A 211,569-nucleotide genomic window follows, 5' to 3' on the forward strand; every position below is an offset into this window, starting at 1 on the left:
CGCCAAGCGCTGGCCGGTGGCATCTGTGACTTTTATCCAGCAGTCACCATTAAAAGTCATTTCAAGACGACCAATAGAGGACACCGCTACCTGTTCAACAGGATCCGGTGTTTGAACCTGTTCCAACGGTGCCTGAACACCCTCAACCGAGTCGGGTGCTTCTGACATCACCTCTAACTGAACCGAAGCACTATCCGCAGTTGAAATCAGTTCGGCATCGCCGGCTGTAGCATCTACACGTTCCATGCTATCCACTGAGTCAGACACTTCGACCTGCTCAATCACCAACGAATCAGGGGCAGGCTCTGAAACAACCGGCTCAACCAGAGATTCGCTGGCATCCACTTCGTCCCTAGCTGTTGTCTCAGCGGCAGGCGCAACGCTGTCTCCGACAACTGACTGGTCCCGCGTGATGAAATGGATGGAGATAAACGCCACCACGCCAATCAACAAGAGCCACAGAATGGCTTTAGCCATTCGCTGTTTTCGTTTCTTACGACGCTCAATGTCGATCAACGGATTGGCCTGAAGCGCTTCCTCCCGCCTCTTCCGAGCCGGCGCCAATTCAACATCCAGGTCACGTATTACCGAGTCAGCGTTCAGGCCCACCTGCCGGGCATAAGCTCTGACATAACCTTTCAGAAACAACTCGGTATCAATTTTCTCATAGTCCCCGGCTTCAATCGCCTGAACAATGGAAGAGCGCAGGTGCTGCTGCTCAGCAATCGCTGAGACCGACAGACCTTTCGCTTCCCGAGCGCGCTTTAACTGCTGGCCAACTGGCTCTGCAGGGACGTAGTGTTCTGGCTGTTCACTGACCATTAGCAATCAGCACCTTATATTGTTGGTATTCCTCAGACTCGGCAAACTCGTTTTTCAGCAAGAGTGCCAAGCTGGCCTCCTGATCACGGTCCTGGAAATGTCGTGCAATACGGATACCCGTATACAGGCTTTCAGCAGAATGAACCAATCTGGGAGTATTTTGAATCATTACTTGCAGGCGAGAGTAATACCGGGAGGCCGCTGAATAATCGCCCTGCTCCACCAAAACGCGGGAAAGCGATAACAATGTACGCGCCTCACCCCGAGTTAGCTCTACCGCTCTGCGATAGGCTTGTTCTGCCTGCTCAAGATTGCCGAGCTGCTCCTCGGTCATACCAAGATTATAAAAGACCCCGCCACGATCTTTGTAGGCGGTGTCTTCAGATGCTTTGGCGAACTGGGCCCGAGCTTTCGCAAACTCACCCTCACTGAACAAAAACGCGCCATAGTAGACACGGCCACGTGTGTAGCCGCCATCGGCTGACACGGCATCTTTAAAACTCTGTTCTGAAAGCCGCCCGTCCCCTTCAGCGCTGTAAACCAAACCCATAGCGGCTAGCGCAGGGGCGTAGTCGTCGTCGATTTCGAAGGCTCGTTCAAGATGGTGACGAGCTCGCGTCAGATTTCCCTGAGCGATGTACCGAGAGGCAAGTTTGACGTAATTCTCAAGCGCTTTTTCGCGATCAGCTTCGCGGTTAAATCGGCTGTCTGTAGTGGTTACGCAACCTGAAACAAGCAATCCCAAAACCAGTAAGGAAAGTGTGGCCAGTTTTACGGCTGTGTTCTTAACCATCTACAAACACCTTCTGTTATGACTGACTGCCCCTTTCGTTCAGGGGTTCACTTGTTGCACGGCAATATAACGCTGACTTCGTTTCGTTCGATCTTCGACCAGACCGACCAACTGGCCGCAGGCGGCATCGATATCATCACCACGTGGCGTGCGAACCGTGGTCACATAACCCGCTTCGGTCAAAATATTCTGGAACCGCCTTGTTGCATTCATACTCGGGCGTTCGAAATCACTCTCCGGGAACGGGTTGAACGGTATCAGGTTGACCTTGCAAGGCAATCCTTTCAACACCACCGCCAACTCTCTGGCATGCTCGAGCTGGTCATTAACACCTTGAATGACCGTATACTCGATAGTCGCCTTACGCTTATCAGGCAATCGCGCCAAATAGCGACGGGTAGCGGCCAGCAACTCGGCAATCGGGTACTTTTTATTCAGCGGTACCAATTGGTTACGCAACTCATCATTAGGTGCGTGAAGCGAGATGGCCAGTGAAACATCGGTAACCTCACCCAAGCGATCCAGTGCAGGCACTACGCCAGATGTGCTTAATGTTACGCGACGCTTGGAGATCCCGTAAGCGAGGTCTTCCATCATCAAATTCATGGCATCCACTACATTGTCAAAATTAAGCAGCGGTTCACCCATGCCCATCATGACAACGTTGGTTATCGGTCGACTGCTGGGCTCATAGGGCATAAACGCCTTACGAGCAACCCACACCTGACCGATGATTTCAGCGGCGGTAAGGTTCCGGTTAAAACCACGTTTACCGGTTGAGCAAAAGGTGCAATCAAGGCTGCAACCGATCTGAGACGACACACACAAGGTGCCCCGCTCACCGTCAGGAATCAGTACGGTTTCAACGTTGTTCCCGTTGTCCATCCGCATGACCCATTTACGGGTTCCGTCTTTGGAGGTCTCGTCGTAAACGACCTCCGGACCACGCACTTCAGCGATTTCCTTGAGCCGCTCGCGCAGAGCCACGCTCATATTGGTCATTTGATCGAAGTCATCAACACCACGCTGATGAATCCACTGCAGTACCTGCTGCGCACGAAAACGTTTTTCGCCCAGAGTCTCGAAAAAGGCCTCCAGCTTCGCTTTTGGCAGTCCAAGAAGATTGGTTTTTTCAGCAGGGGCAGTCATGGCATAACCTCGATCAGATAACCAATTCAGGGGTAACGATCGTCACCCCTGAACAGACAACTTTAGCCGCGCGGGCAGATTTCGTTGTCGTTAAAGAAATAAGCCACTTCGCGCTCTGCAGAAGCTGCGGAGTCGGAGCCGTGAACGGCGTTGGCATCGATAGAAGAAGCGAAATCTGCACGGATAGTACCGGCTTCAGCTTCCTTCGGGTTGGTAGCACCCATCAGTTCGCGGTTCTTCAGGATGGCGCCTTCGCCTTCCAGAGCCTGAACAACAACAGGACCAGAGGTCATGAACGCAACCAGGTCGTTGAAGAAAGGACGCTCTTTGTGCTCAGCGTAGAAACCTTCAGCTTGCTCCTGAGTCAGGTGCATCATCTTGGCTGCAACGATTTTCAGGCCAGCCTTCTCGAAGCGGCTGTAGATTTCGCCGATTACGTTCTTAGCTACCGCGTCGGGCTTGATGATAGAGAGCGTGCGCTCGTTTGCCATGTTACTTCTCCAGTCTGGTTATGGGTAAAAATCAGGGCGTAGATTATACGCAGTCAATGGGCCACTGCCTACCGCACCGTGCGAAGTCGCGTAACCACATCAACAATTTGGCTGCTCGCGCATTCGATTTCGTCGTTCGTCGTGTAACGACCGAACGAAAACCTCAACGCTCGATGCGCAAGCTCATCACTCAGACCAATCCCGCGCAGTACAAAAGATGGCTCAACCGAAGCCGACGCACACGCAGATCCGGAAGACACCGCCATGTTTCGCAGGCCAAGCATGAGCGATTCCGCTTCAACACCTTCGAATGACAGATTAACGACACCTGGAACGCGATACTCCGAACTTCCGTTAAAATGCACGCCTTCCAATGATTCCAAGCCAGACAAGAAACGCTGGCGCAAGTCTTCCAGCCGCGCCATCTCATTCTCAAGCCCCTGACCTGCCAGCTCGAACGCCTTGCCCATACCCACAATCTGATGGGTAGCAAGGGTGCCAGAGCGCATATTCCGTTCGTGACCACCGCCATGCATCTGCGCTTCAACACGAACGTCCGGCGAGCGACGCACGTATAAGGCCCCAATACCTTTCGGCCCGTAAACCTTGTGGGCGGACAGCGACAAAAGATCAACGTTAAGCTGACCGACATCTACAGGCATCTTTCCGGCTGCCTGAGCCGCATCAACATGAAAACGGACACCCCGCTCTCTTAACATGGAACCAATGGCAGCAATGTCGGTGATACACCCGAGCTCGTTGTTCACCAGCATCAGACTAACGAGCACCGTGTTCTCTTTTAGCGCCTGCTCAACAGACTCGGGAGAAACACGACCATCGGCTTGAGGACTCAACCAGGTAACCTCGACACCCTGCTGCTCCAACCACTTACAGGTATCAACCACCGCTTTATGCTCAATGATCGAGGTCACAATATGTGGCTTACTGCCGATATCCACCGACCCTTTTATCGCGAGGTTATCGGACTCGGTCGCACCCGAGGTCCAAACTATCTCTCTAGGGTCAGCGTGAATCAGCCCGGCCACTTGTCGGCGGGCATTTTCTACCGCAGCTTCCGCCTGCCAGCCGAACCCGTGGGATCGCGAGGCAGGATTACCAAAAACACCCTCAAGCGTGAGGTGTTTTGCCATGAATTCAGCAACAACCGGGTCAACCGGCGTCGTCGCCGCATAATCCAGATATACAGGCTTTTTCATAATTTAACGGGAGTACGTTGTTGTCAGGCCGGGGCCTGATCTGTCAGTTGGCGGGTATTGATCGCATCCGCATCGGTCTCTGACTGCTTGCGATTTTGACGGTCAGCGACCAATTGAATTTCACGCTTACGCATCAGATCACCGAGACTGATATCACTCAAGAACTGATGGATCTGATCACTTAGATCGGACCAAAGGTGATGGGTCAAACACTTTTCCCCATTTTGACAATCACCTTTATTGCCACAACGCGTGGTATCGAGTGACTCGCTGACGGCATCGACCACTTCAGCGATAAACACCTCGTCCGCATGCCGACTCAAGCGGTACCCTCCACCAGGCCCGCGAATACTCACGACAAGCTGTTGTCGGCGCAAACGGGAAAAGAGCTGTTCCAGGTAGGATAAGGAGATTTCCTGACGCGACGAAATATCGGCCAAGCTCACCGGCCTCTCGCTACCATGCAGCGCCAGATCCAGCATTGCTGTAACGGCATAGCGGCCTTTTGTAGTGAGCTTCATATTCTCAGCCCCGACAATGGGTTTGAATATTGGATTTCATCGCTGAGTATGAATTGACCCACTAAAACAGTCAAGTATTCAGACTTTGCCGTCGCTCTCGGGCTCATCGCGCACACAATCAAAGTCCTCTTCATCCAATTGCGGCAAATCCCCGTTCTGATATTCGCTGTTCACCTTGCGAAGCGCCTTGCACATGACCTCTAACCGTTCATCTACGGCATGCATATGGTCAAGCAATGCGCGGACAGAGCGAGCCACTGGGTCCGGCATCTCTTCGGTAACTCCGTATGCATCGAAACCCATTCGCTCTTCCATAACTTTCCGGCGAGGATTATCCGCTTCTTCCGCCTTCCGCTTAACAATGATCCGACCCGGGATACCCACAACCGTTGCACCCGCAGGAACAGCCTTGGTCACAACCGAGTTGGAACCAATCTTAGCGCCAGCGCCCACTTCAAACGGCCCCAGAATCTTGGCGCCGGCACCCACCACCACACCATCACCGATAGTGGGGTGCCGCTTACCTTTATTCCAACTAGTACCCCCAAGAGTTACCCCTTGATAGAGGGTGACGTCGTCGCCGATAACGGTCGTCTCACCAATAACCACTCCCATGCCGTGATCGATAAAAAACCGCCGGCCAATCGTCGCTCCCGGGTGAATTTCAATACCGGTAAACCAACGCGTCAGCGTGGAGATCGTTCGCGCCAACCACTTCAGACCAAGCCCCCAGATCCAGTGAGCCAAACGATGCAACAGAAGCGCATGCAAGCCCGGGTAGTTCGTTAGAACTTCAAAGGTATTTCGCGCCGCAGGGTCACGATGAAAAACGCTATTTACATCTTCCCTCAAACGTTCAAGCATAACTCTACTCCTGACCTCTATCTTGGGAGTCTGAAGAAATTCCCGCGCCCTGCTCTTTGCCGTTCTGGTTACCGGCCGCCTTTTGTATCGAGGAAAGAACTCCACGAAGAATGTTCACTTCCATTTGGTCCATGCGCGCTCGCTGGAACAGTCGTCGCATACGAGCAATCAGATGACGCGGGTTATCCCGTCGATGGAAGTTTACGTCGACAAGCGTCTGCTCGAAATGCCCGAAAAAGCCTTCCACTTCACCAGCCGTAGCGGGAGGGGAATCCCAACCCTCATCGCCTGGCGCAACCATAGGCTGAAGGTAGGGGCTCGATTCGCCCTCCTCAAGGCTTTTCAGGTGAAACATCCTCAGCTCATAGCAGATCACCTGAACTGCCATAGCCAGATTCAACGAGCTGTAATCAGGATTAGAAGGGATATGTATGTGATAATGACAACGCTGCAGCTCGTCATTAGAAAGACCGTGATTCTCACGACCGAAAACCAGAGCCACCTTGCCAGTAGCCGCTTGCTGCACAGCGGTTGCGGCTGCGTCCGGCGGCGGAATCACTGGCCAAGGCACTTTACGACCTCGAGCACTGGTTCCCATCACCATCACGCAATCTGCTAACGCCTCGTCCAGCGAAGAGACCACCTGAGCCCTATCCAGCACATCGCTCGCTCCTGCTGACCGAGCGTAAGAGGTTTCATCAGGAAACGATGCCGGGTTCACCAACCAAAGATTTCCCAGCCCCATATTTTTCATGGCCCGCGCAACAGCCCCGATGTTTCCGGAGTGGGAGGTTTCTACCAGAACAATACGGATTTGGTCTTTGAACGAGTCATTACTTTCCGGCGACAGCGCGGGTTCATGCATGGTATCTGGGCCTGTTACTCATCAGTATTTTGAAAAAAGAGGCGAATTATACCAGAAACCCAAAAAGAACGGTTCTCTGAATATCCCGAAACCCTAAGGTATGCGTGCATTTGCTGAGGCAAAAAGCATACAAGGGCGGCAAGTTTTTGCTATGATGGCGGCCCTTCACACATTCGGATAATGAACTCTCAGATGCAACCAGCAATTAAAATGGCCCTGCGCGTTGCCCGCCATGGGTCTGACTACCTCAAAGCCCATTTCGAGCGTCAGGAACCCAACGGCAAAGACGAAGCCGACCGTTACCGACAGCTGGAACGGGTAGAGCAATCTATCTACGACAACTTCACAGAACAGCTGGCCAAAGCTTATAAAGATCACACCATCGCACCGATGGGTGAAGCCGACGCCAATGGCAGCGAAAGAAGCTGGCACATCTTTCCGATTCTTGGCCGGGACAACTTCGTTCGCGGAATCCCCGAGTTCGCTCTGGCACTTTCCCAGAAGAAGAACAACCGCACCGAGAACCTTCTGATCGTTAACCCGATTACCGGCGAAGAGTACTCTGCCAGCCGGGGTCACGGCGCCGCATTGAACAGCCGCCGGGTTCGCGCCTCAGACGTTAAAATGCCAGCCAAATCCGCACTGGCCTCCAACCTACTGGATCAGACTCGCCAAGGCGACGACCCGATGATTTGGGGCGAGATGGCAGCCACTCTGGCTAGCGAGACCTCCATTTTCCGGACGTCCGGCTGCGTTGTGCTCGACATAGCCCGTGTTTCTGCAGGCCTGCTGGATGCCGCCGTTATTTTCCGCCCATCCGCTGCCGACCTTGATCTGGGTGTAACACTGGCCATGGAGTCAGGCGCTTTGACCGGCGACTTCTCTGGCAATCCATCGATGGGTACTGCGCGACAGCTGATCGTTGCAAACCCAAAACTGTTCCGCGAAATCCTCAAGGTACTGAACCCGTTCCGCGGTCGACTACCTCGATAAGATTTTCGGGCACAAAAAAACCGCCATCCATTCGGATTGGCGGTTTTTTTTGGCGCCGACGTTAACCGGCTCCAGGCCGATTACATGCGGTTCAACCACTCAGGCGGCTGCTCTTCTTCCGCTTCATCGCCAGCACCCTCTTCAGCGGGCACCATCAAGTCTTCACGAGTAACACCCATCACCATCAACATGTTTGCAGACACATAGATGGACGAGTAAGTACCCACAACCACACCGATCATCAACGCCAGCGCAAAGTTGTTGATGGCTTCACCACCCAAGAAGTAAAGCGCGATTAGAACCACCAACGTCGTACCGGAGGTATTGATGGTACGGGAAATGGTTTCGTGGATGGACTGATTGATCACATCCCAGGGCTCCCCCACCCGCAACTTACGGAAGTTCTCCCGAATCCGGTCAGCCACAACAATGGTGTCGTTCAGGGAGTAACCGATAACCGCCAGAATCGCAGCGAGTACCGTCAGATCGAACGTCCACTGGAACAACGCGAACATGCCCAAAACAATCAGCACATCGTGAGCCAGAGGTACGACCGAAGCGATGCCAAACTTGAACTGGAAGCGCATACCGACATAAATCAGCACAACGGCCAGAGCAATCAGAAGACCAAGTCCACTGTCCTCTTTAAGCTCTTCCCCAACCTGGGAACCAACGAACTCCGAACTCACAAGCTCCAGATCATCCCCAGACTTAGAAAGGGCCGCAGTCACTTCCCGAGCCAACTCATCATTACCTGACTCAGCCATACGGATCAGAACCGTGGTGTCTGCACCAAAGTTCTGAACCGAGAACTGCTCATATCCGGCCTCGGTAAGCTGGTTACGAATATTGTCCAGGCTCGGAGCCTCTGCATATTCAAACTCAACAGACGTACCACCCGTGAAGTCCATGCCCAAATTCAGGCCACGAACCCCAAGCAAAACAATGGAACCGATAACCAACACCAGCGATAACACTGACGCGGCCTTTCGAAGCCCCATAAAATCAAACGGTTGCGTATTCGTATCAGACATTGGCGAGCTTACCTCCGATCGACAGTTTCTCGACCCTACGGCCGCCGTATACCAGATTGACGATGCCTCGGCTTACCATCAAACCACTGAACATAGACGTGAGTATCCCGATACAAAGAGTGACCGCGAAACCCTTCACCGGGCCAGAACCCATGGCGAACAAGATAATCGCCACCAAAAGCGTGGTGATATTGGCATCGAAAATCGACACGAACGCACGCCCGTAACCCGAGTTAATGGCTGTCTGAGGCGGCACCCCTGCTCTTAGCTCCTCTTTGATTCTCTCGAAGATGAGCACGTTAGCATCGACCGCCATACCCACCGTCAATACGATACCGGCGATACCCGGCAACGTAAGCGTGGCAGACAAGATCGACATGCAAGCCACAAGCAGCATCAAGTTCAAGGTCAGAGAAACATTGGCAATCATGCCGAAGCCGCGATAGAACGCCAGCATATAAAGAAGCACCAAACCGAAGCCCAAGGCTACAGACATCACACCGGCATCGATGTTCTTCTGACCGAGGCTTGGCCCGATGGTGCGCTCTTGCACAAAGTACATCGGCGCAGCCAAGGCACCTGCTCGCAGCAACAGTGCAAGCTCAGCCGCTTCCGGAATCGAATCCAATCCGGTAATACGGAAACTGCTTCCGAGCGCCGACTGCACCGTGGCAAGACTGATCAGACCTTTTTCAACAACGCGCTTTTCAACCTGTTTCAGCTCGCCGTTAACTTCCCGGGTCTCCATCTCTGTACGGAACTCAATGAACAGAACGGCCATACGGCGACCAATGTTGTTCCGGGTCGCCCGGTTCATCAGATCACCACCGACCGAATCCATGGTGATATTAACCTGAGGCTGGCCGTTCTCATCAAACGCCTGTTGCGCGTTCGCCACATTATTACCGGTGGCAATCACATCACGCTGAAGGCGAGCGGTACGCTGAGGTGTATCGCGGAAGCTGAACTGTTCGGTTTCCGATGACGAAGCGTCCTGACGAGCCTCCATACGGAACTCGAGGTTGGCTGTCGCACCCAGAACCCGCTTTGCTTGCGCAGTATCTTGAACACCAGGCAATTCAACAATGATGCGATCAGAACCTTGACGCTGAACCAACGGCTCTGCAACACCCAGTTCGTTCACTCGATTCCGAATGGTCGTCAGGTTCTGCTCCAGGGCATATTCTCTAATTCCCTGAATTTCTGCCTCGGACAAGGTCAGCGTTAGCAGAAACTCGCCACCCTCGGAGCTCTCCTTCAACAAAAACTCGTTGTACTGATCACGAACCAGCGAGAAGGCTTCTGCGCGCGTGCCCGAATCCCGGAAACTCAGGACAATGTCACGACTGTTCCGAACATCACCACCACGGTAACGAATCCTCTCTTCACGCATATCCTGCTTAATCTGACCTGAAAGCGCTTCCAACCGCTGAGTCACCGCAGTATCCATATCCACTTCCAACAGGAAGTGAACACCACCACGAAGATCAAGACCAAGCTTCATGGGGCCGGCACCAAGGCTACGCAGCCAATTCGGTGTCGATGGCGCCATATTCAATGCGACCAGGTAATCATTTCCTAACGCTGCCTGCACCGCAGGGCGCGCACGCAATTGCGCATCGGAGCTGTTCAGACGAATCAAAGCATCGCGCTCTTCAACAGCGCTGGATTTCACTTCAATACCCTGACTTTCTAGCGCTCCTAAAGCGCGATCAAGTATGCGCTGGTCAACCTCGGTACTACCGCGGGAACCAGTGATCTGAATGGCGTAATCGTCAGGGAAGAAATTAGGTAAGGCGTATATGAATCCAATGATCAGCGCGAACACGATCACCAGATTTTTCCAGAGAGGATACTTATTTAGCATGGGATCCCTTTGAGCCGGCTAAGCCGCCAGCCTTGGTGTTTCAGCCAAAATGATTCGGCCGGCGCAACGCGCCAGCCAGGAATCGGCTCAGATATCCTTGAGCGTGCCCTTGGGCAGAGCACCGGCAACAGCAACTTTCTGAATTTTGATTTCGATGTTTTCAGCTACTTCCAGAACGATGAAGTCATCAGAAACTTTGGTGATACGGCCAACCATGCCACCAGAAGTCACCACTTCGTCACCTTTGTTCAGGCTGGACATCAGATTCTTGTGCTCTTTAGCGCGCTTGGACTGCGGACGCCAGATCAAGAAGTAGAAAATCAGAATGAAGCCTGCGAAAAAGATGACCTGACCCATAACACCCATGGACTGGCCTTCAACACCTTGAGCCATGGTCAGGGTCGGCAAAAGAGACAGCAGGCCAGCGATTAGCAGTTTGATTGATTTCATTCAGGTTCTCCGTTTGTGGACTATTCTTTAGTCAAAATTGATCACTCATCACCCAGCGGCGGCACATTTTCGCCACGTAAGGCGTAGAATTCGCTTACAAAGTCGGACAATGTACCTGCTTCAATGGCACCACGCAATCCGCTCATCAGGTTCTGATAGAAACGCAGATTGTGGATGGTATTGAGCTGGGAGCCGAGCATCTCTCCACACTTATCCAGATGATGCAGGTAGCTTTTCGAAAAGTTTTTACAGGTGTAGCAATCGCAACGCTCATCCAGAGGCCCAGCATCATGACGATTCTTGGCGTTACGAATTTTCACGATGCCTGTTGAGGTGAACAGGTAGCCATTCCGAGCGTTACGCGTAGGCATCACGCAATCGAACATATCAACGCCACGGCGCACCGCTTCCACGATATCCTCCGGGCGCCCTACCCCCATCAAATACCGTGGCTTGTCTTCCGGCATTTTAGGCGGCAGATGATCAAGAATCCGAATCATGTCTTCTTTTGGCTCACCCACCGAAAGCCCTCCAATGGCGTAGCCGTCGAAGCCGATTTCGGTCAGACCTTCGAGTGAACGGTCGCGCAGGGATTCGTACATACCACCCTGCACAATACCGAACAGAGCCGACGGATTGCCCTCGTGCGCCTTCTTGCTTCGGGCTGCCCAGCGCAACGAAAGCTCCATGGAGTCCTTCGCCTGCTTCTCGGTAGCCGGGTACGGAGTGCACTCGTCAAATATCATGACAATGTCCGACCCCAGATCCCGCTGAACTTGCATGGCGATTTCAGGGTTAAGCTCGACCTTGGCGCCATCCACAGGCGAGCGGAAGGTAACACCCTGCTCTGTAATTTTGCGCATTTCGCCGAGACTGAACACCTGAAAACCACCAGAATCGGTGAGAATCGGGCCGTGCCATTGGGTGAAATCGTGCAGATCACCATGGGCTTTCACCACTTCTGTGCCGGGGCGCAACATAAGATGAAAGGTGTTACCCAGAATAATCTCTGCACCAATCTCTTCGATATCACGGGGCAACATACCTTTAACGGTGCCGTAGGTACCCACTGGCATGAAGGCTGGGGTTTCTACTGTGCCACGAGGAAAAGTCAGGCGACCACGACGGGCTTTACCGTCTTCGCCAAGCTTTTCAAAGGACATAAAACAGGAATCACTCACTAGGGTTCTCCACTGGAATCGGAGGTGGCTGGGTCAATTGATTCAGAGGCTGCCAACCTGCCACGACTTGGTTCCTGTGCTGTCAGGAACATCGCATCGCCGTAGCTGAAAAATCGATACTGTTGATCTACCGCTTGCCGGTAGGCGTTCATAATATTGTCGTACCCGGCAAACGCACTGACCAGCATGATCAGTGTCGATTCGGGCAAGTGAAAATTGGTCACCATGGCATCCACGGTGTTAAATCGATAACCGGGATAAATGAAAATATCCGTTTCACCCCGAAAGGTACTTAGCTCGCCGGTCTGACTGGCGGATTCCAGTGAGCGCACGGAAGTGGTGCCAACAGCGACCACTCTTCCGCCTCTCGCCCGTGCTTGGCGGACAGCCTCGACCGTCTCTTCGGGCACATGCGCAACCTCACTGTGCATCACGTGCTCTTCGATCTTGTCGACTCGTACCGGCTGAAACGTGCCTGCGCCAACATGCAGGGTCACGTAGGCAAACTCGACGCCTTTAGCCTTCAATATTTCCAGCAAAGCATCATCGAAGTGCAAACCCGCTGTCGGCGCTGCAACCGCTCCGGCCTCTCTGGCGTAGACCGTTTGATAACGCTCGCGATCAGAAAGATCATCGTCCCGCTCCATATACGGCGGGAGTGGCATATGGCCAATGCGCTCAAGCAAATCGAGAATGGCTTCGTCGCCTTCGTTCACGAATCGGAACAAGGCATCTTCCCGACCAACCATCGTTAGCGAGGAACCATCTTCCAGGATAACTTTCTGCCCTTCTTTCAGCGCTTTGGAAGCTCGAGCGTGCGCAAGAATCTCGCGCTCGCCCAGCAATCGCTCCACGAGCACCTCAACACGACCACCCGTCTCTTTCTGACCAAACAAGCGGGCAGGAATAACGCGGGTATTGTTGAATACAAGAAGGTCACCGGGTTCGAGTAAATCCGGGAGATCAGTAAACTGAAGATGCTTGGTATTGCCGGAGGACCCATCAAGGGTCAGCAAACGAGAGGCACTGCGTTGTTTAAGCGGATAACGGGCGATCAACTCGTCCGGCAGGTCAAAATGAAAATCGGAGACGTTCATGGGCCGGCTATTTAAGATGCCGTAGAGTACGGCCAATAAGTGGTAGCGGCGGGCGGACTCGAACCGCCACTCCCGTTAAGGAAACGGATTTTGAATCCGTCGTGTCTACCAATTTCACCACGCCGCCATCAGGAAGTGGTGGGAATTATACTGAGCCTGAGTCTGAAAGCAACACGCACAGAAAAAAAATTTCCCACCGCCTCAAACAATTACAATCGATCAAATAATGACAACCGTGAGATCTGCGCAAACGACTGCTGAGCGGCCTGCAATACAAAGCTTTGAAAACTCAAATTGCTTATTGCTTCAGCATAATCAATATCCTGAAGCTGCGACCGAATCTCCTTGGTATAGAGCGCTGAATCTTCCAAAAACGCACTGGTTGATTCCACCGCGTTCATACGGCCGCCTATTTCGGTTTGCTTAAGAAGAATAGACTCCTGGCCGTTGTCCAGATTGACCAAAGATTCTGATATCAAGGCATCGTATTCAGCATTACCCTTTGGCGAATCCTTCGAGATGTTATTCAGACCGGTTATGAGATTTTCGATAGTACCGAAGATGGATTGTTTGTCGTTGATGCCAAGCGTAAACGTGTCGCCCGCGGCAGCATCATTGACCGTCATCTGAATTCCGGCCACCTCAAACGAATCACCAACCACTGGATTCGAGGGCGTAGTTACCATCGGGTTACCATCTTTGTCCTCCACTGACACAGCATCCGAAGCACCTACCCTAACCGTCAGGTCATCCGGCAACGAAGGTTGAAACGCAGTTTTAAGCGCACCTTCATTGGTAAGGGACAAACCCGAAATAAATCCGCTGGTAGGGCCGGATGCCTTCACCGAAACGGCCGCGGGCACATCCGCAAAAATCCCCTTCCCGTGATCGCTGATCGGCACAGTCACGCCATCATCAATCTCCAACACACGCTGTCCTTCGTCCCCTTGGTAAACCCAAGCACCCGATTCATCTTTGGCGAAAGCCGGCGAACCACCCTGAAAGCCGCTAAAGACATACTCACCCGAAGCGTCGCGCGTGTTGGCCACATCAGCCAACTGCCCTAACCGCTCTTTGAGTTCAGATGAAATTGACTTGCGATCATTAGCAGACAACGAGCTATTTCCCGCTTGAACCGTTAACTCACGTACCCGCTGAATGATGTCGATGGCACTCGCCAACGCGCTTTCTTCCTGCTTCAAGCGATTGTTCGCCAGGTCCGAATTACGTTGATAGGTTTCAACGCGGCTCAGATCCTGATCGAGCTTAAGAATACGAGCGGCCGCTACCGGATCGTCGGAGGGCTTATTAACTTTTTTGCCCGTGGAAATCTGCTGCTGCGTCTTGACCAGATCGCTATTAACATCCTGCATCCGGTTAATACCACCGGAGAAGATTTGTTGTGATGAAATGCGGACCATTTTACCTTACCTCACCTTACCGGAAGCTTTGCAGCAACGTGTTGAACAAGTCCTGCGCCACCGACATAACCTGCGCCGAAGCGTTGTAAGCCGCCTGATACTGAATCAGCTTGCCTGCCTCTTCATCCAAATTAACCCCGGATACAGATTCACGCTGATTATTAGACTGCTCCAATAGCGTTTGGCCCGCAGCCTTATCAAGTTGGCTCTGACGGGTTTTCACACCCACATCTTCCACCAAACCGGCGTATCCTTCGGCAAAGTTCTGGCTACCGCCGTTCAGGGTGTTTGCCGTGCCCAGCGCCGCCAGCAATTCGGCGTTTCGGTTATCAGAAACGCCGTTTTTATTGAAATCGATGACAAATTCATCACCCTCGGCAGGCTCGCCGGTCATTTCAAACTGATAGCCTTGGTAGCGGGTGCCGTCAGATGGGTCTTCACTGAAAAACGTATGAACTTTTTTAGGGTCGTAATTTCCCGATTCCAGCTCATTGTTGGCGTTATCCCTAATGGTGTAACTATACGTTTCGCTATTTGAATCGTATGCGCCGAACTCAATCTTTATCGGGCCGTTAGACAACTCACCACGAGTTTGAAATCCAGGCAACAACGCATTGGTATTGGGGTTGCGAACATTCAACATCTTCCCCTGCGAAATGCTTGCCGTTCCGAGATTGCCCTCCGCTGCACTAGCCCGAATAGGACTCGCAAACGCAAGATCCTCTTCCCGACGAACGTTCAGAGCAATATTCGCCGCTGCGTTTCGACTGGGCTGAATCAGATACTCATCCCCGGCATTAAAGTCACCGCCTTCAATCCGCACGTTAAAGCCCGGCATGCTGATTTCAGACTGCACAGGGTCCGGCAACCGCCCTTGGCGGGCCACTTCGCCTGTTGATGCATCCACCAACTGATAGCTTTTGCCGTCACCGCTGAACTTCAACGACCAAGTACCGGCAGCCAACAAACTGCTGTCGGTAATCTCCACAGCCAGCTGTGCGTTTTGGGGCTCTGAGTTGTTGCCGTTGGCAATCACACGGCTGCGCTGCAGCTCTACATTGTTTATATCCGTGAAGAAGTTGCCGCCCAGATCACCTTCCAGGTCGATGCCGATTTCGTGCTGGTGGTTCATGGCAGCAGAAATACCAATCGCCAAACGGCCAAGTTCATCGAAGGCCGGCCTCAAAGCTTCCTGCTCGAAGCGGCGCAAACCACCCAAAGACCCACCCTGAATCTGGTCATCGACCTGCAACATTCGACCACCGCTGGTCAGTGTAAATTCCAACTGTGTCGGATCTTGCGCACTGACTCTGGTACCAAGTTGAGCGGCATCGGAACCCGTAACGAGTGACTGCCCGTTGGCGAGTGACACATTCACTTGGCTGCCATCGGTATGAGTAACCCGAATACCGACCAGCGCAGACAGCTCCCGAAGGTTTTCGTCTCTCTTATCCATCAACTCAAGAGGCATTTTGCCCTGAGCAATACCGGGCGATTCGGAAATGGCCAGGTTCAGATCCGCAATATTTTTCAGTAATGTGTTGGCATCCTGCACGCCCTGCTTCATCTGTGTCTTGACGGATTCCCGCTGCTGTATGAACTGTTCGTTCAGGGCCTGAAAGCGATTCACCACCTGCTGCGCTTCACTCAGCACCAACTGGCGCTGCGGCAAAGACGTTGGGTCTTCTGCCGCATTTTGCAGCGAGGCAAAGAAGTTGTTCAGCGCGCCGTTCAGCCCGGTGCTCTCACCACCGAGCAAGTTGTCCAACTGAGTCAGCTCGGCATTGAGGGCGTTCTGTTCCCCAAACAGCGTGCTGTCTTCGCGCAACTGCTGCGTCAAGTATTCGTTTGCCAGGCGACGGATATTTTCGATGGTAACGCCCGTTCCCACCGTCCCGGCACCTGTGCGGTTGCCTTCCTGCGTCGCAAAGTGAACTTCCTGACGACTGTAGCCCGGGGTATTGGCGTTGGTAATGTTATTGGCCGTGGTATTGAGCGCGTTCTGGTGACTGAGCACACCCGACAAGCCTATCCCGATTAATCCTGCCATGACCTGTTACTCCTTTATCCCGCCGTTGCCCATGGACAACGTCATCAGGGAATCACGATTCATAATCCGGCGAATCTTGGAACCGTATTCCGGATCGGTGGCGTAACCAGCTTGCTGCAGTTTTTCTGCGAATACTTCAGGCTCGCCTGCTGAAGAAAGCACATCTTTATAGCGCGGATTGCTTTGAAGGAATTCCACATAATCACGAAAGCTGGCTTCGTAATCCGGATACGCCCGGAAGTCTGCCCGTTCCTTCATCGCAACACCGCCACGAAACTCAGTGGTTGTAATGGTGACTGCATCTCCATTCCAACGGCTGTCAGCCTTGATGCCAAACAGGTTGAAGCTCGGCTCGTTACCGTCACCTTCAATCATGTGCTTGCCCCACCCTGTTTCCAGCGCTGCTTGAGCAACCATCAAGCGAGGGTCAATACCACTCTCCTGCCCGATGCGCTGGGCATAAGGCATCAACTCGCTGACAAAGTGCTCAGCGCTTTCAAAGGTGGCAGGCAATTGTGTATTAGGGCTCAATTCGGAAACAGCGCCGGGCAAAGCCTGCACCACTTCCTCTACCGCCTTCATTCGTTCAGGTAATGCGGGAGAAATGGCAGGCAAAGTGCGGTCGTAATCCACCAGCGTAGCCTTGTGACCTGCCAGTTTTTCGCCATTAGACGCCACACCCGGGATACTCTCACCCAACTGCCGTACCAGCGCTTCCGCCAAACCGGTCCCTGAGCCAGTCGCCATACTCAGACTGATCTGGCTATCAAACATGTCCCGGTAGAATTCGCTCTCGTTGCTGTTCAGGTAATTGCCTTCCGCAAATACATCGCCCGCTTTACGCATCGACTTGAGCATTTCCGACAGGAACAGGCTCTCGAACTGTTTTGCCACTTGCTCCAGAGCCGCTTTTTTATCGGTGCGAGCCTGAGTCTTCAACGCGTTAAGACCACTGAAATCGGTGTATACCTGAGCTTGCTGTATGCGATGGTCCTGCATGACTACCCCTAAATCACAATCAGCTCGGCACGCAATGCGCCGGCCTGCTTCAGAGCTTCCAGAACCGCCATGACATCACCGGGCGCCGCTCCAACCTGGTTCACCGCCTGAACAATTTCATTGAGCGTGGTCGCTGGGCCAAACTGGAACATCCGGGCCGGGTCTTCGGTCACGGCTATCTGAGTGTTTTGCTGCACCTCAGTGCTACCACCGGCAAACGGATTAGGCTGAACCACTTCTGGGTTTTCCTGAATAGTTACCGTGAGATTGCCGTGGGTTATGGCCGCTGGGCTCACCTTCACATTCTGGCCAACCACGATGGTGCCGGTACGGCTGTTAATGACCACCTTGGCGGACTCTTCAGCGGGGTCGACCTCAATGTTTTCGACAATCGACAGAAAACTCACTCGCTGGGAAGGGTCCCGCGGCGCTCTGACTGAAATAGATGTGGGGTCGTGGGCATAGGCCATATCAGGCCCCAAATGGCTGTTGATGGCCTCAACCACTCGACGAGCCGTCGTAAAATCAGCACGCAATAAGTTAAACGTGATGGTGTCGCCACGATTGAACGGCGAAGCCACTTCCCGCTCAATGGTTGCCCCATTCGGAATGCGGCCAACACTCGGCACGTTCACGGTGATGCGCGAGCCGTCTAGCCCCTGGGCACCAAATCCGCCTACAACCAAACTACCCTGGGCCATAGCATATACTTGGCCATCAGCGCCCTTCAGAGGGGTCATAAGCAATGTGCCGCCCCGCAAACTGCCGGCATTGCCAATAGACGATACGGTGATATCCAGTTCCTGGCCGGATTTGGCGAAGGCCGGCAGCGTGGCGCTCACAGTAACTGCCGCCACGTTAGCCAACTTCGGATTAACACCGTCCGGAAGCGTGATGCCGAACTGATTCATCATGTTCCGGAAGGTCTGGTTGGTGAACGGGGCTTTATCACCCGTACCGTCCAGCCCCACCACCAAACCATAGCCAATCAGCTGGTTGTTCCGGACACCTTTTACTTTCGCCAGATCTTTCAACCGGTCCGCCGCGACCGGCGATGCGATCGCCGCTAACAAGGTAAAAACAACACAAAGTTTGCGGATCATAACGGCCACCACTCACTGTTAAAGAAGCGGGCCAACCAGCCCATTTGATTAGCCTGATCAAAGTCACCGGTTCCGCCATAGGCAAAACGGGCATCCGCGATTCGATTGGAAGCCACAGTGTTGTCCGGCGCGATGTCCTGTGGGCGAACCATGCCGGTCAGGCGGATGTACTCATCACCATTGGTCAGGGAGAGCCACTTCTCGCCACGGATCCGCAGCACGCCGTTCGGTAAAACTTCCGTTACTGTCACGGTGATGCTTCCGGCCAAGCTATTGCTTTGATCGGCTTCAGCGGAGCCTGCGAAATCCCGCTCTAGGTTGGCCGAGGCATTCAGGCCGATGTTGTTCTTTCCGAAGATGTTGGGTTCAGGAAGGCTCAACTCCTGGTCTTTGGTGATGGTGGTTTCGGCATTTTTGCTGGCTCGAGTGGACTCTTCCAACAAGACCGTCAGCACATCTCCAACGTTCAGTGCTTTGGTGTCACCGTAGATGTTGTAGTTACGGGATACCTGATAAATAGAGCCGGAGTCCGGGTCACGCTGCATCATGGCCTGAGCACGCACCGGCGCATACGCCGGGTCGTCTGGCATCGCACGAGGGCGGGTCATGGCCGTGCAGCCTTGCAAAATAATAAGGCCTCCCACCAATGCCAGTGTGGCCACGCGCTTTGCTGTCCAGGTTTGATGTATGCGATTCATAACTTACCCAATATTGTTGGTAATGAACTGAAGCATCTGATCGGTTGTGGAAACCACCTTTGAGTTCATCTCGTAGGCGCGCTGAGTGGTGATCATGTTGACCAACTCCTCCACCACTTCCACGTTCGAAGATTCAACGGTGCCCTGCTCGATGGTGCCAATTCCCGCCAGCCCCGGTTCGCCTTCTTGCGGATCACCACTGGCATTGGTTTCCTTGAACAGGTTGTTACCAATCGCCTGTAATCCCTGCGGGTTAATGAAGTTCACAAGCGTGATCTGCCCCAGATTGACCGGCGCCGCCTGATCATTCGTGACCGCCGTAACCGTGCCGTCGCGACCGATGGTTACGTTCGTCGTGTCTTCCGGCACATTGATGTTCGGTTCCAGCGGGTAGCCGTCAGGTGTGACGACATCTCCATTGGAATTCAATTGGAACTGGCCGTCACGGGTATAGGCAATCTGGCCATCAGGCATGGCAATCTGGAAGAAACCCCGACCATTAACGGCCATATCCAGTGGCTGCTCGGTAATCTGCAGATTGCCCTGGCTGAACTGCTTCGCCGTGCCCACCACGCGCACACCCGTACCGAGTTGCAGACCAGACGGCAGTTCGGTGTTCTCGGTGCTCATTCCGCCGGGCTGGCGGTTGATCTGATACAGCAGATCCTGAAACACCGCACGATCCCGCTTAAAACCTGTGGTGTTCACGTTCGCCAGGTTGTTGGAGATGGTGGACAGGTTGGTGTCCTGTGCACTCAACCCGGTTTTACTGACCCATAGTGCTGGATGCATGTTTCTACTCCTTACCTTGCCGGCTGCAGAAGCGGCCATTGTTTGCCGCTTGATGCCGGCCGGTGATGCTTAAATCAGCGTTATCAGAGATTCTGCAACAGTCGTGCCGTTGCCTCGGAATTCTCGTTAGCGGTAGACATAACCTTCACCTGCATCTCGTATTGGCGAGACAGTTGGAGGTTGGAGATCATCTCTTCCACTGCATTGACATTGGAGCTTTCCAAAAACCCTGTCGCAACGCGCATATTGGCGTCCGCGGGCTCAACCGCGCCAATCGCCTGCCCCGGCTTGCGGCGGATAAATCCGTCTAGCCCCTTTTCCAACGCATCCGCCGGTGGATTGACCAATTTCAGGCGATCCACTTCCACCAACTGATCGGGCGGGCCTCCGACTGGTACGACGGAAACGGTGCCATCCGCGCCAATCAGAAGATCATCGAACGGTGGCAAGGCAACTGGCCCACCATTACCCAGCACCAACTCGCCACTGGGCATGCGAACCAAACCGTTTACATCTACCTGAAGGCTGCCGCTGCGGGTGAACACTTCTTCGCCTTGATTGTTCTGAACCGCCAACCAACCGTCGCCTTCAACGGCAACATCTAGTTTTCGACCGGTATCCATCAGCGCACCGGCGGAAAGATCTGTGCCTGGCCGCTCGGTCATAGCATAGGCGCGGGTAGGATGATGCTCACCAAACACCGGCATGCTGCGGGCCTGAGCAAAATCCTTCTTGAACCCCGTGGTGTTCACGTTGGCGAGGTTGTTGGCGTGGGCACGCTGGGCCAGCATGTTCTGCTTGGCGCCAGACATTCCAATGTAGAGGGCTTTGTCCATGGGCAAACTCCTGCCGGAATTTTGACTGTTTCCAGTCTTCCTGCAGGAGTCATGCCATGTTTACTTGGAAGGATTAGCGGAGGTTGATGATGGTCTGGGTGACCGCATCCGAGGTTTCAATGGTCTTGGCGTTCGCCTGATAGTTGCGCTGGGCAATGATCAGGTTGACCAGCTCGGCTGAAAGATCAACGTTAGACTCTTCAACCGAGCTTGCCTTGATTGAACCCAAGGTTCCGGTATCGGGTGCGCCGATCACGGGCTGCCCGGATTCGAAGGACTCAACCCAAGTGGTATCTCCCACCGGAGACAAGCCATTCGTATTGTTGAACGATGCAAGCGCTACCTGCCCCAATGCCTTGGACTGGCCGTTGGTGTAGCGGGCAAAGATCACCCCCTCTCCAGACACATCCAGCCCTGAAAGCCGCCCGGTTGTATAACCGTTCTGCTGCTGATTATTTACACCAAAAGTAGCGCCGTACTGCGTGGCTCTGCCAAGATCCAGAACAAAGGCTGAGCTATTGGCCGGTAACGGAATAGGACTAACCACACTTGAAGGATCCGCTGGTGGACCATCGGCACCATTTGGGGCGCCGTTCGGGTCTTTCGGCACCCAATCCGTGATAATGATTTCTCCGTTAACATCGCCGTTAATCGACTCCAGCTGACCGTCCTGATTGAACAGAGCGGTGTATGGCTGCTGATCCGTACCCGCGACCATCTCGCCGTCGATCTCTATATAAATCGACCACTGGCTTTGACCCACACCATTTCCTGGAGATGGCTCCTTCACAAAGAACTGGGTCATTTCGTGGGTGTTACCCAAGCTGTCATAAATCTTCGTTGAGGTGGCGTGATTGTATGTGCGTTGGTCTAATGGGTTGAAGGCATTGATTGGAGTTGGCTGAGTATTTCTGAACTCCGCCTCCAAAGGGCCAGCAGTTGAACCCGTAGGCTGAGTCACAACGCCACTTACACTGCGGTCTGAGACAACACTAATTTCACCCACGGATGATTGCGGGCCTCCCGAACTATTATTAGTGCTACTCCACTCGGCAGTAAACTGCTCTCCGGCACTATTAGTGATCTCAAGTGCGCCCGTATTGGTATTCACCTTCGCCGAAATAGAGCTGTCAGCTATATTGGATATCGCCGCGGCCAACTCCTCCAAAGTTGTAACCGTATCTAGATTACTAAGCGCAACCCCAGCAACACTGAACGCAAACCCTGAGTCGTTAATATCTGCATCGCTTGGCGGTGCAATTGTTACTGTTTCAGTCCCAGAAGCATTGACACCCGGAGCTGATGAAATCGTGTCAGCCACTTCTTTAGCGGATGGTGCAGGACTCGGAATGGGCCCCACACTAAAGTCAGGGCTACCATCAGAATATGTGAACCTATATTCACCGCCAGCCATGGCAGAAGATGCCAATGAAAAGTTGCGAACCTGCTGCTCCAGGACCGGCTGCCTGGAATCCAAATTCAAATCCGTTACCAGATTCGTCGTCCTACGCGGCGCGAGATTTCCGGTTTCAATACTCAAATCCCCACGAACACCAGACAGATTTCCGTCATCATCAGCCACATAACCCTGAACCTTCATGTTCTGGTTATTCACCACGAATCCGTCTTTATCGATCCCGAACTGGCCAGCCCGGGAGTAACGGGTTTCACCGTTATTGCTCAGAATAAAAAAGCCATCGCCACTGATGGCCATATCCAGCCCGCTATCGGTGAAGCTGATGTTGCCCTGGCCAAACGACTGCTTAACATCCTGCACCCGAACACCGTCGCCGACCGGGTTTGTCCCGCCACTTAAAAAGCCGTTGGCGTACAAATCACCGAACTGCACTTTGCTGCCTTTAAATCCGACTGTACTGGCGTTGGCAATGTTGTTGCCGGTTACGTCCAGATCCACCGATGCGGCCCGCAGACCACTTAATCCTGTATTAAATGCCATGACTTATACCTCCTGGTCCGACACCGGCTCAGTTAATTTGCTTGACGTCAGACAGGGCAATCGAGCCCATGCCGGCGAGATTCAAAGTGATGGAGCCACCATTAGCTAGAGACACGCTGTCTACATTGGCACTCACCATCGTACCCAGCTGCTGGGGGCCGGATGGGTAGCTACCCTGCGCAATAATCTGGTATGGGCCAGGCGGCAAAGCGTTGCCGTTGCCGTCTTGACCATCCCAACGGAAAGACACCACACCGGCCTGACTGCTGCCCATATCAATCTGGCGCACGAGCTCGCCCGACTGGTTCATAACAGACAGTCTCAAACCACCCGTAGAAGCCGGCACTTCTATCGTGCCAGTCACTTCACCCTCTGTTCCCAGAATGCCCACGCTGGACGGCGCAAGTACGGTCTTGCCCACCATGGCCGACGCTTGCAACGCCTGACTTGAGCGGAACTGACCTGCCACCTCATCCACCGTGCCGGTGAGGTTCTGCATCTCTTCCAGAGAACTGAACTGCGCCAACTGGGAAATGAAGTCGCCGTTGTCTTGTGGCTCCAGCGGATTCTGATTTTTCATCTGTGCCAACATCAATTCCATGAAGGCATCTTTACCAAGCTCACTGCCACCTTGGGCCTTGCTGTCTTGCTGAACTCGGTACTGGCCCAGCACATCGGCAACGGACGCTGAATTTACTGCACTCATCTCTCTCTCCTCGCCCTATTACTGCTGACCCAGCGTCAAGATACGCTGCATCATGGATTTAGCGGTGTTCATCACATCCACGTTCATCTGAAAGCTTCGCGATGACGACATCATGTCTGCCATTTCTTCCACTACATTGACGTTCGGGTAGAACACATAGCCGTCTTCATTCGCTGCCGGGTGGTTTGGCTCGTAACGCATCTGCAGTTCTGCATCGCTTTCAACGATTCCCTCTACCCGAACGCCGGCACCCGCGCCTTCTTGCTGGCTGACACCAAAGGTTTGCTGGTCCGGGTTCAACATGGATTGCTGAATCGCAGCGAACACCGGCTTGCGCGCACGGTAAGTTCCCTCTGTGCTTGAGCTGGCGGTTTCGGCGTTAGCAATGTTCGAGGCGGTGGTATTCAGCCGCAGGGACTGCGCGGTCATGCCTGAACCCGCGATGTCAAAAATGGTACCCAGTGACATGACTGTCTCCTTCAATCAAAAGTGGCTGCGGCTTACTCGCCCTTAAGGGCTTTGGTCAGTCCGGAAAACTTGCTGCTGAGAAACTGGAAGCTGGCCTGATAGTCCATGGCGTTGCGCATAAAACGGGCTTGTTCCTGCTGCGCATCCACGGAATTACCATCGATGGAAGGCTGGTGGGGCGTGCGGTACAATAATTCACCCTCACTGCCAGCCGTTCCGGATACGTCCATGTGCGCGCTGTGGGTTGTCGCCATCTGAACACCGTTCATTTCATTCTGCGCTTTCTGCATCATCGCCCGAAAATCGATGTCCCGCGCCTTGTAGCCAGGGGTGTCTGCGTTAGCCATATTGTTGGCCAGCACTTCTGCCCGCTTAACACGGCCTTGAAGAGCCTGCTCATGAATACCCAATGCGCTATCGAATGAAATTGCCATTACCGCCTCCAGAATTCTGCTCCGGCTATCTGACTCAGGGTTTGCCGGTTTTGCGTTCTGAAAGAGATGAAGCAAACGGGATGCCAAAAATGAAAAAACCTGCGGGACCGCAGGTTTTAAAGGGTATTAAACGAAGTTGTGGTGTCGCTTTACTTGCTAATTGGTTAGAAACCAGAGCAAAGGCGGCAAGCTATTTCCTCACCTTGCCATCCTGCGGTCAGACGCTCCAGGGCCGTGATTGCTTTGGCCCCGACCACTCCTCGACAAAATCTGCACATGACGGGCGCGGAACCGGCGGCTTTTCAGAAGAGACGGTGCCGGTATACAGGAACCCTGTAATTGTTTCCCCCTCGGCTAAACCCAAACCTTCAAGAATAGCCGGGTCATAAGCAAACGAACCTGACCGCCACATAACGCCATAACCGGCATCGGATAGTGCCAGTGACAAGAACGACATACCCGCAGCTGCAGACATAATCTGCTCTACATCCGGCACCTTTTTATGGGGTTTCGGGGAGGCGATACCCACGATGATCATAGGAGCCCTGAGGGGCGCGCTTTTGGCCCTCTCACGCGCCTTATCGCCGTCATTGTCTCCGCACGCTTGCGCAAACAGCTCCCCTAGCGCCGTCAACGCTTGGCCTTCAATAACGAGGTAACGCCACGGCCTTAATAATGCGTGATCTGGCGCACGAGCAGCGCATTGAAGCGCAACATCCACCACCTCCCGTGGCGGAGCCGGTGCTTCCAGCCGCGGTTCTGACGAACGCTCCATAAGAAACTGGGTAATAGAACTCATATACTCTCGCTATTCATACAAGTGTGCACAAAATCATCGTTTCTGTTGACGTGGGTTAATTGTGACTAATACGTAATACTGTTAACCTTTAGTCGCAGATACTACCAATAAAAACATTCGGCATTCACCATGAGCCACACTCAACAAAATCACAACGCTGAAAAACAAAGCAAGCCTACCTTCAGCGTGGCAGTATGGGTGCGCCAGTAAAATGATGAGTGCTCCGGTAGAGCTTCGCAACGTTTCAGCCAATTCTGGCAAAACTTCAACAAACGCCTCCTACGATAACACAGTCGTTATCCCCCCGATGCCAGACTACGGTGGCCGAATTCTGGCTTACACGTCCACGTCACTGGTCATTGTTACCGGCGTTTTCCAGGGCATTTTTGCTCAATGGCTTCTGTGGTTAGTGGCGGTGGCCATGGTTTGGCCTCATATTGCCCATTTACTCACGCGACGCACATTCCTGAAAAACTCCTCGCGCATTCGTCAGAAAATGTTGCTTCTGGACTGCGCTATGGGCGGGGCATTAATCGGGGCAATGGGTTTGGTTGCTATACCCACCACGGCCATCATTCTCATGTTGATGTTTAGCTGCTTGATCGTCGGCGGTGTTCGCCAATGGCTGTTTGGCACCGCGTTAACGGGGGCATCTCTATCCGCCACGATTGCCGCGCTCGGCACCGCGGATAATCTGCAAGCCCCTCTTCTGACCAGCGTGATAGCTGTGTTAGCAACCGGCGTGTACATTTGCGTGACGGCCTATTACTCGCACGTTCAGGCAAGAGCTCTGCTTTACGCCAAAACCCAAATTCAGAACCAGCGTGAGCAATCCATCGCGCTTTCTCACAAATTGTCAAAATACCTCTCACCGCAAGTCTGGCAATCGATCTTTACCGGAGAACGAGATGTTCGGCTTGAGACCCAGCGGAAAAAGCTGGCCGTTTTCTTTTCGGACATTAAAGGCTTCACCGAACTGTCTGAAGAGATGGAGCCCGAAGCCCTTACCGAACTCCTGAACCACTACTTCAACGAAATGTCCCAAGTGGCGCTGCGCTACGGTGGCACCATCGATAAGTTCGTGGGTGATTCCATTATGGTATTTTTTGGAGACCCGACCAGCCGCGGCCAGCGTGAAGACGCGTTTGCCTGCGTGTCTATGGCCATCGACATGCGCAAACACATGAAGATTATGCGCCAGAAGTGGCGCAGCCAAGGCATTAAAACACCACTGGAAATACGCATGGGCATCAGCACCGGCTACACCACTGTTGGTAACTTCGGCGCCGAGAACCGTATGGATTACACCATTATCGGCAAGGAAGTGAACCTCGCCAGCCGACTGGAATCTCTAGCCGAGGCGGGCGAGATTTTGATTTCCTACGAAACTTTCTCGCTGATCAAAGACCGCATAATGTGCCGAGACAAAGGCGAAATCACCGTCAAAGGCTTCGGCAAGCCAGTACCGATCTACGAAGTCGTCGACTTCCGTCGAGACATGGGACCCAATCGCAGCTTCCTGGAGCACGAACACAGCGGCTTTGCTATGTATCTGGATTCAGACAAGATCACCGAACGTGAGCGCAAAGCCATCCTGACTGCGCTCGAAGATGCAGCTGATCGCCTTCGCCAGGAAGACGATACAGAGTAACCCCGTTACTGCCGAACCAACCTTGGCCCCACCCCATCCTGAGGGCTGGTGCTGCGCCAAGGGTTAATATCCAACCCGCCCCGGCGAGTGTAACGCGCGCACACCATCAATTCTGTTGGCTTACAACGCTGCATCAAGTCCGTAAACACGGTTTCTACACAGTGCTCGTGGAAGTCTTGCTTCTGTCGGAAGCTGATGATGTAGCGAAGCAGCCCGGCCCGATCAATGGCCGGCCCCGTGTATCGAATGAAAATCGTTGCCCAATCGGGCTGCCCCGTTACCGGGCAATTACTCTTCAGCAAATGGGAACACAGTCCCTCTGTTACCTCTGCCCCGCCGGCTAACAGGGAGTCCGGAGCGTATTCGTACACCACATCCTCCACTGCTTCATCATCGATCAGCTCATATCCGTCTGGCCGACCAACCGCTGCCGTGGTTTCATCGACACTTAGCATGTGCACCAGAACGGCACCACCACACACCTTGGACAAATCCCGGGTGATCGTTTCAGCAACCTGCTCTTCCGAGGAGAAAACATGTTGATTCAGAGAGTTGAGATACAGTTTTAACGACTTACTCTCAACAATAGAAGGCGATGCAGCCGGGAAGCGGATCTCCGCCCAAGCCACCACCGGCACACCGCCGGGGCGCAGCCAGGAAAGCTCCCACGCTTGCCACATATCTTCCCCGAACCAGGGCCAGCGCCCATCCTCGAGACCGATACGGCGACGGTTTTCTTCCCGGGCTACCGGAAACAACAACGAAGGATCGTACTGATCCGGGTAATCGCTGGACTTGCCCAGCGGAGCGTTATCAAGTGCCATAAATCCTACCGGACCCAGTTAGTGTCGGATGCCTTTGCCGCGCGCAAGCATACGCAAAGCAATGACTGAAAGCAGAACAATAAAGACCAGAATCATACCAAGCGACACGAACGGATTAACATCCGAAACACCCAGTATGCCGTAGCGGAAGCCATTCACCATATACAGGATCGGATTGGCCAGCGACACGTTCTGCCAGAACGTTGGCAGCAATTCGATGCTGTAAAACACACCACCGAGATAAGTGAGCGGTGTCAGCACAAACGTAGGCACGATGGAGATGTCATCGAATTTGGTCGCCAACATGGCATTGATAAAGCCGCCGAGCGAGAACAATGCCGAGGTCAGGAACACGGTAATGATCACCATCGGAAGGTTGTGGATCGCAAGCTGCGTGAAGGCCAGGGACAACAGGGTGACAATCAACCCGATAATCAGCCCTCTGGACATTCCTCCCACCACGTAGCCGGCCAGAATGGTCCAGTTCGGCACCGGCGACACCAACAATTCTTCAATGCTTCGCTGAAACTTCATCGAGAAGAACGACGAGACCACGTTGGCGTAGGAGTTCGTGATCACCGCCATCATAATCAGCCCCGGGACTATGAACTGCATATAGTCAAAACCGCCCATATTGCCGATGCGAGAGCCGATCAAATTACCGAATATAATGAAATACAAGGTCATGGTGACCGCTGGTGGTAGCAGGGTCTGGGGCCAGATTCGAGTAAACCGGCGGATTTCGCGCAGAACAATGGTTTGAAACGCCGTCCAAAGAGCAAGAGGTGTCATACGGAACCCTCCTTCGCTTTTGGGGCATCACTGGCATTCTCTTCCACCATTCGCACAAACAATTCCTCCAGGCGGTTTGCCTTGGTTCGCATACTGCTGACCTTGATTCCTTCTTTTTCCAATTCCTTGAACAGAGCATTTAGCCCCTGCCCTTTTGCCACCTCAACTTCCAAGGCTCCATCGCTATTAATCAAGCACTTAAACCCCTCCAACTCAGGTGCGGCGTCCAGTGTTTGCTCGGTATCAAGAATAAAGGCTTCAACACTTAATTGCTGTAGCAGCTCTCGCTTGCTGGTATGGCGGATAATCTCGCCATGATCAATGATCGCGATATTCCGGCACAGGGCCTCGGCCTCTTCCAGATAATGAGTGGTGAGGATAATGGTGGTACCTTGCCGGTTAATCTCTTCAAGAAATTGCCACATAGAGCGGCGCAACTCGATATCAACGCCAGCGGTCGGCTCATCAAGTATCAACAGCCTGGGTTCATGCACCAAAGCACGCGCAATCATAAGTCGCCGCTTCATACCCCCGGACAACATGCGGGCAGGTGTATTGCGTTTGTCCCAAAGCCCCAGTTTTTTCAGGTACTTTTCAGCAGACACTCGGGCTTGCTTCAGAGGAATCCCATAGTAGCCTGCCTGAGTGGTGACAATATCAAACACCTTTTCAAACTGATTAAAATTAAACTCTTGAGGCACCACACCAAGATTAAGCTTTGCATCGGAAAGCTGGGTGTCGATATCTTTCCCAAATACCCGGACCACGCCTCCAGACTTATTCACCAGCGAAGACACGATTCCGAGCGTAGTCGATTTACCGGCGCCGTTCGGGCCCAGCAAGGCAAAGAAATCGCCTTCATCTACCTGAAGATCAATCCCTTTCAGAGCGTAGAAGCCGTCTCCGTAGCGTTTCTCAAGTCTTTCAATTTCCAATGCATAGGTCATAAGTCGAACCGCTGTTAATAAATGCACCGCGCGAACGGTAAAATATGTAGTGGGCTATGTGATTGAGGCAATTCGTCAAAATTCAAGGCGATGGACGATATTCATCAGCAGCGCACGAAAGCCCCAAACTGCGACAGGTTTCCCGATATAGGCGAACCACCCTCCCTATAATGCCGTTACAACAACTTACAAAACCTGTAACTGCCTTCGGCAAATCAGGTGATCGCGAAGGGATTGTACGACACACCATGGAACTCGTTCATCTGCGCCGTTTACTACTGTTACTCTCCACTGCCCTGATGCTGTCTGCATGCTCTGACGGAGGAGGTTCAGGCTCTGATGATACTCACACAGGTCAAATCCAAAGCCACGGCATAAGCGGCCTAACTTATCAAACGGCCAGCCAGAAAAGCACCACCGATGCACAAGGCAAATTCCGTTACTACGCCGGCGAAACCTTATCCTTAAAAGTCGGCGCCCTGCTGATTGCAGAGAACGTGCCCGCAAAAGAGTTTGTCAGCTTTCTCGATTTCCAACCGGAACTCCGTGAAGCCTTAAAAACTTCAAAGGTTGATAGTCAAAACCTGAAAGATCATGCTCTCACGGAATCCACGCTTCTCAACAATCAAGAACTGCTCAACCGCACCCGCTTCCTGATGGCACTGAACTGGACGGAAGTCATTCAAGACGACGACGGCATTGAGATTCTTCCTCGTGTGATTGATCAACTAAACGCAGCCCTTAGTGATCCCGGCCGGCCCTCCAACGTAGACTTCACAATACCGTCAGCCGAGTTCGAAGCTCCCGAGTCTGCAGCGAACCAACTGCTGGCTGCCATATGTTTCCATGAAATAGGCGACCAGCTGTGCGACCAACCTCCCACACTGGCCGACATCGAAAGCGCACCGGAACGCCCCGAAAATGACGATGACATCGACCCTAGTATTTCCTACAAGCAAGACCTCCAATCATTAAGGGAGCGCATTCTCCAATCCGTTCGAAGCATCGAAGACATCGACGCGCAAGGCGCCAAGGAATACTTGGCCACTGAGCTCTCTGGCATCACCAATGCCATTAGCCGGCAATACTACCTCTCTGATCATGTGGCATCGCACCCGGCGAGCGACACCGCGTTAAAAACGATTACGATAAAAAAAGTGGGGGGCAATATCGCCATCACCAAGAACGGAGTTGAAGCGATCAGTACACGGCCCCAAGACGTTGCCGTGCACTCATGGAGCTGGCAAGAAGCAGGCGTCGAATATTTCGTGGACGGGGACGCCGGTGGAGAATCGGAAATCCTGATCAACTTCAAGCCAGAAAACGATTACCGTTGGATTCGGAAATCTCTACGGGTTCTGATCACCGAGTAAAAAGCTTGCCGAGCGACCATTGAGGCTCATTGGTCGCATCCAAGCCCATCAGATCGAGGCCGTCCGTTCCGTGCGGCAAACACTCCCGCACCGAAAGGACTTCACCCTGCGCTCTAGATTCGTTGTACCGGGCCAGATCAACCACCTTTCCACTTTTAAGCGAACTTTGGCCTGCCGCCTGCATGACCATAACACTTGGCCATAACCGACGCTCCGGACTGTGCGAAACCACAACACCACGACAACCATCCGAGAGCTCAACCAAGGTACCGGCAGGGTACACGCCAACCGCCTGAATAAACGCCTCAACCAAGTCCTTCTGAAACTCAATGTTACGCATTTCGTAGAGCAAGCCTACGGCTTTAGCCGGCGTCATGGGCTCTTGCCCCTCACGGGGCGCAATCAACGATTCGAAAAACTCGGCAATACCCGCCACTTTCGCTAACAACGGAATCCTTTCGCCGCCTACACCGGCTGGAAACCCGGATCCATTGTGACGCTCTCTGTGGCCCTGAACAACACTCAGCACCGCCTTGGAAATGCCTGACGGCCGCAATATTTCAACACCTCGCTGAACGTAGGTCCTGAAAATCTCGAATTCTTCGACAGACAGCTGCTGCTCCTGCTCAACAATCCCTGCGGGTAGCGTCGTCTTACCTACTTGAGAAAGCAGGCAACCGGCTCCCAGATGATTCAAAAGCCCTTCATTCAGCCCCAGCTGACGCCCTACCACTAACGCCCACACCGACGTATTCAACGCATGGCGATACACAAAATCATCGTATTGTCGGGTTCGGCTCAGCCACAAGAGCGCACTGGGTTGCCTGCAGACGCTTTTCACCATTTTTTTGGTAACGTCGGCTACGAGGCGGCCATCCAATCCACCCTCGGAACGTACAGAGTCGAACAATTTCTCCAGCGCGACTTCAGCATCACCCAGGAGTTTTTTCGAGGCTTTGATTTCTTTCTTTAAGGAAGTGGTAACTCGGTGGTTTACGGGCTCACGAATACTCAGTGGCGGAAGCTCCACCTCTTCACGACCGTTAGCTCTTTGTTTAGAGCGTGTCCGAAACCCTACAACACTTCGGGCTTCAACACCGATGGATTCACGGGATTCAGGCTCGTCAACCATCACCCATTTGCAGTGAGAAACGAGCGCTCGCACATCGTTTTGCGAACGAATATAAAAACCCTGAACCGGGAAAGGAGTTTGATGCCACGGTCGATCGAGATCAGACACAAACATGCCAATCTCAAGATCATGCACCGCTAGCTTTCGTTGCTGAACGCCCACCACTTTCCCCTCAGATACAAGTGTCTCAGGGTACTAAGTGTGGCACGCCGGTGCATAGCTGCCATTACCATTTTGTAGAGATCGGTCACTAAAACGGACCAAAAGGTAACTCTGCTTATCTAATCGCAACAAAGTGTAGGAATGGGAACCAAATCACACAGATGCCAGCTTAGGATCAATCCGTTTTACACACCGATTCATCAAACTCTGGCAATCGGGCGTTCAGCGTACCTCGAGATACCTTACGGGCATACACGGTATACGCGACGGTTGACGGGCGAAGGTAATCCATAGTTACCACTTCATCGCCTTTAGATACTTGTGCTGCCAAAGGCTGGCAAGAAACCGACAACTGAAACTTGGCACCGATATCAGCAATGCGCTGTACAGACTCAGGCCCGACAACTTTCATGCAAGCAACATCGCCCACCGGGCCTCCGTCAAACACACTCGCATCCAGGTTTGGATCACCGCAGCCTCTCACGCCTCCCGAACAACTGCCGGCTTGTTCATGACTGTCATCCGCGAGCCGCCACACCCGATCACTGCATTGGGTTTCCACTTTCATGGTGGTTGATTTGTCGCGAATGAACGACCAGCCCGGATAGTCTGCCGTTTGCCACGACACCCTTATCTGGCGAGATTCGCCCGATGAATTTTCCCCGGGAAACATGGCGTAGTGGGTGTAATAGCTGGCGCACCCCTGAAGCAACAGGAAGGACAAGCCGATAACGACAGGTTTTATACGAAAAGCATCAAACAAAATCATGAAAGCGGGCCTTCCCAAGCGCATTAATCCATCACTAACATTTTTTTCCAGAACGCTATTCAACTTCAGAGGCAAATTGAAGCCCGTACCCCTCGTCCGTCTGCCGGACCACGACCATATCCAATATTGGCGCTGGCACCGGCAAACCCTGAACCTGGACAACAACCCGATCACCCAGTTTCGGTGCAAAAGACGCACCTTCTAACGCAATGAATATTCCGCCATCCGAAATATCGCGAGTGGGAAAAACATGCTCTCCCAATTCTTCGTGGATGACCTTTACCTTTGCACTCATCGCTGTGCGACCGTGCTCCCTGCGATCACTTGTGGACATTCTGGGATTTCCTAAGAAGTTACGTCTTTTTATAGTGTTAAGAAGCATACCACCATTTTTACGAAAATATGCCAAGAGAGTTATTGACTCAACAGCCACTATGAATGAGAATGGTTGTCGTTCTGAAATGCCGTTGATACCCAATTACAGGCACGCATTCACTAGCATCGAAATTAAAGGAAAGCACCTATGCGTATGAAACTAGCCGCAACCGCCGCCATGGCCCTTGCAGCCATGCCGCTCAGCGCCTCAGCCGATGGCGAAGTTAACATCTACTCCTATCGCCAAGCATACCTGCTCGAACCTTTATTGAACGCGTTCACCAAAGAAACCGGCATTGAAGCCAACGTCGTATTTGCCAAACAAGGCCTGGCAGAGCGCCTTGAGCGTGAAGGCCGTAACAGCCCGGCTGACGTTGTCATGACCGTCGACATCTCTCGTATTAACGAACTGGTCGAACGAGACCTGGTGGCGGGTGTTGAATCCGAAACGCTGTCCCACAACATCCCTGAAAACCTGCGCCACCCTGAAGGCAAATGGTACGCCCTCACCACTCGCGGCCGTTTAATCTTTGCCTCTAAAGACCGTGTAAAAGAAGGGGAAATCACCAGCTACGAAGAGCTGGCCGATAAGAAATGGGAAGATCGCATCTGCACCCGCAGCGGCAAGCACCCGTACAACATCGCGCTGATTTCCTCCATGATTGCCCACCACGGCGAAGCTGAAACCGAAGCGTGGTTGAAGGGCGTTAAAAACAACCTCGCCCGCAAACCTCAGGGCGGCGATCGCGATCAAATCAAAGCCATCGCGGAAGGTGAGTGCGACATTTCCATCGGCAACAGCTACTACTACGGCAACATGCTGAAAGATGACAACCAGCGCCCAATTGCCGAGCAAGTAAACCTCATTTTCCCTAATGCAGAAGGTCGCGGCACTCACGTCAACATTAGCGGTATTTCTCTGACCAAGAGCGCACCGAACAAAGACAACGCCATCAAACTGATGGAATTCTTGTCCTCACCGGAAGCTCAGCGCATTTACGCTGAAGCCAATACCGAATACCCCGCCAACCCGGAGGTTAAACCGACAGGTCTGGTAGCTGAATGGGGAGAGATCAACCCTGACAGCCTTTCCCTGCAAGAAATTGCAGAGAATCGGAATGCCGCTGTGAAACTGGTTGATCGCGTAGATTACGACAGCTAAGAATCATTGTTCATTAGAGTCATACTAAAGGGTGCACGTTAAGTGCACCCTTTTTTCGTTATTTTGGCCCCTTATAGATTAAGTTGACGAACAACAAGATGACGCGAGTCATTGCAGGGAGCTGGCTCAGTATCTAAAATCGCAACACTTCTCATCACCACTATCAAATACAGGAACGCCATGACTGAGGTTGTTAGCAGTGCCAACCCCGGGCTTTCACAACCCTTACTGGCAAAACGCACCTCGAAAAGATGGCTGGTAAGCGCCATCATCACCACCGCCATTGTTGCGTTGCCTGTTCTTGCCGTTATTTTTCTTGCCTTATTCCCTGAAGAAAATATCTGGCCACATTTGATCAGCACCACCCTGCCCCGCTACCTCGTCACAACCATCCAGCTGATGGTCGGAGTGGGTGCGCTGACGTTGGTCATCGGCCTCTCAACTGCTTGGGCCGTCACCATGTGCGACTTTCCCGGCAGGAAATTTTTCGAATGGGCGTTACTGCTCCCTTTTGCCGTACCCGCCTATGTTATCGCCTACGTGTATACCAGCCTGCTCGACTATGCGGGCCCCGTGCAGAGAGCACTGCGAGAGTGGTTTGGCTGGCAAAACGCCAGTGAGTACTGGTTCCCCGAGATTCGCAGCCTCGAAGGCGCCACGCTGATGATTGGCCTGGTCCTTTATCCCTACGTATATCTATTGGGCCGCGCCGCCTTCCTCGAGCAGTCGCCTTCTCTGTTTGCCGTTAGTCGAAGTCTCGGCCACTCGGCTTTGAGCACCTTTTTCAAAGTAGTCTTGCCCATAGCCCGCCCAGCCATCGCTGTTGGCCTGTCTCTGGTCCTGATGGAAACGCTGAACGATTTTGGCACCGTTGATTTCTTCGCTGTGCAAACACTCACCCGAGGCCTGTTCGATACCTGGATGAATCTGGGTAACCTTGGCGGAGCCGCGCAAATAGCCACCACCATGCTTATCTTCGTGGTGATTCTGGTAACGCTCGAACGCTACTCCCGGCGCCGGCAAGAACAGTTTGCAGCCAGAGATAACCGGGACCCGATCCGCCGCTTCAGCATGTCCTTTCCACGGCAGATGATCTGCGTGGTGGTCTGCGCAATCCCACTGGTCTTTGGCTTTCTGATTCCTGGCGCGACCCTTGGCTACTACGCTTGGGAGTACTTCGATGTCAGCTGGAACCCGGCGTTCGTTCGCAACACCATGAACAGCCTGTTCCTGTCAGGTACAGCCGCATTAACCACCCTGATTATCGGTGTAACCCTGGCCTACAGCCGCCGCCTTCATAACACCAAAGGCATGAAGGTATTGATGCGCTTGTCCAGCCTTGGTTATGCCATGCCCGGCGCCGTACTTGCGGTTGGTGTGATCGTTCCGCTGGCAGGTTTCGACAACTGGCTTGACTCACTCATGCGTGATTACTTAGGCGTCAGCACCGGCCTGCTGCTAAGCGGATCCGCTTTCGCATTAGTGTTTGCCTATACCGTTCGTTTTTTGGCGGTATCGGCAGGCAGTGTGGAAAGCGCACTTCAGAAAATCACCCCAAGCATGGACATGGCGTCACGCTCTTTGGGCCACAGTCCAGGCAAAACGCTGCTCAACGTTCACCTGCCTATGCTGCGCGGCACACTATTAACAGCTGCTTTGGTTGTGTTCGTGGACTGCATGAAGGAACTGCCTGCAACCCTGATCCTAAGGCCGTTTAACTACGAGACTCTGGCAACCTATGTGTACCAGTTTGCCTCTGACGAGCAGCTTTACCACAGCGCCTTGCCTGCTCTGATCATTGTGCTGGCTGGCATCATTCCGATTATTTTGATGAGCCGGTCGATTTCCAATTCCCGCACCATGAGTTGATTATTTGCTAGCCAAAAACAAGAAAGGCCCGACATTGTCGGGCCTTTCTTTTATCAAGTGCTTGGCTTAAAACTTATTGCCAAATCACCTTCTGCTTCTGAGCATACCAACCATCAACCTTAGCTTGGTATGCGTCTTCAACCACATTACGCTTAAGCTTAAGTGTTGGCGTCAGGAAGCTGTTTTCGATAGACCATTCATCACTGACCACAGTAATGAACGCCAACTGCTCGTGCGGATCAACGGTCTTGTTAACGTCTTCAATCAGCTTCTTGAAGCTCTCTTCGATCTCCGCACGGAAGGCCGCATCGGCAGACTTCGGACGAATCTCTTCAGACAGCACTACCAGCGCGTGAGGCTGAGTCTGGTTAGCTCCCGAGACACACACCATCTCAATTGCGCCGTGCGACATCAAGCTGTTTTCGATCGGAGCTGGAGCAATGTATTTGCCCTTACTGGTTTTGAAGATTTCTTTGATACGACCGGTCAGCTTCAGGCGACCCATCTCATCAATTTCACCCTTGTCGCCCGTCCGAAGGAAACCATCTTCGGTAAAGGCTTCGGCAGTTTTCTCTTCATCCTTGTAATAGCCCATCATCGTGGCCGGGCTCTTCACCAGAATTTCACCGATTTCACTGATTTTGGTTTCAACACCTGGCAGAGCCTCACCGACATAACCCGTACGGGTACGGCCCGGCTTGTTCATGTGAGAATAAGCGAAGTTTTCGGACATACCGTAGCCTTCAAGAAGCTCAAGCCCGAGGTTGCGGTACCAGTCCAATACATCGTTAGACAAAGGTGCTGAACCGGAGCCTGCCAGCTTCACCTTGCTCAAACCGAGACCTTTAAGCACCTTCTTCTTAATAACTTTGTTCAGCAGGGGAACCTTAAGCAGGCGCTCCAACTTTTTCTTAGGCAACTTCTGCAGCACACCCTGCTGGAACTTCACCCACAGGCGCGGTACTGACAAGAACAGAGTTGGCTCAGCACGCTGCAAATCCGCAACAAAGGTATCGAGAGATTCTGCGAAATACAGTTCAAAACCAGAATACAGTGAACCAAGCTCAACAAAGGTGCGCTCGAAAACGTGAGCCAGCGGCAAGTAGGACAACATCCGCTCGTTAGGCCCAACACCCAAGGTCTGAGTACCACCGACTGCAGCAAATGCCATATTCTCAAAGCTCAGCATGACACCTTTCGGACGGCCAGTACTGCCCGAGGTATATACAATAGTCGCCAGCTCGGCGGCTTCGCGCTGTGGCTTACCTTCCAGCGGCGGGTACTTGGCGACAATATCGTCCCAGGTTTCAAAATCGTTGGACGGGCTCAATGGATAGGAAATGCAACGAACAGAGTCTGGCACGCCAGGCTTCATCATTTCCCAATCATCCAGCTTACCCACAAACAGCACATCGCATTCTGCATGGCCAAGAATGTAGTTAACGGTGTCAGCATTCAACGTTGGATACAAAGGTACCGAGACGTGGCCGGCCAACCAAATGGCCCAATCGGTCATTACCCAGTGGGCGCAGTTCTTGGAAATAAGGCCTATGCGGCTTTTTTCCGGAAGGTTGAGGGATTTCAGGTAAGCCGCCATCCGACGAGCTTCGTCAATCGCGCGCCCCCACGTATATTCAACAACCTGGCCATTTCCAATTGGCTGGGTCATGTAGAGTGCGTCGGCGTTCGTGGCCTCCCAGTGGTAGACCATATCGAGCGGGAGTTTTTGGTTGGAGTCCATGGATCTTCCTGTCTTTTCTTTATAGTTGGATGACTTACGTATTATTAGACTTTAGTCGCGCAATGCAACATATGAGTGTATATCCAAATGTTGTCATTACGAAACCTTTTCAATTCATCAGCAGTTCGCAACTTTAAACCTGAAAACTGTCGATAGTCACTACCCTCAATGCCGTAAGCCTGTGTTAAACTGGCCAACTTTGAGTTTACAACCCTGAACACAAGGGATAATAACCCCAAAAACCGGAGATGGGCATATGGCCAAAAAGACCCTGCGCACCCTGCTCGGCGCGTCATTGCTGGCGGCTGCGAGCCTGGTACAGGCTGAAGACACCCGTGTTGTAGCCATCACACAAATTGTTGAGCACCCTGCGCTCGACTCTGCTCACCAAGGCGTGAAAGACGAACTGGCGGAGCGCGGATACATTGACGGCAAAAACTTGCGCCTCATGCACGAAAGTGCACAGGGCAACTCCGCCATTGCGACTCAAATCGCCCGTAAGTTTGTAGGCGAAAGCCCCGATGTGATCGTTGCCATTGCAACGCCTTCCGCGCAAACCGTCGCTGCTGCAGCGCGCAAAACCCCTGTGGTATTTTCAGCAGTTACTGATCCAGTTGCGGCCAAACTGGTTAAAAGCTGGGAAGAACCGGGCGCGAACATTACCGGTGTAAGCGACATGCTGCCGATTGAGAAACACATCGATTTGCTGCAACGTGTTCTACCCGATGCCAAGCGAATCGGCACCGTGTACAACCCGGGTGAAGCCAACGCGGTTGCTCTGATTGAGCTGCTTGAAGAGCGCCTCGAGGCTCGCGGTCTTGAGCTAGTAAAAGGTGCTGCCACCAAAACTTCCGAAGTACTGGGTGCTGCCCGTTCACTGGTTGGTAAGGTCGATGCCATCTACCTAACCACAGACAACACCGTTATCAGTGCTGCAGAAGCGGTCGTTTCTGTCGGTGAGCGCTCCAAGATCCCCGTATTCGCGGCTGACACCGCCACGGTTGCTCGTGGCGCGGTTGCTGCACTGGGCTTTGACTACTACAAACACGGCCGCCAAACTGGCGCCATGGTAGTCCGAATCCTGGAAGGTGCTGACACCGCCACCATGCCTGTCGAAACCATGGAAGAACTGGACCTGTTTGTGAACCCTGCTGCCGGAGAGCGCATGGGCCTCACCCTGTCTGAAGACCTTATCAAGGACGCCAAAGAAGTCGTCAACAGCGACAAATAATGCCTGACCAACACGGGCGAGCCTCACAAGGGCCCGCCCGTTTTCTTTCACGGTGACCCATTACCCATGCTAAGCGAAATCGCATTCTACGGTGCTCTTGAAACCGGCCTCATTTATGGTCTGGTTGCTTTTGGTATCTATCTTTCTTTCCGTGTTCTGGATTTCCCAGATCTAACAGTCGACGGCAGCTTTCCTTTAGGTGCTGCTGTAGCGGCCGTTCTCATTATTTCAGGCTGGAACCCATGGCTTGCTACCGGCATGGCCGTACTTGCAGGCATGGCAGCCGGTGCAGTTACTGCTATTTTGAATGTAAAACTCAACATTCTGAACCTGCTGGCATCCATCCTGACCATGATCGCGCTTTACTCGGTTAACCTGCGCATCATGGGCCGCCCAAACCTCGCGTTGTTAACTGAAGACACAGTGCTAACTCCCTGGTATGACATTGAGTTTCTTGAGTATCACCAAGTTTCGGTTGTGCTTTTTGCGATCGTTACCATCATTGCTCTGATACTCTTATGGCGATTTATGAAGTCTGAAACAGGCCTTGCCATGCGCGCGACCGGCGCCAATGCCCGAATGGCTCGTGCTCAAGGTATCGCCACAGGTGGCATGATCATTTTTGGCGTTGCTTTATCGAACGGCCTGGTTGGCCTTGCCGGCGCCCTCTTCGCCCAAAGCCAAGGCGCTGCAGACGTCACCATGGGTGTAGGCGTTATCGTTATCGGCCTGGCGTCACTTATCGGCGGTGAAGCAGTCATTACTCCGTCATCGGTAATGCGCGCACTGATCGCCTGCGTTATTGGTGCCATTATTTATCGTCTGGCCATTGCCTTCGCACTGAACGCTGACGTTCTTGGGCTTCAAGCACAAGACCTCAACCTGATTACCGCGGTTCTGGTAACTCTGGCGATTGTTTTGCCGGGTGTGCGTACCAACCTTACAAACCGCTTTAGCCGCAAGAAAGCCTGAGGAGGCCCTATGATCAGCGCAACCGATCTTAAGCTCACCTTTGGCAAGGGAACGCCTCTGGAGAACCCCGCCTTGCGTGGCATGAGCCTGACCGTTAATCAGGGTGAGTTTGTTACCGTGATTGGCAGCAATGGCGCCGGCAAATCGACTTTCCTGAACGCCTTATCCGGCGAAGTCATGGTTGATAGCGGTAAAATCGTAGTCGACAACCTCGATGTCACTAGACTCCCCACCCATAAGCGAGCGGGCCGTGTGGCACGAGTGTTTCAGGACCCGTTAGCAGGCACCTGCGAAGGCTTGAGCATTGAAGAAAATCTTGCCCTAGCCATCAAACGCGGCCAACGCCGCGGCCTGAGCAGCGCCGTTAAACGGCAGTACCTTGAGCAGTTCCGGGAAAGCCTGTCGACACTGAAACTGGGCTTGGAAAACCGCTTGGGCGACAAGATGGGTCTTCTTTCGGGCGGTCAACGTCAGGCCGTTAGCTTGCTGATGGCGAGCCTAACCCCCTCCTCTATCCTCTTGCTGGATGAGCACACCGCGGCACTCGACCCTAAAACGGCAGCCTTCGTACTTGAGCTCACCACCAAGATCATCGAAGAACAAAAGCTGACTGCACTGATGGTCACCCATAGCATGAAGCAGGCTCTGGAAGTCGGCACGCGCACCGTGATGCTGCACCAAGGTCAGGTAGTGTTCGATATTGGCGGCAAGGAACGTGAAGGTCTGGAAGTGAAAGATCTCCTCGAACTGTTTGAAAAGCAACGAGGAATCTCTGTAGATGACGACAGCCTATTACTAGGCTAACGAAAAACGGGAGCCGAATTGGCTCCCGTTTTCTTTCAACGGCCACTTTTAAGAATTAGTGGCCATATATAAGCATCGAAGTATTAGTGATCGCCAGATTATCCAAAGTGACTGAACCGATAGACGTTCCGCCCACGATAACGCCCCCAATCCGCACATCAGCTTCGAACGTTTGCAGATCAACCGCCAGACTCTCTACTCCATGCGAGTTGGCTGCCTTGTAGATATCCAGCTCCACCGGCGCAAACACTCTCAATGGTTGAGGCGCCTGCAGATCATAATCTGCACCCGTCAGCTCAAAATCCCGTATTCCTAATGCCATAAACGGCACATCGAAATCCATGTCGTCAATAGCGATGTCCGTTTTGAAATTCAGCTTGTTTGTAGCTGTATCAATCCGGATCGTACCGGAACCGATCAACGCATCCATATTGAAGTTGCTAAGAACGGTCGTAGAACCGCCACTACCGATCAGATTCCAAGCGCCGGTCGAAACCCTCAAGTCCACCGCATTGAACGCCAAAGGCAACAAATTGATGATGGCATCACCATCGCTCGCCACATCGATCTTGACCCGGATGTTATCCAGACGATCCGTAGCGGCACCGTTCATGTTCAGCCCCATCTCTGAAAACATGTCCGTACGATTAGCACCACCGACAAATATGTCGTTTACTTCCAGCGATCCTTCATCGGTGTATATGAAGCGGTCGATGTTAAGCTTCGTCTCAAGTTCAATGGTTACACCTGCTTGGCCGGTAATATTGCCCATGGCAGCCTCATTCAGCGGCTGAATGCCTGTTCCGGCAACGGCCAGCATTGGCACTCCACTAACGAACAGCACTAATAATGTTGGTTTCAGGCCTTTCATTATTTTTTTCCTTGTATAGTATTAGCCAATTCCTATGGGCCACTGCAGACGTTCGACACCACCACTACATTTTACCGATACGTCGTAAAACCAGACGTGCAATGTTCACAAATCCTTCAGCTTGTTCACTAATAAATCAGCATTGAAAACCCAAGCCTTCAGGTTGATTATCCGGAGTCAGCCATAAGCTCAACTCCCACACGGGATTGTGAACTTTCAAGTCTTTTTTCATTGTTTTTCTTTGCTCCGCCACCCCAATTCATAGGATCTCCCTTATTCACAAAACACTATATCCTGTTATACTCATCGAAAATTAACCCATATATAGGGTTAAAGACGAGAAGACAGTTTTTTAAAAAGCAGAGGGTGGCAATGAACGCTAAGGCACAGGCAGTGATCACAACGATTCCCATGCAGGAAGCTTCGCTCGACATCTGGGCCAGCAAATATCAGCTGAAAACCAAAACCGGCGAGTCCGTAGACAAAGACATTAATGCAACCTACGAGCGGGTCGCCAAAGCCCTTGCTGAAGTCGAAAAAAAGAATGTACGTGACAAGTACATGAAAGAATTCCTGTGGGCTTTGCAGAATGGCGCAATTCCCGCTGGCCGGATCACATCTAATGCTGGAGCCGAAGCACACAAGCCGGCGACTTCCACCATTAACTGCACCGTTTCTGGCAACATCCACGACTCCATGAACGACATTCTGGAGAAAAACCACGAAGCCGGTCTAACCCTCAAGGCGGGCTGTGGTATTGGTTATGAGTTTTCCACTCTGCGTCCCCGTGGTGCCTACGTGGCTGGCGCAGGTGCAACAACATCTGGCCCGCTGTCGTTCATGGATATCTTTGACCGCATGTGCTTTACCGTATCTTCTGCGGGCGGCCGTCGCGGCGCGCAAATGGCGACCTTTGACGTTCACCACCCTGACGTCATCGAGTTCATTCAAGCCAAGCGTGAAGATGGCCGCTTGCGCCAGTTCAACCTGTCCCTGCTTATCACTGAAGATTTCATCGAAGCGGTACGTAATGGCGATGACTGGCACCTGTCTTTCCCGGTCAGCCGGAAAGAAGTTGAGCAAGAAGAACTCGACCTGACCGACACCAGCAAGTTCTTGTACCGTGACTTCCCGGTTCAGGACAGCTACGTGGTTAACGATGAAGGCAAAGTAGCCTGCCGCATCTATAAAACCGTGAAAGCCCAGTTCATCTGGGACACCATCATGACCAGCACATACGACTACGCCGAGCCAGGCTTCATCCTGATCGACAAGGTCAACCAGATGAACAACAACTGGTTCTGTGAAGATATTCGTGCCACCAACCCATGTGGCGAACAGCCTCTGCCACCTTACGGTAGCTGCCTGCTGGGCTCTGTGAACCTGACCAAGTTTGTCGACTACCCGTTCACCGAGAAAGCCAGCTTCAACTACGAAAAATACCGTAAAGTTGTGGGTACCTTTACCCGCATGCTGGACAACGTTGTGGAAATCAACGGCCTGCCTTTGGCCGAGCAGCGTCATGAAATCACTTATAAGCGTCGCCACGGCATGGGCATTCTGGGGCTAGGTTCCACGCTTGCAATGCTGCGCATGCCCTATGGCTCAGACGAGTCAGTTGCCTTTACTGAAGAAGTTGTTCGTGAAATGGCCGTTGAAGGTTGGCGCCAGTCGTTGGCTCTTGCTGAAGAAAAAGGCGCTGCTCCCATCATGGACGACGAGTTTGAAGTCACACCCAAGATGCTAGCCAAGTGCCCTGAACTGGCGCAAGACGGCCACAAAGTCGGGGACAAGCTGAAAGGTAAGCTGCTGCACGCAAAATACAGCCGTTACATGCAAAAGATTGGTGAGGTTGAGCCCGAGTTGGTAGAAAAGCTGGCAGAGAAAGGTGGGCGATTCACGCACCACACCTCTATCGCACCGACCGGCACCATCAGCCTGTCGCTGGCGAACAACGCCAGTAACGGTATTGAGCCGAGCTTCTCGCATCACTATGCTCGTAACATCATCCGTGAAGGCCGTAAAACCAAAGAGAAAGTCGACGTTTTCTCCTTCGAGCTGCTGGCTTACCGCCACTTGGTCAATCCGGGTGCCATGCCCTTCTCGAATGAAGAAGATAAAAAACTGCCCAGCTACTTCACGACATCCGACGATGTGACACCGAAGCAGCATGTAGACATCCAGGCCGCCGCACAGAAATGGGTCGATTCTTCCATTTCCAAGACCGCGAACGTGCCTCAGGATTTCGCATACCAGGACTTCAAGGGCATTTATCTGTATGCCTACGACCAAGGCTTGAAAGGTTGCACCACCTTCCGTTTCAACCCGGAAGCCTTCCAGGGCGTACTGGTCAAAGAGAAAGATCTCGAAAACACTCTGTACGAGTTTACCCTGGATGATGGCAGCAAAGTCACCTTGAAGGGCAACGAACAGGTAGAATACGACGGCGAAATCCATACTGCCGCTAACCTGTTTGATGCGCTCAAAGAAGGCACTTACGGCAAGTATTGATCCCGGAACCCGACAGATAGGACAACGAACATGACAGTTAAAATCAGCAACCAAATTGTCGGCTACCGAGTGAAAAAAGCCGACACAGAGACCAGCAACACTGGCCCGACCACCGCGCAGCCAGAAAGCAAGCCGGTTCAGATGAATGAATACATCGAGCGGCCTGACTTCTTGCTAGGAACCACCTACAAGATCAAACCGCCAGTGGCGGAGCACGCGATGTACATTACGATCAATGACATCCTGCTGAACGAAGACACGGATCATGAAAGCCGTCAGCCGTACGAAGTGTTCATCAACTCCAAGTCGATGGAACACTTCCAGTGGGTTATCGCTCTGACCCGGGTTATTTCTGCAGTATTCCGCAAAGGCGGGGACCTCACGTTCCTGGTTGAGGAACTGCGCAGCGTGTACGACCCGAACGGCGGTTACTTCAAGAAAGGCGGCGTGTTCATGCCATCGCTGGTTGCCGAAATTGGCGCCGTTATCGAGAAGCACCTGAAGGCCATCGGCCTGCTGGAAAGCGACGAGATGAGCGAAACCACCAAGCGCATTTTGGCGGAAAAGCGTGCCGAGTTTGAAGCGTCTCACAGCAGCGCGACCAACGATGATACCAGCAGCGACTACCCTGCCAACGCCACCATGTGCGGCAAGTGCAACACCAAGGCCGTGATTGTCATGGACGGTTGTGCCACTTGCCTATCCTGCGGCGATAGCAAATGCGGTTGAGGTCACTCACTGCATAAAAAGCAAAGCCCGGTTACGAGAGTTTCCGGGCTTTTTATTTTCATGCTGCGTAGCATCCTCACCAATCCATTCTTGACGGTACGCTATCATGGTAAAATCTATTGCCCTTTCCGGCCTTCTTGCCATCCTGGCAGCGCTGATCGCCTTTCAGTATTACATTACTTCAGTGCCGGACCTTGAGGCCCCCATCACGCCAACAAGTGCCCGTTATGTCGACAACGATAACTCGCTGCTCGTCTCGTTGTTGGGGAGCGACGGACAGCCATTCACCATAGGGCTGCGTGGCGACATCACCGAAAAACCCAAAGAGGCGGCATTGTTCTTCATCAGCCATCCAGACTTGGTGCCCTACGTCTACTGGCCGGGGTTGCGAAGTAACGATGAAAAGCGCGTGATAGCGTTACTTGGCCGCTGGGCGCAGGGCCTCGATGACCCAACTGCCGTTGAAGCGCGCTTTTTTAAAGCGGAGCAAGAGCGCGGCTACCCGGATGCCGATGCCGCCGCTTACCAAATCTATTCGTTATTAAAGAACAGGAACTGACGCTCGGTCAAAGCGCTGGATTTTCCTGTAGTTGTCGGTATGCTAAATCTAATAGTGGTCGGCGCCTTGGCCATCAACCTGCTTTTCAACACAGGTGGATACTGAAACGATATGAGTACAGTCACTTCGATCACCATTCGCAAATATAGAATAAAAGACCTGAGCCCGGTCGTTCGCCTGTTTACCGACTCCGTTCATGAACTGACGGCCGCCGCATACGACGAGACCCAGCGTTATGCATGGGCATCGCGAACGCCAAACCTGGACACATGGCAGGATCGGCTAGCCTCACTGGAAACACTTGTCGCTGAAGACGGTGATGCGCTTGCGGGCTTTATATCCTATGAGCCAAGTGGAGTCATAGATTTGGTGTTTACCGCGCCAAACTACGCCCGCCAAGGCATTGCTTCCGCCCTTTACCAAGAAGCCGAAAAGCAGCTTCAAAAGAAAGGCATCAAAGAACTCCAAACTGAAGCGAGCGTTGTCGCACGCCCCTTCTTTGAAAAACACGGCTTTGAGGTTCTTGAAGAGCAGCGGGTAACCATTAAGGGCGTCCAGTTCCTTCGCTTCAACATGCACAAGCAGTTACAGGCCTAACGAGGTGATGCACTATGGCATCACCCACTGCGGCTTAGGCTGGTTAATTGCCGGCTGGTCCGAACGGGGCCTTTGCGCCATTGAGCTGGCTGACAGTAAAGAAGAGCTAGTGGCACTGCTCCAAGGGCACTTTCCGGATCAAACCTTGGAGCAATCGAACCAAGCTGGCGCTGAACTGCTTAGGCGCATTGCGCACGTCATAGATAACCCCGAAAGTGTTCTCGACTATCCATTAGCCCTAGAGGGCACGGCGTTTCAACGAGCCGTCTGGGAGAGTCTTAAGTCCATCCCTCCAGGAAAGAGGGTCACCTATTCAGAACTGGCAACCAGTCTTGGCAAACCTGATGCGGTGCGCGCGGTGGCTAATGCGTGCGGGGCGAATAAACTAGCCGTCATTATCCCCTGCCACCGCGTTGTCCGATCTGACGGTGGTCTGGGTGGCTACCGATGGGGTATCGAGCGTAAAAAAGCCTTACTCAATCGCGAAGCGAAGCTGGCAGCCATCGTTTCTTAGCCTTTTCCAACAAACCCCGCGTGTCTTGGTTCCACGGGTGAAAATTGGGGCTGTAATACCTCAAGTACGATGGAATCATCTTGCGAAATATCCCCGGCTTGCCCCACATATAATTAACGGCACCCGCCCAGGATTTCAGGTTGCCCAGCTCACCCTCTTCTTTCATTAGCTGCGCTAAGTGAAGAGAAGCAAAGAGTGGAAACATCACGCTGACAAACATCATTTCAGTTACTCGAGCAAACTCACTCCCGCCCACACTTTTATAAACATCGAAAGCGACGGCCTTGTGCTCTGCTTCCTCAATCGCATGCCAGGCCCAAACCGGCGCAATCCGTGGGTCCATCTCTTCAAGCGCATCAAATTTGAGCAGGAACTCTTCGGACAACATAGCGGTGAAGTGTTCCACTGCGACCGTATGGGCTAACTGACGCTCGGGGGAAAGGTGCTTGCGCAGCCAATCCATGAACCACTGAATTTCGCGCTCAATCCGACCTAAGCCAACGCCCTTTTCTTCCAGAAAACCATTCATCAGTTTATGTTCTTTGGAATGATGGGCTTCTTGGCCAATAAAGGCTCGAATCGACTTTTTCAGTTCTGGGTCCGTGATTTGATCCTGATAGTACCGAACCGAATCAATAAAGAACCGCTCACCAGGAGGGAAGCTGGCCGATAATGCCGCCAGCAGCAGTGTTTTGGCTGGATCGTTATCCCACCAGTATTTAGGTAGGTCTTCCGGAAAATCAAAATCCGGCTTGCGCACCACAGGCTGAAATCCGGGCGGCGTTACAGACATATAGTCCCGCCTTTTTACGTTTTTAACGTTATACGAAGGCATGTTCATCATAAACCTCCCATGACCTTATCGTTCTGTTGTTTACCAACAGACTACTCGCGCTATTAGATTACGTCAGGTGTTTCGGGGCCAATTTCAGGTCAGGGGTATCGAATTTACCGACTAGACTATAAGGAGAACCAAACCCAAGGAGGCACCATGAGCATCGAGGACGAGCTAAAAACAACCATCAAAGACTTGGTGCAAACGCACAAAGGCATACTGGCCGCTGATGAAAGCGCCCCTACCATCGCCAAACGGTTTACCGCCGTAGGTGTAGAGTCGACAGAGGCTTCGCGGCGGGAGTATCGAAGCCTGATTTTTTCCACGCCGAATCTGGCTGATCACATCAGTGGCGTTATTCTCTACGAAGAAACACTGGAGCAGTTGAGCCTTGATAATGTTCCCATCCCCGAGCTTCTTGAAAATCAGGGCATAGTGCCCGGCATCAAGGTAGATGCCGGAAAAGGCCCATTAGTGAATGCTCCCGGTGATGAAATCACTTACGGATTGGATGGACTTTCTGCCCGACTGGAACGTTACAAAGCCCTCGGAGCCCGCTTTGCAAAATGGCGGAGTGTATTCCACATATCGGGCACCCAGCCTTCCAATCAGGCGATCAACGCCAATGCCGAGGTGCTGGCACGCTATGCCGCGGACTGTCAGGCTGCGGGCATTGTGCCAATTGTGGAGCCGGAAGTGCTTATCGATGGCCCTCACTCCATCGAACGGGCGGCGCAGGTAAGCGAAGAAGTCTTGCTGAGAGTGTTCGAATCACTTCATCGCCACCACGTCACACTCGAGTGGATGGTACTAAAGCCAAGCATGGTGACGCCCGGAAAGGACGCAGGCAAAGCCACTCCGGAACAAGTCGCTGAAGCGACACTGCGCGTTTTCCGGCGAGTCGTCCCAGCGGCAGTGCCGGGTATTATGTTTTTGTCTGGCGGACAAACACCGGAAGAATCAACCGAGAACCTGAACGCGATAAACAGCCTGGGCTCTCAGCCCTGGGAGTTAAGCTTTTCCTATGGCCGAGCACTGCAAGAACCCGCTCAGAAGGCTTGGGCGGGACAGCTGGTTAATGGAGAAAAAGCACAGTCTGCCCTGAAAAAACGCGCACGCCTGAATGGTCTGGCTCGCTCCGGCCGTTATTCACCCGATATGGAAAACGACAACTAACTCCAGAGCCCGAAACGCGGCCCCTTAAGCAGCCTGCGTGCCTTTGGCACGGGCAGTTGCAGGCTGGTTAAGGCAGGCCAGCATAGGTGCCACTTCACGGAGTTTGCGCGCCTCGGGCCACAAGGCCTCAGCCTCAGGGAACCCTTGCCTCAGAAAATTAAGCCACTGCTTAATCCGCCCCGTCACGAACCTGTCTTCCAGCCGGGTTTGCAGCGCAGTTGCGTATTCACGAACCAAAGCGACAGCTTCAGACCAAGTCATCGGTTCCAAGGATTCGCCGCGCTGGGATGCTTTAATTTGTGCTGCAAGGTCCGGGCGGGCGATCAAGCCCCGACCAATCATCACATCTTCACAGCCAGACACCTCACGGCAGCGCCAATAGTCATCAACGGTCCAGATTTCACCATTGGCGATCACATGGCTGCTCACAGCTTCACGAACTTTGGCTATTTCTTCCCAGTAGGCAGGCGGCTTATAGCCATCCACCTTGCTACGGGCGTGAATCACAATTTCGGAGGCGCCAGCGGCTTCCAAAGCCTGGCCACAGGCAACACCCATGGAGCGGTCGTCATAACCCAAACGCATCTTGGCGGTCACCGGTACGTGAGCAGGCACAGCATTACGCACGCCTGCCGCAATTTCATACATCAGCTCCGGCTCACGCATCAGCACACAGCCGCCCTTGTGCCGGTTCACCGTCTTCGCGGGGCAACCGAAGTTGATGTCTACCTGCGTAGCACCTAACTCGGCCGCTTTCGCGCCGTGGCGCCCCATCATTTCGGGGTCTGACCCCAAAAGTTGGACCGCAACCGGGACACCCACTTGCGTCAGAGATTGGTTATGTAATTCCGGAGCGTACTTGTAGAAAATACGGGGTGGCAACATGCCCTGAGTCACGCGAATAAACTCAGTAACACACCGGTCAATCCCGCCGACTTTGGTCAGGGTTTCACGGATAGGTGCGTCGACCAGCCCTTCCATCGGGGCAAGGATGATTCGCATGAAGGCTCCAGAAAATGAAAGAAGAAAATCAGAATGTGGCTGTTCAAAAATCAGGCGGGGCGGATTGTAAGGAATTTAGCGGGAAGTTGGTAGCCGGACACTCCCCTACGGGAATGCCCGGCTTCTAACGAGCAACTTACTTTTGCACGTCGAAACGGTCAGCGTTCATGACTTTGGCCCAGGCTGCCACAAAGTCTTTCACGAACTTCTCTTGGTTGTCGTCCTGAGCATAGACTTCGGCATAGGAGCGCAAGATCGAGTTCGACCCGAACACCAAGTCCACACGGCTGGCAGTCCACTTCACTTTGTCAGTTTTGCGATCACAAATCTCATAGAGGTTTTTGCCGGCTGGCTTCCAAGTGTTGCCCATATCGGTTAGGTTCACGAAGAAGTCATTCGTCAGCTGGCCTCCGCGGTCGGTGAACATACCCAACTTAGAACCACCATGGTTGGCGCCAAGCATACGCATACCGCCAATCAATACCGTCATTTCAGGCGCGGTAAGACCCATCAGCTGGGCCCGATCAAGAAGCAACTCCTCCGGCTTCACCACATAGTCCTTTTTGAGCCAGTTACGGAAGGCATCGGCTACGGGCTCCAGCGGTTTGAACGATTCGGCATCGGTCATTGCGTCAGTGGCATCGCCCCGGCCTTTCAGGAAAGGCACCCGGACGCTGTATCCCGCAGCTTTCGCTGCTTGCTCAATGCCCACGCTACCACCTAGCACGATCACGTCTGCCACACTAGCACCAGTATCAGCAGAAATTTTCTCGTAGACCTTTAGTACCTTGGCAAGGCGCGCTGGTTCGTTGCCTTCCCAATCTTTTTGCGGAGCCAAACGAATCCGTGCTCCGTTGGCGCCTCCGCGCATGTCCGAGCCACGGTAGGTTCGTGCGCTGTCCCAAGCGGTGCTGACCATGTCACTCAAGCTCAAGCCGCTCTTGGCGATTTTTTCTTTCACCGCTTCTTCGCAGTAGTCTGTCCGGCCAGCAGGCACAGGATCCTGCCAGATCAGATCTTCAGCCGGGACTTCCGGACCGATGTAGCGCGCTTTTGGCCCCAAGTCACGATGAGTCAGCTTGAACCATGCACGAGCAAAACAGTCTTTGAAGTATTCCGGATCGGCCCTGAATTTTTCACAGATCGCACGATACTTAGGGTCCATCTTCATCGCCATATCCGCATCGGTCATGATCGGGTTGTGGCGTACAGAAGGATCGCTGGCATCAACCGGCTTATCCTCTTCCTTGATATTGATGGGCTCCCACTGCGAAGCACCAGCAGGACTCTTCTTTAGCTCCCACTCATAGCCAAACAGGAGCTCGAAGTAGCCCATATCAAACTTGGTTGGGTTGGTGGTCCAGGCCCCTTCGATGCCGGAGCTCACTGCCCGGCTCGCCTTCCCTTTCATATCAGGGTTGCGCCAGCCGAACCCTTGCTCTTCAACATCTGCGGCTTCCGGCTCCGGGCCAAGCGCCCCCGCATCACCGTTGCCATGACACTTACCAACAGTGTGCCCTCCGGCCGTCAGTGCTGCGGTTTCTTCATCGTCCATCGCCATACGGGCAAAGGTTACACGCACCTGCTCGGCGGTCTTGAGCGGGTCAGACTTACCGTTCACGCCTTCAGGGTTTACGTAGATCAAGCCCATCTGAACGGCCGCAAGCGGGTTCTCCATTGTGTCTGGCTTATCAACGTCCTCATAACGTTCGTCAGACGGCGCGAGCCATTCTTTCTCGGCGCCCCAATAGATATCCTTCTCGGGATGCCAAATGTCTTCCCGGCCAAAGGAAAAGCCATAAGAAGGCAGCCCCATAGATTCATAAGCCACCGTGCCAGCGAGAACGATCAGGTCAGCCCAACTGATTTTGTTGCCGTACTTTTTCTTGACCGGCCACAGCAAACGTCGGGCCTTATCGAGACTTACGTTATCCGGCCAGGAGTTTAGCGGTGCGAACCGCTGGTTTCCGGTGCCAGCGCCCCCACGGCCGTCGGCTATGCGGTAGGTGCCGGCAGCATGCCAGGCCATACGAATCATAAAGCCACCATAGTGGCCCCAATCTGCCGGCCACCAGTCCTGGCTATCGGTCATCAAGGCATGGAGGTCTTTTTTGATTCCGTCGAAATCGAGTGTTTTGACCGCTTCGCGGTAATCAAAGTCCTCACCGAGCGGATTAGTTTTGCGATCGTGCTGATGCAAGATGTCGAGATTGAGCCCCTCCGGCCACCAATTCATAACATTTGCGCTTTCAGTAGAGTTCGCGCCGTGCATCACGGGGCATTGGCCGCCAGCTTTATTCTTGGTCATTGGGTTCTCCTTCTCTGCGTCATTCGCAAAAGTCGTTTTCTTGGTGTGGGTAACCTTAACTATAGAGCACCCAGTAGCCGCTGCTTGAAACTTTACTACTGCCTGAATAGGGAACGTCTATCGAACTTTGATTTATCGAAATTGCCTAGCGGGGAATAGCGCGGGAGCGCTCAGAGCCTTTCGATGGCGGAGAACTTACCGGCATCGTCAAACAGAATACGAAAAGTGCCTCGCACGCCGTCACGAAGGTAAAACTTGGAGAGGATACGCGCCGGGAAACGGACAGAACGCCCGTCCCGGCTCGTGGCATGAACATCGGTCGCTACGCCCTGATAGAACTTAATCCATTCATCAGGGCTGATCGCGATGTCCACAATGATTTGCTGCATCTAGGAACTAGCTCAGTTGGCCAATTCGAGCAGCAAACGGTTCAAACGGCTCACATAAGCGCCGGGATCTTTCAGCTGCTCGCCGCTGGCCAGCGTAGCTTGATCGAACAACACGGCAGAAAGCTCACCGAAACGTTCTTCGCCCTGCTCGCTTTCAAGACGCTGAACCAGCGGGTGGTCTACGTTGATTTCAAAGATCGGCTTGCTGTCCGGCACCGCCTGGCCAGCGGCCTCCATGATCTTCTTCATCTGTGCGCCCATATCGAACTCACCGGTCACCAAACAAGCCGGAGAGTCGGTCAGACGGTTGGTTACCCGCACGTCCTGAACACTGTCTTCCAGGGCTTTCTTGATGCGCTCAGTCAGCTCTTTGTGCTCTTTAGCGGCTTCTTCCTGCTGCTTCTTATCTTCCTCGGTTTCCACTTCGCCCAAGTCAAGATCACCACGAGCAACGTCCTGGAACTGTTTGCTGTCGTATTCGTTGAGGTAACCCATCATCCACTCGTCGATACGGTCAGACAGGATCAGAACCTCGATGCCCTTCTTACGGAACACTTCCAGGTGCGGGCTGCTCTTGGCGGCCACGAAGTTATCAGCGGTGATGTAGTAGATCTTCTTCTGACCTTCTTTCATCCGGCTGATGTAGTCATCCAAAGACACATTCTGGGTGGCTTCACCGGTATGAGTAGACGCAAAACGCAACAGGCCAGCAATCTTCTCTTTGTTGCTGAAGTCTTCAGCCGGGCCTTCTTTCAGAACCGCACCGAACTCATTCCAGAAGCTCTGGTATTCATCGGCATCCTTCTTGGCCAGCTTAGACAGCATGTCCAGTACACGCTTGGTCATAGCAGTGCGAATACTTTCCACGGTGCTGTCGTTCTGCAGAATCTCACGAGACACGTTCAGAGACAGATCGTTGGAATCGATCACACCTTTGGTGAAGCGCAGGTACAACGGCAGGAACTGCTCGGCATCGTCCATGATGAACACACGCTGAACGTACAGCTTCAGGCCGCGCGGCGCTTCACGGTTGTACAGATCAAACGGAGCACGCTTAGGAATGTAAAGCAGGCTGGTGTAGTCCAGCTTACCTTCCACTTTGTTGTGAGACCAAGTCAGCGGGTCTTCAAAGTCGTGGGCGATGTGCTTGTAGAACTCTTTGTACTCTTCGTCTTTGATCTCTGTACGCGGCAGGGTCCATAGAGCGGTCGCATCGTTGATGGTTTCGTCTTCGCCCTTCTTGTCCTCTTCCTCGCTCTCGGACTTCATAACCACCGGGAAGGAGATGTGGTCGGAGTACTTCTTCACCAGAGTACGCAGCTTCCAGCCATCGGCGAATTCGGTGGCATCCGGTTTCAGGTGCAGCACAATCTCGGTACCGCGCTTGTCACGGCTGACCTGTTCGATGGTGAACTCACCGTCGCCTTTGGACGACCAATGCACACCCTCCTCTACCGGGGTGCCTGCACGGCGGGTGAACACGTCAACTTTGTCAGCAACGATAAATGCGGAGTAGAAGCCCACTCCAAACTGACCAATCAGCTTGCTGTCTTTCTTTTCGTCGCCAGACAGCTGCTTGAGGAATTCAGCAGTGCCAGAACGGGCAATGGTGCCCAGGTTGGCTACCACGTCATCGCGGTTCATGCCGATACCGTTATCGGTCAGGGTGATGGTGCCGGCGTCTTTATCGTAATCCAGCCGAATTTTCAGCTCGGAATCGCCTTCAAACAGGGCATCATCTTTCAGGGCGGCGAAGCGCAGTTTGTCTTCGGCGTCTGATGCGTTGGAAATCAGCTCACGAAGGAAGATTTCCTTATTGGAATACAGAGAGTGGATCATCAGCTGAAGCAGCTGCTTCACTTCAGTCTGGAATCCTAGGGTCTCTTTATTGGTTTCTACCGTCATGGCTTGTGCTATCTCCTACTATTTAACGTTCGGTGGAGCGGTGCGATCGGGTAGCGGTTTCCAAAACACGCTGTAAATACATCCTTGTACGCTCTGCTTCGCCATCCATGGCTACGCAAGGTTTTGGAAACCGCTACCCGACCACACCACCCGACTTATGTAAAAGGCCGAAAGCTGCATGGAGCTTGGGCCCTCATGCGGGGATGCGCTTCCGAAACCGTGCGGAGCCATGGATGGCGGAGCCCGAGCCGAACAGGGACGTCTCGAGGCGTGTTTCGGAAGCGCATCCCCGCATGAGGGCTTACACCAATACAGCGTGGACTGAACTCAGAAATGGGGGCCCGGCGGGGGATTTCAACCCCGGCGAAAGCAAAATCAGTCTTCGAGTAGAAAGTGAGCCCGTGCGGTGGCAATGGGCTGGGAGCGGGACTTTTGCCAAGCGGTGATCATCACGTTCGCCACCCGATTCCCCTGACGGGTCAAATGGCATTCAGCGTAGGTCTCGCGATTCAGACCGGCACGCAGATAATCCAACGAAAAGTCGATAATTCGGGGCATACGCAGCGTGTCTTGAGACATCATCAAGTAAATGGCGGCCGACATCTCCATGAAACCACCAATTACGCCGCCATGAATAGCAGGCAAAATGGGGTTGCCCAGATTTTCTTCTTTCACCGGCAGGCGGAAAATCAAATCATCCCCGAAACGGTCACACTGCAAGCCAATCCACTTTGCGTACGGAACGCTATCCAGCATTCGGGAAAAGTCACCCGTTTGCTGAGTGTACTTCAAAATTTCCGGACTGGTCATTCCTCTCCTCCGGTAATCAGATCTCGATAGGACTTCGGGCTGGCCTCTTTACCGATACGCATAAACGTGCCCACACAGTTGGCAATAATCTCCCCACCCTCCTGATAAGCAACACAACGGGTAAAGATAATATTCCGCGTCACTTTGTAGGTTTCTGCTCGCGCAAATACAGGTTTCCTTGGCTCTGCCGGGCGCATGTAGTCAACACGCAAATCCAGCGTCGGGCACAGCTCGAATTCATCCAGCGCGCAGATCATCACCGAGCCAGACGTGGTATCCATCAGCGTGGTGATCGCGCCGCCATGAATCACGCCGGTATCAGGATTACCAATAATCTTATCGCTGTACGGCAGTTCCAGAACCAAATATCCGTCACCCACTTCTCTCGCGACCAGCCCTAACTCCTTTGCCTGGTTCAAAGTGCCTATAAACCGGGTTACCCGGTCAATTCGGGTTTCATCATTCATTCAGGGAGGTCCTGCAGATCAGTTTTTCGTCTTTGTATCCGCGCCCTGCTGCACCGGTATGGCTTCTTCAAAAACCTTACCGTCGCGCAGTGCGTTGAGAGCATCGGAGTGGAATTCGCGGCGATACAGTACGATGACCACCAGAGTTGAAGCAGCAATAAAAGCCAGAGGGTGGATAAAGCCAACCACGACAGCAAGTGCATAGTAATAAGAACGAAGCCCCAAGTTGAAGGCATCCCCCGCCAGATTACAGATCTTACCGGCGTTACAGGCGAAGGCTTCTCTGGCAGCGGGGCTTATTTTGGTGTCACCCGCCAAAGGAGCACTGCCAATCATGACGGCGACAAAATTGTACATCCTCATCGCCCACGTAAATTTAAAGAAGGCGTAAACAAACACCACCAGCAAAACCACCAACCTCAACTCCCAAACCGCGCGGGTGGGTACGATGCTGAAAGGCATGGTGGCAAAAACCTCCATGGCCTCGCTGGTATAGCCTAAAGCGGTGATAAGACCCGCCAAAATCAACAAACAGCTGGACGCGAAAAACGCCCCGTTTCGCTCAAGATTGCCAACCGCAGAAGTATCGGCGATGCGGTTGTCGCGCTTAAGCATGACCCGCATCCAGTCCTCACGATATAAATCGAGCGTATTTGACAAGCACGAACGGGTATTGGCGCGGTTTCTGGAGTACCAGGTATAACCAACCCAACAAACTAGAAACCAGAGCAACGCCAATAGGTCTAAGTAATGTGTCATTGGATGCTTTTGAGTCCGGGCTAGTAGAAATGCGGTAAAAACGTTCCAATATAATACGCCAAGGCGGCTTTTTCGGCCACTTCACAGCCAACGCAATACGGCATAATGCCGCGATTGTGCTATAAAATGCGGTCTACTTGACCACTTTTCGTTCAAAAGGAACGAACACTCGTACCACCAAGGAGTCATGCGTGAAATCAGGAAACTTGCCCAGCTTGATTATTATTCTGGCAATGCTGTCAACGCTCACCGGATGCGCAGTCAACCCGGTTACCGGCGAACGCCAGCTGGCCTTGATTCCCGAAAGTCAGGAGCTGTCACTAGGTGCTGAGCAATACGTGCCCACTCAACAAACACAAGGCGGCCAGTTTTATTTAGATCCTGAGCTCACGGTGTATGTACGGGAAGTCGGAAAGAAAATGGCACAGGTAAGCGACCGCCCCGACCTGCCTTATGACTTCGTCGTGTTAAACAGCAGCGTACCGAATGCCTGGGCATTGCCGGGAGGCAAGATTGCGATTAACCGCGGCCTGCTGGCGAAGCTGGATGACGAAGCGCAGCTGGCCTCTGTACTCGGCCACGAAATTGTTCACGCCGCCGCGCGGCACAGTGTTCAGCGCATGCAGCAAGGCATGTTAATCAGCGCGGGCATGGCGGGAATCGGAATGGCGATGTCCGATAACGAGTGGGCCGGACTGATTATGGGAGGCGCGGCTGTGGGTGCTCAATTGGCACTCGCGCAGTACGGCCAGGGTGATGAGCTGGAGTCTGACGCCTACGGAATTAAATACATGAAAGCGGCCGGCTACGACCCTCAAGCCGCGGTCGAGCTACAAGAGCTTTTCCTATCTTTATCCGAAGGTAAGCAATCGAGCTGGCTAAACGGTTTATTCGCCAGCCACCCGCCCTCCGCAAAGCGCGTGCAAGCGAATCAAGAACTTGTTCAGAAAGTCGGTGCTGGTGGTTACCGGGGCACAGAGGTTTACCAACGGCGAATTGCCATGATCAAGAAGCTACAACCTGCCTACGACGCACACGACAAGGCCCTGAAGCTGGCTTCCGAGGGTGACTTCAGCGGAGCTTTAACCTCAATCAACAGCGCCATCAAAGCAGAGCCTCGAGAGGCGATGTTTTATGCCCTACGTGGTCGGATCTATAAAAAACAGAATGAACCCGAAAAGGCACGTGCAGATTTCGATAAAGCGGTATCCCTATACCCCGAAATGTTTCAATACCAGCTGCATAATGGCCTGAACGAATTGGCCCTGAACAACCTCGCTAAAGCAAAGGGCCACCTTGAACGCGCAAACCAAGTGGTACCAACGTCAATCGCTTACCTGCGTCTAGGTGACATTTCTAAAGAACAAGATCGCCAGGATGAGGCCATCCGTTATTATTCGGCAGCGGCCGAGGCTGGAGGAGATATTGGCGAAGAAGCCAAACGCAAACTGGCGGCCATGACAAACTAGAAAAGTTATCGAAATTTCAAACAAAACCGGAGGTTAACCACCTCCGGTTTTTTTATGCATGAAAACATGGCCCGTTTGACCCCCTTCTTCTGTCAACGATTGCATTGACTTCTAGAGCAATAACTCTAAAAATCAGATAACCCAATAACAATCGGATGAAAAACATGCTCTCAAAACGACTGCAACCGATCACATTTCAGGCGAGGCGAACCTACGTCGAATTGATGTTTCAGGTCATGGGACGCGCTTTGCAAGCCATTAGCGAAGTAGACGACACAGCACGCGAAGAAACCAAGCTCCTCCCCGATGGATTCCTCTTTGAAATGCAGGTTATGCCTGCCGGCCCAAAGTTGATTGTGGAGCATACCGGTGACGGCCACTTGCATTATCTTGGTGACCAGGCTCCGCGGCCGGTTGATCTGTCGATCCAATTCAAACACATGGCGCACGCGTTCCTGGTTATGTCATTTCAGGAAAAGACCGCGGTTGCCTTTGCAAACGACCGCATGCTGGTCGATGGCGACCTGAGCCTCGCGATTCGGATGACACGCGTTCTAAACCGTTTGGAATCGTTCATCCTGCCCAAACTGGTCGCTGAGCGCGCCGTAAAAGAATACCCGGCAAACCTTAACCTCCCGAACAAACTCATGAATGCCGCCCGTATTTACCTGAAAGTTGCCACCAACCTTGTCGAGACAGTGAGAGCATAATGACCAACAAATACTACGAGTTCTTCTGCCCGGTGAAAGTCATTGCAGGCAAAGCCGCTTTGGAACACATCCCGTTTGAACTGACCAGTCTGGCCGCAAAACGCCCAATGATCATTACCGATAAAGGTGTGCGCGCTGCTGGCCTCTTAGAACCCGTGATTGCTGCCTGCGAAGAAAGCGGTCTGGACATCGTTACAATATACGATGACGTGCCCCCGGACTCATCCACAACCGTGGTAAGTGCTATCGCCAAGGTGTACCGTAAAGAAAAATGCGACTCGATCATCGCAGTGGGTGGTGGCTCCGCCATCGACACTGGCAAAGCGGTCAACATTCTGGTTTCTGAAGGCGGTGATGACATTGCCGAGTACAGTGGTGCCGGAATACTGAAGCACCCTTTGAAGCCGTTCTTCGTAGTTCCAACCACCGCTGGCACCGGCTCGGAAGTGACCTCGGTTGCGGTTATTTCCGATGAGAAAAAAGGTGTAAAACTGCCCTACTCATCACCATTCTTGCTGCCAAATGCTGCCGTTATCGACCCTAGAATGACGCTTACGCTGCCTCCGCACATTACGGCGGCTACCGCGATGGACGCTTTAACACATGCAACCGAAGCCTTCACCTGCATGGCCAAGAACCCACTGAGCGATGCCTACGCGACTGCCGCCGTGAAAAAGGTCAGCCAGTCCCTGCTGAAAGTAATGGATCAGCCAAAAGACGAAGACGGACGCCTGGATTTGGCGCAGGCTTCCACCATGGCTGGTATAGCCTTTTCCAACTCCATGGTTGGCCTTGTCCACTCACTAGGCCACGCCACAGGTGCAATTTGCCATTTGCCACACGGCCTGTGCATGAGCCTGTATCTGCCATACGTTCTGGAGTTCAATCTGGAAAGTATTCGCGAACCGCTGGGCGAGCTACTGCTGTATTTGGAAGGCCCAGAAGTGTATTCCGCCACACCTTCGGCTCGTCGCGCAGAGGCCAGCATCTCTGCCATCCGCAAACTTCGCGATGAACTCTACAAACGCTGCAAGCTGCCACGGACGCTGAAGGAAACCGAAAAGGTACTCGAAAACCAACTTGAAGCCATTGCATCAATGGCTCTGGACGACGGTTCGATCATGTTCAACCCAAGAGAAGTCTCGCTTGAAGACGCGATGACGATCTTGCGGAGAGCCTGGGCCTAACCCCCGCCTCTATAGCGAAATGCTACTCGGTAACAACCGACTAGCATTTCGCTACATAAACAGCATTTCACATCCACCATTTAAAAGGTAATATTCTGTTAGCATTCTGGCACAGAGCAAGCTGGAGGGCCTTTATATCGTTTCGTTTACCCGGCCGTCAGGGTTTCTTGCATGTTTTTTCGATCCATCTACGCTCTAAAATCTTCCGCCAAACTTCTGGCTTTCCCGCTTCTATTTTTAGCCACTGTAGCGAGCGCCTCTGCCGGCACCGAAGAAAATCTCCAAACATTCCGTCTCAACATTTCCCCTCATGGGTACCCTCCCTATTTGATCGTTGACGGTGAAGAACCGTCCGGAATCTTGTGGGATGTTATGGCAGAGATAGCGCCACGACTGGGCTATGTGCTGATTCCAAGAAAGATCCCCCGGAAACGGGTGGATAGCATGCTGCTTGATGGCTACATCGATGGCACCTTAAGGGCCATTGAATGGACCGAGAAACCAGAAAAATATCTGTTCACTCAAGCTGTGGTAGATGTGGAAGAAGTGTTGTTTTTCGAACGCGGCACCGAACTGGAATTCTCTGACCCGGCTGACCTGTTCGGACATACCATCGTTGCGCACTTGGGCTACCGGTATCCTGTTCTTGCCCCCTACTTTGAGCAAGAGGCAATCAAACGTTTCAACGTCTCTAGCGACAAAGACTTGTTCCGCTATGTGTTGCTGGGAGATCGCTTTGACGGAGCATTGGCTGACCGATTGGTGGGTCAGTGGATATTGCGCAATGAAGGGCTCACAAATCGGTTCCGGTCTTCTACCGGAAATATCAGCAAGTATGGCTTCCGCCTCATGCTCCGAAAGGATTGGACTGACTTCGCACAAGGCTTTAATCGCGAACTGTCGGCCATGCACGAGAATGGCGAACTGAACGCCATCCTCGCGAATTACCGTTAAATCATAAAGATGGCCCCATTACTCCAGTCTGCGCAACAGCAGCATCGGAGACACGCTCAACACCGGCCTTAGCTGCCAGCGCCCGAACAATGCCAGCAACAAAGCGCTAACGAGTGGAACCGACAACACGACTTGCCAATGCCAGCGAAATTCGCCTTCAAACGCCCGAGCCTGCAATGCATAAACCGCTGCTTCAGCCGCTAGCACGCCAAGCACCCCCGCAAAGAATCCCAGTAACGCAAACTCCAGCATAGTGCTTCGCACTAACAACGACTGCTGGCCTCCCAGCGTTCGCAGCAACGCACCTTCCCGCTGCCTGTCTCGCAAAGTAGCACTCACCACCGCGGCCATCACCACAAGCGCCGCTGCAAGAATCAAAGCCAGAATGGCTTCAATGGCTTGCGTCACCTGCTTAACAATTTCCTGAATGCGCTTGATGATGTGATCGATCTCCAAGACAGAAACCGTTGGGTACTGCCGGGAAAACTCGTTCAACAACAGTTTGTCGTTTTCATCAAGGTGAAAACTGGTGATCCAGGTCGCGGGCATCTCAGTCAGTCCGCCGCCAGGCGGGAAAGCCATGTAGAAGTTTGGCTTCATGCTGTCCCATTGGACACTGCGAATGCTGGCTACCGGCTCCGTGACTTTCTCCGAGCCGATGGTGAACGTTAATTTGTCCCCCAGCTTCAAGCCAAGCTTACCGGCTAATTCCGCCTCTACCGATACGCCTTCCGTATCATCAGCAAACCACTCCCCTTCCTGAATTTGGTTATCCTCTGGAAGCTTCGCCATCCACGTCAAGTTTAACTCGCGATTGAGTGCATTTATGCGCTCATCCTTGCTCACGGCCTCTTTGACGGGCCGGCCATTCAGCTCTGTCAGTCGTCCTCGGACCATCGGATACACAGCATCCAAAGGCACACCGCGCTCTGCCCAAAAGGATTCCACAGAGCCAACATCGTCCGGAGCAATATTGATCAGAAAGTGATTGGGCGTATCTTCCGGTAGCTGGGCCTGCCAATCCTCCAGCAGCGCAGAGCGAACCAACACCAGCGTGGCGGCCAGCATAAGTGTCATGGCAAATACCGCCATTTGCGCCATGCTGGCTTGTCGGTGCCGATACAAGCCGACAAGCGCAAGGCGCCATGAATTTCCGCCCCCGCGCACACGGCGGAGCAGAGACACCATCAGCCAGCCAATGAGCGCCAATACCGTGAGCAAAAGAACCAAACCGCCGAGTAACGAAACCACCAAGGTTAGCTCACCAGCATAGAGCCAAACCAAACCAAAGACCGCAACGACAGCGATCAGGATATCTGGCACAACTTCCCTCCCGGATTCACCTGGCTGCGCACGCAACACCCTCATCGCGGGTACGTTTTGTAGGCGGCGAACGGGTGGGTACGCGAAAGCAAACAGCGAGATCAGGGCGGTCAGCAACGCAGGCGTGAGCGCCGCAGGGTCCAGATAGAAATCAATGGGGCGTTCCAGCACGTTGCTCAACATACGCACCAGCATCCAAAACAGCGGCAACGCCACCGCTAAACCGCCAACAATACCTACAACACCCCACAAAGCCAGGCGGCGCAGATATAAACGGCCAATACCAGCACCCGTCAGCCCCAACGTTTTCAGAAGTGCGACCGTATCGCGCTGGGAAAGCGCGTACTGACGGCTCGCGACCGCAACGGCTACAGCGGCTAGCAATACGGCCAGGCTGCCGCCAAGCAACAAGAATCGCTCGGCGCGCTCTAATGAGCGGGAGAAGGTTTCGCCGTCCCTAACGCCCTCCCATTCATGGCTGGGTTCCAGTTGTGGCTCCAGCCACTGATAGTAGTCTTCAAGCAGGCGCTCTTCGCCGGCAAATAGGGATACGAATCCCACCCGACTGCCTTCCTGCAACACACCGGTGGCCGCGACATCGTCGACGTGCATCATCACACGAGGCGCCAATGAGGAAAGTCGGAAACCGCCATCTGGCTCTCGTATCAGCAGGTTCGAGACGGTAAGTTTAAGGTTCCCCACCTCCAGAGTGTCGCCGATCTCTAGTTCCAATAACTTGAGCAGCCTCGGATTGATCCAGATCTCTCCGGGCCTTGGCCCCGCATCAACGGTTATTCGCGATGCGTCTTCGTTTGGTTGAACTTCGATGTCACCACGCAGTGGGTACTCATCGCTAACGGCTTTCACCGACACCAACTGGAATCCATTTTCGCCAAATACCATGGTTGAAAACTTGATCATCTGACCGGTTTCCAAGCCGCGGTTTTGTGCTTCTTCTATCCAGCCTGAAGGCACAGGCTTTCCGTTCTCTGCGTCAAGCTGGCGATCAGCCGCCAAAAAGGAGCTTGCGGAGGAGACCAACGTGCGTTGAAGCTGGTTAGCAAACAGCGCGATGGTTGCCACCGTCGCCACTGCAATGATCAAGGCAACCAAAACCACCCGAACATCCCGCTCGCGCCAGTCACGCCTTACGGACATCAATTTCTTTGCGGCGGCCATCAGTCAGCTAACTCCCGCGCCGCATCAGGCTCGCTTACCACACCAGCTTCAATGTGAAAGGTGCGGTTACACCGTTCAGCCAATCGCTCATCGTGGGTCACCATCACGAGGGTAGCGCCCTGCTCCCGGTTAAGATCCATCAGCAAATCGGAAACTGATTGTCCGGTTCGGTTATCAAGGTTGCCGGTGGGTTCATCGGCAAAGAGTATGCTGGGGTCGGAGGCGAACGCTCGGGCGATGGCCACGCGTTGCTGTTCACCACCCGATAGCTGTCGAGGTGTATGATTCAGGCGTTCTCCCAAGCCGACGCGTTCAAGCAAATCGCGGGCACGCTTCTGGGGCTCTTCTATTCCAGCCAGTTCCAAAGGTAACATGACGTTTTCCAAAGCACTTAGAGCCGGAAGGAGCTGGAAGGACTGAAAAACAAAGCCTACTCGCCTTGCGCGCAGTTTCGCGCGCTCGTCTTCGGTTAGGCTACTGATCTCGGCACCATCCAATTCCACGGTGCCTTCGCTTGGGGTGTCGAGTCCGGCGAGCAGTCCTAATAGAGTGGTTTTACCGGAACCGGAACGGCCAACGATGGCTACGGATTCGCCCCGATTGATTTCCAGGTTCACCCCCTGCAAGATCGTCAGCGTGTCGGTTTCCAAGCTTACTTTATGGGTCAGTCCGGTAACTTTCAGCATGGGGCGATGATCGTTTTTTGTCAGGTCCGTCATTTGGTCCACGGTTGCTCCGTTCGCTGGCGTTCAACGTTTGAAATTTTAAGGGTACACGAATCTATTATGCATAAGGCGTTTACGTTGGTTCGGTCGTTTTTGCTCATCGCTTTTGTGGTGGTTGCCTGGTCCGTGCAGGCCAATCAATCCACGCTGCTCGTTGTTGGCGACAGTTTAAGTGCTGCGTACGGTGTACCTTCCGAAACCGCTTGGGTGCCTCTGCTGCGTGATCGGCTGGAGCGCGAGGGCCTGCCATGGCAAGTGGTTAACGCCAGTATCAGCGGTGAAACGACCGATGGGGGTTTGCGCCGGTTGCCTCGTTTACTAAAGCAGAATGAGCCGGATGTGGTTGTCATTGAGCTAGGCGGTAACGATGGCTTGCGCGGGTTCCCTCCGAATGTGATTGAGGCGAATCTAGCCAAGATGATTGAGTTAACGTTAGCAGCTGATGCTACTCCAATTCTTGTGGGCATTCAGATTCCGCCAAATTACGGTCAGCGTTATACGCAGATGTTTTCGGATATCTTTCCAGCGTTGTCTGACCGGTATAGCGTAGGGTTGGTTCCGTTCTTTTTGGAGGGAATTTACGATCAAGAGGGGTTGATGCAGGGGGACGGCATTCATCCTACTGAGGAGGCGCAGCCTATGTTGCTGGACAACGTTTGGCCTCAGCTGGTGCCTCTGGTTCAGTAATTTGTTGCCCTACTGGTTTTTGGCTTGGGTGCAGGTCGAGGGAGTGCGGTATCCTGTCCTGAAACCGCTACGAGCACGTCCGTGTGCGCTTCTCTTCGGCCATCCATGGCCTACGAAATTTCAGGACAGGATACCGCACTCCCCCGCCCCAGGCTTTTCCGGAATACCACGAAAGCATCTAACAGCGTACTTAAGCGAAGTTTCCAACGAAATCCAGAACCCGCCTTTCCGACCAGTAGTAACCATCTTTTGCGTGTTCAACAAATCCTACGTGGCCGCCCCATCGGGGTGCTTCGACTGTTACGTGCCGGCCCAGTACTTTTTTAGATTCGGGGTAGCAGGCGGCAGACAGGAACGGGTCGTCTGCGGCGTTGACCATCAGGGCGGGGACTCGGATGTCTTTTAGTCGATATAGCGCCGAGCATTGGGCCCAGTAGTCTTTTGCATCTTTGAAGCCGTGTAACGGTGCGGTGTATCGGTTGTCGAATTGATGGAAATTTCGGATGCTTTTGAAGTCGCTGATGTCGATCAAGTCGGGGAAGCGTTCCGATTTCTCCTGCATTTTTCCGTACAGGTCGTTTAGGAATCTCTGCATGTAGATTCGTCGGCTGGGCAGTGCCAGCATGTCCGCGCTGCCGGCTAAGTCAACGGGTACGGAATAGGTCACAGCGCCGCTGATTCGGCTGTCGAGCTGTTCGCTTTGCTGCCCGAGGTACAGCAAGGTCAGGTTGCCGCCCATGCTGAAGCCGGATAAGAACAGGTTTGTATAGCGTTCGCGCAGCGCTCGGGTGACGACGGTGTGTAGGTCTTCGGTGGCACCGCTGTGGTAGAACCTGGGTTGGTGGTTCATGTTTCCGCCGCAGGAGCGGAAGTTCCAGGCCAGTACATCCCAGCCTTCGGCCATCAGCGCTTTTGCGAGGCCGAGCACATAGGGCCGGCGGCTGTGTCCTTCTAAACCATGTGATATCACGGCGATGCGGTCGCTGTTCTGGCGGTACCAATCCAGATGGAGTTCGTCGTTATCGGGCGTTGCGAGAACCTCGGTTTGGGGTGCTGGCATCTCGACGTTTCGGAACAGTGTGGGCCAAATAGACTGCACGTGCCCATTACGTAACCACACCGGTGGGCGGTACGGATACTGGACTCGCCTGTGCAAATTTTGACCTTTTAATTCAGGGGGTTGACGAACCAAATCAAAGTCCTTAATATGCGCCGCACATTGATGCTGTTCCCCGATAGCTCAGTTGGTAGAGCAACGGACTGTTAATCCGTTTGTCGCTGGTTCGAGCCCAGCTCGGGGAGCCACTTCTTTTAAAAAGCCGCTGATTGTCCCAATCAGCGGCTTTTTTCTTTCTACGTCAAAGCACTTCTTCCCGCTGCATAAATTCTTTAAGAACCTGGTACAGGGTGAAGCCATCCTGAACGCCAATCAGCTCCCGAATCGAATGCATCGCAAACTGTGGCACACCGATATCCAGAGTGGTTACTCCGAGGTTAGCGGCAGTCAGCGGGCCGATGGTACTACCACACCCCATGTCACTGCGCACCACGAAGGTCTGGTGAGGCAACCCCAACTCATCACTGATGTGTCGATACAACGCAGCTGAGCGACTGTTGGTTGCATAACGTTGGTTGTGGTTCACTTTGATCACCGGCCCTTGATTCAGTATAGGACCATGGTTTTCGTCATGCTTGTCCATGAAGTTCGGGTGCACGCCGTGCGCGTTGTCTGCTGAAATCATCATAGACCGGGCAATCGCCCTGCCCTTGCCAGCGCCACACCAGCGCTCCAATACTTCTCCCAGGAAGGGCCCTTGCGCGCCCTCTGCCGACACACTGCCAACTTCTTCGTGATCGTTGCACACCAAAAGCGCAGCTTGATCGCCGGACGTATCGAGGAGCGATTGCAGTCCGATGTAACAGCTCAAAAGGTTATCCAAGCGTGCTGAAGCCAGGAAGTCTTCACGCAATCCAACCAATGCGGCATCTTGAGCATCGTAGAAGCTGAGCTCGTAGCCGAGAACCTTGCTGGCTTTCAGGCCGGATTCAATGGCAATCTGCTCTTTAAGTAAATCGCTGAACGTTTCAGTCTCAGATGCTTGCATCAATAGTGGAGGCAGATCAGTCTGGGCGTTAACCGAGCGGTTGCTGTTGGCTTCACGATCCAGGTGGATTGCCAAGCTCGGGATGATAGCGACAGGCTTTTTAAAGTCGATGAGGACATCCTGAACTTTGCCATTCTCATCAAGCACAGTCACCCGACCTGCCAAAGATAGGTCACGGTCAAACCACGGGTTCAGCAGCACGCCACCGTAGACTTCAACGCCCAACTGAAAGTACCCCTTGCGGCGAACTTCCGGGTTCGGTTTTACTTTCAGGCAAGGGCTATCGGTATGCGCGCCCACCATTCGGATGCCCGAGTTTTCAGCGCCTTTTTTTCCGGTGCGGAACGCGATGATGGAGGAGCCGTTACGAATCGCGTAATAGCTTTTTCCCTGTTCCAGCGTCCACTCGTCCCGCTCATCGAGCCGTTCAAAACCGGACGCCTCAAGGCGTTCTTTCATTGAATTCACCGCATGCCAAGGCGTGGGCGAAGCATTTAAAAACTGCAGCAAGTCATTATTAAATTCAGTGTGTTCCATGATCTTCCTGATTGCATGATAATGGCTGCTACAGTATGGCATGAAGCCGCTACCTCGCCTACAGGCTGGCGGTTTGTCCCTATTAGTAATCCAACGATTTAACCCGGAGTTCACTGTGTCGATACCCCGTTTTCTGGACATCGAATACTGCCAAACCGACGATGCACTATTTCCGACAGCCATTGCCTGGTCTTTGGAAGATGGGCAAATGAAGTCCGTGGTCATCGCTCCCGATGAAGCCTGGGTTCCCGATGGTGCAGATTTGGGCGATATCGATCTGTTCTACCTCGAGGAACAGGGTGTTCCCATTCTTGAGCTTGTTCGTGAACTTCACGAAGACCTCCCCGGCCAAACGATATACGTGGATGGCATGGATCCAGATGAGATCCTCGTTGATCTGATTTTCGAGGCCGTAAAGCAAGAAGCACCATTTGAAATTGCCCCTATCGCTGACCTGGTTACCGATTTGGACACCGGCACCTTGGAAGACCGGCGGCGCGAGCTGATGTTTGAAGAAGGGCTGGAACCGCAGCTTCCCGAAAACGGGGTATACGCCTTGTTGTTGATTGCTCGCGAGTCAGGGTTATTAGATGACTTGCTCAACTGAGCGCTAGAGACGAGGAAGTGTGACCGGTGTCTGCGTAACAAGGTGTTACACAAGGCAGAATCTGGCGTCAGTACCGTTACTGACAGGAAGCCAGATAATAATGAATAAGGTCGCAAGCCGTCTCCTCACCGCCAGCATGATGTCCTTATGCCTGTTACCTGTGGCGACGCAAGCTCAGGAAACACCCCGCTCAGACAAGCACTACGTCGGCCTACTGGCAACCACCATTGAGCATCGATCTATTGGGAAGTTTTCCAAAGAAGATGCTTGGAGCCAAGCAGGCACTCTAGTGATTGGCGGTCATCTGAACGACCTCATTCACGCCGAAGTCCGTTTAGGCGGCGGCTATAAAGATGCTGAAATCAACAGTGATTTGACCCTCGCCGTCGATTATTACGGCAGTTGGTACATGGGGCTGCACTACCCGGTCGGTGAGCTTGGCAACGTGTATGCTCAGGCTGGTTTTACCCATATCAGTGGCGAGGCCACGCTTAATAACCCAGACGAGCGTCGTAACCGAGAGTTTCAGGAGTTTGGCGAGGACTATCCGAGCAGCAGCTTCAGTTTCAGCTGGATAGCGGGTATCGATTTCGAGTTAATCGACAGTATGTATCTGGTGCTGGAAGGCGGGAAGCTGTTTGAAGATACCGATACCAGCGCAAATGCCTTTCAGTTTTCTTCGGGGATTCGTTACGAGTTCTAACTGGGCGCCTTGTTCGGTGCAGGTCAAGCGGGGCTAGAGTCCTTTTTCTGGAACCGCTACAAGCACATCCATGTGCGCTTCTCTCAGGCCATCCTTGGCCTTCGAAATTCCAGAAAAAGGACTCTAGCCCCGCTCGCCCCAAACTTAGGTTCGGGGCTTCAGGCTCTTACCGCTCAATCAAGCAACTTATGCTGAATATGCCAGCACTGGTGAATCTTCTGATTCCTCTGGAAATCCTTATCTAAGGTGCTCGCAGTCACCTCCTTCACATCAAACTCCGCGGCCAAATCTTCATCCAGCTTAAACTTCCGGAAATTGTTGGAGAAGATCAGCAAACCGTCAGTGGACAAGCGTTCCATGCACTGGCGAACCATCACTCCGTGATCCCGCTGAACGTCCAACACGCCGGCCATGCGGGCTGAGTTGGAGAAGGTTGGCGGGTCCATAAAGATCAGGTCGAAGGTTTGATTTGCCGTTCGCTTGTCCGCCAGCCATGCCAGGCAGTCAGCCTGCTCAACCACGTGCTTACGTGGGTCTGCGCCGTTGAGGGAAAGATTATCCATAGCCCAGTTTACGTAAGTTTTGGACATATCTAGGCTCAACGAGCGACTGGCACCGCCGACCGCGGCATGCACCGTTGCTGCGCCGGTGTAACAGAACAGGTTCAGGAACCGCTTACCTTGGGCATTCTGCTGAATCCAGTGGCGCACGGGGCGATGATCCAGGAACAAGCCGGTATCGAGGTAGTCTTTCAGGTTAACTTTCAGCGTGCAGCCATGCTCTTGTACCTTGAGGTATTCGCCGGTCGCCGCTTGCTTCTCATATTGCTTGGTACCGCTCTGTCGCTGGCGCTGCTTGCAGACCATGTCCTTGGGGTCGATATCCAGCACGTCCGGAATAATGGCCAACGCTTCTGCCAAACGTTCGCGGGCGGCTCTTTCGTCGATGGATTTCGGCGCCAGGTATTCCTGAACGTGCACCCTACCCTCATAGATATCGATAGCCAGCGCGTATTCCGGCATGTCGGCATCGTATAGGCGGTAGCAACCAATATTTTGCTTTCTGGCCCATTGCCCGATGGATTTCACGTTCTTCTTCAGACGGTTCCGAAGCATCTCTGCCCGTTCAGCGTTTACGATACGCGGGACCACTTGGCCAGCGGCAGCAGGGTCTCTTGGAGTCATTGCGTTTTCAGGACGAACTTCGAACAACAGCAATTGCGCCGGCAGTTTGCCGTTGAACAGGTTGTATTGCTTGAAGCTTCGAAGTCCGACGGATTTACCGAACTCTGGTGCGCCGGTAAACACGCCCAAACGCCATCCAGTCAGCTCGCGCAGCGAAACCTCACCTATGCTCTGGTAGAGCGCCGCAAGGACGTTTCGTTCGCTCAACCGCTCACCGTACGGGGGGTTCGTCAAAACCAGCCCCTGATCCGCCCAGCCGTCTTGACGGGCAAAATCGGCCAATGCACGCTCTTCTACAGTAACAATACCTTCAAGCCCTGCACGCTGGATGTTTCTTTGTGCAGTATCCAGCACACGGCGGTCCTGATCGAACCCTGCAAACACAGGCACTCTGCCCTGCTTACCCTCGTGTGCACGGCGCTCGGCTTCCTGGCGAATACTTAACCACAACTCTGGATTGTGGCCGGGCCACTTTTCAAATCCGAAGCGCTCCTGCCTGCGACCCGGTGCAATATCCAGAGCCATCAAAGCCGCTTCGATCAATAGCGTCCCCGAGCCACACATGGGATCAACAAAATCCCCACCCGCGGTGGCGATGTTTGGCCAACCGGCCCGCAATAAAACGGCCGCGGCCAGATTTTCCTTCAGCGGCGCCAAGCCCTGCTCTGTGCGGTAGCCTCGCATATGAAGGCTGTGACCGCTGAGATCAAGACCAACCGCCAAACGGCCGCGGTTCAGTCGAGCGGAGATGGTCACATCCGGATCTTTCTGGGCAACCGCCGGCCGTGGGGCGCCTGCACCCCGAATGCTGTCGACAATGCCATCTTTGACTTTCTGAGCGCCAAACTGAGTATTTCTAAGGGCTTCGTTTTGCCCCAAGAAATTCACCCGAAAACTGCCGCCTGCAGGAATGTGAGCCTGCCAATCCAACTTAACAATACCATCGTAAAGTTCGTCGGCACTGCGAGCATCCACTTCATCGATATGCAGGATCACCCGGTTCGCTAACCGGGACCACATACAGGCTCGATATCCGGCTTCCATTTCACCTTCAACCCAGACACCCGCCGGTGCATTTCGCACTAACGAGAGGCCAAAAGTCTCCAACTCATCACCCAGGAGATACTCTACGCCCTTAGGGCAGGTTACAAAAAAGACATACTTGGACAAAATCAACTCCTGGTTTTCTAGATAAAGCTGGTAAGCCGCTGGATTCGCAGCGAAAGCCAAAATGGGCTGTCATCATTATTTCATAAATCTATAAAAAAGCTTTCACATAGACGAAATCGTTAGTGTACTTCTCGTCAAGGTTCGTCTTACCTTGTACTTGACGCGTCGTTCTGGAAGCAACAATTAAAGCTTCCATTAACAGGATCCTGACTGCTCTGACCGGAGCTGGCAATAGTGGGTTGTCCCGGATGGGCTCCACAAGCCATGGTCACTGCAGATGTGTACACGCTTGTTCTGTTAATCCATAGTGAGGAACGGCATGAAAAGACAGAAAAGAGACGTTTACGCTCGTGCATTCAAGCGGGGATACCTCGCTGGCGTGTCCGGAAAATCCAAAGACAGCTGCCCAATAGATCAACCAGAAGCGCGCCAAGAATGGTTGAACGGGTGGCGAGAAGGCCGCACAGATAACTGGGAGGGCATGACCGGCGTTTCCGGCATCCACAAGTTAGCCAACGTAACTGCAACATAATCGCGGTGTTGGCCTATCTCAGTTAGTTTGATTTGTTTTTTCAATCACTTTAACTCGACAATTTGACGCAGTATTCCGAGCAACCGAAACGGGGCCACCCGCCCCGTACCATGCGAAGAAGCGCCACGGGGTTCATTCCCCGCAAAGGGCCCGCTAAGCGGGCCCTACCATTTTATGCCTTCCGCTCTTTTCGAACTGCCTCTACCGCCTCACCAATCAGCTTCGGGCCTTTATAAATAAAGCCGGTGTAGATTTGCACCAACTTAGCACCTGCCCGAATTTTTTCTGCTGCGCTCTCTGCATCCGTAATGCCGCCAACACCAATGATTGGTATGCGATCACCTAACTCGGCATACAACCCGGCAATAACCCGCACTGACGACTCCCGCACGGGCGCTCCACTCAAACCACCAGCCTCCTGCTCGTGCTGATGCCCCTTAACGGCCTCTCGACTGATGGTCGTATTCGTTGCAATCACGCCATCCAACCCGGCCTCTAGGAGCGCTGCAGCAACAAAGCGCACACCTTCATCATCCATATCCGGCGCAATTTTCACCGCTATCGGCACGTAACGCCCCTGCGCTTGGTGGCAACGTGTTTGCTCATCTTTGATCGCATGCAGCAACTGCTTTAACGAATCACCAAACTGTAGGTCCCGTAGGCCCGGCGTATTGGGCGACGAAACATTCACGGTGATGTAATCGGCGTAGCCATAAACCGCCGCAATGCCTTTACGATAATCCGACTCGGATTGCTCGTTGGGCGTATCTTTGTTCTTGCCAACGTTGATGCCGAGAATTCCCTTATAGCGCCGATTCTCGACGTTGCCGATCAAATGCTCGAGCCCTTCGTTGTTGAAACCCATTCGGTTAATAATGGCTTCATGCTCCGGCAACCGGAACATCCGCGGCTTCGGGTTGCCTGGCTGGGCCAGAGGCGTAACCGTCCCCACTTCGATGAACCCGAACCCTAATGCACCTAACGCGTCCAAATGATCTGCATTTTTGTCCAACCCCGCAGCAAGCCCCACCGGATTCGGAAATTCCAAGCCCATAACATTCACAGGGCAAGCATCGGGGAGGCGAGTAAACACGTTGAGCATGCCCATCTTTTTAGCAACGTCTAAGCTCTTTAGCGCAACATGGTGTGCCTGCTCTGGCGGTAACCGGAATAACAAATTTCTAAGAACGGGGTACATCAGAAAACTCCTTGCAAGAGGTGGCGGGAGTATACCGGAAGTTTTCCACACCATCTTCCTGAACCGACAAATGTCGCCAAAAGCCGCATGCTGTCGAGGCTTCCGAGGCTTTTCCACGGAATCTGTGGATAACTCTGTTGATAAGCGCGGGGCAAACGTTTCTAAGCCTTGATTACTGCGCCAGCCTACAGATTGATCATTTTTTGATCAGCTTTTTATTCTTTTAATTTCATGCACTTACAAAGATTGAAATAAGAATTGACGAAAACCGTAACACAATGGTAGCTAGCGATTAACATTTCAAAATGTGCATAAAGCGGTCGCTCATTCTTGATTTTGCAAGCCCTTTTTTAGTTTTTTGGGGCTATACTGGCGCCACAGCAACACATAAGAGCCAGCCCGAATGGAAAGCACGCCTAGCAGTCAGCCAATCCCCGAACGCGACCTTGAAACCGAGAGGCACGCTGCCTCCAAAGTCACCATCATTGGCATGCTCCTTGATACGTTTCTCGGTTTGATAAAAGTGGTGGGCGGCACCTTATTCCATTCCCATGCACTGGTGGTAGACGGGATCCACTCATTTACCGACGTAGCCTCCGACTGGGTCGTACTGGCTGTGATGCGCCTATCCCGAAAAGGTCCGGATGATGACCACCCGTATGGCCATCAAAGAATTGAAACACTTGGTACGCTTTTATTAGGCAGCATTCTAATTGCCGTGGGTGCTGCACTGGCGTGGGAAAACATACTTCGCTTATTCGAAGGCGACGAACTTCTCATCCCCGAGTGGCCCGTGCTGGTTGCTGCAGCCATATCCGTGCTGAGTAAAGAATGGATTTTCCGTTACACCCGATACGTGGGTCTCAAAATCCGCTCAGACCTCATTGTCGCCAACGCGTGGCACAGCCGCACGGACGCATTTTCATCCGTCGTCGTCCTGCTATCAACCGTCGGCGCGATGCTTGGGGTGGTCTGGCTGGATACCGTCGCTGCGGTGGCCGTTGCGGTCATCATCGTTCACATCGGATGGAAGTTCACTTGGGACAGCGTCAAAGAACTGATCGACACGGGCTTATCAAAGGAAGATACCGAGAAGCTGCGCGCCATTGCTCTCACTACGCCTGGCGTTCGAAACGTGCATGAGCTTCGAAGCCGGCGCATGGGCCAAGACATTCTGCTGGATATCGATTTGGTGGTGCGCCCGGAAATCAGCGTCTCTGAAGGCCATCAAATCGGCCTCAAGGTGGTTACCGGGATGCGCGAGGCCCTCGACAACATTCAAGACATCAACTTTCATATTGATGCGGAGAACGATGAGTTAATCCCATCACTTAATGAGCCGGGACTCCCTTCCCGGGAAGAAATTCACGCTCAGATCGCACAAGCTTTAGGGGAATTACCCCCACATAGCAGACTAGGATTGCACTATTTGGAAAATCGCGTGCACCTTGAGATCTTTCTGCACGAGGATCACCCTGCACCGGAGCTCACCACCAATCGGGTTCAAGAGGCGCTGGTAGATGCTGCTTGGCTGGGCAGCGTCCGGATTTGGATTGCAGCCTAATCCGGACAACGAGATTACCGGCGGCGATTCGCTTCCATGCGGGAAAGGAACTCCTGCATGACCAAGGTATAGAGCTCTCCCCCCAGAAATTTATCCTCAACACCTGAGTCAATGCTTGGGTTGTCGTTCACTTCGATCACAGCAACCCGGTTACCGGCCTGCTTGATATCGACACCGTAGAGCCCATTCCCGATAAGGCGAGTGGAATTAAGCGCCGCCTGAATCACATTTCTGGGCACTTCATAGGTCGGCATGGTTTCAAAACCACCGCTTTCTACCGATGCGCCGCCATGCTGATAGATTTGCCAGTGCCCTTTCACCATCATGTATTTGCAAGCATATATAGCACGACCACCCAGAACACCTATCCGCCAATCGTACTCAGTGTAAAAATACTCCTGAGCGAGCACCAGAGCAGACTGCTTGAACAAGTCTTTCAAGCCGCCTCTTAACTCTGTTTCATCCTTCGCTTTGGCTACCCCAAGTGAAAAAGCACCATCCGGAATTTTGATCACGACCGGAAAGCCCAAATCGTTAACCACTTGCTCAACGGCATCTTTCTGATCTTTGGAAAGAATCAGCGTCTTTGGTGTCGGTACCTTGTTATTTTTCAGTAAGTCGGCCAGAAATACTTTATTCGTGCAGCGCAGAATAGAGACCGGATCATCAATCACCACCAAGCCTTCGGCCTCTGCCTTACGAGCGAAACGATAGGTGTGATGATCAATCGCCGTGGTTTCCCGAATAAACAAACCATCGTATTCCGGTAACCGCATGTAGTCCCGACGAGTGATTCGCTCAACGTTAATACCCAACTTACGCCCAGCACGCTCGAATCGCTTAAGCGCTGCTTCATCACTTGGCGGCATTTCCTCATCCGGATTCACCAGCATGGCAAGGTCAAACCGATAGCGACGGCGCGTTTTGGGTTTGCGCCAAACCATACTGCTAAAGCGATCGAAGGCTTCGGCAAACAGGTCCTGCTCACGTTCATTCAAGTCTGCCGGACACGCCGGCTTCATGGATTCAATTTGCCACTGCTTTCGGTGGCGGAAAACCACCTCGAGGATCGGGCAAGGAAAGCGCTCAAACAGGGCGCGTGCCACTGGCTTCAGGTCAGCATGTTCAGCTTGACCAAAGTGAGTTCGAATCCGGACTTCATGGGTAGCGGCCCGTTCGTCTGTGGACGGATCGATCTCCTGAGCCTCGTTTTCCAGCCACTGAACTACGCTCGAGTCCAATTCCTCCAACTCAAGAGAAAACAAGCCCTTCCGACTGAGATCATTCAACGTCATCACCGAGGGCACAACATGGTGGCCTCGTGCTTCCGCCAACAATGAGCAGTAGTAGCCCCGGCTCAGGTATTTGGCGCTCTGGCAAAGATTAATAACCCGCACCCGGCTGTTAGCAGGAGCCGTAAATTTCAGGTACTGGTCAAAGGTGAGTACGTCTTCGCTAGGGTAATACGGCGCCCAATCTTTCGCACGATCCACAACGATTAACAAACGGGACATAAAAGGCATTCCTCCCTGAAGGTTCAGCCGGATAATTGGCGCAACAATACGCCGCTGCAGGGCACGCCACAATCAACCGTTGATGAGTGCTTTTACGCATGCTTGCGCGCTACCGGAAGCCCCCTGTCTCTACCATAATAGCTGCAGAGGAAGTGCACGCCAGCTTCCTCGCCTTTTCTGTGCTCCGGGGTTCAATCACTATGCAAGATGTACTGCTACGACAAGCTGTCGCTGACGACCTGAAAAGCCTCGTCGAGCTTGAAAACCGGTGCTTTACTGACGACCGAATTTCCCGCCGGAGCTTTCGCCGCTTTCTGGAAGTACCCAGAGACCGACTGATCGTTGCTGAGCTAGGCGAAGAACTGGTGGGCTACTGTTTGGTTCTCATGAGTGCAGCGACTCGCCTGGCCAGAATCTACTCCATTGCGGTATCCCCCACTGTGCGTGGGAAAGGCGTGGGCGAAAAACTGATTAAAGAGGCGGAGAAAGAAGCCGCCGAGGCCGACCGCATCATCATGCGACTCGAAGTACGAGAAGATAACAACGGAGCCATCAACCTTTATCGGCGCCTGGGCTATCGCCAGTTCGGTACCTACCGGGACTACTACGAGGACCAGGGCACCGCGCTGCGGTTTGAGCGGCGGATCCTGTATTACGAACCTTCGCGGGAGTTTCTGCCGGTGCCCTACTACCCGCAGACCACTGAATTCACCTGTGGCCCATCGGCCTTGATTATGGCCTTATCCGCATTGGATGAACGGCAACCCCTAACCACGCTCGAAGAGCTGAAAATTTGGCGCGAAGCCACCACTATTTTCATGCTCGCCGGTCACGGCGGGTGCGGGCCTCACGGCCTCGCGCTTTCTGCTTGGAATCGAGGTTTTGACGCCAGTGCCTGGATCAGCCAAGAAGGCGTACTGTTTAAAGATACCGTACGTAATGACGACAAAAAGCGGGTATTGGAACTGGTACATGAGGGCTTTCTACATGACATCGGCAAAACCGGGATTCAGATTCACCACGACCCGCTGACTCTGGAAGCAATGGAGACAGCTCTCCACAACGGCCAGATTCCGGTCATTCTCATCAGTACGTGGCAACTGAACCGCAGCCGTGTGCCCCACTGGGTCACCGTGTGCGCGATCGATGACGATTTCGTTTACCTGCACGATCCGGAGATCGATGCCGAGGAAGGCGAAACCGTAGCCGACAAGCAGTATTTGCCCATCGACAAACGGGTCTTCAGCAAGATGTCGAGCTATGGCCGAAATCAACCACTGCAAGCAGCGGTGATTGTCGGCCCCCGGCGACCATGATCAAGCGTTTCTGATCGCCGCTTCCTTAAGCTCGGAAATCCGATCACGCAAACGGGCAGCGGCTTCAAAATCCAGATCGGCAGCCGCTTTGTACATCTCATCTTCCAGCCCAGCCACTTCTTTAAGCAGATCCTGCGAAGAACGCTTGCTTGCCGCAACGAGGTAGTCTTCCGACTCTTCCGCGGCTTTCTGGCCAGGCCGCTCCGCCTTGCGGCGACCACGGCCTCCGCCCGGAGCCCCCTCCATGATGTCTGCGATTTTTTTATTCAGGCCTGTCGGTGTGATGCCATGCTCTTCGTTATGAGCCTGCTGCTTGGCTCTACGGCGCTCGGTTTCATCCAGAGCTCGCTGCATGGAGCCGGTTATCCGGTCACCGTAAAGAATCGCTTTACCGTTCACGTTACGAGCAGCTCGCCCTATGGTCTGAATCAGCGACCGCTCGCTGCGCAGGAAGCCTTCTTTGTCAGCATCCAGAATGGCGACCAAAGAGACCTCTGGCATATCCAAGCCTTCCCGCAACAGGTTAATGCCGACCAACACATCAAACTCGCCTCGGCGCAGATCACGAATGATTTCCACCCGCTCAACCGTATCGATATCCGAGTGCAGGTAGCGTACCCGGATATCGTGCTCCATCAGGAAATCGGTTAAGTCTTCCGCCATGCGCTTGGTTAACGTAGTAACCAATACCCGTTCCTTAACCGATACCCGAGCATGGATCTCGGATAGCAGGTCATCCACCTGCGTGGACGCAGGCCGAACCTCAATCAAAGGGTCGAGCAAGCCTGTCGGCCGAACCACCTGCTCCACCACTTGCCCCGCGTGCTCTGCCTCGTAATTACCGGGCGTTGCAGAGACAAAAATCATCTGCGGCGCAATTCGCTCCCACTCTTCAAAACGCATGGGGCGGTTATCCAGTGCGGACGGCAGCCGGAAGCCATACTCGACCAAAGTTTCTTTCCGCGAACGGTCGCCCTTATACATGGCCCCGATTTGCGAAATCGTCACGTGGGATTCATCCACCACCAGCAAAGCATTGGGCGGCAGATAATCAAACAAAGTGGGGGGCGGCGCACCCGGATCTCGACCAGACAGATAGCGTGAATAGTTTTCAATGCCGTTGCAGTACCCCAGCTCCAACATCATCTCGATGTCGTAACGGGTCCGCTCTTCCAACCGCTGCGCCTCCACCAAACGATGGTTATCGCGCAACTGTTTCAGCCGCTCATCCAGCTCCACTTTGATGTTCTCAACCGCATCCAGCACTTTCTGGCGCGGGGTAACATAGTGGGATTTGGGGTAGATGGTTACCCGAGGTACTCGGCGCAGAACTTCGCCAGTGAGAGGGTCAAAATAACTTAACTGTTCCACCTCATCGTCAAACAGCTCAATCCGAATGGCCTCACGCTCGGATTCCGCGGGGAACACATCAATCACATCACCCCGAACCCGATAGTTGGCCCGGTGGAACTCAACATCGTTACGGGTGTACTGAAGCTCTGCCAACCGACGCAAGATGTCACGCTGCTCCACCGGATCACCACGATCCAGATGCAGCATCATCTTCATGTAGGATTGCGGATCACCCAGGCCGTAGATCGACGACACAGAGGCTACGATAATCGCATCCGGGCGTTCTAAAAGAGCCTTGGTTGCCGACAAGCGCATCTGCTCAATGTGTTCGTTAATGGAGGCGTCTTTTTCGATAAACGTATCGGAAGACGGCACATAAGCTTCCGGCTGGTAGTAATCGTAGTAGGACACAAAATACTCCACCGCGTTGTCCGGAAAGAACTCTTTGAATTCACCGTACAACTGGGCCGCCAGTGTTTTGTTGTGAGCCATAACAATCGTCGGCCGCTGGATCTCTTGGATCACGTTAGCGATGGTAAATGTCTTACCGGAACCGGTCACGCCCAGCAGAGTCTGATGCGCTAAGCCTGAGTGTATACCGTCTACCAGCCCGGCAATCGCTGCGGGTTGGTCCCCAGCCGGCTGATAGGCAGACTCAACACGAAAGGCACCCTCTTTGGTAGCACTAGGTGATTTACTGACCATAACTGGCAAAGAACCTCCAATCATCAATAGCAACCATCACGGCTACTACTTACAAGAAATTTAGCGATACCGCTGCTTCATGATACCATCAGCCCGATCGACGGCCGTGTAAAATTCAGCTGGGAAGTATACCCCCTGAGCTATCACGCCGGTCGCAGCCCATAAGACGCAGCTTTAAGGAGCTCAAGTTTGGACCTTCAACTTTCCAGCCGTGTACAGGCCATCAAGCCTTCCCCGACCCTCGCAGTTACCAACAAAGCAGCTGAACTTCGCGCTGCTGGCCAAGACATTATTGGCTTAGGTGCTGGCGAGCCGGACTTCGATACCCCAGAGCACATCAAACAGGCCGCTATTGAAGCCATCACCAACGGTCAAACCAAGTACACCGCCGTTGATGGTACGCCTGCTCTGAAAAAAGCGATCATTGCGAAGTTCAAACGTGACAACGGCCTGGAATACGAAGCCAATCAAATTTTGGTATCCAGTGGCGGCAAGCAAAGCTTTTTCAACCTGGCTCTGGCCACACTGAACCCGGGCGACGAAGCCATTATCCCCGCTCCATACTGGGTATCTTACCCGGACATGGTTCTGGTTGCAGAAGGCAAGCCGGTGATCATTGAAACAAGCGTGGATACCCGCTTCAAGATCACTCCGGAGCAGCTCGAAAATGCGATCACTGATCGCACTCGTCTGTTCGTGATCAACAGCCCGTCCAACCCGAGTGGCATGGCCTACTCGATGGAAGAGCTGAAGGCTATCGGTGAAGTGCTGAAAAAGCACCCGAACATCATGATCGCCACTGACGACATGTACGAGCCGATCCTTTGGACTGGCAAGCCGTTCTGCAACATCGTGAACGCATGCCCAGAGCTTTATGACCGCACCTTCGTACTGAACGGCGTATCCAAGGCCTACTCCATGACGGGCTGGCGTATTGGTTATGCTGCGGGTCCGGCGAAGATCATCGGTGCCATGAAGAAGATCCAGTCCCAGAGCACCTCGAACCCCTGCTCCATCTCTCAGGCTGCCGCTACCGCCGCGCTTGACGGCGATCAGGCTTGCGTAGGCGAGATGGTTAAGTCGTTCAAGCAGCGCCACGACTGGCTGGTTGACGCACTGAACAAGTTGCCGGGCGTTGAGTGCCCTTACGGCGACGGCACCTTCTACGTGTTCCCAAGCTTCCAGGGCGCGATTGATGCAACTGATGGCGTAAACACTGACGTTGAGTTCGCTGAGAAACTGCTGAGCGAAGCGGGTGTTGCGTTGGTTCCTGGCTCTGCTTTCGGTAGCCCGGGCCACATGCGGTTGAGCTTTGCCACCAGCATGGACAACCTCGAGAAGGCAGTTGAGCGTTTGGAAAAAGCTCTTGGCTAATTTTTTTAGTTAAGGGGTTGACGAGGCGGTATGGCCACACTAATATACGCGCCTCGTCACATGACGATGTTCCCCGATAGCTCAGTTGGTAGAGCAACGGACTGTTAATCCGTTTGTCGCTGGTTCGAGCCCAGCTCGGGGAGCCACTATTTCGAAAGCCCGCTAGTTCTATGAATTAGCGGGCTTTTTTGCGGGCGTTTGTTTTACCTTACATGTCGGGAGCCGGTGTTTGGCCCCAGCCTGTCTGCTTGGGTGCAAGGACAGTGCGGGAAGCCCTTTCCAAAAACCGCTACAAGCACATCCATGTGCGCTTCTCTCCGGCCATCCATGGCCTACGAAATTTTTTGAAAGGGCTTCCCACACTGCCGACCAAACAACGCAAATATACGCAATTCAGAACACGCTTCGGCGCTGTACTCACTGACAGACACCACTCTAGCCGACTATTGCTACGCAATTTGATCTAGGGCTGCGGGAGCTGGCTCCCAAAAATGTGCGGAGCCATGCCATGGATGGCGGAGCAGAAGCGTCACATGGACGTGCCGAAGGAGCGGTTTTTGGGAGCCAGCTCCCGCAGCCCTACCCGCAATTCAAGCAGGCCAGGGCCGGAAACCAGCCTCAGCACACAAGTTTAAACAGCAGCAACCTCAGCATGAATAGCCTCCAACGCCGCCAGAGGATCAGCAGCCTTGGTAATAGGACGACCAATGACTAGGTAGTCAGAACCCGCTTTAAGGGCATCCGTGGGAGTCATAATGCGCTGCTGATCGCCTTTGTCAGCGGACAGAGGGCGAATGCCCGGGGTAATGAGCTGGAAGTCAGCACCCTGCTCAGCTTTTAGGAGCGGAGCCTCCTGCGCAGAGCATACGACACCATCCAGACCACAGTTTTTGGTTAAGGCGGCCAAACGAGAGACATGCACCTCTGGCGAATCGGTGATACCGATACCCGCCAAATCTTCTCCCGACATACTGGTCAGAACCGTAACCGCGATCAGCAACGGCTTATAGGCACCAAACGGTTCCAAACGCTCACGGCAGGCGACCATCATCTTTTCACCACCAGAAGCATGGACGTTTACCATCCACACACCAAGGTCCGCAGCAGCAGCAACTGCCGAGGAGGTTGTGTTCGGGATGTCGTGGAATTTCAGATCCAGAAACACGTCAAAGCCCCTACCCTGCAGCGCTTTAACCAACTGCGGACCGGAGCGGGTAAACAGCTCTTTACCCACCTTCAGCCGGCACTTTGTGGGGTCCAGCTGATCGGCTAACGCCAACGCTGGATCCTGAGAGGGAAAGTCTAAAGCAACAATGATTTTAGGGTCGTTTGGGTTTTGCACGTTCGATTTTCCCAGTCAGTAAATTAAAACGTTATTCAGCTTCCACACCTTGAATCGGCCGCACAGTTTCCCATTGCTTACAGCTTGGGCACAGCCAGTGCAATTGCTGGCCATCAAAGCCACAATTCACACAACGATAGATTGGGCGATTTGCGAGAATCAGATGACCGATACGGCTTACCAAGCGCCCTTCATCGGTCGTCATGCCTTTCTCATAACCGGCCAGCTCAACCAGTCGCAGTAGCCCGCGCACTGAAGGCCTCACCTCCAATTCCTGCCGCAACAGATCAATCGCTGCCAGACGACTGGAGGAGCGCTCCACAGATTCTACCAAGGCAAGCAACAAACTGGTGCTAGGATGTTGCTCATAGAGCTTTTTCAGCTTTTTAAATAAGCGCCCTACATCACCGTGATCGCGCTCAAGCTGCATGAGCCGATCGACAGCCTCGGGGCCGAATTCGGGATTTTGCTGGAACACCTTTAAGCCCTGCTTGCCGGCCTCCCGGAAATTTCCTTGGCGAATGTGGAGCTTCATTAGCAATAAAGTCGCACGCACACAGGAGGGGTCGTACTCTAGAGCTTCTCGAAACAGCTTCTTGGCGGTCCAGCGATCGTCCTCTTTGAGCGCCAAGTCCGCAAGCTCACAAGTAATATAGGCAAGAGTCTTGAACATAACCGGATCGGAATCCGTTCGCGTGAGCGTTTTCGCCACTTGGCCAGCCTTTTCCCACTCCTTCTCTTGCTGATACAGTTCGATAAGTTCTCTTGAAGCCCGGCGACCGTAATCGCGATCACCCATTAATTCCTGAAAAAGCGCCTCAGCCCGATCCAACAAGCCTGCACTCAGATAATCCATCGCCAATTCAAGTGTTACTTTGGGCGTGTAACGAGCAGGCAATTCAGGACGGGCGAGCAGGTTTTGGTGAATCAGAGTTGCGCGGTCAGTCTCCCCTTTATTGCGGAAGTGACTACCAATCGATAAGTGGAGGCTGACCGTATCTTTGTTAACCGGCAAAGATTGCACAAAGTTTTCGACGGCCTGATCAGAATAGTTGGTAAACAGAAATTGGAGACGGTCTTTGACGGAGTCTACGTCGGAGATGGTTTTACGCGAACGGCGATAAGAACTTCCGTACCGCCCCACTAGCCAGCCAACAGCAACAGCTACCGTGAGAAGTAGCCAGTTGAACACTAGTTCCATTAAAGTGCCTGGTCGTTATCAGCCCTGGATTTCTCTAGCGCTTGCTCTGCTCGCTCAAGCCGCTTTTTGAGGTTTCGCCGGGATACCGATGAGCGGAAAGACCCGATCAACATCAGCAGAACACCTACCAGCGCACCCAGCACAAAAGACATGATAATCCAGACGGCGACGCCATGGGGCTGAGTTTCGAACAGGAGGAAGTTAAGAGATACCGCCATCTGATTATTCAACGAGAACACCAGAGCAACGACTATCAGAATAATAACTAAAACAATTAAGAGAATCTTCTGCAGTGTTGCCATCTCGTATAGGCTCCAGGCGGGTAAATTTCCGATCTCATGATACTCTGAGACTCACTTAAAGCAGGATTAGAACCCTTTTTTCAAGCTATCGTTAACCTGCTCGCGCAGCTCTTTCCCCGGTTTAAAATGCGGCACATACTTCGCCGGCAGCTGCACAGCTTCGCCGGTTTTGGGGTTTCGGCCAACACGCGCTTCGCGGTGATGCAAAGAAAAGCTACCAAACCCTCTAATCTCAATACGCTGACCATCCGCCAACGCCTGAGACATATGCTCAATGATGGTCTTAACAGCCAGCTCGACATCCTTTACCGAGAGCTGTGTCTGCTTTGATGCTACCAGTTCTACCAGTTCGGACTTCGTCATGAGGCACTTCCCTCTGTCATTATTATTCCGCACCTAAATGCTGGATTCCAATGACTCTAGTTTAGCCAAACCAGAAAAAAACACAAAAAAAACGGGCTCTTAGAGCCCGTTTTTTTCACTACCAACCAGACTATTAGTCTTTATTGGCGTTTTGCTGCTGCATCTGTTCCTTGATCAGGTCACCGATGGTGGTGGCGCCTGAGGTTTCTGCAGTCTTACTACGTACGTTATCAAGAGCCTGCTTGTCGTCTTCTACGTCTTTAGACTTAACAGACAGGTTGATTACGCGGTTCTTGCGATCGATGCTAATGATCTTCGCTTCAACTTCTTCGCCTTCCTTCAGAACGTTGCGCGCGTCTTCAACGCGGTCACGGCTGATTTCAGAGGCTTTCAGTACCGCTTCAACTTCTTCGTTCAGGGCAATAGTGGCGCCTTTGGCGTCAACTGCAGAAACAGTACCCTTAACGATGGAGCCCTTGTCGTTCAGCTGAACGAACTCGGCGAACGGATCGCTTTCCAGCTGCTTGATACCGAGGGAGATACGCTCACGCTCTGGATCAACAGACAGGATAACGGTTTCAACTTCGTCGCCCTTCTTGTATTCACGAACGGCTTCTTCACCAGTCTCGTTCCAGCTGATGTCAGACAGGTGAACCAGACCGTCGATGCCGCCATCCAGACCGATGAAGATACCGAAGTCAGTGATTGACTTGATCTTACCGGAGATGCGATCGCCCTTGTTGAAGTTGCCAGAGAAGTCTTCCCATGGGTTAGACACACACTGCTTGATACCCAGAGAAATACGACGACGCTCTTCGTCGATATCCAGGATCATAACTTCAACTTCGTCACCTACCTGAACAACCTTAGACGGGTGGATGTTCTTGTTGGTCCAATCCATTTCGGATACGTGTACCAGACCTTCAACACCTTCTTCCAGCTCAGCAAAGCAGCCGTAATCAGTCAGGTTAGTTACACGAGCAGTTACCCGAGCGCTCTCAGGGTAACGACCTTTGATATCTACCCAAGGATCTTCGCCCAGCTGCTTCAGACCCAGAGAAACGCGGTTGCGCTCACGGTCGAACTTCAGGACTTTAACATTGATTTCGTCGCCCACATTCACAATTTCGCTTGGGTGCTTGATGCGCTTCCAAGCCATATCAGTGATGTGCAGCAGGCCGTCAACACCGCCCAGATCTACGAATGCGCCGTAGTCGGTCAGGTTCTTGACGATACCTTTGATTTCCAGACCTTCGGTCAGAGTTTCCAGCAGAGCTTCACGCTGCTCGCTGTTTTCAGCTTCCAGAACGGCGCGGCGAGAAACAACCACGTTGTTACGCTTCTGGTCCAGCTTGATAACCTTAAACTCGAGTTCTTTGTTTTCCAGGTGCGCAGTGTCGCGAACCGGCCGAACGTCTACCAGAGAACCCGGCAAGAAGGCACGGATACCAGCCAGATCAACAGTGAAACCACCCTTAACCTTGCCGTTAATAATACCTTTAACCACTTCTTCAGCTTCGAAGGACTTCTCAAGAACCTTCCAAGCTTCGGCACGCTTCGCTTTCTCACGAGACAGACGAGTTTCACCGAAACCGTCTTCAACTGCGTCGAGAGCTACGTCGACTACGTCGCCGATTTGTACTTCCAACTCGCCTTTTTCGTTGAGGAACTGGGAGGCGGGGATAACGCCTTCGGACTTCAGTCCAGCGTTAACGGTGACCCAGTCGCTATCAACATCAACTACGGTTCCCTGAACAATGGAACCTGGCTGCATGTCGATTTCTTTTAAACTTTCTTCGAATAAATCCGCAAAGCTCTCGCTCATTATGTGCCCTATATGATCAACGCAAGTATGCTCCGTGCCGCCAGCAACACGGTCTGTTAACGATTCCCGGATTCAGCCTGCGGCTGGCAAAATTTTGCTGACTCCGGCATTCCAACGACAAAAAGGTGTAGTCAGGCCTGACCTGCTGCGGCCATACACCTGTCTAACACCTCTTCTATACTCAAACCTGTAGAATCAATGACTTGCGCATCATCCGCAGGCTTAAGAGGGGCCGCAGACCGGTTCATATCCCGATCGTCACGCACCCGAATCTCGTCTAAAACGGCATCAATGGTAACATCGACCCCAGCTTCCTTCAACTGATTATAGCGGCGCCGTGCGCGCTCTTCGGCACTCGCTGTAAGGAATATTTTCACCGGCGCATCGGGGAAAACCACCGTACCCATATCCCGCCCGTCAGCCACCACGCCGGGAGCTTTCTGGAAATCTCTTTGGCGCTGCAGGAGAGCGTCCCGAACCGGTTGCATCACGGCGACTTTGGATGCGTTGTTACCGCATGTCTCGGTACGGATGTCGGAAGTGACTTCCTCCCCGGCCAAAAGCACACGCACCGGCTGGCCAACATCACCCGGCTCGAACTCTACATCCAGAGTCGCGGCGACTTTAACCAAGCCCGACTCATCATCCAGCGGCACGCCCTGGCGCGTTGCAGCCAGGGCGGTCAGGCGATACAAGGCGCCACTGTCTAGCAAGTGCCACCCAAGTTTGCGGGCCAACATCTGGGTAATCGTGCCTTTACCCGCACCGCCAGGGCCGTCAACTGTAATAACCGGGGCCTTGCTATCCGCCATTAAGAACCACCTTCTGTTCTGATATTGAAACCTGTCTGTTTTGCCAACTCGACAAAGTCCGGGAACGATGTCGTAACGTTCGAACAATCATTAATCGTAATCGGACCGGTTGCTCGCAAAGACGCAACGGCGAAAGACATCGAAATCCGGTGATCTTCGTGACTCTCAACCGTACCGGAGCCAATCGTCTGACCGCCCTCGATGATGATGCCATCCGGGGTCACGGTTGTTTCAACACCGAGCTCAGACAGACCATCCGCCATCACCTGAATCCGGTCACTCTCTTTTACTCGCAACTCTTCCGCACCACGAAGCACCGTGCGGCCTTTGGCGCAGGTCGCGGCGATAAACAGAACCGGGAATTCATCAATTGCCAGCGGCACCTGATCTTCCGGAATATCAATACCGTGCAACTCTGCAGAACGCACTCGCAGATCGGCCACCGGCTCGCCGCCAATGACACGCTCGTTCAACACCTCAATGTTAGCGCCCATCTGCCTCAGGATATTGATAACACCTACCCGAGTCGGGTTCATGCCCACATGGCGCAGCATCAAATCAGAGTCCGGAGCAATGGAGGCCGCAACCAGGAAAAACGCCGCAGATGAAATATCAGCGGGTACATCGATAACGCCAGCTTCGAGCTTGCCGCCACCGGTTACTTTGGCCGTTGCACCGTCCCGCTGCACATCATAGCCAAAACCTTGCAGCATACGTTCGGTGTGGTCACGAGTAGGCGCAGGTTCGGTAACCGACGTTGAACCATTCGCGTATAGGCCAGCCAACAACAGACAGGATTTAACCTGTGCACTCGCCACTGGCATGTCGTAATGGATACCCGTCAGAGACTGCCCACCTTTAATCTTCAGCGGTGGACGACCACCTTCCGCCGTCTCAATCACGGCCCCCATGGCACGCAGGGGATCAGCAACCCGCCCCATAGGGCGCTTTGACAAGCTGGTGTCACCAGAAAGTTCGGAATCGAACGGCTGAGCTGCCAGCAACCCGGCAAACAAACGCATGCCCGTGCCAGAGTTACCCAAATACAGCGGGCCACGTGGGGCCTGCAAGCCATGCAGCCCCACACCGTGAATCCGGACCAATCCGTTTTCCGGACCTTCGATGGTTACACCCATGTCGCGGAAGGCCTGCAGGGTGGCAAGACTGTCTTCACCCTCTAGAAAGCCTTTCACCTCAGTGATGCCTTCAGCTAACGCGCCCAACATGATGGAACGATGGGAAATGGATTTATCACCGGGTACCCGGATGTCGCCGCGGACAGAACCACCCGGCTGCATATGAAAGATAACTTGCTGATCACTGTTGTTAGTCACGTACGCCTGCCCTGAAAGCATCTTCGTAAAATGTTCGCGCGCCGCCTTGGCACGACTGAAAACCCGGAGCAACGTCGCTCCATCACCATCGGCAATGGCGCCCCGGAGTTCGCCCAAATCGTGGGTAAAGTGGTCAATCACGCGCAGTACTGCGTCGCGGTTTGACAGAAAAATGTCATGCCACATCACGGGATCACTGGCTGCAATTCGAGTGAAATCCCTGAAGCCTCCGGCAGCGTACCGGAAGATATCCAGATTCTCATCCTCACCCGCCAACGTATCAACCAGCGAGAAGGCTATGAGGTGTGGCAAATGACTGGTCGCGGCAAGCACTTCATCGTGGTACGCGACCGACATGGTCAGCACTGTCGCTCCGGCACCTTCCCACAAAGCTCTCAAGCGCGCCAAGCTCGCACCGTCGGCATTATCAGCCGGGGTAAGAATCACTTTATGATGAGCAAAAAGATCGGGATTAGCCGCTCTAATGCCGCTCTTTTCCGAGCCCGCAATGGGGTGGCCTGGGATCACGTTCGGCGGAATCTCACCAAACACAGCCTCCACATCGGAAGCAAAACTGGTTTTGGTGCTGCCCACATCTGACAGCACTGCATCACGACCCAGCCAAGGCTTGATTTGTTTCAGCACGGTACGGGTTGCCCGAACGGGCACCGCCAGAACGACTAAGTCACTGCCCTCAACCGCCGCTTCAAGACTTGGCGCGGCGTGGTCAATCACACCGAGTTCAACGCCCAACTCAAGCTCATCGGCGCGCTGATCAAAGCCTACAACAGAGCCCGCCAGCTTGTGCTTGCGAATAGCACTAGCGAGCGAACCACCGATCAGGCCAAGACCAATAATCGCAACCCGTTTAAACGAATGCGCGTTATCAGCCACCTTAGCGCCCTTCCTGTACGGACGTTAAAGCTTCCGACAGCGCCGCAAGGAAGCGCTCATTCTCTTCGGGAAGACCTACAGATACACGCAGATGGTTGGGCATTCCGTAACCTGCAACCGGGCGAACAATCACGCCACGGCTTAGCAACGCTTGATAAACATTGGCGGACCGCTCGCCCACATCGACTGCGATGAAGTTTCCGACCGACGGTATGAAAGATAACCCGATACGCTCGAAGCCTTCGGTAAGCTGACGCAAACCGGATTCGTTCACCTCTCGCGAACGATTCAAATAGACATCGTCCTCAAGCACCGCAGCCGCTGCCGCCAAGGCAACCGAGTTCACATTGAAGGGCTGACGTACTCTATTCAGCACATCGGCAATTTCAGGAGAACTGATACTGTAACCCACCCGCATCGCAGCCAAACCCCAAGCTTTGGAGAAAGTCCGACATACAATCAGGTTCGGGAACCGCTCAAGTAGCTGAATACCGTCAGCATATTCTTCACCGGTCAGGAATTCGCAATAGGCCTCATCCAGGACAACCAATACGTGCTCTGGGATTCGTTGCAGAAACACTTCAATCGCGTCACCGGTATGCACTGTACCTGTCGGGTTGTTCGGGTTAGCGACAAAGATAAGTTTGGTACGCGCATTGACCGCTTCCGCCATGGCATCGAGGTCGTGCCCCCAATCTTTAGCTGGAACGGACACACCTTTTGCACCAATGGCCTGAGCCACCAACGGATAGACCGCGAAGGCGTATTGCGAGAACACTACTTCGCTCTCGGGTCCGGCAAAACAGCGGGCAATCACTTCCAGTACATCATTGGAGCCATTGCCCAACGTAATCTGATTCATGACCACGCCAAACCGGTTCACCAGCGCCTGCTTCAGTGCAAAGCCGTTGCCGTCCGGGTACAAGCAGGACTCTTCCAGAGCCTTGCGAGCAGCGGCCATGGCTTTTTCGCTAGGCCCAAGAGGGTTTTCGTTGCTAGCCAGCTTGATGATCTCTTCCGGGTTCAACCCCAGCTCACGGGCAAGCTCTTCGATAGGCTTTCCGGGCTGATACGGAGACAGAGCCTGAACACCTTTCACCGCAAGACTCTGGTAATCCACTGACATTCAACATTCCTCCGGGTCTATTCAATCTGAGCTTAAAGCACGCCAATCGGGTAAGAACCTAAGCGCTTCAACTCCACCGCTTCATCGTCAATCTCGGCCAACACTTTGCGAGCAAGCTCGTCTTCCATGTGCCCTTCAAAATCGATATAGAACACGTAAGCCCAAGTGCCGCTGGGCGAGGGGCGAGTTTCAATGCGGGTCAGACTGATGCCTTCACGATGGAAGGGTTCCAACAATTGATACAAAGCTCCCGGCTTGTTGCGCATCGACACCAAAATGGACGATTTATCCTGACCGCTGGCCTCAACCTCTTCCCGCCCGATAATCAGGAACCGGGTAGTATTGTCCGGACGGTCTTCAATGCTGCTGGCCAACAGATCCATACCGTAGAGCTCCGCCGCCATGTCGCCGGCTATCGCCGCCGAACCTGGTTCTTCCGCAGCACGACGGGCTGCCTCAGCGTTACTTGAAACGGTAATCCGCTCAATGCCGGCACGATGAGAGTCCAGCCATTGACGACACTGTGCAAAGGACTGCTGATGCGAGTAGATCCGGGTAATCTCGTGATCTTTAAACTTCGGGGACACCATCAGATGATGATGGATACGAAGCTGAACCTCACCGCAAATTTTCAGCGGCGAAGACATAAACATATCGAGCGTATGATTAACCATTCCTTCCGTTGAATTCTCGACCGGTACTACGCCGTAATGGGCGGAGCCGGATTCAACCTCACGGAACACTTCATCAATCGCCGGCATAGGCACACTGATGACGGAATGGCCGAAATGCTTGAGCGCAGCCGCTTGGGTGAAAGTACCCAGCGGCCCGAGAAACGCGATGTGCATCGGTTTCTCTAGCGCCAGACAAGCCGACATAATTTCCCGAAACAGTCGCGCCATTTCTTCAGCGGGCAAAGGCCCCGGATTCTCGTCTTTAATCCGGCGAAGCACCTGAGCTTCCCGCTCCGGACGGTAGAAAAACACATCCTGCCCAGGGTTCGCAGCCATTTTTACATGGGCCACTTCCTGAGCGCAGGCGGCTCTGGCGCTGATCAACTTCATGATCTGCTGATCAAGGCTGTCGATTTCGTCCCGAAGTTCGCTCAGGCGGGCCTTCTCGTCGGTCATGATCAGCCCCGCTCCTTCGCGAATTCAGCCATGTACTCAATCAAAGCGTCCACACCCGCTTCCGGCATGGCGTTGTACAAGCTGGCACGCATACCGCCAACAGAGCGATGACCCGCCAGATTGAGCAAGCCGCGAGCATTTGCACCCTGCAGGAATTCACCATTCAGGGCGTCATCAGCCAAGGTAAACGGTACGTTCATCCAAGAACGGAAACGCGGATCAATAGGGTTGGCGTAGAAGTCGTTGTCATCAATAAAACCGTACAGTTTGCTGGCTTTACGGGCGTTCATCTCGCCCATTGCCTGCACGCCGCCCTGCTCTTTCAACCACTTGAACACCAAGCCTGCAAGGTACCAAGAGTAGGTAGCAGGCGTGTTGTACATCGAGCCGTTGTCCGCGATGACCTGATAATTCATCATCGTCGGCGTCTCTTTGCGGGCTTTGCCCAGAAGGTCCTTGCGAACGATCACGACAACCAGTCCGGATGGACCGATGTTCTTTTGAGCGCCTGCGTAAATCAGGCCGTACTTCGAAACATCCAGCGGGCGGGACAGAATCGTTGATGACATATCCGCCACCAGCGGGACTGACCCACTCTCCGGCACGAAGTCGTATTCCAAGCCACCGATAGTTTCGTTCGGCGTATAATGCAAGTAGGCCGCATCGGGATTGGTTGCCCAGCTAGACTGGTCCGGAATGGTGGTAAAGCCGCTGTCTTCCGAACTGGCCGCCACATTCACATTGCCGAAGCGCTTGGCTTCAGCAATGGCTTTCTTGGACCAAATACCGGTATTCACGTAATCCGCTGAAGCGCTCTCTGCCATCAGGTTCATCGGGATAGACGCGAACTGACTGGACGCGCCACCTTGCATGAACAACACAGCGTAATCATCTGAGATACCTGCCAGTTCCCGCAGATCTTTTTCTGCGGTTTCAGCAATAGAAACAAATTCGTCACTGCGGTGACTCATTTCCATCACTGACATACCGGTGCCGCGCCAGTCTAACAGCTCGGTTTCTGCCTGTTTCAGCACGGCTTCCGGCAATGTAGCCGGGCCGGCACAGAAGTTAAACGCCCTACTCATTCTTCAGTTTCCTCGCCTGCGGTACCTTCATCAGCACCTGACTCAACATTCGCTTCAACGTTAGCGCCGGCGACCTCATCGTCGTCATCAGATTCTGCGATACGCTCAACACCGACCAGTCGTTCGTCTTCCTGAGCCAAACGAATCAGGCGCACGCCCTGGGTATTACGGCTAAGAATAGAGACTTCATCTGTACGAGTGCGCACAAGCGTACCCTTATCAGAGATCAGCATCATCTCGTCGCCTTCGAACAACTGAAGCGCCGTTACCAGGTTGCCGTTACGCTCAGAACACTGCATAGCGATAACGCCTTGGCTGCCACGGCTGTAGGCCGGGAACTCTTCGATGGCGGTACGCTTACCGTAACCATGCTCACTGGCCGTCAACAGCACGCCGCCTTCCTGAGGAATAATCAGTGACACCACGTGATGACCTTCTGGCATCTTGATGCCACGAACACCACGAGCGGTCCGGCTCATCGGACGAACCTGTTCTTCATTGAAGCGCACCGCTTTACCGGCCGTTGAGAACAGCATCACTTCAGCATCACCATTGGTGATGGCTGCACCAATCAGGGTATCCCCTTCGTCCAGATTCAGTGCGATCAAGCCGCTGCTGCGCGGACGGGAGAAGTTGGGCAGAGGTGTCTTCTTGACAACACCTGCGGAGGTGGCCATCAGCACAAACTGGTCTTCAGGGTAATCACGAACCGGCAGGAACGTGGTAATACGCTCATCCTCATCCAACGGCAAAATATTCACCATCGGGCGACCACGGGAGCCACGGCTACCACGGGGAATTTCAAACACACGCAGCCAATACACCTTGCCACGGTTCGAGAAGCACAAAATGGTGTCGTGGGAGTTCGCTACCAACAGCTTCTCGATAAAGTCTTCGTCTTTCATCGCCGTCGCCGCTTTACCACGACCACCACGGCGCTGGGCCTGATAATCTTCAACGGCTTGAGTCTTGGCATAACCGCTATGAGAAATGGTCACAACCAGATCTTCTTCATCAATCAGGTCGGCGATGGTCAGGTCGCGCTGCGAACTGGTGATTTCGGTACGACGCTCGTCACCAAATTCAGCAACAACCGCTTCCAACTCTTCACGGATAACCGACATCAGACGATCCGGATCGCCAAGAATGTCCAGCAGGTCCGCGATCTTTTCCAGAATCTCTTTGTACTCGTTCTGGAGCTTTTCAGTTTCCAGTCCGGTCAGGCGGTGCAGGCGCATATCCAGAATCGCCTGAGTCTGCTCAGGAGACATGTAATACAGGCCATCACGCAGACCGTAGATTTCTGGCAGATCGTCCGGACGGCAAGCGTCTTCGCCGGCGCGCTCCAGCATGGCCAGAACATTGCCGGGAGCCCAGCCACGGCTCATCAGCTTCTCTTTCGCCTCAACCGAGGTCGGAGAGGCCTTGATCAGCTCGATCATCTCGTCGATGTTGGCCAGAGCAACGGTCAAACCTTCCAAAATATGGCCACGCTCACGTGCTTTGCGCAGCTCAAAGATGGTCCGACGGGTCACCACTTCACGGCGGTGGCGCACGAACGCATCCAGCATTTCTTTCAGGTTCAGAGTCTTTGGCTCGCCATTGATCAGCGCAACCATGTTGATGCCGAACACGGTCTGGAGCTGGGTCTGGGCAAACAGGTTGTTAACCACCACTTCGGGGTTTTCACCACGACGCAGTTCAATGACAACCCGGATACCTTCCTTGTTGGACTCATCCCGCAACTCGGTGATGCCCTCAAGGCGCTTCTCTTTCACCAGCTCTGCAATCTTCTCGATAAGACGCGACTTATTCAGCTGATACGGCAACTCGGTGATGATGATGGCATCGCGCTTAGTCTTGGCATCATGCTCAACTTCGTGACGGGCACGAATGTAAATCCGGCCACGACCTGTCCGGTAGGCTTCAACGATGCCCGCACGGCCATTAATAATGCCTTGTGTCGGGAAATCCGGGCCTGGGATGTGCTCCATCAATTCATCGACGGTCAGGTCCGGGTTTTCAATCAGGGCCAGACAACCGTTAACCACTTCGGTCAGGTTGTGCGGTGGAATGTTGGTTGCCATACCAACAGCAATACCAGAGGAGCCATTCACCAACAGGTTCGGCACTCGGGTTGGCATAACTTCCGGAATACGCTCGGAACCGTCGTAGTTATCAACGAAATCAACGGTTTCTTTCTCAAGATCCGCCAGCAGCGAATGAGCCACCTTCTCCATGCGAATCTCGGTGTAACGCATGGCGGCCGCGTTATCGCCGTCGATGGAACCGAAGTTACCCTGACCATCAACCAGCGGGTATCGGAGTGAAAACGGCTGAGCCATCCGAACGATGGTGTCGTATACAGCAGAGTCACCGTGAGGGTGATACTTACCGATAACGTCACCGACCACACGGGCAGATTTTTTGTACGCCTTATTCCAATCGTTGCCCAGTTCGGACATGGCGAACAGCACCCTACGATGCACTGGCTTGAGACCATCCCTTACATCCGGCAATGCTCGACCTACAATTACACTCATTGCGTAATCGAGGTAGGACTGTTTCAACTCGTCTTCAATATTGACCGGCAGGATCTCTTTGGCTAATTCACCCATCGAGAAAGGTTCCTTTGCGTTATCTGGAAGTCGTCTCGGGGCCGTGTCCCGGCCCCGTCTTTATTCTTCATCAAGCCGCCCAGCATACCACAGTCCCAACAGACCCGGGGTAGCCACAGTGACTTGTTAATCAAACACTACCGTCTTGTTTTCGTAGGTAATCACGCGATCTTCAATGTGCGAACGAAGCCCCCGCGCCAAAACGTTCTTTTCGACGTCTTTACCCAGACGGACCATGTCCTCAATCGAATCTCTGTGACTGATACGAATCACGTCCTGCTCAATGATCGGACCTTCATCCAAATCCTGAGTCACGTAATGACAGGTAGCTCCAATCAGTTTCACGCCGCGACTGTACGCCTGATGGTACGGACGCGCTCCGGCGAACGAGGGCAGGAAGCTGTGGTGAATATTAATCACCTTGCCAGCGTACTTCTCGCACAAATCCGCCGGCAGTATTTGCATGTAGCGCGCAAGCACAATCACATCGGCTTCGTACTTGTCGAGCAGCTCTTCAATCTGACCAAAGGCCTCGGCCTTGTTTTCCTTGCTTACCGGGATGTGGTGATAAGGAATGTCGTGCCACTCCACCATGCGCCGCAAATCATCGTGGTTGGAAATCACCGCCGCCATTTCAGCGTTCAGTTCTTTGCTATGCCAGCGGTGCAAGAGATCCGCCAAACAGTGAGATTCCTTGCTGCACATCAACACCACGCGTTTCGGACGCGCCGAATCGGCAATGTGCCAGCGCATATTGAATTCTCGGGCAATCGGTTCAAATGCCGCACGAAACTGATCCAACCCAAACGGAATAGATTCAGCTTTAATCTGGTGCCGCATGAAGAACCAACCAGACTGAGTATCTGAGTGGTGACTCGCCTCGGTAATCCAGCCGTTGTAGGTGGACAGAAAATTACTCACCTTGGCAACAATTCCCACCCTGTCCGGACAGGAAATAACAAGACGATAGGTATGCTCCATTAAGCCATTCCTTAACTAGAATCCGGGGAAAGCGAATGCGTTAGAAAACCACCAGCGATGACGCACGAGGAACTATCAACACGCACCTATAAAAATGACCAGCTATGATAGCCTATATGACCGCCAGAAACGAGGATTCCCCATGCACGACACTTACCCCAGCCTCCAGCCCAAACTTCGCTCAAGGCTCCTGTGGAGCCTGACAGCATCAATGCTGCTTGGTTTGCTGTCATTTTCTGCGCTCGCCAGCAACCAAGCTATTCTGGAAGGAGAACGATTCCACCCTGCTCAAGGCAAGCTAGGCATGGTCGCCACCAGCCATACACTCGCGACCGACGTGGCGCTGGATGTTCTGAAAAACGGTGGCAATGCGGTGGATGCCGCGGTAACCGCCGGCTTCGCGCTTGCTGTCACCCAACCGAGGTCCGGCAACATTGGCGGTGGCGGTTTCTTGCTGTACTCGCCCGGAGACGGTAAAGCACCGGAAGCGATTGATTATCGGGAAACTGCCCCCGCCGCCGCAACGGAAAACATGTTTCAAGACAGCGACGGCAACGTTGTGAAAGAACGCAGCCGGTTCAGCCACCTGGCAGCGGGAGTGCCCGGGACGGTAGCGGGCCTCGCCCTCGCTCTGGAACGCCATGGCACCATTTCGTTGAGTGAAGCGCTCGCCCCGGCCATTCGTTTGGCGAAAGACGGATTCGTCGTGCCGCATCGATTTACTATCGGCCTGGAACGAGCCGCCAATCGATTAAAACGCTGGCCTGCCACCAACGCCACCTTTTACAAGGAGGACGGTTCTGCGCCGCAACCTGGCGAAGTGTTCAAACAGCCCGAACTGGCCGCCACTCTTCAACGCATTGCTGATCAAGGCATCAAAGGCTTTTATGAAGGGGAAACGGCACGCCTGATTGTTGAGGAAATGCAGCACAATGATGGTCTGATCACCCTGGATGATCTGAAGAACTATCGACCGGCCATCCGCCAGCCCGCGCGCGGCACCTACCGTGGCTACGACATCTTCTCTATGTCGCCACCCTCCTCCGGCGGCACACACATTGTGCAAATCCTGAATATCCTGGAGGGCTACCCTATCGGTGAAATGGGCCACAATTCAGCCGCCACCATCCATCATATGGCTGAAGCCATGAAACTGGCGTACGCCGACCGCGCCCAATACCTCGGCGACACCGACTTCGTGGAGGTGCCACTGACGGGCCTTACCAGCAAAAAATACGCAACTGAGCTGAGAAAAACGATTTCGGCTGACAAAGCCCGACCTTCCAGCGAAATCAAACACGGTACGTCTACCGCCTGGGAAAGCCCGGAAACCACTCACTTCTCTGTTGTGGATCGCTGGGGCAATGCGGTGTCCAACACCTACACCATCAACTTCAGTTATGGCTCCGGTATTACCGTGGCCGGCGCTGGGTTCTTGCTGAACAATGAAATGGATGACTTCAGCGCCAAGCCTGGCGTGCCCAACGCCTATGGCCTGATCGGCGGGGACGCCAACAAGGTAGAACCCGGAAAACGCATGCTCAGCTCCATGTCACCCACCATCGTTCGCAAAGACGGCAAGAACCACTTGGTGACCGGCAGTCCGGGCGGGTCGCGCATCATCACCACTACCCTGCAAGTGCTGATGAACGTGATCGATCACAAGATGAACATTCAGACCGCTGTGAATGCTCCGCGAATTCACCACCAGTGGTTCCCGGATGAAATTCGCATCGAGCAAGGCATTAGCCCCGACACCATCAGACTGCTTGAAGCCAAAGGCCACACGGTGGCGACCAGCACAGCCATGGGTGCCATTCAGAGCATCATGATCGGCGAAGACGGCACGCTCTATGGCGGCGCTGATGCCCGGCGCAGCACGTCTTCTGCCAAAGGCTTTTAGAGGAGAACGAAAGCGGCACGCCGCTTTCGTTATTTGCCGGATTCGAGCTTGTCTTGGGTCCGCAACTCGAAGTCGCTTGCGTCATGGCGCTCGTGCAGTTGTGACGACAACTCGCCCCATGCCTTATTCACCATCCGCCCTCGCTTAACCGCAGGGCGCTGGGCCACGTCCTCTGTCCAACGCACCACATTGGTGTAGGTGTGCGCCTCCAAAAACTCAGCCGCTTCGTACACCATGTTCTTCACCAGCGCGCCATACCACGGCCAGATGGCCATATCGGCAATGCTGTATTCATCGCCGGCAATATAACGGTTATCCGCCAGCTGGCGATCAAGCACATCCAACTGCCGTTTTACTTCCATCGCGTAACGGTTGATGGGGTACTCATACTTTTCCGGGGCGTACGCATAAAAATGCCCGAAACCACCGCCGAGGAAAGGAGCGCTGCCCATCTGCCAGAACAGCCAGTTCATGGTTTCCGTTCGCTTGGCGGGATCTTTCGATAAAAACTGGCCAAATTTTTCAGCCAGATAAAGAAGGATTGAACCTGATTCGAACACCCGTACAGCAGGTTCTACACTGCGATCCATCAACGCCGGAATTTTAGAGTTGGGGTTCACGCCCACGAAACCGCTACTGAACTGATCCCCTTCCATGATATTGATGATCCAGGCATCGTATTCTGCTTCTTTAATACCCAGCTCAAGCAACTCCTCGAACATAATGGTCGCTTTCACCCCATTCGGGGTCGCCAGAGAATATAGCTGGAAAGGATGTTCGCCCACCGGCAATTCTTTATCATGAGTAGGGCCAGCAACCGGGCGGTTAATATTCGAAAACTTACTTTCGCCTTCCTGATTCCACTTCCACACTTTTGGTGGAGTATAGGTAGGATCGCTCATCAACTGTCCCCTTAATCTGTAAACGATGACTCTTAATTAAATACGCTCTCGAAAGGCTCTCAACAGCGACTCAACGGGCGACCGCGGCCTCAGCAATTCCGGACAAAGCTTGCTGCATATTAGGAACAACACCACACTCCGAAGCGCCGTGACGCTCTGCAATGAAAGCGGGATCGTTGTAGCCAAGCCATACTTGAGACGACTCGTCCTCCCAAACCAGCGCCTTCAAAGGAAGATCAATCCCCACGGTCTGCGCACACGCCATAAACGGTGTACCACCCTTAGGATTACCAAACACCAACACCTCAGTAGGGCGCAACGACTGGCCAATTTTTCGAGCACCGGCAGCGTGATTAATTCGCGCAAACACATTCAAACTACGCGCCTTAACTTCAGCCTCCAACCGGTCCATAGTTTCCTCTGCACTATAAGGGCTTTTGAGCGCGACCATCCCGTCAGCCGCGACCGGACTAACCAACATGACGGCGACTGCCGCAAGTGAGCGAAACGTTTTCATGGTGCTCTCCTTTGTATCCAGGCCAAACGAAGCCCAACGAGATACCTCACCCTACCAGCAACCGACAAAACCCTCTACAACCTGACTTCTTCGATCTAGCTGTTAGTTTGAGTTATTTCGATCAAACCAACCCTTTCCTCTCGACATTCGTAAGAGCCCATCTCGAACTCTCGGCAGATCCATGGCCGGTTCTCGTAAATCGTGCACATGAACGTTTCCCGATCCAGAGCCGAGCACCAGCCGTCCTCTAAGCGCAGCATGGTTTCCCCTCCCCACTCATCGTAAGCAATGTGCCGCTCAGGGACTCCCGTATCACTAATAATCATAACTTCCAATCGGCAACAGCAGGCCTTGCAGTTTGAGCAGGACACCTCTGAAACAGGCATATTTTTGAGGGGAATGGTCATACATCTCCGCAGTTTTAATCGGATTACGCATTGGGCGATTTATCGACCATACTGATTATGTCTCGCACAACCTGAAAAAAACACAGTTCAAGTAGGCATGGCTCCGCGCCTACACAGCCTTCCCTAATAATAAATAGAGGTGTGTTCAGTGTCTGAAGCTTCCGTTTTCATCGGCAAAGGCAGTCATGTCCAGAGTTTACTGCTACGCCGTGCCAACCGTCATGGGCTGATCGCTGGCGCCACCGGCACAGGCAAAACCGTCACACTGCAAATACTTGCCGAAGGCTTTTCCGCCCAAGGCGTGCCGGTATTTATGGCGGATGTAAAAGGTGACCTCTCCGGCATTTCACAACCGGGCACCACGAAACCGTTTCTGACAAAACGCGCTGAACAGGTGGGGCTTGAGCCCTACGCGTTCGAAGGCTTTCCCACCGTATTCTGGGATGTATTAGGCAAACAAGGCCACCCCATGCGGGCCACTATTTCCGACATGGGCCCCTTATTGTTATCACGACTTCTTGAACTAAACGATACTCAGGAAGGCGTCATCAACATTGCCTTTAAGCTAGCCGATGATCACGGCATGGCCTTACTGGACCTGAAGGATCTTCGGGCGCTAATGACCTTTGTGGCGGAACAGTCCAAAGAACTCTCAGCACTCTATGGCAACGTCAGCAAAGCCTCCGTCGGTGCGATACAACGGCGTTTGTTGCAGCTTGAACAGCAAGGCGGCGACCATTTTTTTGGTGAGCCGGCTCTGGAGCTTTCCGATCTCATGCGCTGTGATTCGGCTGGACGCGGACACATTAACTTGCTGGCCGCCGACCAACTCATCGAACGCCCGCGACTGTACGCCACCATTTTACTTTGGCTGTTAGCAGAACTGTTTGAAGAGCTACCCGAAGTGGGTGATCCCGACAAACCCAAACTGGTGTTCTTTTTCGACGAAGCCCACCTGTTGTTTGATGACGCACCCAAAGCACTACTGCAGAAAGTTGAGCAGGTGGTGCGTTTGATACGCTCTAAGGGCGTTGGTGTTTATTTTGTTTCCCAAAACCCCACCGACATACCCGACAAAATACTGGGCCAACTCGGCAACCGAGTGCAACACGCACTAAGAGCCTTTACCTCACGCGACCAAAAAGCCGTTCGAGCCGCCGCGTCAACCTTCCGGCAAAACCCGAATCTGGACACTGAAAAAGTCATTACCGAACTTGGCGTAGGCGAAGCACTCGTCTCTACCCTTGATGATAAAGGCACACCATCGATTGTGGATCAAACGCTGATCCGACCACCCTCTTCCCGGTTAGGGCCAGCCACCGCAAAAGAACGCAAAGCCATTCTCGCAGCCAGCGAGTTTGGCGCCCTCTACAATGAAATGATTGACCGGGAATCAGCCTTCGAAAAACTGCAAAAACGCGCAGAAGACGCCGCCAAAGAAGCTGAGCGGGCGGCCGTCGCCAAAGAACGCGTGTATGAAGCGCCCACCAAGACAAGTAAAAAACCCGCAACCACACGGCGATCATCTCGCCAGAGCGTGTTTGAAACTCTGGCGAAAAGCATTGCGCGCACAATGGGCCGAGAAATGACACGCGGCTTTTTGAGAGGGCTACTAGGCTCCCTGTTTAAGGGGCGTTAAAGCGCAGTGCAGCTCTCAATAATGTCACCGGAGCTTCCGCCTGCCCGATGCTCCAACAAAAGGCCTTCAGCGTCGGGCCCGGAGCCCTTCACCCACCACTCGATGCCACCGCCGACGTATCGTGCGCCACTGGCCGAAACGGCGGTTTCCATATCGTAGCTAGAGCCCTTGTAGTGCACTTTGGCGGAGTCGGGAGCCAGATAGTTAACCGCAACCGTTTCGCCGCTCTCGCACTCATAGCTCTGTGCAAAGGCATCACCCTGCTGAAAGCTTGAACACGCAGAAACCAAAAACACCGACGACAACAAAAGCGGAATAGTAATTTTCATACAAGACTCCATTTTCTGATAGTTAGACCACAACGGCGGAATACACTTTCATTAGCAAAGCATGGTCAGGGAGCCAGAATCGATCCATAGCTTCCTCTGTATCAGGAGGCGAGCCACTGCCTACTTCGGCCTAACAACACTCGGCCCCCGCTGTTAACGCATCCTCTCTAAGCGCAGTCTAAGCTGCTTCTCCGTTTCGATGATTGCCAAAAGCGCGATTCCGACACAAACGATAATCATACCTTCCCGAAAAGGAACGGCGACCGTCGCAAACAATGTTTGCAGGGGTGGCAGGTAGGTGATGGCGAACTGGGCAAGGGTTACTGCGACGACAGTCGTCCAGACCACTTTAGTCCCCCTGACCGCGTTCCAGGTCAGCGACGTACCGTAGATATTGCGGATAAAAAACAGATGAAACACCTCCATCACCACTAAAGTGTTGAGCGCGATCGTGCGTGCCAGCTCAATGGAATATCCCTGCTCCATGGCGTAGGCATACATGCCAAAAACCCCACCCAGAAACAGAGTTGACACAAGCACAATGTGCCAAGCCAGCTCACCGGTCAGCAGTGCCTCGTTTCTCGAGCGCGGCGGGCGACGCATGCTATCGGCTTCACACGGTTCGAAGGCGAGAGCCATGCCGAGCGTGATCGAGGTGATCAGATTGACCCAAAGAATCTGTATGGGCGTAATCGGAAGCGTCATTCCAAATAGCAATGCCACAACAATGGTCATGGCCTCCCCTGCATTGGTTGGCAAGGTCCAACTTATGACCTTCTTGATATTATCGTAAACCGTGCGCCCTTCCCTGACCGCAGCCACTATCGACGCAAAGTTGTCATCAGCCAGAACAAATTCGGCCGCTTCTTTTGCTGCCTCGCTGCCTTTACGCCCCATTGCGATCCCGGCATCGGCACGTTTGAGCGCGGGCGCATCGTTAACGCCATCTCCGGTCATGGCAACGGTCATACCATGCGATTGCAGCGCCATGACCAATCGTAATTTGTGTTCAGGGCTGGTGCGGGCATATATATCCACATCCAGAACGGCCGCCGCCAGAGCTCGGTCATCCATGCTATCCAGGTCGACTCCGGTCAGAACCTTGCCGGGATTCTGCAGCCCCACCTGCTTTCCAATAGCCATCGCTGTGCCCTTATGGTCACCCGTGACCATCTTCACGCGAATGCCTGCGCACTGGCACTCCGCAATAGCGGTGATGGCTTCGGGGCGTGGCGGATCAATCAGCCCCACCAAACCAATCAGCGTCAGCCCATGCTCTACGTCCGAGAACTCAAGAACCGTATGTTCCGGCGCCACCGGTTGTACGGCAAATGCCAACACGCGCTGGCCCTGTGCTGCGATATCCTCGGCTTTTTGCTGCCAGTACGGCTCATTAAGAGCGTCGGTGCTACCGAGAACCGTCCTTTGCTTGTCGCACATCGAGAATATCTGCTCGGGCGCGCCCTTCACGGAGACATAGGCCTGATTGTCATGATTATGATTAAGCGTGGCCATGAAACGGTGCTTGGCATCGAAGGGGATGACATCGGTGCGCGTCCAGCCGGCCAACTCCTTGCGGGTATCGATACCGACCTTGCCAGACAGCGCCAGCAAGGCACCCTCCATGGGGTCACCCTCCACCGTCCAAGCGCCATCACACTCCCGCAGGGATGCATCGTTACAGAGCGCAGAAACACGACCGAGTTCGTAGAGGGCATCATATTCCTGAGCGTTCACTGCGACATCGTTTAGCTTGACGCTGCCCTTGGGCTCATACCCGTCGCCCTCTAGCGAGAACAGCTGGGCGCTCGTCACCACGGAAGCCACCATCATCTCGTTGCGGGTCAAAGTGCCCGTCTTGTCGGTACAGATAACCGATATCGAACCCAGCGTCTCGATAACAGGCAAACGTCGAACAATCGCGTTACGCCGTGCCATAGCCTGCACCCCTACCGCCAGTGCGATGGTCAGAACGGCGGGTAAACCTTCGGGGATGGCAGCAACGAAAAGGCCAACCACGGCCATAAACATCTCGGAGAACTCAAAATGCTGAACGAAATAACCAAACATTAGAAGTACAGCAGCGATCACGAGAATCAAGGCGGTGAGCCATCGGGAAAATACATTCATCTGCCGGATTAGCGGAGTTGTCAACGTCTCGACGGTGGACAACAGGCCACTAATGCGGCCGATTTCCGTATACGAGCCCGTGGCCACAACCACGCCCCGCCCCAAGCCGCTGGTCACCAACGTACCGCTGTAGGCCATACACCCTCGATCTCCAAGGGGGGCCTCGGCACTAACGGGCTTGGTATGCTTTTCAACCGGGACGGACTCGCCCGTGAGAATGGACTCCTGAATCTGCAGCGCACTAACCTGAAGAAGCCGCAGGTCGGCTGGCACCTTGTCCCCGGCTTCAAGCAATACAATGTCGCCGGGTACCAAGGCTTCGCCTTCAACCGAGCACCGCACACCGTCACGCAGTACCGACGCCTTCAGAGCCAGCATTCGGCGAAGAGCACCCATCGCTTTTTCGGCTTTGCCTTCCTGAAAGAATCCGATAGCGGCATTGGCAACAACGACCGCCAATATCACTAACGTATCGGCCAAGTGCCCCAACGCCGCTGTGATGGCAGCGGCGACGAGCAAAACGTAAATGAGAATATTATGAAAGTGCCAAAGAAAGCGGATCAGTTGGCTTCGCTTCGCAGCTTCCGGTAATCGGTTAGGCCCATACGCCTCAACGCGCTTTGCCACCTCTTCCGAAGACAGTCCTTGTTCACTAGCACGCAGAGTATCGATAGCGTTCTGCGAGGCCAGCTCGTGCCACTTACAGTCTGCGTCCATGGCACCAAAACCTCGCGGGTATAAGTGTCTGACGTACGTTAAACACCCGAGTGCACAGTTTCACTTGCGTGAAGCCCCACCGCAACAACTCGTTAAACTCTAGTTCAGTTTAGAGCCACCGCTTTGCTTCAGCTATTACCGTTTCCATTCTTTTCTGAAGAGGCCTGTGACGAAGAGCGCAAAGGTAGAGGGTTTCCCTAACGGGGTGGGCAAGTTGATGTACTTTGATGAGCTCGGGCTTGGGGAATGCCTCAACCGCATGGGCCGGCAAGACGGTAAACCCTAACCCCATGCTGACCGGCTCAAGAATCAAACCAATCTGGTTTGAGAACCCTTTCCTTGGAAACAAGTTACTGTGCTGGAACTCGCGATAGTTCGCTCCAAGGAGCAGGTTGGCGTGATGGCTTCCATCCGGGTGATCAATAAAACCAAGCGCCATGAGCGTTTCCCATTCAGCGTCTTCTACCGTCGCCGGCGTAACCAGTAGCAGCGCCTCTTCAGCAACGGGCGTGCAACTTACGTCGGCCAAAGTGGATTTCGTCGTCATGAACCCGATATCAACGGCGGATTCAGCAATTGCGTGCTCCACACCGGAATTTGGCGCAAACCGGTAATCGATGGTGAGTTTGGGGTATTTGTGCTGCAGCGCCAATAACTGAGGGTAAAGCTTCAGACCCACACTCCCAGGCGACATAACCCGAACCCCGCCTTCATAGGGAGGGTCCTCTACAACGGCCAGTTCCAGATTCGACAACGCGAGAAGAATACCCTGAGCTTCGGCGTATAGCCTTTCGCCGGCGCCCGATAGCGAGAATTGTTTGCCTTGCCTCACAAGCAGCTCGGTACCGAGCTGCTCCTCCAGCTTGCGCACATGCTGGCTTACCCCGGACTGGGTCATGTGGAGACGCTCAGCCGTGCGAGTGAAATGTCCTTCTTCAACGAGCGTGCAAAAGCTGCGCAACCAATTAACGTTCATCATTACATTATATGATCAATTTCATGACAAACGATAATTTTACGTAATTTAAAACGCTGTGTAACCTGCTCTCAGTTTCATAAGCGGAGGACAAGTAATGAGCAACGTTTACCCAAGAAATTTTTCACACATCGGCATATCCGTTCCGGACCTTGAGGAAGCCGTTAAATTCTACACGGAGGTTCTGGGTTGGTATTTGATTATGAAACCGACTGAGATCGAAGAGGACGACAGCGCCATCGGGGAGATGTGCACGGAAGTGTTTGGTAAGGGCTGGGGAAGCTTCCGCATCGCTCACCTTTCCACGGGTGACCGAATTGGTGTAGAGCTGTTTCAATTCAGAAACCAAACCAATCCGGAAGATAACTTTGAGTACTGGAAAACCGGCATCTTCCACTTCTGCGTACAAGACCCGAACGTTGAGGAGCTCGCGGAACGCATCGTGGCCGCTGGCGGCAAACGCCGTATGGAGAAACCACGCTATTACTATCCGGGCGAAAAACCCTATCGCATGATTTACATGGAAGATCCATTCGGAAACATTCTGGAAATCTATAGCCACAGCTATGAGCTGATCTACAGCGAGGGCGCGTACTGAATCGCCCCCCAACCTCAGCCAGGCGATCCGCCCAGCGGGTCGTCTGGCGCGGCCAAGGCTGAACACCTTGGCCGCACCTGAACGTACAAATTACGGCGTACTGCTCAGAGTTCCTTCCAGAAGTGGCAACTGCACCGTACCAGACACGTTTACAAAGGGTACCAACGCATCCCGAGACCAGCTCGCCGGGTACTGCAGATGATATCCGGATACCAGCAACGCCAGCTCATCGCTGGGCGCCAAGGATTCCGCAACACCCACCAACTGAATGACCGCTTCATTTTTCAGGCCACGCACCGGCATTACCTGATCATCTATCAAATCCCAGCGGCTTTCGCCTTCCGCCCGCTTGCCCAAGCCAACAAACACAATCGGATCACAGCCCGGAGCAAATGGATCCAGCGTGTTATCACACACAGATTTTCCCGCCAGATCCGACACCGTCAGCTTCATAGTAGGAATACCTCCCAGAACGGCGCCCTCTTCGCCAACTTTACCCAGCATTAAGGCAAGCGGAGGCTGAGTTACAGTCGCAACAGCCTCGTATCCAGATGCCACAGGCTGATCCGACGCAAACGCCCGCTCAACTGCATAGCGGCCGGTAAGCACGTCGTTCTCGCTCGCAGGCGCAGGAAACTCATCCATGGGCACCATCACCGATTGATCGTCGCCAAGCGACAAACACACATTGGATTCGGTACCCTCGAAGTAGTTCGGCAGCGGTTTGCCGAGAAGATGATGCTCCAGCCAGTTCAGCGTCGCATCTGCAATCGAAATGCTACCGCAATGAAACTTTCCAGCCGCTCCCTGAAAGCCCGGAATTTCAAGCAAGCCGGCCGCTGGATCAACGTATGTGCCCGGTTGCGCTTCATCTGGCACCTCTACTGGCAATATGTGGCCAGTCTGATGGGTCAGCAGCCGCACATCCCCATTCGTTTGCGCCGACAGACACGAAAAGTTGCGCCAAGCTTCATTGAAGTTAAACAGCGTGTCTTTCATGCCCTGCGTCAGCAGCACATCGACGTCATTAAACGGTGTCGGAGGCACATCGTAGGCTGGAGGATTAATCTGATAGGAAACCAGATCCGCGTCCTCAGAAACAGTCAGAGATGCACCTGCGCAACGATATGCCGGGCTGTGATAATAGACAAAGTCCAGGCCCGCCTCGGGGAACCTGTTCAAGGAAGCACCCTGCGCAAGACTTTCCCTTAGAATCGGATCCAAGCCGCCATTGCCCTTACCCGTCGAACCACTTTCGCCGAAGCCAACCAGTATCAGATCCCAGCCGGTTTTAATCACACCCCCGGGGTTCAGACTGTAACGCAGATCATTCCACGTCATATCCGGCACCAAGGCATCGAGCCGTCGTTTCGGGTCCAGGCCATGAAGAAGGAATTGGAAACCGCCTCCGTAACTTCCCCCGATGGCGCCCGCCACCAGATTCGGATTTAACGCTTCGGGAAGGTCGGCCTCATCGCGAAACTGCAGGTAGTCCAGGTTGGCCTCTGCCCAATCAAGAATCTGCACCAGATCTTGCCCCTCAAACTCAGGGTCCATTACTCGCACGGTACCCGTGCTTTCACCAAAGCCACGCTGGTCGATGGAAATCACCGCAAAGCCAGCGTCGCGATAGTTCTCAAAACCATCGGTGCTGCGTGATCCTCCGAAGCCATGGCCTTGCAGAACAAGTGGATGCCCCGCATCGCAGTCGATACCGCCTGTAGGCTCAAGCACCTGGAAAGCAATGGTCTCACCACTGGCGGAATTAAGGGAAACAGAATAGCTTCGCCCGCCTTCACGGGGCGAGCCGTCGGCACAAGAAACCAGAACGGGGTCAGGCAATTCGCACTGTGGAGCCTGGCTATTGCCGGGATTGTCGCAGGCCTGATCCGGCGAGTTTCTGCGTTCTGCCGCTCGATCAGACCGGTCGTTATCGGAACTTGAATCTATACACCCTGTAACGGCAAGCGCTAAGACTAAGGGGGCCAGAGCAAAGCGAGCAGGAAGTAATGCGGAACGGGAGGGCATCGATTGTTCTCCTTATTGTGTTTTGAAAACCCAATAGAGAGAACGTGTTGTTCAAGAATACGTTCCGATGCCAAGCCACAAAGGCCCAACATGACATCTTGACGCGCTGTTCATTCAATACACAAATGGGTGATCGAGCTAGCGTTTCAAGACATATGCCAACCACCCATCTGAGCTACTCAACCTTGATTGTGATTTTGTCAGAAACCACCGGTTTGCTATGAGGCACGTGTGCGTGATCACCCAGCAACAGCTGCAGGGTATGGGTGCCAGGGGCAAGCTCTATTTCGGTCTCCGTCTGGCCTCCGCCAAAGTGTTTGATATTATCGGTAGCCGGCAACGGCTTACTCAAATCAGACGGCACATCGGTATCAATCAATAGATGATGGTGCCCGGTATTATTCTTATCAACACCGGCCGGCGCCACGCCCATATTGCGAAGACCAAACACCACTTTGACGTTTTGCTGAACCGAAGCCCCATCGCTGGGCTGAACAAAGTAAACTTCCGCATTGGCCGGTGCTTCTGACATCATGCTTCCAGCAAAAGTCCCCATTGGTGCAACCAGCAAAGCCGACAATAAGGTAATCGTACTGTTTTTCATGCTCCTCTCCCCCTATCCGCGTTCACTGCCATCCTTGTTGGTACAGAACAAGCAGCTTCACCAACAACATAGCAAGGCTAGACCAAGAAGAGCATCGCTGCATAACCGGACATGGAACTACTGTTAAGCGGCAAACACCTTGTCCGTCTTGGCCGCCATAATGAAATCGTTCCGATGCAGGCCGCCGATAGCGTGGGTCCACCAGCTGACGGTCACCTTACCGTATTCCAAAAGAACAGCGGGATGGTGGTTTTCTGCCTCTGCCAGATCACCCACTCGGTTCGTGAAAACCTGAGCCTGGGCAAAATTCTTAAACTTGAATACCTTCTGCAGCTTTTCTTCGCCATCGGTATCCACAATTTTCCAATCAGAGATTTGCTCGTGCAGGAGTCCTCTCTCGGCGCCGGTGACCTTAGGTGCGCCTTTGCGGCACGCCTCGCAGTGTTGCTTCGCCAATTCGCCCATATCCTTCCTCCCCGAACGTCGTTGTCTTACTGGTTCGCGAGCGCATAGCCAATCCCCGCACACACCGCCGCAACCTGCGCGGCATTACATTGCTCGGGCGTCGCGCGTGGGCTGTCGGGATAAACCTCGGTTGTGGTTCTGTAAGGTGCGTTAGTGACGCTGGCGCACAGACCCAGCTGCTTGAGCGGATACTGGATAACACCTCGGGAAGCCACAGGTGAGCCGAAGATCTCTCCTTTATCATCCGCTGGAGCAATATGAGTGACCTGCTCTGCCGCTTCTATGATTGCCTGCTGAAATTCAGGCTGGGGATACTCACTGTCATCCACCAAGTAAAAGCCGTCGGGGATGTCACCCGGCTCGAACGGCTTACCGTCTCGGGCAGCCAACGCGGGGCGAAACTCGGTTTCGTCGGTATCGGTGGTCTCGTGCAGATCCATATGCAGCAGAACATCATCGCGGATCGGCTCCACCAGTTGCATAAGTGCCGCCGATTCCCCAGCGGGACTGTTTTCGTGGAACGAGCGGTTCGGATCGATCGCATTCGCGTTCCAACGATGGATACGCTCGTATGCCCATGGGCTGACACAAGGTGCAACCAATAGGTTGACGCGCCCAGCGTACTCCGCCGCATACTGCTCAACGAATTGCAGCGCACCGTGCACGCCGCTGGTCTCATACCCATGTACCCCGCCCGTGATCAGCACAACCGGCAGATCATCACGCCAGTCGCGACTGCGGATCGCCATCAGCGGATAGCTTTCGGTGCCATAGTCCAGACAACCATACTGCTCCACATCAAAGCGCGAGCGTAGGCGCTCGATCACACTCAAAACCTCGGTCTCGTAGCTGCGCTGACGGGTCTGCAGTGATAACCACTCGGCACGTTCCTTATCGCCCCAGGGAGTGCCGGGCGTACCAATTGGATAGGGTTCGTGCGCTGTGTTCATATCACTTTTCTCCAGTGTTTGCCGATGGTTGCAGATATTCTAACATCCGCAAGTAAGACGAAGCAGGCGACCACCGTTTCCATCCTCCAGAACCCATAATGCACCTTCAGGCCCGAGCTCAACCTCTCGGATACGTTCACCCATAGCAAAGCGCTCTGCTTCTGCGGCTTGGCGACCATCGATTCTGATTCGTAACAGTGACTGTGATCGGAGTCCGCCGATAAAGGCCTGGCCCTGCCAGTCGGGAAACATCGATCCGTAATATATCGCCAGGCCGGAGGGGGCAACCGTCGGTACCCAGTATATCTCCGGAGCCTTAAATTCAGGTCGCGTATCGTGATCGGGAATGGGAAAGCCGGAGTAATGATCCCCCCAGGAGACAAGGGGCCAACCGTAATTCTCGCCAGCCAGGGTCAGGTTAAACTCGTCGCCGTGTCTGGGGCCCATTTCATGAGTCCACAACTGCCCCTCTTTGTCGAAAGCTATGCCAAGCAGATTGCGATGCCCGAGCGACCAGAAGGTTTTTGCTAGTTCTCCCCTCGCCTGAAACGGATTGTCAGCGGGTACGGACCCGTCCGGGTTTAATCGGATAACCTTGCCCAAATTTTGATCCCAGCTTTGAGCCGGTGTGAGTTTTTGGCGGTCACCCGAGGTGATAAACAAATGCCCACTCGGGCCAAATGCCAGCCGGTGAGAGTAATGTCCTCCACCAGAAACTTTAGGTGTTTGCCGCCAAATGACTTCGAGGTTTTCAAGTGTTGGCGGACCAGCCTCGAGGTCCAACCGGGCCCGAGCAACAACAGCCCCTTTTTTCCTCCAGGAACCCTGCTCCGCGTATGACAGATAAATCCAGCGGTTGTCGTTATAGTTCGGATGAAGAATCACGTCCCCTAAACCACCCTGCCCGCCATATGCCACCTCGGGCACGCCTTGAACGGAAAGCTTGGAGCGATCTTCCGGGTGAACCAAATACAAAGCACCAGGCTTTTCTGTGACGAGGAGGAGTCCATTCGGAAGAAAGGCCATGGCCCAGGGTTCATTGAACTCACCAAAGCTCTCGGCGAGGAGCCTAGAGCCTGCATTTCCGTGAATCACATGATCAGCGGGCTCGCCGTAGGCGTTGGAGCAAAGCAACACCCCTATAAGCCATAGGTACGGTATGAATCGCGATAATTTCATCATTCGCGCCACTTTGAGGGGAAGAACGAAACCGTGACGGATGATACTTGGATTCATAACCTACCCCTCAATGAACGCGATGTTAATCGCATGCTCTCCACCATCATCTTCAAGCATAATCACGCAGGGTGCCGTCATCATGCCCTCAGGTACCTCAGACGGCACTTTTCTCTCAACTTCAATATGATAGACCGTATCACCGTACCGATAACTTAGCTTGAAGCCCGGCCATTCCGGCGGCATGCAGGGCGTCATTGAAAGCTGGTTTCCATCACGTTCAAAGCCAAGAATGCCTTCAAGCATAAACCGGTAAAGCCAACCACCGGAGCCGGTATACCAGGTCCACCCCCCGCGCCCGGTGTGTGGTTCCTCGCCGTAGATGTCTGCAGCCACCACATAGGGTTCCACTTTATATCGCTCAATCGCCTCACGATTATCACCGTGTCTCACCGGGTTCAGGCAATCGAGCACCGTTGCGGCCTTCTCGGCATCGCCAAGCTTTGTAAACGCCAGCCCAGCCCAACAGGCGGCATGAGTGTACTGGCCGCCGTTCTCGCGAACCCCCGGCGGGTAAGCCGCGATATATCCGGGATCCGCCTGATTCGGGCCTCTTCCCCTGAACGGTGGTGTAAATAACAAAACCATGCCGGACTCCGGCTTTACCAGTTTGCGCCAGACCGAATCCATCGCCTGATCGGCACGGTTCCCATCGGCCAAACCTGACAAAACAGCCCAGGACTGGGCAATGGAGTCAATCTCACAGGCGATCTGACCGCTACTGCCCAGAGGCTGACCATTATCGTAGTAGGCTCGTCGAAACCATTCGCCATCCCAAGCCTGCTGATTCGCCGCAAGCGCTATGTCTTCTCAAACGCAGCCACGTGATAGAGCCCCTTGCCTGTGAAAATGCCCTCGCCAAACAGATCCTGATAAGCGTCTGAGACCGCTAGGCTATAGAGGTCCAGTCCTCGGTCGCCTGAAAAGATTCGCGTAAAGATGTTCAGTGTTGACGTCAGCGGGTTAATTTCAATTCTTGGCTGCAGAATGCTGTATCCGGCCTTTATTTCGCCGGTTTGCGCATCCCACACCGGCTGATTAAGCGGGTGAGCAATCGTGCCAACAAGGCGTTTGGCGGCACCTACCGGCAAAAACGTATCGGCATCAAGGGTAATCACATAATGGGCGCCTCGAAGCCATTCCCTATCCCCCGCACCATCGATGAATGTGCCCTCACTTCCAGTTAGCAAAAAGTGATTAAACTCTTTCAGCTTGCCACGCTTACGTTCCCACTCCATCCAGCGAGCATCCTGAGGATTCCATGTCCTTCCGCGATGCTTCCAGAAAAAAGGCTGCGCCCCCGTCTCCGCATACCGGGCGTTAAGGCGCTCAATGCCCGCCCTCAAACGATCAGTCAGAGCGACATCCCGATCGGTTTTCTCATCATCGGCATCAAAGAGGCCGGTCAACAAACCAAACCGAAGAGCGGGGTCCACGTTCGCCAGGTAATGCCGCTCAATCTGCCGGATAGCCTGATCAACATCCTCTTCTTTGGAAATCAGTAACGCCATGCAGACGACGGCCCGATGATCAGGCTCAATCCCGCTGGTGAAGTCGAGTTTTGGCAGGACACGTGGCTGTGTCGTCAGCGTTACTAACCAGTTCACCAGCACGGACGCGATGGCCATTCCCGGCACCAGCACCAACAACACCACCAAAGCCCCTAGCCACCAGGGGCCAAGAAGCGTGGCGTAGATAGTTGGAATCAGGACAAGAATCAATGCAAACGAAGCCAGCCCACAGAAATAGATGCCTGTCACACGCCCTGCGAACCAGCGCGCGGCACGTCTCAAGGGGCTGGGCTCGTAGCCAACTTGTTGCTCGAGTGCTGCCCGGCCATCACCGATCAGATAATAACCAACATGCTCACGGGCCTCTTGCGATGCATGCCCTGCCTGAGAATTGCTGCCTTGTTGAGCAAGCTCGATAACACACTGAGCAATATCCAATTCATTCTGCTGACTCAGCCTTGCCATCCACTCAATTTTCCGCCGATACCTGTCTCGGGTTTCGAAGTCCATTCTTGGATAGGCACCTGCCGGATCTTCTCGCAGCAGCGCTTCAACTTGTGAGGTCCGTTCAAAAAAGCCTTTCCAGTCCGTTCGCTCCAAGCGATGTAAACTCCAGACACCATCGGCAACGACATCCCGACTCTCAATGTCCACCATCCCGGTTAAAGAGTCGGCGGAAGCAAGCTCTTCAATACGCGAGAGAACCGCACTGAATATTCCGACCAAAACCTGATACCGCACAAACAGCGGCAGCGCCCAGAGTTCAGCCGTATTGAATGGTGCCGAGTTTTTGTATTCAAGAACCAGCGCTTCGAGCACGGTGTCGTCGAACCTTTGTTCGCAGCGATCCATCGCAAGGCGGGCCACTTCCTGTACTCTAATCTGACCCGCAAAATCACGAGCGGTAAGGACAGGAAGATGCTTAACGAAATCTGCGGTGAGATCCCGTCGCAGCATTTTCAAAACCCGGCGGACCAGATACTCGTTGTCGGTGTACCAGTCCATCCAAGGCCCTGCGGCAGAGGGGTTAGCACGCAGCTTCTTGAGGTTTTCGTGAATATCATCCAACGAATTAAAAAAATGGTTGAGCGTGTCACGAATCGTCTGATGGCCCGATTGAGAACCCGGACCGATCGCGATCAATTCGGCACTATGCAACCGCTCTTCCGGCCTAGCGTTGTCCGTTATATCGACTTTTTGAGTTTTCATTGTGTTCAGTGTCCCCGCATTTCACGTGACACCTTTTCGGCGAACGTAAGCTCGATCTCATCCGGCTCAAGGTCCTGAAGCACCAGTAGTGGCGTCTCGCCATATACCATGGCATTCAGTGGCAAGGCTCCGAGAGGCCAGTGATTGACACAGGTCTGGCCGTGAGCGGCCATAACAACCAGATCCGCCTGACCTTTTCGGGTAAGTTGCCAGATAGCGGATATCGGGGAATCACGGGTCTCGACTTGCGTTTCAACTCGTAAACCCTCGTTTTTCAGGCGCGCACTGATACGCTTGAGATGCGCTTCCAGCCGCTTTCGATGCTCTTCCTCCAATGAGGTGATCATCCCCATCCTCGAATCATCGGGCGCGACGTCATACTGGAATGCGAGGGATGGAACGATTGAGACAAGCCGTAATGTGCATTCGTTATGCCTGGCCAGCATTTCGATCACCGGCAAAACGGTTTCTGACCGCTGCCCTCCATCAAGCGGAACCACGACCCGGTTGTAGCGAAACTCCTCCAACATTCCGCAACGATCGCTGAAGGCACGTACCAGCAGGAAAGAAACATGCGCCTGCAGAATTGATTTGTGGGCAACACTTCCCAGCGTAAAATGGCTGATGCCACCGACCCCGTGGCTGGTCATCACTAGAAGTGTTCGACCGTCGGACCGCACAAAATCAATAATCTGATCAACGGCTTCACCCTCCAGCGTTACCGTTTCAGCATGCAGATCGAATTTTCTGAGACGTAATGCGATGGAATCGAGGTAGGCTGTAGACTCAGCCTGAATCGCATCTTGAGCGACCGGATCTGAAGGGTATTGTCCGGATTCATCACCATCGTTTTGCAGGACTCTGACCAGAATCAACGGCACATCGAGCGCTTTGACCAGATTAATGGCATGAGGAAGCGCCCACTCAGCCAAGCAGGAACCATCCAGTGGTACAACGATACGCTTAAACATTGTGTCCTCCGCTTTTAAGCAGAGAGCGCTCAGGCGCAGGAGACATCAGACCTAGGCCTTAAAGACAGCACGTCCTGTTTCCAGCCTCTCCTTGTTTTCGTAGTTGAAGTTTCTAGGCGAAATCGCCTTATTAAGTTATAGCAGGCAAACCGGAATCGTGGACTGACAATCATCAGGTAGCAACGACTAAACGGGTACAAACGATGCAGTGAAACCGTGATGGTGAGCCTAGGGACTGAATGGACTCATATGCCCAGCACATGCATTGCGATTATAATTGGGCTCGAAGCTAGACCCAGTCTACGTTTAAACTCCAAGCCCCGGGCCAATTACTGTGAGCACCGTTCGTCGAAGTAAAAACCAAGCCAAACCTGTCCGCAAGAACCTACACCCGAGGAACCTACACAACCAAGGCTACGACTTCCCCGCTCTGGTAAAAAACCACCCGGCACTTGCGCCTTATGTAAAACCGAACGCTCACGGCAACCTGTCCATCGACTTCGCAGATCCGTTGGCCGTAAAAACTCTCAACGCCGCGTTACTCAACCGATACTACAACGTTGTGAACTGGGATATTCCAGAAGGTGCGCTTTGCCCGCCAATCCCTGGCAGAGCCGACTATATCCATTACGTTGCTGACTTGTTTGGGCCCGAAAACCCCAATCTCAAGATGCTCGACATAGGAACGGGCGCCAATGGAATCTACCCGCTGCTGGCCTGCCAAATTTACGGCTGGCAATGTGTCGGCAGTGACATCAACACTCAGTCATTGGAGAACGTGGCAGACATCATCGCCAATAACCCCGCACTTAAAGGCCGCATTACGCTGCGTACACAACAAGATAAAAACCGCATTTTTGAAGGAATCATTCAGGCTGGGGAGTTCTTTGATGTCAGCGTATGCAACCCACCCTTTCATGCCTCGCTCGACGAAGCCCTTAAAGGTAGCCAACTTAAGCTTAACAACCTTGCCCGTAGCCGCGGTGAACAAAAAGCCAAAACCCAATCGCCCACTCTGAATTTTGGCGGCATGGGTGCTGAGCTTTGGTGCAAAGGCGGGGAACAGCTGTTTCTTAAAAAGCTGATCAAAGAAAGCCAAGTGTATTCAACTCAATGCCGCTGGTTTACCAGTTTGGTTTCAAAAGCCGACAATGTTAAACCTGCAAAGAAATTGATTCACAAACTCGGAGCAGTAGATGTCCGGGAAATAGAAATGAGACAGGGGAACAAAGTGACGAGAGTGTTAGCGTGGACATTCATCTAACGCCTTTTTTAGCGCGGTGAAGGAAAAACACCTTCACCGCAATCACTGACAGCTTTTATTGCCTGCATTACAAACGCTTGCTGAACACCAAGCCGCCCCAGGCCAGTGTGCGGTCGCCGGTACCGCGCTTGATTTCCGAGCTTTGCACTCGCAACACATAGCTCAGCTCGGTGTCACCCAGAAAACTGTGGGTGTATCCCGCCCAGACTTCCGCCAGCAGCACATTGAGATCGCTGGCGCTCAGCTCATGCTCTGAGTCCCGGAACTGCCCTTGCAAAAAGGCGTTATAGGCACGAGCTTTGACCGATAAGCCGCCCCAGAAGTAATTTTCCCGCCCCCCGGGAGCGGCCACGCCGGGGGCGCGCTCGCCATAAGCCATCAACTCCGGGTTGAATCGATTATCCGGCGACGAGATCAGACCATTTCGGAACACCAACGCGGCACCAAACTCCGTCAAATAACCCACTGAACCAAAATACGTCACCTTAAGCTGACTATCCGGCACGCTGGCATCCAGGTACTGATGGTAAGCCGCGGAATAGCGAAACGTGGGCTCACCGCCGTTTGAAATCTGATGCCTCCAGCCGTTCGCCCGATCGCTACCAATCGCTTTATGAATCGAATTCTGGGCAGACTTGAACACATCCAGCCCGAGCATTCCCACCGTGAGCGAGGTTGTCCAACCCGTGTTGCTAGCGGGCGCCTGATAGCTCTGACTGGAAGACACATACACAAGGCTGCTGTATGGGCGGTCATTCTCTTCCACGGCTGACGCTTTTATTTCCTCCGGCGTAAAGCCATAGGCACCAAACTCCAGCGCCTGACTCTCTGGCTTGCCGAGCTGTGCATCACTATGAGGAAGAACGAGCCTGTCCAGGCTCTGACTCACCCGCGCAGCTGGGTTATTGAGAAAGTCCCGGGAATTTGACGAGTAGGTAACCGCCAGCCCGGCGGTGTAGTCCCGGTCGGTTTGGGTCGGTGCGAAAAGATCGTTATCGGAAGACACCGCCAATACAGAGTCAGCAGAGTGTACCGGAGCCGAGAACAAGAAAACGGCCGAAGCCAGGATAGATGTGATGTGTTGAAAGCGCATAGCCAACTCCGAGAGGTGATGAACCGGAACCAAGTTGGCGTGTATTTTTCTAAAACTGCCGAAACAGGACTAATCAAAGCACCGTATTCAAAACATCACTCAGAGTTATGAGTAAGCATTCTTGGGGCAGCCGCGAACCAGGAATATGTCTATGAAGTGGTTCGGGAATATATTTCGTTTTTGAAGAAAAAATAAAGACTTACTGTCGAGCTGATTGATAGATCGGTTCAGGAGCGCCTGCTCCGTTGCGGAATAGAGGCAAATCCGAAATGCAGCAGGCGACTCCCTGCCTGGGCTGGCTATATAGACTTTTCCTCCGCATTGAAGCTCGCAGCGCCATCACCACATCCTAGAATCCGCTTTTCCAAACCCTCTCCTGATACCCCGAACGCCCCAACAATGTGCAGGTTGCTCCTTGATGGTCACCTCGACATCAACGGGTGATATACCGACCAAAAATTCACACCACTCGGTTGAAATCCGGCCCTCTTAAGAATACTGTATATATGAACAGTGTCGAGAGGCTTTCCCATGAGCGAATTGCTGAGCAACCTTCTTCAGGATGCCCGTGTGTGGCAGGGCCATCAGCACAAGAAGACAACCCAGCCGACGGAACCCACCGGGTATCAGTCGCTGGACAATCAACTCGGCGGTTTGGGATGGCCAAAGGGCGCGTTGAGCGAATGCCTGCTGGATACCTGTGGTATCGGCGAGCTGCACCTGGTGTTGCCGCTCATGCAGCGGGTGTCCAGCGAGGGCAAAACCATCTTCTGGTTAAACCCGCCACACACACCCTACGCCCCTGCTTTGGCCCGAGAGGGCGTTAATCTCGACCATGTAGTGATGGTTACCACGGAAGATCAAAATGACTTTTTGTGGACGCTCGAAAACTGTCTTCGCTCACCGGTTACCGGGTTGGTGCTGGCATGGCCGGGCACACTGGCCAGTCGAGATGTTCGCCGCTTGCAACTAGCCTCTGAGGCCGGCGGTAATGTGTGCGTGCTATTCCGAAGCCGCAGGCATGTCGGGCAGAACTCTCCGGCCGCATTAAGGCTGGAACTGGTTCCGGGTGAACGCCAGGAGCTCAAAATCAACATCATCAAGCGCCGTGGCAGCTGGCCCGGTCAGCGTTGCTCGCTGGCAATGGGCCACCGGGCAAACCTTGCCAGCCAGGAATCCACCCGTGTAATTCAGGGCCCGTGGGCCGAGGCCTCGCGGTAACTTTATGCTCTGGCTCTACCTGCACTTTCCACACCTGTTACTGGACCACATTCAACGGAATCAGGATTCCGGAGGTGCTCTTGTAATTGTGGATGGCGCTGGGCAAGCCGTTACACAAGCCTGCCCAACCGCTCGGGAGCTGGGCGTTGAGGTGGGCATGCGCCTGAAAACCGCCCTCGGTTTGGCGCCCAATGTGCACATCATGCAAGCAGAGCCGAAACAAGAAGACTGGCTGCTGGAAGATCAAGCGCGCTGGCTCTACCACTACGCCGCACACATTACCCTAGCGCCACCCGATGGCCTTTGGGCGGAAGTCAGTAGCCTTCAAAAACTGTATGGCGGTTTACCAGCTATCTGGCAAACCGTAGAACAAGCGCTAACCGAGCGTCAGCTTACGGCATGGATAGCCATCGGCCACACGCCACTAGCCGCCCGTTTATTAGCCCTCACAGGTAAATGCGAATGTACTGCAGACAAAGGCCATATCCTGACAGCGCTTGGCAACTTACCGCTGCAGGCCGTCGGCTTTGATAAGAAGTCCTGCACCCGTCTACAGCGCCTAGGGCTTAGCACTCTTAACGATGTATTCGCCCTACCCGCGCCAGAATTGGCTCGGCGGCTGTCGCCAGAACTGCTGGGCACGATACAGAAAATTCAGGGTACTCGAGCAGACCCCAAAGCACCTTGGCAGCCACCTCATACGTTCAGACATCGGGCGGATTTCATTCAGGAAGTCGAGCATACCCAAGGGCTCTTATTCTCATTACAGCGGATTCTGGCAGAGCTGGAGGAAGACCTCTGCTGGCGCCAGCAAGATACCGACACCCTGTTGCTTACGCTGCAACACAGGCATCAAGAATCGACTCGGCTTCGAATCCGTACCACCGGGCCGGAACATCGGGCAGACGTGTTTTTGAAACTGATCCGTCTGAAGCTTGACCAACACCCTTTGAGTGCGCCGGTGATCGCGCTCACGTTCACAGTTAAACGGTTTACCAGCCGAGAGGCACCAACGGGTCAGGATTTGCTCGGCGAAACCCAGGATCTGAACGAGGCCTGGCACACGCTGATCAGTAGGCTTCAAGCCCGGCTGGGAGATCAGGCGTTGAAACAACTTACCCCTTCCGAGGACCACCGCCCGGAATGTGCTTGGTCCACCAATGAAGTGCGCAAACCCGGAAAAACCCGAGCAATGAATTCATCTTCCTTACCCCATCGCCCTTTATGGTTATTGAAAGGCCCCAGACCTCTAGATCAAGCCCCCACGATCTGGCACTCCGGCCCGGAACGCATCAGCAGTGGTTGGTGGGACGGCCAGCGGGTTCATCGGGATTATTACATCGCGCAGTTGCCAAGTGGTGAGCTGGCTTGGGTATTCCGTGACCATCAGGAGGGATGGTTCATTCATGGGTGGTTTGGCTGATGACTACGGGCTATGCGGAGCTATTCTGCTTCAGCAACTTCACCTTTCTGACCGGAGCCTCGCACCCCCATGAGCTAGCCGAGCGGGCTTTGGCGTTAGGCTATAGCGCCATCGCAATCACCGATGCCTGCTCTGTAGCCGGCATTCCCAGAGCCTGGGCCGCCCTGAAAGACAGCCCTGTAAAGCTCATTACCGGCAGTTGGTTTGAACTAGACGATGCGCCAACCGGCTCGGCGATTCCTCGCTTTATCCTGCTAGCAAAAGACCGTCAAGGCTATGGTCAGCTGTGCAAACTGATCACCACGGGGCGCCGCCGGGCCGAAAAAGGCCAATACCAACTCTTCGCGCGGGACATTGAAACCCACGAATTGGATCACTGTTACTGCTTGTGGCTACCACCCTCGCAGGAAAGCGCCACACTCTCTCAAGCCAGCGCTTGCGGTGAATGGCTGCTACGGTTGTTCGAGCAGCGGTTGCGGGTTGCCGCCAGCCGCACTCTGGAGGTAGGCGAGGAACAGCATTTAGCGCGAATTCGGGAGTTGGCCGATCATTTGCGCTGCCCGGTAGTCGCCACCGGCGAAGTGCACATGCACAGCCGAGAACGGCAGCCCCTGCAAGACGTGCTCACCGCCTTGCGCCATCACACAACCTTGGAGAGTGCCGGGCACCGTCTGTTCCAAAATGGTGAACGCTATCTCCGCCCACTCTCAGTCCTGCAAAAACTGTTTCCAGAAAACTGGTTACGTGAGACGGTCCTGATCGCCAACGCCTGCCAGTTTGAACCCGGCAGCCTACGCTATGAATACCCACCCGATTTAGTGCCAGCCAATGAAACCCCTGCAGGTCTTTTAAAGCGCCTGACCCAGGACGGCGAACGCCGCCGCTACCCCAACGGCACGCCACTGAAAGTTCAAGCATTGATTCGTAAAGAGCTGGGCCTGATCTCGGAGATGAAGTATGAGCACTACTTTCTGACCATCCACGACATAGTCGCGTATGCCCGAAGCCAGGGCATTTTGTGTCAGGGGCGAGGCTCTGCCGCTAACTCGGCGGTCTGTTACTGTTTAGGCATTACCGAGGTAAATCCTGCCAAGGTCGAGCTGCTGTTCGAGCGTTTTATCTCGAAAGACCGAGACGAGCCACCGGATATTGATGTGGATTTCGAGCACCAGCGGCGCGAAGAAGTCATCCAGTATATTTATCAACGCTACGGTCGCGAGCGTGCAGCTCTAGCCGCAACGGTAATTCGTTACCGGCCCCGCAGTGCCATCCGGGATGTTGGCAAGGCTTTGGGGTTCGATGCGGCCTTAGTGGAAAAACTGCTGGACGGTATCGATTGGCGCGACAAGTCCACCAATTGGCGCCAGCAGATTCTGGATAAGGGCCTTACCCAAAACCCTCAAGTGGCCAACCAGTTTTTTACGCTGGTGAATACCTTGCTGGATTTTCCTCGACACTTGTCCCAACACGTCGGCGGTTTTGTCATCAGCGCAGGGCCACTGTCAGAACTTGTACCGGTGGAAAATGCCGCCATGCAAGACCGCACCGTCATCCAGTGGGACAAAGACGATCTGGAAAGCCTAGGCCTCATGAAGGTGGATGTTCTCGCACTAGGCATGCTGACCGCTATCCGAAAGGCCTTGGCGTTGATCAGCACGGAGAAAGGTGAGCCCTTCACCATTCAGGACATTCCCCAAGAAGACCCCGACACCTACGCCATGCTGCAAAAAGGCGACAGCATTGGCGTGTTTCAGGTAGAGTCCCGTGCCCAGATCAACATGCTTCCCCGGCTGAAACCCGAGACCTACTACGACCTGGTCATCGAAGTGGCCATTGTCCGCCCGGGCCCGATTCAGGGCGATATGGTGCACCCCTACCTTCGCCGCAAGCACGGGCTGGAACCGGTCGAGTTTCCCAACGATGCGATTCGTCAGGTACTGGAGCGCACGCTGGGCGTCCCCATTTTTCAGGAACAAGTGATCAAACTGGCCATGGTGGCAGCCGGCTTTAGCGCCGGTGAAGCCGACAAACTCCGCCGCGCCATGGCCGCCTGGAAAGCCGATGGCGATCTCTCCCCATTCCGGGACAAGCTGATCAACGGCATGCTGGAACGTGGTCACGATCCCGTGTTTGCCGAACGCCTGTATCAGCAGATATGCGGTTTTGGCGGCTACGGATTCCCGGAATCCCACGCCGCCAGCTTTGCCTTGCTGGTGTATGTTTCGGCGTGGATTAAACGCCATCATCCAGCCGCGTTTTACTGCGCTTTGCTCAACAGCCAGCCCATGGGCTTCTATTCACCTAGCCAATTAGTGCAAGACGCCCGTCGCCATGACGTAACCGTTCTGCCGCCCGATGTAAATTTCAGCCACTGGGAGCACACGCTGGAAGGGCCGAATCAACACCTTCGTTTGGGCCTGAGAATCGTACAGGGCCTATCCCACCAGGGTGGCCAACGCATTCACGAAAACCGACCGAAGCACGGCTACCGTTCCGCCAGCAAACTGCGCACCGGCGCCAACCTCAATCAACGCGATATGGAGCTACTGGCATGTGCCAACGCCATGGCCGGATTCACCTCAGACCGCCATCAGGCTTACTGGCAATTACTGGAATACGAAGAACCTTCAGCACTCTTTGCCCAAGAGTCCAAAGCCGATTACCAGCCGGAGCCCTGTAACCAGTTACCCAAGCCCACGGAAGGCCAGAACGTACTAGCCGACTATCGCAGCCAAGGCCTAACGCTACAAAGACACCCTCTGGCCCTGCTTCGCGAACAGGGCCACCTCCAGCACTGCCTGACCGCAGAACAATTAAAAGCCACCCGCCCCGGCATCCCCGTACAAGTAGCTGGCCTGGTTACTGGCCGCCAGCGCCCGGGTTCTGCGGCTGGCGTCACCTTTGTCACTCTGGAAGACGAAACCGGCAACGTGAACGTCGTTGTCTGGCTGGCAACTGCCCGCCAACAACGCAAACCGCTACTCACCGCTCGGCTACTGCACGTAAAAGGGGTTGTCGAAAAAGAGGGTGACATCGTGCACGTGATGGCGGGGAAACTCTCGGACCTGAGCCACCTGATTAATGCGTTACCGATCAGTTCCAGAGATTTTCACTGAATAGATAAAAGAAAACCCCGCCGAAGCGGGGTTTTCTTGGTACAGCGTGAAGCAGAGATCAGCTCAAAAGCTTGATCATCACACCCGCTGCAACCGCCGAGCCGATAACACCAGCCACGTTCGGGCCCATTGCGTGCATCAGCAGGAAGTTCTGCGGGTTAGCCTCAAGACCAACCTTGTTGGATACCCGCGCTGCCATTGGCACCGCAGATACACCGGCAGAACCGATCAGCGGGTTGATGGGGTCTTTGCTGAACTTGTTCATCAGCTTAGCCATCAGAACACCTGACGCAGTACCCACACCGAACGCAACAACACCCAGTCCCAGGATACCCAGCGTCTGGCCATCCAGGAACTTATCTGCCATCAGCTTGGAGCCAACCGACAGCCCCAGGAAGATGGTTACGATGTTGATCAGCGCGTTCTGGGCAGTATCGCTCAAGCGCTCTACTACACCACACTCACGCATCAGGTTACCGAAGCAGAACATACCCAGCAGCGGTGCTGCATCTGGCAGGAACAGAACCACAGCAATCAGAACGACCAGAGGGAAAACAATCTTTTCCTTCTTGCTGACCGGACGCAGCTGGCTCATTTTAATAGCCCGCTCTTCCTTGTTGGTCAGTGCTTTCATGATTGGCGGCTGAATCATCGGAACCATTGCCATGTAGGCGTATGCGGATACGGCAATTGCACCCAGAAGATGCGGAGCCAATACACTGGCTACGTAGATAGAGGTCGGGCCATCTGCGCCACCGATGATACCAATCGCAGCCGCTTCAAGGATGTTGAACTCCAGCACGCCAGTCCAATCCAACAGTGCGGCACCAATAACCGTACCAAAGATACCGAACTGAGCTGCGGCGCCCAGCAGCATGGTCTTCGGGTTCGCAAGCAGAGGACCGAAATCGGTCATCGCACCTACGCCCATGAAGATCAACAGCGGCCCAATGGTGCTGCCGATAACAACGGAGTAGAAGTTATACAGCATGCCGTTGCCATAACCGAAGTCTTGGGCAAGGGAGTTCGCCATTGCCATTTCAGAATAGCTGGCCTCTTTCACCGCGACCTTGAAGGCTTCCTTCAGTTCAGGCGTTACCGCCTGCCCTGCCTGGTAAGCAACATCCAATGGAACAGCCAGTGCTGCCAGAATCTGGGTAGCATCGCTCTTCAGTGCAAAGTGAATCGCATTTTCCGCCGCAGTCAGGGCCAACCCTGCCTCCGGGATGTTCGCCAAGATACCGCCAAACCCGATTGGTACCAGCAGCAGTGGCTCAAAGCCCTTGCGAATCGCAAGGAACAGCAGCAGCAGGCCGATGGCGATCATCACCACCTGACCAAACTCTATGTTGAACAGGCCACTGCCTGTCCAGAGTGTCATTATCTTATCCATGGAATGCTGGCCCTTTATGCGATTGTCAGCATTTCATCATCAACAGAGACGGCATCACCGACTTTGATGAAGACTTCACCGATGGTTCCGGCCTTGGATGCACGAATCTCGGTTTCCATTTTCATGGCTTCGAGAATGATCAGCACATCACCTTCTTCAACCGTGTCTCCTGGAGAAACCAAGATCTTCCAGATGTTGCCACTCAACGGCGCAACAACAGGCTCACCGTCGCCAGCAGCTACTGGTGCAGCTGCAGGTGCAGGTGCAGCTGCAGGTGCAGCAGTAGAACCGCCCTGACCTTCGATCTGGCTGATCTCACCGCCTTCGGTAACGGCAACAACGTACTTCTTGCCGTTCACCTCAACGGTGTAGTTCTCAGGGCCTTCAGATTTCTTGGCTGGAGCTACGTCGTCGGCACTTGGTACTGGCTCAAAGGCGTCCGGGTTGCCACGGTTCTCAAGGAACTTCAGGCCAATCTGCGGGAACAGGGCGTAAGTCAGAACGTCATCTACTTCCTGATCAGCCAGCTTTATGCCCTTCTCGCCTGCCAGGCCTTTCAGCTCTGCAGTCAACTTGTCCATTTCTGGCTCAATGTTGTCCGCCGGACGGCAAGTAATCGCTTCGGCACCATCCAGAACACGCTCTTGCAGTTCCTTGTTGAACGGAGCCGGTGCAGAACCGTATTCGCCCTTCAGGATGGCAGAGGTTTCTTTAGAGATAGACTTGTAGCGCTCACCGGTCAGTACGTTCAGAACAGCCTGCGTACCAACAATCTGAGAAGTAGGCGTTACCAGCGGGATGAAACCCAAGTCTTCGCGAACTTTAGGAATCTCGGCAAGAACTTCGTCAAACTTATCGGTAGCGTTCTGCTCACGCAGCTGGTTTTCCATGTTGGTCAACATGCCACCCGGAACCTGAGCAATCAGGATGCGAGAATCAGTACCACGCAGGCTACCTTCAAACTTCGCGTATTTCTTACGCACTTCGCGGAAGTAGGACGCAATTTCTTCAAGCAGGTTCAGATCCAGACCGGTATCACGGTCGGTACCTTCCAAAATCGCAACCACAGCTTCGGTGGGCGAATGTCCGTAAGTCATACTCATGGAAGAAATCGCGGTATCAACATTGTCGATACCCGCTTCCGCGGCCTTGATGGCAGTAGCAGTAGACATGCCAGTCGTGGCGTGACACTGCATGTGAATCGGAATATCCAACTCTTTCTTCAGACGGCTGACCAGATCGTAAGCAACGTAGGGCTTCAGGATACCCGCCATGTCTTTGATGGCGATAGAGTCTGCACCCATGTCGGCGACTTCTTTCGCCAACTCAACCCACATATCAATAGTGTGCACAGGGCTGGTGGTGTAAGAAATGGTGCCCTGAGCATGCTTACCTGTTTTACGAACCGCTTTGATAGCTGTCGCCAGGTTGCGAGGATCGTTCATCGCATCGAAGATACGGAACACATCTACGCCGTTTTCCGCAGCACGATCTACAAAACGCTCTACCACGTCATCCGCGTAATGACGGTAGCCCAGAAGGTTCTGGCCACGCAGCAACATCTGCTGTGGCGTGTTAGGCATAACTTTCTTCAGTTCGCGGATACGCTCCCATGGGTCTTCGCCCAGGTAACGAATGCAGGAGTCAAAGGTAGCACCACCCCAAGATTCCAGAGACCAGAAACCGACTTGGTCGAGTTTCTCGGCAATCGGCAGCATATCGTCTAGCCGCATACGGGTGGCAAGCAGGGATTGGTGGGCGTCACGTAGAATTACGTCCGTAATCCCCAGCGGTTTTTTCGTGTCAGTCATCGTGTCAGCCTTCTGTTAAAAGGTTCTAATCCGTTCCCGGGTCACTTCTTGTGGCGCGACCGGTATTGTGCAATCGCCTTCTTAATTGCCTCGGCGGTGTCAGGGTCAACCGACGTTGGCGCCTTCGGCTTGGCACGTGGCGTTCTAGCCGGGGTTGCCGGCTCTGGCGGAGCAAGCCGCAGAATGATTTTCGACATCAGGCCTGTTGCGAATACCAGAATAACCAGAAACGCGAACACAAAGCCCATACCGGCGATCATCAAATCTACGGCGTGTGACATCAGCTCATTCATAGTGAACAGCTACCTGTATTGGTTTGTGATTTCCCCGCCTCTATCACACGCTTTTAGACAAACGTCTAATGGCGCGCGAAATCAAAACGGGAGGCAAAATCCTGCGTAATTTACCGGTTTCATTGTTATGGAGCAACCAAAAGCACATTTTTCTATAGGGATTTCCCGAGCGCGCACGATGAAAAGTGGTTCTAAACACTCAGGAACACCACCCTATTCAGACATAACGCACCCGGATTTTCCGACCCTTCACTTTTCCTTGCTCAAGTCGCGCAAGCGCCTTGCCAGCCCATGCGACGTCGACCGCCACGAAACACTGAAAATCAAACAGATCAATTTTTCCGACCGCCGAACCCGGGATCCCGGCCTCGCCCGTCAAGGCACCCAGCACATCACCGCGACGAACCTTCTCTTTACGCCCACCTGCCAGGCAAAGGGTTTTCATAGGCGGGACAACGGGCCTTACAGGCTCAGCAAGCAGCTGCCCGGTATCACCCCACTCTGCAGCCATGTTTCGCGCACTTTCCAGTCGCGAGATCTTATGCCCCTGTTTCGGCGTACACAAAGTGACCGCATGCCCCTGCTCACCGGCTCGCCCGGTTCGCCCGATGCGGTGCGTGTAAACTTCCGGATCCCGAGCGGGTTCCGCATTGATAACCAAAGGCAAACCTTTGATATCCAATCCACGGGCCGCAACATCAGTGGCAACCAAAACCGTGCAACTCTGATTCGCAAACTGCACTAAGGTGCTATCCCGCTCTCTCTGCTCCAGATCACCATGCAAGGCAGAAGCCGCAAAGCCCATTTGCCGGAGTGACTCAGCAAGATCATCACAGTCCCGCTTGGTTGTGCAGAACACCAAACTCGCCGTCGGCTGGAATCGGGACAGCAAACCCGCGACCGCCTCTACTTCCTGACCGGGCGCGATCTCATAGAACACTTCCTCAATCGAGGCCGTAGAATCGTTAACCTCGATCCGAACGTCTTCCGGGTCTACCTGAAAGCGCTCACTCAGTGTCCGAATAGGCGCAGGCCAAGTCGCAGAGAACAACAAGGTCTGCCGCGAAGAAGGTGTTTGCGCAAGAATGCCTGCCACAACATCTTCAAAACCCATATCGAGCATGCGGTCCGCTTCATCCAGAACCAACGTATTCAGGTTCTCCAGCGACAAAGTACCTTTACGCAGATGGTCATCCACCCGCCCCGGCGTACCAACAATAATGTGCGCCCCATGACTGAGCGAACCAATCTGAGGCCCGATGGAAACACCACCGCACAACGTCAGCACTTTGACGTTCTCTTTGGCTCGCGCCAACTCGCGCAGAGCTTTAGCGACCTGATCCGCCAACTCGCGCGTCGGGCAAAGCACCAGCGCCTGAACCGAGAATCGCTTGGGCTGAAGCTTTTCGATCAAAGGGATGCCGAAAGCAGCCGTTTTGCCACTTCCGGTTTGAGCCATGGCAATCACATCCTTACCTGCCAAAGCCGGCGGCAAAGCTTTCACCTGAATGCCGGTAGGCTGCGTGAAGCCCAGCTGCTCAAGGTTAGCCAGCATGGTCGAAGAAAGGCCAAGCTCTTTAAAAGAAGACATAGAAAAATCCGTGGGGTAAGTAATCGTGGGTGATTGAGTTCGCACTGACGGCGTATACTAGAGACAATATGGTTAAGTTTATCACGAATCTACGGAGTCACTGATGGCGTCTTTGCAGGACCAATTACTCAAAGCCGGGCTCGCCGACGAAAAAAAGGCCCGCACCATTCGCTCTGAGAAGCGCAAACAACGCAAACAGCAGCCCAAGGGCACCGCTCAAGTCAATGAAGTTGAAGAGCGGGCTCGCCAGGCGCGCCAAGAGCTGGCCGAAAGAGACCGGCAACTTAACCTTGAGCGCAAGAAACAAGCCGACAAGAAAGCCGTTCAGGCCCAAATTCGACAGCTGGTAGAAACCAACCGACTGGATCGCAGCCGTGGCGAAACGTCTTACCAGTTTGTGCACGAGAAAAAAATCAAAAAGATTTTTGTCGATGACCAGATGGTGGATCAGCTGTCACGAGGTCGACTGGCCGTTGTTTTCGTTAGCGGAGAATATGAGCTGGTCGCAGAAGGCGTGGCGCGCAAAATCATGGAACGGGACGAATCTGCGGTCGTGGTTCTGCACGACCGCACGGCAGAAGATCAAGGTGATGACGACCCATACGCCGGCTACGAAATACCCGATGACTTAATGTGGTAACGGCAACCATCAGCCCCGCTCAATGCGGGGCTTTTTTTTAGCAAGCGTAATTTCCGCCCGCACAACTCAAAACGCACCAATCCAAAACCCTCGCCTTATTGACCGACCCACCACCTACTGTTACATTAATCAATGTATAAATAACAGCAGAGTCCAAAGCATGAACGAAAGCAGCCAATTCATCGAGAATAAAGGGCTTCGCCTCCATGTCCGCGAGTGGAACAAAAATGCCGAGACGACCCTCGTACTTGTGCACGGTTACCCCGATTGCAGTCACATTTGGGATGCCACCATAGGCGAGCTTGCAAAGCGCTTTCATGTCGCCGTGTACGACGTTCGCGGTGCGGGGAAATCCGACGCCCCCCAGCGCACCAAGGACTATGCTCTCGAGCATCTAACGGCTGATTTTCGCGCCGTTCTCGACGCAGTTAGCCCCGAAAAGCCCGTGCACCTTGTCGGCCATGACTGGGGCTCAATACAGTGCTGGGAATTTGTCACTCACCCCAACCTTCAAGAGCGCATCAAGTCATACACCTCAATCTCAGGCCCCAGCCTGGACCATGTCGGCTATTGGCTTAAACAGGGCCTGAAAAGCGGAAAACCGGCCCAAATTAACAAAATAGCCAAACAAGTAGCTCACTCGTGGTATATCGCTGCGTTTCACCTTCCGGTCTTGGCACCCACGTTATGGAAATCGGGACTGGACAAACTTTGGCCCCGCTTGCTTCAGCACGTTGAAGGTATCGAAGATTGCCCACCTTTTGACAGTCAGCGAAAAGATGGCGCGATGGGTGTTCGTCTATACCGCGCGAACGTAATCCCGCGAATCACCTCGCCACAAGAGAAGGCCACGCAACTTCCAGTACAACTTCTTGTTCCAAAACGAGACAACTTTGTTACCCCGATGCTATTTGAAGACTTGCATAAATGGGTTCCGCGACTATGGCGCGAAGAAATCAATGGCGGTCACTGGATACAGGTTAGCCATCCTGAGGTTGTAGCGAATCGCATTTGTCGCTTCGTTGATTTCATTGAATCCGGCGCAGCCGATAGCGATGCACCATCCGGACTGGATCGTCACCGCGTTCAGGGAGCGCGAAAAGTATTCAGCGGTAAACTGGCGGTTGTGACCGGAGCGGGAAATGGCATTGGGCGAGAGACACTGCTCGAACTCGCTAAAGCTGGCGCAGATGTCGTCGCAATCGACATTGACGCTGATGCCGCTGAGCGTACTGCTGAACTCGCAGCCCTCCTCGGTGCACGCGCTAAGAGCTACACCATGGACGTTGGAAACGCCGGCAGCTGGGACAAGCTCGCACGCGAGCTAGCCAAAAAAGAAGAGATTCCCGACATTCTGATTAACAATGCTGGAATCGGTATGGCTGGACCCTTTTTACAAACCAGCCGCGCAGATTGGAGACGAATTCTAAATGTGAATCTCTGGTCTGTCATTCACGGTTCTCAGCTCTTCGGCAAACAAATGGCCGAAGCTCAAAACAATGGCGTTATTATCAACGTCTCGTCCGCAGCAGCTTTCTCACCTAATCGCTCCATGAGCGCCTACTCCACCACCAAGGCCGCTGTTCGCATGCTTTCAGATTGTATGCGAGCCGATCTGGCCCATCACGGCGTCAGAGTGATCACCATATGCCCGGGCATTGTGAATAGCGGAATTACCGATCGAACACGATTTGTGGGCAAAAGCGCCGAAGCTGAAAGCGAAGACCGAAACCGGGCATCCAAATTGTATGCCCGTCGAAACCTCAGCCCCGCAGCCGTCTCATCCAGCATTATTAAGGCATTGGAAAATGACCAAGATGAAGTGCTGGTTGGCCCGGAAGCATACGGCCTGAACCTCATCGGACGGGCCTCTCCGTCACTGAGCCGCTGGCTGGCAAAGCTAGAGCTGGCTTAACAACAACAGGAGATTAACCATGGCAACAATCACTGCTTCGAAAGCCAGCAAGATAAACTGGCCTCGCTTCCAAAAACAGCAAAAAGGCTCTTCAAGCCGGCATTCTCTCACTCCGCGTCGTGTGGAATTCAACTGGGCAGACACGCCGCTGGAATGGATTCCCGGGCAACCGTTTGCGAGTCACTTCATCAATCAAATCAATATGATCCTGCCCGCTGGAGAATATTGGTTCTGTCGACTTTTTAATAAGGCTCTTCCGCACATCACCGATGAGAAACTCCGAGAGGACGTGCAAGCCTTTATCCGACAGGAAGCCATGCATGCACGCGCTCATGGCGGTGCCGTCGAGGAATACTTGCAAAACCACAATATAGAAACGGCCCGAAATACCGATTTCATGGATAGCCTGTTCAAGGTAGCTCTGGCTGACAACCCGTTTGGACAAAAAATTCCCAAACGATTAGAAAAACACTGGTTGGTATTTCGCTTAGGTTTAGTAGCAGCTGTCGAGCACATGACGTGCGTTCTTGGTATGTACGCGCTGGAAAACAAAACGTGGGACGATGCTGGTGCGGATGAGGTGCTTCTCGATCTGTTGCGCTGGCACGGCGCTGAAGAGGTTGAGCACCGTTGTGTGGCCTTTGATTTATATCAGCACCTTGGCGGCAGCTATGTATCTCGCTCTTATTTGGCGCTGATTACCTTCCCTCTTATTTTCGGAATTTGGGCCGACGGCGCAGCACATCTGATGAAACAGGACTCACGCTTCGCCAAAAAACAACCTAGCATTTTCCGGCCGTGGATTTGGCGTGAATGGAGCCGTACTGCTAAAACGGGCCACCTACCAAGCCTGACTTGGCTGACCCTCAAAGAACTATCCTTCCTATCACCGCTCTACAACCCGTCTGAAGAAGGGTCAACAGAACTGGCCTTGAACTACTTGAACGGCTCACCCGCCTATCTCGCCACGCAACAATCTGAAAAGAAGGCAACCGCCGCATCTGCGTGAAGCCTCAGAAATAAACACACTTCACCTCTGACCTTCCTCCCGGCAGCAGCATGTCGGAGAGGAAGCCGTTGCAGCTTAAACAAACATGAAATGCTTAAAGAAACTGGCGAGTGGGACCTTCAAACATTACCGCTCTTCCTGCATATTTTCTATGACAGCAGAGAGACGATCTCCTAAGAAATTGCGCAGTGAACGGTTAAGCGCAAGCTCAGCTTCAGCGCGAATGGTTTGATGAGCAAGTGGGCGAAGCTCCCAAATCAACTGAGAAAGCTCGCGGATGGTGTCAGACGGCGGTAGCTCATCACCAAATTCATCGTAACGGGCAACAGCAATCTTCACCAAGCCGTCCGCTGCCCGCTGCACATTACCCCGTAAAAGGCGCAACAAATCGATGATTTCGTCAAAGGACATCCCCAGCTTGACCAGCTGAGCACCTGCCTCAATAAGCCTCGGACTCGGAGCCACAAATTTGGTTCGCTTGCGCTCTATTAAGCCCAACTTCACCGCGTCATCAATCATGCCTTTGCTGCCACTCTTGAGACCGAACATTTTAAGGAGATCAGCAAGGCTGTATTCCCGGGGCGATTCAGATGAGAAAGCAAGCGTGATCGCTTTCTCCAAGCCCAAGATGTCCTCTAAATTACGTCCGTCGGTCCATGCCGCAAGCAATTCGCGAATATTATCAATGGAGTACCCACGATCTAGCAGGTTATTAATAATATCGAGCCGAGCAGCATGCGAATCAAAATATATGCCCAAACGTCCGCGCTTTTCAGGAGGCTCGAGAATTCCCCGGTCTTGGTAGGCGCGGATATTGCGCACTGTGGTACTGCCAAGGCGCGCGAGATCGTCGATGGTGTATTCGCCATCGGCCAACTGGCGCTTACTTGTTTTTCGTCCGCGACGATTAGTGATGGGATTATTCATGCCCGCATTATATAACAGACGAAGTCATTGGCAACTAACGCCTCTGAGGCAGATAGATAAATTTCAGACATAAAAAAACCCAGCACTTAGGCTGGGTTTCTAGTTGTCTCTCAACAACTTAATAATGGCGCGGCTGGGAGGATTCGAACCTCCGACCGCCTGGTTCGTAGCCAGGTACTCTATCCAGCTGAGCTACAGCCGCTAAAAACTTGTTTGCGAAAAATGGCGCGGCTGGGAGGATTCGAACCTCCGACCGCCTGGTTCGTAGCCAGGTACTCTATCCAGCTGAGCTACAGCCGCACATCTAGTCGCATATGGTTGAAAGCAACTTCAACCTGCTCTCACTCTCCTAAGAGAAAATGGCGGAGAGGGAGGGATTCGAACCCTCGGTACGATTTCTCGTACGGTTCCTTAGCAGGGAACTGGTTTCAGCCACTCACCCACCTCTCCTTGAGAACGGTGCGTATACTACCACAACTTTTCTGTTTTCATAGGGTTGACACGAAATTTTTCTAATCGATTTGCACTAAAATTAAAAAAGCCGCTCAAGTTACCCCTGAACGGCTTTCTATCTGATCAACTATTGCCCGGTTCTGGCTCATCGGAACCTTTTTCAGACTGAATGCGCTGATAGATTTCTTCACGGTGAACCGCTACGTCTTTAGGAGCATTCACCCCAATACGAACCTGATTCCCCTTCACTCCCAGAACGGTGACGGTTACTTCGTCGCCGATCATTAGAGTTTCGCCAACACGGCGAGTTAAAATAAGCATGTTCCATACTCCCTATTGCAAAGCTACCTGTTCCGACTGTCACTACTTTTTACTTATTGCTTTTATAATGGGATCACCTATCAAACTATAGACGCAATAACACTTATGCCAAAATAGTTTTTGATAGAAATAGTCAATGATCCAGAGATGCACGCTTCAGCATCCTGCTTTTAAGCGTTCTCATCTACCCCGACGCTTTCCAGCCCGAACGTGCTGTGCAGTGCGCGAACGGCCAACTCGAGATACTTTTCATCGATCACCACCGAAACTTTAATTTCGGATGTGGAGATCATCTGAATGTTAATGCCTTCTTTCGACAGCGCTTCAAACATCTGAGTGGCAACGCCCGCATGGGAACGCATACCAACACCAACGATGCTGACTTTGGCGATCTTGCTGTCACCGACGATTTCTCCAGCACCGATGTCCGCGGAGATGCGGCGCAAGATGTCTTGAGCGCGCTTCAAATCAGGACGATTCACGGTAAACGTGAAAGCAGTCTTATTATCCTGACCAACGTTTTGAACAATCATGTCGACTTCGATGTTGGCATCGCTGATTGGCTTCAGAATACTCAGAGCACTACCTGGAGTATCCGGCACGCCGGAAATAGTCAGCTTGGCTTCGTCACGATTAAAAGCAATGCCGGAAACAACCGGTTGTTCCATGGCTGTATCATCCTCAAAAGTGATCAGGGTTCCTTCGCCTTCTTCGAAGCTAGAAAGCACCCTTAACGGAACGTTGTATTTACCTGCAAACTCGACGGCACGGATCTGGAGAACCTTTGAACCCAGACTCGCCATTTCGAGCATTTCTTCAAATGTAATACGATCCAAGCGGCGCGCGCTGTCTACAACTCGCGGATCGGTCGTATAAACACCGTCTACATCGGTGTAGATCTGGCACTCGTCCGCCTTCAACGCTGCAGCCAGTGCAACGGCGGTCGTGTCGGAACCACCACGGCCAAGCGTAGTGATGTTTCCGTGCTCGTCCACACCTTGGAACCCTGCCACCACGATCACGCGGCCCGCATCCAGATCTTCCTGCATGCGGTGTGCATCGATGTCTCTGATTCGAGCTTTATTGTGGCTGTTGTCAGTCAAAATTCGAACCTGACCCCCCGTATAAGAACGAGCATCGCAGCCACGCTTTTGAAGCGCCATGGACAGCAGGGCAATCGTGACCTGCTCACCGGTAGAAACCAGCACATCCATTTCCCGCGGCGTAGGTTCTTCCATAATGTCATTGGCCAACGCAATCAGACGATTCGTCTCGCCACTCATTGCCGAGACCACGACCACGACATCATGCCCTTCACTACGGAACCGACAGACCTTGTCGGCTACCGCCTCAATCCGCTCGGTTGTCCCGACGGATGTACCACCAAATTTTTGAACCAACAGAGCCATGTTTTACCAAACTCCGAACCGGGGACCCAAAGCGAAGCCATCTGGCCCCGCCACCGTATTAAGCGGGCGGATTATAAACCCGAGCCCGCTTTGGAAAACAGCGAATTACTGGATATTTCCTTCTACCCAGGCAGGTACGCCCGCCAGAGCTTCCGCCAGCTTCGATGCATCGTTACCACCACCCTGAGCCATGTCCGGGCGACCGCCACCTTTTCCGTCAACCTGAGCACACAGGTGCTTCATCAAATCACCGGCTTTTAGCTTGCCCGTAGCGGACTTGGTAACACCAGCAACCAGAACAACCTTGCCGTCTTCAACGGTGGCCAAAACAACCACGCCTTCACCCAGCTTGTTCTTCAGCTGATCGGCTGTTTCCATCAGAGCTTTGCGATCAGCACCTTCCATCTGAGCCGCAACGACTTTGAGGTCGCCCACTTGCACAGCAGAAGCAGCCAGATCACTACCGGCAGAGCTGGCCAGTTTCGCTTTCATCGCGGTGAGTTCTTTTTCCAGCTGACGATTGCGATCAAGCGTTTGCTGAACCTTGTCCACCACAGTTTCCCGAGTCGCCTTTACCAGCTTGGCGGTTTCTCGCAGGGTGTTCACGGTTTCATCTACCCACGCCAACGCACCAAAACCAGTGACTGCCTCAATACGACGAACACCGGATGAGATGCCGCTTTCGGAAGTGATCCGCATCATGCCGATATCACCCGTACGAGACACGTGCGTACCGCCACAAAGTTCCACAGAATAGCGATCAGAACCCATACTCAGTACACGGACCACATCACCGTATTTCTCGCCAAACAGAGCCATGGCCCCTTTTTCCTGCGCGGTTTCCATGTCTGTGACGTCTATTTCAACCGGCGTATTCTGAAGCACCTGCTCGTTCACCTGACGCTCAATTTCTTTGAGCTGATCAGGGGTAACCGCTTCAAAATGGGAAAAGTCGAAACGCAGCTTGTCAGGATCAACCAGTGAGCCCTTCTGGTTTACATGCTCACCCAAAACCTTGCGCAAAGCCGCGTGCAGCAAGTGCGTAGCGGAGTGGTTGCGTTTGGTGCGCTCACGGCGCTCGTGATCGATGCGCGCATCTACCTCTTGCCCAGCAGTTAGCTCGCCTTCGATCAGCGTGCCCACGTGCAAGTGGTTATCCCCGTCTTTACGGGTATCCGCCACCTCAAAGCGACCGCCATTCCAAGTCAGCAGCCCGGTATCACCCACCTGACCACCCGATTCGGCGTAGAACGGTGTACGCTCAAGCACGACCACACAGTCGTCACCCGCCACTGCCTTACGCTCTTCACCATTAACCAGCACCACGCGCACGCGCTCTTTGCCGTCGATATGGTCGTAACCGGTGAACTCGGTTTCGCCCCCAATGCTGAGGCCTTCCGCGTTGTAATCAATGCCGAACTTACTGGCCGCCCGGGCGCGTTCGCGCTGAGCTTCCATCGCCTTTTCATATCCGGCGTAGTCCAGAGTCAAACCACGCTCACGAGCGATGTCGTTGGTCAGGTCTACCGGGAAACCGTAGGTGTCATAAAGCGTGAAAACGGTTTCACCAGGAATCTCATTACCTTTCAGCTCGGCAATGTCTTGCTCAAGCAAGCGCAGGCCTTTATCCAGCGTTTTGGCAAACTGTTCTTCTTCCTGCAGCAGCACCTTCTCGATCTGCTTGAGACTGCTGACCAGTTGCGGGAAGGCTTCGCCCATCAAGTCCGCCAGAGGCTTGGCCAACTTATGGAAGAAGGGCCCGTTCGCACCCAACTTGTTACCATGGCGAGCAGCGCGTCGAATGATCCGGCGCAGCACAAAACCTCGCCCTTCATTGGATGGCATAACGCCATCTGCAATCAGGAACGAGCAGGAGCGAATGTGGTCCGCCACAACACGCAGAGAGGCTTCGGTCGTTGCTGCACCACCGAGAATTTCAGAGGCTGCTTTCAGCAGATCCTGGAACAGATCAATTTCGTAGTTGCTGTGCACACCCTGCAACACCGCCGCGATGCGCTCAAGGCCCATACCGGTATCCACGGAAGGCTTGGGCAGGTTCAGCATTTCGCCATCGGCAGTACGGTTGTACTGCATGAACACCACGTTCCAGATTTCGATGTAACGGTCACCGTCTTCTTCCGGGCTACCTGGAGGGCCACCGGCCACATCCGGACCGTGATCAAAGAAGATTTCTGTGCAAGGGCCGCAAGGACCGGTATCGCCCATCTGCCAGAAGTTATCTGACGCGTAGCGGCCGCCTTTGTTGTCACCAATACGAACAATACGCTCGGCAGGAACGCCCACTTCTTTATTCCAGATATCGAAGGCTTCATCGTCTTCCGCGTAAACCGTCACCCACAACTTCTCAGTCGGCAGGTTCAACCACTTCTCACCGGTCAGAAAGGTCCAGGCAAAATTGATGGCTTCACGCTTGAAGTAATCACCAAAGCTGAAGTTGCCCAGCATTTCGAAAAAGGTGTGGTGACGTGCGGTATAGCCCACGTTTTCCAAGTCGTTGTGCTTGCCGCCAGCGCGTACACACTTCTGGGTAGAAGTCGCTCGGGTGTAGTCGCGCTCTTCCCGACCAAGGAAGGTATCCTTGAACTGGTTCATACCCGCGTTGGTAAACAGCAGTGTTGGATCGTCCGCTGGAACCAGCGAACTGCTTGGAACAATGGCGTGACCTTGCTGTTTGAAATAATCGAGGAACGTCTGTCGCAACTCTGCGGTTTTCATAGCCCTTTGATACCTTTCCAGAAACCCGCCGAATAGCCGGCAGGTCCGCGATTGAAATACGAATACTTACATGCGTGTGCAAATCCGCTACTCTAGCACACGCCGAGAACATGAAAAACGTGAAACCTCATAGGAGACCCCATGCCCCGCCGCTTCCACGACGCCGAGGAACTACTACCGCCAGCCACAGCATTAAAGCGGGCATTGGCCATTATCTACGACGGCTTGATCAGCATTGCCGTGTTATTAGTAGCCACTTGGGCCTACACCATGGTTGCCGGCTGGATTACAGGCTGGGATACCTACGAACAAATGGCGGAAGCAGGCCAGTTATCCGGAGACCCCGGACTAACGTTTGCCCTGTTCCTTGTTCTATATCTATTCTTTGCTTATTTTTGGACTCGCGCCGGCCAGACGCTGGGCATGCAGGTTTGGCGGGTACGCATCGAAAATCTTGACGGCACATCGGTGAGCTGGACCCAATCACTGCTCCGCTACGGAACGGCCTCCGCCGTGGTTTTCCTGGCAATGCTCGGCGGTCATTATCTCGGCGCGGTCACATTGCTGCTCACCGTACCGGCCATCATCGCGCTGTTTTACCCGATCAACGGTCTGTCGGTTACCGACCGCATTTCCAACAGCGTGGTTGTGGCACTACCAAAACCCGCCAAGAAATAATCGGGCTTCAGGCCGGCCTAGCCGGCCCTTCTCATTAACACCACTCCCACCGCAGCATTAATGAGTATCGGCGCCAGCACCGCAATCATCGGGTTGAACCCGTAAACCATACTCATCGGCCCCAGCAGATCCTGCATATACTTAAACAGCAGCCCCACCAGCAAGCCGGTAAACACCCGAAAACCCATGGTGACTGAGCGAAGCGGACCGAAAACAAACGAGATCGCCACCAGCACCATTACTGCAGTTCCTAAGGGCATCAACGCTTTTTTCCAGAACGCCAACCAGTAATGTGCGGCAGTCAGTCCTTGCTCACCCAAATAACGGGCGTAGGTGAACAAGCCCGTCATTGAAAGATTTTCAGGCTTCACAATCAACACGCTCAGCACTTCCGGTGACAAGCCAGTATCCCAACGCAGTGACGCTTGCTCATCGCGCACCGTACGCTCATCTTCCATACGAGTTGTGACTACATTTTCTAGAATCCAGTGATCGCCTCGGAAAGCCGCCTTCTCTGCGAAGCTCGATTGAGCCAACTGCCGCTCATCATCAAACTCGAATAGGGAAACGCCCACCAAGACACCATCTGGCTGCACCGCGTTCAGGTGCATAAAGGTGTTACCTTCCCGGTGCCAAACCCCGTGGGCTTCAGCCACATTCTTGCCAGCACCCAGCGCTACAGCTTTATCACTCTGAGCGATGCGCTCAGTGGTCGGAGCCACATATTCGCCAATGAACACACCCAGCAGAACCACGATCAGTGCCGGTTTCATCGCCGACCACACGATGCGCTTCAATGACACACCCGCAGCACGTATAACCGTCAATTCAGACGAACTGGCCATGGTTCCCAGCCCCACCAGACACCCCATAAACGCACCCAAAGGCAGGTAGTCATAAATACGGCGAGGCAGCGTCAGCGCTACGTACCAAAGCGCTTCCATGGTTTGGTAACCATTACGGGTATCTTCAAGCTCGGCGATGAACGCGAAAATCAAATCCAGTGACAGCACCACCACCATCACAAGGAACATGGCACCGCCCACGGTACTCATTACGTAATTGTCGATCTTACGCATGGGCATTCGCCTCCTTTTCAAGACGGCGACGGTTCAACCAAGCAGGGCCAAATTGCAGCCACAAGCCCAGTGACAGGAACAGTGCATGAACCCAAAGCATGCCCAGCCACTCCGGCACCTTGCCATCAGCCAGCGCATCCCGCGCAACAATCAGCAGCCCGAGGTAAGTGATATACACCAACATCGCAGGGAGCAAATGGAAGAAACGGCCCTGCCGCGGGTTAACCCGACTCAGGCGCACCGCAAGCAGAGTAATAATAGGAACAATCAACGGCAGGGAAATACGCCAATGCAGCAATGCACGATCTTCGGGATCATCCGAGTACCAGAGGTCGAGCGTTGAAATACCTTCTTCCAGCTCTTTCGTACCGGCTTCACCACTCTGAATTTTCAAACCGTAGGCTTCAAAGAGCGTCACGTTGTGATCGAGCTGACCAGGTACCCCTTGAAAGCGCCCGCCATCTTCAAGAATCAAAAACCGGCTACCGGTTTCCTCATCGATCAGCTGCGAGCCGGTCTCTGCCGTAATCAGAGTTATGCCTTCTCCATCCCGGCCGTATTCCGCAATAAACACGCCTTGCAGCTGACGCTTGTCGTCGCTCAGAGCTTCGGTATAGGTAACCCGGGTGCCCGAGGTGAAATCCTGAAACCGGCCCGGTGCCAGCATCTCAAACTCAGTGGCCTTACGCTGCTCATTGAAAATCTGCTCGACCTGTTTCATCCCCCAAGGCGATACGTACAGGCTCATTGCACCAACCACGAACATTACCGGCAAAGCGCCGAGCAGAGTTTTCGCCAGCAACTGACGTTCGCTCACGCCACAGGCAAACAGCACCGTCATCTCGCTTTCCAGATACATGCGGCCGTAAGCCAGCAAAATGCCAATAAACAAGCCCAACGGCAGAATCAGCTCAAGAAAGCCCGGAAACCGGTAACCCATGATGGCAAACAAAACACCCGCAGCAATTTCGCCCTCCGCGGCACTGCCTAAATACTTGATGAACCGGCCACTCATGAAAACCAGCAACAGGATGCCGGAAACGGCGAACATGCTCACCATGATCTGGCGAATGAGGTAACGGAAAATGATAGTCAAATCAGTCTCTCTGGTGGCGCCCGGTTAGAAGATGGTGGATACAGGAAACTGCGCGTATTCTATGTAACCTTGCGGCCGAATGACAGTAAAGCGCTTATACATTAAAGCCATCTAAGCAATATAGGCCGTCAGCTTGATTATTCGAGGCTTAGCCCCAATCCTAGTGAACATGCAGAGCCGGACTCGGCCTCACACTCGAATTACACAACAGGAGTTGTCATGAATTTCAGCCTGAGCAGCAAAGCCATCACGGCGACCAACACCGATTGCCTCGTTATCGGACTGCCCGAAAACGGTGAGTGGCCGGAAACCACCAAAGCAGCAGACCAAGCTTTGGGAGGGCTGATCAAGCAACTGGAAAAAGCGGGCGACCTGACCGGCAAAAACGCCTCCGTCTCCACCTTGCCCCTGACTGAACAACCTTGGCAGCGTGTGATTGTCGTCGGCACAGGCAAAGATGATGAACGCAATTTGGCCAACTACCGCAAAGCCCTAATTGCCGCCGTTGGCGCACTCAAAGACGGCCCATCCAACAGCGTCTTCATCTGCCTGACCGACACCAAGATTCAAGGCTCAGAAGCTAGCGCTTCAGAAGACGCGCGTTTGAACCTGCTTGGCCGTACCCTGGAAGAGCAACTTTACACCTTCACCGGATTCAAGAGCGAGCAGCCACCTGCCCGCAAACTGAACAAAGTTATTGCTCAAGCGTCTGACGCGGACCAGTCGCAGAAAGACGCCTTCAACCTGGGCCTCGCCACCGGCCGCGGCATGAACTACACCCGCGACTTGGGCAACACCCCGCCGAACGTTTGCCACCCGGTATGGCTGGCAGAGCAAGCGAAAAACATGGCCAAAGAGCACGACTGCATCAAAACCGAAGTGCTGGATGAAAAGCAGATGGCCGAAATGGGCATGAACACCATACTGGCCGTTGGCAAAGGCTCCACGCAGCCTCCGCGCCTGATCGTCATGGAATACCGCGGCGGCAAAGCAGACGAAAAACCTTACGTCTTGGTTGGTAAAGGCATCACCTTCGACAGCGGCGGCATCAGCCTCAAGCCCGGCGCCGGCATGGACGAAATGAAATACGACATGGGTGGCTCCGCCAGCGTGTTCGGCACCATGAAAGTCTTGGCCGAAACCAAGCCCAGCATCAACGTAGTTGCCGTAATCGCAGCCGCTGAAAACATGCCAGACGGCTCCGCAACACGCCCGGGCGACATCGTCACCACCCTGAGCGGCAAGACCGTTGAAATCCTCAACACCGACGCCGAAGGCCGCTTGGTACTGTGCGACGCCCTCACCTACGTGAAAAAGTTCGACCCTGAAGTCGTCATCGACCTAGCCACCCTGACCGGCGCCTGCATCATCGCGCTGGGCCATCAGGCAACCGGCATGCTCGCCAACAACGACGAACTGGCCAACGAACTGCTAGCTGCTGGCGAAAGAACTGGCGACCGTGCTTGGCGCCTTCCCCTTTGGGATGAATACCAAAGCCAACTCGACAGCAACTTCGCTGACATCGCCAATATCGGCGGCCGCCCAGCAGGCACCATCACAGCCGCCTGTTTCCTGTCCCGGTTCACCAAAGAATACCGATGGGCCCACCTGGACATCGCCGGCACCGCTTGGGACTCCGGCAAAGCCAAAGGCGCAACCGGCCGCCCGGTTCCCCTACTGGTCGACTACCTGATGTCCCATGCAGGGTAACACCCCAACCAATCCACCGGAGCCCGGCAGCCCAGCTGCCGGCCCCTCCGGCCAGGACGCCAAAAACCAGCGCTACTGGTTCCACATCCTCGCCCAAAACACACCAGCCGCCCGCAACCTCCACGCAACCAAACTCGTGGACAAAGCCTGGCAGCAAGGCGACCGTGTGTGCGTGCTCTGCGATAACCAGCAACAAGCGCAAGAACTCGATGACCTACTCTGGAACTTCACCCCAGACGCCTTCATCCCCCACAGCATCGCAACCGATCCAAGCACCCCGTGCTCAGATCCGGTCGGCATCCTACTCTACCCACCGGCCGCTGCTGACTGGGACACCGTCATCATCCTGTCTTCCACCCTGCCGGAGCAGGCTGACCAATACCGAAGACTGGCACTGGTCGCCCAAAACGACCCGGCGGTACTCAACCAAGCGCGCGGCCACTACAAACAGCTGAGAAAGCTGGGTATCGAAGCGCGGGTACATGACATGCGAAAACGCTGACTAACACGTTTGCCCATCAAAAGGCATACGGTCGCTCACGACTTTGCAGGAACATCAAAACCACGCAAACTTGTATACAAGCGAACAACTCAGAGCTTGAACTGCGCAGTTGGGATAAGCTTTCCAAAAATTTCGGAGACCATGGATGGCCGAAGAGAAGCGCACATGGATGTGCTCGTAGCGGTTTTTGGAAAGCTTATCCCAACTGCGCAGGCACCCAAACCCGCAGGCTACTGGACGAGCACTTAGCCGAAGGTTCGCCGCAACCAAACCGACCATGTATAATCGCCGGTTTCAAACTTTCCCTCGTGAATCAACCAACGGTCACTGCAGAAACCCATGGAAAAAACCTACCAGCCAGAAAACATCGAGCGCCAGTGGTACGAAAACTGGGAATCCAAAGGGTACTTCCGCCCCAGCGGAGAAGGCCAGTCTTACAGCATCGCTATTCCGCCACCTAACGTGACCGGCAGCCTGCACATGGGCCACGCCTTCCAGCACACCATCATGGACACCCTCACCCGCTACAAGCGCATGCAGGGCAACAACACCGTCTGGACCGTCGGCACAGACCACGCTGGCATCGCCACCCAAATGGTCGTTGAGCGCAAACTCGCCGCAGAAGAAGGCAAAACCCGCCACGACCTCGGCCGGGACGAATTCATCAAACGCATCTGGGACTGGAAAGAAGAATCCGGCGGAACCATCACCCGCCAGATGCGCCGCCTTGGCAACTCCGTAGACTGGAGCAACGAACGCTTCACCATGGACGAAGGCTTCTACAAAGCCGTACAGGAAGTGTTCATCCGCCTGTACGAAGACGGCCTCGTTTACCGCGGCAAGCGACTGGTCAACTGGGACCCGAAACTGCACACCGCCATCTCCGATCTTGAAGTGGAAAATAAAGAAGAGAAAGGCTTCTTCTGGCACCTGCGCTACCCGCTGGCTGACGGCGCAACCACCCAAGACGGCAAAGACTACGTAGTGGTCGCTACCACCCGTCCCGAAACCATGCTTGGCGACACCGCCGTCGCCGTACACCCGGACGACGAACGCTACCAGCACCTGATTGGCAAACACGTCATGCTGCCGCTGGTAAACCGCAGAATCCCGATCGTGGCCGACCACCACGCCGACCCGGAAAAAGGCTCCGGCTGCGTAAAAATTACCCCGGCCCACGACTTCAACGACTACGCCGTCGGCAAACGCAACAACCTGCCGATGATCAACGTCCTGACCCAAGACGCCAACATCCGTGAAGTCGCCGAAGTCTTCAACAGCGACGGCACCGAAAACACCGACATCGACGGCAGCATGCCGGCAGCCTATGCAGGCCTGACCCGCGAAGCAGCCCGTAAGCAAATCGTTGCCGACATGGAGACTGCCGGCTTGGTGCAACAGGTTGAAGACCATGTACTCAGCGTACCTCGTGGTGACCGCTCTGGCCTGATCATCGAACCGATGCTCACCGACCAATGGTTTGCCGACGCTAAAACACTAGCCAAACCAGCGATTGAAGCCGTAGAAGACGGCCGCATCCAGTTTGTGCCCAAGCAGTACGAAAACATGTACTTTTCCTGGATGCGTGACATTCAAGACTGGTGCATCTCTCGACAGCTGTGGTGGGGCCACCGGATTCCAGCTTGGTACGACGCCGAAGGCAACATCTACGTTGGCCGTGACGAAGACGAAGTGCGCAAGAAGCACAGCCTGGCCGCCGATATGGAACTGAAGCAAGACGATGACGTGCTGGATACCTGGTTCAGCTCCGCGTTGTGGACCTTCGGTACTCTGGGATGGCCGGAAATCACCGAGCGCCTGAAAACCTTCCACCCGACCGATGTACTGGTGACTGGTTTTGACATCATCTTCTTCTGGGTTGCCCGGATGATCATGATGACCATGCACTTCATGAAGAACGAAGACGGCACCCCACAAGTACCGTTCAAGACCGTGTACGTAACTGGCCTGATCCGCGACGAACACGGCGACAAGATGTCCAAATCCAAGGGCAACGTCATCGACCCGCTGGACATGATCGACGGCATTGGTCTGGACAAGCTACTTGAAAAGCGTACCGGCAACCTGATGCAGCCCAAGCTGGCTGAAAAGATTGGCAAACGCACCCAGAAAGAATTCCCGGAAGGCATCGCCGCCCACGGCACCGACGCCCTGCGCTTCACCCTTGCAGCCATGGCCACCACCGGCCGTGACATCAACTGGGACATGAAGCGACTCGAAGGCTACCGCAACTTCTGCAACAAGCTATGGAACGCCGCGCGCTACGTGCTGATGAACACCGAAGGCGAAGACTGCGGTGTGAATGACGAGCCGGTAGAGCTGTCTCTAGCTGATCGCTGGATCATCAGCGAACTGCAGCACTGCGAGCAGGAAGTGATTCGTCACCTGGAACAGTACCGCTTTGATCTGGCCGCCTACGCGCTGTACGAGTTCATCTGGAACGAGTACTGCGACTGGTATCTGGAACTCGCCAAGCCCTGCCTGAGCGACGACAGCGGCAGCGCTGAAGCCAAGCGCGGCACCCGCCGTACACTGGTTCGTGTTCTGGAATCGATCCTGCGCCTGGCGCACCCGATGATGCCGTACATCACCGAAGAAATCTGGCAGCGTATCGCTCCTCTGGCCGGCAAGAGCGGCGACAGCATCATGCTGCAGCCGTTCCCGCAGCCTGAAGAGAGCAAACAGGATGCCACCGCCAAAGCCGATATCGAGTGGGTGAAAGGCGTTATCGTTGCTGTTCGGAACATCCGCGGTGAAATGAACATTTCACCGGGCAAGCCAGTACCGGTATTCCTCAAAGGCGGTAACAGCGAAGACGAACGCCGCCTGAATGCCAACCGTCAGTTCCTGATGTCTTTGGCAAAGCTTGAGAAGCTGGAATGGCTGGGCACAGAGAAAGCCCCCATGAGCGCCACTCAGTTGGTTGGCGAGATGGAAGTTCTGGTACCAATGGCTGGCTTGATCGACAAAGATGCCGAACTCAAGCGCTTGGACAAAGAGCTGGATCGACTGCAAAAGGAAATCAGCCGGGTTGAAGGCAAGCTGAGCAATGAAAAGTTCACCGCCAAGGCTCCGGCTGAAGTGATCGAGAAAGAGAAAGGCAAACTGCGCGATGCGCAAGGCAGCCTGCAGCGGTTGAGCGCACAGCGAGCCGAAATCGAGGCCATGTAAGACTATGATTGCGATACTGGGAGCCGGCTCTCTGGGCCGGCTTTGGGCCGCCAAACTGCCTGCCGGGCAGGTGGCTTTTGTGCCCCGTCCAGAGCAGCCTGTCGAACCACTCGCCTACCTCTTCCGGCCCCTCCAAGGGCCGGACGTATCTGTCCAAATCCCCTGGCTAACCGACGTTCAATCGCCTTCCTTGCTGGTCGTCACCACCAAAGCCGGCGATACCTTGAACGCTCTGAAGACGTTAGTATCCCGACTGCCCGAGACCACCCCGATCGTCTTGTTTCAAAACGGCCTTGGCAGCCAACAGCGTGTTGCCGAAACCTGGCTAAACCGCCCTGTTCTTGCCGCCACAACCACCGAGGGTGCGAACCGCCCTGCAGACAGGCTGACCGTGCACGCCGGGCAAGGTGAAACCTGGATAGGCGCTTTAACACCGGCAGGCGAAGCTCAGGTTCCGAAAACGGTTTCCACGCTCGCCAAAAGCGGCTTGAGCGTTCAGGCTGAATCCGACATTCTCAACAGGCTTTGGCAAAAGCTGATCATCAACGCTGGCATCAATGCGTTCACCGCCATCCTGAACTGCCCGAACGGCGAGATCCTGAACCATCCATTTTACCAACAATGGATTGACCCTCTGTGCTACGAGATCAGCGAGCTGCTGACCGCCAGCGGCCAACCTCCAAGGACTCCCACGGCGTTAAGGGAGGCCATTGAGACCGTAGCGCGCAAAACCGCAGCCAATACGTCATCCATGCGCGCGGACAGATTGGCTGGGCGCCCTACGGAGATCGATTTCATTAACGGTTATCTGGCGCGCCTTGGTGCCGAACACGGCATCGACACACCAGTGAATCAGATGCTCACCTATCAAGTAAAACAACTAGAGCGAATCTCTTAGACTAGGAGTGCAACCTATATGGGCAACCGCCTATCCAAGATTTATACCCGAACTGGCGATGACGGCACCACCGGCTTGGCAGACGGCAATCGCGTTGTTAAGAATGCCCTGCGCGTCGAGGCCATGGGTACCGTTGACGAGCTCAACTGCCACATTGGCATGCTTGTCGAGACGTTACCGACTGAAGATGCTTTGGGAGAACTGTTCCGCCGTATCCAGCACCACCTGTTCGACATTGGCGGTGAGTTTGCGATTCCCGGCAGCGTGATGATTGGCGAAAAGCACATCAACTGGCTGGAGCAAGTGCTGGACGAGTACAACGAAGACCTGCCCCCTCTGAAGAACTTCATCCTGCCCGGTGGATCTCCCGCTGCTGCACAGTGTCATTTGGCCCGCGCAGTGTGTCGGCGCGCTGAGCGTATTGTGGTTGGCCTAAGCCAGGAAGAAGAAATCAATGCCGGTGCTCGCCAGTATCTGAACCGGCTTTCGGATCTGTTGTTCGTTGTGTCTCGGGTATTGGCCCGCAGGGAAGGTGCCAAAGAAATTCTATGGGAACAAAAAAAATCCGGCCTCTAAAGGCCGGATTCTGACAAACCCTCAGCGGCGACTTGCCTCAGACCTTGAACGTCTCAACCAGCTTTTGAAGTGATGCGGTCAGGTCTGACATCTGGCGAGAAGAATCCAACGTCTCCTGCGCGTTTTCTGCCGTGCTCTCGCCCAACTCACCGATGCTTTCAACGTTGGCATTCACGTTTTTCGCCACTGCAGACTGCTCTTCTGCTGCCTGAGCAATCTGGTGGCTCATATCGACAATTTCCGAAATGCCGTGAGCAATGCTATCCAATGCCTGGGTCACTTCCGTGGACTTCTGCACGGTCAGCTCAGTCGCACCATGGCTGCTGGTCATGGCGGATACCGCTTCTTTCACACCGCCCTGCAAGCGGGAAATCATGTCTTCGATTTCCTCAGTGGACTTGTGTGTTCGCTGCGACAAAGAGCGCACTTCATCAGCAACTACCGCAAAGCCTCGGCCATACTCTCCAGCCCGCGCTGCCTCAATGGCCGCGTTAAGCGCGAGCAAGTTGGTCTGCTCGGCGATGGCTTTGATTTCAACCAGTACCTGACTGATATTGTCGCTGTCTTTGTTAACCCGGTTAATAACCTCCATAGCACTGGCTATTTCGCTGGCCAGTTTGTTGATCGTTTCAACCGTATCCGCAACCACTTGCCGCCCGGTTTCAGTGTCGCGCTCGGCACTACCGGCACTGTCAGCAACCCTGTGGGCGCTTTCAGTGACTTCGTTGACCGCTTCCACCATTTGCCCCATGGCTTCGTTGATCTGGCTGCTTTCATCCATCTGGCGCGCCACAGCTTCACTGTTCGCGGCCGCCGTATCGTTAACTCTGACGGCCTGCAGCCCCACATCGGCGGTGGTAGCACTGACGGACCGAATCAATTCGGCGATTTTGTCCGTCATGTTGTTGAATTCGGAGGTTAGCTCGCCCAGCTCATCACGGTTGGAAAGCTCGATGTGAGTGGTCATATCACCGGCAGCCACGCTTCTGGCGGCGGTGCTGAAGCGATTAATGGCAACCCTGACCGACATAAAGAAACCGATATACAAGTACACCACAACCAACATCACCGCGATCAAGGACACGACTATAGTGGTGCGCTGACGAGTTTCACTCGCCAATCGGCGCTCCAGATTAACCCCCACAATTTCAAAAATTTTCGCTGTGAGCGCATCGAAGTGTTTGGTTTCGGCCGCAACCGTTGCATCGTATTCTTGCCACGGAGTTTCCAGTCGCATCGGAGTAATTACCTTCAAGTCCAATGCGTTCCTTACAACAAGCAGGCTTCCATCCACGCGAGGCAGCGCTGGAGACTCGGCAAGCTCGGGAGAAGTGTCTTTTGCCACAACCAAGCTGGGAGATAGCAGAGAGCTTCGGTTGGTTAAACGATCGAAGATCTCGTTCAGATTCTCGCTCATGGCATAGCCCACCTGGCCTTCTACCAACGAGAAAATACCGTAAGAACGAGCACTACCAATGGCATTGCGAGCGTCCGGGAACACATCGCGCACCAGCCCAAGCAACAACTGGTTCTCACGGGAAGCATCTTGCCCCAAGCCAGACACTTCCATCGTGGCAGGCAACACCGCCAATACTTTCTGAACGAACTCTTGATAAAACTTGAACTGCGCGTCCATGCTGCCCTGATAGCTGTTGCTCTTCAGGAGCGCACGCCAATCTTTTTGCAGCGCCAGAATCTGCTCCTGCCAGGAACCGGAAGCATCAAACGAACGGCGGGGTTCCGCCAAATCTGTCAGCAGTTCATCGACCTTCTTCGCGGCACGATCGGCCTTTTCAGCGAGAGCAGGATCTTCCTTGAGGATGGCGGGGGCCTTGTAGTCACGAAAATCCATTGCCGCGCTCAGCAACTGATCAGCAGTCTGAAGTTCGACCAACCCATCAATACTACGGTTCATGGTTTGCACAGATTGGTTGAGACCAGAAATAACCAACCAGGACAGGACCAGAATCGGGCCTAGAAACAATATGCTGATGAGGCTGAACTTGTAAACCATCGGCAGCCGGTTCATCAATGCAATCGCTGGATTAATTATATAGTTCAAAGTGCCCTCGCCCAGATTCGAAAACCGAACCATCTATTTTATTTATTGATTTTCACTCACAGCTGAAGGATTTTAATCGCTCCAAAGTGGTAATGGACCTAAACCACGCCCGCAATGACAAGCAACGCAATGGCACAAATCCAAACCAGCATGCTGCGGTTCAGCAAATCCCTGATAGCGATCAGACTGCGACCACCAAAACGGGGCCAGTCTTCCGGGTGCAACTCCGAGAACCGTTCAGGATCAAGTGCATACCCGGTTAACGACCCGTTGGCGGAAATCATTAGCACTTCCGTCGTTGTTTTTTTCAAACCGGGCACAACCTGCCTGACTTTACGAGACCAGCCCGACAGATCGCCAGCCAGTCCGAACGTGCAAGCCAGCAATCTTGCCGGAAGCCAGCCAATCCAGTCAGCCATTTTTCGGTAGGCCGGTCGTGCGCTGGCTTGCGGCCAATGCTCAGCCAAAGCCAAGGCACCACGAGCCAGCACCGCAGCCCCAATACCGCCGATGACGTACCAGAACACAACCAAAAAGAAGCGATCAAACACAGAGATAATCAATGCCTTGGTAACCGACACATGCATCGCTTCAGGAGACAGCGCTGCGCCTCGCTCATCGGCTGGCAGCCGGTCTTTAACGTGATGCCATGCACCTTGCATATCACCTCGGCTCCAAGCCTCAGAGTATGCTTTCAGCGATGCCTGCCAACCCGGCACCCCCATCAGAAGGACAAGCAGCACCATCTCCAACGGATAGACAGCTAACCGGAAACCTAGCTGCTGTGACAACACCGTTAATAGCACCAAGCAAATCGCGGGCAATACGATGAGCGCATACCCTTTTACCAAAGATTCTTCATGCCCGGCTTTGGTTGTTGCGCCCTGCTGAAACCAGATTCGCCAAAAACCGTCACTGCTAAACGCTTCTTGCCGGTCCAGCTTTCGGCGTATCACATAAGCCAGCAGAAAAATCACCAGAACCATTCAGTCTTTCTCCGAGGCGCGAACAAGGTTTTTAAAGTATGGCCAATGGAAAGCCGGACCGGGATCTGTCTTACGGCCCGGGGCAATATCACTGTGGCCGGTGATTCGGTCGGGGGTTACTGCAGGCCAAGCCGCCATCGTCAATCGAGTGAGATGAGCCAGAGTTTGATACTGATGTTCAGTGTAAGGAACGTCATCCGCGCCCTCGAGCTCTACCCCAATGGCGAAGTCGTTGCATTCTTCCTCATTCCCGAAACAGGAGCGGCCGGCATGCCAGGCACGGTCAAGGCAGCTAACAAACTGAACGACCGTGCCATCCCGCCGCACCAGTGCATGGGCAGACACTTGCATATCGGCTATTTCGGAAAAGTAGGGGTGGGCATGTCGATCAAGACGATTACAAAAGAAGTCTTCAATGTATGGACCGCCAAACTGTCCGGGAGGCAGGCTTATGTTATGCACGACCAGCAACGTGATACCGGCGCCATCTGGCCGGGCACCAAAGTTTGGTGATGGGCACCACCGGCTTCCAGGAAACCGTCCGGTCGCTCGCAGCGTATCAACCTGCTCGGCGAACTCCGCGGTGGAAGTAAATGTTTCTACAAGGTCAGATCGTGTGTTTGGCAAGGCTCATCCGTAGGGGCAATGAGTGATTCATGACAGTCGATTGAATCACAAAGCGTTTACATATGCCACGAATTACCGGACAGCCCCGGCATCAATCAGTCCTTTCGGCTGTGCCTGAGGTTATCAATGATGGATTCCAAGGCTCGATCAAAGATGAGGCCATCATCCAATAACGTGATTTCCTCGTCTTGCATCGCCAAGGCGAGGTCATCCCGCAGGTATTCGGCAACCTTGGCACCGTTACGATTCACAAAGATGTACTTACCGGTCGCTTTAATGAAGGCCGCCAGTTTACAGCGAACCCGAACACCCTCTTTGCTTAACTCCAGCCAAGAGCCCACGCTCAATTGATCGGCGGCATCAAGCCACTGCTGAGCTGCGATGGCCGGTCGCTCTTGAGGCACCGCTTGATCAACAAGTTCAACCGAGCCAGCCGTATCATTCTTATTCTCGCCAGGGTCAGATTCTTTGAGAGCCTCAACGGTCTCTTCTGGCTCCAGCAACGGTGGCTCAACATCGACCTGGACATCGAATTCAGTTTCCGCAAAGTTGACAGCCTCTGCCGGAGACTCTACCGGTGCGGTCACGAGGGTCTGCAAGACATCAACGTGCACAAGCTCCAGATCTCTGATCACCGCGTCGGTCGCAAACGGATCCCAGGAAATCTCCTGCAACGCTTTTCTCAGCCCTTCAACGACACCCGGAATTGTCCGCAACAGCTCTGTACGAGTATCACTGGTAACCGGGCGTGGATCGACACTCCACACCAATCGACCGATTAATTCACTGGCGCCAGCCCATAACGGGCTGTCCTCACCATGACGCAAAACCACCCATTGCAGGTATCGCGAAAGCGGGTCATGAATAATCTGCAGAACCGGCTCTGGCAGCTCATGCTCTTTAATCTGTTGGCGAACCAATTCAGCGGCGGCCTGATGAGCCCGCTCCTGCTTAGCCCTTCCCTCTTCGGCATCCTTGAGCCGCTGCTCCACCAATTCTCTGCGGCGGCGATCCAGGTCCGTAAAGTGACCGAAGTCTTTTACCAACTCTTCGAACAGCCCCACGTTATCGTTGTACTCGGACAATACGCGTTCAACCACTGCCTCAATTTTATCGCGCAGCGGGTCCCGCACTCCGGGACGTTTTTCGGTCCAACCTATCGCTGCCAACGCCAGTTCGTTCAGCAGCTTTCGGACCGGGTGTCCCCCTCGATTGAAGAAGTTGCGATCACTCAGCGCCACTTTCAGCACAGGTATTTGAAGCCGCCCAATCAACGCCTTCATAACCGGGTGCAATTGACGATCTTCCAAAATAAACTCAAACAACATCGATACGAGGTTGATGACATCACCATCAACCTGGCCAACCGAAGCACTCTCTCCTTCGGCAGATCGCAGCACTGGCTGTAACTGCTCCCGCAATGGCACAACCTGCTCATTCTGGACATTCTGAGCGGTCGACTGAAGCTGGCTCAGCTGCTTGATCAGCCGTTCGGTATCTAACACCTGTGCTCCAGGCTGCTCAGCCGGTGCCTCCTGATGACCGGTTTGGTGCAGCAACGCACTCAACTCACTCAACGTAGGCGTTACTTCCGATTGGTTGTATTGGGACGTCTCGCTCGATAGATCAGCCTGTCGCGCACGATCTGATGAGGGCACCCCACGCTGGCGTGGAACGGGAGCACCTGCACGAGGCGGTGCTTTCATATCAGACAACACACCTTGGGTCACCAGCGTCTGGTTGCAGGCTTGATAGAACACGCCGAGTTGTTCCGTTAGCATGCGCTCAAACAGTTTCAGCACCACCAGCTTGGCGCGAATATCAATATCCAGATCAGAGCAGGCTTCTGCAATCGCACCACACAACACTTCAGGGCTCAGCGGGATCTGGGCATCGGTCACAGAGACGTCAGGAACGGTGTGGCGAACTCTCGCCGCTAACAAACTCAACACTTCCGAATAACGGTTTCGCAACCGGTTAGTCAGGTTATCCAACGCAACCTGCTGTTCGAGGTCTGAGTGGTCCACCAAGCTTAATGAATCGCGATCCACTTTTTCTAACGACTCGTCCCTCTGGGCCGGGTTAAAACGTCCGAGCTCGTTAAAGGCCTGACTGACGTACTGAAGGATTGAAACGGTCATGGACTTGCGCCGCAAACGCAACTCGCGCATCGCGTCGAAGTAGGAGGTCTGATCCTGATTCGAGCCAGCCCTGTCAGCCAATGCAAACAGGCTGTCATCCGCCTCTTCAAAGAAACGCGAAAGCACCGTTTTAAGGGATTGGCCGGAGGTGTCCCGGAGTCGCATTAACGCAACCGGCAGCGAAAACTTGCCTACCGATGTCTGGCCACCCAAGTGAACGACCTTATTGTGCTGCGCCATGGAGATGCTCCGTTCCAAACCTGTTAAACAATGTAAAACACGTTATAACTACATCATATAGGCATCGCCTGTCACCTTCTGTCAGAATTTGTCACCTTTTGTTTACGCAAGAACTTCATCACACTACGCCTACTTGCGCCCGGCATTTTGATAAACCTCTCGAGGGCAGTAGAATTGCCCTCCATCGACCAACATTCACTTTTCCGGACATTCACCATGATCACCCCTGAACTGCTTCGACAGGCCCGCATTGAATCCGTCGCCCAAAGCCTCCGGGAAGATATCGGTGATGGCGACATCACCGCCATGCTGATCCCTGCCGACAAGCACGCTGAAGGGCGAGTCATTACTCGCGAGCCCGCTCGCTTGGCAGGCAAAGACTGGGTGAACGAAGTATTCCGCCAGGTAGATCCTGACGTTAAGCTTGAATGGTTACACAACGATGGCGATCAACTTCAGGCGAATGACGTTATCTTCAGGATGTCAGGAAAAGCCCGGTCGCTGCTGACTGCAGAAAGATCCGCGCTCAACTGGCTACAAGCGCTGTCAGGCGTGGCGACCCAGTGCGCCCATTTTGCGGCCAAAGTTTCCCACACGAAGGTGCAGCTACTCGATACCCGGAAGACCCTGCCTGGATTAAGACTTGCCCAAAAATACGCAGTAACTTGCGGTGATTGCAACAACCATCGCATCGGATTGTGGGATGCCTTCCTGATTAAGGAAAACCACATTGCTGCCTGCGGCTCCATCGCGGCAGCCGTCGCCGAGGCTCATCGTATTGCTCCAGGCAAGCCCGTCGAAGTAGAAACCGAATCGCTGGATGAACTAAGACAAGCTTTGGATGCCGGCGCAGACATCATTATGCTGGATGAGTTTTCGATGGAGGACATGAAGCAAGCGGTAGAGTTCGTTGCTGGGCGCGCCAAACTTGAGGCTTCAGGCGGCATCAACGAGCAAACGCTGGTCCCCATTGCAGAAACCGGCGTCGATTACATTTCGATCGGCGCGCTAACCAAAGACGTAAAAGCCATCGACCTGTCTATGCGTCTGGATTGATCCAGACGCATAGATCACTCGCCAGACAGCAAACTGTCCATGTGCGCCAACGTCTGAATAAGCTTGGCGCCACTTTCAGTCCGCCCTCGAAAGTATTCCTCTGCCATAGGAGCAATACCAGACACTGACGGCAGCGGCTGCCCGGCTTCAAGCAGTAGTTTCATGCGCGCAACAAACACAAACTGCAGCCACTGGGTGAAGCTCATGGTATCCAGACAAAACGGCTGCGTACTCTCGAACGCTTCTACGGGAAGCGGCTCCTCTTGCCACGCCCCCAAGCCTCTAAGTTCTACTTCAATCTGAAGCAAACTATCGGCAACATTACTGGCATGTACTTGGCTTTCGGTCATGGTCAATCGCCCCATCAATCCGCCAGCGGTTCCAATTCAACCGCTTCACCGTAAAGCACCCGGTACAAATCTTCGAACTGCTGAGTGAGCGCATGCTTGGGCGCCATATGGATCAGTGGTTTTCGGGCCTGATGAGATTCTTTCATTTTCACGGAACTGGACAATCGCACCGGCAGCACAGGCAAACCTTCTTCAATCAACTCCCGCACCAACTGCTTTGGCAGACTGGCTCTGGGCTGGAACTGGTTCGCCACAATACCTTCAACCACCAACTCTTCGTTATGGTCTTCCTGGAGCTCGCGAATCTCATGCAGGATGTTATAAAGAGCCTGACGGGAGAAATCGTCACAATCGAACGGGATCAAACAACGCTGCGCAGCAATCAATGCAGATCGGGTATAAAAGTTAAGCGCCGGCGCGGTATCAATAAAAATTTCGTCAAAACTGTCACCCAGCTTTTTCAGAAACTCTCGTAGCTTGTAGATCTTGTGCTTGGCTTCCAGCTTACGCTCCAGGAAATCCAGCTCCGGGCTCGATGGCAGCACAAACAGGTTGTCAAAGGCCGTGGCATGCACAAACTCATCAGGGCGACGGGTGAACATGCTGAATGCAACGGTCTGCTCCAGCAGGTCTGCCACAGTATCCTTCAGCTCGGACGAGGCCTTGCCCAACAGATAGTGTGTGGAGTTACCTTGGGGATCAAGATCAACAACCAGAGTCCGCTTTCCCCGGGCAGCGCTAATGGCCGCAAGATTACAGGTAATGCTGGACTTACCCACACCACCTTTTTGGTTGAATACAACCCGTCTCATGTCGTCTCTCCAATCGTCATTGTTTTGAATTCGTTGTTATTGTGCCGCTACCAACCCATCACCGTTTTTACGAACGGGATGGTTAAGCGCCGCTGAGCCTGCAGCGAGTTTTCATCCAGAGTGTCCAGTATACCGAGCAGATCTCCAAGCTTTCTTGGGGCGCGTCGCATGATGAAATTGGCCACGTCGTCGCTGACCACCAAGCCGCGTTGCTCGGCCCTGGCCATCAGTATGTGCATCCTGTCTTCATCCCGGTACAAGCCCAACTGAAGCAACAAACCGTGCGACAATCGGGAAACCAGATCCGGCAAGCCAAACGGTAAAGACCCGGGCACTTCCGACATGCTCACAAGCAGCAGCCCGCCACGGTCCATCACCCGGTTGTAGAGGTGAAAAATCGCCTCTTCCCAATCGGCTTTGCCAGCAATCTTTTCGAGATCATCCAGACAAAGCAGAGGGTGCACCTCAAGACCGTCCAAAGCGTCAGGGCCGAAGGGAAGCAGTTCACCGATACTGATGCACACACCAGCTCGACCGAACTGATCGGTTTTATTGCAGGCAGCCTGCAACAGATGACTCTTGCCGGTATCGGAATCTCCGCAAATCACGACCACAGGAAGCCCCTGCGGCGCATCACAGATTGCTTCAAGACGGCGAGCTGCCTCGCGGTTCCTGTCACCGTGAAAATTATCGAAACGAGCGTCATCCCTGAGTTTGACCCCGAGGATCATCTGAGACGGTATCACGACCGCTTTGCCCTCCATGCCCGTACACCCCAAACCAGAATATAATGGCAACCGCTAAACACCGCAGAAACAGCAACTATCCAGATACTTGCGGTAAGGGTCCAAGATTCCATCGACAAACCAGCCATAAGAATAATGATCGCCAACGCTGCCAGAATCTGGATAAAGGTATTCATTTTTCCCGGTATACTTGGCTCCATTTCAAAGCGCCCTACGCCGTAATGGAACGCAAGTCCCCCGCACACAATAATCAAATCACGCCCTAGCACCAAGACAAACAGCCAAACGGGCAGCACACCCGTAATCGTCAACATCAGGTACGTGGCGATCAGCAGTGCTTTATCAGCCAATGGATCGGCAATCGCGCCAAGCCTGCTTTTCCAACCGAACGAACGGGCAAGAAAGCCATCAATCGCATCGGTCAGAGCTGCAACGACAAAGATCACCAACGCGAACCGGTATTCGCCGTCAAGCAAAGCGCCGGCGAACGGAATGATCAGTACGATCCGCAAAAAAGTCAGTGCATTGGGAATCCAACGCCACTGCTGCGATCTCACGTAATAGTCTCCGTCAGTTTATGAGTTGCTAACACCACGACCTGGAGCTCGCTGCCAGCGGTAGTAAAGCACTTCGTAGAGTGACTCAAAAGCGTCGGCTGCATCCTGTTCATCCCCTTCAGGCAGCGACTGATAAGCAGGACCGTTAACGTTTGGTGTTTCAGCTGCACCCTCTTCCGCCCCTTCTGAAACAGAAACCGTTGACGGAGCATCGTCCGACACAGGAGCGAGGGTCGCGTCCTCTGCGCTCTGAGCAACAAAGCGGGGGTCCAAAGCAATGTATTCTTGCAACTGGTTCAACTCGCCCGAAAACGTCACCTCTAGCGTCAAACGCTCGCCACGAATACGCGACGCGCCAACGGAGCGTACCGGCGTCATGCTTTCCAGCGCTTTCAGCACATGACCGTAATCAGCCAACGACGTGACACCATCCAAAACCACGTCGACTGCCGGGGAATCTGCCACGTTACCCGCAGAAACCGCATAACGGCTGGCATAGAGCTCCGCCCATTGGTCGACAACTTTGGCTGCCAGCTCTTTGGGCGTACCAGCACTGGCAGAAAGCTCGCTTGGGTCCATACCCATACCTTCAAATACCCAGCCTGCGCGCCACTGCCCACCTGAACGGCTGATGCGCATAAGTGTGATCACATCATATGCCTGCCCTTCGGAAGCGGTTTCAATACGATCAACAAACTGGCCCCACAGATCTGACAGCAACGAACGGTCACCCGAAAACTGGTCTGCTGGAAAAACCATCGGCAACCCACGCTCAGACGCAGCCGTCAAAAAATGTTTGCGCCACTCAGCCGCGCCTCCCGCTTGAGACGGCGAATCGCTATCCCCGGTGATTAACTGGCGCTGACCTCGATCCTCAACTGCAATCCAAGCCAGTGTAAGCGGACGATTCGCGCCCCACACCGGCGCATTCAGCGCGGCAAGCCCCCGGTTTACGCCCACCGCACCAAAACTCATCTGCATTCGGCTTTGGCCCTCGTTCTGCCCTACTTGGTAGGACAATAACAACGATTCCGCATTGGCCAAGAGCTCATCGATACCTTCAAGCGCCAGCACATCCCGGCTACCCGAAACACGAACCAGAACTTCACGCAGCCCGGCCTCGTATCCGGCCTTCACACTCGAGCTGCTGGCCCCTGAAATCGGCACATCGGCATTGTATAGCCCGGTGATCGTGACCGCTGTCGCCGGTGCCGCAACAAACAAGACGCACACCATTGCGATTGTTACGAGCACTGCCCGCTTCATTCTTGCTGAATACCCATTGACTGAATTCGTCATGTAGATGTAGCACCCTGCCGTTCCCATGATTGGCGCACAGGATACACCATCACCTGTCAGCTGAGTAGCAACGCCCGCTACCGCTCTACGTGATAACCGTAGATTAACCGGTGAATAGTGTCAGTATCGCCGAATACCAGTTGGAGCCCCCGTGCGCACCTGTTAAAATTCGCGGCCAGACCCACAGTCCAATGGTTATTTTCCATGAGCGAACAGAAGCCCTCCCTCACCTACCGCGATGCGGGTGTTGATATTGATGCCGGCAACGAGCTGGTTAACCGAATTAAGAGCACCGCGGCCAAAACCCGCCGCCCCGAAGTACTCGGCGGCCTTGGTGGTTTTGGTGCCATGGTGTCCATCCCTGCTGGCTATAAAGAGCCTGTACTGGTTTCAGGCACCGACGGCGTAGGCACCAAGCTTCGCCTCGCCATGCAGCTCGAAAAGCACGACACCATCGGCATCGATCTGGTTGCCATGTGCGTAAACGACCTGATCGTTGGTGGCGCCGAGCCTCTGTTCTTCTTGGACTACTACGCCACGGGCAAACTCAACGTGGACATCGCAGCCAATGTTGTTGAAGGCATCGGCAAAGGCTGTGAGCTTTCTGGCTGCGCACTGGTAGGCGGCGAAACCGCTGAGATGCCGGGCATGTATGAAGGCGACGACTACGACCTCGCCGGCTTCTGCGTTGGCGTAGTTGAGCGCGAAAACATTCTTGACGGCAGCCGCGTTCAGTCCGGCGACGTACTACTAGCCCTGGGCTCTTCAGGCCCACACTCGAACGGCTATTCCCTGATTCGCAAAATCATCGAAGTAAGCGGAGCGGACTTGAGCCAGCCTATGGGCGACACTACTCTGGCTGATGCTCTCATGGCTCCAACCCGCATCTACGTGAAAAATTTGCTCAAGCTGATTCGCGACGTAGACGTTCGCGCCATGTCACACATCACCGGCGGCGGACTGCCAGAAAACATTCCCCGCGTTCTGCCAGACAACACAGTTGCCGCAATCGATACCGAAAGCTGGGAACTGCCTCCTGTATTCCAGTGGCTGAAAGACGCCGGCGGCGTAGCTGCCGAAGAAATGTACCGCACCTTTAACTGCGGCATTGGCATGATTGTCTGCGTACCCGAAGATCAAAAAGATCTGGCGATCGACACACTGAATGCGATGGGCGAAACCGTGTGGCAGGTTGGCGTCATCGAGAACGCAGACTCCAGCGACGCTGCATCAGCGGTTCGTTACGCGCCAGGGCTGCTTAAAGCATGATGGCAGACCCAGCGCCGCTACCCAAAATTGTTGTTCTAGCCTCTGGCAGCGGAACCAACCTACAAGCTCTGATCGAAGCCTGCCGGGAGCGCGATTTTCCTGGCGAGATTATTGCCGTAGGCTGCAACCGCCCCGGCGCGTTCGCCCTCGAACGCGCCGCTCAGGCCAACATTCCGACCTTTGTGATCGACCACACGAAAATGGATTCACGGGAGGCGTTTGACGCCGCTCTGATGGCTGAGCTGCACCGACATAATCCAGACGTGATTGTTCTAGCGGGCTTCATGCGCATTCTCACGCCCGATTTTGTTCGCGCCTTCCGGGGCCGAATGCTGAACATCCACCCTTCCCTGCTGCCGGCTTATACCGGCTTGAACACGCACAAGCGAGTACTGGAAGCCGGAGACAAAGTTCACGGCGTTTCCATTCACTTTGTGACAGAAGAGCTGGACGGCGGCCCGGTTATCGCGCAATCCGAAATTGCGGTGAACGCCGATGACACCCCCGAATCACTGGCAGAGCGCGTTCAGCAGCAGGAACACCTGCTCTATCCGATTGTTCTACGCTGGTTCTGCGAAGGGCGCATTCAGCTCTCCGCTGATGGCGTGCAATTCGACGGAACACTACTCCCAAAACCTATGCGCCTCGCTGACAGCTGAACAGATTGTCATCCTCACTTAGCCAAGGAACGGCTAGACTGTCATATGCACAGACCGTGAAGAGGCCATTGGATGCAACGCTACAAAACGCCAAGTAAGATTATTTCGCTACTCGCGGGGCTCGCATTTTCCAGCCTCGCGGTGAGCGCCTCGACAGATAGCACCGCCAAATCCGAGCTATCGCCATACGAAGCCAGCTACACCGCATCCATGTCTAAAGGCGTAAGCCTGAACGGCCAAGGCGTTCGCACACTCACCGATCAGGGCAATAACGTGTGGCTATACCGCACGGACGTTGACTCCTTTATTGCCGACATCAACGAATCCCTCATTTTCAAATGGAAAGACGGACACGTCATCCCTTTACGTTATCGCTACAGCCTATCCGGCTTTTTGATCAAAGACCGAAAGCAGTCGATCGATTTCAACTGGCAAGAAGGCATAGCGAAAGGAAAATATAGCGGCAAATCGTTTGAGGTAAAACTTGAGGAAGGCACGCTGGATCCTCTGGGGTACCAACTGCAATTGCATCAGGACTTGAAGGCCGGGAAGCGAGACATCACCTACCGGGTGCTGGACAAAGGGGACTACGACACCGATCGTTTTGCCGTTATTGCAGAAGAAAGCCTGAGCGATCGAGGCCAGACCATGAAAACCTTAAAAGCCGAGAAGGTACGAGACAAAGGCTCCAAACGCCAAACATTAATGTGGTTTGATCCGGAGCAAAACTACCTCCTGGCCCGCCTGCTACAGGTAGAGCCAGATGGCAGCGAGTATGAATTACGCTTGAAGGACGCGCGAGTTCAGGACTGACCCGCGACTCAGTGCTCTGCCCATACCGCCTTCACTTCGTCAGCGATAATACGCAATCCTTTTGCCACCTGTTCATCGTCCTGTGAGTAGGTCACGCGCAGACATTCGTGGCGGTGTTTCCAGTCATCATCCGGCAACCCCGGGAAAAAGTAGTGGCCGGATACGACCAACACACCACGTTCTTTCAAACGCTGATAAAGCTCCAAACTTGAAATCGGCAGGTCCGGAAACCACAACCACAAGAACATAGCCCCTTCCGGTTTGTGGATATACCAGCGACAGCTATCTTCACCCATCGCTACCCGAAACGCCTCGACCGCCCTTTCCATTTTTTCTTTGTAGAACGGGCAAATCACTTCACGACTCAGCGAGAGTATTTCCCCGGATTTAACCAGCGGCTCCGCCAGCATGGCACCAAAACTACCCGTTGCCAGGTTCATGATGGCATTGATACCAGACAACGCTTTGATAACCGGCGCAGAGGCGATCACGATGCCGGTACGTGCGGCCGGCAAACCCAACTTAGACAAACTCAGGCAAAGGATGATTTGCTCATTCCAGGTGGGCTTTGCGTCTACGAACAACAAACTCGGGAAAGGCGTGCCGTAAGCGCCATCCACAATCAACGGAATGTCGTACTCACGCGCCATTCCCTCGAGCCTCGCCAATTCTTCATCGGTAATGACGTTGCCGGTAGGATTGGTGGGACGCGACACACAGATAGCACCGGTTTCACCGGTTACTTCAACGGCATCGAAATCCACACGATATTTGAACTCGTGCGCATCGGTAAACGAAATATCAGGCTGCACAGCGTGGAATAAATCTTGATCAATACCCGCATCGGCATAACCAATATATTCCGGCGCCAAAGGTAATAATATGTGCTTGCGCTGCCCGTTTCCGTATTCGCCGCCAAACATATTGAACAACATGAAGAAAGCCGCCTGGCTGCCATTGGTCAGCGCAATATTCTCCGGCTTAAGCCCCCACCCGTACTCTTCGTTCAACAACTCTGCTAACGAGGCAATGAACTGTTTTTCGCCCTGAGGGGGATCATAAATCCCGACCAAGCGGCGCACCTGATTTTCGTCGGCGGCGATATTAGCCAGAATTTCTTGCACTCTCTGCTGAACTTCAGGAATGTGGCCGGGGTTGCCACCGCCCATCATGATCATATCCTCACCGGACGCCATGGCATTCCCCAGGTCATCCATCAGTGAAGTGATGCCGGCATCGGCGGTGAACTTACGACCAAAAGCAGAGAGTTTCATGTCTCTTGTCCGTTAGAAAGCGATTAAGAAGGTTAAGGTTAATGCTAATTCTACTGCGGGCTGGGGCAATCAGGTATCGAGAGAGATACCCAGATTGCTGACGCCTTCGTTGGAAGCGTCATTTCGCAGGTCCTCGATAAAGTCTTCACTGGGCACGCGCTGTCGCTTCAGAGAGAGCACGGTGTCACGCTGAAAGACTTTATCTTCTTTGAGCAGAGGGTGTTGCTCGAACAATCGGATCAATTCGTCGTCGTCCATCCCCTCACCTTCCGACATTTCCACGAAGTCCACGACGGTTTTGGTGGCCAGCTGAGACGCCTCTGTTGCCCGGTGCTTGTTCGGGTTCAGGCGATTCAGCAAAGCTTGCTCAAGCAGCTGACAGAAATCGAAGGCTGGGTATACGCCATAGGCGTCAAATTCGTCGACATTCGGGCTGAGGGTTTCGAGCTTGCTGAGCAACTGAGGGATCGCAGCTTCGGCGTTGTCTAGCTGCAATGTTCCCCAGGCAAGATCGAGCAACTGGCGCATTTTGCCGCCGCTCTTCATGCCTACTGCGTCTGCGAACAGGGCGTAGTTGGGGAAGGCGCGCTCGGCGAGAGCCAGCAGGTAGGCGCATTCACGCCAGCCCTGCAGTTGTGAGACGGCTTTCAAAAACTGGTTGGCGTTCATGTCCGAGGCAGGGTCACGCCTGTCTGGCCAAGGTATTTGCCGCCACGGTCTTTGTAGCTGGTTTCGCACATTTCGTCAGACTCGAAGAACAGCATCTGTGCAACGCCTTCGTTGGCGTAGATTTTCGCTGGCAGGTTGGTGGTGTTGGAGAATTCCAAGGTCACCTGACCTTCCCATTCCGGTTCCAGCGGGGTTACGTTCACGATGATACCGCAACGTGCGTAGGTGCTTTTGCCGAGGCAAATGGTGAGCACGCTTCGGGGGATGCGGAAGTATTCAACGGTGCGCGCCAGTGCGAAGCTGTTCGGCGGTATGATGCAGACGTCGCTGGTGATGTTGACGAAGCTGTTTTCGTCAAAGTTCTTTGGGTCTACGGTGGCGCTGTGTACGTTGGTGAAGATTTTAAATTCGTTGCTGCAACGTACGTCGTATCCGTAGCTTGAGGTGCCGTAGGAGATGACGCGGCCGTTTTCGTTTTCACGAACTTGCCCGGCTTCGAAGGGTTCGATCATGCCGTGTTCTTCGGACATCCGGCGGATCCACTTATCGGACTTTATGCTCATGGGGAATTCTCGTTTCCAGCTGGGAAAAATTGGGGCGTAGTTTACCTTGTCCTTGGGGTTGTGTCGAAGGCTCGGGCTTTTATCAGTCACGCTTTTGGATTTGGCGATCTCAGCTGCGAGAGCGGCCTTGTCAAAAGATCTAACTCAGACGACTGCGGCATCGGGCACGCCTTCCAAAAACCGCTACTAGCACATCCATGTGCGCTTCTCTTCGGCCATCCATGGCCTACGACATTTTTGGAAGGCGTGCCCGATGCCGCGATCAAACTTTGGTGAAGGCTATTCCAATAGACCTCTGGTTTTTAGGGCTCAACTACCGAGACGCTTGAGATGGTTCCACCCAGGTTTCTTTCGCGTGTCGACAACTCTGCACCCACTCTGCGGGCAATATCCCGATATCTACGGGCCACTTCGGAATCCGGCTCGGCAACTACAGTTGGAGAGCCGCTGTCGGTTTGTTCGCGGATGGTCATGTGCAGAGGCAGCTGGCCCAGCAAGATGGTGTCGTATTCTTCTGCGATGCGTGCGCCGCCTTCGCAGCCGAACAGGTGCTCTTCGTGGCCGCAGTTGCTGCAGATGTGCACGCTCATGTTTTCGATAACGCCGATCACCGGGATGTCCACTTTGCGGAACATTTCGATGCCTTTTTTACCATCCAGCAAGGCGATGTCTTGCGGGGTGGTGACGATGACGGTGCCAGTCACCGGGACTTTTTGGCCAAGGGTGAGCTGGATGTCGCCGGTGCCTGGGGGCATGTCGACTACGAGATAGTCGAGTTCATCCCATAGGGTTTGCTGCAGCAACTGCATGACAGCGCCGCTGACCATGGGACCACGCCACGCCATGGGGGTTTTGTCGGTGGTGACGAAGGCCATGGAGTTGGCTTGTAGGCCGTGGGCCTGCATGGGTACGAAATATTTGTTTTCGCGTACGTCCGGGCGTTTGCCTTCAGGTACACCAAGCATCATACCGATGCTGGGGCCGTAGATGTCGGCATCCAGGATTCCGACTCGGGCGCCTTCGGCGTGCAGGGCCAAAGCAAGGTTCACGGCGGTGGTGGATTTGCCGACGCCACCTTTTCCGGAGGCCACCGCGATGATGTTTTTCACGCCGGGAACGGAGGCAATGTCTTTGTTGATTTTGCAGGCGTGGATTTTTTGTGCCACGTGCACTTCCGCGCTTTCAACACCGTCAACGAACTCGATGGCGTTGGCGACTATTTGTTTGAGGCCGCCAGCGATGCCTTTGGAGGGGTATGGCAGCTCCACCATCAAGGTGACATTTCCCTGCTCGTCTGCCGTCAGGTTTTTCACGGCGCCCAGCTCAAAAAGGTCTTTGTTCAGGTACGGGTCACGGTATTCGCGCACGGCATCTTCGAGCGCCTTTTGGGGGATCTGGGTCATCGGAATCTCCGGAATAAGCTTATCACCCTGAATGCAGGTGAAAATTGATGGCTTGGAAGGTATCATCTGTGGCCGTTTCTGACCATATGGGGTCTTCATCTGGAACAATCAATTCTGATTGTCACCAAAACCCCGTTTATCTTCCCAGCCAGTATCAACATAAGGTTCGGACATCACCATGACGCAAGCGAGCAATCAACAGCGCGATATTCTGGTTACCAGCGCCCTGCCCTACGCCAACGGGCCCATTCATTTGGGGCACCTGCTGGAATATATTCAGACTGATATCTGGGTGCGCTACCAGAAAATGCGTGGCCACAACTGCTATTACGTTTGCGCCGACGATGCCCACGGTACGGCTATTATGCTGCGGGCCGAGCGTGAAGGCATTACGCCAGAACAGTTGATTGACCGGATTCGCCAAGAGCATCAGGAAGATTTTTCTGACTTCCACATCCAGTTCGACAACTATTACTCGACTCATTCAGACGAAAACAAATACTTCTCCGAATATATCTATCGTCAAATTCAAGCCAACGGCAACATCGCGACTCGCAAGATCACGCAGTTCTTTGATCCCGAGAAAGAGATGTTCTTGGCAGACCGCTTCATCAAGGGCACCTGCCCGAAATGTAAAACGGACGACCAATACGGCGACAACTGTGAAGCCTGTGGCGCCACTTATACACCGGCAGAGCTGATCAACCCGCGCTCTGCAGTTTCCGGGGCCACGCCGGTCGAGAAGGAATCCGAGCATTACTTCTTCAAACTGCCCGAGTTCCAGGATTTCCTGAGTAAGTGGACGCGCAGCGGTGCCCTGCAGCCTCAGGTAGCCAACAAGCTGGCCGAATGGCTGGATGCTGGCCTTCAGGAATGGGACATCAGCCGCGATGCGCCGTACTTCGGTTTTGAAATTCCTGACGCACCGGGCAAGTTTTTCTATGTCTGGCTTGACGCCCCCATTGGCTACCTGGCCAGCTTCAAGAACCTGTGCAACCGTGAAGGTATCGACTTCGAACACTTCTGGAAGAAAGACTCCACCGCTGAGGTTTACCACTTCATCGGCAAGGACATCATTAACTTCCACGCGCTGTTCTGGCCGTCCATGCTTCACGATGCGGGCTTCCGCACACCAACTGCGGTTTGGGCTCACGGTTTTGTGACGGTCAATGGCAAGAAGATGTCGAAGTCTCGCGGCACCTTCATCATGGCGCGCACCTATCTGGACCACCTGAACCCGGAATACCTGCGCTATTATTTTGCCGCCAAGCTTACCGGCGGCGTTGATGATATGGACCTGAATCTGGAAGATTTCGCTGCTCGAGTGAATTCAGATCTCGTGGGCAAGGTGGTGAATATCGCCAGCCGCAGCGCCGGGTTTATCACTAAGCGTTTCGACGGTCAGCTCGGCCAAGTTACTGAGCAAGAAAAACTGCAAGAATTCATCGACGCTGGCGAGCAAATTGCCGAGTTCTATGAATCCCGTGAGTTTGGCCGTGCCATGCGCCGGATCATGGAACTTGCAGACATCGCCAACCAGTACGTGAACGACGAGCAGCCTTGGATTATTGCCAAGCAGGAAGGTCAGGACGACAAGCTGCAGGCGATCTGCACCAACGCCATCAACATGTTCCGCCTGCTGATGACGTATCTGTCGCCGGTGCTGCCAAAAACCGCTCAGGCTTCAGCTTCGTTCTTGAATGATCGCCTGACTTGGAATGAGCGGGCGAACCTGCTTGAAAATCACGGTATTGATAAGTTCAAACCTCTGATGAGCCGCGTCGATATGGCTCATGTTGAGAAGATGTTGGACGCATCCAAGGAAGAAATGCCCGCAGCCACCGGCCAGCAGGAGGCGCCCGCGTCTGATCTGGAACCCATCGCAGAGGAAATCGAGTTCGGTGATTTCGCGAAAGTGGATCTGCGAGTGGTGAAAATCGTTAAGGCCGAGCATGTGGAAGGTGCCGATAAGCTTCTTCGATTGACTCTTGATGTAGGGCATGGCGAGCGAAACGTGTTTGCGGGTATTAAATCTGCCTATAAGCCGGAAGAGCTGGAAGGCCGTTTGACCGTGATGGTTGCCAACCTGAAACCCCGGAAGATGAAGTTCGGCATGTCGGAAGGCATGGTTCTGGCCGCTGGGCCAGGCGGTAAAGACATCTTCATTCTGTCCCCGGACTCCGGCGCTACGCCGGGCATGCGGGTGATGTAAGCAGCAACAGGCAGAGACGCTCCCGATGACAGAGTATTTGCTTATTTTGGTCAGCACCATTTTGGTGAACAACTTTGTGCTGGTTCAGTTCCTTGGGTTATGCCCTTTCATGGGGGTTTCCGGAAAACTGGAAACCGCCATGGGCATGTCTCTGGCCACTACCTTTGTTCTGACGTTGGCGTCGGTGTGCAGCTATCTGGCGTACACCTACCTGCTAGAGCCTCTCGATCTCGCGTTTTTGCGCACCATCACGTTCATTCTGGTGATTGCCGTTGTGGTTCAGTTCACTGAAATGGTGGTCCGTAAAACCAGCCCCTTGCTGTACCGGGTACTCGGTATTTTCTTGCCACTGATCACCACCAACTGTGCGGTACTCGGTGTCGCGTTACTGAACATCAATAAGAACAACAACTTCATTGAGTCTGTTCTTTATGGTTTCGGTGCCGCTACCGGCTTTTCTCTGGTGCTGATTCTGTTTGCGGCCATGCGTGAGCGCATCGCGGTTTCAGACGTTCCGATGGTCTTCCGCGGCGCCTCGATTGGTTTGATCACCGCAGGCCTCATGGCATTGGCATTCCTGGGCTTTACCGGCCTGGTAGCGGTGTAAAGGAGCACGCACTATGTGGATTAGCTTCCTGATTGCCGTCGCCGTCCTGCTCGCTTTGGCCCTGGTGTTTGGTGGGCTGCTGGGCTTTGCCTCCGAGCGTTTCAAAGTAGAAGGCAACCCTCTGGTTGATCAAATCGATTCCCTTCTACCACAAACGCAATGCGGGCAATGTGGCTATCCGGGCTGTCGCCCCTATGCCGACGCCATCGCCGAAGGTGATGCCATCAACAAATGCCCCCCGGGCGGAGAAAGCACCATTAAAGCTCTTGCGGATCTGCTCGATGTTGAGCCGCAGCCTCTTGACGCCGAACACGGTGCCGAGCAGGCCGTGCGAGTAGCCGTCATCCGGGAGGACGAATGCATCGGATGTACTAAGTGCATTCAGGCGTGTCCGGTTGATGCCATCCTCGGCGCAGCCAAACATATGCATACGGTGATTGAAAGCGAATGCACCGGTTGCGACCTATGCGTGGAGCCCTGCCCCGTCGACTGCATTGACATGATCACCGTCGAACCGGACATCCGAACCTGGACACCGCCCGCACCAGACATCATTGCCACTGATCGCCAGGGAGCCACCGTCTGATGAGCCAGTTGTGGGATTTTTCAGGCGGCATTCATCCGCCCGAAAACAAAATTCAATCCACCCGCCGCCCCATCCGGACAGCGGGCATTCCTGAACGCCTGATCCTGCCATTGCAGCAGCATATTGGCGTGCAGGCTGAAGCCATGGTCAACGTTGGTGACCGAGTTCTTAAAGGCCAAAAAATCGCCGATGTCACCACCGGCATGGGCGTCCCGATTCATGCCCCCACTTCGGGCATTATCCAGGCCATTGAACTCCAGCCTGTCCCCCATCCTTCTGGCATGTCAGATCTATGCGTGATTCTGCAACCGGATGGCGACGATCAATGGATAGATCTGCACCCGGTAGAGAACTATCAGAAACTTGAGCGGGATGAGGTGTTGCAACTGATCCGCGACGCGGGCATCTCAGGCATGGGAGGCGCCGGCTTCCCAACGACCATTAAGTTACGCCCACCCCGCGACCGCAAAGTTGAGACGCTGATTCTGAATGGTGCCGAATGCGAGCCTTACATTACCGCCGATGACATGACCATGCGGGAACACGCGTCGGAAGTCGTAGCTGGCATGCAAATCATGGCCTGGATTCTACGACCGTCCCGCTGCGTTATCGGCATTGAGGACAACAAGCCGGAAGCCATTGACGCCCTGCGTAAGGCGGTACAAGGCACCCAGATTGAAGTGACGGTCATCCCGACTAAGTACCCATCGGGTGGTGAAAAACAGCTCGTTCATATCCTCACCGGCTTGGAAGTACCCAGTGGCGGTATTCCTGCAGACATCGGCGTGATGTGTCAGAACGTCGGTACCGCCGTGGCGGTTTCTCGAGCCATATACGAAGGCAAACCTCTGATTTCCCGCATCGTGACCATCACCGGTGACGCGGTTCAGGAAGCCGGCAATTTCGACACCCTGCTTGGAACGCCGGTAAGCGCGCTGTTATCCAAGGCTGGGCTGCAGTCGAATTTGCTGAACCGCTTGGTACAAGGTGGCCCGATGATGGGCTACACGCTCACCACAGACGCCGTTCCCGTGGTAAAAACCTCAAACTGTGTCATTGCTGCCACAGCGCAGGAACTGCAGGCCCCAGCCCCTGAACAACCCTGCATTCGATGCGGTCAATGCGCCGAAGCGTGCCCGATGGAGCTGTTGCCGCAGCAATTATTCTGGTATTCCAAGGCGGAAGAGTTTGAGAAAGCCGAGCACCTTAACCTGTTCGATTGCATCGAGTGCGGTGCCTGCTCATACGTTTGCCCCAGTTCGATTCCATTAGTGCAGTACTACCGCTTTGCCAAAGGCGAAATACGCAATCAGCGCGAAGAACAGCTCAAGTCGGACAGGGCGAGAGAACGGTTCGAAGCTCGCCAGGCGCGCCTAGAGCGGGAGCAGCAAGAGAAAGAGCAACGCCGCAAAGAACGAGCCAAAGCCGCCGCCGAAGCTCAGGCGAAAAAGCAGGCCGAAGCCGAACAAGCCGCAGCCAAAGGCGAGGCTGTCGACGACCGTGCAGCGAAGGCGGCCTTGGTTCAACAAGCACTCGAACGGAAAAAGGCCAAGGCGGCACAGGCTGCGGCAGAACCCGCTGCGACCCAAGAACAACCTGATATCGAAGCTCTGGAGAAACAGGTAACCCAGGCCGAAGCCAAGCTCAGCACGATGCAAGGGATGCTGGACGAAGCAAAAGCCCAGCAAGCCGACAACGTGGATAAGCTGGAACGCGCGGTCGCCAAGAATCATGATCGCGTTAAGCGGGCAAAAGACGCTCTCACGGAAGCTCGCAAGCAAGTTGCGGCTGAACCCGAAACTCCATCGTCCGAATAACTTATTTCAGGCTGACAGTTCATGGCATTAATTCAACAGTCATCTCCCCATGCCCACAGCGCCCGCCCAACTTCGCGCGTCATGCTTTGGGTTATTCTGGCGGCGCTTCCGGGGCTGCTTGCTCAAACCCTGATCTTCGGCTGGGGCAACCTGATCAATGTCGTTTGGTGCGTTGCACTGGCTATGGCGACCGAAGCGGCCATTCTCAAGCTTCGCAACAAACCCATTGGCTTTTTCCTAAGGGACAATACCGCCGCCGTAACCGGTTTGTTGCTTGGCTTGTCCCTGCCCCAGCTCGCCCCTTGGTGGGTGTCGGGCGTTGCTGTCATTACCGCCATTGTGGTGGCAAAGCAGTTGTACGGCGGCTTGGGCTCCAACCCGTTCAACCCGGCCATGGTGGGGTATGCTCTGGTGCTGGTGTCGTTCCCGGTGGCCATGACAACCAACTGGGCCCAGCCAGCCACCCTCTGGGCCGGTGCCCCCGGCTTCGGCGAGACTCTATCAACCATTTTTTCCGCCAGCCAAACCGCTATCGACGGCTGGACCATGGCTACGCCACTGGATGAATACAAACACAAAATCGCTACCCACACGGCAGCAGAAGTGCTGCAACACCCCACCTTCGGCGAACAGGTCGCTCGTGGCTGGGAGTGGATCAATTTAGCGTTTTTACTTGGCGGGCTGGTTCTAATTGGCCTGAAAATCATCACCTGGCACATTCCTGTCGCCTTTCTTGCCGCTATTGGCATTATGAGCCTGGCGTTTGGCAGCAACGCTGATCAGTACGCGCCCCTGCAGCTTCATTTGTTGGCTGGCGGCACCATGCTCGGTGCGTTTTTCATTGCCACCGACCCCGTCTCTGCAGCCACCAGTCATCAAGGCAAGCTGATCTACGGTGCTGGCGTTGGCGTGCTGATTTACCTGATCCGCACCTGGGGCAACTATCCCGATGCCGTCGCCTTTAGCGTGTTATTGATGAACTTTGCGGTGCCGTTTATCGACCATTACACACCGCCACGTACTTACGGGCATCACAAAGCTCGTCGAGGCCTGCCCACTAAGAATGGAGCCAAGTCATGAATGCAATGATGACCTCCATTCGTCGCAGTGCCATTGGTCTGGGTCTGTTTGCCGTTATTACCGGCGGAACAATCGCGCTGACTCAAGGGATTACCAAAGACCGGATTATTGAACAGGCTGAACGCGCAGAAGCGAAAGCGCTGTTTGAGATTATCCCGGAGAGCCAGCACGACAACGACTTATTGAAAGATGTTGTGGCATTGCCGGCCCACGCCCAGCAACCGAATCAAGAACCGGTGCATGTGTGGGTAGCACGGCGTAGCAGTCAGCCCGTCGGAATCATCATGCCCGTTACAGCACCCGATGGATACTCCGGCGACATTCGGTTACTGGTCGGCATCAATATGGATGGCGAAGTACTGGGCGTTCGGGTTACCAACCACCGGGAAACACCAGGGCTTGGCGACCGAATTGAAACCCGGAAATCGGACTGGGTTTATAATTTCGAGGGGCGCTCCCTAAGCAATCCACGGCCAAAGCTCTGGAATGTCAAAAAGAATGGCGGTGTATTCGACCAATTCACCGGTGCCACCATCACCCCACGCGCCATCGTGAAAGCCGTCCAAAGATCGTTGACCTACTTCCAGCAACACCGGCAAGAAATTGGGGAACGCTTGAACGAAGCGCACCCCGGCAACCCCAAAACGCAGCGCCCCGAAGCCATTGCGGGTGAACTCAACTCTGCGGAGCATTCGTGATTATGGCCACTAAATCGTCCTCTGAGATCATCAAAGACGGCCTTTGGACCAACAACCCAGCACTGGTTCAGGTTCTCGGGCTTTGCCCCCTATTGGCCGTTACCAGCACCGTGGTCAACGCCATTGGATTGGGCCTTGCGACCTTACTGGTTTTGATTGGCTCAAACCTATCCGTGTCCCTGATCCGGAATTTTGTCGGCGAGTCCGTCCGCTTGCCAGCCTTTGTGATGATCATCGCCTCGTTCGTGACTTGTGCAGAATTGCTGATGCAGGCTTTCACCTACGAGCTCTATCAAATTCTCGGGATATTTATTCCACTGATCGTCACTAACTGCGCCATCTTGGGGCGCGCCGATGCCTTCGCTTCCAAGAATGCACCTCTGCCCGCTCTACTTGATGGTGTCATGATGGGCTTGGGCTTCCTCTTGGTGTTGATCGTCCTCGGCGGCATGCGTGAAATACTCGGGCAAGGCACACTGTTTGCCGACATGCATCTGTTGCTTGGACCTGCGGCCGCAGACTGGACCATTCGCCCATTCGAGCAATACCCCGACATGTTGTTTATGGTGCTGCCACCAGGCGCCTTCGTGGGGCTGGGCCTGCTGATTGCCCTGAAGAATGGCATTGATCAGCACCTGAAAGAGAAACGACTGGCGGCTGCGCCTGTGCAAGCTGAAGCAGGTAGCAAACGGGTTCGGGTAACCGGTAGCATTTCCTAACCCTCGTGCACGACTCTATTCCAGGAAGATCATGAACAAAGAAAAGCGCACTGAAATTTTCACGCGGCTGAGGAACGAAAATCCGAACCCGACAACCGAGCTGAATTACAGTACACCCTTTGAGCTGCTGATCGCCGTCATCCTGTCTGCCCAAGCCACGGACGTCGGCGTAAACAAAGCCACCGACAAACTTTACCCGGTGGCTAATACGCCCGAGGCCATTTACGCTCTCGGCGTTGATGGGTTGAAGGAATACATTAAAACCATCGGCCTGTTTAACAGCAAAGCCGAGAACGTGATCAAGACCTGCAAGATTCTTATCGACAAGCACAACAGCGAAGTGCCCGATAATCGCGAAGATCTTGAAGCCCTGCCCGGTGTCGGCCGGAAGACCGCCAACGTGGTGCTGAATACCGCTTTCCGGCAGCCTGCTATGGCTGTAGATACTCACATTTTTCGAGTCTCTAATCGCACAGGTATTGCACCCGGTAAAAACGTACTGGAAGTCGAAAAACGATTGATGCGGTTAGTGCCTAAAGAATTTTTGATGGATGCGCATCACTGGCTGATTCTCCACGGCCGGTACACCTGTGTTGCCCGCAAACCCAAGTGCGGAGCCTGCTTGATTGAAGATCTCTGTGAATTCAAACAGAAGCGAGATTACCAGTAGGCATTCCCTGACTTTATCTTAGGCACAAAAAACCGGCTTTTGCCGATTTTTTTGTGCCTTCCAAACCTGCCCCAGTACTTAGCTCTTACCAAGCATCTTGGCTTTCAGGTCTTTCTGCGCGGGCTCGTCTGATAGCCAGATTCCAAACAGCGACTTCTTGAACTCTAAGTCGCCCACAGTGTCTTTCTGCTCGCCGTTCTTGAATACTTGCACGCCGCTGTTCGGTACGTACACCAGTTCAAAAACGTCGCCTTCTTTAATTTCGTCCTGGAACACAGCCAAGAACTGATCAACGTCGGACTGAATGGACGACAGATCGCCATCTGTTGCCGCCTTGAAACCATTCATAGTGGCCTCCGTCATACGGTCGCTGGTGATCATTCCGGAGGTAATATGCAGCGTAATGGCTTGAGGCTCATCAGCGTTAATCACAGCATCACCATCACTGGCTTTGCCTTGAACGTAAAGCCCGCCTACATACAGATCCATAAACCATTTGGAACGGGTCCCGGCACCATTCAACTGAAGCTCTTGACCCGCTGCTGTGTAGGTATCCGGAATATCAACTCCAGCCACTTCAAGAGCGTGCACGGGCGTTACCAATGCACCAGCGAGAAGCAAAGATGCAAATCCTGTTGTAAGAGTCTTCTTCATCGTCCTTTCCTTTCAGTCATTATTATCGAACGTGTTTTTCGTTTTAAGGCCTGCGACCGACCTCCAACTGAGAACACATTCTATCAACGAAGCTGAAGCTGACATCGGCACTTGGTTCTCATTTGATGGAGACCAAAATGAAAAACCGGCCATGTTTCCATGACCGGTTTTCAACCGCCGTAAATCGAGCGCAACCTATTCGAACAACAGGTTACTAGAAAGGCCTTCTTTTTCAAGGATTTCTCTCAAACGACGCAGGGCTTCAACTTGAATCTGACGAACACGCTCCCGTGTCAGACCGATCTCCTGCCCTACTTCTTCAAGCGTACTGATCGGATAACCGCGTAAACCAAACCGACGTGATAAAACCTCCTGCTGCTTATCACTCAGCTGATCTATCCAGTTCTCCAGACACGAACTCATGTTGTTATCTTGCAACACATCTGCTGGATCCGAGGCTCCTTCATCCGCAACCGTGTCCAGAAGAGACTTATCACTTCCGGCGCCGAGTGGCGTATCCATCGAAGCAACCCGTTCATTAAGCCCCAATAGACGCTTAACATCCTTTACGGGCTTATCAACCGACCGAGCAATGTCTTCTGCAGTCGGCTCGTGATCAAGCTTTTGCGTCAGCTCTCGTGCCGCACGCAGGTATAGGTTTAACTCTTTGACCACATGTATGGGCAAACGAATCGTGCGGGTCTGGTTCATGATGGCCCGTTCGATCGTCTGGCGAATCCACCAAGTTGCGTAGGTTGAAAATCGGAACCCACGCTCCGGATCAAACTTTTCTACAGCCCGGATGAGCCCTAGATTGCCTTCCTCGATCAAATCGAGAAGAGTGAGTCCGCGATTGACATAACGTCGGGCGATTTTAACCACCAGCCGCAAGTTACTTTCAATCATTCGTTTGCGGCCAGACTCCTCGCCCTTACGTGCCAAGCGCGCAAAGTACACTTCTTCTTCTGGAGTCAGTAAGGGTGAAAAACCAATTTCATTGAGGTACAGCTGCGTTGCGTCTAGCTGCTTCTGGGAGGATAAAAACTTACCGCGGTAAGTGAGGTCGTCTGTTTTGTCGGTTGCCGGTTTGGTAGCTACCGCTTTGTCGGGCTTACCTTCGGCCAACATCGACTCGTCCAATTCGTCTACTTCTGCTACGCGATCAATGACGTCTTCTTGTGCTACTGACATGATGCATCCCGCCTCTCAATAATCCTGTGATCGCCCAATACTTCTTTTTATTATCTCGGGCCCATCGGTTTCGCTTCTATTCAGGACATTAACGTTTCTGTTGGCAATTTCCGTTGCCGTTTTTGTTGTTTTACTTCTTGGTACGTCCCGGCTCCCTTTGGGAACCTCTTTTTAGCGCCTTGGTAGGTATCGGGAAGGGTCAACCGGGTTGCCATTTTTTCTGATTTCAAAATGCAACATCGGTTTGTCCGTTCCGCTACTGCCAAGTTCGGCGATTACCTGCCCAGCTTTTACGCCCTCTCCTTCTTGCACTAAAATCTTTCGGTTGTGTGCATACGCACTCAGATAGTGCTCATTGTGGTTCACGATGATCAGGTTACCGTAACCGAGCAATCCATCTCCTGCGTAAACCACACTTCCATCTGCTGCTGCTCTAACAGCATCCCCGGGTCGGCCAACAATATCAATGCCTTTATTGACTTTTCCCGACGTAGTATACGAAGCAATTACAGTGCCAGCGTGTGGCCAGTGCCACTTAACATTGGCGACGGTTTGACTTCCTTTCGAACCAGAACTTCGAACCGGGGGCGCTTTTGATACCGACCTAACCGGCGCCGCTTTATTCGACGAAGTTCTCGATGCCGCCGGTTTCGCGGCCGGCTTTCGCCTGACCTGACTAGATGAATCGGCGGTGTGTCTTATCTGCCCCTTTCGGTCTAACCTTAATACCTGTCCGGCCCTGATATTCCATGGCGACTTTAAACCATTGGCATCACCAAGTTCCCGGTAATCGCGACCATAACGCCAGGCAATGCCATAAAGGGTTTCGCCACTTTTAACCACGTGACTGCCCCAATAAACCGGTGGGTTATAACGATCGTCGTTGTAGATTGCAGCGGTGTTACAGCCGGAAAGAAAAATCGAGGAGAGAAGCAAGATCAGAACGGTCAGCAGGTAGCTCACAGGCAAACGATAAAGCCTTGAGCAATCGCTAGGAGGGCGGTGCTCTGGGATCGCTGAATGATTGTGCCTGCTATAAAAAATCACAAATAAGTCATCGCCTGATTATAATAAATCCATCTAAGAAACTGGACGTGCTGCACGCACATTCTTATGTTTCAGGACTAACCTTTTCATATATTGCACGTTTCAGCGGCGATTCCAAGTTACTGCTGGCTCAGGTTTGTTACCTTCCGGAACACGTTTTTTGTGCGCCAAGTAACACTTGCCACCTGACAGGCCACTCAATCCTGAACACTGGACCGCTGGCGACCTATCATTTCCAGCCCCACAACGATCAACAACCCAAAGCACGCCATCAGCGCAGCCAAGCCCACCAATGGCTCTTGCCCATACAGTGTAGCCCAGGTATCCGGGCCTACTGGCAACTGGCTTAAAGGCACCTGCTCGCCCGAGCTGTTGGTACGCCAGCTCAAGGTTTCCTGCCAAGGCCAGACTTTCACCAGCGCACCGATCATAAACCCGGTCAATAAAGCCAGCACGGTATCGTGAAAGTACTTGAACGCCAAAGTGATCAGCCGAGCCACGGACAACAGGCCAATGAGACAGCCCACCATGAACATGCCCAAATCCCCGATAGCAGCGCTCTTAATCGCCGACAAAACCGGAGCGTACATGCCGATAATCAATAAAAGGAAGCTGCCAGAGATACCCGGCAAAATCATGGCACAGATGGCTAATGCGCCGGCACCCAAAAACGCAACGCCCGAAGGATCAACCTCACTGGCAGGCAAAGTGGTGACCCACCACGCAAAAATCGCCCCCCCAATCAAAGGAACCAAAAGTGCGAACGAATAGACTTTTACTTGTTGTCCCACGTGCCATACGGAAGCAACGATCAGACCGAAGAAGAAACTCCATATCAGAATGGGGTGTTGATCTAACAACCAAGTAATCAGCGATGCAAGGCTGGCGATACTGGTCAGGATACCCGACAGCAACGCGACCAGAAAAAAGCCATCAATAGACCGCCAGAAACCGATAAAATCGCCGCGGATAAACTGCCGAAAAAAAGCCACCGGTGCCGCGCTAATCGCTTCCAGCAATCGAAAATAGATACCCGTTATAAAGGCAATGGTGCCGCCAGACACGCCAGGGACGATATCAGCAGCCCCCATAGCCATGCCTCTGAAAAAAACCGCCACCGGATGATGCTGCCGATTCGCCTCGATCACATTCAGTTCAGACATCAGCGAACGACTCCGCCAAGCAAGGGTACAAATCGTACCGGTTCAAGTTCTCGGCGATCGAAGTTATCGCCTCTACGAACGATCTCGACCAATACTTGATCATCTTCACCGACTGGTGCAATCAACACGCCCCCATCCGCCAGCTGGTCGAGCAATTCTTTAGGGACATCTGCTGGTGCTGCGGTGACGATGATGCCATCAAAAGGCCCACGATCTGGCCACCCCATACCGCCATCCGCGTGCTTAAGCATGACATTGCGAATGTTTAGTTGGCGAAGCCGGTCCCGAGCCCGCTCTTGCAGAGGGCGGATTCGCTCGACACTGTAGATCTCTTTGAAGAGCTGGGACAGCACGGCGGTCTGATAACCCGATCCCGTTCCAAGCTCCAGCACCCTCATCGGTTCATGGGCCAGAAGAAGCTCAGTCATTCGGGCGACAATGTACGGCTGGGAAAGTGTCTGGCTATAGCCTATAGGGAGTGCAGTATCTTCATAAGCTCGATGGGACAACGCCTCATCAAGAAAAATGTGCCGGGGGATTTGGCCGATTACCTCCAGCACTCGGTCAGACTCGATGCCCGATTCTCGCAAACGCTGGACCAGGCGCATACGGGTACGCCGGGAGGTCATTCCAATACCTTCAATCTGGGCATTCATTGATCTACGACCTCTACTCCGTCCAAGCCATCGAGCCAGTTGTGCAATTCGGGGAGTACCGCGTGACGAGTCATGTCGGTATGTACCGGGGTAATCGACACATACTTTTGACTGATGGCGTAGAAATCGGTTCCCGGCCCCGCATCACCGCCGCGCCCAGCAGCTCCGATCCAGTAGCGCTTCTTGCCTCTTGGGCAAGTGACTGGCACAACGCCCTCGGCGCGTTCACGATGTCCAAGGCGCGTGATACAAAAACCTTCCAACTCATCCCAGGGGACATCGGGTACGTTAACGTTCAGGATGGCGCGCGGCCCAAGAGTTAGGGTCCGCGGGTTTTCAAGCAAGCAACGAACAACCTGTGCGGCTGTCTCGTAATGGAAGCGGCCCTCATTCACCAACGACACCGCGATCGCGGGCAAGCCAAGATGACGGCCTTCGGTCGCTGCCGCCACGGTACCGGAATAAATAATGTCGTCACCGAGATTGGCGTGGGTATTGATACCGGAAACAACCCGGTCGAAAGGCTCGCTGAACAAGCCGTTAACCGCCAGATGAACACAGTCCGTAGGCGTGCCATCAACGGACAGAAAGCCGTTAGGATGTTCCTCAACCGTCAGAGGGCGCTTCAATGTTAAAGAGTTACTAGCGCCACTATGATCGCGGTCCGGCGCAACCACCTCCAGTTCGCCTAGGCCCTGCAGCCCGTCGCGCAGGGCCACTAAGCCAGGCGAATGAACGCCATCATCATTAGACAGTAGAATTCGCAAAGTGATCTCCAGCTAGCTCGCTTATTACTTATTATCACGGCTGAGGCTCATGTCCTGCAGCTCAAACACGTCACCCAACACAGTGGTTGCGTACTGACCCGGTGGCAGCAAAAACTGAAGCCGCAGGGTGTTTGCATCGACCCACTCCCAACATAACTGCTCGGGGCGAGTGACCAACGCGCGACGTTCAGGCTTCATGCGAGTGATCGAAAACAACTGCTCAAACTCCGGATGCCTCGCGATGACTGATCGTTCTAACAATTCTTGTTCTTCGCTGGCAAGGGTGCCTCCATCCCCCCAAAGTGGCCCTGTTGGTGTACCGTCTTCAGTGGGTTCCCCGGGCAATCGCATAAACCAGTTACCAGCGTCGACACGTTCTGCCAGCACTTCATTAAACAGCCACGAACGTGCCGCCGAAAAGTACAATACGTTTTTCGAGGCACTTCCGCCACCGCCACGGCGACCACCACGCTTCCGGTTCAAACGACTCGGATCAAGGCTGACCGCTTTATCAAGGTTTCCACCACCCAAACCAAACCGCTGGGGACCGAAATAATTGGGCGCACCGCGTTCAGCTAACAGGGCAAGCGCAGCGTCAATCTGAAGGCGTTCCCCGGCAACCTCTCGCAACACCAGCTCAAAACCATTGTGCTCGTGCTCTCCACGGCGGAGCTTTCGGGCATGACGTCGATGGGCTAACACTGGCCAGCGCTGGGCAATGGCTGCCAACAACTGGGTATCGTCGGCCTCCATACCGGGCCTGTACAAACTAAACCATTGCACCGTGACCGCATGACGGTCTTTCAGACCGCAAAAGCCCACTTCGAATGCTTTTGTACCTGCCAAGACAGCCAACTCACGGGCCACGTACTCTGTGTTATCGCCGGTTTTCTCCAGCCGCACACACAGGTGTTCACCGGCGCCCTTTTCCCCCGCCTGAGGCTCTTCAAACTCGGGACACAGATACTCAGTCACCCTAAAATCATCAGGACTGGCCTTAAGCAAAGCGGATGCGGGTCGGGTGCCCGAAGAGGTGGGCCAATGAAGACGCCAGCGTGCAATGACTTCCTTCGACTGAGTCACAGCGTCACCGGCTCAAGCAAGCACACCGCCTGGCATGCAATGCCCTCGCCTCGACCGGTGAATCCGAGTTTCTCACTGGTTGTGGCCTTAACACTGACCCGGTTAACCGGGACGCCCAAGTCAGCAGCCATGTTCAAGCGCATGGCTTCAACGTGAGGTGCCATCTTAGGGGCTTGGGCAATGATCGTGGCATCCACATTGACCACCGAAAAGCCTTCATCCTGAACTCGCTGCATCACCGTTCGCAGCAATTCCCGGCTATCTGCCCCAGCCCACTCATCACTGGTATCCGGAAACAGATGACCGATATCACCCAACGCGACGGCACCCAACAAAGCATCCGCCAGCGCATGCAATAGAACGTCGCCATCCGAGTGCGCTTTCAGCCCCTGACTGAAGGGAATCTTAACGCCCCCCAAAATGACAAAATCGCCCTCACAAAAGGCATGGACATCAAAGCCCTGGCCAATACGCATGGTCATCTCCGAATCAAAACAAGAATGTACGAGGAAGCAAAAACCTTACTGCCGGCTTAGAATAAACTCGGCCAAACCAAGATCCGACGGCACCGTAATCTTCAGATTATCCGCCCGGCCTTCCACCAGAAGAGGCATATTACCGGAAAACTCCATGGCAGAGGACTCATCCGTAACGCCATGGCCACTTTCGAGGCACCGTTCCAGCGCCAATCTCAAAGCACCGAAGCGAAACATTTGAGGCGTCAACGCTCGCCATAGCTGGCTACGATCCACGGTTTCTTCCACTTCAGGCTCTGCGCCTTTGCCGGCCAACTTCAACGTATCCGCCACCGGCGCCGCAAGCAGCCCACCTACCGGATGTTCAAATAGCGTATCAATCAGATTGGAAAGATCGTGAGGATGCAAACACGGCCGCGCGGCATCGTGCACCAATACCCAGTCGTTATCATCCGCCTGCTCATCCAGAGCATGCAGCGCCGAAAGCACAGAGTCTGCCCGCTCCTTGCCTCCTGTGCAGGTCTGGATTCGGTCATCCTTAGCAGATTCACTGTCGGGCCACCATTGATCCCGGGGATTCAGTGGCACCATGCAGCCTTTAAACGGTGCGTTATCCAGCAAACGGGATAGGGTTATATCGAGGATGAAACGGTCAGAGATTTTCAGGTACTGCTTGGGACATTCGGCTTTCATGCGCTGGCCGATACCAGCGGCAGGAACCACAAGCCAAAGATCAGAATATTTCATTGGAAAACCCGCACCATGTTAGAAGAGCGTCGGGAAGTGTCTCTCCGGGAATGTCGTAGGCCATGGATGGCCGGAGAGAAGCGCACATGGAAGTGCTCGTAGCGGTTCCCGGAGAGACACTCCCCGGCGCTCGAAACACCCAAACTACAACTTACTTTTCGACAACGAGGAAAAAGGTCTCATCATCACGGATAAGCCCCAAGTTCATACGGGCCCGCTCTTCCACCGCCCCCTGCTGATTCCGCAGGTTACGAACCTCTGCATAAAGCCGGTCATTCCGAGCCGCCAATCCGGCATTTTCAGCCTGCTGCTTGGAAATCGCTTCTTCCAGCGCCCAAACTTGCGCAAAGCTACCCTCCCCGACCCACAGGCGTACCTGTAGCAGGAGAATCAGCACAGCAAGTATGGCCCAAAGCGTTTTCATTCAAATTAGCTCAGAAAATAACCAGTTAAAATTTAGCGTCAGAGGTTAAGTATAGACGCTCAAGTAGATTAACAAGAAAATGCCCCAACTAATTGGGCAAAAAGGCCATCGTGTCTGAATTTTCATCCAGAACGCGATGGCCTTAACATTCTGTTACCTGATAACACGCACTATCAGGCATACCGCCGGCTAGTGTTTAGCCTTGGCCTTTGATCTCACTCAGACCACGGTATGGCGCTTTGCCTTCAAGATCACCTTCGATACGCAGCAACTGATTGTACTTGGCTACGCGGTCAGAACGGCACAAAGAACCGGTCTTGATCTGGCCAGCACAAGTCGCTACTGCCAGGTCAGCAATGGTGGTGTCTTCAGTTTCACCGGAGCGGTGAGAGATAACCGCGGTGTAGCCGGCATCCTGAGCCATTTTGATCGCGTCCAGAGTCTCGGACAAGCTACCAATCTGGTTGAACTTGATCAGGATGGAGTTACCAACGCCCTTTTCGATACCCTGCTTAAGGATCTTGGTGTTGGTTACGAAAAGGTCATCACCAACCAACTGAACTTTGCTGCCCAGCTTGTCAGTCAGAACTTTCCAGCCGTCCCAGTCGCTTTCGTCCATACCGTCTTCGATAGACACGATCGGGTAACGCTCGCACAAGCCTGCCAAGTAATCCGCGAAGCCTTCAGAGTCGAAGCTCTTGCCTTCGCCAGTCAGCTGGTACTGACCATCTTTGTAGAATTCAGAAGAAGCACAGTCCAGTGCCAGAGTAACGTCTTTACCCAGTTCGTAACCGGCTTGTTCAACGGCTTCCTGGATAGCGGCCAATGCGGCTTCGTTGGATGGCAGGTTCGGAGCAAAACCACCTTCGTCACCCACGGCAGTGTTCAGACCCTTAGCCTTCAGAACCTTCTTGAGGCTGTGGAAGATCTCCGCTCCCACGCGCAGAGCTTCGGCGAAGCTGGTTACAGAAACCGGCTGAACCATAAACTCCTGAATGTCGACGTTGTTGTCGGCGTGCTCACCACCGTTCAGGATGTTCATCATCGGAACCGGCATGGAGAACTTGCCAGAAGTGCCGTTCACATCCGCGATGTGCTCGTACAGGGGCTTGCCCAGAGAGATTGCAGCAGCTTTAGCGGCAGCCAAAGACACGGCAAGAATGGCGTTTGCGCCCAGGTTAGCTTTGTTCTCAGTGCCATCCAGGTCGATCATGATCTGGTCCAGAGCGCGCTGTTCAGCTGCGTCTTTTCCTACCAGTGCATCACGGATCTGACCGTTGATGGCTGCAACCGCTTTGCGAACACCTTTACCAAGGTAGCGGGAGCTGTCACCGTCACGAAGCTCCAGCGCTTCGCGGGAACCGGTAGATGCTCCGGAAGGTGCACAGGCACGGCCCAGGGTTCCGTTCTCCAGAATTACGTCGGCTTCAACGGTAGGGTTACCGCGTGAATCCAGAACCTCACGAGCTTTGATGTTGGCAATCTTGGTCATTCGAAAATTTCTCCAGATTTTATCTTCTAAACACTGTACCGGTTATCAAATTCGGTGCTGGAGCGATCAACGGGAAGGGCCTGGCGAAAACCGCTACAAGCACATCCATGTGCGCTTCTCTTCGGCCATCCATGGCCTACGAAATTTTCGCCAGGCCCTTCCCGTCGCTCGCTCTTAAAGTCCGCAGTTTGCCTTCGTGGTAATGACGTCAGGAATATGCGGTCTTTCAAATTGCGGACACCGCCAATCAGGCGGTGTCTATAGGTTTAAAACTTTTTACCAGATCATCTACGGCTTTCACCCGCTGAAGGAACGGCTCCAGCTGGCTCAGGCGCAGTGCGCATGGGCCGTCGCATTTGGCTTGGTCAGGGTCAGGGTGTGCTTCGAGGAACAAACCGGCTAGTCCTTGTGACATGCCAGCCAAAGCCAAGTCGGTCACTTGTGCACGGCGGCCGCCAGCGGAATCGGCGCGGCCACCCGGCATTTGCAGCGAATGGGTGACGTCGAACATCACCGGAACGTTCATCGACTTCATGATACCAAAGCCCAGCATGTCGACTACCAGGTTGTTGTAACCGAAGCTGCTGCCCCGCTCACACAAGATGATGTTTTCGTTACCGGCTTCTTCGCACTTGGTGATGATGTGTTTCATCTCCTGAGGCGCAAGGAACTGAGCTTTCTTGATGTTGATCACCGCGCCGGTTTTTGCCATGGCAACGACCAGATCGGTTTGACGGCTCAAAAATGCAGGCAGCTGGATGATGTCGCACACTTCCGCGGCAGGCGCAGCCTGAGCGGGCTCGTGGACATCTGAAATAATGGGGACACCAAACTTGCTCTTGATGTCCGCCAGTATCTGCAAGCCTTTATCCAAACCCGGGCCGCGGAACGAATTCACGGACGAGCGGTTGGCCTTGTCAAAGGAGGCCTTGAATACGTAAGGAATACCCAGCTTGCTGGTTGCTTCCACGTAGGCTTCAGCAACCTCCATGGCCAGCTCGGGAGATTCCAGTACGTTCATGCCGCCAAAAAGCACAAACGGCTTTTCGTTAGCGACTTCAATGCCAGCGACGTTAACCACGCTCTTGGCCATGCTTACGATCCCTTTTTGTTCGCCAAAGCGGCCTCAACAAAGCCTTTGAACAGCGGGTGGCCATCTCTAGGTGTTGAGGTGAATTCCGGGTGGAACTGACACGCCACAAACCACGGATGCTCAGGCGCTTCTACAACTTCTACCAAACGTCCGTCGGTCGAACGACCAGAGATCCTCAAGCCCGCTTCTTCCAGTTTCGGTAGGTAGTGGTTGTTGACCTCGTAACGGTGACGATGACGTTCACGGATGGTTTTCTTGCCGTAACAGGCTGCAATGGTGGAGCCTTCGCTCAGCACGCAGTCCTGAGCGCCCAAGCGCATGGTACCGCCCAAGTCTGAAGCTTCAGTACGCTCTTCAGTGTTGCCGCTGGCATCCAACCACTCGGTAATCAGACCAACAACCGGTGCCGGAGAATGCTCTCGGAACTCGGTACTGTGCGCATCTTTCAAACCAGCCACGTTACGGGCGTATTCAATAACGGCTACCTGCATACCCAGGCATATGCCCAGATACGGAACTTTGTTTTCACGGGCGTATTGGACTGTACGAATCTTGCCTTCTACGCCACGTTCGCCAAAGCCACCGGGAACCAAAATAGCGTCAGCAGAATCAAGTACTTGAGTACCGTCACGCTCGATGTCTTCGGAATCGATGTAATTGATCTTGACCTTGGTGCGGGTCTTGATGCCGGCATGCAACAAGGACTCAATCAGAGACTTGTAGGCCTCCAGAAGCTCCATGTACTTACCAACCATCGCGATGGTGACTTCTTGCTGCGGATTCATCAGGGATTCAACAACTTCGTCCCACTCGCTCAGATCTGCTTCGCGAGCGTCGAGGTTGAAGCGCTCGATAACCAGCTGATCCAGGCCGTATTCGTGCAACATACGCGGAATCGCATAGATAGACTTGGCATCCTGCATCGGGATGACGGCGCGCTCTTCGACGTTCGTAAACAAGGCAATCTTGCGGCGAGAGCTGGCATCGACTTCGTGCTCGGAACGGCACAACAGGATGTCGGGCTGCAAACCGATAGAACGCATCTCTTTAACGGAATGCTGAGTCGGCTTGGTTTTGATCTCACCAGCAGTCGCAATGTACGGAACCAGCGTCAGGTGCATAAACAAAGCACGCTGAGCTCCCACTTCTACCTTCAGCTGACGACACGCTTCGAGGAACGGCAGGGATTCGATATCACCCACAGTTCCGCCGACTTCAATCAGCGCCACATCGGAACCCGCAGCGCCTTCAATTACACGGCGTTTGATTTCATCGGTGATGTGCGGAATAACCTGAACGGTGCCGCCCAGATAATCGCCACGACGCTCTTTGCGGATAACTTCTTCGTACACCCGACCGGTGGTGAAGTTGTTACGCTTGCTCATCGGCGTACGAATGAAACGCTCGTAGTGGCCAAGATCAAGGTCGGTTTCAGCTCCGTCTTCGGTGACGAATACCTCACCGTGCTGGAACGGGCTCATGGTGCCGGGGTCCACATTGATGTACGGGTCCAGCTTGAGAATAGTGACCTTCAGGCCGCGTGCCTCCAGGATGGCTGCCAATGAGGCAGACGCAATACCTTTGCCCAAAGAGGACACAACACCGCCGGTGACGAAAATATAACGCGTCATGCAGATTCCATGATTATCTGGTTCGGTAAAGGGGGGAGATTGTTCATCTCAAGATGGGACATCAGACTACCAGAAAGCCCTCACCTACTCAATCAAAATCCCGTTCCACAATGAGCCGCCAGCCGGTAGCAGGGGCGCTTCCCGAGTATTGTTCAGAACACCACAAATCGCCAATCGCAATTAGCTCCGAACCCCCGCCTTCATGCCTGTAAACCAAGGGCAGCGCGGCTCTTTCCCATGGCGGAACCCCCTGTTCTTGCAGCCATGTTTTCAATGGTCGAGAGGGGCCTTCGGCACGAATTTTCACCCTTTCACCGCCCTGCCTCGTAGATACCCGTATTGGCGGCGGGGAATTTTTTGCGGTATTTCCTTGCTGCACTGGCATCAACTGGAGCCGCCAATCACCCCATTCGATAACCTGACGCGAGGAAAGATCGGCTATCTCTTGTGGAACCACATAATCCGGCACCAGATAGAGATAATCTCGATAACGCCTCAGACTAAACCCTGCACCTCGTATTTCCGGCGCACGGTCCTCTGCGGCGTTCAGCAGATCGAAAAGACCTTGATCCAAACTGCTGCTCGCTGGCACTTCGAAATGCAGCTTTTGCAGCCACCAACGCACCAAGTTTCGCTGCTCGAGCGAACTCAGCGCCCGGACAGAAGCTAGCGCCAATCGCCCTTTGTCAGAGCAAGACTGCCAGTGCAACTCAGCCAAACGTCGGTTCAGCTCAGCGCTTTCACGGCATGCACCAGCACTATGCCCCATTCGCTTGAGCAAGCCCGGCCAGCGTTTTTTCAAGCTCGGCATGATCGCATGGCGCAAATAATTGCGATCGTATACCTGGCTGACATTGCTTGGATCTTCTACCCAACTCACCCCTGAGCTCGCAGCTACGTCCTCTAGCCGGTCGCGCCCTACGGCTAGCCACGGTCGATGTAGGCGCCCGCGCCCCAACGGTCGGCTAGCCGGCATGCCCGAGAGTCCGCTAACACCAGAACCTCGAAGCAATCGAAACAGCACTGTCTCGACCTGATCGTCACCATGGTGGGCCATCAGCATGACATCTCCATCGCCTACGCGCCGCTCAAACACCTGATAGCGGGCGTTTCTCGCAGCCTCCTCGAGACCACCCGCTGCAGTATTAGAGACGGGGACATCAACACGCTCCACGACGATGGGCACGCCCAAGCTCTCGCATACATCACGACAAAACTGCTCGGTCTGCTGGTGATTGGCCTGGAGTTGGTGATTAATGTGTAAGGCAGTGATATCAGAATGGCAGGACGCTGCTACGTGAAGCAACAACACGGAATCCAGGCCGCCGCTGAAGGCGACCCAGAGTCGGGAATATTCAGGGAGTGTGCTGACTGGCCCAAGCAGGTCGTCCGGCCAATCAGCATGCCGGGCGGGGTTACCGCCCGCCTTCATACTTGGTCAAACGCTCATAGCGGCGTGCGATCAACTCGTCCAGCGGCAGGCGACACAACTCAGCCAGCCCTGTCTCCAGTTGCGTTTTCAACGTATCAGCCATGTCTTCAGGATTGCGGTGCGCGCCCCCTAGTGGCTCATCAATCACGTTGTCAGCCACACCCAGCTCTTTCAGGCGAGCGGCGGTGACACCCATGGCTTCCGCTGCCTGCGCTGCATATTCCGCGCTCTTCCAGAGAATCGATGCACAACCTTCCGGTGAAATAACTGCATAGGTTGAATACTGCAGCATATTTAGCTGATCACAAACACCAATGGCGAGAGCGCCACCGGAACCACCTTCACCAATGACCGTCGAAATGATCGGCGTTTTCAGCCGAGACATCACAGCCAAATTGAAGGCAATGGCCTCACTTTGACCACGCTCTTCGGCTCCAATGCCCGGATAAGCACCCGGGGTATCGATGAACGTCAAAATGGGCATTTTGAACCGTTCTGCCATCTCCATCAGGCGCAGCGCTTTACGGTAGCCCTCTGGGCGAGGCATGCCAAAGTTACGCTTAACTTTGTCACGCACTTCTCGACCTTTCTGATGGCCGATTACCATGACTGGCTGGTTGCCTAAACGAGCAGTACCGCCAATGATGGCTTGATCGTCCGCATATCGACGATCGCCGTGCAGCTCATCAAAATCGTCAAAAATCAGATCAATATAATCTTGGGTATAAGGCCGGCGAGGATGCCTTGCCAAGCGCGCCACATCCCAAGGCTTGAGATCAGAAAATATGCTTTCCGTAAGACTGACGCTCTTCTTTTTGAGGCGACTGATCTCATCCGTAATATTGATGTCGGTATCATTACCAACCATTCGAAGCTCTTCAATTTTGGCTTCCAGGTCGGCGATCGGCTGTTCGAAATCCAGGTAATTAGGGTTCATGATGTTCCATCATTTGATTGCCAGGCGGGCAAACGCCCACCCAAACCAGAATTTGGGACAAAGATAGCAGTGCTTGCCACAGAGCAAAAGCGGACATTGGTCTTAATCATAGACCAGTTCTACGGCTTGGTCGCCCACCAAGTGCTTCAGTTCAAACAGAAGATCATCATCCGGCTGCACCCGCCAGGACTCTCCTAACTCGATGCGGGTGCGGGCTTCCGCACTGCTGTACTCAATCCATACCGGGCTGCCGTCGTTACGGAAAGGCCGCAGCGTGTCGTCTAACTTGTCCAACAGACCATTTTGTAATTGGTCAGCGTGCAACTCCAATCGAATGCCCCGGCTGAACTGCTGCCGCGCTGTGGCCACATCCGTGACCGAGCTAACGCGCATTTTCATCTGACCTGAGTAATCGTCGTGACTGACCTGGCCTTCCAGCACAATTACTTGATCCGATTGTAGCAACTCCCGGTTTTCAAAATAGGCCTCTGAGAACAAGGTTGCTTCAATTCGCGCGCTTCGATCATCCAGAGTGATGAAGCACATGGTTGAACCTGTGCGGGTTTTCATCGTGCGTTGAGCGACCACCAAACCCGCCACCCGCTGAGGTGATTTATTGGGCTTTAGTTCCGAAATCGACGAGCGCACAAACCGGCGTACTTCTTTCTCATATTCGTCAAAAGGATGGCCGGTAAGATAAATACCCAGCGTATCTTTTTCACCTTTCAGACGTTGCTTTTCGGGCCATTCGCGCACATCAGCCACGTCGGCATAAACGTCTTCATCATCGCCGCCACCGAGCATTTCGCCGAACATGTCCACCATGCCAACAGCATCGTTTCTGGACTGTTGACCGGCCTGTTGAATGGCCTTATCAATACTGGCCATAAGCTGAGCCCGCGTAGCTCCGAGCTTGTCCATAGCACCGGCACGAATCAATGCTTCCATGGCGCGCTTGTTAACCTTTTTCAGATCAACCCGGCGGGCAAAATCGAAGATATCCTGGAACGGGCCACCGGCTTTTGCAGCCGCAACCACGCTTTCGATAGGCCCTTCACCCAGACCTTTGATCGCGCCCAATCCGTAAACAATCTGGCCGTCATCGTTGACGGTGAAGGTGTACTCGGAACGACTGACATCTGGCACCAGCAGGTCCAGCTTCATGTTCCGGCATTCTTCGACCAGCGTGACCACCTTGTCGGTGTTCTGCATATCCGCGGTCAGTACCGCGGCCATAAACTCAGCCGGGTAATGAGCTTTCATCCACAGCGTCTGGTACGACACCAAGGCGTAGGCTGCGGAGTGGGATTTGTTAAAACCGTAGCCGGCGAATTTCTCAACCAGGTCAAAGATGTTCTCGGCCAGCGTTTTATCAATGCCGTTGTTTGCACACCCGTCCAGGAAAGAGGCCTTTTGTTTGGCCATTTCTTCGGGCTTTTTCTTACCCATCGCCCGCCGAAGCATGTCAGCGCCACCCAACGTGTAGCCCGCCATGACCTGGGCGATCTGCATTACCTGCTCCTGATACAGGATAACCCCGTAGGTGGGCTCCAATACCGGCTTCAGGCCTTCATATTGATAATCAGGATGCGGATAGGACAGCGGCTGCCGGCCATGCTTCCGGTCGATAAAGTCATCTACCATGCCCGATTGAAGCGGTCCGGGCCGGAACAGTGCCACCAGGGCGATCATATCTTCCAGCGAGTCCGGCTGAAGACGACGGATCAGATCTTTCATGCCTCGGGATTCAAGCTGGAATACGGCGGTTGTTTCAGCCTTTTTCAGCATGTCGAACGAGGCTTTGTCATCCAGCGGAATCGTCGCGATATCGAGTTCCGGCTCCCCGCGCTTTTCACGGCGCGGGTTAATCATGTGCAGAGCCCACTTGATGATGGTCAGGGTCCGCAGACCCAGGAAGTCGAACTTCACCAATCCGGCTTCTTCTACGTCACCTTTATCGAACTGCGTGACCAGACTTCCACCTTCGTCATCACAATACAACGGCGAAAAATCCGTGATCTTGGTGGGCGCGATGACTACCCCCCCGGCGTGCTTACCGGCGTTCCGGCACACACCCTCGAGCTTGAGAGCCATTTCCCAGATCTCCTGGGCCTCTTCGTCCTGCTCCAGAAATTCCTTGAGCTGGGGCTCCTGCTCGATGGCCTTATTGAGCGTCATGCCCACTTCGAACGGAATCAGCTTGGACAGCTTGTCCGCCAGCCCGTAGGACTTACCCTGCACTCGCGCGACGTCCCTCACTACCGCCTTCGCAGCCATGGTACCGAAGGTAATAATCTGCGAAACCGCTTCACGGCCGTATTTTTGGGCAGTGTATTCAATAACCCGGTCACGGCCTTCCATGCAGAAGTCGACATCGAAGTCGGGCATGGATACCCGCTCCGGGTTCAGGAACCGCTCGAAAAGCAAATCGTATTCAAGGGGGTCCAGATCGGTAATCAACAACACATAAGCAACCAGCGAACCGGCACCGGAACCCCGCCCTGGCCCAACGGGCACGCCGTTGTTCTTGGCCCACTTGATGAAGTCCATAACGATCAGGAAGTATCCCGGGAACCCCATCTGGATGATGATATCCAGCTCGAACTTCAAACGCTCATCATACACCGCACGCTTTTTGTCGTATTCCGGGTCGTCCTTGCTCAGAATGGTTTCCAGACGCATGTCCAGACCTTCTTCCGACACCTTTCGGAAGTATTCGTCCATGGTCATGCCATCCGGGATCGGATAGTTCGGCAGGAAGTACTCTCCCAGCCGTACCTTCACCGAGCAGCGGCGAGCAATTTCGACGGTGTTCTCGATGGCTTCTGGAATGTCCGAAAACAGCTCAATCATTTCCTCGGCGCTGCGCAGGTATTGCCGATCACTAAACCGGCGATCCCGGCGTGGATCATCCAAGGTGCGACTTTCGCCAATGCACACCCGAGCTTCATGAGCCTCAAAATCATCGGCGGTCAGGAAGTGAACATCGTTGGTCGCCACCACCGGCAAGCCCATTTCAGTCGCCAGATCGACACTCAGGTGTAAACAGTCTTCATCGCCGGCTCGATCGGTGCGCTGCAACTCCAGGTAATAGCTGCCAGGGTACAAGTCGTTCCAGTACTGCGCACGCTCCCGGGCCAATTCTGGCTTGTCAGCCAACAGGGCTTTCCCAACATCGCCCATCTTTGCGCCAGACAAAGCGATCAAGCCACCAGCACGAGCCTCCAACCATTCTTTTCGAACAATTGGCTTGCCGTACTTTTGCCCCTCGGTATAGCCCAGAGAAATAATTTCCGTTAGGTGCAAGTAGCCGTCGTTGTCGCGGGCAAGCAGGGTTAAGCGGAATGGGTTTTCGGGCTCATCCGGGTTTTCCAGCCACAAGTCGGCACCGATGATCGGTTTGATTCCTGCCCCCATGGCACCTTGATAAAAGCGAACCAGTGAGCACATGTTGGACTGTTCGGTTAGCCCTACTGCGGGCATGCCCAACTCAGCCACCCGGCTGATCAGCGGTTTGACCCGAACTAGGCCATCCACCATGGAGTATTCAGAATGTACGCGCAGGTGTACGAATGTATTTGCCATGTTCAATTGCCGATCACTGTGCGGATATCATCTTCAGTTTGAGGGCCAAAACGCGTCTCAATGAGCTCACCACCCGGGCTCACGATAAAGGTAGCCGGGAGGGCCACGGGTATATTCCAGCCAAATTCTGGTGCGGGGTCATTCGCCAGCATGGTGTATTCAATCCCCATTCGTGCCCCTAGATCACGCAAAGACTCACCTTCGACGCCATCGAAATTAACGCCCAACACCGTAATATCCGGCACTTTGTCGAGCTGATTCAATTCAGGAATTTCCTCAAGACAGGGTTTGCACCACTCGGCCCAATAGTTCACCAGCACCCATTGCCCGCGATAGCTGTCCCAACTTTTGAGGGTACCATCGGCTTTCTCCAGCTCCACTTTACTGCAACCGGATAGAGCCAACCCCACACTCAGCACCAAAAAGGCTAACCAACGTGGGCGAGGTAAAGACGAGGTGATTCGTGGAATGGACAAGTACCGAGGGTACTGCAAGGGATTTCCTCCTGTTAGACTACGCCCCAAAATAGACCGCAATCACAACTGTTAATCGAGCATGACCATGACAGAACAAGCCCGCATTTTCCATAACCCACGGTGCTCAAAATCACGCCAGACCCTTGAGCTGCTTCAGCAAAAAGGCATCGAACCGGAGATTATACGCTACCTGGAGACGCCTCCGACAGAGCAAGAGCTATTACATATTCTTGATCTACTGGGATGCGAACCCCGTGGGCTCATGCGCACCAAGGAACCCGAATACAAAGAGCAGAACCTAGCCGATCCCGAGTTGACTCGGGAGCAACTGGTTCAAGCGATGGTAGCAACCCCCAAGCTTATTGAGCGCCCCATCGTTCTGGCGAACAACAAAGCCGCCATTGGCCGTCCTCCAGAGTCTGTGCTGGATATCCTTTAAACGGAGCCCTTTCAGGAGCTAGGCATGAGCAATTCCAGCCCTTACATTCTTGTTCTCTATTACAGCCGGAACGGCCAGACGGCTGAGATGGCCAAAAAAATCGGGCGCGGAGTTGCCCGGGTGTCAGGGATGGAAGCGAAAATTCGCACCGTGCCCCCTGTTTCGCCAGACACAGTGGCCAGCCAGCCTGCTGTGCCAGACACCGGCGCGCCCTACGCCACGCGGGAGGATCTAGCCAATTGTTCCGGCTTGGCCCTGGGCAGCCCAACTCGTTTTGGCAACATGGCGGCACCGCTCAAGCATTTCCTAGATGGCACCGGGGACTTGTGGCTAAACGGCAAGCTAGCGGGCAAACCGGGCGGCGCCTTTACCTCAACCGGTAGCTTGCATGGGGGGCAAGAAACCACCCTGTTAACCATGATGCTGCCTCTGCTGCACCACGGCATGGTACTGTGCGGCCTCCCCTACTCAGAAAGCGCCCTGAACGACACCACCACGGGTGGAACACCTTACGGGCCCTCTCACTGGGCCGGCACAGGCGCCGAACAAGCTCTAAGCGAACACGAACGAATTCTGTGCCAGGCATTCGGCGAACGGCTGGCTCGCCTGGCCCAAAAACTGTCTGACTGATTTTTACAACGACATTAAATATCCGGAACCCCTATGCTCCATAATGAAAAAGCCAAAACCACCGCACGCCTGACCAGCGGTCTCTATCTCGCCGTATTGGCCACACTGGTTCTGACAACGTTCTACCCGACACCCGTCGACGGGGTTTCCATCACCCTGATGTTGTCGGTGAAGCTGCTGCCCTTGCTGGCGTTTGTTATTCCGGTATTTCGTGGCCACAACCGCGGCTATATCTGGATGTCGTTCGTGCTGATTTTCTACTTCACCCAAGCGGTCGTATCCGCTTGGCTCAGCGAAGGCGCACTCGGGCCTGTGATCATGACGGTACTGACGTTTCTACTGTTCACCGTTGCCATGGTGCACTTGAAAGTGAACCGCCCGGTTATCGCATAACGCATCCCTAATTGAGAGGCAACACGGATGGCTGATCAAACACTCGTAATGCCAGCACCACCCCACCACCGCACACTCACCCTGAGAGACGTGTGCACTGCACTGGTGGAAAGCGAGGAAATCAGCCAACCGGATGCTGAAAAAGTGCTGACTGCCAACCTGGGCTCGGCCTCAGAAGGCGCAAACAAAACGCCCAGGCACCCTCTCGAACTGGTGGCAATTGCTGGCCTGAGCAGCCAAATCGACGGGCGCACGCTGGATCTGGAACGTTTGACCCACTGGCTTGCAACCTGGGGGCAGCAAGCCTACTACCACATAGATCCACTGAAAATTGATACTCCGGCCATCGCTCGAGTCATGTCGTATGCGTTTGCTCAGCGCCACGGCATTCTCGCGGTCGAGATCACGAATGACGAAGTGGTGATTGCCAGCAGCGAACCGTTCAAACGTGAATGGGAGAGCAACCTTCGTCAGGCGGTTCGTAAAGACATTCGACGCGTGGTCGCCAACCCGGAAGCCATTCGCCGATATACCGTCGAGTTCTACCAGCTTGCCGCCTCGGTCAGCAAAGCCGGTGGCGGCCAGAAGTCGGGGCCGGCCGGCAACCAGAATCTGGAACAGCTACTGGATCTGGGCTCCAGCGATAGTGCCGACGCCAACGACCAGCATGTGGTCAAAATTGTCGATTGGCTGCTGCAATACGCCTTCGAGCAGCGTGCATCGGATATCCATATCGAGCCACGACGGTCCGTTACTCAAGTGCGGTTTCGCATCGATGGCGTGCTGCACAACGTCTATGAATTTCCGGAACATGTTGGTACCGCCATTACCAGCCGCTTAAAAATACTGGGGCGCCTGAACGTCGCTGAGAAAAGACGGCCGCAAGACGGACGTATTAAAACCCGCAAGCCGGATAATCGTGAAGTAGAACTCCGCTTAGCCACCATGCCCACTGCGTTTGGCGAGAAAATGGTGATGAGGATCTTTGACCCGGAAGTGCTGCTGAAATCGTTTGAGCAACTCGGGTTCAGCAAGGAAGACCGCGAGCGCTGGCACAACATCACGTCACGCCCTCACGGGATCGTGCTGGTGACCGGCCCGACAGGCTCTGGCAAAACCACTACGCTGTACTCCACACTAAAACAACTGGCCTCACCCGAATTAAATATCTGCACCATCGAAGACCCGATCGAAATGGTGGAGCCTGCATTCAATCAGATGCAGGTTCAGACGAACATCGACCTCACCTTCGCACACGGCGTGAGAGCGCTTCTGCGCCAAGACCCTGACATCATCATGATCGGTGAAATCCGGGATCTGGAAACCGCTGAAATGGCCGTGCAAGCTGCGCTGACAGGCCACCTCGTGCTATCGACGCTGCACACCAATGATGCACCAAGCGCCATTACCCGACTGATGGAGCTGGGTATTCCGCCCTACCTGATCCGGGCAACGGTGCTCGGCGTCATGGCACAACGGCTAACCCGAAACCTTTGCCCGCACTGCAAGCAACCGGGTGATGCCGATGAGCAAGCGTGGCAAACTCTCACACGGCCATGGAAAGCCCCGGTTCCTCGACAGTTTTACCACCCGGTAGGCTGTTTGGAATGTCGTAACACCGGCTACATGGGGCGTTCAGGCGTTTATGAAATCATGACACTCTCGGACAATCTCACAGGACAGATTAACGACCGTTGCGAGCTGGAAGCTCTGAGGCGAGACGCCTACAAAGAGGGCATGAAATCCCTCAGATTGAGTGGCGCTCAGAAAGTGGCCGCGGGGCAAACCACGGTCGAAGAAATTCTTCGAGTAACACCGGAAAGCCAGCGCTGATCACTCCCCCGGCCGAAGGCCACACTGCGCTAACAAATCCTGCCAGTGCCGTGTGTGCCGCATCATCGCCTGATCCAGTTGGCGCCATAAACTGTCGTCAGAATCCTCGGAAAGATGCCTGCTATACCAGCTCCGGAACTTATCCGTCATAGCGGGCTGTTGTTGCTCCGCCAACCGTGCAAACCCACCAATCAAACTGTCGCGAGCCCGGCTAACGCCGCTCATATAAGGCTGGACCTCACCGATATAGACCTTAAAAAAGAAACTTTGGACAATGCTGGACTGGTTGTTCGGTTGACCGTTCAAGCACAACGGACGGCCCTCAAGTCGCACCTTCAACGTATCAGTGCCCGAGTTCAGCGTAGCAATCAGTAAACGGGCACTATTAATCACCTGCCCTGCGAGAAACTGCGCCTGCCAACGTTGGTGGATCTGCCCCAAATCACTCAGAGACACGGTTAGCTGCTGGTCGTTCAAGGCTTTTACCATCTCGTTTAACTGATCCAGATCCAGAGCTAAATCGGTCACCGGATTCTGCTCGGCCATCACGGGGTAATAGCCTTTCGACAAGGTGAACAGCTTTTCGATTTCTTCGGTGCCCCAGGTGGCATTCCAAACCGCCAGCGGGAGCGTCTGGCGCTTGCTGGCAATGGCCAGCTGCAAGGTGGCTCGCAACTCATCGTCATCAATCTGCTGCAAGCAACGTTCAGCTGTCTGGATAAAACGAATTTCATAACGCAGCTGATTGACCGGCTGCATGACGCGGCCCATCACCGAATTCCGCTCGCCCACCACGTACTGCAATTCACAGCCATACAGGGAAAGAAAATCCAGCATACCCAGCTCCAGCTCAGGTATCTCGAGAACACGATCACGACGTCTTGGGAGGGTAGCGGCGGGGGGCAAGCCTGAAGGCGTGGCTGCAGCGGGTGTATCGAGTACCCGCGCCAGTCGGCTCAGGTACTCATCCATCATAGGTTCTGCTTCGGAAAAGGGATTACATCCGGTCAAAAACAGAACAAGAATACCCGGGATCAGCCACCGCCTTAACCTGTTACCGGGCATCATTCATACCTCCTAACGTTTGCGCAGGAGTGCATCAACCTCCGAAAAATCACGGGCTACAAAGCGATCCGTTTCTGGCAGGGCACCCTCCCGTACCAGCCAAGCGGTTTTCACGCCCGCCTGCTCGGCGGCTTCCAGCTCCGCTTCCACATCAGACAGGAATAGCACCGTCTTAGGCTCAACGCCAAGCTCAGCAAGAATGTTGTGGTAGGACTGGACTTCTTTTTTCCCCCCCACCGTGGTGTCAAAGTAGCCGGAGAAAAATGGCGTAAAGTCACCTTCGTTGCTGTGACCAAAAATCAATTTCTGCGCTTTGACCGAGCCGGAGGAGTATACAAACAACCGTAACCCACGATCATGCCACCGCTGCAGATAGTCAGCCGCATCCGGGTAGATGTGCCCTTTCAACTCTCCGCTGCGGTATCCTTGCTCCCAGATCATGCCCTGCAAAGCCTTCAAAGAGCCTTCTTTGCGATCTTCAGCTATCCAGTTTTGAAGCACGTCAACCAACCCGTCAACGTCTTTGATGTCGACCCCGCTTTTTTCCGCCACAATCGCCAACTGCTCTGTCACAGCCCGGGTGGTGTGGTGATGCTCCCGAACAAATTCCAGCAGATGTTCACTGGCGTACGGGAACAGCTCGTCGTGTACGAACGAGATCGAACTGGTGGTACCCTCAATGTCGGTCAAGATTACGCGAATCATGCCTTCACTCCTGCCAAGGCCTCATACCTTGGTATCCGTGCAGCGATATCTTCGCCCGTAAAGCTGGCCACCCAGCCTTCGGGATTGGTGAACAGGCGAATGCAGGTAAATTCCGGCTCTGCCCCCATATCAAACCAGTGACGAGTGCCATTCGGCACACTGATCAGATCGTTCTTCTGGCACATGACAGCGTAGACCTGATCGCCAAAATGCAGATAAAACAGACCTTGTCCGCGCACAAAAAAGCGCACTTCATCTTCACTATGGGTGTGCTCATCCAGAAATTTTTTACGGAATTCGGCTTTCTGCGGATGGTCTGCAGTCAGACTAACCACATCCGCGGTCTGAAAGCCGCACTCTTGCTTGAGCCGATTAATTTCTTCGCCATACACCGCCAAAATCTGCTCCTGATCAGCATCGGCCGGGAGATCACGGGTGGGCCACTGCTCAAAGCGAACACCTTGTTCATTCAGTGTGTCACGAATCACTTGCAGGTCAGACGTGACCGTATGAGCGGTTTCCGGCTGGTTCTGGTTATAAATGCTCAGGGTCGTCATCGGCAGATTCTCATGGTTTCAAGCTCACATTCAAAAAGAAATTCAAACGCTTCAACGTGGCGCAGGCAATCCGCCATAGTAGCACCCCACGTATAGAGGCCGTGGCCTCGAATAAGGTACCCGGGCTGCTCCGGATGATGCTGGAACCACTCTCGTGTTCGCTCCGCCAGCGCCGGGATGTCCTGGGTATTTTCAAAAACAGGAATCCTTAACCGACCCTCGTGGCTTTCCACTCCCGGAAAGGCCTTCTGAAGCTCATACCCCTCCACTTCAAAGGGCGCGCCGGGCTCAATGAAACGACTTAACACCGTTGCCTTCACCGAATGCGTATGCAACACCGCCCCCACCTCTGGATAGATTTGGTAAAGAACGGTGTGCAGGAGAGTTTCGGCTGAGGATTTAGAGTGGCTCTGGACCGGATTGCCTTCCAGATCAACCACCATCACATCGCTCGTGGAAAGCTGACCTTTGTGCCGGCCAGATACCGTAATGGCAACATGATCGTTATCGAGGCGAGCGGAATAGTTACTGCTGGTGGCAGGTGACCAACCGCGGTCATACAAAAAACGCCCGGCATCAACGATAGACTGAGCCGCTGTGGCGTATCGGGTTATATCAAACATTGGCTCACTCCCGTTTAGAGATGGCCCTTCGGGGCTGAAATCGGCCGCCATTATAGGGCGGCCGATCGCTCCGGCAAACCGCTTTATCCAGCGGTCAGCGGCAACCTCCGCTGCCGTTTTCCGGTCAACGCGAACAAGGCGTTCCCCAATGCTGGAATCACCGGCGGTACGCCCGGCTCACCAACACCGGTCGGCGCAATGTCGCTGTCGACAATATCTACCACCACTTCTGGCACCTGATGCATGCGCACCACGCGCGAGTCGTGGAAGTTGCTCTGCTGAACTTCCCCGTTCTTGAAGGTGATTTCTCCGAACAGGGCGGCGCTCAGTCCAAACAGGATACCACCAGAAATCTGATCCTCGACCACTCGTGGATTTACCACCTGACCACAATCGACGCTACAGGTTACTTTATGAACCTGAATTTCACCGTGCTGGATGCTGGCCTCAACGACCTGGGCGACGTACGTGCCGAACGACTTGAACAAGGCAATACCCCGAGCTCGGCCTTCCACCACAGGTGTTCCCCAGCCCGCCAACTCGGCCGCCCGCTCAAGCACAGCAAGATGCCGAGGCTCATTAGCCAGCAGCTTTCTGCGGAACTGCAGTGGATCTTCCCCAGCCTCATGTGCCAATTCGTCCATAAAGGTCTCAACTGCAAAACCGTTATGCGAATAACCTACAGAACGCCACCAGGTGATTGGCACACCCGGGTCAGTGTGGGTATGACGAACGCTGACGTTTTCAACCTGATAAGGGTATCCAATAGCCCCTTCAATAGCGGAGATGTCTTTGGGTGTAGCAATCCCTTCAGCCATAAGTCCTACGCGGCCCAATGTGCTGTAGAGAAACTTCGGCGCCCAAGGGTACTGTGCGGGTGCAGCATTACGCACATACCAATCGAGAATCTGAGGGCCAACAATCTGGTGGTCCCAACCGGTCAATTCGCTGTCGTTGAAACTAGCTTTCATCCGGTGCAACATCGCCGGACGCCAGAAGCCATGACGAACGTCTTCTTCCCGGGACCAAATCAGCTTGACCGGCTTCTTTACTTTGTAGGCAACGATGGCAACTTCTTCAACGTAATCCTGGGTCAGGCGTCGGCCAAAGCCGCCACCCAAAAAGGTGGTGTGAACGGTGACGTCGCCAGGCGACAGATTTGAGTGCCGAGCTGCGGCAATCCGAGCCAGATCCGGGGCCTGAGTCGGCACCCACACTTCCATACTGCCATCACGGTACCAGGCCGTCGCGTTCATTGGCTCCATCGCCGCGTGATCAAGGTAGGGCTGCTCGTATTCAGCCTCAACTACCCGACTGGCACTTTCAACGGCTTCTTCGAAGTCACCGTCAGAACGCTCCTGCGCCCCGGAGTCTTCGTTGGCCGCCTCACGGTAACCATCAAAAACCTGATCGGAGTTAAAGTCGATCGCTTCAGAGAAGTCCCATTCAACGTTCAACGCATTCTGCGCCTTGCGCGCCCGCCAGTAACGATCAGCAACGACAGCAACACCACGCTCGGTGATGAAAGCATCCAAGACTCCCGGCAAGGCAAGTACTTCGTTGCGGTTAAAACCAATGGCTTTGCCGCCATAACGCGGGCTACGCGTCATCACCGCATACACCATTCCGGGCAGATCCACATCGATCCCGTAGACGGCTTTACCGGTTGCCTTGGCTTCGGTGTCCAGCCTTCCACCTTGGCGCCCGATGTATTTCCATTCCGAACGGGGCTTCAAAGCGACTTCGCCGCGGATGATTTCTTTGTCCGCCAGCTCAACCAGCTGGCCGTAACGAAGCGAGTCAATGCCATTTGGGTGGACAACCCGGCCATCCTGAGTACTGCACTCGGCAGCTTCCACCTTCCAGACACGCGCCGCTGCCATCACCAGCATTTGCCGTGCAGAGCCACCGGCTTCTCGTAACGGTTGCCAGCTGGTGGCAACACTGGTGCTGCCACCGGTAAGCTGCAAGCCAAATAAGGGATTGCGATATTCAGGGGCTACTGGCGCAAACTTCACTTTGATGCGAGCCGGGTCAACATCCAGCTCTTCGGCAACCAGTGTGGTTAAGCCGGTGTAAGTACCCTGCCCCATTTCCACTCGGGCCAGAGTAAAGAGAATTTCGTCGTTCGTGGTCAGCTCAAGCCAAATATCGGGCGACCATTGTCCGGTTTCCTCTTCGTAACCGGTTTTAATGGTAGAGCAGCCGGGGAGTGATACGGCAAGCATCAGACTACCGGAGGCAGCAGTACTGACTTTTATAAAGTCGCGGCGATTCATCGTCATCTCAGGCTCCTCCCTGCTCTGGCTCGTAATGGCCAACACCATCCACAACAGATTCCACAGCAGCAACGATACGTGAGTATGTACCACAGCGGCACAAATTGCCGGTCATGGCCATCACGATGTCTTCCCGCGACGGGGCTGGCGTATTTGCCAACAAATGTGCAGCCGTCATAATTTGACCGGACTGACAGTAACCGCACTGAGGGACGCCTTCTTTCACCCAGGCTTTTTGTAGCGGGTGAAGCTCGCCATCTTTAGACAACCCTTCAATGGTGGTTATCTTGGCGCCATCCACGTACTCAACCGGGGTGGAACAGGAGCGGGTTGGCTGGCCGTTAACATGCACGGTGCAAGCACCACACAGACCGGCACCGCAGCCAAACTTGGTTCCTTTAAGGCCCAGTTCATCTCTCAACACCCACAACAAAGGGGTATCAGGCTCTACGTCCAGACTATAGTGCTGGTCATTTACTGTAAGGCTCAACGCCATTTTCCACTCCCGTATTATTTTTTTACCCGGCCGCTAACAGTCGTTACTTAACGACTTCGTTACCGCTTTTATCTACCCAGATTTTTCGGTCGCCAGAATCCATTTGTCCGTTAGAATCCCAGACTTCACGATTCTGGGTGGCTTCTTCAACTTTACCGTTGTCGTTCCAGATTACCCGGTCTTTACAGCCCGTCAGCGCGAACAGGGTCATCATTGCAATAATTGCCAAAGCACGCTTATTCATCACTGCCACCTCGTTGAATGCTCATCAGTTGGTATACGGCCCACGCTCAGGAGCCTCCGTGAACTTCTCTGTTTTGCTGTTTTTCATGATCGCTCTTACGAACCATCACGTAGACAGCTCCGGTACCACCATGTCGCTTTTGCGCCGAATGAAACGCCAGAACCGAATCCAGCTCCGGCAACCATTTCGCCAGATAGCTTTTCAGTTGAGCAATGCCATCTGGATTGCGCTCTCCCTTACCATGCAGAACGATGACCGAGCGCAGCCCGTAATTTACGCAATCATTGATGAACTGGAACACCTCTTTTCGGGCCTCTTCGACGGTCATCCGGTGCAAATCCAACCTGGCCTCAATCGGGTACTGCCCCAACCGGAGCTTTTTAAACACGCCATGCTGGACCCCGGGCCGTTGCCAACTCAAGACATCGTGCGCCGTTAGTGGCTCGACAACATCAGCCGTTAACGGGTTTAGATCACGCACCTGTGCCTCTACCGCGGCTTGTTGGCGAACCAAATGCCCGGGAGTGAGTTCCGTGCGTGCCACCACATCGGCACGATTCGGTTTACGTATGCGCCGCACATCTTTCATTTCTTCAAGGAAAGCCAGGCGCTCATCTTTCGAGGTCATAACACATACGAATCCAGATTGACGAGTAACGGGACTCTACCACTGCACCGGCATCCCATAAAGCAAAGCCCGTGCTCATTTAGGACGAAAATCGTAGGGCGCCGCCCACGGTTACTGAACTACACTTCGGACAGCCAAACAATAATGACGAGGCACCACAAGCACCTGCCCCGCTGCCAAGCATGACGGATCTCCCTATGACTGCAGACACACCGGACACCACCCTTCCGCAAAATACCCGCGCAATCATGACCTTTTTACGAGAGCACGCTCCTTTCTCGAATATGGATGATCCGCATCTGGCCCATTTCGCTGAGAACGCAAAACTGACGTTTTTCAGTGATGGTGAAGAGGTACTCTCCCCTGAGGGAGGTGTGGTCAAAGATTTCTGGGTGGTAAAGCAAGGCCGGATCCGAGGTGAACGCTACAGCGAGAAAGATAATCGTGCCGAAACCACGTTCGAAATCAGCAAAGGTGAATGCTTTCCACTGGCAGCACTCATTGGAGAACGGCCCACACGCACACTGCACAGGGCATCAGGCGATACGTTTTGCTTGAGTATCGGTCACCAAGCCTTTGTGACCCTGTTTGCGGAAAGCGAGCCTTTTCGGGATTTCTGCCTGCGCGGCGTCAGCAGCCTGCTCGATCAGGTAAACCAGCGCATCCAATCAACCGCCATGGCTTCCATCGGCTCCAGCAGCAGTTTGGACACCCCGCTTGAGCGCTACGCGCTGCGCACTCCAATCGTGTGCACGCCAGACCTCCCCGTTAACAAAGCCGTCGCCCGCATGCATGAGAACAATGTCGGCAGCATTGTGGTCACTGACGACAAGCAACAGCCAACCGGGATTTTCACGCTCCGCGACTTACGCATGTTGATTGCCGAAGGGGTGGACTCACTGAGCACGCCGATCAGCCAAGTGATGACGCCAGACCCATGCCGCTTATTGGCCACAGAAGATGCTTTTGATGCCGCCATGTTGATGGCTGAACATCATTTTGCTCACGTGTGTGTGGTGGATGACAACAACCGCTTAATCGGCGTTGTTTCTGAGCGCGACCTGTTTTCATTGCAACGTGTGGATTTGGTTCATCTTGCCCGAACCATTAGCACAGCTGCACATTTGAGCACGCTGATTAGCATGCGCAGCGATGTATCTCGCCTGGTGGATACCATGCTCGCTCACGGAGCCGATTCTGGTCAGGTCGTTAAGATTATCACTACATTGAACGACGTTACGGTACGCCGTGTGCTGGAGCTAAACCTAAAAAAGAACAACCCCGGCATCCCGTTCACCTGGCTGACATTTGGCAGCGAAGGCCGACAGGAACAAACCCTGCTGACTGATCAGGACAATGGCATATTGTTCAATACCCCGGACGGCATGACGGAAGACCAGGCCCGCGAAAAACTTCTGCCTTTTGCACGCAAAGTAAACGATGAGTTGGCCCAATGCGGTTTCACGCTGTGCAAGGGCAACATCATGGCCAGCAACCCCAAGCTGTGTCTCAGTGAGGCGGAATGGGATGACTGGTTTCAGCGATTTATCGATGCCTCTACCCCTCAAAACCTTGTCTACTCCTCCATCTTTTTGGATATGCGGGCGGTTTATGGACCGGATGAGCCGCTCAGAAGGTTGTTTGACAAGGTGTTAGCACGCATCCAAAAAAACGCTCTATTTCAGAAAATGCTAGCCGGCAATGCTCTGCAGCGTAAGCCGCCACTCACCATGTTCCGCACCTTCCGCTATCTGAACGACGACAATAAGAAGGTACTGGACTTGAAGCGCCAGGGGTTGGCCCCCTTCGTTGAATCGATCCGGGTGTTTGCTCTGGCTAACGGCATCAAAGCAGCAAACACCCTGGAACGCCTGGATGCGCTGGCTGAAAAGAGGGTGTTCGACAAAAAAGATGCGGGTGCTTGGAAAGAGTCCTACAGTTTGATTCAAGCGATACGAATGCGCGCGCATCAAGATATGCTGGCGAACGACGAACCGCTAACCAACTATATCGACCCGGACGATCTTAACCCTCTCGACCGGCGCATCCTGAGAGAATCCTTCCGTCAGGCTCAGCGGCTCCAGCAAAAACTGGAACTGGCATACCAACTATAGGCCTTGGCATCACCATGTTCTCGAACCTTAAACAATGGTTTTTCGAAAAACGTAACGCCAACGCCGGCATCGATACTGAAAACCTGCCGACACCAAAAACTGCTGGTGAGCAGAATCTCTTCAGTTCTCGCCTGATCGTTCTCGATCTAGAAACAACTGGACTCAACACCGCCAAGGATGAAGTCATTGCCATCGGCGCCGTAGCGATTGAAAAAGACGCGATACATCTGGACGACCAGTTCGATCTGATTCTTCGGCGCCCCGAACTGGACATCCGCGAAACTGTGCTGATCCACGGTATTGGTCCCGAAGCCCTAACCCAGGGGCAGGAAACAAAAGAAGCCTTGCTACATCTCTTAGAGTGGATGAACGGAGACCCAATCCTTGCCTATCACGCGGAGTTTGATAAGCGGTTTCTTGAGCGAACATTGAAGGCCCAACTTGGCTATTCACTTTCTCACGTGTGGATGGATGTTGCGGAGGTATTGCCTGCTTTTTTCCCGAAAGCAGATCCGAAAGGCAGAGGTCTGGATCATTGGTCCGACCTTTTCGGATTGGAAGTTAGTGAACGGCATCACGCGGCAGCCGATGCGATGGTGACCGCTGAACTGACTTTGATAGCACTGAGCGCAGCCAAGAAGTCAGGTGTAAAAACACTAAAAGATCTCTCTCAAAAGCTGCGTTATCAGCGACGTTTACAGAAGATGAAGAGATTTTAGTTTCACAGAGCCATCAGAAAAGCCTGTCTTGGCGCGGCTTTGAGGCCGTATTAATAAGACCATTTGCCAATATCCATAAAACCATTGACGAGTAAAGTCAGAAAAGACGACAAGTCAGAGAAAAACACTATGAACAATAATTTCTCTAACCGCTTTACCCAAAAAGATCGCCAGTCGAGCTCTACAAAAACAATATGGGAGTAAGTGTATGTCAGGACATAGCTACGACGCTGAAAACTACTGGAAAGCAAATCTACGCCTTATCTTCGGGAGCCTGATCATCTGGGCTCTGGTTTCGTATGGCGCTGCAATTCTCCTACGCCCAATGCTTGCCGGCATTGAAGTAGGTGGTACCGACCTAGGCTTCTGGTTCGCCCAGCAAGGTTCCATCATCACTTTCATCATTCTGATTTTCTTCTACGCCTGGCGCATGAATAAAATCGATGAAAAATTCGGCGTACACGAGGAGTAATCACCCATGAGCCAATTTGCAATTAACTTGCTATTCGTTGGGGGCTCCTTCCTCCTATACATCGGCATCGCCGTTTGGGCAAAAGCAGGCAGTACCAGTGACTTCTACGTTGCCGGTGGCGGTGTTCATCCGGTCACTAACGGTATGGCCATCGGCGCAGACTGGATGTCAGCGGCATCCTTCATCTCTATGGCGGGCCTCATCGCTGCTGGCGGCTATGCCAACTCGACCTTCCTGATGGGCTGGACGGGCGGATACGTTCTGCTGGCCATGCTGCTGGCACCCTACTTGCGTAAATTCGGCAAGTTCACCGTCCCGGAGTTCATCGGTGACCGCTACTACAGCTCCAACGCTCGCTTGGTTGCAGTTATCTGTTTGATCGTCGCTTCGGTTACTTACGTCATCGGTCAGATGGCCGGTGCCGGTGTGGCTTTCTCTCGCTTCCTTGAAGTTGAAGCGACCAATGGTTTAATGATCGCGGCCGTTGTCGTTTTCATCTACGCCGTACTCGGTGGCATGAAAGGCATCACTTACACTCAAGTAGCACAGTACTGTGTACTGATCGTTGCCTACACCATCCCGGCGGTGTTCATCTCCTTGCAACTGACCGGCAACCCGATTCCAGGCCTAGGTATGTTCTCTACTCACACCGAGTCAGGCTTGCCGCTGCTGACCAAATTAAATCAGGTCATCACCGACCTCGGGTTCAATCAGTACACCGCAGATGTCGACAACAAGCTGAACATGGTGCTCTTTACCTTGTCACTGATGATCGGTACAGCCGGTTTGCCTCATGTCATCATCCGTTTCTTCACCGTACCGAAAGTGTCTGATGCACGCTGGTCCGGCGGCTGGGCACTGGTCTTCATTGCCCTGCTGTACCTGACCGCGCCAGCCGTGGCTTCTATGGCTCGCTTGAACCTGATGACAACCATCTACCCGGAAGGCACGCAGGCCCAGCCGATCGAATACGATCAGCGTCCTGGCTGGATTGCCACTTGGGAAGAAACCGGTTTGATCACCTATGAGGACAAAAACAGCGACGGCCGAATCCAGTTGTATAACGACAAAAACGCTGACTTCGCCGCTACCGCTTCCGAGCGTGGTTGGGCGGGCAACGAAATGGTCGTCAACAACGACATCCTGGTATTGGCCAATCCGGAAATTGCCAATCTGCCAGGCTGGGTGATCGGCTTGATAGCAGCAGGCGGCTTGGCTGCAGCACTGTCTACGGCCGCCGGCCTCTTGCTAGCAATATCCTCCGCTGTGAGTCACGACTTGATCAAAGGCAGACTCAACCCCAACATCAGCGATAAGGGCGAGTTGCTTGCTGCCCGAATCTCAATGGCGGTTGCGATTGTTGTTGCCACCTGGCTGGGCGCCAACCCTCCGGGCTTCGCAGCCCAAGTGGTCGCTCTGGCGTTCGGGATAGCAGCGGCTTCGCTCTTCCCGGCTCTGATGATGGGTATCTTCTCCAAGCGGGTAAATAACGTTGGCGCCATTTCAGGTATGTTGTCAGGCCTGACCTTTACGCTGGTGTACATCTTCACCTACAAAGGTTGGCTGTTCATCCCGGGCACCAACACCTTGGCAGACACACCTGAAAACTGGGTGCTGGGCATCTCCCCACTGTCCATTGGTGCAGTTGGTGCCATCGTCAACTTTGCGGTAGCCTTCGCAATATCCAAAGTGACGGCTGAACCGCCGGTTGAAATCCAGGAGCTGGTCGAAAGCGTCCGTTACCCACGCGGTGCCGGTACAGCCCACGACCACTAACTGCATGACAACCTGATTTGTTGTCTACAATGACAGGTTGATACCGAACGGGCTTCCTCAATGAGGAAGCCCGTTCTTTATTAAGGATACCGTTTTATGTTTTGGAATTTTGTCGCCACGGTTTTCTGCGGACTAGGAGCTGCAGGTATTGCAATGAGCATTCGCGCCATCACGGCAAAGAAAGCGCCCAAATGGATTATTCCGGTCTTTGCAGGGCTGGGCATGCTGGTCTATCTGGTTTATGGCGAATACACTTGGTACGACCACAAACAAACGCTGTTACCCGACGAAGCTGTGGTTGTCGATACGGAGCGTGAGCAGCTGTTTTTCCGACCATGGACCTTTGTGGTTCCCTACGTCACCGCCTTTACAGCCGTAGATGTCGAAAGCATCGCGCGGGATACTACAGATTCAGAAATTGTTCGCTTTACACTGTATCGGTTCGAACAAACGGTGACGGACGCTGTTTCCCACCGCGTCCACCTGATCAATTGCCAAACGCAAGAATTAGTGCCATTGGCTAGCAACGGAAGCCCTCGGGTGGATAACCTGAAACTGTTGAATAACAACGACCCGCTGCTGAACACCGTGTGCGGCGCCTGATAGATCTGAGCGGATAGAAGCAATACATGATTAGTGCCTGGCTGCTTGTTTTAATTTCGATCACTTACATCTCGCTACTGTTCTTGATCGCCTGGGCGGGCGACAAACATCCAGGGCTATACAGCCATACCTTGGCCCGCACGCATATCTACAGCCTTTCACTGGCGGTGTACTTTACATCATGGACCTTCTACGGAGCCGTTGGCCGCGCGACCCAGGAAGGCTTCGGCTTTGCTCCGATCTATCTCGGCCCGCTTCTGGTCTTTCTCTTTTTTGCCCCGCTGCTTCGCCGAATCATCCACATCAGCAAACGCAACAACAGCACCTCCATCGCCGATTTCATCGCGTCCCGGTATGGAAAGTCCCAATTGCTGGCTGCCATGGTTGCCGTGGTCGCGCTGATCGGGAGCGTTCCCTACATAGCCCTGCAACTCAAAGCCATAGCCCTTGGTTTCACTGTTCTGTCAGATAATGGCCACTCGCTACCGGAGCTAAGCACGGCCTGGAACGATTCAGCCTGGTATATCACCCTCACCCTCGCCGTTTTCACGGTACTTTTCGGAACGCGACATCTCGAATCCACCGAGCATCACCGGGGGATGATTCAAGCTATTGCCTTCGAATCGTTGATCAAATTGGTCGCCTTCGTCGCCGTGGGACTGTTCGTTGGCTACGGTTTGTTTAATGGCTTCGGTGACCTTTTTCAGCAAGCAGCCGACGCCAATTACATAGAAACCCTGACCACTGGGAGTCTTGATGCACCGGCGTTTATCACCCAAACCTTGGTGGCCATGCTGGCAATCGTCTGTCTGCCGAGACAATTTCACGTTATGGTGGTTGAAAATGCAGATCCCCGAGATTTCGAAGTTGCCCGCTGGGCGATGCCGGTCTATTTGATCATCGCAACAGCATTCGTTATCCCAATTGCCGCGGCAGGTCTTTTGTATGCCGACAGTCTGGGCAACAATCCCGACATCGTGATCCTGCAACTTCCGATTATGGCCGGGGAACAATGGCTCGCCATTCTCGCGTTTCTCGGAGGCGGCTCTGCGGCAGCGGCGATGGTCATTGTATGCTCCGTGGCCATATCAACCATGGTGAGCAACGAAATCATCATGCCTGGGCTTTTACGGTTTTTCAGACCCAGAATGAATCGCCGGGCGGACCTGAGCTACCTGCTGCTAACCATTCGCCGCGTTGCTATTTTCGTCGTCCTGTTAACCGCCTATGGCTTCTACCGCATGGCGGGGGAAGACTACAGTCTAACCGCCTTCGGCTTACTCTCATTCGCTGCCGCCGCGCAGTTCGGACCTGCTCTGGTGGGCGGCATTCTCTGGCGCCGTGGCAACGCTACAGGCGCTATCTGGGGGCTCGGCCTGGGCTTCACCGTGTGGTGTTACACCCTGCTGTTACCGGCGCTGGTTTCAACTGGCTGGGTTAATGACGGATTAATCAATCAAGGCCTGTTTGGCTGGAACTGGACACGGCCAACCGCCCTATTCGGTTCAGAATTAGATCAAATGACCCACGGCATCCTTTGGAGCCTTGGGCTCAACACAGCTGCCTATATACTGCTCTCTCTGGTAACCCGCCAACGTATCCGGGAAAAGATTCAGCTTGCCGCGTTTTTTCAGGAATTTGACCCACGGCATGATAACCCGACCAATCAAGGTTGGCAGGGCGAAGTGTTGATTTCGGATCTTCAGGCGCTGACTGACCGGTTTATGGGCGAAGAGCGTTCAGAAAGCGTGTTCCATAACTATGAGCGCCGCAACGCGATTCGGTTATACCCTCACCGCGAAGCCTCAACGCACCTCAGAAAATACATTGAACGGCAGCTGGCATCGGTAATCGGTGCATCCACCGCACGGGTAGTTCTTGAGTCCACCCTGACCGGCCGGGACATGCAGATTGAAGACGTGGTCAGCATCGTTGACGAAGCGTCGCAGGCCATGACCTTCAGCCGGGAACTTCTGCAATCGGCCATTGAGAACATCAGTTTGGGCGTCTCGGTCGTCAATCACCAGCAACAACTGGTGGTCTGGAACCAACGCTATCAAGAACTGTTCAGTTATCCAAAAGGCTATGTCAGGGTTGGGCGCCCCGTTGAAGATCTGATGCGCTACAACCTGATGAACGCCAACCTGTCAGCCCGTCGCATTGATGAAATCATCGAGGACCGCTGTGCCAGCATGCGTGAAGGCGAACCCATGTCGTACGAACGTCAGCGGCCCGATGGAACTGTTGTGCGTATCGATGGCAGCCCGATCCCCGGCGGTGGCTATGTCACCACCTTCCAGGACATCACTCCGATGCGGCGCACCGAACAGGCGCTTAAGGAAACGAATATCTATCTGGAACAGCGCGTACGCGAACGGACTCAGGAACTTCAGGTAATCAACGAACAGATGCTCAAAGCCAAGTCGGTTGCAGAGCAGGCTAACCAGAGTAAGACACGGTTTCTGGCAGCAGCCAGCCACGACCTATTGCAACCATTGAACGCAGCGCGGTTATTTACCTCTGCTCTATCAGGAAAAGCGGTAGACGGCGAAACCTCGGAACTCATTCAGCATATCGACAGTTCCCTGGGAGCGGCAGAAGAGATCATCAGCACATTGCTGGACATATCAAAACTCGATGCCGGCGCACTGGAACCCGACATTACCGTATTTCCGGTCAATGACCTTCTAAGTCATCTTGCAACAGAGTTTTCTGCCATAGCAAAAGATCAGGGCCTGGAGCTCCATGTAGTGCCCAGCTCTGCTTGGGTCCGGTCTGATGGAAAACTGTTGAGGCGGGCGGTTCAGAACTTCCTGTCCAATGCTATCCGTTATTGCGATAGCGGACGCATCCTGATGGGATGCAGGCGCCTGAACGGGTACCTGCGGATCGAGATCTGGGATACCGGTCCCGGTATGTCCGAAGAGCAATTAACACACATTTTTGAAGAATTTCGTCGCTTCCAGCACGGTCAAGACAAGAAAGGGCTCGGACTTGGGCTCGCTATCGTCGACCGTATCAGCGGCATGCTGAACCACCCGGTAACGGTCCAATCCATACAAGGTAAAGGCAGCGTTTTCGGCATCACGGTTCCTCTTGTCCCGGCGGAAACAAAACGCACCGAAATGAACCGCAGCCAAAACGTCTCAAGGCGCGTATCAAGCCTTGGTGGCTTACACGTGCTTTGCATTGATAATGATGCTGCGATTCTACAAGGGATGGTCGCCCTACTTGGTAACTGGAAATGTGATGTCACGGCTGCCGAGAGCCTGGAAACCGCACTCGCAAAGTTGAACGGGCGAAAACCGGACATCATCCTCGCAGACTACCAACTGGACGACAACCGGAACGGTCTGGATGCAATGGATAGCGTACGTGCGGAACTTGGAAATGATATCCCGGGCATGTTGATTACCGGCTATATGGCGCCGGAGGTTCGTGAAGACGCCATTAACCGTGGTTATCAGATTCTGTATAAACCTGTTAAGCCTGCCGCATTAAGAGCGTTGGTGAACAAGCTCTTGAAACAAGCAAAGTAACGCAAGCAGGACTACTCGGTTGCACTGAAAGTTCAAAGAAAGTCTCGAATCTACAGGCCAGTCCTTTCTTGGCCTGTAGATTTCTGAGCCCCCCTTATAGTTCACCGATACAGACTGTGCGGTTTCTATAGAAGCCGGAACAAGCTCCAGCAAATCAGAAAGGCCTGCGTGTTGATGTCACTGGCTGCTTCCCATATCGCCTTAAGAATAACCCTCTAGCTCAATATAGATAGCCGTGATTCGGCGTTAACCTGGGATCAGATCAGAGATCAAATTCCAGAAATGAAAAAACCCC

General features: G+C 53.8%; 187 protein-coding genes and 6 tRNA genes (1 of these 193 only partly in view). 65 read left to right on the top strand and 128 right to left on the bottom strand.

Annotated features, from left to right (window positions below; genetic code table 11):
* From ACNQ6O_RS06120 to trmJ, 8 genes are all read right to left on the bottom strand, one after another.
* Positions 1–822: the 5' portion of a RodZ domain-containing protein gene (locus ACNQ6O_RS06120; protein ID WP_418052367.1), read on the bottom strand. 171 nt of this gene lie to the left of the window's left edge; 822 of the gene's 993 nt are visible here — the first part of the coding sequence; the start codon lies at positions 820–822; the stop codon falls past the left edge of the window.
* Positions 812–1,615, bottom strand: coding sequence for a type IV pilus biogenesis/stability protein PilW (gene pilW, locus ACNQ6O_RS06125; protein ID WP_418052368.1), 804 nt, complete (start codon positions 1,613–1,615; stop codon positions 812–814). Before pilW ends, ACNQ6O_RS06120 begins: the two co-directional genes overlap by 11 nt.
* A 39-nt stretch (positions 1,616–1,654) precedes the next feature.
* Positions 1,655–2,764: a 23S rRNA (adenine(2503)-C(2))-methyltransferase RlmN gene (gene rlmN / locus ACNQ6O_RS06130; protein WP_418052369.1), complete on the bottom strand. Its 1,110-nt coding sequence runs from the start codon at positions 2,762–2,764 to the stop codon at positions 1,655–1,657.
* A gap of 62 nt (positions 2,765–2,826) precedes the next feature.
* Entirely contained in the window at positions 2,827–3,255 is a 429-nt protein-coding gene (gene ndk / locus ACNQ6O_RS06135; protein ID WP_247063391.1) for a nucleoside-diphosphate kinase, read from the bottom strand.
* A 68-nt stretch (positions 3,256–3,323) separates the two neighbouring features.
* Complete coding sequence (locus ACNQ6O_RS06140; RefSeq protein ID WP_418052370.1) at positions 3,324–4,472, bottom strand: IscS subfamily cysteine desulfurase; 1,149 nt, start codon at positions 4,470–4,472, stop codon at positions 3,324–3,326.
* 23 nt (positions 4,473–4,495) lie between these two features.
* Positions 4,496–4,993 (bottom strand): Rrf2 family transcriptional regulator, encoded by a 498-nt coding sequence (locus ACNQ6O_RS06145; protein ID WP_418052371.1) that lies wholly within the window; start codon positions 4,991–4,993, stop codon positions 4,496–4,498.
* 78 nt (positions 4,994–5,071) lie between these two features.
* Entirely contained in the window at positions 5,072–5,857 is a 786-nt protein-coding gene (cysE, locus tag ACNQ6O_RS06150; protein ID WP_418052372.1) for a serine O-acetyltransferase, read from the bottom strand.
* 4 nt (positions 5,858–5,861) lie between these two features.
* Entirely contained in the window at positions 5,862–6,722 is an 861-nt protein-coding gene (gene trmJ, locus ACNQ6O_RS06155; protein ID WP_418052373.1) for a tRNA (cytosine(32)/uridine(32)-2'-O)-methyltransferase TrmJ, read from the bottom strand.
* 192 nt (positions 6,723–6,914) lie between these two features.
* Here trmJ and ACNQ6O_RS06160 point away from each other — a divergent pair, with 192 nt between their 5' ends.
* The gene (locus ACNQ6O_RS06160) at positions 6,915–7,715 is read left to right on the top strand and encodes an inositol monophosphatase family protein (protein ID WP_418052374.1); all 801 of its coding nucleotides are present in this window, start codon (positions 6,915–6,917) and stop codon (positions 7,713–7,715) included.
* A gap of 80 nt (positions 7,716–7,795) precedes the next feature.
* On the opposite strand, the gene secF is transcribed toward ACNQ6O_RS06160, so the two are convergent.
* The 18 genes from secF to ACNQ6O_RS06250 form a co-directional block, all read right to left on the bottom strand.
* A complete protein-coding gene (gene secF / locus ACNQ6O_RS06165; RefSeq protein ID WP_418052375.1) occupies positions 7,796–8,749 on the bottom strand; it encodes a protein translocase subunit SecF in 954 nt (317 codons plus the stop codon).
* Entirely contained in the window at positions 8,742–10,616 is a 1,875-nt protein-coding gene (gene secD / locus ACNQ6O_RS06170) for a protein translocase subunit SecD (RefSeq protein ID WP_418052376.1), read from the bottom strand. The genes secF and secD overlap by 8 nt, the downstream gene beginning before the upstream one ends.
* A gap of 87 nt (positions 10,617–10,703) precedes the next feature.
* Positions 10,704–11,009 (bottom strand): preprotein translocase subunit YajC, encoded by a 306-nt coding sequence (gene yajC, locus ACNQ6O_RS06175; protein WP_418052537.1) that lies wholly within the window; start codon positions 11,007–11,009, stop codon positions 10,704–10,706.
* Positions 11,010–11,107: 98 nt separating this feature from the next.
* Positions 11,108–12,229, bottom strand: a complete 1,122-nt coding sequence (gene tgt, locus ACNQ6O_RS06180) for a tRNA guanosine(34) transglycosylase Tgt (protein WP_418052538.1) — start codon at positions 12,227–12,229, stop codon at positions 11,108–11,110.
* Between the two features lie 17 nt (positions 12,230–12,246).
* A complete protein-coding gene (gene queA / locus ACNQ6O_RS06185; RefSeq protein ID WP_418052377.1) occupies positions 12,247–13,344 on the bottom strand; it encodes a tRNA preQ1(34) S-adenosylmethionine ribosyltransferase-isomerase QueA in 1,098 nt (365 codons plus the stop codon).
* Positions 13,345–13,384: 40 nt separating this feature from the next.
* Positions 13,385–13,471: transfer RNA gene (locus ACNQ6O_RS06190), tRNA-Leu, on the bottom strand.
* A gap of 82 nt (positions 13,472–13,553) precedes the next feature.
* Positions 13,554–14,765 carry a flagellar hook-associated protein FlgL gene (gene flgL / locus ACNQ6O_RS06195; RefSeq protein ID WP_418052378.1) on the bottom strand — a complete coding sequence of 404 codons (1,212 nt, stop codon included), beginning with the start codon at positions 14,763–14,765 and terminating at the stop codon, positions 13,554–13,556.
* A gap of 16 nt (positions 14,766–14,781) precedes the next feature.
* The gene (gene flgK, locus ACNQ6O_RS06200) at positions 14,782–16,815 is read right to left on the bottom strand and encodes a flagellar hook-associated protein FlgK (protein WP_418052379.1); all 2,034 of its coding nucleotides are present in this window, start codon (positions 16,813–16,815) and stop codon (positions 14,782–14,784) included.
* 6 nt (positions 16,816–16,821) lie between these two features.
* Positions 16,822–17,814: a flagellar assembly peptidoglycan hydrolase FlgJ gene (flgJ, locus tag ACNQ6O_RS06205; protein WP_418052380.1), complete on the bottom strand. Its 993-nt coding sequence runs from the start codon at positions 17,812–17,814 to the stop codon at positions 16,822–16,824.
* An 8-nt stretch (positions 17,815–17,822) separates the two neighbouring features.
* Entirely contained in the window at positions 17,823–18,917 is a 1,095-nt protein-coding gene (locus ACNQ6O_RS06210; protein WP_418052381.1) for a flagellar basal body P-ring protein FlgI, read from the bottom strand.
* Positions 18,914–19,615 (bottom strand): flagellar basal body L-ring protein FlgH, encoded by a 702-nt coding sequence (gene flgH / locus ACNQ6O_RS06215; RefSeq protein WP_418052382.1) that lies wholly within the window; start codon positions 19,613–19,615, stop codon positions 18,914–18,916. The genes ACNQ6O_RS06210 and flgH overlap by 4 nt, the downstream gene beginning before the upstream one ends.
* A gap of 3 nt (positions 19,616–19,618) precedes the next feature.
* Positions 19,619–20,407 carry a flagellar basal-body rod protein FlgG gene (gene flgG, locus ACNQ6O_RS06220; RefSeq protein WP_418052383.1) on the bottom strand — a complete coding sequence of 263 codons (789 nt, stop codon included), beginning with the start codon at positions 20,405–20,407 and terminating at the stop codon, positions 19,619–19,621.
* 83 nt (positions 20,408–20,490) lie between these two features.
* Positions 20,491–21,243, bottom strand: a complete 753-nt coding sequence (locus ACNQ6O_RS06225) for a flagellar basal body rod protein FlgF (RefSeq protein ID WP_418052384.1) — start codon at positions 21,241–21,243, stop codon at positions 20,491–20,493.
* Between the two features lie 73 nt (positions 21,244–21,316).
* On the bottom strand, positions 21,317–23,200 hold the full coding sequence (locus ACNQ6O_RS06230; protein WP_418052385.1) for a flagellar hook protein FlgE: 1,884 nt from the start codon (positions 23,198–23,200) through the stop codon (positions 21,317–21,319).
* 28 nt (positions 23,201–23,228) lie between these two features.
* On the bottom strand, positions 23,229–23,906 hold the full coding sequence (locus ACNQ6O_RS06235) for a flagellar hook assembly protein FlgD (protein WP_418052386.1): 678 nt from the start codon (positions 23,904–23,906) through the stop codon (positions 23,229–23,231).
* 18 nt (positions 23,907–23,924) lie between these two features.
* Positions 23,925–24,374 (bottom strand): flagellar basal body rod protein FlgC, encoded by a 450-nt coding sequence (flgC, locus tag ACNQ6O_RS06240; RefSeq protein ID WP_418052387.1) that lies wholly within the window; start codon positions 24,372–24,374, stop codon positions 23,925–23,927.
* Between the two features lie 32 nt (positions 24,375–24,406).
* Entirely contained in the window at positions 24,407–24,808 is a 402-nt protein-coding gene (gene flgB, locus ACNQ6O_RS06245) for a flagellar basal body rod protein FlgB (RefSeq protein WP_418052388.1), read from the bottom strand.
* Between the two features lie 217 nt (positions 24,809–25,025).
* Positions 25,026–25,607, bottom strand: coding sequence for a nitroreductase (locus ACNQ6O_RS06250; protein ID WP_418052389.1), 582 nt, complete (start codon positions 25,605–25,607; stop codon positions 25,026–25,028).
* Between the two features lie 211 nt (positions 25,608–25,818).
* Here ACNQ6O_RS06250 and ACNQ6O_RS06255 point away from each other — a divergent pair, with 211 nt between their 5' ends.
* Complete coding sequence (locus ACNQ6O_RS06255; protein ID WP_418052390.1) at positions 25,819–27,258, top strand: adenylate/guanylate cyclase domain-containing protein; 1,440 nt, start codon at positions 25,819–25,821, stop codon at positions 27,256–27,258.
* Between the two features lie 5 nt (positions 27,259–27,263).
* On the opposite strand, the gene queF is transcribed toward ACNQ6O_RS06255, so the two are convergent.
* From queF to ACNQ6O_RS06270, 3 genes are read right to left on the bottom strand one after another with little or no spacing between them, the layout of a single operon-like run.
* The gene (queF, locus tag ACNQ6O_RS06260) at positions 27,264–28,082 is read right to left on the bottom strand and encodes an NADPH-dependent 7-cyano-7-deazaguanine reductase QueF (protein WP_418052391.1); all 819 of its coding nucleotides are present in this window, start codon (positions 28,080–28,082) and stop codon (positions 27,264–27,266) included.
* 18 nt (positions 28,083–28,100) lie between these two features.
* On the bottom strand, positions 28,101–28,874 hold the full coding sequence (locus tag ACNQ6O_RS06265) for an ABC transporter permease (protein ID WP_418052392.1): 774 nt from the start codon (positions 28,872–28,874) through the stop codon (positions 28,101–28,103).
* Complete coding sequence (locus ACNQ6O_RS06270) at positions 28,871–29,821, bottom strand: ABC transporter ATP-binding protein (protein ID WP_418052393.1); 951 nt, start codon at positions 29,819–29,821, stop codon at positions 28,871–28,873. The genes ACNQ6O_RS06265 and ACNQ6O_RS06270 overlap by 4 nt, the downstream gene beginning before the upstream one ends.
* 248 nt (positions 29,822–30,069) lie before the next feature.
* On the opposite strand from ACNQ6O_RS06270, the gene ACNQ6O_RS06275 reads away from it, so the two are divergent.
* On the top strand, positions 30,070–31,194 hold the full coding sequence (locus ACNQ6O_RS06275) for an organic solvent ABC transporter permease (protein ID WP_418052394.1): 1,125 nt from the start codon (positions 30,070–30,072) through the stop codon (positions 31,192–31,194).
* On the opposite strand, the gene ACNQ6O_RS06280 is transcribed toward ACNQ6O_RS06275, so the two are convergent.
* From ACNQ6O_RS06280 to ACNQ6O_RS06290, 3 genes are all read right to left on the bottom strand, one after another.
* Positions 31,184–32,488 carry an HD-GYP domain-containing protein gene (locus tag ACNQ6O_RS06280; protein WP_418052395.1) on the bottom strand — a complete coding sequence of 435 codons (1,305 nt, stop codon included), beginning with the start codon at positions 32,486–32,488 and terminating at the stop codon, positions 31,184–31,186. The two genes, ACNQ6O_RS06275 and ACNQ6O_RS06280, sit on opposite strands and share 11 nt — an antisense overlap.
* Positions 32,489–32,663: 175 nt before the next feature.
* A complete protein-coding gene (locus ACNQ6O_RS06285; RefSeq protein WP_418052396.1) occupies positions 32,664–33,257 on the bottom strand; it encodes a hypothetical protein in 594 nt (197 codons plus the stop codon).
* 55 nt (positions 33,258–33,312) lie between these two features.
* The gene (locus ACNQ6O_RS06290; protein WP_418052397.1) at positions 33,313–33,591 is read right to left on the bottom strand and encodes a PilZ domain-containing protein; all 279 of its coding nucleotides are present in this window, start codon (positions 33,589–33,591) and stop codon (positions 33,313–33,315) included.
* A 189-nt stretch (positions 33,592–33,780) separates the two neighbouring features.
* On the opposite strand from ACNQ6O_RS06290, the gene ACNQ6O_RS06295 reads away from it, so the two are divergent.
* Positions 33,781–34,794, top strand: coding sequence for a Fe(3+) ABC transporter substrate-binding protein (locus tag ACNQ6O_RS06295; RefSeq protein ID WP_418052398.1), 1,014 nt, complete (start codon positions 33,781–33,783; stop codon positions 34,792–34,794).
* Positions 34,795–34,974: 180 nt separating this feature from the next.
* Entirely contained in the window at positions 34,975–36,663 is a 1,689-nt protein-coding gene (locus ACNQ6O_RS06300) for an ABC transporter permease (RefSeq protein WP_418052399.1), read from the top strand.
* 73 nt (positions 36,664–36,736) lie between these two features.
* On the opposite strand, the gene ACNQ6O_RS06305 is transcribed toward ACNQ6O_RS06300, so the two are convergent.
* On the bottom strand, positions 36,737–38,404 hold the full coding sequence (locus ACNQ6O_RS06305; protein WP_418052400.1) for an AMP-binding protein: 1,668 nt from the start codon (positions 38,402–38,404) through the stop codon (positions 36,737–36,739).
* A 256-nt stretch (positions 38,405–38,660) separates the two neighbouring features.
* Between ACNQ6O_RS06305 and ACNQ6O_RS06310 the strand changes: the two genes are divergently transcribed.
* The 3 genes from ACNQ6O_RS06310 to ACNQ6O_RS06320 all read left to right on the top strand — a co-directional run bounded on the left by ACNQ6O_RS06310 (position 38,661) and on the right by ACNQ6O_RS06320 (position 41,411).
* Positions 38,661–39,635 (top strand): ABC transporter substrate-binding protein, encoded by a 975-nt coding sequence (locus ACNQ6O_RS06310; RefSeq protein WP_418052401.1) that lies wholly within the window; start codon positions 38,661–38,663, stop codon positions 39,633–39,635.
* 66 nt (positions 39,636–39,701) lie between these two features.
* On the top strand, positions 39,702–40,607 hold the full coding sequence (locus ACNQ6O_RS06315; protein WP_418052402.1) for an ABC transporter permease: 906 nt from the start codon (positions 39,702–39,704) through the stop codon (positions 40,605–40,607).
* Positions 40,608–40,616: 9 nt separating this feature from the next.
* Positions 40,617–41,411 (top strand): ABC transporter ATP-binding protein, encoded by a 795-nt coding sequence (locus ACNQ6O_RS06320; RefSeq protein ID WP_418052403.1) that lies wholly within the window; start codon positions 40,617–40,619, stop codon positions 41,409–41,411.
* 55 nt (positions 41,412–41,466) lie between these two features.
* On the opposite strand, the gene ACNQ6O_RS06325 is transcribed toward ACNQ6O_RS06320, so the two are convergent.
* Positions 41,467–42,282: a DUF6160 family protein gene (locus ACNQ6O_RS06325; protein ID WP_418052404.1), complete on the bottom strand. Its 816-nt coding sequence runs from the start codon at positions 42,280–42,282 to the stop codon at positions 41,467–41,469.
* Positions 42,283–42,654: 372 nt separating this feature from the next.
* On the opposite strand from ACNQ6O_RS06325, the gene ACNQ6O_RS06330 reads away from it, so the two are divergent.
* From ACNQ6O_RS06330 to ACNQ6O_RS06350, 5 genes are all read left to right on the top strand, one after another.
* Positions 42,655–44,793, top strand: a complete 2,139-nt coding sequence (locus ACNQ6O_RS06330; RefSeq protein WP_418052405.1) for an adenosylcobalamin-dependent ribonucleoside-diphosphate reductase — start codon at positions 42,655–42,657, stop codon at positions 44,791–44,793.
* A gap of 30 nt (positions 44,794–44,823) precedes the next feature.
* On the top strand, positions 44,824–45,522 hold the full coding sequence (locus ACNQ6O_RS06335) for an NrdJb (protein WP_418052406.1): 699 nt from the start codon (positions 44,824–44,826) through the stop codon (positions 45,520–45,522).
* Between the two features lie 106 nt (positions 45,523–45,628).
* Complete coding sequence (locus ACNQ6O_RS06340) at positions 45,629–46,081, top strand: hypothetical protein (RefSeq protein WP_418052407.1); 453 nt, start codon at positions 45,629–45,631, stop codon at positions 46,079–46,081.
* A 111-nt stretch (positions 46,082–46,192) separates the two neighbouring features.
* Positions 46,193–46,678 (top strand): GNAT family N-acetyltransferase, encoded by a 486-nt coding sequence (locus tag ACNQ6O_RS06345; RefSeq protein ID WP_418052408.1) that lies wholly within the window; start codon positions 46,193–46,195, stop codon positions 46,676–46,678.
* Positions 46,679–46,685: 7 nt separating this feature from the next.
* Positions 46,686–47,192 carry a methylated-DNA--[protein]-cysteine S-methyltransferase gene (locus tag ACNQ6O_RS06350; RefSeq protein WP_418052409.1) on the top strand — a complete coding sequence of 169 codons (507 nt, stop codon included), beginning with the start codon at positions 46,686–46,688 and terminating at the stop codon, positions 47,190–47,192.
* Here ACNQ6O_RS06350 and ACNQ6O_RS06355 read toward each other — a convergent pair.
* Entirely contained in the window at positions 47,155–47,985 is an 831-nt protein-coding gene (locus ACNQ6O_RS06355) for a metal-dependent hydrolase (RefSeq protein WP_418052410.1), read from the bottom strand. The two genes, ACNQ6O_RS06350 and ACNQ6O_RS06355, sit on opposite strands and share 38 nt — an antisense overlap.
* 198 nt (positions 47,986–48,183) lie before the next feature.
* Here ACNQ6O_RS06355 and ACNQ6O_RS06360 point away from each other — a divergent pair, with 198 nt between their 5' ends.
* Positions 48,184–49,203: a class I fructose-bisphosphate aldolase gene (locus ACNQ6O_RS06360; RefSeq protein WP_418052411.1), complete on the top strand. Its 1,020-nt coding sequence runs from the start codon at positions 48,184–48,186 to the stop codon at positions 49,201–49,203.
* A 24-nt stretch (positions 49,204–49,227) separates the two neighbouring features.
* Here ACNQ6O_RS06360 and ACNQ6O_RS06365 read toward each other — a convergent pair whose 3' ends face one another.
* The 7 genes from ACNQ6O_RS06365 to ACNQ6O_RS06395 form a co-directional block, all read right to left on the bottom strand.
* On the bottom strand, positions 49,228–50,205 hold the full coding sequence (locus ACNQ6O_RS06365) for a tRNA dihydrouridine synthase (protein ID WP_418052412.1): 978 nt from the start codon (positions 50,203–50,205) through the stop codon (positions 49,228–49,230).
* Between the two features lie 136 nt (positions 50,206–50,341).
* Positions 50,342–52,513, bottom strand: coding sequence for a catalase/peroxidase HPI (gene katG, locus ACNQ6O_RS06370; protein ID WP_418052413.1), 2,172 nt, complete (start codon positions 52,511–52,513; stop codon positions 50,342–50,344).
* Between the two features lie 170 nt (positions 52,514–52,683).
* Positions 52,684–52,902 (bottom strand): DUF2835 domain-containing protein, encoded by a 219-nt coding sequence (locus tag ACNQ6O_RS06375; RefSeq protein ID WP_418052414.1) that lies wholly within the window; start codon positions 52,900–52,902, stop codon positions 52,684–52,686.
* Between the two features lie 12 nt (positions 52,903–52,914).
* Positions 52,915–54,807, bottom strand: coding sequence for a molecular chaperone HtpG (gene htpG / locus ACNQ6O_RS06380; protein WP_418052415.1), 1,893 nt, complete (start codon positions 54,805–54,807; stop codon positions 52,915–52,917).
* A gap of 375 nt (positions 54,808–55,182) precedes the next feature.
* Positions 55,183–55,617, bottom strand: coding sequence for a PaaI family thioesterase (locus tag ACNQ6O_RS06385; protein WP_199007359.1), 435 nt, complete (start codon positions 55,615–55,617; stop codon positions 55,183–55,185).
* A complete protein-coding gene (locus tag ACNQ6O_RS06390) occupies positions 55,614–56,084 on the bottom strand; it encodes a PaaI family thioesterase (protein WP_418052416.1) in 471 nt (156 codons plus the stop codon). The genes ACNQ6O_RS06385 and ACNQ6O_RS06390 overlap by 4 nt, the downstream gene beginning before the upstream one ends.
* An 18-nt stretch (positions 56,085–56,102) precedes the next feature.
* On the bottom strand, positions 56,103–56,843 hold the full coding sequence (locus ACNQ6O_RS06395; protein WP_418052417.1) for a DUF599 domain-containing protein: 741 nt from the start codon (positions 56,841–56,843) through the stop codon (positions 56,103–56,105).
* A gap of 233 nt (positions 56,844–57,076) precedes the next feature.
* Between ACNQ6O_RS06395 and ACNQ6O_RS06400 the strand changes: the two genes are divergently transcribed.
* From ACNQ6O_RS06400 to ACNQ6O_RS06415, 4 genes are all read left to right on the top strand, one after another.
* On the top strand, positions 57,077–58,312 hold the full coding sequence (locus ACNQ6O_RS06400; RefSeq protein ID WP_418052539.1) for a M48 family metalloprotease: 1,236 nt from the start codon (positions 57,077–57,079) through the stop codon (positions 58,310–58,312).
* Between the two features lie 164 nt (positions 58,313–58,476).
* A complete protein-coding gene (locus ACNQ6O_RS06405; protein WP_418052418.1) occupies positions 58,477–59,022 on the top strand; it encodes a hypothetical protein in 546 nt (181 codons plus the stop codon).
* The gene (locus ACNQ6O_RS06410) at positions 59,022–60,209 is read left to right on the top strand and encodes an iron-containing alcohol dehydrogenase (protein ID WP_418052419.1); all 1,188 of its coding nucleotides are present in this window, start codon (positions 59,022–59,024) and stop codon (positions 60,207–60,209) included. Before ACNQ6O_RS06405 ends, ACNQ6O_RS06410 begins: the two co-directional genes overlap by 1 nt.
* A gap of 171 nt (positions 60,210–60,380) precedes the next feature.
* Positions 60,381–61,163, top strand: coding sequence for a substrate-binding periplasmic protein (locus ACNQ6O_RS06415; protein ID WP_418052420.1), 783 nt, complete (start codon positions 60,381–60,383; stop codon positions 61,161–61,163).
* An 18-nt stretch (positions 61,164–61,181) separates the two neighbouring features.
* Here the strand turns inward: ACNQ6O_RS06415 and ACNQ6O_RS06420 are convergent, their stop codons facing one another.
* Positions 61,182–63,665 carry an ABC transporter permease gene (locus ACNQ6O_RS06420; RefSeq protein ID WP_418052421.1) on the bottom strand — a complete coding sequence of 828 codons (2,484 nt, stop codon included), beginning with the start codon at positions 63,663–63,665 and terminating at the stop codon, positions 61,182–61,184.
* Positions 63,665–64,384, bottom strand: a complete 720-nt coding sequence (locus ACNQ6O_RS06425) for an ABC transporter ATP-binding protein (RefSeq protein WP_418052422.1) — start codon at positions 64,382–64,384, stop codon at positions 63,665–63,667. The genes ACNQ6O_RS06420 and ACNQ6O_RS06425 overlap by 1 nt, the downstream gene beginning before the upstream one ends.
* 66 nt (positions 64,385–64,450) lie before the next feature.
* On the opposite strand from ACNQ6O_RS06425, the gene ACNQ6O_RS06430 reads away from it, so the two are divergent.
* Complete coding sequence (locus ACNQ6O_RS06430) at positions 64,451–65,077, top strand: arylesterase (protein ID WP_418052423.1); 627 nt, start codon at positions 64,451–64,453, stop codon at positions 65,075–65,077.
* Between the two features lie 190 nt (positions 65,078–65,267).
* Here the strand turns inward: ACNQ6O_RS06430 and ACNQ6O_RS06435 are convergent, their stop codons facing one another.
* Entirely contained in the window at positions 65,268–66,137 is an 870-nt protein-coding gene (locus tag ACNQ6O_RS06435) for a YheT family hydrolase (RefSeq protein ID WP_418052424.1), read from the bottom strand.
* Positions 66,138–66,306: 169 nt separating this feature from the next.
* On the opposite strand from ACNQ6O_RS06435, the gene ACNQ6O_RS06440 reads away from it, so the two are divergent.
* A tRNA-Asn gene (locus ACNQ6O_RS06440) sits at positions 66,307–66,382 on the top strand.
* 53 nt (positions 66,383–66,435) lie between these two features.
* Here the strand turns inward: ACNQ6O_RS06440 and ACNQ6O_RS06445 are convergent.
* Entirely contained in the window at positions 66,436–67,719 is a 1,284-nt protein-coding gene (locus ACNQ6O_RS06445) for a M18 family aminopeptidase (RefSeq protein WP_418052425.1), read from the bottom strand.
* A 115-nt stretch (positions 67,720–67,834) separates the two neighbouring features.
* Here ACNQ6O_RS06445 and ACNQ6O_RS06450 point away from each other — a divergent pair, with 115 nt between their 5' ends.
* Together ACNQ6O_RS06450 and ACNQ6O_RS06455 are read left to right on the top strand one after the other, a co-directional pair.
* A complete protein-coding gene (locus ACNQ6O_RS06450) occupies positions 67,835–68,326 on the top strand; it encodes a hypothetical protein (RefSeq protein WP_418052426.1) in 492 nt (163 codons plus the stop codon).
* 100 nt (positions 68,327–68,426) lie between these two features.
* A complete protein-coding gene (locus tag ACNQ6O_RS06455; RefSeq protein WP_418052427.1) occupies positions 68,427–69,029 on the top strand; it encodes an outer membrane beta-barrel protein in 603 nt (200 codons plus the stop codon).
* A gap of 173 nt (positions 69,030–69,202) precedes the next feature.
* Here the strand turns inward: ACNQ6O_RS06455 and rlmKL are convergent, their stop codons facing one another.
* Positions 69,203–71,383: a bifunctional 23S rRNA (guanine(2069)-N(7))-methyltransferase RlmK/23S rRNA (guanine(2445)-N(2))-methyltransferase RlmL gene (gene rlmKL / locus ACNQ6O_RS06460; RefSeq protein ID WP_418052428.1), complete on the bottom strand. Its 2,181-nt coding sequence runs from the start codon at positions 71,381–71,383 to the stop codon at positions 69,203–69,205.
* Positions 71,384–71,702: 319 nt separating this feature from the next.
* Here rlmKL and rmf point away from each other — a divergent pair, with 319 nt between their 5' ends.
* Positions 71,703–71,915 (top strand): ribosome modulation factor, encoded by a 213-nt coding sequence (gene rmf / locus ACNQ6O_RS06465; RefSeq protein ID WP_323752890.1) that lies wholly within the window; start codon positions 71,703–71,705, stop codon positions 71,913–71,915.
* A gap of 172 nt (positions 71,916–72,087) precedes the next feature.
* Here rmf and ACNQ6O_RS06470 read toward each other — a convergent pair whose 3' ends face one another.
* Complete coding sequence (locus ACNQ6O_RS06470; protein ID WP_418052429.1) at positions 72,088–73,113, bottom strand: quinone-dependent dihydroorotate dehydrogenase; 1,026 nt, start codon at positions 73,111–73,113, stop codon at positions 72,088–72,090.
* A gap of 403 nt (positions 73,114–73,516) precedes the next feature.
* Here ACNQ6O_RS06470 and ACNQ6O_RS06475 point away from each other — a divergent pair, with 403 nt between their 5' ends.
* A complete protein-coding gene (locus ACNQ6O_RS06475; protein ID WP_418052430.1) occupies positions 73,517–74,677 on the top strand; it encodes a cation diffusion facilitator family transporter in 1,161 nt (386 codons plus the stop codon).
* A gap of 14 nt (positions 74,678–74,691) precedes the next feature.
* Here the strand turns inward: ACNQ6O_RS06475 and ACNQ6O_RS06480 are convergent, their stop codons facing one another.
* Positions 74,692–76,191: a RimK family protein gene (locus ACNQ6O_RS06480; protein WP_418052431.1), complete on the bottom strand. Its 1,500-nt coding sequence runs from the start codon at positions 76,189–76,191 to the stop codon at positions 74,692–74,694.
* Between the two features lie 200 nt (positions 76,192–76,391).
* Between ACNQ6O_RS06480 and rimI the strand changes: the two genes are divergently transcribed.
* The gene (gene rimI / locus ACNQ6O_RS06485) at positions 76,392–77,507 is read left to right on the top strand and encodes a ribosomal protein S18-alanine N-acetyltransferase (protein WP_418052432.1); all 1,116 of its coding nucleotides are present in this window, start codon (positions 76,392–76,394) and stop codon (positions 77,505–77,507) included.
* On the opposite strand, the gene uvrB is transcribed toward rimI, so the two are convergent.
* A complete protein-coding gene (uvrB, locus tag ACNQ6O_RS06490) occupies positions 77,508–79,565 on the bottom strand; it encodes an excinuclease ABC subunit UvrB (RefSeq protein WP_418052540.1) in 2,058 nt (685 codons plus the stop codon).
* 189 nt (positions 79,566–79,754) lie between these two features.
* Between uvrB and ACNQ6O_RS06495 the strand changes: the two genes are divergently transcribed.
* Positions 79,755–80,939: a pyridoxal phosphate-dependent aminotransferase gene (locus tag ACNQ6O_RS06495; RefSeq protein WP_418052433.1), complete on the top strand. Its 1,185-nt coding sequence runs from the start codon at positions 79,755–79,757 to the stop codon at positions 80,937–80,939.
* Positions 80,940–81,009: 70 nt separating this feature from the next.
* Positions 81,010–81,085: transfer RNA gene (locus tag ACNQ6O_RS06500), tRNA-Asn, on the top strand.
* A 485-nt stretch (positions 81,086–81,570) separates the two neighbouring features.
* Here the strand turns inward: ACNQ6O_RS06500 and pyrF are convergent.
* From pyrF to purU, 12 genes are all read right to left on the bottom strand, one after another.
* Positions 81,571–82,281, bottom strand: a complete 711-nt coding sequence (gene pyrF / locus ACNQ6O_RS06505; RefSeq protein WP_418052434.1) for an orotidine-5'-phosphate decarboxylase — start codon at positions 82,279–82,281, stop codon at positions 81,571–81,573.
* 31 nt (positions 82,282–82,312) lie between these two features.
* Positions 82,313–83,482: a lipopolysaccharide assembly protein LapB gene (gene lapB, locus ACNQ6O_RS06510; RefSeq protein WP_418052435.1), complete on the bottom strand. Its 1,170-nt coding sequence runs from the start codon at positions 83,480–83,482 to the stop codon at positions 82,313–82,315.
* On the bottom strand, positions 83,482–83,784 hold the full coding sequence (locus ACNQ6O_RS06515) for a LapA family protein (RefSeq protein ID WP_418052436.1): 303 nt from the start codon (positions 83,782–83,784) through the stop codon (positions 83,482–83,484). The genes lapB and ACNQ6O_RS06515 overlap by 1 nt, the downstream gene beginning before the upstream one ends.
* Positions 83,785–83,850: 66 nt before the next feature.
* Positions 83,851–84,147: an integration host factor subunit beta gene (locus ACNQ6O_RS06520; RefSeq protein ID WP_114335658.1), complete on the bottom strand. Its 297-nt coding sequence runs from the start codon at positions 84,145–84,147 to the stop codon at positions 83,851–83,853.
* A gap of 133 nt (positions 84,148–84,280) precedes the next feature.
* On the bottom strand, positions 84,281–85,972 hold the full coding sequence (gene rpsA, locus ACNQ6O_RS06525) for a 30S ribosomal protein S1 (protein ID WP_114335659.1): 1,692 nt from the start codon (positions 85,970–85,972) through the stop codon (positions 84,281–84,283).
* Between the two features lie 131 nt (positions 85,973–86,103).
* A complete protein-coding gene (cmk, locus tag ACNQ6O_RS06530; RefSeq protein ID WP_418052437.1) occupies positions 86,104–86,784 on the bottom strand; it encodes a (d)CMP kinase in 681 nt (226 codons plus the stop codon).
* The gene (locus tag ACNQ6O_RS06535) at positions 86,784–89,012 is read right to left on the bottom strand and encodes a bifunctional prephenate dehydrogenase/3-phosphoshikimate 1-carboxyvinyltransferase (RefSeq protein WP_418052438.1); all 2,229 of its coding nucleotides are present in this window, start codon (positions 89,010–89,012) and stop codon (positions 86,784–86,786) included. Before ACNQ6O_RS06535 ends, cmk begins: the two co-directional genes overlap by 1 nt.
* 1 nt (position 89,013) lies before the next feature.
* Entirely contained in the window at positions 89,014–90,138 is a 1,125-nt protein-coding gene (gene hisC / locus ACNQ6O_RS06540) for a histidinol-phosphate transaminase (protein WP_418052439.1), read from the bottom strand.
* Between the two features lie 32 nt (positions 90,139–90,170).
* Entirely contained in the window at positions 90,171–91,268 is a 1,098-nt protein-coding gene (pheA, locus tag ACNQ6O_RS06545; RefSeq protein ID WP_418052440.1) for a prephenate dehydratase, read from the bottom strand.
* A 2-nt stretch (positions 91,269–91,270) separates the two neighbouring features.
* Positions 91,271–92,353, bottom strand: a complete 1,083-nt coding sequence (gene serC, locus ACNQ6O_RS06550) for a 3-phosphoserine/phosphohydroxythreonine transaminase (protein WP_418052441.1) — start codon at positions 92,351–92,353, stop codon at positions 91,271–91,273.
* On the bottom strand, positions 92,350–94,971 hold the full coding sequence (gene gyrA / locus ACNQ6O_RS06555; protein ID WP_418052442.1) for a DNA gyrase subunit A: 2,622 nt from the start codon (positions 94,969–94,971) through the stop codon (positions 92,350–92,352). Before gyrA ends, serC begins: the two co-directional genes overlap by 4 nt.
* 126 nt (positions 94,972–95,097) lie before the next feature.
* Positions 95,098–95,952 carry a formyltetrahydrofolate deformylase gene (gene purU / locus ACNQ6O_RS06560; protein ID WP_305897718.1) on the bottom strand — a complete coding sequence of 285 codons (855 nt, stop codon included), beginning with the start codon at positions 95,950–95,952 and terminating at the stop codon, positions 95,098–95,100.
* Positions 95,953–96,163: 211 nt separating this feature from the next.
* Here purU and ggt point away from each other — a divergent pair, with 211 nt between their 5' ends.
* Entirely contained in the window at positions 96,164–97,855 is a 1,692-nt protein-coding gene (ggt, locus tag ACNQ6O_RS06565; RefSeq protein ID WP_418052541.1) for a gamma-glutamyltransferase, read from the top strand.
* Positions 97,856–97,884: 29 nt separating this feature from the next.
* Here ggt and yghU read toward each other — a convergent pair whose 3' ends face one another.
* From yghU to ACNQ6O_RS06580, 3 genes are all read right to left on the bottom strand, one after another.
* Positions 97,885–98,757, bottom strand: a complete 873-nt coding sequence (gene yghU / locus ACNQ6O_RS06570) for a glutathione-dependent disulfide-bond oxidoreductase (RefSeq protein WP_418052443.1) — start codon at positions 98,755–98,757, stop codon at positions 97,885–97,887.
* A 70-nt stretch (positions 98,758–98,827) separates the two neighbouring features.
* Positions 98,828–99,274, bottom strand: coding sequence for a DUF302 domain-containing protein (locus ACNQ6O_RS06575; RefSeq protein ID WP_418052444.1), 447 nt, complete (start codon positions 99,272–99,274; stop codon positions 98,828–98,830).
* A gap of 95 nt (positions 99,275–99,369) precedes the next feature.
* Positions 99,370–99,681, bottom strand: a complete 312-nt coding sequence (locus ACNQ6O_RS06580) for a YkgJ family cysteine cluster protein (protein WP_418052445.1) — start codon at positions 99,679–99,681, stop codon at positions 99,370–99,372.
* Positions 99,682–99,829: 148 nt separating this feature from the next.
* Here ACNQ6O_RS06580 and ACNQ6O_RS06585 point away from each other — a divergent pair, with 148 nt between their 5' ends.
* Positions 99,830–101,320: a helicase HerA-like domain-containing protein gene (locus tag ACNQ6O_RS06585; RefSeq protein ID WP_418052446.1), complete on the top strand. Its 1,491-nt coding sequence runs from the start codon at positions 99,830–99,832 to the stop codon at positions 101,318–101,320.
* Here ACNQ6O_RS06585 and ACNQ6O_RS06590 read toward each other — a convergent pair.
* The 3 genes from ACNQ6O_RS06590 to ACNQ6O_RS06600 form a co-directional block, all read right to left on the bottom strand.
* Entirely contained in the window at positions 101,317–101,649 is a 333-nt protein-coding gene (locus tag ACNQ6O_RS06590) for an MliC family protein (protein WP_418052447.1), read from the bottom strand. The two genes, ACNQ6O_RS06585 and ACNQ6O_RS06590, sit on opposite strands and share 4 nt — an antisense overlap.
* A gap of 153 nt (positions 101,650–101,802) precedes the next feature.
* A complete protein-coding gene (locus ACNQ6O_RS06595; protein ID WP_418052448.1) occupies positions 101,803–104,496 on the bottom strand; it encodes a cation-transporting P-type ATPase in 2,694 nt (897 codons plus the stop codon).
* Positions 104,497–104,605: 109 nt separating this feature from the next.
* Complete coding sequence (locus ACNQ6O_RS06600) at positions 104,606–105,475, bottom strand: LysR family transcriptional regulator (protein ID WP_418052449.1); 870 nt, start codon at positions 105,473–105,475, stop codon at positions 104,606–104,608.
* Positions 105,476–105,569: 94 nt separating this feature from the next.
* Here ACNQ6O_RS06600 and ACNQ6O_RS06605 point away from each other — a divergent pair, with 94 nt between their 5' ends.
* A complete protein-coding gene (locus ACNQ6O_RS06605) occupies positions 105,570–106,070 on the top strand; it encodes a lactoylglutathione lyase family protein (RefSeq protein ID WP_418052450.1) in 501 nt (166 codons plus the stop codon).
* Positions 106,071–106,160: 90 nt separating this feature from the next.
* On the opposite strand, the gene ACNQ6O_RS06610 is transcribed toward ACNQ6O_RS06605, so the two are convergent.
* The 8 genes from ACNQ6O_RS06610 to ACNQ6O_RS06645 form a co-directional block, all read right to left on the bottom strand.
* Positions 106,161–108,098, bottom strand: a complete 1,938-nt coding sequence (locus ACNQ6O_RS06610) for a CocE/NonD family hydrolase (RefSeq protein ID WP_418052451.1) — start codon at positions 108,096–108,098, stop codon at positions 106,161–106,163.
* A 175-nt stretch (positions 108,099–108,273) separates the two neighbouring features.
* Positions 108,274–108,702, bottom strand: a complete 429-nt coding sequence (locus ACNQ6O_RS06615; protein ID WP_418052452.1) for a DUF4399 domain-containing protein — start codon at positions 108,700–108,702, stop codon at positions 108,274–108,276.
* A gap of 123 nt (positions 108,703–108,825) precedes the next feature.
* Positions 108,826–109,167 carry a 4a-hydroxytetrahydrobiopterin dehydratase gene (locus ACNQ6O_RS06620; protein WP_418052453.1) on the bottom strand — a complete coding sequence of 114 codons (342 nt, stop codon included), beginning with the start codon at positions 109,165–109,167 and terminating at the stop codon, positions 108,826–108,828.
* A 26-nt stretch (positions 109,168–109,193) separates the two neighbouring features.
* Positions 109,194–110,117 carry a M14 family metallocarboxypeptidase gene (locus tag ACNQ6O_RS06625; RefSeq protein WP_418052454.1) on the bottom strand — a complete coding sequence of 308 codons (924 nt, stop codon included), beginning with the start codon at positions 110,115–110,117 and terminating at the stop codon, positions 109,194–109,196.
* Positions 110,118–110,156: 39 nt separating this feature from the next.
* The gene (locus tag ACNQ6O_RS06630; protein ID WP_418052455.1) at positions 110,157–111,353 is read right to left on the bottom strand and encodes a PQQ-dependent sugar dehydrogenase; all 1,197 of its coding nucleotides are present in this window, start codon (positions 111,351–111,353) and stop codon (positions 110,157–110,159) included.
* Between the two features lie 3 nt (positions 111,354–111,356).
* A complete protein-coding gene (locus tag ACNQ6O_RS06635) occupies positions 111,357–112,157 on the bottom strand; it encodes a GH36-type glycosyl hydrolase domain-containing protein (RefSeq protein ID WP_418052542.1) in 801 nt (266 codons plus the stop codon).
* Positions 112,154–114,073, bottom strand: coding sequence for a hypothetical protein (locus ACNQ6O_RS06640; protein ID WP_418052456.1), 1,920 nt, complete (start codon positions 114,071–114,073; stop codon positions 112,154–112,156). The genes ACNQ6O_RS06635 and ACNQ6O_RS06640 overlap by 4 nt, the downstream gene beginning before the upstream one ends.
* A gap of 5 nt (positions 114,074–114,078) precedes the next feature.
* Complete coding sequence (locus ACNQ6O_RS06645) at positions 114,079–115,044, bottom strand: universal stress protein (protein ID WP_418052457.1); 966 nt, start codon at positions 115,042–115,044, stop codon at positions 114,079–114,081.
* Between the two features lie 334 nt (positions 115,045–115,378).
* On the opposite strand from ACNQ6O_RS06645, the gene rlmF reads away from it, so the two are divergent.
* On the top strand, positions 115,379–116,308 hold the full coding sequence (rlmF, locus tag ACNQ6O_RS06650; protein ID WP_418052458.1) for a 23S rRNA (adenine(1618)-N(6))-methyltransferase RlmF: 930 nt from the start codon (positions 115,379–115,381) through the stop codon (positions 116,306–116,308).
* 67 nt (positions 116,309–116,375) lie between these two features.
* On the opposite strand, the gene ACNQ6O_RS06655 is transcribed toward rlmF, so the two are convergent.
* Positions 116,376–117,401, bottom strand: coding sequence for a lipid A-modifier LpxR family protein (locus tag ACNQ6O_RS06655; RefSeq protein ID WP_418052459.1), 1,026 nt, complete (start codon positions 117,399–117,401; stop codon positions 116,376–116,378).
* A 531-nt stretch (positions 117,402–117,932) separates the two neighbouring features.
* Here ACNQ6O_RS06655 and imuA point away from each other — a divergent pair.
* From imuA to ACNQ6O_RS06670, 3 genes are read left to right on the top strand one after another with little or no spacing between them, the layout of a single operon-like run.
* Positions 117,933–118,622: a translesion DNA synthesis-associated protein ImuA gene (imuA, locus tag ACNQ6O_RS06660; protein WP_418052460.1), complete on the top strand. Its 690-nt coding sequence runs from the start codon at positions 117,933–117,935 to the stop codon at positions 118,620–118,622.
* A 4-nt stretch (positions 118,623–118,626) separates the two neighbouring features.
* Positions 118,627–120,045 carry a Y-family DNA polymerase gene (locus ACNQ6O_RS06665; RefSeq protein WP_418052461.1) on the top strand — a complete coding sequence of 473 codons (1,419 nt, stop codon included), beginning with the start codon at positions 118,627–118,629 and terminating at the stop codon, positions 120,043–120,045.
* The gene (locus ACNQ6O_RS06670; RefSeq protein WP_418052462.1) at positions 120,045–123,161 is read left to right on the top strand and encodes an error-prone DNA polymerase; all 3,117 of its coding nucleotides are present in this window, start codon (positions 120,045–120,047) and stop codon (positions 123,159–123,161) included. The genes ACNQ6O_RS06665 and ACNQ6O_RS06670 overlap by 1 nt, the downstream gene beginning before the upstream one ends.
* Before the next feature lie 58 nt (positions 123,162–123,219).
* On the opposite strand, the gene ACNQ6O_RS06675 is transcribed toward ACNQ6O_RS06670, so the two are convergent.
* The 4 genes from ACNQ6O_RS06675 to dbpA form a co-directional block, all read right to left on the bottom strand.
* Positions 123,220–124,554, bottom strand: a complete 1,335-nt coding sequence (locus ACNQ6O_RS06675) for a sodium ion-translocating decarboxylase subunit beta (protein ID WP_319921913.1) — start codon at positions 124,552–124,554, stop codon at positions 123,220–123,222.
* A 14-nt stretch (positions 124,555–124,568) separates the two neighbouring features.
* On the bottom strand, positions 124,569–126,365 hold the full coding sequence (oadA, locus tag ACNQ6O_RS06680; protein WP_418052463.1) for a sodium-extruding oxaloacetate decarboxylase subunit alpha: 1,797 nt from the start codon (positions 126,363–126,365) through the stop codon (positions 124,569–124,571).
* A gap of 41 nt (positions 126,366–126,406) precedes the next feature.
* Positions 126,407–126,658, bottom strand: a complete 252-nt coding sequence (locus ACNQ6O_RS06685) for an OadG family protein (protein WP_323752503.1) — start codon at positions 126,656–126,658, stop codon at positions 126,407–126,409.
* A gap of 217 nt (positions 126,659–126,875) precedes the next feature.
* Entirely contained in the window at positions 126,876–128,249 is a 1,374-nt protein-coding gene (dbpA, locus tag ACNQ6O_RS06690) for an ATP-dependent RNA helicase DbpA (protein ID WP_418052464.1), read from the bottom strand.
* Positions 128,250–128,352: 103 nt separating this feature from the next.
* On the opposite strand from dbpA, the gene ACNQ6O_RS06695 reads away from it, so the two are divergent.
* From ACNQ6O_RS06695 to ACNQ6O_RS06705, 3 genes are all read left to right on the top strand, one after another.
* Positions 128,353–128,889 carry a DUF2058 domain-containing protein gene (locus ACNQ6O_RS06695; protein WP_418052465.1) on the top strand — a complete coding sequence of 179 codons (537 nt, stop codon included), beginning with the start codon at positions 128,353–128,355 and terminating at the stop codon, positions 128,887–128,889.
* A gap of 160 nt (positions 128,890–129,049) precedes the next feature.
* Positions 129,050–130,804 (top strand): SDR family oxidoreductase, encoded by a 1,755-nt coding sequence (locus tag ACNQ6O_RS06700; RefSeq protein ID WP_418052466.1) that lies wholly within the window; start codon positions 129,050–129,052, stop codon positions 130,802–130,804.
* A gap of 19 nt (positions 130,805–130,823) precedes the next feature.
* Positions 130,824–131,813, top strand: coding sequence for a metal-dependent hydrolase (locus ACNQ6O_RS06705; RefSeq protein WP_418052467.1), 990 nt, complete (start codon positions 130,824–130,826; stop codon positions 131,811–131,813).
* A 126-nt stretch (positions 131,814–131,939) separates the two neighbouring features.
* On the opposite strand, the gene ACNQ6O_RS06710 is transcribed toward ACNQ6O_RS06705, so the two are convergent.
* The 7 genes from ACNQ6O_RS06710 to alaS form a co-directional block, all read right to left on the bottom strand.
* On the bottom strand, positions 131,940–132,740 hold the full coding sequence (locus ACNQ6O_RS06710) for a MerR family transcriptional regulator (RefSeq protein ID WP_418052468.1): 801 nt from the start codon (positions 132,738–132,740) through the stop codon (positions 131,940–131,942).
* A 125-nt stretch (positions 132,741–132,865) separates the two neighbouring features.
* A tRNA-Arg gene (locus tag ACNQ6O_RS06715) sits at positions 132,866–132,942 on the bottom strand.
* A 21-nt stretch (positions 132,943–132,963) separates the two neighbouring features.
* Positions 132,964–133,040: transfer RNA gene (locus ACNQ6O_RS06720), tRNA-Arg, on the bottom strand.
* Positions 133,041–133,100: 60 nt separating this feature from the next.
* Positions 133,101–133,190: transfer RNA gene (locus ACNQ6O_RS06725), tRNA-Ser, on the bottom strand.
* A gap of 126 nt (positions 133,191–133,316) precedes the next feature.
* Positions 133,317–133,514, bottom strand: a complete 198-nt coding sequence (gene csrA / locus ACNQ6O_RS06730) for a carbon storage regulator CsrA (protein ID WP_133005221.1) — start codon at positions 133,512–133,514, stop codon at positions 133,317–133,319.
* A gap of 170 nt (positions 133,515–133,684) precedes the next feature.
* Positions 133,685–134,923 (bottom strand): aspartate kinase, encoded by a 1,239-nt coding sequence (locus ACNQ6O_RS06735; RefSeq protein WP_418052469.1) that lies wholly within the window; start codon positions 134,921–134,923, stop codon positions 133,685–133,687.
* Positions 134,924–135,028: 105 nt separating this feature from the next.
* On the bottom strand, positions 135,029–137,659 hold the full coding sequence (gene alaS, locus ACNQ6O_RS06740; protein ID WP_418052470.1) for an alanine--tRNA ligase: 2,631 nt from the start codon (positions 137,657–137,659) through the stop codon (positions 135,029–135,031).
* A gap of 141 nt (positions 137,660–137,800) precedes the next feature.
* Between alaS and ACNQ6O_RS06745 the strand changes: the two genes are divergently transcribed.
* The gene (locus tag ACNQ6O_RS06745) at positions 137,801–138,337 is read left to right on the top strand and encodes an RDD family protein (protein WP_418052471.1); all 537 of its coding nucleotides are present in this window, start codon (positions 137,801–137,803) and stop codon (positions 138,335–138,337) included.
* A gap of 17 nt (positions 138,338–138,354) precedes the next feature.
* Here the strand turns inward: ACNQ6O_RS06745 and lptG are convergent, their stop codons facing one another.
* Together lptG and lptF are read right to left on the bottom strand one after the other, a co-directional pair.
* On the bottom strand, positions 138,355–139,416 hold the full coding sequence (gene lptG / locus ACNQ6O_RS06750; protein WP_418052472.1) for an LPS export ABC transporter permease LptG: 1,062 nt from the start codon (positions 139,414–139,416) through the stop codon (positions 138,355–138,357).
* The gene (lptF, locus tag ACNQ6O_RS06755) at positions 139,409–140,512 is read right to left on the bottom strand and encodes an LPS export ABC transporter permease LptF (RefSeq protein ID WP_418052473.1); all 1,104 of its coding nucleotides are present in this window, start codon (positions 140,510–140,512) and stop codon (positions 139,409–139,411) included. The genes lptG and lptF overlap by 8 nt, the downstream gene beginning before the upstream one ends.
* Before the next feature lie 219 nt (positions 140,513–140,731).
* On the opposite strand from lptF, the gene ACNQ6O_RS06760 reads away from it, so the two are divergent.
* The 5 genes from ACNQ6O_RS06760 to ACNQ6O_RS06780 all read left to right on the top strand — a co-directional run bounded on the left by ACNQ6O_RS06760 (position 140,732) and on the right by ACNQ6O_RS06780 (position 147,390).
* Positions 140,732–142,222 carry a leucyl aminopeptidase gene (locus tag ACNQ6O_RS06760; protein WP_418052474.1) on the top strand — a complete coding sequence of 497 codons (1,491 nt, stop codon included), beginning with the start codon at positions 140,732–140,734 and terminating at the stop codon, positions 142,220–142,222.
* Positions 142,212–142,724 carry a DNA polymerase III subunit chi gene (locus tag ACNQ6O_RS06765; protein WP_418052475.1) on the top strand — a complete coding sequence of 171 codons (513 nt, stop codon included), beginning with the start codon at positions 142,212–142,214 and terminating at the stop codon, positions 142,722–142,724. Before ACNQ6O_RS06760 ends, ACNQ6O_RS06765 begins: the two co-directional genes overlap by 11 nt.
* 339 nt (positions 142,725–143,063) lie before the next feature.
* A complete protein-coding gene (locus ACNQ6O_RS06770; RefSeq protein WP_418052476.1) occupies positions 143,064–145,916 on the top strand; it encodes a valine--tRNA ligase in 2,853 nt (950 codons plus the stop codon).
* Between the two features lie 4 nt (positions 145,917–145,920).
* Positions 145,921–146,814 (top strand): ketopantoate reductase family protein, encoded by an 894-nt coding sequence (locus ACNQ6O_RS06775; protein WP_418052477.1) that lies wholly within the window; start codon positions 145,921–145,923, stop codon positions 146,812–146,814.
* Positions 146,815–146,832: 18 nt separating this feature from the next.
* Entirely contained in the window at positions 146,833–147,390 is a 558-nt protein-coding gene (locus ACNQ6O_RS06780; RefSeq protein ID WP_418052478.1) for a cob(I)yrinic acid a,c-diamide adenosyltransferase, read from the top strand.
* A 37-nt stretch (positions 147,391–147,427) separates the two neighbouring features.
* Here the strand turns inward: ACNQ6O_RS06780 and ACNQ6O_RS06785 are convergent, their stop codons facing one another.
* The 4 genes from ACNQ6O_RS06785 to ACNQ6O_RS06800 form a co-directional block, all read right to left on the bottom strand.
* Entirely contained in the window at positions 147,428–149,452 is a 2,025-nt protein-coding gene (locus ACNQ6O_RS06785) for a methyl-accepting chemotaxis protein (protein ID WP_418052479.1), read from the bottom strand.
* A 98-nt stretch (positions 149,453–149,550) separates the two neighbouring features.
* Positions 149,551–150,438 carry a regulatory signaling modulator protein AmpE gene (gene ampE / locus ACNQ6O_RS06790; RefSeq protein ID WP_418052480.1) on the bottom strand — a complete coding sequence of 296 codons (888 nt, stop codon included), beginning with the start codon at positions 150,436–150,438 and terminating at the stop codon, positions 149,551–149,553.
* Positions 150,439–150,993: a 1,6-anhydro-N-acetylmuramyl-L-alanine amidase AmpD gene (ampD, locus tag ACNQ6O_RS06795; RefSeq protein ID WP_418052543.1), complete on the bottom strand. Its 555-nt coding sequence runs from the start codon at positions 150,991–150,993 to the stop codon at positions 150,439–150,441.
* 167 nt (positions 150,994–151,160) lie between these two features.
* Positions 151,161–153,446 (bottom strand): DUF1631 domain-containing protein, encoded by a 2,286-nt coding sequence (locus tag ACNQ6O_RS06800; RefSeq protein WP_418052481.1) that lies wholly within the window; start codon positions 153,444–153,446, stop codon positions 151,161–151,163.
* A gap of 216 nt (positions 153,447–153,662) precedes the next feature.
* On the opposite strand from ACNQ6O_RS06800, the gene nadC reads away from it, so the two are divergent.
* Positions 153,663–154,502 carry a carboxylating nicotinate-nucleotide diphosphorylase gene (gene nadC / locus ACNQ6O_RS06805; RefSeq protein WP_418052482.1) on the top strand — a complete coding sequence of 280 codons (840 nt, stop codon included), beginning with the start codon at positions 153,663–153,665 and terminating at the stop codon, positions 154,500–154,502.
* 14 nt (positions 154,503–154,516) lie between these two features.
* On the opposite strand, the gene ACNQ6O_RS06810 is transcribed toward nadC, so the two are convergent.
* Genes ACNQ6O_RS06810 through ACNQ6O_RS06830 form a run of 5 tightly spaced genes read right to left on the bottom strand, consistent with a single transcriptional unit; the run spans position 154,517 to position 158,266 of the window.
* Positions 154,517–154,852 (bottom strand): YqcC family protein, encoded by a 336-nt coding sequence (locus ACNQ6O_RS06810; RefSeq protein WP_418052483.1) that lies wholly within the window; start codon positions 154,850–154,852, stop codon positions 154,517–154,519.
* Between the two features lie 14 nt (positions 154,853–154,866).
* Complete coding sequence (locus ACNQ6O_RS06815) at positions 154,867–155,664, bottom strand: ParA family protein (RefSeq protein WP_418052484.1); 798 nt, start codon at positions 155,662–155,664, stop codon at positions 154,867–154,869.
* Between the two features lie 47 nt (positions 155,665–155,711).
* A complete protein-coding gene (gene hda, locus ACNQ6O_RS06820) occupies positions 155,712–156,428 on the bottom strand; it encodes a DnaA regulatory inactivator Hda (RefSeq protein WP_418052485.1) in 717 nt (238 codons plus the stop codon).
* Positions 156,407–156,967 (bottom strand): CDP-alcohol phosphatidyltransferase family protein, encoded by a 561-nt coding sequence (locus ACNQ6O_RS06825; protein WP_418052486.1) that lies wholly within the window; start codon positions 156,965–156,967, stop codon positions 156,407–156,409. Before ACNQ6O_RS06825 ends, hda begins: the two co-directional genes overlap by 22 nt.
* Before the next feature lie 18 nt (positions 156,968–156,985).
* Positions 156,986–158,266, bottom strand: coding sequence for a DUF2066 domain-containing protein (locus ACNQ6O_RS06830; RefSeq protein ID WP_418052487.1), 1,281 nt, complete (start codon positions 158,264–158,266; stop codon positions 156,986–156,988).
* A 204-nt stretch (positions 158,267–158,470) separates the two neighbouring features.
* Between ACNQ6O_RS06830 and purM the strand changes: the two genes are divergently transcribed.
* The 3 genes from purM to ACNQ6O_RS06845 all read left to right on the top strand — a co-directional run bounded on the left by purM (position 158,471) and on the right by ACNQ6O_RS06845 (position 161,007).
* Positions 158,471–159,535, top strand: a complete 1,065-nt coding sequence (gene purM, locus ACNQ6O_RS06835; RefSeq protein ID WP_418052488.1) for a phosphoribosylformylglycinamidine cyclo-ligase — start codon at positions 158,471–158,473, stop codon at positions 159,533–159,535.
* Positions 159,532–160,194, top strand: coding sequence for a phosphoribosylglycinamide formyltransferase (purN, locus tag ACNQ6O_RS06840; protein ID WP_418052489.1), 663 nt, complete (start codon positions 159,532–159,534; stop codon positions 160,192–160,194). Before purM ends, purN begins: the two co-directional genes overlap by 4 nt.
* Positions 160,195–160,266: 72 nt before the next feature.
* Entirely contained in the window at positions 160,267–161,007 is a 741-nt protein-coding gene (locus ACNQ6O_RS06845) for a DUF3108 domain-containing protein (RefSeq protein ID WP_418052490.1), read from the top strand.
* 8 nt (positions 161,008–161,015) lie between these two features.
* Here ACNQ6O_RS06845 and ACNQ6O_RS06850 read toward each other — a convergent pair whose 3' ends face one another.
* The 4 genes from ACNQ6O_RS06850 to apbC form a co-directional block, all read right to left on the bottom strand.
* Positions 161,016–162,281 carry a valine--pyruvate transaminase gene (locus ACNQ6O_RS06850; protein ID WP_418052491.1) on the bottom strand — a complete coding sequence of 422 codons (1,266 nt, stop codon included), beginning with the start codon at positions 162,279–162,281 and terminating at the stop codon, positions 161,016–161,018.
* A gap of 69 nt (positions 162,282–162,350) precedes the next feature.
* Positions 162,351–162,950, bottom strand: a complete 600-nt coding sequence (locus tag ACNQ6O_RS06855) for a YjaG family protein (protein WP_418052492.1) — start codon at positions 162,948–162,950, stop codon at positions 162,351–162,353.
* Entirely contained in the window at positions 162,947–163,513 is a 567-nt protein-coding gene (dcd, locus tag ACNQ6O_RS06860; protein WP_114335712.1) for a dCTP deaminase, read from the bottom strand. Before dcd ends, ACNQ6O_RS06855 begins: the two co-directional genes overlap by 4 nt.
* Positions 163,514–163,815: 302 nt before the next feature.
* Complete coding sequence (apbC, locus tag ACNQ6O_RS06865; RefSeq protein ID WP_418052493.1) at positions 163,816–164,916, bottom strand: iron-sulfur cluster carrier protein ApbC; 1,101 nt, start codon at positions 164,914–164,916, stop codon at positions 163,816–163,818.
* 178 nt (positions 164,917–165,094) lie between these two features.
* Between apbC and metG the strand changes: the two genes are divergently transcribed.
* The 8 genes from metG to nth are packed head-to-tail and all read left to right on the top strand — an operon-like array spanning position 165,095 to position 173,305.
* On the top strand, positions 165,095–167,128 hold the full coding sequence (gene metG, locus ACNQ6O_RS06870; protein WP_418052494.1) for a methionine--tRNA ligase: 2,034 nt from the start codon (positions 165,095–165,097) through the stop codon (positions 167,126–167,128).
* A 25-nt stretch (positions 167,129–167,153) separates the two neighbouring features.
* Positions 167,154–167,735, top strand: a complete 582-nt coding sequence (gene rsxA, locus ACNQ6O_RS06875; RefSeq protein WP_418052495.1) for an electron transport complex subunit RsxA — start codon at positions 167,154–167,156, stop codon at positions 167,733–167,735.
* A 13-nt stretch (positions 167,736–167,748) separates the two neighbouring features.
* Positions 167,749–168,321 (top strand): electron transport complex subunit RsxB, encoded by a 573-nt coding sequence (rsxB, locus tag ACNQ6O_RS06880; RefSeq protein WP_418052496.1) that lies wholly within the window; start codon positions 167,749–167,751, stop codon positions 168,319–168,321.
* Entirely contained in the window at positions 168,321–170,138 is a 1,818-nt protein-coding gene (gene rsxC / locus ACNQ6O_RS06885) for an electron transport complex subunit RsxC (RefSeq protein WP_418052497.1), read from the top strand. Before rsxB ends, rsxC begins: the two co-directional genes overlap by 1 nt.
* A gap of 21 nt (positions 170,139–170,159) precedes the next feature.
* Positions 170,160–171,218: an electron transport complex subunit RsxD gene (rsxD, locus tag ACNQ6O_RS06890; RefSeq protein ID WP_418052498.1), complete on the top strand. Its 1,059-nt coding sequence runs from the start codon at positions 170,160–170,162 to the stop codon at positions 171,216–171,218.
* The gene (gene rsxG / locus ACNQ6O_RS06895; RefSeq protein ID WP_418052499.1) at positions 171,215–171,916 is read left to right on the top strand and encodes an electron transport complex subunit RsxG; all 702 of its coding nucleotides are present in this window, start codon (positions 171,215–171,217) and stop codon (positions 171,914–171,916) included. Before rsxD ends, rsxG begins: the two co-directional genes overlap by 4 nt.
* A gap of 2 nt (positions 171,917–171,918) precedes the next feature.
* Positions 171,919–172,635, top strand: coding sequence for an electron transport complex subunit E (locus ACNQ6O_RS06900; RefSeq protein ID WP_418052500.1), 717 nt, complete (start codon positions 171,919–171,921; stop codon positions 172,633–172,635).
* A 31-nt stretch (positions 172,636–172,666) separates the two neighbouring features.
* Entirely contained in the window at positions 172,667–173,305 is a 639-nt protein-coding gene (nth, locus tag ACNQ6O_RS06905; protein ID WP_418052501.1) for an endonuclease III, read from the top strand.
* Between the two features lie 78 nt (positions 173,306–173,383).
* Here the strand turns inward: nth and ACNQ6O_RS06910 are convergent, their stop codons facing one another.
* From ACNQ6O_RS06910 to ACNQ6O_RS06990, 17 genes are all read right to left on the bottom strand, one after another.
* Positions 173,384–173,959 (bottom strand): chalcone isomerase family protein, encoded by a 576-nt coding sequence (locus ACNQ6O_RS06910; RefSeq protein ID WP_418052502.1) that lies wholly within the window; start codon positions 173,957–173,959, stop codon positions 173,384–173,386.
* Positions 173,960–174,154: 195 nt separating this feature from the next.
* Entirely contained in the window at positions 174,155–175,150 is a 996-nt protein-coding gene (gene rpoS / locus ACNQ6O_RS06915; protein ID WP_418052503.1) for an RNA polymerase sigma factor RpoS, read from the bottom strand.
* A gap of 171 nt (positions 175,151–175,321) precedes the next feature.
* Positions 175,322–176,113 carry a peptidoglycan DD-metalloendopeptidase family protein gene (locus ACNQ6O_RS06920; RefSeq protein WP_418052504.1) on the bottom strand — a complete coding sequence of 264 codons (792 nt, stop codon included), beginning with the start codon at positions 176,111–176,113 and terminating at the stop codon, positions 175,322–175,324.
* 281 nt (positions 176,114–176,394) lie between these two features.
* Complete coding sequence (locus tag ACNQ6O_RS06925) at positions 176,395–177,360, bottom strand: DUF368 domain-containing protein (RefSeq protein ID WP_418052505.1); 966 nt, start codon at positions 177,358–177,360, stop codon at positions 176,395–176,397.
* Positions 177,360–178,016: a protein-L-isoaspartate(D-aspartate) O-methyltransferase gene (locus ACNQ6O_RS06930; protein ID WP_418052506.1), complete on the bottom strand. Its 657-nt coding sequence runs from the start codon at positions 178,014–178,016 to the stop codon at positions 177,360–177,362. Before ACNQ6O_RS06930 ends, ACNQ6O_RS06925 begins: the two co-directional genes overlap by 1 nt.
* The gene (surE, locus tag ACNQ6O_RS06935; protein ID WP_418052507.1) at positions 178,013–178,783 is read right to left on the bottom strand and encodes a 5'/3'-nucleotidase SurE; all 771 of its coding nucleotides are present in this window, start codon (positions 178,781–178,783) and stop codon (positions 178,013–178,015) included. Before surE ends, ACNQ6O_RS06930 begins: the two co-directional genes overlap by 4 nt.
* Before the next feature lie 24 nt (positions 178,784–178,807).
* Positions 178,808–179,866, bottom strand: a complete 1,059-nt coding sequence (gene truD, locus ACNQ6O_RS06940) for a tRNA pseudouridine(13) synthase TruD (protein ID WP_418052508.1) — start codon at positions 179,864–179,866, stop codon at positions 178,808–178,810.
* Positions 179,863–180,342: a 2-C-methyl-D-erythritol 2,4-cyclodiphosphate synthase gene (gene ispF / locus ACNQ6O_RS06945; RefSeq protein WP_418052509.1), complete on the bottom strand. Its 480-nt coding sequence runs from the start codon at positions 180,340–180,342 to the stop codon at positions 179,863–179,865. The genes truD and ispF overlap by 4 nt, the downstream gene beginning before the upstream one ends.
* Before the next feature lie 45 nt (positions 180,343–180,387).
* Entirely contained in the window at positions 180,388–181,089 is a 702-nt protein-coding gene (gene ispD, locus ACNQ6O_RS06950; RefSeq protein ID WP_418052510.1) for a 2-C-methyl-D-erythritol 4-phosphate cytidylyltransferase, read from the bottom strand.
* 151 nt (positions 181,090–181,240) lie between these two features.
* A complete protein-coding gene (locus ACNQ6O_RS06955) occupies positions 181,241–181,513 on the bottom strand; it encodes a septum formation initiator family protein (protein ID WP_418052511.1) in 273 nt (90 codons plus the stop codon).
* A 196-nt stretch (positions 181,514–181,709) separates the two neighbouring features.
* Entirely contained in the window at positions 181,710–183,005 is a 1,296-nt protein-coding gene (eno, locus tag ACNQ6O_RS06960) for a phosphopyruvate hydratase (RefSeq protein ID WP_418052512.1), read from the bottom strand.
* A 247-nt stretch (positions 183,006–183,252) separates the two neighbouring features.
* Positions 183,253–184,098, bottom strand: coding sequence for a 3-deoxy-8-phosphooctulonate synthase (gene kdsA, locus ACNQ6O_RS06965; RefSeq protein ID WP_418052513.1), 846 nt, complete (start codon positions 184,096–184,098; stop codon positions 183,253–183,255).
* Between the two features lie 2 nt (positions 184,099–184,100).
* Positions 184,101–185,729 (bottom strand): CTP synthase, encoded by a 1,629-nt coding sequence (locus tag ACNQ6O_RS06970; RefSeq protein ID WP_418052514.1) that lies wholly within the window; start codon positions 185,727–185,729, stop codon positions 184,101–184,103.
* A gap of 88 nt (positions 185,730–185,817) precedes the next feature.
* Positions 185,818–187,161, bottom strand: coding sequence for a tRNA lysidine(34) synthetase TilS (gene tilS / locus ACNQ6O_RS06975; RefSeq protein WP_418052515.1), 1,344 nt, complete (start codon positions 187,159–187,161; stop codon positions 185,818–185,820).
* Positions 187,145–188,098 carry an acetyl-CoA carboxylase carboxyl transferase subunit alpha gene (gene accA / locus ACNQ6O_RS06980; protein WP_418052516.1) on the bottom strand — a complete coding sequence of 318 codons (954 nt, stop codon included), beginning with the start codon at positions 188,096–188,098 and terminating at the stop codon, positions 187,145–187,147. Before accA ends, tilS begins: the two co-directional genes overlap by 17 nt.
* A 102-nt stretch (positions 188,099–188,200) precedes the next feature.
* On the bottom strand, positions 188,201–191,683 hold the full coding sequence (dnaE, locus tag ACNQ6O_RS06985) for a DNA polymerase III subunit alpha (protein WP_418052517.1): 3,483 nt from the start codon (positions 191,681–191,683) through the stop codon (positions 188,201–188,203).
* Positions 191,684–191,685: 2 nt separating this feature from the next.
* Positions 191,686–192,144 carry a TlpA family protein disulfide reductase gene (locus ACNQ6O_RS06990; RefSeq protein WP_418052544.1) on the bottom strand — a complete coding sequence of 153 codons (459 nt, stop codon included), beginning with the start codon at positions 192,142–192,144 and terminating at the stop codon, positions 191,686–191,688.
* A gap of 100 nt (positions 192,145–192,244) precedes the next feature.
* Here ACNQ6O_RS06990 and arsC point away from each other — a divergent pair, with 100 nt between their 5' ends.
* The 4 genes from arsC to ACNQ6O_RS07010 are packed head-to-tail and all read left to right on the top strand — an operon-like array spanning position 192,245 to position 195,454.
* On the top strand, positions 192,245–192,598 hold the full coding sequence (gene arsC, locus ACNQ6O_RS06995; RefSeq protein WP_418052518.1) for an arsenate reductase (glutaredoxin): 354 nt from the start codon (positions 192,245–192,247) through the stop codon (positions 192,596–192,598).
* Positions 192,599–192,622: 24 nt separating this feature from the next.
* A complete protein-coding gene (gene wrbA, locus ACNQ6O_RS07000; RefSeq protein WP_418052519.1) occupies positions 192,623–193,228 on the top strand; it encodes an NAD(P)H:quinone oxidoreductase in 606 nt (201 codons plus the stop codon).
* A gap of 33 nt (positions 193,229–193,261) precedes the next feature.
* Complete coding sequence (locus ACNQ6O_RS07005) at positions 193,262–193,621, top strand: DUF2069 domain-containing protein (RefSeq protein WP_418052520.1); 360 nt, start codon at positions 193,262–193,264, stop codon at positions 193,619–193,621.
* A gap of 27 nt (positions 193,622–193,648) precedes the next feature.
* Positions 193,649–195,454, top strand: coding sequence for a GspE/PulE family protein (locus ACNQ6O_RS07010; RefSeq protein WP_418052521.1), 1,806 nt, complete (start codon positions 193,649–193,651; stop codon positions 195,452–195,454).
* On the opposite strand, the gene ACNQ6O_RS07015 is transcribed toward ACNQ6O_RS07010, so the two are convergent.
* The 8 genes from ACNQ6O_RS07015 to smrA all read right to left on the bottom strand — a co-directional run bounded on the left by ACNQ6O_RS07015 (position 195,455) and on the right by smrA (position 202,051).
* Complete coding sequence (locus ACNQ6O_RS07015) at positions 195,455–196,522, bottom strand: DUF3080 domain-containing protein (RefSeq protein WP_418052522.1); 1,068 nt, start codon at positions 196,520–196,522, stop codon at positions 195,455–195,457.
* Between the two features lie 9 nt (positions 196,523–196,531).
* Entirely contained in the window at positions 196,532–197,224 is a 693-nt protein-coding gene (gene mtnC, locus ACNQ6O_RS07020; protein ID WP_418052523.1) for an acireductone synthase, read from the bottom strand.
* Positions 197,221–197,781: a 1,2-dihydroxy-3-keto-5-methylthiopentene dioxygenase gene (locus tag ACNQ6O_RS07025; RefSeq protein ID WP_418052524.1), complete on the bottom strand. Its 561-nt coding sequence runs from the start codon at positions 197,779–197,781 to the stop codon at positions 197,221–197,223. The genes mtnC and ACNQ6O_RS07025 overlap by 4 nt, the downstream gene beginning before the upstream one ends.
* On the bottom strand, positions 197,778–198,404 hold the full coding sequence (locus ACNQ6O_RS07030; protein ID WP_418052525.1) for a methylthioribulose 1-phosphate dehydratase: 627 nt from the start codon (positions 198,402–198,404) through the stop codon (positions 197,778–197,780). The genes ACNQ6O_RS07025 and ACNQ6O_RS07030 overlap by 4 nt, the downstream gene beginning before the upstream one ends.
* Positions 198,405–198,487: 83 nt before the next feature.
* Positions 198,488–200,689: a molybdopterin cofactor-binding domain-containing protein gene (locus tag ACNQ6O_RS07035; protein ID WP_418052526.1), complete on the bottom strand. Its 2,202-nt coding sequence runs from the start codon at positions 200,687–200,689 to the stop codon at positions 198,488–198,490.
* 1 nt (position 200,690) lies between these two features.
* Positions 200,691–201,179: a (2Fe-2S)-binding protein gene (locus ACNQ6O_RS07040; RefSeq protein WP_418052527.1), complete on the bottom strand. Its 489-nt coding sequence runs from the start codon at positions 201,177–201,179 to the stop codon at positions 200,691–200,693.
* 43 nt (positions 201,180–201,222) lie between these two features.
* On the bottom strand, positions 201,223–201,423 hold the full coding sequence (locus ACNQ6O_RS07045) for a hypothetical protein (RefSeq protein WP_418052528.1): 201 nt from the start codon (positions 201,421–201,423) through the stop codon (positions 201,223–201,225).
* 46 nt (positions 201,424–201,469) lie between these two features.
* Positions 201,470–202,051, bottom strand: a complete 582-nt coding sequence (smrA, locus tag ACNQ6O_RS07050; protein WP_418052529.1) for a DNA endonuclease SmrA — start codon at positions 202,049–202,051, stop codon at positions 201,470–201,472.
* Positions 202,052–202,248: 197 nt separating this feature from the next.
* Between smrA and ACNQ6O_RS07055 the strand changes: the two genes are divergently transcribed.
* From ACNQ6O_RS07055 to ACNQ6O_RS07080, 6 genes are all read left to right on the top strand, one after another.
* Positions 202,249–204,165, top strand: coding sequence for a DUF294 nucleotidyltransferase-like domain-containing protein (locus tag ACNQ6O_RS07055; protein WP_418052530.1), 1,917 nt, complete (start codon positions 202,249–202,251; stop codon positions 204,163–204,165).
* Between the two features lie 14 nt (positions 204,166–204,179).
* Positions 204,180–204,884 (top strand): PolC-type DNA polymerase III, encoded by a 705-nt coding sequence (locus ACNQ6O_RS07060; protein WP_418052531.1) that lies wholly within the window; start codon positions 204,180–204,182, stop codon positions 204,882–204,884.
* A gap of 208 nt (positions 204,885–205,092) precedes the next feature.
* A complete protein-coding gene (locus ACNQ6O_RS07065; protein ID WP_114335750.1) occupies positions 205,093–205,356 on the top strand; it encodes a DUF4212 domain-containing protein in 264 nt (87 codons plus the stop codon).
* A 6-nt stretch (positions 205,357–205,362) separates the two neighbouring features.
* Positions 205,363–207,132 (top strand): sodium:solute symporter family protein, encoded by a 1,770-nt coding sequence (locus ACNQ6O_RS07070; RefSeq protein ID WP_418052532.1) that lies wholly within the window; start codon positions 205,363–205,365, stop codon positions 207,130–207,132.
* 96 nt (positions 207,133–207,228) lie between these two features.
* Positions 207,229–207,735, top strand: coding sequence for a hypothetical protein (locus ACNQ6O_RS07075; protein WP_418052533.1), 507 nt, complete (start codon positions 207,229–207,231; stop codon positions 207,733–207,735).
* Between the two features lie 26 nt (positions 207,736–207,761).
* On the top strand, positions 207,762–211,274 hold the full coding sequence (locus ACNQ6O_RS07080; RefSeq protein WP_418052534.1) for a NahK/ErcS family hybrid sensor histidine kinase/response regulator: 3,513 nt from the start codon (positions 207,762–207,764) through the stop codon (positions 211,272–211,274).
* Positions 211,275–211,569: the final 295 nt, after the last annotated feature.

The sequence above is a fragment of the Marinobacter sp. SBS5 genome, from assembly GCF_048285575.1.
Lineage (GTDB): Bacteria > Pseudomonadota > Gammaproteobacteria > Pseudomonadales > Oleiphilaceae > Marinobacter.

Coding starts and splice junctions, on each gene's coding strand:
- pilW (WP_418052368.1), bottom strand. CDS start 1,615: ATGGTTAAGAACACAGCCGTAAAACTGGCCACACTTTCCTTACTGGTT.
- rlmN (WP_418052369.1), bottom strand. CDS start 2,764: ATGACTGCCCCTGCTGAAAAAACCAATCTTCTTGGACTGCCAAAAGCG.
- ndk (WP_247063391.1), bottom strand. CDS start 3,255: ATGGCAAACGAGCGCACGCTCTCTATCATCAAGCCCGACGCGGTAGCT.
- ACNQ6O_RS06140 (WP_418052370.1), bottom strand. CDS start 4,472: ATGAAAAAGCCTGTATATCTGGATTATGCGGCGACGACGCCGGTTGAC.
- ACNQ6O_RS06145 (WP_418052371.1), bottom strand. CDS start 4,993: ATGAAGCTCACTACAAAAGGCCGCTATGCCGTTACAGCAATGCTGGAT.
- cysE (WP_418052372.1), bottom strand. CDS start 5,857: ATGCTTGAACGTTTGAGGGAAGATGTAAATAGCGTTTTTCATCGTGAC.
- trmJ (WP_418052373.1), bottom strand. CDS start 6,722: ATGCATGAACCCGCGCTGTCGCCGGAAAGTAATGACTCGTTCAAAGAC.
- ACNQ6O_RS06160 (WP_418052374.1), top strand. CDS start 6,915: ATGCAACCAGCAATTAAAATGGCCCTGCGCGTTGCCCGCCATGGGTCT.
- secF (WP_418052375.1), bottom strand. CDS start 8,749: ATGTCTGATACGAATACGCAACCGTTTGATTTTATGGGGCTTCGAAAG.
- secD (WP_418052376.1), bottom strand. CDS start 10,616: ATGCTAAATAAGTATCCTCTCTGGAAAAATCTGGTGATCGTGTTCGCG.
- yajC (WP_418052537.1), bottom strand. CDS start 11,009: ATGGCTCAAGGTGTTGAAGGCCAGTCCATGGGTGTTATGGGTCAGGTC.
- tgt (WP_418052538.1), bottom strand. CDS start 12,229: ATGTCCTTTGAAAAGCTTGGCGAAGACGGTAAAGCCCGTCGTGGTCGC.
- queA (WP_418052377.1), bottom strand. CDS start 13,344: ATGAACGTCTCCGATTTTCATTTTGACCTGCCGGACGAGTTGATCGCC.
- flgL (WP_418052378.1), bottom strand. CDS start 14,765: ATGGTCCGCATTTCATCACAACAAATCTTCTCCGGTGGTATTAACCGG.
- flgK (WP_418052379.1), bottom strand. CDS start 16,815: ATGGCAGGATTAATCGGGATAGGCTTGTCGGGTGTGCTCAGTCACCAG.
- flgJ (WP_418052380.1), bottom strand. CDS start 17,814: ATGCAGGACCATCGCATACAGCAAGCTCAGGTATACACCGATTTCAGT.
- ACNQ6O_RS06210 (WP_418052381.1), bottom strand. CDS start 18,917: ATGATCCGCAAACTTTGTGTTGTTTTTACCTTGTTAGCGGCGATCGCA.
- flgH (WP_418052382.1), bottom strand. CDS start 19,615: ATGAATCGCATACATCAAACCTGGACAGCAAAGCGCGTGGCCACACTG.
- flgG (WP_418052383.1), bottom strand. CDS start 20,407: ATGCATCCAGCACTATGGGTCAGTAAAACCGGGTTGAGTGCACAGGAC.
- ACNQ6O_RS06225 (WP_418052384.1), bottom strand. CDS start 21,243: ATGGACAAAGCCCTCTACATTGGAATGTCTGGCGCCAAGCAGAACATG.
- ACNQ6O_RS06230 (WP_418052385.1), bottom strand. CDS start 23,200: ATGGCATTTAATACAGGATTAAGTGGTCTGCGGGCCGCATCGGTGGAT.
- ACNQ6O_RS06235 (WP_418052386.1), bottom strand. CDS start 23,906: ATGAGTGCAGTAAATTCAGCGTCCGTTGCCGATGTGCTGGGCCAGTAC.
- flgC (WP_418052387.1), bottom strand. CDS start 24,374: ATGTCACTGGGTACCATTTTTGACATCGCGGGTTCAGGCATGACCGCG.
- flgB (WP_418052388.1), bottom strand. CDS start 24,808: ATGGCAATTTCATTCGATAGCGCATTGGGTATTCATGAGCAGGCTCTT.
- ACNQ6O_RS06250 (WP_418052389.1), bottom strand. CDS start 25,607: ATGAGTTCTATTACCCAGTTTCTTATGGAGCGTTCGTCAGAACCGCGG.
- ACNQ6O_RS06255 (WP_418052390.1), top strand. CDS start 25,819: ATGATGAGTGCTCCGGTAGAGCTTCGCAACGTTTCAGCCAATTCTGGC.
- queF (WP_418052391.1), bottom strand. CDS start 28,082: ATGGCACTTGATAACGCTCCGCTGGGCAAGTCCAGCGATTACCCGGAT.
- ACNQ6O_RS06265 (WP_418052392.1), bottom strand. CDS start 28,874: ATGACACCTCTTGCTCTTTGGACGGCGTTTCAAACCATTGTTCTGCGC.
- ACNQ6O_RS06270 (WP_418052393.1), bottom strand. CDS start 29,821: ATGACCTATGCATTGGAAATTGAAAGACTTGAGAAACGCTACGGAGAC.
- ACNQ6O_RS06275 (WP_418052394.1), top strand. CDS start 30,070: ATGGAACTCGTTCATCTGCGCCGTTTACTACTGTTACTCTCCACTGCC.
- ACNQ6O_RS06285 (WP_418052396.1), bottom strand. CDS start 33,257: ATGATTTTGTTTGATGCTTTTCGTATAAAACCTGTCGTTATCGGCTTG.
- ACNQ6O_RS06290 (WP_418052397.1), bottom strand. CDS start 33,591: ATGTCCACAAGTGATCGCAGGGAGCACGGTCGCACAGCGATGAGTGCA.
- ACNQ6O_RS06295 (WP_418052398.1), top strand. CDS start 33,781: ATGCGTATGAAACTAGCCGCAACCGCCGCCATGGCCCTTGCAGCCATG.
- ACNQ6O_RS06300 (WP_418052399.1), top strand. CDS start 34,975: ATGACTGAGGTTGTTAGCAGTGCCAACCCCGGGCTTTCACAACCCTTA.
- ACNQ6O_RS06305 (WP_418052400.1), bottom strand. CDS start 38,404: ATGGACTCCAACCAAAAACTCCCGCTCGATATGGTCTACCACTGGGAG.
- ACNQ6O_RS06310 (WP_418052401.1), top strand. CDS start 38,661: ATGGCCAAAAAGACCCTGCGCACCCTGCTCGGCGCGTCATTGCTGGCG.
- ACNQ6O_RS06315 (WP_418052402.1), top strand. CDS start 39,702: ATGCTAAGCGAAATCGCATTCTACGGTGCTCTTGAAACCGGCCTCATT.
- ACNQ6O_RS06320 (WP_418052403.1), top strand. CDS start 40,617: ATGATCAGCGCAACCGATCTTAAGCTCACCTTTGGCAAGGGAACGCCT.
- ACNQ6O_RS06325 (WP_418052404.1), bottom strand. CDS start 42,282: ATGAAAGGCCTGAAACCAACATTATTAGTGCTGTTCGTTAGTGGAGTG.
- ACNQ6O_RS06330 (WP_418052405.1), top strand. CDS start 42,655: ATGAACGCTAAGGCACAGGCAGTGATCACAACGATTCCCATGCAGGAA.
- ACNQ6O_RS06335 (WP_418052406.1), top strand. CDS start 44,824: ATGACAGTTAAAATCAGCAACCAAATTGTCGGCTACCGAGTGAAAAAA.
- ACNQ6O_RS06340 (WP_418052407.1), top strand. CDS start 45,629: ATGGTAAAATCTATTGCCCTTTCCGGCCTTCTTGCCATCCTGGCAGCG.
- ACNQ6O_RS06345 (WP_418052408.1), top strand. CDS start 46,193: ATGAGTACAGTCACTTCGATCACCATTCGCAAATATAGAATAAAAGAC.
- ACNQ6O_RS06350 (WP_418052409.1), top strand. CDS start 46,686: ATGCACTATGGCATCACCCACTGCGGCTTAGGCTGGTTAATTGCCGGC.
- ACNQ6O_RS06355 (WP_418052410.1), bottom strand. CDS start 47,985: ATGTCTGTAACGCCGCCCGGATTTCAGCCTGTGGTGCGCAAGCCGGAT.
- ACNQ6O_RS06360 (WP_418052411.1), top strand. CDS start 48,184: ATGAGCATCGAGGACGAGCTAAAAACAACCATCAAAGACTTGGTGCAA.
- ACNQ6O_RS06365 (WP_418052412.1), bottom strand. CDS start 50,205: ATGCGAATCATCCTTGCCCCGATGGAAGGGCTGGTCGACGCACCTATC.
- katG (WP_418052413.1), bottom strand. CDS start 52,513: ATGACCAAGAATAAAGCTGGCGGCCAATGCCCCGTGATGCACGGCGCG.
- ACNQ6O_RS06375 (WP_418052414.1), bottom strand. CDS start 52,902: ATGCAGCAAATCATTGTGGACATCGCGATCAGCCCTGATGAATGGATT.
- htpG (WP_418052415.1), bottom strand. CDS start 54,807: ATGACGGTAGAAACCAATAAAGAGACCCTAGGATTCCAGACTGAAGTG.
- ACNQ6O_RS06385 (WP_199007359.1), bottom strand. CDS start 55,617: ATGACCAGTCCGGAAATTTTGAAGTACACTCAGCAAACGGGTGACTTT.
- ACNQ6O_RS06390 (WP_418052416.1), bottom strand. CDS start 56,084: ATGAATGATGAAACCCGAATTGACCGGGTAACCCGGTTTATAGGCACT.
- ACNQ6O_RS06395 (WP_418052417.1), bottom strand. CDS start 56,843: ATGACACATTACTTAGACCTATTGGCGTTGCTCTGGTTTCTAGTTTGT.
- ACNQ6O_RS06400 (WP_418052539.1), top strand. CDS start 57,077: ATGCTGTCAACGCTCACCGGATGCGCAGTCAACCCGGTTACCGGCGAA.
- ACNQ6O_RS06405 (WP_418052418.1), top strand. CDS start 58,477: ATGCTCTCAAAACGACTGCAACCGATCACATTTCAGGCGAGGCGAACC.
- ACNQ6O_RS06410 (WP_418052419.1), top strand. CDS start 59,022: ATGACCAACAAATACTACGAGTTCTTCTGCCCGGTGAAAGTCATTGCA.
- ACNQ6O_RS06415 (WP_418052420.1), top strand. CDS start 60,381: ATGTTTTTTCGATCCATCTACGCTCTAAAATCTTCCGCCAAACTTCTG.
- ACNQ6O_RS06420 (WP_418052421.1), bottom strand. CDS start 63,665: ATGGCCGCCGCAAAGAAATTGATGTCCGTAAGGCGTGACTGGCGCGAG.
- ACNQ6O_RS06425 (WP_418052422.1), bottom strand. CDS start 64,384: ATGACGGACCTGACAAAAAACGATCATCGCCCCATGCTGAAAGTTACC.
- ACNQ6O_RS06430 (WP_418052423.1), top strand. CDS start 64,451: ATGCATAAGGCGTTTACGTTGGTTCGGTCGTTTTTGCTCATCGCTTTT.
- ACNQ6O_RS06435 (WP_418052424.1), bottom strand. CDS start 66,137: ATGCCAGCACCCCAAACCGAGGTTCTCGCAACGCCCGATAACGACGAA.
- ACNQ6O_RS06445 (WP_418052425.1), bottom strand. CDS start 67,719: ATGGAACACACTGAATTTAATAATGACTTGCTGCAGTTTTTAAATGCT.
- ACNQ6O_RS06455 (WP_418052427.1), top strand. CDS start 68,427: ATGAATAAGGTCGCAAGCCGTCTCCTCACCGCCAGCATGATGTCCTTA.
- rmf (WP_323752890.1), top strand. CDS start 71,703: ATGAAAAGACAGAAAAGAGACGTTTACGCTCGTGCATTCAAGCGGGGA.
- ACNQ6O_RS06470 (WP_418052429.1), bottom strand. CDS start 73,113: ATGTACCCCGTTCTTAGAAATTTGTTATTCCGGTTACCGCCAGAGCAG.
- ACNQ6O_RS06475 (WP_418052430.1), top strand. CDS start 73,517: ATGGAAAGCACGCCTAGCAGTCAGCCAATCCCCGAACGCGACCTTGAA.
- ACNQ6O_RS06480 (WP_418052431.1), bottom strand. CDS start 76,191: ATGTCCCGTTTGTTAATCGTTGTGGATCGTGCGAAAGATTGGGCGCCG.
- rimI (WP_418052432.1), top strand. CDS start 76,392: ATGCAAGATGTACTGCTACGACAAGCTGTCGCTGACGACCTGAAAAGC.
- uvrB (WP_418052540.1), bottom strand. CDS start 79,565: ATGGTCAGTAAATCACCTAGTGCTACCAAAGAGGGTGCCTTTCGTGTT.
- lapB (WP_418052435.1), bottom strand. CDS start 83,482: ATGGAACTAGTGTTCAACTGGCTACTTCTCACGGTAGCTGTTGCTGTT.
- ACNQ6O_RS06515 (WP_418052436.1), bottom strand. CDS start 83,784: ATGGCAACACTGCAGAAGATTCTCTTAATTGTTTTAGTTATTATTCTG.
- ACNQ6O_RS06520 (WP_114335658.1), bottom strand. CDS start 84,147: ATGACGAAGTCCGAACTGGTAGAACTGGTAGCATCAAAGCAGACACAG.
- rpsA (WP_114335659.1), bottom strand. CDS start 85,972: ATGAGCGAGAGCTTTGCGGATTTATTCGAAGAAAGTTTAAAAGAAATC.
- cmk (WP_418052437.1), bottom strand. CDS start 86,784: ATGGCGGATAGCAAGGCCCCGGTTATTACAGTTGACGGCCCTGGCGGT.
- hisC (WP_418052439.1), bottom strand. CDS start 90,138: ATGTCAGTGGATTACCAGAGTCTTGCGGTGAAAGGTGTTCAGGCTCTG.
- pheA (WP_418052440.1), bottom strand. CDS start 91,268: ATGACCGACGAGAAGGCCCGCCTGAGCGAACTTCGGGACGAAATCGAC.
- serC (WP_418052441.1), bottom strand. CDS start 92,353: ATGAGTAGGGCGTTTAACTTCTGTGCCGGCCCGGCTACATTGCCGGAA.
- gyrA (WP_418052442.1), bottom strand. CDS start 94,971: ATGGGTGAATTAGCCAAAGAGATCCTGCCGGTCAATATTGAAGACGAG.
- purU (WP_305897718.1), bottom strand. CDS start 95,952: ATGGAGCATACCTATCGTCTTGTTATTTCCTGTCCGGACAGGGTGGGA.
- ggt (WP_418052541.1), top strand. CDS start 96,164: ATGCTGCTTGGTTTGCTGTCATTTTCTGCGCTCGCCAGCAACCAAGCT.
- yghU (WP_418052443.1), bottom strand. CDS start 98,757: ATGAGCGATCCTACCTATACTCCACCAAAAGTGTGGAAGTGGAATCAG.
- ACNQ6O_RS06575 (WP_418052444.1), bottom strand. CDS start 99,274: ATGAAAACGTTTCGCTCACTTGCGGCAGTCGCCGTCATGTTGGTTAGT.
- ACNQ6O_RS06580 (WP_418052445.1), bottom strand. CDS start 99,681: ATGACCATTCCCCTCAAAAATATGCCTGTTTCAGAGGTGTCCTGCTCA.
- ACNQ6O_RS06590 (WP_418052447.1), bottom strand. CDS start 101,649: ATGAAAATTACTATTCCGCTTTTGTTGTCGTCGGTGTTTTTGGTTTCT.
- ACNQ6O_RS06595 (WP_418052448.1), bottom strand. CDS start 104,496: ATGGACGCAGACTGTAAGTGGCACGAGCTGGCCTCGCAGAACGCTATC.
- ACNQ6O_RS06600 (WP_418052449.1), bottom strand. CDS start 105,475: ATGATGAACGTTAATTGGTTGCGCAGCTTTTGCACGCTCGTTGAAGAA.
- ACNQ6O_RS06605 (WP_418052450.1), top strand. CDS start 105,570: ATGAGCAACGTTTACCCAAGAAATTTTTCACACATCGGCATATCCGTT.
- ACNQ6O_RS06610 (WP_418052451.1), bottom strand. CDS start 108,098: ATGCCCTCCCGTTCCGCATTACTTCCTGCTCGCTTTGCTCTGGCCCCC.
- ACNQ6O_RS06615 (WP_418052452.1), bottom strand. CDS start 108,702: ATGAAAAACAGTACGATTACCTTATTGTCGGCTTTGCTGGTTGCACCA.
- ACNQ6O_RS06620 (WP_418052453.1), bottom strand. CDS start 109,167: ATGGGCGAATTGGCGAAGCAACACTGCGAGGCGTGCCGCAAAGGCGCA.
- ACNQ6O_RS06625 (WP_418052454.1), bottom strand. CDS start 110,117: ATGAACACAGCGCACGAACCCTATCCAATTGGTACGCCCGGCACTCCC.
- ACNQ6O_RS06630 (WP_418052455.1), bottom strand. CDS start 111,353: ATGAATCCAAGTATCATCCGTCACGGTTTCGTTCTTCCCCTCAAAGTG.
- ACNQ6O_RS06640 (WP_418052456.1), bottom strand. CDS start 114,073: ATGAAAACTCAAAAAGTCGATATAACGGACAACGCTAGGCCGGAAGAG.
- ACNQ6O_RS06645 (WP_418052457.1), bottom strand. CDS start 115,044: ATGTTTAAGCGTATCGTTGTACCACTGGATGGTTCCTGCTTGGCTGAG.
- ACNQ6O_RS06655 (WP_418052459.1), bottom strand. CDS start 117,401: ATGCGCTTTCAACACATCACATCTATCCTGGCTTCGGCCGTTTTCTTG.
- imuA (WP_418052460.1), top strand. CDS start 117,933: ATGAGCGAATTGCTGAGCAACCTTCTTCAGGATGCCCGTGTGTGGCAG.
- ACNQ6O_RS06665 (WP_418052461.1), top strand. CDS start 118,627: ATGCTCTGGCTCTACCTGCACTTTCCACACCTGTTACTGGACCACATT.
- ACNQ6O_RS06670 (WP_418052462.1), top strand. CDS start 120,045: ATGACTACGGGCTATGCGGAGCTATTCTGCTTCAGCAACTTCACCTTT.
- ACNQ6O_RS06675 (WP_319921913.1), bottom strand. CDS start 124,554: ATGGATAAGATAATGACACTCTGGACAGGCAGTGGCCTGTTCAACATA.
- oadA (WP_418052463.1), bottom strand. CDS start 126,365: ATGACTGACACGAAAAAACCGCTGGGGATTACGGACGTAATTCTACGT.
- ACNQ6O_RS06685 (WP_323752503.1), bottom strand. CDS start 126,658: ATGAATGAGCTGATGTCACACGCCGTAGATTTGATGATCGCCGGTATG.
- dbpA (WP_418052464.1), bottom strand. CDS start 128,249: ATGTCTTCTTTTAAAGAGCTTGGCCTTTCTTCGACCATGCTGGCTAAC.
- ACNQ6O_RS06695 (WP_418052465.1), top strand. CDS start 128,353: ATGGCGTCTTTGCAGGACCAATTACTCAAAGCCGGGCTCGCCGACGAA.
- ACNQ6O_RS06700 (WP_418052466.1), top strand. CDS start 129,050: ATGAACGAAAGCAGCCAATTCATCGAGAATAAAGGGCTTCGCCTCCAT.
- ACNQ6O_RS06705 (WP_418052467.1), top strand. CDS start 130,824: ATGGCAACAATCACTGCTTCGAAAGCCAGCAAGATAAACTGGCCTCGC.
- ACNQ6O_RS06710 (WP_418052468.1), bottom strand. CDS start 132,740: ATGAATAATCCCATCACTAATCGTCGCGGACGAAAAACAAGTAAGCGC.
- csrA (WP_133005221.1), bottom strand. CDS start 133,514: ATGCTTATTTTAACTCGCCGTGTTGGCGAAACTCTAATGATCGGCGAC.
- ACNQ6O_RS06735 (WP_418052469.1), bottom strand. CDS start 134,923: ATGGCTCTGTTGGTTCAAAAATTTGGTGGTACATCCGTCGGGACAACC.
- alaS (WP_418052470.1), bottom strand. CDS start 137,659: ATGAAAACCGCAGAGTTGCGACAGACGTTCCTCGATTATTTCAAACAG.
- ACNQ6O_RS06745 (WP_418052471.1), top strand. CDS start 137,801: ATGCCCCGCCGCTTCCACGACGCCGAGGAACTACTACCGCCAGCCACA.
- lptG (WP_418052472.1), bottom strand. CDS start 139,416: ATGCGTAAGATCGACAATTACGTAATGAGTACCGTGGGCGGTGCCATG.
- ACNQ6O_RS06760 (WP_418052474.1), top strand. CDS start 140,732: ATGAATTTCAGCCTGAGCAGCAAAGCCATCACGGCGACCAACACCGAT.
- ACNQ6O_RS06765 (WP_418052475.1), top strand. CDS start 142,212: ATGCAGGGTAACACCCCAACCAATCCACCGGAGCCCGGCAGCCCAGCT.
- ACNQ6O_RS06770 (WP_418052476.1), top strand. CDS start 143,064: ATGGAAAAAACCTACCAGCCAGAAAACATCGAGCGCCAGTGGTACGAA.
- ACNQ6O_RS06775 (WP_418052477.1), top strand. CDS start 145,921: ATGATTGCGATACTGGGAGCCGGCTCTCTGGGCCGGCTTTGGGCCGCC.
- ACNQ6O_RS06780 (WP_418052478.1), top strand. CDS start 146,833: ATGGGCAACCGCCTATCCAAGATTTATACCCGAACTGGCGATGACGGC.
- ampE (WP_418052480.1), bottom strand. CDS start 150,438: ATGGTTCTGGTGATTTTTCTGCTGGCTTATGTGATACGCCGAAAGCTG.
- ACNQ6O_RS06800 (WP_418052481.1), bottom strand. CDS start 153,446: ATGGCGCAGCACAATAAGGTCGTTCACTTGGGTGGCCAGACATCGGTA.
- nadC (WP_418052482.1), top strand. CDS start 153,663: ATGATCACCCCTGAACTGCTTCGACAGGCCCGCATTGAATCCGTCGCC.
- ACNQ6O_RS06810 (WP_418052483.1), bottom strand. CDS start 154,852: ATGACCGAAAGCCAAGTACATGCCAGTAATGTTGCCGATAGTTTGCTT.
- ACNQ6O_RS06815 (WP_418052484.1), bottom strand. CDS start 155,664: ATGAGACGGGTTGTATTCAACCAAAAAGGTGGTGTGGGTAAGTCCAGC.
- hda (WP_418052485.1), bottom strand. CDS start 156,428: ATGGAGGGCAAAGCGGTCGTGATACCGTCTCAGATGATCCTCGGGGTC.
- ACNQ6O_RS06830 (WP_418052487.1), bottom strand. CDS start 158,266: ATGACGAATTCAGTCAATGGGTATTCAGCAAGAATGAAGCGGGCAGTG.
- purM (WP_418052488.1), top strand. CDS start 158,471: ATGAGCGAACAGAAGCCCTCCCTCACCTACCGCGATGCGGGTGTTGAT.
- purN (WP_418052489.1), top strand. CDS start 159,532: ATGATGGCAGACCCAGCGCCGCTACCCAAAATTGTTGTTCTAGCCTCT.
- ACNQ6O_RS06845 (WP_418052490.1), top strand. CDS start 160,267: ATGCAACGCTACAAAACGCCAAGTAAGATTATTTCGCTACTCGCGGGG.
- ACNQ6O_RS06850 (WP_418052491.1), bottom strand. CDS start 162,281: ATGAAACTCTCTGCTTTTGGTCGTAAGTTCACCGCCGATGCCGGCATC.
- ACNQ6O_RS06855 (WP_418052492.1), bottom strand. CDS start 162,950: ATGAACGCCAACCAGTTTTTGAAAGCCGTCTCACAACTGCAGGGCTGG.
- dcd (WP_114335712.1), bottom strand. CDS start 163,513: ATGAGCATAAAGTCCGATAAGTGGATCCGCCGGATGTCCGAAGAACAC.
- apbC (WP_418052493.1), bottom strand. CDS start 164,916: ATGACCCAGATCCCCCAAAAGGCGCTCGAAGATGCCGTGCGCGAATAC.
- metG (WP_418052494.1), top strand. CDS start 165,095: ATGACGCAAGCGAGCAATCAACAGCGCGATATTCTGGTTACCAGCGCC.
- rsxA (WP_418052495.1), top strand. CDS start 167,154: ATGACAGAGTATTTGCTTATTTTGGTCAGCACCATTTTGGTGAACAAC.
- rsxB (WP_418052496.1), top strand. CDS start 167,749: ATGTGGATTAGCTTCCTGATTGCCGTCGCCGTCCTGCTCGCTTTGGCC.
- rsxC (WP_418052497.1), top strand. CDS start 168,321: ATGAGCCAGTTGTGGGATTTTTCAGGCGGCATTCATCCGCCCGAAAAC.
- rsxD (WP_418052498.1), top strand. CDS start 170,160: ATGGCATTAATTCAACAGTCATCTCCCCATGCCCACAGCGCCCGCCCA.
- rsxG (WP_418052499.1), top strand. CDS start 171,215: ATGAATGCAATGATGACCTCCATTCGTCGCAGTGCCATTGGTCTGGGT.
- ACNQ6O_RS06900 (WP_418052500.1), top strand. CDS start 171,919: ATGGCCACTAAATCGTCCTCTGAGATCATCAAAGACGGCCTTTGGACC.
- nth (WP_418052501.1), top strand. CDS start 172,667: ATGAACAAAGAAAAGCGCACTGAAATTTTCACGCGGCTGAGGAACGAA.
- ACNQ6O_RS06910 (WP_418052502.1), bottom strand. CDS start 173,959: ATGAAGAAGACTCTTACAACAGGATTTGCATCTTTGCTTCTCGCTGGT.
- rpoS (WP_418052503.1), bottom strand. CDS start 175,150: ATGTCAGTAGCACAAGAAGACGTCATTGATCGCGTAGCAGAAGTAGAC.
- ACNQ6O_RS06925 (WP_418052505.1), bottom strand. CDS start 177,360: ATGTCTGAACTGAATGTGATCGAGGCGAATCGGCAGCATCATCCGGTG.
- ACNQ6O_RS06930 (WP_418052506.1), bottom strand. CDS start 178,016: ATGAATGCCCAGATTGAAGGTATTGGAATGACCTCCCGGCGTACCCGT.
- ispF (WP_418052509.1), bottom strand. CDS start 180,342: ATGCGTATTGGCCAGGGCTTTGATGTCCATGCCTTTTGTGAGGGCGAT.
- ispD (WP_418052510.1), bottom strand. CDS start 181,089: ATGAAATATTCTGATCTTTGGCTTGTGGTTCCTGCCGCTGGTATCGGC.
- ACNQ6O_RS06955 (WP_418052511.1), bottom strand. CDS start 181,513: ATGAAAACGCTTTGGGCCATACTTGCTGTGCTGATTCTCCTGCTACAG.
- eno (WP_418052512.1), bottom strand. CDS start 183,005: ATGACCAAGATTGCCAACATCAAAGCTCGTGAGGTTCTGGATTCACGC.
- kdsA (WP_418052513.1), bottom strand. CDS start 184,098: ATGGCCAAGAGCGTGGTTAACGTCGCTGGCATTGAAGTCGCTAACGAA.
- ACNQ6O_RS06970 (WP_418052514.1), bottom strand. CDS start 185,729: ATGACGCGTTATATTTTCGTCACCGGCGGTGTTGTGTCCTCTTTGGGC.
- tilS (WP_418052515.1), bottom strand. CDS start 187,161: ATGAAGGCGGGCGGTAACCCCGCCCGGCATGCTGATTGGCCGGACGAC.
- accA (WP_418052516.1), bottom strand. CDS start 188,098: ATGAACCCTAATTACCTGGATTTCGAACAGCCGATCGCCGACCTGGAA.
- dnaE (WP_418052517.1), bottom strand. CDS start 191,683: ATGGCAAATACATTCGTACACCTGCGCGTACATTCTGAATACTCCATG.
- arsC (WP_418052518.1), top strand. CDS start 192,245: ATGACAGAACAAGCCCGCATTTTCCATAACCCACGGTGCTCAAAATCA.
- wrbA (WP_418052519.1), top strand. CDS start 192,623: ATGAGCAATTCCAGCCCTTACATTCTTGTTCTCTATTACAGCCGGAAC.
- ACNQ6O_RS07005 (WP_418052520.1), top strand. CDS start 193,262: ATGCTCCATAATGAAAAAGCCAAAACCACCGCACGCCTGACCAGCGGT.
- ACNQ6O_RS07010 (WP_418052521.1), top strand. CDS start 193,649: ATGGCTGATCAAACACTCGTAATGCCAGCACCACCCCACCACCGCACA.
- ACNQ6O_RS07015 (WP_418052522.1), bottom strand. CDS start 196,522: ATGATGCCCGGTAACAGGTTAAGGCGGTGGCTGATCCCGGGTATTCTT.
- mtnC (WP_418052523.1), bottom strand. CDS start 197,224: ATGATTCGCGTAATCTTGACCGACATTGAGGGTACCACCAGTTCGATC.
- ACNQ6O_RS07025 (WP_418052524.1), bottom strand. CDS start 197,781: ATGACGACCCTGAGCATTTATAACCAGAACCAGCCGGAAACCGCTCAT.
- ACNQ6O_RS07030 (WP_418052525.1), bottom strand. CDS start 198,404: ATGTTTGATATAACCCGATACGCCACAGCGGCTCAGTCTATCGTTGAT.
- ACNQ6O_RS07035 (WP_418052526.1), bottom strand. CDS start 200,689: ATGACGATGAATCGCCGCGACTTTATAAAAGTCAGTACTGCTGCCTCC.
- ACNQ6O_RS07040 (WP_418052527.1), bottom strand. CDS start 201,179: ATGGCGTTGAGCCTTACAGTAAATGACCAGCACTATAGTCTGGACGTA.
- ACNQ6O_RS07045 (WP_418052528.1), bottom strand. CDS start 201,423: ATGAATAAGCGTGCTTTGGCAATTATTGCAATGATGACCCTGTTCGCG.
- smrA (WP_418052529.1), bottom strand. CDS start 202,051: ATGACCTCGAAAGATGAGCGCCTGGCTTTCCTTGAAGAAATGAAAGAT.
- ACNQ6O_RS07055 (WP_418052530.1), top strand. CDS start 202,249: ATGACTGCAGACACACCGGACACCACCCTTCCGCAAAATACCCGCGCA.
- ACNQ6O_RS07060 (WP_418052531.1), top strand. CDS start 204,180: ATGTTCTCGAACCTTAAACAATGGTTTTTCGAAAAACGTAACGCCAAC.
- ACNQ6O_RS07065 (WP_114335750.1), top strand. CDS start 205,093: ATGTCAGGACATAGCTACGACGCTGAAAACTACTGGAAAGCAAATCTA.
- ACNQ6O_RS07070 (WP_418052532.1), top strand. CDS start 205,363: ATGAGCCAATTTGCAATTAACTTGCTATTCGTTGGGGGCTCCTTCCTC.
- ACNQ6O_RS07075 (WP_418052533.1), top strand. CDS start 207,229: ATGTTTTGGAATTTTGTCGCCACGGTTTTCTGCGGACTAGGAGCTGCA.
- ACNQ6O_RS07080 (WP_418052534.1), top strand. CDS start 207,762: ATGATTAGTGCCTGGCTGCTTGTTTTAATTTCGATCACTTACATCTCG.